Source organism: Pseudomonas sp. Tof1 (genome assembly GCF_055390395.1).
In genome coordinates this window covers 4490509-4716614 of record NZ_AP024344.1, presented here as the reverse complement: position 1 = coordinate 4716614, position 226106 = coordinate 4490509, and the positions used below count along the sequence as shown (strand labels likewise).

The following is a 226106-nucleotide window of genomic DNA, read 5'->3' as shown; positions in this document are numbered from 1 at the left end:
TCTATGAGCCTGATGGCTCGACCATGCAGAACTCGGGCAACATCATCTGGCGACCAGTTCAGCAGCATCGCCCGGTGATCGACGGCTGGGATCTGACCGGCCTAGAAACCGGCATTATCGAGGAAACCTATCCGGCGACCCTCACTGTTCCGAAAAACGATCTGGTTAGCCAGCGTGCTGACGACATGCGCGACATGCGCTTCTGGCAGAAAGCCGGTCAAGAAGCCGGGCGCCAACAGGCAACCAACCTGAACAAGGCAATCGCCAGCGCTGTCGGCACCCAGGGTGCGATGTTCTATCGCTCAAGCCAGACCAGCGGATACGATTTCATCGCCGAAGCCCAAGCGCTGATGAACGAGCGCCAAGGCGCGAAGACCGAGCGCTGCTTTCTGCTCAACGACCGCGACAACCTGAAGTTCGGCAAGGACTTGGCTGCCCGCCAGACCCTGCAGGGTCGACCAGAAAGCACCTGGGCAACTGGCCAGATCGGCCAGAACGTCGCCGAGTTCGATATCTACACCGCTTCGTTCCTGCCGAACATCGCCGGCGGTGCTGATCCGGCCACCACCGTGACTGCAAACCAATCGTTCGCGCCGACTGCCGGCCTGGTCGATCCGGTTCTGAACACCGTGACCAACGTCGACTACCGCACCGCAACCATTCCGGTCACAGCGTCGGCAGGCTACAACATCGGTGACAAGATCACCTTTGCGAACTCCGCGGTGACTGTGAAGGCTGTTGGCCTGGCCGATAAGTCGGATACCGGCGTTGCTATGACCTTCACCATCGTTGGCAAGCCGACCGGCACGTCGATCACTGTGTTCCCGAAGCCGATCGCGCTGGACGACCCTGCGCTGAGCACGCTGGAAAAGGCGTATGCCAACGTCAACACCCGCATCCTCAACGCGGCCACCGTCAACCGGGTCAACATCGACGCTTCCAAGAAGCTCAACCTGTTCTACGACAAAGACGCGGTTGAAGTCCTGGGCGGCAGCATCCCGGCGGATCTGTTCAAATCGTTCGACGGCCTGAAGGTCATCAATCAGACCATGAAGAACGGCCTGAAGATGTACATGATCTACGACGCCAACATGATCAACATGCAGTTCCGCTATCGCCTGTTCACCTGGTGGGGCGTGACCATCAAAGACCCATCGCGCTGCGGCGGTGCTGTGACCTTCTAACCACCTTCAATGGCCGGGGCCATTGGCCCCGAGCCTGGAGAGCCAGCGTATGGCATGCGTTCTGTATCGAGAGGGTGTAGGTCATGTTGAGCATGGCATCGAGTGCGAGATGATCACCTGCGAGGTTGAGCACCTTGAAGGACTTCTTGCCTCTGGCTGGCTCGTAAATCCACCGGGTCATGAAGCTGCATCAGCTTCTTCTGCTGAAAAGTCCCCGCGCGTTGAGCTCACTGATCAAGAAGTCCGTGAAGCTGCAAAAGCAGCCGGCATTGATGGCTGGGAAACCAAGCGCATCCACACTCTGCGCAAGGAATTGGTGTCCTGATGGCTCCTCTCAAGGCCGATCGGATAGCGGCAGCTTACTCGAAGCTGCGCATCTCCGGGCTCACTGTCGACCCGAATCCATCGGATCTTGAGCTGGCCCTGGGCGAGCTTGAAAGCATGATGTCGGAGCTCGCGTCCAGGGGGATCGAGGTTGGCTATAACTTCGAGCAGCAGCCTGACCCGAACAGTGACCTGGGCGTGCCCCAGGAATTCTGGAACATGATCACCTGCAACCTTGCTGTTCGGTTGATTTCCGACTTCAACAAAGAGCCGCCGATGACTCTGTTTAATCAGGCATCGCAGTCACTGTCGCTGGCATCTGGAGTCTGTGCGCGCAACCGCATCCGCAACGTTAAGTACCCGAGCCGTCAGCCTATCGGCAGCGGTAATAGGCGTTTTGAGCGCTGGCAGCGGTTCTATGCGCAGTTCAACGAGCTGCCACCGAACAAGCCTGATACCCTCGAAATCATGCAGGGTGAGACGAACGACTTCATGGAGTCCTTTGAGGCTTATCTGCGCACTGATGAGACTATTAGTGCCTTTGCCGTGACCTGTGACAATGGCCTTGTCGTAGTGTCGAGCGCGCTCAATGTGGCGGATGTTGACTACCGCCTTTCTGCGCCAGCCGACCTCACTACTTCTGTCTGGCAACAGGTGAAGATCAGGATTGAGACGACTGAAGGCCGAGTCGATATCCGTATTCGCAACTTCCAAGTGACTCCCTACGTGCGCGTAGGGGATCAGAACGTCTGACGGATAGGTGATCCGATATGCCAGTCCAGAAGATTCCTATCACCCTGATCAAGGGCGACAAGATAAGTGTCCAGACGGACTACTTGGACGCGATTCCAGAAAACATGTATGCGGTGCCAAAGCCGATTATGGGCGCGGCCGGCTACATGCTGCAGCACTCTGGACTCACTGAATATGGTACCGGCTCAGGGCCTGACCGTGGCGGCGTGTGGAACGAGCGCCTACAGATGCATTTCCGTGTTTCATATACGCAGTTTCTTGTTGTAAATGATGATGGATCAAACCAGCGGTTTGGAAATATTCCGGGCATGGAACAGGTTTCGATGCCTTATTCGTTCAATACTCAGGCCGTGATTGGTGGCGGGGCTTTCTGGCTGTATGATCCAGTAAATGGGTTCCGCCAGGTGCTTGATCCAGAAGTTAAGAAGCCAATCGACGGTACTTGGGTTGACGGTTATTACTTCCTGACTGACGGGGAATACCTCTATCACACGACGATTGCCAATGAAGAGTTGTTTGATCCGCTGGCGTTTGCCACGGCTGAATTCTCGCCAGATCCAACCCTTGGTGTTGGCAAAACCGCCGATGACAAGGTGATCGTATTCGGGCGCTACTCCACGGAGTTCTTTTCCAACGTAGCTTCTACAAATTTCGCATTCAGCAGGATTCAGGCCCGGGCGCTCAAGATAGGCATCGTAGCCACGCATGCCAAGTGCGAACTCAAGCAGTCCTGGTACTTCGTGGGGAGCCGTAAAGAGTCAGACCTGGGCGTTCACATGCTTGGGGTCGGCTCAACGCAGCAAATCTCAACTCGTGCAATTGATCGGATTCTAAGCAAGTACACAGAGCCTCAACTTGCTGATATGTCTATGGAAGCAGTCGAAGTTGATGGGATGTCCTTTGTCTACATTCATCTTCCAAACGAAACGCTTTTGTTCAACGAGACGGTGGCCAATTCATCTGGCATCGACAATGCCTGGTCGATCCTCAAGCGTGGTACTGGGTCATTGCCATGGCGTGGCATCAATGGCGTGTTTGATCCACGGCTAGGGAAGTGGGTTTTCGGCGACAAGATCGATCTGCGCCTGGGCGTCCTCGATCCGCTATCCGTTGATCAGTATGGCGAGATGGGCGAATGGGTCTTATATACGCCATTCATGTACCTGGAAGGGCTCTCAGTAGACAGTCTTAATATCGACATTCTCCCAGGGCATTCACCATCAGACGACGCAACCATGTTCGTGTCTCTGACATATGACGGCGTGACCTATGGGCATGAAGTAACAGCGATCTATGGGCGCCCTGGAGATTACAATCAGCGCTATATCGTGAACCGCATGGGGTATGTGCGCAACTGGGTCGGATTCAAGCTGCGTGGCGCCTCACGCGCCAAGATGGCATTTGGTAGGGGGTATCTCGAAGTTGGCTAATGGGAATGTCTCTCTAGATCTCTCGGCCTCTGACGTGGCTGGTTTTACGGGGTGGCCTGACGCCATGGTGAGCGATTACATCTCCCGTGGTGCCGACTACATGCTGACCGGTGCCGGAGACCCAAATACGTTGAACATTCCAGCGAACCGAACTCGGCAGTACCTGGATACAGATGCGGTGAAGATGTACGTCAACCCGGTGATTGGAGCTCGTACTGGCTGGGTGGCAGTGTGATGTTTAGGCAAGCGTTTTTATGCGAGGAGGTTGGCAATCTCTGGTGGGAGCCTGATCACCAGATCTGGAAATGGCTGGATGGCGAAATCTATGTGTCAATGACTCGCCGAGAAAACGCTATTTTCTGCCACTTTTCGGCAAAGCCTTCAGCGCTTAGGCGTCTGAGGGCGGCGACAAACGAACTTGTAGAGTTGGTATTTGAGTTAATGCCCTGGTGCCAGGTAGTGATGGGCAGTATTGAGCTTAGAAGCGTTGCAAAAGTCATGGAGAAGTGTGGCTTTGAGCACGTAGTAAATCATGAGCATCTGAAGGTTTATGCGAGGTTCCGAAAATGAGTGGCGGCGGAGGTGCTGGAAACGATAGCAAGAAGGCGGCCGAAGTTCAGGCTCGGTCTCAGCGCGAGGCTCTGGACTATCTAAAGCAGACGGAGCGACTTCCACAAGCTTACCGCGAGGGTGCATTGCAAGGGCTCGGGGCTGAGTATGGGTTTACCACCGATGCAAATGGAAACATTATGCAAGATGGCAGTTCGATTGCCGATCGAGCTATGTCTAGTCCTTTCTATACGAACGCCGTGAAAGTCGGTGAAGACGCAGTGCTTCGAAATGCATCTGCCACAGGCGGCTTGCGCTCGGGGAACGCACAAGACGCTTTAGCGCAGAACAGCACGAACGCTTATCTGGCCTCCTACGCCAATCAACTGTCAGGCCTTCAGGGCATGGCTCAGCTACCGTCGAACGCCAACAACATCGCCGCCAGCATGTCGGGCGTAGGGCAAACCCTGGCACAGGGGATCATCGGCGGCGCTCAGTCCAGCGCTGCAGCACAACAAGCCAATATCAACAACGCTATGGGCGCTGGCGCATTGGCGCTTCAGGGGTATGAAACGTTCTCTGATGAGCGTCTGAAAACCGATATCAAGCCAGCAGGCCGGCAAAATGGCCATAGCGTTTACACGTGGACCTGGAACAAAGCCGCGAACGCACTTGGACTTTTCGGCCGGGCAGCAGGAGTTATTGCCCAGGAAGTCGAGAAAACACATCCAGAAGCTATCACTGAGCTCGCAGGCTACAAGCTCGTCAACTATCGCAAAATTGGGGTGGACCGAGATGCTATTTGAATACACCCCTCTCACTGCGCAGAACGCTCAGCGTCAGAGAGATCAATACCAGCCATTTATGACGCGGCAGCCAGTTAATGCCGGCGGATCCGCTTCGAACCCAAATGCCATGCAGCTGGCAAAAGCGATGCGTGGCCTCGGCGCGGTCTACAACAGCCTGAAGGGCGCATCCACAGGGGCAGAGATCGGCGGTACCGGATATGGGCTCGGTCAATCTCTGCAGGCCGGGGAAATCGGCAGCTCAACCTATGCTGGCGGGGCGGCAGGCGCTGGCTCGGGAGCGGCATCTACAACCGGATCAGCCGTATCCGGTGGTACGCAAGCAGGATCAGCAGCTTCAAGCGCTGGCAGTTCTCTTGGATCCGTTCTCGGTGGCCTGAATATGGCGAAGGATGCCTATGGGATTTTTCAGGGCATGCAGACTCCCCAGGGCGTTGAGGGCCGCGACAAGGGATCGTTTGGAGGCGCAGCCGCGGCTGCAGGTACAGGAGCCGCAAGCGGCGCATCTGTTGGCGGCCCAATCGGAGCGATCGTCGGCGCCGGCCTCGGAAACGAAAGCTATCAATGGCAGCACGGAAACCGAAAATCGCTGACATCAATCGGCGGTCTTCTTCAGAGCGAGCTTACTGGCGGCTTGGCTGCTCGCGATATCGGAAGCTGGACAGGTCTTTGGGAATAAATCATGGCTAGCAATCCTTTCTACGTTGATCCGGGCAATGACTACAGCACTGGCCTTTCTGGCCTGAGCTCTACGCTGGCAAATATTCGCCAGGGGCGCATGCAAATGCGCGCCGAAGAAGAGCAAAAGCAGCGCCAGGCAGAAGCCTCTGCCGCAGCCCAGCAGGCCTACGAGAGCGGTGATCCTGACCTGATGGCTAAGGTCTCCCTCCAGTATCCTGAGATCGCTCAAAATCTGCACCAGGTCATCGGCCTGAATGACGAGCGCAAGGTAAAAGAGGCGGCTGGATTTGCCCGCGATGTTCTGTTGGCTCCCCCTGATCAGCGAGAGGCGATTTTCCAAAAGCGCATCCAGATGCTGCAAGACCAGGGCCGCGACCCAACCCATACGGCGCAGGCCTACCAGCAATACCTGCAAGACCCTAACGCGGCCATGCAGGGCATCGAGTTGGATTGGGCTGCTGGCGATCCACAGGGCTACAGCGTCATTGCCGAGAAGGCCAAAGCCAAAGCTCAGGCCGAGCGCGATGCACGAAAAGAAGCTCGTGAAGATCGCAAGCTTGATCAGCAAATGACCATTGCGCAAATGGGATCGGCAGACCGTGCGCTTACTCGCCAAATTGCCATGCTGAATGCGCAGCAAGCGGCGACAATGAACGATCTGAAGAAACAAGAGCTTCAGTTGAAGATTGGTGCCACTACCCAGAAGCAGATAGAAAATCAGAAAAGCCTGCAGGCCGCCGCTGAAGGGTCTGCCGCTACATTTGATCAAGCTATCGATTCTACTAATCGCCTGCTTAGCCACCCAGGCCTTGATAAGGCTGTTGGCCTGGCATCTTCATTCCCTACGGTTCCAGGCTCTGATGCTGCCAACTTCGAGGCAGAGCTTGATACGTTGAAGGCCCAAACCTTCTTGCCGCAAGTCGCCACGCTGAAGGGCATGGGGGCTCTATCCGATGCAGAAGGCAAAAAGCTTTCAGACTCTGTGGGAGCGCTCTCCTTGAAGATGAGTAAGCCGGCGTTTCGGGCTTCCTTGAAGCGAATAGAGGACACTCTCAATCAGGCGAAGAAGCGGGCAGTCAAGAGTGCGCCAGCGCCGATAGGGTCTAGCTCTCAATCTCCTGCAGCATCCACCGGCGGTTGGGAGATCATCCAATAATGGATACTCAAGAGTACCAAGTGAGGGCTCCTGACGGCCAGATCATCAAGCTGCGCGGCCCTGCTGGCGCCGATCATGCGACAGTAATTGCCCAGGCTCAGAAACTGTACGCGCAAAGCCAACAGCCATCTCAAGCTGGAAGCATGATTCCCGGGCGATCTGAAGACCAAAGCGCTACAGGGCAAGATCCGCGTGCCGCGCGAGCAATCGCCGCTATGGACCAATATCCACTTGGGCAGCCTGCGCAAGAAGATCCTGGGCTTCTCGACAAGCTCGGCACCATGATCACTGGCAGCGATAGACAAACGCGCGCCACCGAGGAACTGCCAGAGCTTCAAAACTCAGGCCTTCTTGCTGGTCTTGATATCCCCGTTGCAAAGCGCGCTGGTGTTACGGCTGCGCTCATGACCATGACAGATCCAGCAGAGATAGCTCAGACACTCAAGAATCTCTCGCCGGCGATTGGCATTCAACAAGATGAAAAAGGAAACCTAATCGCCGCTAACAACACAACCGGCGCTCGAGCTGTAATTAACAAGCCAGGCGCAACAGGTCTTGATGCTCTTCAGGCTGCAGCTCTTGGCGCAGCGTTTGTTCCAGCCGGACGAGCCGCAACCGCAGCTGGCGGCGGTATTGCCAGGCAAGCTGCAGTCTTGGGAGCTGGATCTGCTGCAACCCAGGCCGCAATCGAGGGCGGTCAATCTGCTGCTGGCGGCGAATTCAATGCAGGGGATGTGGCGCTTGCCGGCGCTACTGGCGCAGCGATTCCCGCCGTGACAGGTGCTGTTGGCGCTGGCGTTGATTTGGCCCGTCGCGGCATAGCTGCTCTTCGCGGGGAGGCCGGCGGCGCCGCGCCAATTGTCCAGGCGGCGAACGCCAACAATATCCCTTTGATGACGAGCGATATCGCGCCACCGAGGACGCCAATTGGTCAAATGGCGCAGCGCACTGGAGAGCGTATCCCGTATGCAGGAACTGGCGCTCAGCGCGTAACGCAGCAGGAAGCTCGTGTAGCTGCCATTCAACAACTTGGAGAGCGCTATCCCGCTCCACAGCCAAACCAGATCATAGACAGCCTCAGGAGCAGGACCTCAGAAATTCGCCGATCGGCTGGCGAGCGCTTACAGCGATATGAGCAACAGCTCAATAACGTCGGAGAGGTTGGATATCCTCGCACCACTCAGGCTATCGACGATGCCATTCAAGAACTTCAACGGCCTGGCGTGGTTCAGAGTCCGGAAGCCCTTGCCGAGCTTCGGCAGTTCGCGCAGACGCTTGGGGAGGCGCCTCAAACTTACCAGACCCTGAGAGAGAACAGGACAGCTCTGCGAGAGGTTGTGAACAGCTTTGACAGTCCAATGCGCAGCCAGCTGCCAAGCAGGGCCAGAGCACTTCTGACTCGCGTCCAGTCCTCGCTAACCCAGGATATGCAGGATGTCGCACGATCGAACCTTTCTCCGCGTGATTTTGGCCGGCTTCAGCAGGCAAATTCTGTTTATGCAAGGGAGGCTGATCTTCTCCAGAACACTCGCCTCAAGGGCGTCCTGGATAAAGGTGATCTGACCCCCGAGGTTGCCGAGCACCTGCTTTTCAGCAGAAAGCCCAGCGAAGTTCGAACCCTTTATCGCAGCCTGGATAACAACGGCAGGCATGCCGCGCGCGCAACCCTGATTCAAAAGGCGATCCGCGATTCTGGTGGGATCGAGAATATTTCTCCAGATCGTTTTGCAAACACCATGCGCAGGCTTCAGCAACAGTCTGGGATCATATTTAGAGGACAGGAATTGGCTCAGCTTCGCGGCTTGGAGCAAGTCCTAAACGCAACGCGCAGGGCCGGCCAGATTGGCATTACAAGCACAGGTCAAGAGGCTTCAATCCCTCTTGCCGCAGCAGCAGCCGGATCTGCAATGGGTAGCTTCGGCGGAACAGTTGCTCTTGGAGCAGCAATAGGGGGAGCCGCTAGGGCCTACGAAAGCACCGCCGTCCGAAACGCACTGATTCGAATCGGCAACGCGCCCAGGACTACTGCAAGTCGCGATCTTGCTTTGCGTCTCGCTCGCGATTTAGACGCCGGGATTCAATCTGCGCGCGCTCAAGTTCCTGAAGAGCAACAAACACAATGAATACGAGAACGCCAGTCATTATTGACATGAATTCACCTCAAACCAAATCAAAATGGTGAGCCGCAATGGAAGATGAAAACGAAGTACGGTCACCGTACGACTATTATGCCGACCCCACAAGGGGCAGGCCCGTATTCAATGGGCAGATCTTTGTCGGAAAGCCAGACACCGACCCTCAGATCATCTCTAACCGCCTTCAAGTCATGGCGCTCCAGGAGGACGGGTCAAAAGTAGCGATTGCCCAGCCTATACGCACCGGCGCTGGTGGCGTTCCGATGCTGAATGGCTCGCCCGTTCAGCTATCTGTGGATGGTGAGCACTCTTTCAAGATGTTGGACGCAAATGGGGCGCAGGTCTACTACGCGCCATCAATTGTCGGCGGCGTTAGGCCGACAACGATCGTTCGAACTCAAGTCGTTCCGGCCAGCATCAGCCTTACGAACCGATTCATCAATAGCAGCCTTTTCGACACGAATATGACTGCAGCCGCATATTACAACCTGCACCCGGCTTCTGCCGACTTCGGCGGGATAGCTGTTCTCCCGTTTAACATTGAAAACATTCCGGCCGAGCGTTTTGACTTGGCTGAAGGCAGCGGAATCATTGACCTTGGAGGGCTCTCATAATGGCTACTCAATACCAGCTTCGCCGCGGCACTACCGCTGAAAACCTTCTGTTTACAGGTGCTCAGGGAGAATTGACCGTTGACACGGATCGGCATGCGGTAATCGTGCACGATGGCGTCACAGCCGGCGGATATCCTGCAGCCACTGGCCCCCAAGTCACGGATGGGACGTTTTACTACAATGACAATATTCCAGGAGGTTCGGCAGCAAACGCTTACATCCTGGTACCTAAAACGAACACCAACACTCCAAATTCGTACAAGGATGGTGTTCAGTTTGGTTTTGTGACGAACAACCCAAATACAGGCCCTTCAACTGCAAACTTCCAGGGCCTTGGCGTAAAAAGCATCAAATATCCTGGCGGAGTCGATCCGGCGCCAGGCGATGTTTCTGGCCGCGTAACGCTAATCTACGATGCCGGCAATGATTGGCTGGAATTGCAGCGCAAGCCTACTGGCAACCGCCCTCAGATCAGCACCGTTGGTGCGTCTATAAGTGGTAATGCGCTCACGCTCCTTCTCCCGGCTACTACTATCGATTTCCGGTCTCCCGCTCTGAATAATGGTGCGATTGTTACGGGATACGTTACAACTGCTTTGAGCCTTGTTCTCCCATCTGGCGCTAGCCTTGGCACAATTAACGGGCGGCAAAGCAGGATCGTTGTAATCGCAATCTACAATTCTGGAACTGTTGAGCTTGCAGCTATCAACCTGGACGGCGGAACAAGGCTCGATGAAAGCGCGCTCATCAATACGACTGCTATTTCTTCGTCTGCCACATCTTCCACCACGTTTTATTCGAACACTGCACGCTCTGGCGTCCCTTATCGCGTGATGGGTTATGTCCAATCGACACAGGCAACTGCTGGCGTATGGGCGACCACTCCAAGCCAAGTCCAGGGCCAGGGCGGCCAGTCGATCATTTACCCGGACCGCGTTCGCTCATCGACTGCTCAGCCAACCACTACAGGGACGTCCGTCGACTTCATCAACCTTCCTAGCGGCATCAAAAGGATGACCTTGATGCTTAATGGGGTTTCCACTAACGGATCTAGTAACTACATTGTTCAGATAGGGTCGGGGGCGATTGAGACAAGCGGCTACCAGTGCACCGCCTCGTCCGGGTCAACTGTATATACTGCGACAAATGGAATTATTTGTCTTGGAAACGTTGTAGCGGCTAACACGCATTCTGGGATTTTTACTATGGTTCCGCTTGATGCTACAACATGGATTTTTAGTTCTGTTTCCGGAGCTAATGGCGCATCGGCAGTCGGCACAATCAGCTCTGGCAATAAAACAATTTCTGGAGCATTTGATAGGATCAGGCTCACCACTGTAAATGGAACCGATACTTTTGATGCCGGATCTATAAATATTCAGTATGAGGTGTGATATGCCTTTATTTAGGGTTGAATACAATATACTAACAGGAGAGCGCTCCCAGGTAGAGCAAATAGCTTACAGAAAGGGCGATGAAGTAATTGTCCTCGATGCTTTTGCTGAGCCTCCTGAAGGATTCGAGGAGTTTGATCTGGATCTTGATTAAACTGAATATGCCGGATGCAAGAATCACATTACTTTTATTTGAAGGGCAATAAAATGAGAGCTTTAATTTTTTTGGCAATGATTTTGCCTACAGCTTCATTCGGCGCGGCATTTGATATGTTTATCAATCAAAGGAACATTGCCGATACCGCCACGCTAACCAGGACCGTGCCGGGCCCTGGGCTTGGCCTAAATGGTTTTTTTGGCTACAAGGGTGAGAACAACCTTCCCTTCATCTGGAAGATTGGCAACTCATTCATGGTTATCGGCGATACCATCGAATCAGCCTCCGACTGGTCGAATGTCACGAACAGACCTTTGTTTTCGCCTGTTGCAACAAGTGGCGACTACAACGACCTAATAAATAGACCGTCAATGCCTGGCGCTCAAGTCAATTCCGACTGGTCCGCAACCAGTGGAGTTTCTGAGATACTTAACAAGCCAAATCTCTCAGCAGTCGCTACATCTGGGGCATACTCAGATCTGTCTGGAAGGCCGGATATCCCTTCCGCGCAAATCAATAGCGATTGGTCTGCAGCTGCTGGCGTCAGCCAAATCCTCAATAAGCCATCAACCCTTGCCGGGTATGGCATCACTGATGCGTATCCATTGGCTGGAAATCCATCAGGATTCTTGACCGGCATCACAGGCGGCCAGGTCACAACTGCTCTCGGGTTTACCCCCTACAGCGCATCCAACCCATCCAATTTCATCAATCAATCTGGGGCACGTTCTGCTATCAGCCTCACAACGTCAGGCACTTCTGGCGCGGCCACATACAATGCCAGCACCGGGGTTTTGAATATTCCAAACTATGCGCCTGGCACCGGCACGGTCACGAGTGTAACCGCAGGGTCAGGCCTTTCTGGCGGCATCATCACGACCTCAGGCACTATCAGTATGCCATCAGTCGGCACACCGGGAACTTACTCGAGTGTTACGACCGATGCCCAGGGCCGCGTGGCGGCGGGAACGGCGATGGCAATAAACGATTCTCCCGGAAGGTCCCTTGTCGCAGCAACAAACGCAACAGGATTCCAGGTGAGTTCCTCGCGAATCGCGCATGTGTGCTATGAGGGTTCTTTCTCGACCACTTCTACAATCGGAGGCCCATCGTCTGCCAGTGTATTTCTTGAAACCGCAGATACAAACAGCACAACTCCGGCGGACTGGGCCATCAAAGCTCAGCAAACATACAGCAACAACATCACATTGGCTGTGACTCTGAACCAAGTGCAGGGAAATAACTGGTCTTTCTGCCGGTACGTACCAGCAGGGAAGTATGTTCGTATTCGAGCTGGCTCGATCACAGGCACTGCATCTGTATCAATCAACGCAAGTCAACAGGAGGTCCTTTACTAGCAGCGAGCGCCCTTGAAAATCATGTCTGCCCACTCCTGCATCATGTCTCGCCGCTGCTCGAGATAGGTGGCATGGTTATAGATGTCGCGGATCGCGCTGCTGTCGGCATGAGCCAATTGCCGCTCGATCCAGTCCTTGTTGTAGCCGCGACTGTTCATCTCGGTCGAGAACATGTGTCGGAACCCGTGTGGCGACTGTCGCCCCGTATATCCGCAACGGTCTAGCAGGTTGACGGCATAGTTGATGCCGATCGGCCTGGCTGAATCAGAACGGTTGGGGAAAACATACTTCATGCTTCCGGATAGTGGCTGCATCAACCGCAGGATCTCGACCGCCTGGAGCGACAGCGGCACAACATGGTCACGGCGCATTTTCATCTTGCCGGCGGGGATTGACCAGATTGCTGTGTCCAAGTCGATCTCCGGCCACTCGGCTTTACGCACTTCTGCAGGCCGGCAGGCTGTGAGTATGAGCAGCTTTGTTGCGTACTGGAGAGGAAGGCCGGACTCGCTGCTCTCAATGGCCTTGATGATCTCCGGCATTTCCGAGAAAGCGAGGAACGGCCGGTTTTTGTGCGGGGCCATCTTCTCGGTGACAGTGTGCATTTCCGCTGTTGGGTTGTTCTCGATCATGCCGGTGGCGATGGCATACCGGAACACTTGCCCCATCCACTGTCTTGTCTTCACTGACGTCGTAAGCGATCCGCGGTGCTCAATCCGGCGGATGAGGGTGATCACATCGGATCGCTTAATCGAATCGATCTGGCGCGACCCGAAAGCCGGCAGCACATCAAGCTCCATCGCATTCGAAATGACTTTGGCCGATGATTCGGTCAAGCTCCCCTTCCTGAATTCCAGCCATTCTTCATATACTCGGCGGAATGTCTTCTCCTGGGCGCCAAGGCGCTCTGCCTTCTTTACCCTTCTTGATTCGCGCGGATCTATACCCTGCGCGACCTCTTCGCGCGCCTCATCTCTTCGCGCACGCGCTTCCTTCAATCCGATCTCAGGGTAGGTGCCAAGGGAGATCCTGGCCTGCTTGCCAAGCCAGGTGAACCTGAAGTGCCAGCTCTTCACGCCAGTATCTGCGATGTACAGGGACAGCCCAAGGGAGTCCGCAAGGGTGTAGCCCTTTTCTCTGGGCTTGGCCTGCCTGGCCGCAGTGTCCGTGAGTGCCACTAGTACATTGCCTCATTGATCAAGGTTCGATGTACTTGATGATGTACTAAAAAAATCGTGATGGATAGGGTTGTATCGGGACGGTCCAGGGCGAGGAAGGCCCTGGCATACTGGTGCAACATATCTTGCAGGGACTTATCGATTTTTGGCGGGAGCCCACAGTGGAATCTTTGAAGATTTCCACGGTATTGTCAGCTCTGAAGAATGCATGCAGCTGGGCAGTTTAACAGTTCCGTTGCGGGAATAACCGTCTCAAAGCGCCAGCAGGCGCTCCGCCAGTCCACCGTTATCGGCCAGGTCGAGGAACTCGTCGCCCAGTCGCCGGCTTTCCTCCATCGCCTTGCGCCAGTAGCTCTGGCGACTCCGATCGTCGCCCATGAAGCGCTTGAAGTCGTTACGATCCGGCAGCTTGCCGTAGGGCAACCGGGCCAGGTATTCCTGCGAAGGGGCCAGCAGCAGGACATCCTGCAAGCGGTCAGGACTGCCGCGGCGCCATGGGAGGGTCTTGTCGAACCAGCCGGGTATGACCTTGTCGGTGAAATGTGGGTACAGCACCACATCGTCACCGCTGTAGGGCAGGTCCAGGTGATAGTCGAGCAACCCGCCATCGCGATAGGTGCCATTGCCGACGCCGACGATGTCGCGTACGCCCTCCATGACCATCGGGATCGATCCCGAGGCCAGCAGGCCCTGGCGCAGGTTCTCCGTCGCCAGCGGCAGCAGGCGCGAGGGAAAGTCCTTCAGGGGCAGCAGGGGAGGGGAGAGACGTGGGTCATGCAGGATCACCCGCTCGAAATGCCGGGCCAGGCGCGCACGGCCCAGCAGATTGTCGGCGATCACGGAAGACAGGCCCAAGCCGAGACGGCCCCGATGATCGTCCGCCAGCAGGCCATGGCTTTTGACGATGACCACGTTCAACCGGTAGCGTTCGTTGCTCAGGATCGAGGCATCGCGCCCCTCGAGCAGGTCATGCAGCATGCGCTCGCAACTGCGGCTGACCTGCGCCATGGTCACACCCTTGGCAAAACTCTGTTCGTTATAGAGTTGGCCCAGCCGTTCGATCCCCTTGGCAGCATCCGGCAGACAGGCGCTGGCAAACCGCCAGGCGCCAATCGAGGCACCGATCAGCGAACGTTCCCGTGGGCTGCCGGGTAGCCATTGACCGAACAGCGCCAGGTCCAGCCCCTGGATACCCAGGGCTTTCGGTCCACCCGCCGCGCCGGGCAGGGTGCCGACATCGGCGGCTTTCAGCCCGCTTTCACGAATGCGCCGATAGGCGCGCTTGCCGGCCTTGAGCGTCAGCGCGGGATATTTGATATGGATCGCAGTCATACAGCTCTCGTTCTGTGGATAGCCGGATTATAGGGAAGGTTGTCGCGAGTGGCTGCGGGGGCAGGAAAATCGACCGACCGTGCCTGAGGCGTGGACCGGCAATGGTCCAGGAAATTCAGCTTCATTTAAGTTGAAGTGGTTACCTTGTAACCGGTAACTGGCCATTTGCCATGGAGTGTTGTGATGAAAGCCCTGGGCACCGCTTTGGTCTTTTTGGCTCTGTGGGTCGCCACCTCCGAAGTCTCGGGTCGCGATATTGCCGTTGATGAGGCGGCGAAACTGCAGGCGGCAGGTACAATCCTGTCTCTTGATCGATTGGCCGCCATCGCCGGGGCCAGGCACCCCGGTGCACTGCCGAGCGATACCGGGCTGGAGCAGCGATACGGTCACTATATTTATCGGATAGAACTGCGCGACGCTCAGGGAGTTGAGTGGGAAATCGAATTGGACGCCGGTAGCGGTCAGGTTCTCAAGGACCATCAGGACAGGTAATGATCTTCTATTTGCGCGCCTGCAGTCTGTTGATGCTGGCAACCCTCTGTTCCCTGGCAGCGGCCAGGGATCTGGATCAGGACGAGGCCCTGCGCCTGCGCCAGCAGGGAGTGATACTACCCCTGGAAAGCCTGTTGCAACGGGCCATGGGCCATCATCCCGGGTCAAAGCTGCTGGAGGCCGAGCTTGAGACCAAGCACGGTCACTATGTCTATGAAGTCGAGTTGCTCACCCAGGCCGGTGTGGTCCGGGAACTCAAGCTCGATGCCAGCAATGGCGATCTGTTGAAAGACGAGGAGGACGACTGATGCGGTTGTTGCTGGTGGAGGATCACGTGCCCCTGGCCGACGAATTGCTGGCCGGCCTGGCTCGCCAGGGGTATGCCGTCGACTGGTTGGCCGATGGGCGCGATGCGGCCTACCAGGGGGCTGTCGAGCCGTATGATCTGGTCATTCTCGATCTCGGCCTGCCGGGCCTGCCCGGGCTGGAAGTACTGCGGCAGTGGCGGGCCGGTGGCCTGGGCATTCCGGTGCTGATCCTCACTGCACGCGACTCCTGGGCCGAGCGTATCGAGGGGCTCAAGGCCGGTGCGGACGATTACCTGACCAAACCCTTTCATCCCGAAGAGCTGCAACTGCGAGTCCAGTCGCTGTTGCGTCGTGCCCACGGCCAGCCGAACCAGCCGACCCTGAACGCCGCGGGCCTGCACCTGGACGAGGGTCGCCAGTGTGTCAGTCGTGACGGCGCGGAGATCCAGCTGACCGCCGCCGAGTTTCGCCTGCTGCGCTATTTCATGCTGCACCCGGAGCAGATCCTCTCCAAGAGCCATCTGGCCGAACATCTCTATAACGGTGAAACCGAACGGGACTCGAATGTCCTAGAAGTGCACGTCAATCATCTGCGCCGCAAGCTGGGGCGCTCGGTGATCGAGACCCGTCGCGGCCAGGGCTACCTGTTCGGTGGGGCCGGCGGGTGAGGTCGATCCAGCGCCGCCTGAGCCTGGGCCTGGTCAGCGTATTGCTGATCGTCGGCCTGATCGTTGCGCAGACCAGCCTCTGGTTGTTCGAAATGGGGCTGCAACGCTATCTGGAGGATGGCCTGCATGCCGACAGCGAGAATCTGCTGGTCGCCCTGGTACGTGGCCCCGACGGCCTGCAGCTGGATGAGCGCCGGCTGTCCCCGGCCTATCAGCGACCGTTTTCCGGGCACTACTTCCGAATCGATTTCGCCGACCATCACTGGCGCTCCCGTTCGCTCTGGGACCAGGACCTGCCGGTGCCGGAGCAGCCGGGGCTGCACGCCAACCTGCAATTGGGTCCGGAAAGGCAGATGCTGCTGGTATTGCGCTCGGACTACCGGCGCCTGGGGCAGTCGATCAGCATCAGCGTGGCCCAGGACTATACGCCGGTCCGGGAAAGCTTCCAGCTGATGCAGCGCATCGGCCTGGGGATCGGGCTGGCGGCGCTGATCGTGATCCTGCTGCTGCAGCGGGTCACTGTCCGCCGGGCCCTGCGCCCGCTGGAAAACGCCCGGGAGCAGATCGCCCAGTTGCAGCAGGGCAAGCGTTCGCAGCTGGAGACTCAAGTCCCTCAGGAACTTGAGCCGCTGGTGGCACAGATCAACCACCTGCTGGCCCACACCGAAGACAGCCTCAAGCGTTCCCGTAACGCCCTGGGCAATCTGGGACATGCCCTGAAAACCCCGTTGGCAGTGCTGCTGAGCCTGGCCTCGGATACCCGGCTGGATGCTCATCCGGGCCTGCGCCAGGTATTGCGCGAGCAACTGGAACAGATCGAACAACGCCTGAGCCGTGAACTGAATCGCGCGCGCCTGGCCGGTGACGCCTTGCCCGGCGTACTGTTCGATTGCGATACGGAGTTGCCAAGCCTGCTGTCGACCCTGGGGATGATTCATGGCGAGCATCTGTCGCTCAGCCACACCGCCCCGCCAGGCCTGCAACTGCCCTGGGATCGCGAGGACCTGCTCGAGCTGCTGGGCAATCTCCTGGACAACGCCTGCAAGTGGGCGGATGCCGAGGTTCGCCTGGGCATCGTGGAAACCGTGGGGGTTATCGCCTGAGTATCGAGGATGACGGCCCCGGCATTCCCGAGCAGAACCGGGATGCGGTTTTCAGCCGAGGCACGCGTCTGGATGAGCAGACCACCGGGCATGGCCTGGGGCTGGGCATCGTGCGCGATATCGTCGATGCCTGGGGGGCGCAGATGCGCTTGTTGAGCAGCCCGCTGGGCGGGCTGCTGGTGACGATCGACTTGCCGCGCAGGAACTGAAGCCCCGCGCGCCCGGCCTCAGACCCGGAACTGGTCCATCAGGCCCTGCTGCTGGTTGGCCAACTGGTTGAGCGACTGGCTGACCCGTGCCGATTCGTTGGCCTGTCCCGACAGCGACTCGGTGACATCGCGAATGGTCGCCACGTTGTTGTTGATTTCCTCGGCGACCGCGCTCTGTTCTTCCGCCGCGCTGGCGATCTGAAGGTTCATGTCGGTGATGACCGTGACCGCACTGCCGATCTGCTGCAGGGCGGTCACCGCCTGGCTGACCTGCTCGACACTGCCCTGGGCCTGGCGATGACTGTTGCCCATCGAACTGACCACCTCGCGGGTGCCGTTCTGCAGCTCTTCGATGACCTGGCGGGTCTCCTCGACCGACTCCTGGGTGCGCCGGGCCAGGTTGCGCACTTCATCGGCGACCACCGCGAAACCGCGTCCGGCCTCACCGGCCCGCGCGGCCTCAATCGCCGCGTTGAGGGCCAGCAGGTTGGTCTGCTCGGCGATGGCGCGAATCACTTCGAGGACCGAGCCGATCTTCTCGCTGTTGGCCGCCAACCCTTCGACCTGGCCCATGGCATCGCTCATGTCGGCAGCCAGGTGACCGATGCTGCTGGTGGTACGGTCGATCACGGTCAGTCCCTGGCGGGTCGCCTGGTCGGCATCACGGGCGGCTTGTGCGGCCTGGGCGGCGCTGCGGGCGACATCCTGGGCGGTGGCGCTCATCTCGTGGGAGGCGGTGGCGACCTGGTCGACCTGGCGGTACTGCTGTTCCATGCCGGCGCTGGTCTGGGTGGCGATGGCGGCGGACTGGTCGGCGGTGCCGCGGGCGTCCTGGACCGAGCGCTTGACCTCGGCGATCACCGGTTGGAGTTTATCGAGGAAACGGTTGAACCAGCCGGCCAACCGGCCCAGTTCGTCCTTCTTGTCATAGTGCAGGCGGCGGGTCAGGTCGCCTTCGCCACTGGCGATGTCTTGCAGCATGTGGGCGACGGCGAGAATCGGCCGAGTCACGCTGCGTGCGGTGAGCCAGACCAGCAGCAGGCCGATCACCGCCGCCAGCAGGCCGAGGCCGGATTCGATCAGGGTGCCGGCGGCGCCGCGCTCGTCGAGCTGCGCCTTGAGCGCCTCGGCCGGTCCTACCAGCACCTTCTGCGGCACATCGAGCAGCACGCCCCAGGGCTTGCCGCCGGGGATCGGCTGGAAGGGCGCGAGGATCTTCAGTTGCTGGTGGGTACGCAAGACCTGTGTCTCGCTGCTGTTGGCCAGTTGCTGGATCAGCGCGGTGCCGTCGAGGCTATCGACCTGGTCCAGGCGCTGGCTGAGCTTGCTGGCATCCGGGCTGTAGCCGGCGAGCAGGCCGACGGGGCTGAGGATACTGACACTGGTCTGGCCATCGTAGAGCTTGCTGCTCGCCTGCTGGCTGACCGCTTGCAGGCTGTCGAGGTTGATGTCCACCGACAGCGAGGCGATCACCTTGCCCTCGAACTGCAACGGAAAGACGATGCTGGTCATCAGCACGTTGTGGCCGTCGATTTCGTAGAAGTACGGCTCGATCACGCACGGCTTGAGAGTGATGCGCGGGCAGGTGAACCAGGTGTTGTTCGGTTGGCCGCTGGGGCCGGTGCTGGTGTCGCTCATGTCGCTTTCCGGCAGCGACATGGAGGTCAGCCTGCCGGCGGTCGGTTGCGACCAGTAGAGGGCGAAGCGGCCCTTTTCGTTGCTGCCGAGTTTCTTCTGGCCGGCGAACAGTTCGTCCTTGCCGTCCAGCGCATTGGCTTCGAACACCAGGGACAGCCCCAGCAGGTCGGGGTTGGCCTGCAGGGCGGCCTTCACCTGGCGGGTCAGGTCCTCGCGCAGATCGAAGGCGTCGAGAAAGCGCTTCTGGGCCTGTTCGCGCAGAAACAGCACCTGGCGGGCGAAACCGTTGCCGTATTGGTAGGCATCCATGAACTGGCGGCGGATGATCAGCGCCTGGACTTCGCCCTGGGCCTCGATACGCGCCTGGGCGGCCTCGTTGAGCATTTCCATGCTCGAGGCCTTGACCAGTTCCGAACTGTGCTTCATGCGGTAGAGCGAGAGGCTGACCAGCAGCGTGACGATCCCCAACAGGCAGAGCCCGGCGAGCAGGGTGATCTTCCATTGGATGGAAAGCTGTCTGAGCGACATGTAACGACGTCCTTATTCTTTGAAATGCAGAGGTTTGGAAGGTTAACGGCATGCCTGATTTTTTCTTTATTTGAATGTTCAAATAAAAAACAATGACCGGCGTCAACGAAGGGTGGCTTTATCCCATCGAATGAACATCGATGAAAATCGACAATACGTCGTAAAAGGTCGATTTACTGTCGGGAAAACGAGGAACTTCGACTATTTCCTGCATCTGCACGGGCGTGCGGGCTGCTCAACTTTCCGCGATTCAGGCCGTTAAACCGTTACCAGCCCAATAATAAGAGAGCATCCCCATGCGCCTGAGTCTCAAGGCCAAAGTCCTGTCCCTCGCCGTCTTGCCGGTCCTGGTGTTTGCGGTGGTGATCAGCCTGACCACCGCGTTGATTCTGCAGAATCAGGCGCGCCATGAGGTTGAGGAAACCCGCCAGCAACTGATCGCCGAAGCCCGGGCGACCCTCAAGAGCTATGTCGCGGTGGCGATGACGGCGATCAAGCCGCTCTACGATGCGTCCGCGCCCGGTGACCAGGCTTCCCGCGACCAGGCCATCAAGCTGCTTTCGAGCATCAAGTACGGCAAGGACGGCTACTTTTTCGGCTACGACTCGCAGATCGTCCGCTTGTTCAAGAGTGACAGCCCCGACGGGCTGGGCAAAAGTTTCAAGGACACTCGCGATCCCAATGGCGTGTATGTCAACCGCGGCCTGGTCGAGGTGGCCAAGAATGGCACCCACTACCTGGAATACAGCTCGCCGCTGCCGGGCAAGGAATCGGTACTGGTGCCCAAGCTGGGTTACACCGAGTATCTGGACAAGTGGGACATGGCGGTCGGCTCCTCGGTCAACCTCGACGGGATCGAAGCCCAGGTCGCGGTGGTCCAGGCCAAGATCACCGAACGCATGGAGGGCGTGGTGCTGAGCATCGTCGGTATTGCCTTGCTGGTGCTGCTGGTGATTGCCATCGTGGGGATGCTGGTGGCCAATACCATCCTGCGGCCCCTGGTGCTGATGAAAGCCAACCTGGACGATATCGCCGCAGGCGAGGGCGATCTCACCCATCGCCTGGCAATCACCAGCCAGGACGAACTCGGGCAGTTGGCCGGGTCGTTCAACCGCTTCGTCGAGAAGATCCACAGCCTGGTGCGGCAGATCACCGAGATGACCGGGCAGTTGACCGGTTTGGTCGGCCAGGTATCCGAACAGGCCAACCGTTCGGAAGAGGCGATGGAGCGTCAGCGGCACGAGACCGATCAGGTCGCCACGGCGATCAACCAGATGTCCTCGGCGGCCCAGGAAGTGGCCCGCAGTGCCCAGGGCGCCGCGGTCGCGGCCCAGCAGACCGACGCCGAAGGCCAGGCGGCCAAGCGGGTGGTCGATGGCAGCATCGAGCAGATTCATGCGCTGGTGAAGGACATTCGCCACAGTGGCGTGTCGCTGGACAGCCTGCAGCAGGACGTGACGTCGATCGTCAGTGTGCTCGGGGTGATCCGTTCGATCGCCGAACAGACCAACCTGCTGGCCCTCAACGCGGCGATCGAGGCCGCCCGCGCCGGTGAGGCGGGGCGCGGTTTTGCGGTGGTCGCGGACGAGGTGCGGGCATTGGCCAGCCGGACCCAGCAGAGCACCCAGGAAATCCAGGGCATGATCGATCGCCTGCAGTCGGGAACGCAGTCGGCGGTTGAGGCGATGCGCCGTTCCAGCGAGGCTGGGGACGGTACCTCGGTGAAGGCCAACGAGGCGGGGGCTTCGCTGGATACCATTGCGCAACTGATCGGGACCATCAACGCGATGAACGCACAGATCGCCAGTGCTGCCGAGGAGCAGACGGCGGTGGCCGAGGAGATCAACCGCAGCGTGCACCAGATCGCGGTGGCGGTGGATAACGTCGCGGACCAGACCCAGCAGGGCGCGCAGACTTCCCGCAGTCTGGCGGACCTGGGGCAGCGTTTGGGCAAACTGGTGGGGCAGTTCCGGATCTGAGACCGGCGTTATCGTTCTTCGCGGATAAATCCTGCTCAGCGTTGAGTCGTACACCGAGGAAGGCTCGACACTGTGGGGTTTATCCGCGAAGAGGCCACCGCAGCCTCAGTGGATTTTACGGACCGACCTGGATATCGCGCATCAACAACCCGAACTCCAGCTCGACCTGATCCGGAATCGGCAGGTAAACCGTGTGCCCATCCCCCGGCGCCACCTCGATCGCCTCGCCGTTGCCATTGCGCAACTCACCCAGGTCGAAATGAAAGTTTCCCCTGGGCGTCATCAGTTCCAGATGGTCGCCCAACTCGAAACGGTTCTTCACCTTGACCTCCGCCAGCCGCCCGCGGCGCACGCCGGTCAGTTCGCCGACGAACTGCTGGCGCTCGGAAACCGAGCTGCCGTTCTGGTAGTTCTGGTACTCGTCATGCACGTGCCGACGCAGGAAACCCTCGGTATAGCCGCGTTGGGCCAGTGATTCGAGGTCGGTCATCAGGCCGCGGTCGAACTCGCGCCCAGCCACCGCGTCGTCGATCGCCTGGCGGTAGACCTGGGTGGTCCGCGCGCAGTAGAAGTGCGACTTGGTCCGGCCCTCGATCTTCAGCGAATGCACGCCCATCCGTGCCAGGCGCTCGACATGCTGCACCGCGCGCAGGTCCTTGGCGTTCATGATGTAGGTGCCGTGCTCGTCCTCGAAGGCCGGCATCGATGTTTCGGGGCGGTTGGCCTCCTGCAGCAGGAACACCTGGTCGGTCGGCGCTCCGAGGCCAAGGGTCGGCTCGACCACTTCGGGCTCGAAAACCTTGACGATCTCGCCGGTGAGGTTTTCCGTAGCCGGCTGCGCACTGTATTTCCAGCGACAGGCGTTGGTGCAGGTGCCCTGGTTGGCATCGCGCCGGTTCATGTAGCCCGATAGCAGGCAGCGCCCGGAATAGGCCATGCACAGCGCGCCGTGAACGAACACCTCCAGTTCCATGTCCGGCACCTGCTGGCGAATTTCCTCGATCTCCTCCAGGGACAGCTCCCGGGACAGGATGATTCGCGTCAGACCCATCTGCTGCCAGAACTGCACGCTGGCCCAGTTCACGGTGTTGGCCTGCACCGACAGGTGAATGGGCATCTGCGGGAAGTGCTGGCGCACCAGCATGATCAGGCCCGGGTCGGACATGATCAGCGCGTCCGGCGCCATCTCGATCACCGGCGCCAGGTCCTTGAGAAAGGTCTTGAGCTTGGCGTTGTGCGGGGCGATGTTCACCACCACGTAGAAACGCTTGCCCTGGGCCTGGGCTTCGCGGATGCCGAGGGCCAGGTTGGCGTGGTCGAACTCGTTGTTGCGCACCCGCAGGCTGTAGCGCGGCTGGCCGGCGTAGACGGCGTCGGCGCCATAGGCGAAGGCGTAGCGCATGTTCTTGAGGGTGCCGGCCGGAGCCAGCAGTTCGGGGGCAGGGAAGGGCATGTGCGGACCGTCGGCAAAAGGGCGCGAGATTAAACCTTCCGGATTCTGGTTTTATTGATCTGGATCCAGACTTTGTGAACGAATCGCCGCGTTGGCCTGACTAAATCGTTGGGTGCCCTGCGCCCCTGCGTTTTCCCGACATGGACCGGACATGAGCGAAGCTTCTCTGCACAACAAATTCCTGCTGGTGCTGCTGGCGCTGGTGACCGTGGCCTTCCTCTGGATTCTCCAGCCGTTCTATGGCGCGGTGTTCTGGGCGGTCATTCTCGGGATCGTCTTCGCGCCCTTGCAGCGCCGCCTGCTGCTGCGGCTGAAGGCCCGGCGTAACCTCGCATCGTTGTGCACCCTGGGAGCCTGCCTGCTGATCGCCGTGCTGCCGGTGATTGTCATAGGCGTGTTGCTGGTACAGGAAGGGACCGCGTTGTACCAGAGTATCGAAAGCGGTCGCTTGGACATCGCCGGCCACGTGGCGCAGTTCAAGCACCTGCTGCCAGGCTCGTTTCAACGGCTGCTCGATCGCTTCGGCCTGGGGGATCTCGATGGGCTGCAGGCCAAGGTGGTCGAGGGCGTGACCCAGGGCAGTCAGTTCCTGGCCAGCCAGGCTGTCAGCGTCGGGCAGGGCACCTTCGAGTTCGTGGTGAGCTTTTTCATCATGCTCTACCTGTTGTTCTTCTTCCTGCGCGACGGCCCGGAACTGGTGCGGCGGATCCGTACGGCGGTGCCACTGGCCGAACAGCAGAAACGTCGCCTGCAACTGAAGTTCAACCGCGTGGTGCGTGCCACGGTGAAGGGCAACCTGGTGGTGGCGGTGACCCAGGGCGGCCTCGGCGGGTTGATCTTCTGGCTGCTGGATATCCCCAGTGCCCTGCTCTGGGCGGTGGTCATGGGGTGTCTTTCGCTGCTGCCGGCGGTGGGGGCAGGGATCGTCTGGGCGCCGGTGGCCGTGTACTTCCTGCTGAGCGGGGCGATCTGGCAAGGCGTGGTGCTGGCGCTGTTCGGCGTGTTCGTGATCGGGCTGGTGGACAACCTGCTGCGGCCGGTCCTGGTGGGCAAGGACACGCGCATGCCCGATTACCTGATCCTGGTCAGCACCCTGGGCGGGTTGTCGGTATTCGGGCTGAACGGCTTCGTCATCGGGCCGTTGATCGCCGCCCTGTTCCTCTCCAGCTGGGATATCTTCACCGAGAACAAGAAACGCGTGAGATTGCCCTCCTGAGCGCGCGCCTCTGTAGGAGCCGGCGGTGCGGCGATCCGACTTGCCCGCGAAAGGGCCCTGGCTTCGACCCAATCACCTGAAACTGTAGGAAATCCCGGCGTACACCCCCATGCCTTCGCCCGGCACCGAACGCGCCGCGTCGGCCCCCTTGTCGTCATAGCCTGGCACCACCAGCGCGGCATAGTGCTGGTTGGTGAGATTGCGCAGGTCCAGCCAGGTCTGCCAGTCCCGCTTGGGCGAGGCGTAGCCCAGGGTGGCGCCGAACAACGCGTAGGACGAGGCATGGCGGGAGTTGGCGTAGTCCACGGCCATGCGCGAGGCGACCTGGGTATTCAGGCCGAGGTAGACGCCGGTCGGATGGTCGTAGCGGATCTCGGCCTGGTAGTAGTGCTGTGGAATGCCGGGCAGGCGGTTGTCGCCAAAGGCTCGGTCATCGCGGTAATGGAAGTCGCTGAAGGTGTAGGCCTGGCGCAGGCTGACCTTGCCCAGGGCCGGGCGTTCCCACAGCAGGCTGTCCAGGCCGGCTTCGATACCCTGGTGCACGGTGGGGCTGGCGTTCACTTCGCCGGTGATCGTGGCCTGGGTCTGGGTTGCGGCCTGCAGCTCCACGGTCAGCAACTCGTGACGTACGGCCGAGTAGTACCAGGCCAGGTCCCACTTGCCGAGCCAGGACTCGCCGCGGCTGCCCAGTTCCAGGGTGGTGGCGGTCTGGTTCTGCAGTTTGATCGGTGTGCTTTGCAGACCGATGGCCGCGCCATTTCCCGCGCCGAAGCGGGTGCCCGAACTCCAGATCAGTGACCACGGATGCGGTGGTTCGACCGAGCGGCTGAGGTTGCCGTAGACCTGCAATTGCGGATTGAACTGGTAGCGCAGGCCCACGCGCGGCGCGTAGTCCCAGTCATGCTGGCTGACCTTGCCGCCGCTGGCCGGATAACTCACCTCGCTTTCGCGGCGGGTATAGATCATTGCCAGGCCGGTGGTCAGCCAGAGGTCAGGCAGCAGCTCAAGGTCATTGCTGGCGTGCAGCACGTTGTCCGAGCCCTGGTAGCTGAAGTCACGGGTCTTGGTGCCGGCCGGATAGCCTGCGGTGTTGCCGACAGGTATCCGCACATATTCTGAGGCTCCACTGTTGGGCAGGTGCCTGGTGCTGCGCCAACCGACGGTGGTCTTGCTGTCCAGGCCGAACAGGGTGTCGCGACGGATGTAGTTCAGGGTGCCGCTGACGTCGGTATAGGCCACCTTGAGGCGGTTGGGGCCTTCGCGCAGGTCCATCGGGTAGTCGTGATAGACCAGCCCCACCTCCAGCTTCGAATCGTCGTCCAGGTACATCGTGGTCTTGCTGCCCAGCCAGGTACTGCCCGGTTGCGGACGGCTGGCGTCGCGGCTGAGGTAAGACGGGTTGGCCGCGCGCGGATGGTGCTTGATCTGGTCCTGGGTCACTCGCCCGGCCAGCTCGTTGTCGGTTTCGCGATAGCGCAGGTAGAGGCGTGTCTCCAGCTCCGGGCTGAAGCGATAGCCGACGTTCGCCGCAATGCCCTTGCTGCTGCCTTGGGTATGGTCCTGGTAACCGTCGTAGTCCGAGTCGGTCAGCGACACGTAATAGTCCAGATCGCCCAGCACCTGCCCGGAGCTGATCTGGCGTTTGCGGTAGCCATAACTGCCGGTTTCGTAGCGCACCTGCAGGGGCGCGGCATCCCGCCCGGTGTGGGTGATGTAGTCGATGGCGCCACCGAGGGCCAGCGAGCCGCGCTCGAAACCGTTGGCACCGCGCAACACTTCGGCGCGGCTCAGCCACAGCGGCTCGAACAACTCGTAGGGTGTGCCGCCGGGACCGGTCAGCGGCAGGCCGTCGAACATCGTGTAGACACCCGAGCCGTGGGCGCCGGGCGCGCGGTTGATGCCCGAGCCGCGAATCGACACCTTGGTGCCGTCGTTGCCGGCCGACTGGGCATATACCCCGGGCTGATAGGCAAGCACATCCTGGTTGCCGGCGACACGGCCGTTCTCCACCTTGCCCAGGTCGACCAGGTTGCTGGCACCGGGCACCTCCTGCAATTGCTCGCGGGCTTCATCGATCTCGCTGACCTCCTCGCTGCGCACCTGGACTTCACCCAACTCGACGGAGGCGGGGGCGGCTTGCAACGGCGTACTGCACAAAAGGGCGAAAGGGAGCAGGGAAGAGGGGAGGGCGGTGCGCATCGACAGGTGCTCGGCGGAACAGGGCGGGCCAGCCTATAGAAGTCGAGAATGGTTCGCAACGCATTCGGCAGGCCCTGAAAACAAAACACCCCGCCAGAGTTGCCTCGGGCGGGGTGTCGGGTCCGGCTGGCCGTTTGCTTAGCTGGCCAGGACCGCGTGTTGCACCAGTTCCAGCAGCGGTTGCGGGTACACGCCGAGGAAGAAGGCCAGGATCGCGATCGCCAGCAGCATCACGCCACCCGCACGTTGTTCCCAGTGCAGTTGGGCATCGTGACGACGCAGGTTCGGCTCGATCAGGTACAGGGTGACCATCACGCGCAGGTAGTAGAAGACGCCGATGGCGCTACCGACCACCAGGGAGCCGATCAGCCACCAGTGCTGGGACTCGACACCGGTCGCGATGATGTAGAACTTGCCGATGAAGCCGGCGGTCAGCGGGATGCCGGCCAGGGACAGCATCATCACGGTCAGTACGGCGGTCAGGTACGGACGGCGCCAGAACAGGCCGCGGTACTCGTACAGGGCATCCATGTCGCGACCGTTGTACGGCGAGGACATCAGGGTGATCACGCCGAAGGCGCCGAGGCTGGTGATCACGTAGGTGACCAGGTACACGCCCATGGCTTCCAGCGCCAGGCCCTTGCTCGCCACCAGAGCGATCAGCAGGTAACCGAAGTGGGCGATGGACGAGTAACCGAGCAGACGCTTGAGGTTGCTCTGGGTCAGCGCCAGCAGGTTGCCGACCAGGATCGAGGCTACGGCGATGACCGCCAGGACGTTGCTCAGTACGCCGCTGCTGGCCACCGGCGAGATCTGGAACAGGCGAATCATCACGGCGAACACGGCGACCTTGCTGGCGGTGGCCAGGAAGGCCGCTACCGGTGCCGGGGCGCCTTCGTAGACGTCCGGGGTCCAGAGGTGGAACGGTACCAGCGACAGCTTGAACGCCAGGCCGACCAACATCATGCCCAGGCCCAATTGGGCGATCGGGCTGGGCAGGCCGGTGGCCGCCAGGGCCTGGCCGATACCGGTGAAGCTCAGGGTGCCGGCTTCGGCGTAGAGCAGGGCCATACCGAACAGCAGGAACGCGGAACCGGCGGCCGACAGCACCATGTACTTGATACCGGCTTCCAGCGAACGCTTGTTGAAGAACGCGTAGGCCACCAGGCCGTAGACCGGTACCGAGAGCAGTTCCAGGCCGATGAACAGGCTGGCCAGTTGCTGCGCGCTGACCAGCACCAGGCCACCGGCGGCGGCCATCAGGATCAGCAGGTACAGTTCTTCACGGTTGCCCGGGTAGCCCGAACCGCCATCGCCCAGGTAGGCGTGGGCGAGGGTGACGCAAGCCAGGGTGGCGACCAGGATCAGCGCCATGTACAGGCAGGCGAAGTCGTCGATCTGGACCAGCGGGGTCACCGCCAGCGGGGCGACTTTCAGGGCTGGCAGGATCGACAGCAGCGCCAGGTTGAGACCGGCACAGGACAGCAGGAAGGTCTGTGAGTGGTTACGGCGCCAGGCGATCGCCAGCATCACCACGATAATGGTGAGGCTGGTGATCAGCAGCGGCGCCAGCGCGATAAAGTGTTGAATCGTGAATTCCATAGCGCTCTTACCGGGCCGAAGCGAGTTGAGTGAAGGCGGTGCCGAGCCACTGCTGCACGCCATGCATGGTGGCGGCAGAGGTGTCGAGGAACGGTTGCGGGTACACGCCGAGGTAGATCAGCAGTACTGCAAGGCCGAGCACCATGGTCAGTTCACGACCGTCCATACCGTGCAGCACTTCATCGGACTTGGCCGGGCCGAAGTAGGCGCGGTGGATCATGATCAGCGAGTAGACCGAACCGAACACCAGGCCGGACGTGGCGATGGCGGTGATCCATGGCGCGCTGACGAAGGTACCGATCAGGATCAGGAACTCGCCGACGAAGTTGCCGGTACCCGGCAGCCCCAGGGAGGCGGCGGCGAAGAACAGGCTGATGGCCGGCAGGTAGGCGATCTTCGACCACAGGCCGCCCATTTCACGCATGTCGCGGGTGTGGGTACGCTCGTACAACTGACCGCTGAGGATAAACAGGGCCGCTGCCGACAGGCCGTGGGCCAGCATCTGGATCACCGCGCCTTGCAGGGCCTGCTGGCTGCCGGAGTAGATACCGATCAGCACGAAGCCCATGTGCGAGACGCTGGAGAAGGCGATCAGGCGCTTGATGTCGGTCTGGGCGAAGGCCAGGAAGGCACCGTAGAAGATCCCGATCAGACCCAGGGTCATGGCGATCGGCGCGAACTCGGCCGAGGCGTTCGGGAACAGCGGCAGGGCGAAACGCAGCAGGCCGTAGGCCGCGGTCTTCAGCAGGATACCGGCGAGGTCGACGGAACCGGCGGTCGGTGCCTGGGCGTGGGCATCAGGCAGCCAGGAGTGGAACGGTACCACCGGCAGCTTCACCGCGAAGGCGATGAAGAAGCCGAGCATCAGCAGGTACTCGACACCGTGCGACATCTTGGTCTTCAGCAGGTCGGCGTAATTGAAGGTGATCACGCCGGTGTTGTTGAAGTTCACCAGGACCAGGCCGAGGATCGCCACCAGCATGATCAGGCCGGAAGCCTGGGTGAAGATGAAGAACTTGGTCGCCGCGTAGATCCGGGTCTTCTTGCCGTCCGAGGAGCTGTGACCCCAGAGCGCGATGAGGAAGTACATCGGCACCAGCATCATTTCCCAGAAGAAGAAGAACATGAACAGGTCGAGGGCGAGGAATACGCCGACGACACCGCCCAGGATCCACATCAGGTTCAGGTGGAAGAAGCCCACGTGGCGCTGGATCTCTTTCCACGAGCAGAGTACCGAGAGGATACCCAGCAGGCCGGTCAGCAGGATCATCAGCAGCGACAGGCCGTCGAGGGCCAGGTGCACGTTGATGCCGAAGCGCTGGATCCAGACGTGCTTGAACTCGATGGCCCAGGTCGGATCGGCGCCAGGCGCCGGTGCCAGGTGGTAATCCCCGTGCGCCCACAGCCAGAGGCCGAGGGCGAGTTCGAGGGTCATGGTCAGCAGCGCAATCCAGCGGGGGAGGGTGGCGCTGGTGCGCTCACCCAGCCAGCACAGCAGGCCGCCGATGAAGGGGATCAGGATTAGCCAAGGCAGAATCATGACGGGCTCAATTCCTTTCGCAATGTCGCAAGGTTCATAGTCAGACCGCTACCAGTACGATGGCGCCGAGCACCACGACTGCACCAGCGGCGATCGACGCGGCATACCAACGCAGTTGACCGGTCTCGCTGCGGCTCAGGGCGGTGTGACCGCCCTTGGCCAGGCGCGGGATCAGGCCGATGGTCTGGTCGAGCGGGTCTTTGCGCAGCACATGGCTGATCGCCAGGTAAGGCTTGACGAACAGTTTGTCGTAGATCCAGTCGAAGCCCCAGGCGGCGAACCACCAGGCCGAAAGGATGCGTCCGATGCCGCTGTTGGCGATGGCCGTCACGAAGCGACGCTTGCCCAGGAACAGCACCGCAGCCAGCAGGATACCGGCCAGGGCGATGGCGCCCGAGGCGATTTCCAGGCTGTGCTTGGCTTCGCCGCCGGCGTGACCGGCGCTTTCCGGCAGTACGCCGGCCAGTGGTGGGTGAATCCAGGCACCGACGAAGGTCGACAGCACGATCAGCACGCCCAGCGGCAGCCAGTGGGAGATACCGTGGCCGGCATGGGCTTCGGTCTTGGCTTCGCCGTGGAAGGCGATGAAGATCAGGCGGAAGGTGTACAGCGAGGTCATGAACGCACCGACCAGGCCGGCGTACAGCAGGCCATGGTTACCGCTGGCGAAGGCTTCCCAGAGGATTTCGTCCTTGGAGTAGAAGCCGGCGGTCACGATCGGCAGGGCGGCCAGGGCGGCACCACCGACGATGAAGCTGGCGTAGGCCAGTGGCAGTTTTTTCCACAGACCGCCCATCTTGAAGATGTTCTGCTCGTGGTGGCAGGCGACGATCACCGCACCGGAGGCAAGGAACAGCAGGGCCTTGAAGAAGGCGTGGGTCATCAGGTGGAAGATCGCGCCTTCCCAGGCGCCGACGCCCAGGGCCAGGAACATGTAGCCGATCTGGCTCATGGTCGAGTAGGCGAGGATACGCTTGATGTCGGTCTGAACCAGCGCGGCGAAGCCGGCGAGAACCAGGGTCACGCCACCGACGATTCCCACCAGATGCAGGATATCCGGCGCCAGGGCGAACAGGCCGTGGGTACGGGCGATCAGGTAGACACCGGCGGTCACCATGGTCGCGGCGTGGATCAGTGCCGAAACCGGGGTAGGACCGGCCATCGCGTCGGCCAGCCAGGTCTGCAGGGGCAGTTGGGCCGATTTACCGACCGCACCACCGAGCAGCAGCAGGGTCGCCAGCACGATCCAGAAGTCGCCGACCTTGAAGTGCTCAGGCGCCTTGACCAGCAGTTCCTGGATGTTCAGGGTGCCCAGCTGCTGGAACAGGATGAACAGGCCGATGGCCATGAACACGTCGCCGATGCGGGTGACGATGAACGCCTTCAGTGCCGCGTTACCGTTGTTGCGGTTGCTGTAGTAGAAACCGATCAACAGGTAGGAGCACAGGCCCACGCCTTCCCAGCCGAAGTACACGAACAGCAGGTTATCGCCGAGCACCAGGAACAGCATGCTGGCGATGAACAGGTTGGTGTAGGAGAAGAAGCGCGAGTAGCCGTCTTCACCGCGCATGTACCAGGAGGCGAACAGGTGGATCAGGAAACCCACCCCGACCACCACACCGAGCATGGTGATCGACAGGCCGTCGATGTACAGGGCGAAGTTGGGGGCGAAGCCCTCCACCGACATCCACTGCCACAGCACCAGGGTGTAGTGGCCGCCTTCAGGAGGCGCGACGTTGAACTGCCAGATCACGTAGGCGGCGACGATCGCCGACAGGCCGATGGAGCCGACGCCGATCAGGGCCGAGAGGTTTTCCGAGAGACGTCCACGGGAGAACGACAGCAGCAGGAAACCGATCAGGGGGAATACGAAAGTCAGAAAGATCATGTTCATCCGCGCATCTCACTGGCAGCGTCGATATCGAGCGTGTGGAAGCGGCGATACAGTTGCAGCAGGATCGCCAGGCCGATACTGGCCTCGGCGGCTGCCAGGCTGATCACCAGGATGAACATGATCTGTCCATCCGGTTGCGCCCAGCGTGCGCCCGCGACGATGAAGGCCAATGCGGCGGCGTTCATCATCACTTCCAGGCTCATCAGCACGAAGAGAATGTTGCGGCGGACCATCAGGCCGACCAGGCCGAGGCAGAACAGGATGCCGGCGACGGCCAGACCATGTTCCAGAGGGATAGCAGGCATCGTATTACTCCTTCGCCTCGTTGCGGCCCAGGTGGAAAGCCGTGATGGCTGCGGCGAGCAGCAGCATCGAGGCCAGTTCGACGACCAGCAGGTATGGACCGAACAGGCTGATGCCCACGGCCTTGGCGCCTACGGTGGTTTGACCGATGCCGACACCGCTGCTGTGGCTGAACAGCACGTACAGCAGTTCGGCCAGCAGCAGGGCGGCGAGGATCACCGGCCCGATCCAGATCCCGGGCTTGAGCCAGGTGCGTTCCTGCAGCACCGAGGCGGGCCCGAGGTTGAGCATCATCACCACGAAGACGAACAGCACCATGATGGCGCCGGCGTAGGCGATCACTTCCAGGGCGCCGGCGAACGGGGCGCCGAGGCTGAAGAAGGTCATCGCCACGGCGATCAGCGAAATGATCAGGTAGAGCAGGGCGTGCACGGGGTTGGTGTTGGTGATCACGCGAAGCGTGGACACCACTGCGATACCCGATGCGAAATAGAAAGCGAATTCCATCGTTCTTCCTTAAGGCAGCAAGCTCTTCACGTTGATCGGTTCGGCTTCGTTCTGGGCGGCGCCTTTCGGCTTGCCGGCAACGGCCATACCTGCAACACGATAGAAGTTGTAGTCAGGGTTCTTGCCGGGGCCGGAGATCAGCAGATCTTCCTTTTCGTAAACCAGATCCTGACGTTTGAACTCGGCCATTTCGAAATCCGGCGTCAGCTGGATCGCGGTGGTCGGGCAGGCTTCCTCGCAGAGACCACAGAAAATGCAGCGCGAGAAGTTGATGCGGAAGAACTCCGGGTACCAACGACCGTCGTCGGTCTCGGCCTTCTGCAGCGAGATGCAACCGACCGGGCAGGCCACGGCACACAGGTTGCACGCCACGCAGCGCTCTTCGCCATCGGGGTCGCGGGTCAGGACGATGCGGCCGCGGTAGCGCGGTGGCAGGTAGACCGGCTCTTCCGGGTATTGCAGGGTGTCGCGCTTGCGAAAGCCATGGCCGAAAATCATCACCAGGCTTCGCAGCTGGGTACCGGTACCCTTAACGATGTCACCAATATATTTGAACATGGGTCAAATCCTCACTGAACCGCGCCGGCGGGCGTGTTCAACAACACGAGCGCAGCGGTCACCAGCATATTGATCAGGGTCAGTGGCAGGCAGAATTTCCAGCTGAAGTCCATCACCTGGTCATACCGTGGGCGCGGGATCGAGGCGCGCAGCAGGATGAACATCATGATGAAAAACGCGGTCTTCAGGGCGAACCAGACGAACGACAGTTGCGGCAGGATGCCGAACGGACCGTGCCAGCCACCGAAGAACAGGGTGACCAGCAGTGCCGAGATCAGGATGATGCCGATGTACTCGCCAACGAAGAACATGCCCCATTTCATGCCGGCGTATTCAATATGGTAGCCGTCGGCCAGTTCCTGTTCCGCTTCCGGCTGGTCGAAGGGGTGACGGTGAGTCACGGCCACGCCGGCGATGAAGAAGGTCAGGAAACCGAAGATCTGCGGGATGATGAACCACAGGTGCTGGGCCTGGTATTCAACGATGTCGCGCATGTTGAACGAGCCGACCTGGACCACGATGCCCATCAGCGACAGGCCCATGAACACTTCGTACGAAACGGTCTGGGCCGAGGCCCGCAGACTGCCGAGCAGGGCGTACTTGTTGCTGCTCGACCAGCCGGCGAACAGTACGGCGTACACCGACAGGCCGGCCATGGCGAAGAAGAACAGCAGGCCGATGTTCAGGTCCGCCACACCCCAGGTCGGGGTGATCGGGATGATCGCGAAGGCGATCAGCAGGGCGCTCATGGCGACCACCGGTGCCAGGGTGAAGATCACCTTGTCGGCGAACGGTGGGGTCCAGTCTTCCTTGAAGAACATCTTCAGCATGTCGGCGGCGATCTGGAACATGCCGAACGGGCCGACGCGGTTCGGACCGTAGCGGTCCTGCCACCAGCCCAGCAGGCGACGTTCGACGAAGCTCAGCAGTGCGCCGCAGACCACCACGGCCAGCAGGACCACGATGGCCTTGATGACCGTGAGGATCACGTCAATCACTTCAGGGGTGAACCAGGTCATTGAGCCGCCTCCTGCAGACCGTCAACGGATTTGCCGAAAATCGCCGGCGGGATACCAGCCAGGCCAGCCGGCAGGGCTACCAGGCCAGCGCCCAGTTGTTCATTGACGCGCAGCGGCAGACGCAGGGTGGTGCCGGCCACGTTGAGGCTCAGCAGGGCACCGTCGTTGACGCCCAGGCGGTCCGCTTCGGACTTGGCCAGTGCGACGTAGGCGGCCGGGATGCGCTCCTGCACCGGCGCGGCCTTCGAGGAGTTCTCCTCGCTGCCGAACAGATGATAGAACGGTACCGCCTGCCAGGTGCCGCGCGATGGCGAGAAGGCAGCCGGTACGCTGGTGAACCAGCCCAGGTTGTCGCCACGGCTTTCGATCAGGCGGATGCCCGGGTCACCGGCACGAATGTGGCCGCCGACTTCGTCCTGGAACTTGTTCCAGGCCTGTGGCGAGTTCCAGCCCGGCGACCAGGCGAACGGCACCTGCTGGCGCGGTTCGGCGGAGCCCGAGTAGCCTTCCATGGAGAAGGCGAACGCGGTGTCCTGATCCTGCGGGGTGCGTGGCTCGTGCACGCTGATGTTGGCGCGCATGGCGGTACGACCGGAGTAGCGCAGCGGTTCGCGGGCCAGTTTCAGGCCCTTGATGCGGAACGCAGCCGACGGTGCGGCGTCGACGATAGCGGCCAGTTGCGGCGCGCTGGCGGCGCAGGCGGCGGTGACGTGGTCCAGCTGGGTCCAGTCCACCGGCTTGTTCAGCAGGGTCGCACGCAGGGCGTGCAGCCAGCGCCAGCCTTCGTGAACCAGGATGCTGGCGTCCATGTATTGCGGGTCGAAGACCTGGAAGAAGCGCTGGGCGCGGCCTTCCTGGCTGACCAGGGTGCCGTCGCCTTCGGCGAAGGTCGCCGCCGGCAGCACCAGGTGGGCGCGGTCGGTGGTGGCGGTCTTCTGGTGGTCGGCAACGATCACCACCTTGGCGGCCTTGAGGGCGGCGTCGACCTTGGCGGCGTCGGTACGGGTGAACAGGTCGTTCTCCAGCACCACGATGGCATCGGCACGGCCGGAAATCACCGCGTCCAGGGCGGCATCGACGGACTCGCCACCGAACATGGCCAGGCCGAGGCTGTTGGCCTCAGGCACGACCAGGCTGATGGAGCCTGCCTTCTCGCGCAGCTTCAGGGCCTTGGCGATGTTCGCCGCGGCTTCGATCAGTGCCTTGGAACCCAGGGAGGTACCGGCGATGATCAGTGGGCGCTTGGCCGCGAGCAGGGCGTCGGCGATACGCTGGGCCAGTTCGCGGGCTTCGCTGTCCAGGCCTTCGACGGCCGGTGCGCTGGCGTCCAGGGCGTGGGCCACGGCGAAGCCGAGGCGGGCCAGGTCATCCGGTGCGGCGTGCACGCACTCCTCGGCGACGTCGTCGAGCTTGGTTTCCGCGAGGCTGGCGATGAACAGCGGATTCAGCGCGTTCTGGCCGATGTTTTTCACCGCGGCGTTGAGCCACGGCTGTACGCGCATCGCGTCGGCCATGTCCTCGGCCTTGCCCTTGACCGACTGGCGCAGGGCCAGGGCCAGGCGGGCGGCGGTCTGGGTCAGGTCTTCACCGAGGACGAACACGGCGTCGTGGTCTTCGATGTCGCGCAGGTTCGGCACGGGCAGCGGGCTGTCCTTGAGGACTTGCAGCACCAGGCGGATGCGCTCCAGCTCGGACGCTTCGATACCCGAGTAGAAGTGTTCGGCACCGACCAGTTCCTGCAGCGCGTAATTGCTTTCCAGGCTGGCGCGCGGCGAACCGATGCCGACGATGTTGCGACCGCGCAGCAGCTCGGCGGCCTTGTCCAGGGCGTTGTCCAGGCTCAGCCTGGTGCCGTCGGCCAGCAGTGGCTGGCGTGGACGGTCGGCGCGGTTGACGTAGCCGTAACCGAAGCGGCCACGGTCGCACAGGAAGTACTGGTTCACCGAACCGTTGAAACGGTTTTCGATGCGCCGCAGTTCGCCGTAGCGCTCACCGGGGCTGATGTTGCAACCGCTGGAGCAGCCATGGCAGATGCTCGGGGCGAACTGCATGTCCCACTTGCGGTTGTAGCGCTCGGAGTGGGTCTTGTCGGTGAACACACCGGTCGGGCAGACCTCGGTGAGGTTGCCGGAGAACTCGCTTTCCAGGGTGCCGTCTTCGACGCGACCGAAGTACACGTTGTCGTGGGCGCCGAATACGCCCAGGTCGGTGCCGCCGGCGTAGTCCTTGTAGAAGCGCACGCAGCGGTAGCAGGCGATGCAGCGGTTCATCTCGTGGGCGATGAACGGACCGAGTTCCTGGTTCTGGTGGGTGCGCTTGGTGAAGCGATAACGGCGCTCGTTGTGGCCGGTCATCACGGTCATGTCTTGCAGGTGGCAGTGACCGCCTTCCTCGCAGACCGGGCAGTCGTGCGGGTGGTTGGTCATCAGCCATTCGACGACACTGGCGCGGAACGCCTTGGACTCTTCGTCGTCGATGGAAATCCAGGTGTTGTCGGTAGCCGGGGTCATGCAGGACATGACGATACGACCACGGGTGTCGTTCTCGTCGTTGTACTGCTTGACCGCGCACTGGCGACAGGCACCGACGCTGCCAAGAGCGGGGTGCCAGCAGAAATAAGGAATGTCGAGGCCCAGCGACAGACATGCCTGTAACAGGTTGTCTGCCCCGTTGACTTCGAGTGCCTTGCCGTCTACGTGGATAGTGGCCATGGTTCAAAGTTCTTCGTTGGCCCGCGTCTGCGGGCGTGGCTAATGGAATCCTGTACTCGCCTGGCGCGTCTAGGCGCGGCTGCAGACGAGGAAGAGGGCGGCATGCACCGCCCCCTTCGATACGTGTTATGCGCCGACTACGATCGGCCGTGCCAAAGGCGGGACGGCAGCCCCAGCGGGGGCGATGCCGGCCTCGAACTCCGGACGGAAATACTTGATTGCGCTGCCCAATGGCTCCACGGCGCCCGGTGCGTGGGCACAGAAGGTCTTGCCCGGGCCGAGGAAGCCGACCAGACCCAGCAGGGTCTCGATGTCGCCGGCCTGGCCCTGGCCTTTCTCCAGGGCGCGCAGCAGCTTGACGCTCCACGGCAGGCCATCGCGGCAAGGGGTACAGAAACCGCACGACTCACGGGCGAAGAACTCTTCCATGTTGCGCAGCAGCGAAACCATGTTGATGCTGTCGTCGACCGCCATGGCCAGGCCGGTACCCATCCGGGTGCCGACCTTGGCGATGCCGCCGGCGTACATCTGGGCATCCAGATGCTCGGGCAGCAGGAAGCCGGTACCGGCGCCGCCAGGCTGCCAGCACTTGAGCTTGAAGCCGTCGCGCATGCCGCCGGCGTAGTCTTCGAACAGCTCGCGGGCGGTCACGCCGAACGGCAATTCCCACAGGCCCGGGTTCTTCACCTTGCCGGAGAAGCCCATCAGCTTGGTGCCGTGGTCCTCGCTGCCTTCGCGGGCGAGGGACTTGTACCAGTCGACGCCGTTGCCGATGATCGCCGGCACGTTGCACAGCGTCTCGACGTTGTTCACGCAGGTCGGCTTGCCCCAGACGCCAACGGCGGCAGGGAAGGGCGGCTTGGAGCGCGGGTTGGCACGGCGGCCTTCGAGGGAGTTGATCAGTGCGGTTTCTTCACCGCAGATGTAGCGCCCGGCACCGGTGTGGACGAACAGCTCGAAGTCGAAGCCGCTGCCGAGGATGTTCTTGCCCAGCAGGCCCGCAGCCTTGGCTTCTTCCACGGCACGGTTGAGGTGCCGGGCGGCGGTGACGTACTCGCCGCGCAGGAAGATGTAGCCACGGTAGGTCTTCAGCGCGCGGGCGCTGATCAGCATGCCTTCGATCAGTTGATGGGGCAGTTGCTCCATCAGCATGCGGTCCTTCCAGGTGTTGGGCTCCATTTCATCCGCGTTGCACAGCAGGTAGCGGATGTTCATGGATTCGTCTTTGGGCATCAGGCCCCACTTGACCCCGGTGGGGAAGCCCGCACCGCCGCGGCCCTTGAGGCCGGAATCCTTCACGGTCTGGACGATATCGTCGGCGGCCATGTCGGCGAAGGCCTTGCGCGCGGCGGCGTAGCCGTTCTTGGCCTGGTACTCGTCGAGCCATACCGGCTCGGCATCGTCACGCAGGCGCCAGGTCAGCGGGTGGGTTTCTGCCGTGCGCGCGATGCGGTTGGCAGGGCCGAAGGAAGTCAGGGTCATACGTAGCCCTCCAGCAGTTTGTCGACGCCGGCGGCGGTCACGTCGCCGAAGGTGTCGTCGTCGATCATCAGGGCCGGGGCCTTGTCGCAGTTGCCCAGGCAGCACACCGGCAGCAGGGTGAAGCGGCCGTCGGCGGTGGTCTGGCCGAGGCCGATGCCCAGCTTGTTCTGGATTTCGCTGACCACCGACTCGTGGCCGCCGATATAGCAGACCATGCTGTCGCAGACGCGAATGACGTGGCGACCGACCGGCTGGCGGAAGATCTGGCTGTAGAAGGTCGCGACACCTTCGACGTCGCTGGCCGGAATGCCGAGGATCTCGCCGATGGCGTAGACCGCGCCGTCAGGCACCCAGCCACGTTCCTTCTGGACGATCTTCAGGGCTTCGATGGACGCCGCGCGCGGGTCCTCGTAGTGATGCATCTCGTGCTCGATGGCCGAGCGCTCGGTTTCGCTGAGGGCGAAACGGTCTGTCTGGATGAGCGTGCTGTTCATGCTTAGCGGTCCACGTCGGCCATAACGAAGTCGATACTACCCAGGTACGCGATCAGGTCCGCGACCATGCTGCCGCGGATCACCGATGGGATCTGCTGCAGGTGCGGATAGCTTGGCGTACGAATCCGGGTGCGGTAGCTCATGGTGCCGCCATCGCTCGTCAGGTAATAACTGTTGATGCCCTTGGTCGCCTCGATCATCTGGAAGGATTCGTTGGCCGGCATGACCGGGCCCCACGAAACCTGCAGGAAGTGCGTGATCAGGGTTTCGATGTGCTGCAGCGTGCGCTCTTTCGGCGGCGGCGTGGTCAGCGGGTGATCCGCCTTGTACGGGCCTTCCGGCATGTTGCGCAGGCACTGGTCGATGATCCGCACGCTCTGGCGCATCTCCTCGACGCGGACCATGCAGCGGTCGTAGGCATCACCGTTGGCCGCCAGCGGTACTTCGAAGTCGAAGTTCTGGTAGCCGGAGTACGGACGCGCCTTGCGCAGGTCGAAATCGCAACCGGTGGAACGCAGGCCGGCACCGGTGACGCCCCACTCCAGGGCTTCCTTGGTGTTGTACTGGGCCACGCCGATGGTACGACCCTTGAGAATACTGTTCTGCAGGGCGGCCTTGGTGTACTCGTCCAGGCGCTTGGGCAGCCATTCGACGAACTCCTTGACCAGCTTGTCCCAGCCCCGAGGCAGGTCGTGGGCGACGCCACCGATGCGGTACCAGGCCGGGTGCAGACGGAAGCCGGTGATGGCCTCGATCACCTTGTAGGCGCGCTGGCGGTCGGTGAAGGTGAAGAACACCGGAGTCATCGCACCGACGTCCTGGATGTAGGTACCCAGGAACAGCAGGTGGCTGGTGATCCGGAAGAACTCGGCCATCATGATGCGGATGGTGTCGACCCGGTCCGGCACCTTGATGCCGGCCAGTTTTTCCACCGAGAGCACGTACGGCAGGTTGTTCATCACCCCGCCGAGGTAGTCGATACGGTCGGTGTAGGGGATGAAGCTGTGCCAGGACTGACGCTCGGCCATCTTCTCGGCACCACGGTGGTGGTAGCCGATGTCCGGTACGCAGTCGACGATCTCTTCACCGTCCAGTTGCAGGACGATACGGAAGGCACCGTGGGCCGAAGGGTGGTTCGGGCCGAGGTTGAGGAACATGTAGTCCTCGTTCGGGCCGGACCGCTTCATGCCCCAGTCTTCCGGATTGAAGCGCGCGGCTTCCTCTTCCAGTTGTTGCTTGGCCAGGGTCAGGCTGTAGGGATCGAACTCGGTGGCGCGGGCAGGGTAGTCCTTGCGCAGCGGGTGGCCTTCCCAGGTCGGCGGCATCATGATGCGCGACAGGTGCGGGTGGCCTTTGAAGTCGATGCCGAACATGTCCCAGACTTCGCGTTCGTTCCAGTTGGCGTTCGGCCAGATGCTGGTGACGCTGGGCAGGCTGAGGTCGCTTTCGGACAAGGCGACCTTGATCATTACGTCACTATTACGCTCGATCGAGAGCAGATGATAGAAGACGCTGAAATCGGCGGCCGGCAGGCCCTGGCGCTTGGTGCGCAGACGCTCGTCCACGCCGTGCAGGTCATAGAGCATGACGTACGGCTTGGGCAGGTTGCGCAGGAAGGTCAGGACTTCGACGAGTTGGGCGCGGCTCACCCACAGCACCGGCATGCCGGTGCGGGTGGCCTGGGCGGTGAAGGCCTCGGCGCCAAAACGGTTGTTCAGTTCGACGACCACATCCTGGTCGTCAGCCTTGTAAGGCGGGATGTACAGAGCACTGCCTGTAGTCATGGTTTTTTATCGCTATCGGTCAACGTAAAGAATGAAGCCAGGTACACGTTTCTTTGGAAGAAGCAGAACTGGATCAGACTTCGTCGGGGCTGCGCAGGTTGGTCACCTGGATACGCTGTTCGCGGCGCTGTTCCTTTTGCGACGGCATCTCGGCACGGTAAATGCCTTGATCACCGACGACCCAGGAAAGTGGGCGACGCTCCTGGCCAATCGACTCTTGCAAGAGCATCAAGCCTTGCAGGAAAGCCTCGGGGCGGGGCGGGCAGCCTGGCACGTAGACGTCCACGGGCAGGAACTTGTCCACCCCCTGAACGACGGAGTAGATGTCGTACATGCCGCCGGAGTTGGCACACGAACCCATGGAAATCACCCATTTCGGTTCGAGCATCTGTTCGTACAGGCGCTGGATGATCGGCGCCATCTTGACGAAGCAGGTGCCGGCCACAACCATGAAGTCGGCCTGGCGTGGTGATGCCCGGATAACTTCGGCGCCGAAGCGTGCGATGTCGTGGGGTGCCGTGAAGGCGGTGGTCATCTCCACGTAGCAGCAGGACAGACCGAAGTTGTACGGCCACAGGGAGTTCTTGCGCCCCCAGTTGACCGCGCCACTCAGCACGTCTTCCAGCTTGCCCATGAAAATGTTTCTTGTGGACTTGATCCTCTAACGGATCGGCAACGGTTTCCCGTTGGCCGATCGGATATTGCTCGTTAGGAGCGTCCGGGTCGATTCTGGTGAGATTGTATTGCATTGCCAAAGCCTCATTGTTTCAGCTTCGCTTGCCTCTTATGACGAGCTTGTGGAGCCCAATCCAGCGCCCCCACTCGGTAAAGGTAAACAAGACCTGCCAACAGAATTGCTATGAAAACGAGTGCTTCGACGAATCCGGTCCAGCCGCTTTCGCGTACCGACACAGACCATGCAAAGAGAAAGAGGGCTTCGATATCGAAGATCACGAACAGCATCGCGACCAGATAGAATTTGGCGGAGAGCCGCAGGCGGGCGCTGCCGGTGGGCAGCATGCCGGATTCGAACGGTTCGTTCTTGCTGCGTCCCCAGGCTTTTGACCCGAGGAGGCTGGAAAGACCGAGCATGAAGGCACAGAGGCCGACGACGCCGAGCAGGAAAATGGCAAAGCCCCAGTTGTGGGCCATGAGTCCGGTCGCTTCGGTCATGCGGGTAATCCTTAACAGAGAGCAAGGTTCTCTGAGCTTGAAAAAGTAACAAGGCAGTGACGATATGTCGCAGCGCCATCAATCCGGGTGATTTTATGGGTAAACACCTGGCAAGTAAATTTTCTATAGCGAAATTATTTAGTGGAATAAGGACATAGGGACCTCTGGAGGGCCTGCAGGGCCTGTACTGCGGGCATTAGCCGGGTTTTTGTTAATTATGTTTTATCCAGGCTGCAACGAATAAAGCTATTTCTAAATGATAATCAATATTATTTGTCTTTGACTGTAACAGCTCTCGTGAGTGCGGCTGTTTCTAGTTGCCATATAGGGAGACTAGTTGAAAGTTGCGGGAAGGGGGACGTTTTAATCGATTTGTCGTGATCGAAGGCTGCGCCAGGTCAATGTTTGGGCGTTGTGGCGGTCAGGCCGGCCCCTTCGCGGGCAGGCCCTGCTCCTGCAGGCTTGTGTGCGCCGATCCTGCTTCTGTAGGAGCCGGGCTTGCCCGCGAAGGGGGGGGCGCCGGCCCTGCGCAGGATCCAGGCAAAAAAATGCCCCGAACCAGTCGGGGCATCAGTCTGTCAGGCATTCCAGTTAGGTCTTACACGGTCTGGAATGGCCGCTTGCTCGGTCGACTCAGTGGAACTGCTCTTCTTCGGTCGAGCCGGTCAGCGCGGTCACCGAGGAGGTGCCGCCCTGGATCACGGTGGTCATGTCGTCGAAGTAGCCGGTGCCGACTTCCTGCTGGTGCGCCACGAAGGTGTAGCCCTTGGCGGCATCGGCGAATTCCTGCTCCTGCAGCTTCACGTAGGCGGTCATGTCGTTGCGGGCGTAGTCGTGCGCCAGGTTGAACATGCCGTGCCACATGTTGTGGATGCCGGCCAGGGTGATGAACTGGTGCTTGTAGCCCATGGCCGACAGCTCGCGCTGGAACTTGGCGATGGTCGCGTCGTCCAGGTTCTTCTTCCAGTTGAAGGAAGGCGAGCAGTTGTAGGACAGGATCTGGTCCGGGTATTCCTTCTTGATCGCTTCGGCGAAGCGGCGCGCTTCGTCCAGGTCCGGCTTGGCGGTTTCGCACCAGATCAGGTCGGCATACGGTGCGTAGGCCAGGCCGCGGGCGATGGCCTGGTCGAGGCCGGCGCGGACCTTGTAGAAACCTTCCTGGGTGCGGGTACCGGTGACGAACGGCTGGTCGTAAGGGTCGCAGTCGGAGGTCAGCAGGTCAGCGGCGTTCGCGTCGGTACGGGCCAGGATGATGGTCGGTACGCCGGCGACGTCGGCTGCCAGGCGCGCAGCGACCAGCTTCTGTACGGCTTCCTGGGTCGGTACCAGCACCTTGCCACCCATGTGGCCGCATTTTTTCACCGAAGCCAGCTGGTCTTCGAAGTGCACGCCGGCGGCGCCCGCCTCGATCATGCTCTTCATCAGCTCGTAGGCGTTCAGTACGCCGCCGAAACCGGCTTCGGCGTCGGCCACGATCGGGGCGAAGTAGTCGATGTAGCCTTCGTCACCCGGGTTCTTGCCGGATTTCCACTGGATCTGGTCGGCACGGCGGAACGAGTTGTTGATGCGCTTGACCACGGTCGGTACCGAGTCGACCGGGTACAGCGACTGGTCGGGGTACATGGATTCGGCGGAGTTGTTGTCCGCAGCCACTTGCCAGCCCGACAGGTAGATCGCCTGGATACCGGCCTTGACCTGTTGCACGGCCTGGCCGCCGGTCAGGGCACCCATGCAGTTGACGAAATCCTTATCCGGACGGAAGGATGGCTTGGCACCCTGGGTGACCAGCTTCCAGAGCTTCTCGGCACCCAGGCGGGCCAGGGTGTGCTCAGGCTGGATCGAGCCACGCAGACGAACCACGTCAGCGGCGGTGTAGGTGCGAGTCACGCCTTTCCAGCGCGGGTTTTCAGCCCAGTCTTTTTCAAGGGCTGCAATTTGCTGTTCGCGTGTCAGTGCCATGGACATAAACCTCGTCGCGTCTTCTATCAAAAGTCGATCTTTTGTGGAAAGTTCCTTGCTCCACTGCGTGCCCGCACCTGAAAAGGCTTGAGCAGAGGCTGCGCGCCGACCAGAAGCTCAGGCGGTCGAGTCGGGTCTGGCGGGAAATGCGACGGGTGAACGATGGGCTCAAGGGGGAGACGAGCGGGCGAGGGCGATCCTTGGGGCGCAGCGGGGCGTCGTGGGCCTCATGCTGGCTTTGCGGGTATTGCCGTTCTACCTGATTACGCTTCCGTCCCTCGGGACAACTTCGTTCCAGTCGCAATCTCGTCAAACGCGCCTTGTGGGCGGTACAGACACGAATCGGCTCAGGTGGGTGAGTTAGAGCGGCGATCCGAAGGCCCTTGCCAGGGCCCCTGATTAGCGGGAGCGAGGCCATCATGCCTTCGGTTTTTGGGCGCGTCAAACGTTTTGTAGTGCTTTTTTCAAAGCACTACATCTTTGGTCTAATACGACTGGACAGTCAGTTTTCGGTGCTTCAGTCCAGGCTGTCGACTTTCACCCGCAAAGTCATGTCGTTACGGTTCGAGGTAGAGTAGCTGCGGGTTAGAGCCTTGCGGTCGGCCTGGCTCTGGCCGTTGACGCCGGCCAGGGTGATCCATTCGCCGAGCGGTCCGCTGACCGTTGTGTCGGTACTTTGTACGTTCACTACATCCTGACGCTCCTGGCTCATCCGGTCACGATTGGTACTGATGGCCAGGTGAACGATGTTTCCGGTGACGCTGGCGGTGACGTAGAACCCCTGGGTGACGTTGCGATACTGGGTCTGGGTTTGCGGGCGGCCGTAGATGTCGAGTTGGCCGGTGCTGCTGGTCAGCGGCACGCTCTGGCCGATCTGGATCAGTGCCGGGGTGCCTTCGCTGGCCTGGATCTGCTGGATGCCACCGTCGCGGCTGTCGGTGCTGCGGCTGATGATGCGGGTCTGGCCCTGGCCGTTGATCGAGTAGCCCTGGGTACCCTGGTCGTTGTTTTCGCTGGTGTCGACGCTGATCAGCAGGCGCCGGGCCGGTTTGTCCAGTTGCCCGATGAATTCGCGCAGTTCGCCGATCTTGCGCGGTTCGGCGTTGACGATCAGCTGGTTCTGGTAGGCGCTGACCTTGCCGTCCTGGCCGAGGAAGTTCTGTGCGACCGGCAGCAGGTCACTGCTGGTGCGGTAGTTCAGGGGGATCAGCTCGGTGGCCGCCTGGGCGCTGAAGGTGCAGGCCAGCAGCAGGCCGGTGAAGAGGGTGCGTAGGGACATGTCCGTTATCTCCGCGTTTGACTGGGCAATGCACATGAGTGTGATGCATTGAGTTTGACAGTTTCTCGGCGCGGCAGGCGGCAAATTGAATGGCGCACAGCAAAACGCCCCGATGACGGGGCGTTTTTACCGGTTCCGCAACTGCAGGGCGTCAGGCCGCGCCGCGAACCATGTCGACGTGGGGAATCCCGGCTTCGAGAAACTCCTCGCTGACGATGCTGAAGCCATGGCGTTCGTAGAACGCCGTGGCCTGCACCTGGGCGCTGAGCATCTGCTGCTTGAGGCCACGCTTCTCCGCTTCGCCGATCACTGCCTGCAGCAGCGCGTCGCCGACCTTCAGGCCGCGCCAGTCGCGCAGCACCGAGACGCGGCCGATCTGCCCGTCTGGGAGCAGGCGGGCGGTGCCGATCGGGAAGTCGCCTTCGTAGGCGAGGAAATGCACCGCTGCGGCGTCCTCCGCGTCCCACTCCAGCTCCGGGGGTACAGCTTGTTCGGCAATGAACACCGACTCACGAATGCGCCGAATCTCGGCGTTATCCTTTTGCCAGTCCGCGACACGTACGTGAATTCTATTCATCGGCAAATCCCACGCTTCCTTGTTTGACCAGCTCGCACAGCAGGCTGCGTCCATCCTCGTCCGCCAGCCATGGGCCGAGGTTGTCGATGTGCAGGGCTTCGGCTGCACAGATCATCTTCAGCAGCTCGCGCAGCTTGCCTGGCAGGTAACGGCTCTGGCCGCTGGCGAACAGCAGCAGGTCGTCGTCGACTTCCGACCAGGCCAGGCGTGCACTCGGGTTACGAATCAGTATGGCACCGTGCTCCAGGCCGGCGAGCAGGTCTTCTTCTTCCAGTTCCGGGCCGACCACCAGTTCCGGGTAGCGTGGCTCGGTCATGAACTGGCCGAACCAGGTCAGCAGCAGGCGCTCGTCGCTCATGTGCTCGGCCAGCAGGCTCTTGAGGCGGTCGAGGGCGTCGTGCTGAATCTGGTGCGGGTCGACCGCCGGCTGGGCGTCGGCATCGGTGTAGCGCTCTTCGTCCGGCAGGAACTGGCTGAGGAAGTCGGTGAAGTGGGTCAGCACTTCAGCGGCGCTTGGGGCGCGGAAACCCACCGAGTAGGTCATGCAGTCGTCCACGGCGACGCCGCAGTGGGCCAGGCGTGGTGGCAGATAGAGCATGTCGCCCGGTTCCAGCACCCAACCCTCGGTTTCCTCGAAGTCGGCGAGGATGCGCAGGTCGGCGTGCTCCAGCAGGGTGCTTTCGGAATCGCACATCTGGCCGATCTTCCAGTGGCGCTTGCCCTTGCCCTGCAGCAGGAACACGTCGTAGTTGTCGAAGTGCGGGCCGACGCTGCCACCCGGGGCGGCGAAGCTGATCATCACATCGTCGATCCGCCAGCTCGGCAGGAAGCGGAAATGCTCCAGCAGCTCGGCGACTTCCGGGACGAACTGGTCGACCGCCTGCACCAGCAGGGTCCACTCACGTTCCGGCAACTGGCTGAAGGCGTCCTCGGAAAACGGACCGCGGCGCAGTTCCCACGGACGTTCGCCATGCTCGATGATCACGCGCGATTCGACTTCTTCTTCCAGGGCCAGGCCGGCCAGTTCGTCAGCGTCGATCGGGCTTTCGAAGTCGGGAATCGCCTGGCGGATCAGCAGCGGTTTCTTTTGCCAGTAGTCGCGCAGGAATTCCCGGGCGGTGAGCCCGCCCAGAAGTTGCAGAGGAGTATCAGGATTCATGTGTAACCTATTGAAAAATCGTATTTTTCAGACTGGAATAAAAACGCCCGGCTCAGCCGGGCGTTCAGAGCGGGTGCCGTACGATCAGATACGCTGGGCCTGGGCCACGGCGTTGCCGATGTAGTTGGCCGGGGTCAGTTGTTTCAGCTCGGCCTTGGCGTCGGCAGGCATGTCGAGGCCGTCGATGAAAGTCTGCAGGGCTTCAGGGCTGATGCCTTTGCCACGGGTCAGTTCTTTCAGCTTTTCGTACGGGTTTTCGATGTTGTAGCGACGCATCACGGTCTGGATCGGCTCGGCCAGGACTTCCCAGCAGGCGTCCAGGTCGGCGGCGATCTTCTGCTCGTTGATCTCCAGCTTGCCGATGCCCTTGAGGCTGGCTTCGTAGGCGATCACGCTGTGGGCAAAGCCGACACCGAGGTTGCGCAGTACGGTGGAGTCGGTCAGGTCCCGCTGCCAGCGGGAGATCGGCAGCTTGCTGGCCAGGTGCTGGAACAGAGCGTTGGCGATACCCAGGTTGCCTTCGGAGTTTTCGAAGTCGATCGGGTTGACCTTGTGCGGCATGGTCGAGGAGCCGATTTCGCCGGCGATGGTCTTCTGCTTGAAGTAACCCAGGGAGATGTAGCCCCAGATGTCGCGGTCGAAGTCGATCAGGATGGTGTTGAAGCGGGCGATCGCGTCGAACAGCTCGGCGATGTAGTCGTGCGGTTCGATCTGTGTGGTGTAGGGGTTGAACACCAGGCCCAGTTCGTCCTCGATGAAGGCGCGGGCGTTGGCTTCCCAGTCGACTTGTGGGTAGGCCGACAGGTGGGCGTTGTAGTTGCCCACGGCGCCGTTGATCTTGCCCAGCAGTGGCACGGCGGCCACCTGGGCGATCTGGCGCTCCAGGCGGTAGACGACGTTCGCCAGTTCCTTGCCCAGGGTGGTCGGCGAAGCGGGCTGGCCGTGGGTGCGCGACAGCATCGGCACGGCGGCGAAGCGGCGGGCCAGCTCACGGATGGCTTCGGCGATCTGGCGCATCAGCGGCAGCAGCACGTCGTCGCGGCCTTCGCGCAGCATCAGGGCGTGGGACAGGTTGTTGATGTCCTCGCTGGTGCAGGCGAAGTGGATGAATTCGCTGACGGCGGCCAGTTCAGGCAGCTTGGCGGCCTGCTCCTTGAGCAGGTACTCGATGGCCTTGACGTCGTGGTTGGTGGTGCGCTCGATCTCTTTGACGCGCTCGGCGTGCTCCAGGGCGAAGTTTTCGGCCAGGGTGTTGAGCACGGCGTTGGCTTCGGCGGAGAACGCCGGGACTTCGGTGATGGCCGGGTGGGCGGCCAGGCGCTGGAGCCAGCGGACTTCCACCAGGGCGCGGGCACGGATCAGGCCGTACTCACTGAAAATAGGGCGCAGGGCCTGGGTTTTGCCGGCGTAGCGGCCGTCAACAGGGGAAACCGCAGTGAGCGAAGAGAGCTGCATGGGGTGTTCTCGGACAGTCAGGCAACGAAATGGGGCGCGTATCATACATGAAAAAATCCGCCGGTCCGTTGCGAACTGACCGGCGTATCGCGCTTTTAAGCTCCGTCGATGGCCTCAGGCGCTACGCATCAACGGATAGAGTTCCTTGAGCAGCTTGCGGCGGCTGATCACCAGCTGCCAGCGATGGCCGCCCAGTTGGCGCCAGAGGCGGGCCGAACGGATACCGGCCAGCAGCAGGGCACGGATTTTCGAGGCATTGCTCGGCTGTTGCAGGTTGCGCATGTCGCCATGCACCTGGATGCGTTGGCGCAGTGTGCTGAGGGTGTCCTGGTACAGTGCGCCGCAGGCCGCCACCACGTTTTCGTGGGCCGGGCCGAAGTGTTCGACCTGGGACTGGATCTGCGGCAGACGCTTGCCGATGGTTTCCAGCATGTCCTCGCGCTTGGCCAGCTGGCGCTCCAGGCCGAGCATCGACAGGGCGTAGCGCAGCGGCTCGCGTTGCAGGGCGCTCGGGTCGCGTTCGAGGGCGCCGATCAGGGCGCGATAGCCGTCGCGCAGGTTGATGTCGTCGCCGCCGTAGACCTCCAGGGTGTCCTTGGGGTCGCGAATCAGCAGGCTGCCGAGCATGCAACTGACGCCGGCTTCGCTGGACTGGCCGGTCTTGGCGATCCGGTCCACCAGCACCGCCGCGAGAAACACGCCGCCCAGGGCGGTCAACTGCTCCTGGATCGGGCTCATGGGCGTGCTCCGTCAGCCGACGGTTCGGCCACTTCGATGACGCCGCCGCCGAGGCAGACTTCGCCATCGTAGAACACCACGGACTGGCCGGGAGTGACCGCGCGCTGAGGTTCGTCGAACACCGCACGATAGCCGTCGGCAGTCTTTTGCAGGGTGCAATGCTGGTCGCCCTGGCGATAGCGGACTTTCGCCGTCAGCTTGCGCGGGCTGCTCAGGTCGATCGGGTTGACCCAGTAGATTTCCGAGGCGAGCAGGGCGCCGGAGAACAGCCACGGGTGTTCGTTGCCCTGGCCGACGATCAGTTCGTTGTGTTCCAGGTCCTTGCGCAGCACGTACCACGGCTCGTCGCCTGCGTCCTTCAGGCCGCCGATGCCCAGGCCCTGGCGCTGGCCGATGGTGTGGTACATCAGGCCGTGGTGGCGGCCGATCACTTCACCGTCGGTGGTCTTGATCTCGCCGGGCTGGGCCGGCAGGTACTGCTTGAGGAAGTCGCTGAAGCGCCGCTCGCCGATGAAGCAGATACCGGTGGAGTCCTTTTTCTTCGCGGTGGCCAGGCCGTGTTTTTCGGCGATGGCGCGCACCGCCGGTTTTTCCAGCTCGCCGACCGGGAATAGGGTCTTGGCGATCTGTTCGCCGCCGACGGCGTGCAGGAAGTAGCTCTGGTCCTTGTTCGGGTCCAGGCCCTTGAGCAGCTCGGTGCGGCCGTCGATATCGCGGCGGCGCACGTAGTGGCCGGTGGCGATCAGGTCGGCGCCCAGGCTCAGGGCGTAGTCGAGGAACGCCTTGAACTTGATTTCGCGGTTGCAGAGGATGTCCGGGTTCGGCGTACGCCCGGCCTTGTACTCGGCCAGGAAATGTTCGAACACGTTGTCCCAGTATTCGGCGGCAAAGTTGGCGGTGTGCAGCTTGATACCGATCTTGTCGCACACGGCCTGGGCGTCCGCCAGATCGTCCATGGCGGTGCAGTACTCCGTACCGTCGTCCTCCTCCCAGTTCTTCATGAACAGGCCTTCCACCTGGTAACCCTGCTCCATGAGCAGTACGGCGGAAACGGAAGAGTCCACGCCGCCGGACATGCCGACGATGACGCGCAGGTTTTCTGGGGCGGTGGCAGTAGGATCACGCATAGGGATTCAATGAGTGTCTTCGAAAAAGGACGCGATTCTAACAGGCCCTGGCCTTCAAGGCTAAAGGGAAGGGCGGATCAGTTCGAGACTGTGCAATGGGCCGGCGAGATAATCGTCGACACAACGGATGATCAGCTCGCTGCGCCACTGCGGGCGCAGGGCCAGCAACTCGTCGCGAGTCAGCCAGCGCGGACCGATGATGCCGTGGTCCAACTGATAGTCGGGCCGCTGGCGCAGTGGTTTGCCGGCGAAGCATACGCGCTGGTAGGTCACGCCGTTGCTCGGCGCGGTGTACAGATAGAGGCCGATCACGCCGCTGAGCTCGACGTCCCAGCCGGTTTCCTCCAGGGTTTCGCGCAGGGCGGCTTCGATCAGGCTTTCGTTCGGATCGAGGTGGCCGGCCGGCTGATTGAAGACGACATGGCCGTCCTGCCGTTCTTCGACGAACAGGAAACGGCCCTGGTCCTCGATGACGGTGGCGACGGTGATGTGGGGTTGCCATTCCATAAGATCGGTTCCTTCTCGCCTATCTATAAGGGCTGCGCGGCCCCTGTAGGAGCGTGGCTTGCCCGCGAAGCTTTTAGCGGCCTTGAGACCGCCTTCGCGGGCAAGCCACGCTCCTACAGGGCGGTAAACACAAACCCCGGCACGGGGCCGGGGCTTGTGGTCTTGCCGGAGAGCTTACACCAGTGCCGCGATCGCCGCGTTCAGGGTGGCGCTCGGGCGCATGGCCTGGCTGATCAGCTCGGCGCTGGCGTGGTAGTAACCGCCGATGTCGACTGGCTTGCCCTGTACGGCGTTGAGCTCGGCAACGATTTTTGCCTCGTTCTCGCTCAGGGTTTTCGCCAGAGGCGCGAACTGGGCCTGCAGGGCAGCGTCCTCGGTCTGGGCGGCCAGGGCCTGAGCCCAGTACAGCGCCAGGTAGAAGTGGCTGCCGCGGTTGTCGATGTTGCCGACTTTACGCGATGGCGACTTGTTGTTGTCGAGGAACTGGCCGGTGGCCTGGTCCAGGGTCTTGGACAGCACCAGCGCTTTCGGGTTGTTGTAGTTCACGCCCAGGTGCTCCAGGGAAGCGGCCAGGGCCAGGAACTCACCCAAGGAGTCCCAGCGCAGGAAGTTTTCTTCCAGCAGTTGCTGCACGTGCTTCGGCGCCGAACCGCCGGCGCCGGTTTCGAACAGGCCGCCGCCATTCATCAGCGGGACGATCGACAGCATCTTGGCGCTGGTGCCCAGCTCCATGATCGGGAACAGGTCGGTCAGGTAGTCACGCAGCACGTTGCCGGTCACCGAGATGGTGTCCTTGCCGGCGCGGGTGCGGGCCAGGGTGGCCTTCATCGCGTCGACCGGCGACATGATCTGGATGTCCAGGCCAGTGGTGTCGTGGTCTTTCAGGTAGGCCTGGACCTTCTCGATCACCACGCCGTCGTGGGCACGCAGCGGGTCGAGCCAGAAGATCGCCGGGGTGCTGCTGGCGCGGGCACGGTTGACGGCCAGTTTGACCCAGTCCTGGATCGGCGCGTCCTTGGTCTGGCACATGCGGAAGATGTCGCCGGCTTCGACGTTCTGTTCCAGCAGGGTGCGACCGGTGCTGTCGGTCACGCGGACCACGCCGTTGGCCTTGATCTGGAAGGTCTTGTCGTGGGAGCCGTATTCTTCGGCTTTCTTCGCCATCAGGCCGACGTTCGGCACGCTGCCCATGGTGGTCGGGTCGAAGGCGCCGTTGGCCTTGCAGTCCTCGATCACCGCCTGGTAGATGGTGGCGTAGCAGCGATCCGGGATCACGGCCTTGGTGTCGTGCAACTGGCCGTCGGTGCCCCACATCTTGCCGGAGTCACGGATCATGGCTGGCATCGAGGCGTCGACGATGACGTCGCTCGGCACGTGCAGGTTGGTGATGCCCTTGTCGGAGTTGACCATGGCCAGGGCTGGGCGAACGGCGTAGACCGCCTGGATGTCCGCTTCGATCTGGGCCTGCTGCTCGGCTGGCAGGGTCTTGATACGGGCGTACAGGTCGCCGATACCGTTGTTCAGGTTGAAGCCGATCTGCTCCAGGACTTCGGCGTTCTTGGCCAGGGCGTCCTTGTAGTACTCGGCCACGATCTGGCCGAACATGATCGGGTCGGAGACCTTCATCATGGTCGCCTTCAGGTGAACCGACAGCAGCACGCCTTCGTTCTTGGCGGCTTCGATTTCAGCGGCGATGAAGCTGCGCAGGGCGTTCTTGCTCATCACGGCGCAGTCGAGGATCTCGCCGGCCTGGACGCTGGTCTTCTCTTTCAGGACGCTGGTGCTGCCGTCCTGGGCGATCAGCTCGATCTTGACGCTGCCTGCGGCTTCGATCAGTGCAGCCTTCTCGCTGCCGTAGAAGTCACCGCTGTTCATGTGGGCAACGTGGGACTTGGAGTCGGCAGCCCAGGCGCCCATCTTGTGCGGGTGCTTGCGGGCGTAGTTCTTGACCGACAGCGGTGCGCGGCGGTCGGAGTTGCCTTCGCGCAGAACCGGGTTCACGGCGCTGCCCTTGACCTTGTCGTAACGGGCGCGAGCGTCTTTCTCGGCATCGTTGGTCACGGTTTCCGGGTAGTCCGGAACGTTGAAGCCCTGGGCCTGCAATTCCTTGATCGCGGCCTGCAGCTGCGGTACCGAGGCGCTGATGTTCGGCAGCTTGATGATGTTGGCTTCAGGGGTGATGGCCAGTTCGCCGAGTTCGGCGAGGTGGTCCGGCACTGCTTTGGCACCCAGCTGCTCGGGGAAGCTGGCGAGAATGCGTCCGGCCAGGGAGATGTCGCGGGTTTCCACGGCGATATCAGCCGAAGCGGTGAAGGCCTCTACGATAGGCAACAGTGAATAGGTGGCGAGGGCGGGAGCTTCGTCGGTAAAGGTGTAGATGATCTTCGAGCGGGTGGGCATATTCGGATTAACTCTCTTCTTTGCTAAAGCATGCGCAGAAACTAACTCGAGGTGCGCCGGATAAGCGCGTTCGTTCAAAGTCGTCCATGAGTCGAAAATCGAAGTTTCTTCGCGGTGATGTTGGGTGCATCAGTCGAGCGTCAAGCGGTCGGGCTGCGGTAACAGCCCGGCTCTGGGCGGCAGTTCCTGGCTACATTTCCTGTAACAGAGGCGTCGGCCATCGTGACCCTGTGGTCAGCGGCGCGAGTATACATAGGTTGCTGGCAAAACGCCGAGCGTTCATGCCCAACTCTTTTCGTCCATTGGTCTAAAGGTCGCACCCGCAGTTGCCCCGCCGATGAGCGTCTGGTGCTGGAGATTGGCGCTTTTCCCTTTGATTTCAAGCTTGTACGCCGCGAACTTGCCGCTTTTCAGGGGAAATGGGTGGGGGCGAGGTTTCCGTCTACATTTAACTGGGGTACGCTCGAACGCAGCCAGATGTTCAATCCATAGATGGAGTACAACATGGGATACAAGAAGATTCAGGTTCCAGCCGTCGGTGACAAAATCACCGTCAACGCAGACCACTCTCTCAATGTTCCTGATCACCCGATCATCCCTTTCATCGAAGGTGACGGTATTGGCGTCGACATCAGCCCGGTGATGATCAAGGTCGTCGATGCGGCTGTCGAAAAGGCTTACGGCGGCAAGCGCAAGATCTCATGGATGGAAGTCTATGCCGGCGAAAAGGCCACCCAGGTCTATGACCAGGACACCTGGCTGCCCCAGGAAACCCTGGACGCGGTCAAGGACTATGTGGTTTCCATCAAGGGTCCGCTGACCACGCCGGTGGGTGGCGGTATCCGTTCGCTCAACGTGGCCCTGCGCCAGCAACTCGACCTGTATGTCTGCCTGCGCCCGGTGCGCTGGTTCGAGGGCGTGCCGAGCCCGGTGAAAAAGCCCGGCGATGTCGACATGACGATCTTCCGCGAGAACTCCGAGGACATCTATGCCGGGATCGAGTGGAAGGCCGGTTCGCCGGAAGCGAACAAGGTCATCAAGTTCCTCAAGGAAGAAATGGGCGTGACCAAGATCCGTTTCGACCAGGACTGCGGTATCGGCGTCAAGCCGGTGTCGAAGGAAGGCACCAAGCGCCTGGCGCGCAAGGCCCTGCAATATGTGGTCGACAACGATCGCAAGTCGCTGACCATCGTCCACAAGGGCAACATCATGAAGTTCACCGAAGGTGCCTTCAAGGAATGGGCCTATGAGGTGGCGGCCGAGGAGTTCGGCGCGACCCTGCTCGACGGTGGCCCGTGGATGCAGTTCAAGAACCCCAAGACCGGGCGCAACGTGGTGGTCAAGGATGCCATCGCCGATGCCATGCTCCAGCAGATCCTGCTGCGTCCGGCCGAATATGACGTGATCGCGACCCTCAACCTGAACGGTGACTACCTGTCCGACGCCCTGGCGGCCGAGGTGGGCGGTATCGGCATTGCGCCGGGCGCCAACCTGTCCGACACCGTGGCCATGTTCGAGGCCACCCATGGTACCGCGCCGAAGTATGCCGGCAAGGACCAGGTCAACCCCGGCTCGCTGATCCTCTCCGCGGAAATGATGCTGCGTCACCTGGGCTGGACCGAGGCTGCCGACCTGATCATCAAGGGTACCAATGGCGCCATCGGGGCCAAGACCGTGACCTATGACTTCGAGCGTCTGATGGAGGGGGCCAAGCTCGTTTCGTCGTCCGGTTTCGGTGACGCGCTGATCGCGCACATGTAAGACGGATTGGCGATAAAAAAAGCCCGGTTCAAATCCTTGAATCGGGCTTTTTTTATAGCTGGATGTTTCTGTGAGATGACTCAGGCGCTGACGTTGTTCGCCTTGCTCTTGGAAACCAATGCTTTGTCATCGGTTGGGGTCACTACGGCAGCGCTCTGTATGTTGACCGCATGCAGACCTTTGGGGCCCTGGATGATCTCAAAGCTTACGGCCTGGCCAGCCTTGAGGGTTTTGTAGCCGTCCATCTGGATGGCTGAATAGTGGGCAAACAAGTCTTCATCCTTGCCTTCTTCCAGGACGAAACCATAGCCCTTGGCGTTGTTGAACCACTTGACCTTACCGCTCGGCATGCTCATATCCCTCTGCAAACGACCCCATCACTGGAGTATCATCCAGTTCATCCTTCACTGCGTGAACCAGAAAAATGGTTGACGATATGGACCTTTATTACCCAATCTGGTCTCTATTGGTTGTAACACCGATTTGCCGATAGTCAAGGTGACCATTCGGTCAGTCTTGAAATGGGCCGGATTGTCCCCATCACTGTATTTGCTCAACTGACGAACCTTTCTTTCCATGCATGCAATCAGCCAGATTCGACTAACATTCAATCAGGATCGCCCGGATTTCCACGACGACGGCTCGGGCGTTGCCATGCAGGAGGCGAAACCTGCGTTGCAGGCGCCACCGATGTACAAGGTGGTGTTGTTCAATGATGACTACACACCGATGGATTTCGTCGTCGAAGTGCTCGAGGTGTTTTTTAACTTGAATCGCGAGCTGGCCACCAAGGTCATGCTGGCGGTTCACACGGAAGGACGGGCAGTATGTGGAGTGTTTACCCGCGACATCGCCGAGACAAAGGCCATGCAGGTCAACCAGTACGCCAGGGAAAGCCAGCATCCGCTACTCTGTGAAATCGAGAAGGACGGTTAACGCCGACCAGTTGGGTATGAGGTGAACTATGTTAAACCGCGAGCTCGAAGTCACCCTCAATCTTGCCTTCAAGGAGGCTCGTTCGAAGCGTCATGAATTCATGACGGTCGAGCACCTTTTGCTGGCCCTTTTGGATAACGAGGCAGCCGCTACCGTCCTACGGGCCTGCGGTGCGAACCTCGACAAACTCAAGCACGACCTGCAGGAGTTCATCGACTCCACCACGCCGTTGATCCCCGTGCATGACGAAGATCGCGAGACCCAGCCGACCCTGGGTTTCCAGCGTGTCCTGCAGCGGGCCGTGTTCCATGTGCAGAGCTCCGGTAAGCGTGAGGTGACGGGTGCCAACGTGCTCGTCGCTATCTTCAGCGAGCAGGAAAGCCAGGCGGTGTTCCTGCTCAAGCAGCAAAGCGTTGCGCGTATCGATGTCGTCAACTACATCGCCCATGGCATCTCCAAGGTGCCAGGGCATGGCGATCACTCCGAAAGCGAGCAGGATATGCAGGACGAAGAGGGCGGTGAGTCTTCATCTTCAGGCAACCCACTGGATGCGTATGCCAGCAACCTCAACGAGCTGGCGCGCCAGGGGCGTATCGATCCACTGGTCGGGCGCGAGCACGAGGTCGAGCGCGTGGCGCAGATCCTCGCCCGGCGGCGCAAGAACAACCCGTTGCTGGTCGGTGAGGCGGGCGTCGGCAAGACCGCGATCGCCGAAGGCCTGGCCAAGCGCATCGTCGACAACCAGGTGCCCGACCTGCTGGCGAGCAGTGTGGTCTACTCCCTCGACCTGGGCGCCCTGCTGGCCGGTACCAAGTACCGCGGCGACTTCGAGAAGCGCTTCAAGGCGCTGCTCGGCGAGCTGAAAAAGCGTCCGCAGGCGATCCTGTTCATCGACGAAATCCACACCATCATCGGTGCCGGTGCCGCTTCCGGCGGCGTCATGGATGCCTCGAACCTGCTCAAGCCGCTGCTGTCCTCGGGTGATATCCGTTGCATCGGCTCGACCACCTTCCAGGAATTCCGCGGCATCTTCGAGAAGGACCGTGCGCTGGCACGGCGTTTCCAGAAGGTCGATGTGACCGAGCCCTCGGTCGAGGACACCATCGGTATCCTGCGCGGCCTGAAAGGGCGTTTCGAGCAGCACCACAATATCGAATACAGCGAAGAGGCGCTGCGTGCGGCGGCCGAGCTGGCATCGCGCTACATCAATGACCGGCATATGCCGGACAAGGCCATCGACGTCATCGACGAGGCGGGCGCCTTCCAGCGTCTGCAGCCGGCGGACAAGCGCGTCAAGCGCATCGATGTGCCGCAGGTCGAGGATATCGTCGCGAAAATCGCGCGGATTCCGCCGAAGCACGTCACCAGTTCCGACAAGGAACTGCTGCGCAACCTCGAGCGCGACCTCAAGCTCACCGTGTTCGGCCAGGATGCGGCCATCGACTCGCTGTCGACCGCCATCAAGCTGTCCCGTGCCGGGCTGAAGTCGCCGGACAAGCCGGTCGGTTCGTTCCTGTTCGCCGGCCCTACCGGCGTCGGCAAGACCGAGGCGGCACGGCAGCTGGCCAAGGCGATGGGCATCGAGCTGGTGCGTTTCGACATGTCCGAGTACATGGAGCGTCATACCGTGTCGCGCCTGATCGGTGCGCCTCCGGGTTATGTCGGTTTCGACCAGGGTGGCCTGCTGACCGAGGCCATCACCAAGCAGCCGCATTGCGTGCTGCTGCTCGACGAGATCGAGAAGGCTCACCCGGAAGTCTTCAACCTGCTGCTGCAGGTCATGGACCACGGTACCCTGACCGATAACAACGGGCGCAAGGCCGACTTCCGCAACGTGATCCTGATCATGACCACCAACGCCGGTGCCGAAACCGCGGCCCGGGCGTCGATCGGCTTCACTCACCAGGATCATTCGTCCGATGCCATGGAAGTGATCAAGAAGAGCTTCACGCCGGAGTTCCGCAACCGTCTGGACACCATCATCCAGTTTGGTCGCCTCAGCCACGAGGTCATCAAGAGCGTGGTGGACAAGTTCCTTACCGAACTGCAGGCGCAGCTGGAAGACAAGCGCGTACAGCTGGAAGTCACCGATGCGGCCCGCAGCTGGCTGGCCGAGGGCGGTTACGATTCGGCCATGGGGGCACGTCCGATGGCGCGCCTGATCCAGGACAAGATCAAGCGTCCGTTGGCCGAGGAGATCCTGTTTGGCGAGTTGTCCGAGCATGGCGGTGTGGTGCACATCGACATCAAGGATGGCGAGCTGACCTTCGACTTCGAGACCACCGCTGAAATGGCTTGATGCAAGGCTGTCATGCAAAAACGCCCGGCTTAGCCGGGCGTTTTTGTTTGTATCGGGTGTTGCTTGCGCCGGCCTTTTCGCGGGCAAGCCCGGCTCCTACGGTTCATCGTCGTGCCCGCGCTCGCGTACGACACATTCCTGTAGGAGCCGGGCTTGCCCGCGAAGACGTCAGTGGCATCGACATTGCCTTCAAAGGCTGGCCACTATCCCAACCCGCGCAAACAAAAACGCCCGGCAATGCCGGGCGTCTTGTATCGACCTGATTAACGAGCGCGGTAGGTGATGCGCCCTTTGCTCAAGTCGTAGGGCGTCAGCTCGACGCGCACTTTGTCACCGGTAAGAATACGAATGTAGTTCTTGCGCATCTTGCCGGAGATATGCGCGGTTACGACGTGCCCATTTTCCAATTCCACGCGAAACATGGTGTTTGGCAGGGTGTCGACGACAGTGCCTTCCATTTCGAAGCTGTCTTCTTTCGACATGCAGTAAAGCCCTCGGTGTCCAGTGAATGGCCCGGTGCAACTGCGCCAGGCAAAAGCGGCGTGCATTGTGCCCGAAAAAGCACCTGCACGCCAAGAGGTTAGTGCTTTCGAGCGAAAATAACCGGCCGATTCCAGCGGGCTTTACCACTGGAATGGAAGGGGCTTTGGCGGGGATGTACTCAGTTGAGTGTGACCCAGCGCTGATTGATCAGCAGTTCGATTGGCCGGTACTGGGTCTTGTAGTTCATCTTCTTGCAGTTCTTGATCCAGTACCCGAGATAGACCGCATCCAGGCCCAGGCGCAGGGTTTCGCCGATCTGCCAGAGAATGGCGTAGCGCCCCAGGCTGCGACGTTCTTCCTCCGGTTCGTAGAAAGTGTACACCGCCGACAGGCCGTTGGGCAGCAGGTCGGTCACCGCCACGCCGACCAGCCGCCCCTGCAGGCGAAACTCGTAGAACCGGGAGAAGGGCAGGTCGCGCACCAGGAAGGTCGAGAACTGGTCCCGGCTGGGCGGGTACATGTCGCCATCGGCATGGCGTTGCTCGATGTAGCGGCGGTACAGGTCGAAGTACTCTTCGCTGAACTGCGGCTTGGCGGCACGTACTTCCAGGTCCATGTTGCGCTTGAGAATGCGTTTCTGCTGGCGGTTGGGCAGGAACTGCGCCGCAGGAATGCGTGCCGGTACGCAGGCGTTGCAGTTCTGGCAGTGGGGCCGGTAGAGGTGGTCGCCGCTACGACGGAAACCCATTTCCGACAGGTCTGCGTAGACATGCACGTCCATGGGCTGGCTAGGATCGAGGAACAGCGTAGTCGCCTGCTCCTCGGGCAGATAGCTGCAAGAGTGGGGTTGAGTGGCATAAAACTTCAAACGCGCCAGCTCGGTCATGATCAACCCTCGGGATTAAGCTTTGAATTGCATTGAATCAAGTGTAAGCCAGCCTGGGAAAACACGCCTAGGCGCTGTATGAAGGTTACTTGATTGTCGTGTGATTTTCCGGTTTGCCGGCTCTACAGCGGCGCTTGCCAGGACGCGCTGTTGGGTTGGTCGAGGTGTTCCTGCAGATAACGGGCGAATTCGCTACGTGCAATCGCCCGGGCGCCGAAGCTGTGCAGATGGTGGGTCGGCATCTGGCAGTCGATCAGCACGAAACCCGCCTCCTTGAGGTGGCTGACCAGGGTGGCGAAGCCGACTTTGGAGGCATTGTCGGCACGGCTGAACATGGACTCGCCGAAAAACAGCTGGCCCATCGCCAGGCCATAGAGGCCGCCGACCAGCTCACCCTGGTCCCAGACCTCGACCGAATGGGCAAACCCGCGTTCGTGCAGTTGCAGGTAGGCGTTCTGCATCGCTTCGGTGATCCAGGTGCCGTCGGCGTAGGCGCGGGGTGCCGCGCAGGCGCGGATGACTGCGGCGAAGTCGCGATCGAAGGTGACCTGGTAGCGCCGCTGGCGCAACAGCTTGGCCAGGCTGCGGGAAACGTGCAGTTCGTCAGGAAACAGCACGGTGCGCGGGTCCGGCGACCACCAGAGGATCGGCTGGCCTTCGGAAAACCAAGGGAAGCAGCCATGGCGGTAGGCCTGGACCAGCCGTTCGGCGGACAGATCGCCGCCGGCTGCCAGCAGGCCATTGGGTTCGCGCATGGCCTTGGCCAGCGGTGGGAAGTTCAGGTTGTCGCGTTGTAACCAGGTCAGCATGGCGTTCTTGGCTTGAAAAGGAAGAGGGGAGGGCGGGTAAACACACTGTTGCAGGCATCGCAGTCCTTGTGGGAACAGGGCTTGCCCGCGAAAGCGCCCTCAAGATTGCCTAAGGCTTCGCGGGCAAGCCACGCTCCTGCAAGGATCGCGGTGCCTTTCGGTGTCAGTTGTCGTCCAGGTACTTCTCGGCATCCAGCGCCGCCATGCAGCCTGCGCCCGCCGAGGTGATGGCCTGGCGATAGACGTGGTCGGCCACATCGCCGGCAGCGAACACGCCGGGGATCTGCGTTGCCGTGGCATTGCCCTCGCTGCCGCCCTGCACCAGCAGGTAGCCATCGCGCATCGGCAATTGCCCTTGGAACAGATCGGTGTTGGGCTTGTGGCCGATGGCGATGAACACGCCGGCCAGCGGCAACTCCCGGGTTTCGCCGGTGTTGCTGTCGCGCAGGCGGGCGCCGGTGACGCCGCTGGCATCGCCGAGCACTTCGTCCAGATGCTGGTTCCAATGCAGGCGGATATTGCCGTTGGCAGCCTTTTCGAAGAGCTTGTCCTGGAGAATCTTCTCCGCGCGCAGTTTGTCGCGACGGTGCACCAGGTGTACCTCCCTGGCGATATTGGCCAGGTACAGGGCTTCCTCGACCGCCGTATTGCCGCCGCCGACCACCGCAACCACCTGGTTGCGATAGAAAAAGCCATCGCAGGTGGCACAGGCCGAAACACCCTTGCCGGCAAACGCCTCTTCGGAGGGCAGGCCCAGGTACTGGGCGGAGGCGCCGGTGGCGATGATCAGTGCATCGCAACTGTAGGTACCGTTGTCACCCTTGAGAATGAACGGCCGCTGTTGCAACTCCGCGGTATGAATGTGGTCGTAGACAATCTGGGTGTCGAAGCGCTCGGCGTGTTTCTGCATGCGTTCCATCAGGACCGGCCCGGTCAGGCCCTCGACATCGCCTGGCCAGTTGTCGACTTCGGTGGTGGTGGTCAACTGACCGCCGGCTTGCAGGCCGGTGATGACGACAGGCTTGAGGTTGGCACGGGCGGCATACACGGCGGCGCTGTAACCGGCGGGCCCGGAGCCGAGAATGATCAGGCGCGAATGCTTGGCTTCGTTCATAAAAACACCTCATAAGCCTTTGTCACAAAAGAGAATGCATGCTCAAATTGAGCGGCATGAACAGCGCTGTTGGCTATGCTACACCCAGGAGGCAGCGGCGTGGCATCGGGCGCGCAAACCCGTACAATGTTCATCATGTAAGGATGATAGTTTCCGGAGTGGCAAATACCGATAATAAGGGGCTGATATTTAAAATAGCCGCGGTTTTGCCGGATAACTGTTACTGGCCCCGAGTGGGCAGTATTTTGTCGTCAATCAACAGCTGGGCGCGCCTCGGGCGCAGGAAAAGACGCGTTTTGAAGAAATCCACCGCAACACCGCCTAAAGCAGTGGTGCCACTCTGGCGCCAGCAACTGCATTATCGCCTCAAGGAAGGCGCGCTGATTGCCATCGGCGCCTTGTGCCTGTTCCTGATGATGGCCTTGCTGACTTACGGCAAGGACGATCCGGGCTGGAGTCATAACAGCAAGATCGATGACGTGCAGAACTTCGGCGGCCCTGCCGGCTCCTACAGCGCCGATATCCTGTTCATGGTGCTGGGTTACTTCGCCTACGTATTTCCATTGTTGTTGGCGATCAAGACCTACCAGATCTTTCGCCAGCGTCACGAACCCTGGCAGTGGAGTGGCTGGCTGTTCTCCTGGCGCCTGATCGGCCTGGTATTCCTGGTGCTGTCGGGCGCGGCCCTGGCGCATATCCATTTCCATTCGCCGACCGGCCTGCCAGCCGGTGCCGGCGGTGCCCTGGGCGAGAGCCTGGGTGACCTGGCGCGCAATGCCCTGAATATCCAGGGCAGCACCTTGTTGTTCATCGCCCTGTTCCTGTTCGGCCTCACGGTGTTTACCGACCTGTCGTGGTTCAAGGTGATGGATGTCACCGGCAAGATCACCCTCGACCTGTTCGAGCTGTTCCAGGGGGCATTGAACCGCTGGTGGGCGGCCCGTACCGAGCGCAAGCAACTGGTGGCGCAACTGCGTGAGGTGGACGACCGCGTCCACGAAGTGGTGGCTCCGGCCGTTCCCGACAAGCGCGAGCAGGCTAAGGCCAAGGAACGCCTGATCGAGCGCGAACAGGCGCTGAGCAAGCACATGTCCGAACGCGAGAAGCAGATCCCGCCGGTGATCATGCCGGCACCGGCCAAGCCGCCACAGCCGAGCAAGCGGGTGGAAAAGGAGAAGCAGGCGCCGCTGTTCGTCGACAGCGCAGTCGAAGGCACCCTGCCGCCGATCTCGATTCTCGACGAGGCGGCGAAAAAGCAGCTCAACCATTCTCCCGAATCCCTGGCTGCCGTCGGCCACCTGCTGGAAATCAAGCTCAAGGAGTTCGGCGTCGAAGTGTCGGTGGACTCGATCCATCCGGGCCCGGTCATTACCCGTTACGAAATCCAGCCGGCGGCCGGGGTGAAGGTCAGCCGTATCGCCAACCTGGCCAAGGACCTGGCGCGCTCGCTGGCGGTGACCAGCGTGCGGGTGGTGGAAGTCATCCCCGGCAAGACCACGGTGGGTATCGAGATTCCCAACGAGGACCGGCAGATCGTGCGTTTCCGCGAGGTGCTGTCGACCCCGGAATACGACGACGCCAAGTCGCCGGTCACCCTGGCCCTGGGCCACGACATCGGCGGCAAGCCGGTGATCACTGACCTGGCGAAGATGCCGCACCTGCTGGTGGCCGGTACCACCGGTTCCGGTAAGTCGGTAGGGGTCAACGCGATGATCCTGTCGATCCTGTTCAAGTCCGGCCCGGAAGACGCCAAGCTGATCATGATCGACCCGAAGATGCTCGAACTGTCGATCTACGAAGGCATTCCGCACCTGCTGTGCCCGGTGGTCACCGACATGAAGGACGCCGCCAACGCCCTGCGCTGGAGCGTCGCCGAGATGGAACGGCGCTACAAGCTGATGGCGAAGATGGGCGTGCGCAACCTGTCGGGCTTCAACGCCAAGATCAAGGAAGCCCAGGAACGCGGCGAACCGATTCCGGACCCGCTGTACAACCGCGAAAGCATCCACGACGAAGCGCCGCTGCTGACCAAGTTGCCGACCATCGTGGTGGTGGTCGACGAATTCGCCGACATGATGATGATCGTCGGCAAGAAGGTCGAGGAACTGATTGCCCGTATCGCCCAGAAGGCGCGGGCGGCCGGCATCCACCTGATCCTGGCGACCCAGCGGCCGTCGGTGGACGTGATCACCGGCCTGATCAAGGCCAACATCCCGACCCGCATGGCGTTCCAGGTGTCCAGCAAGATCGACTCGCGGACCATCATCGACCAGGGCGGTGCCGAGCAGTTGCTGGGCCATGGTGACATGCTCTACATGCCGCCGGGTACCAGCCTGCCGATCCGTGTTCACGGCGCCTTCGTTTCCGACGATGAAGTGCACCGCGTGGTGGAGGCGTGGAAACTGCGTGGCGCCCCGGAGTACAACGACGACATCCTCAACGGCGTCGAAGAGGCCGGCAGCGGCTTCGAGGGCGGCGGTGGCGGTGGCGGCGAAGAGGATGCCGAAACCGACGCGCTCTATGACGAAGCGGTACAGTTCGTCCTGGAAAGCCGCCGGGCTTCGATTTCCGCAGTGCAGCGCAAGCTGAAGATCGGTTACAACCGGGCCGCCCGGATGATCGAGGCCATGGAGATGGCCGGCGTGGTGACGGCCATGAATACCAACGGTTCGCGCGAAGTGATTGCGCCCGGGCCGATGCGCGACTGATTCCGTGCCGCATGCGATCATGCGGCATATCCTTCAAACGAATTCCATGAGGACTCCCATGCGTGTCATTCGCATGCTGTTGTTGCCGGTTCTGGCGTTGACCACCTTGTCGGCCCATGCCGACCAGAAGGATGTGGCGCGCCTGACGCAGTTGCTCGAAAAATCCCAGACCCTCACCGCGCGTTTCTCGCAACTGACCCTGGATGGCAGCGGAACCCAGTTGCAGGAAACCGCTGGCGAGATGTCCCTCAAGCGCCCGGGGCTGTTCTACTGGCACACCGATGCGCCGCAGGAGCAGACCATGATCTCCGATGGCCAGAAGGTCACCCTGTGGGACCCGGACCTGGAGCAGGTGACCATCAAGAAGCTCGACCTGCGCCTGACCCAGACCCCGGCGCTGCTGCTGTCCGGTGACGTGTCGAAGATCAGCGAGAGCTTCGATATCACTGCCAAGGAAGCCGGTGGCGTGATCGACTTCGTGCTCAAGCCGAAAACCAAGGACACCCTGTTCGACAGCCTGCGCCTGTCGTTCCGCAACGGCCTGGTCAACGACATGCAACTGATCGACAGCGTCGGCCAGCGCACCAATCTGCTGTTCACTGGGGTCAAGGCCAACGAGCCGATCGATGCGGCCCGCTTCAAGTTCGACATCCCCAAGGGTGCTGACGTCATCCAGGAATAAGAGGTTTCAAACGCAGCCCATGGATCTGTTCAGCCGTGCCCCGATCGCCCAGCCACTGGCCGCCCGTCTGCGGGCGACCAACCTGGATGAGTACGTCGGCCAGGAGCACCTGCTGGCCCGGGGCAAGCCGTTGCGCGAAGCCCTGGAGCAGGGCGCACTGCATTCAATGATCTTCTGGGGCCCGCCCGGGGTCGGCAAGACCACCCTGGCGCGGCTGCTGGCGGAAGTCTCGGACGCGCACTTCGAAACCGTGTCGGCGGTGCTCGCCGGGGTCAAGGAGATCCGGCAGGCGGTGGAAGTCGCCAAGCAGCAGGCCGGGCAATACGGTCGGCGCACGATCCTGTTCGTCGACGAAGTCCATCGCTTCAACAAGTCCCAGCAGGATGCGTTCCTGCCCTATGTCGAGGACGGCACGCTGATCTTTATCGGCGCCACTACCGAGAACCCCTCATTCGAATTGAACAACGCCCTGCTGTCTCGGGCGCGGGTCTATGTGCTCAAGAGCCTCGACGAGGCGGCCCTGCGCAAGCTGGTGCGGCGTGCCCTCACTGAAGAGCGCGGCCTGGGCAAGCGCCGGTTGAGCCTGGGCGACGAGGGTTTCCAGATGCTGCTGGCGGCGGCGGATGGGGATGGACGGCGTCTGCTCAACCTGCTGGAGAACGCCTCGGACCTGGCCGAAGACGGTGGCGAGATCGGCGTCGACCTGCTGCAGAGCCTGCTGGGCGATACCCGTCGGCGTTTCGACAAGGGCGGCGAAGCCTTCTACGACCAGATTTCCGCGCTGCACAAGTCGATTCGCGGTTCCAACCCGGATGCCGCGCTGTACTGGTTCGCGCGCATGCTCGACGGCGGCTGCGATCCGCTGTACCTGGCGCGGCGGGTGGTGCGCATGGCCAGCGAGGACATCGGCAACGCCGACCCCCGGGCCCTGAGCCTGTGCCTGGCGGCCTGGGACGTGCAGGAGCGCCTCGGCAGCCCCGAGGGCGAGCTGGCGGTGGCCCAGGCCATCACCTACCTGGCCTGCGCGCCGAAGAGCAACGCGGTGTACATGGGCTTCAAGGCCGCCATGGTCAGTGCGGCCGAACATGGCTCATTGGAAGTTCCGCTGCACCTGCGCAACGCCCCGACCAAGCTGATGAAGCAGTTGGGCTATGGCGAGGAGTATCGCTATGCCCACGACGAGCCCGACGCCTACGCCGCCGGCGAGGACTATTTCCCCGAGGAACTGCAGCCGCAGGCCTTCTACCAGCCGGTTCCGCGCGGGCTGGAGCTTAAGATCGGCGAGAAGCTCAACCACCTCGCCGCGCTGGATCGGCAGAGCCCGAGACAACGGAGAAAACCGTGATCCGCACCGTAATCGCGGTGTCCGTCGCCGGCATCATCGGCACCCTGGTACGTTTTGCCGCAGGCAATCTGATCAATGCCAATTGGCCCAGGCACTTCTATACCGCGACGTTGGCCGTTAATATCGTGGGCTGCCTGGTGATTGGCGTGCTCTACGGCCTGTTTTTGCTGCGCCCCGAGGTCCCGGTGGAAATCCGCGCCGGCCTGATCGTGGGATTCGTTGGCGGCCTGACCACCTTTTCATCCTTTTCACTGGATACGATTCGCCTGCTGGAAAGCGGGCAGGGGCTTGTGGCCCTGGGCTATGCGGCCCTGAGCGTATTCGGCGGGCTGCTCGCAACCTGGGCTGGCCTGTCCTTGACCAAACTCTGAATAACGAGAAACCGACATGCTCGATTCCAAACTGTTACGTAGCAACCTCCAGGACGTAGCGGATCGTCTGGCCTCCCGTGGCTTCAGCCTCGATGTCGCCCGCATCGAAGAGCTGGAAAGCCAGCGCAAGGTGGTGCAGACCCGCACCGAACAATTGCAGGCCGAGCGCAATGCGGTTTCCAAGAGTATCGGCCAGGCCAAGCAGCGCGGCGAAGACATCGCGCCGCTGATGGCCAGCGTCGAAAACATGGGCACCGAGCTGACGGAAGGCAAGGCCGCGCTGGACGCCATCCAGTCCGAGCTGGACCAGATCCTGCTGGGTATCCCCAACCTGCCCCACGAATCGGTACCGGTGGGTGCCGACGAGGACGGCAACGTCGAAGTGCGCCGCTGGGGCACGCCGACCGCCTTCGACTTCCCGATCCAGGACCACGTCGCCCTGGGCGAGAAGTTCGGCTGGCTGGACTTCGAAACCGCCGCCAAGCTGTCCGGCGCCCGTTTCGCCCTGCTGCGCGGCCCGATTGCCCGCCTGCACCGCGCCCTGGCGCAGTTCATGATCAACCTGCACACCAGCGAGCACGGTTACGAAGAAGCCTACACACCTTACCTGGTGCAGGCGCCGGCGCTGATGGGCACCAGCCAGTTGCCGAAGTTCGAGGAAGACCTGTTCAAGATCAAGCGCGACGGCGAAGCCGATCTGTACCTGATCCCGACCGCCGAAGTGTCGCTGACCAACATCGTCGCCGGCGAGATCCTCGATCCCAAGCAACTGCCGTTGAAATTCGTCGCCCACACCCCGTGCTTCCGCAGTGAAGCCGGTGCCTCGGGTCGCGATACCCGCGGCATGATCCGCCAGCACCAGTTCGACAAGGTCGAGATGGTCCAGGTGGTCGAGCCGTCGAAGTCGATGGAAGCGCTGGAAGGCCTGACTGCCAACGCCGAGAAGGTCCTGCAGCTGCTGCAACTGCCGTATCGTGTCCTGGCCCTGTGCACCGGCGATATGGGCTTCAGCGCCGTGAAGACCTACGACCTGGAAGTCTGGGTGCCGAGCCAGGACAAGTACCGCGAGATTTCCTCGTGCTCCAACTGTGGCGACTTCCAGGCCCGCCGCATGCAGGCGCGTTTCCGTAACGCCGAAACCGGCAAGCCGGAACTGGTCCACACCCTGAACGGCTCCGGCCTGGCGGTGGGGCGTACCCTGGTGGCGGTGCTGGAGAACTACCAGCAGGCCGACGGTTCGATCCGTGTACCGGAAGTGCTCAAGCCCTACATGGGCGGCATCGAGGTCATCGGCTAAATGGAATTTCTGCCGCTGTTTCACAACCTGCGCGGCAGCCGTGTCCTGGTGGTCGGTGGCGGCGAGATTGCCTTGCGCAAGTCTCGCCTGCTGGCCGACGCCGGTGCGCTGTTGCGGGTGGTTGCTCCCGAGATTGAAAGCCAACTGCGCGAGCTGATCGACGGCAGCGGCGGCGAAATGCTGTTGCGCGGTTATGTCGAGTCCGACCTGGATGGTTGCGTGCTGATCATCGCCGCCACCGATGACGAAGCGCTCAATGCCCAGGTTTCCGCCGATGCCCGGCGGCGTTGCGTACCGGTCAACGTGGTGGATGCGCCAGCCCTGTGCAGCGTGATCTTCCCGGCCATCGTCGATCGCTCGCCGCTGGTGATCGCGGTGTCCAGCGGCGGTGACGCACCGGTGCTGGCGCGGTTGATCCGGGCCAAGATGGAAACCTGGATTCCGTCGACCTATGGCCAGTTGGCCGGGTTGGCGGCGCGGTTCCGTCATCAGGTCAAGGCACTGTTCCCGGCTGTGCAGCAGCGTCGCGCCTTCTGGGAAGAGGTGTTCCAGGGGCCGATCGCCGATCGGCAACTGGCCGGGCAGGGCGCCGAGGCCGAGCGGCTGCTGGTGGAGAAGATCAACGGTACGCCCCGAATGCGTCGGGTGAGGTGTATCTGGTGGGCGCAGGTCCGGGTGACCCCGACCTGCTGACCTTCCGTGCCCTGCGCCTGATGCAGCAGGCGGACGTGGTGCTCTACGACCGCCTGGTGGCGCCGGCGATCCTCGAACTGTGCCGTCGGGATGCCGACCGTATCTACGTCGGCAAGCGCCGCGCCGATCACGCCGTGCCCCAGGACCAGATCAACCGGCAATTGGTCGAGCTGGCCAAACAGGGCAAGCGGGTGCTGCGCCTGAAGGGCGGCGATCCGTTCATTTTCGGTCGGGGTGGCGAAGAGATCGAGGAACTGGCGGCCCAGGGCATTCCATTCCAGGTGGTGCCGGGTATCACCGCGGCCAGCGGTTGCTCGGCCTACGCCGGGATTCCGCTGACTCATCGTGACCATGCGCAGTCCGTGCGCTTCGTCACCGGTCACCTGAAGGATGGCAGCACCGACCTGCCGTGGGTCGACCTGGTGGCGCCGGCGCAGACCGTGGTGTTCTACATGGGGCTGGTCGGCTTGCCGGTGATCTGCGAACAACTGATCCGGCACGGTCGTTCGGCGGACACCCCGGCGGCACTGATCCAGCAGGGCACCACGGCGAACCAGCGGGTGTTCACCGGCACCCTGGCCAACCTGCCGCAACTGGTGGCGGAGCATGAAGTGCATGCGCCGACCCTGGTGATCGTCGGCGAAGTGGTGCAGCTTCGCGAGAAACTGGCCTGGTTCGAAGGCGCCCAGGGTCAGGTCTGATCCAGCAACACAAACCTGCAGGAGCGGGTCTTCGGCTCCTGCAGTACCTCTCTCAGCTCTTCCAGACCCCACGCCCCACCAACCGCTCGCGGTCATGGCTGCCAGTGAAATCCTGCTCCGGCCCCTTGGGCACGACACCTGTCGGGTTGATGGTCCGGTGGCTGGCGTAGTAATGCCCCTTGATATGGGTGAAATCCACCGTCTCGGCCACACCCGGCCACTGATACATCTCCCGCAGCCAGTTCGACAGGTTCGGATAGTCGGCAATGCGCCGCAGGTTGCACTTGAAGTGACCGTGATACACCGCGTCGAAACGAATCATCGTGGTGAACAGCCGTACATCCGCCTCGGTCAGGTACTCGCCGGCCAGGTAGCGATGTTGCGACAGGTGCCGCTCCAGCTGATCCAGCTCGACGAACAGCGCGTCGAAAGCCGTTTCATAAGCTGATTGCGAGGTGGCGAAGCCGGCCCGGTAGACGCCGTTGTTCACCGCCGGATAGATCCGTTCGTTCCACTCATCGACGACCGGGCGCAAGGCTGGCGGGTAGAAGTCCAGGGTGTTGCCGGTCAGCCCGTTGAACGCGCTGTTGAACATGCGGATGATTTCGGCCGACTCGTTGCTGACGATGCGCTTGAGCTTCTTGTCCCACAGCACCGGCACAGTCACCCGGCCGGTGTAGTCGGCGGTGTCGGCGGTATAACGCTGGTGCATGAATGCCAGGCCATCGAGGTGATCGCCGGTGGAGCCATGGCTCTTGTCGAAGGTCCAGCCGTTTTCCAGCATCAGCCAACTGACCACCGAGACGTCGATCAGGCTTTCCAGGCCCTTGAGCTTGCGCAGGATCAGCGTACGGTGGGCCCAGGGGCAGGCCAGGGAAACATACAGGTGGTAGCGACCGGCCTCGGCGACGAAGCCGCCTTCGCCGCTGGGGCCCGGCTGGCCATCGGCGGTCACCCAGTGACGGCGCTGCGCCTGCTCGCGCTGGAAGGCGCCGTCTTTGCTGCTTTCATACCACTGGTCGTGCCAGCGGCCTTCGATCAAGAGACCCATCTAGAAAAACTCCTTGGCAGTGATGCGTTGGAGCCCAGTCTAAAGAGAATCGTTCGAATAAATAGCGCAAAACCTGGGGTCGAATGATCGATTAAATCGATTTGTCTCGTGCGGCCCAGTAAATCCGGGCCTGTTCGAACGCCTCTTCACGAGGCAGGCCGAGCCCGCGCAAGGCCAGTGCCATGGTAGACAGCAGCGCCAGTTGCGGGTAACTGTCCTCGACCTCGCCGCGCCAGATCGCCTTGAGGTGTTCGGGTTCCAGCGACGCCGGCTTCACATGGCGCTGCTCGGACAACGCCGGCCATTCCTCATCCCAGTTTTCGCCGTTGGCCGTGCCGTACAGGTGGCTGGTGCTGTCGGGATTGACCTCGATCTCGCCGCCATCGCCCTTGATCACGATGGCGGTATCACCCAGCAGGCGGCTGGCTTCGCGATGCACGGCCTGGTAGCCGGGGTGGAAGATGCTCTGCAGGCCACAGCGCGCCCCCAGCGGGTTGAGGACGCGGGCCAGCGAATGGATCGGCGAGCGCAGGCCGAGGGTATTGCGCAGGTCGATCATCCGTTGCAGTTGGGGGGCCCAGTCGACCAGGGGCGCAAAGGCAATGTTGCCGGCGGCCAGGGCCTGCCCGACGGCCTGCCAGTTGCGGCACAGCGGAATCTGCAGGGTTTCCAGCAACTGTTCGGTGTACAGCCGGCCCGCGGTGTGGGCGCCGCCGCCGTGCATCAGAATCTTCACGCCGTTCTGGGCCAGGCATTTGGCGGCCAGCAGGTACCAGGGCAGGTGGCGTTTCTTGCCGGCGTAGGTCGGCCAGTCCAGGTCGACCTGCAGGGATGGGGCATCGAGCCGTTCGCGCAGGGCCTCGGTGAAGCCGGCCAGTTCCTCCGGGCTTTCCTCCTTGTGCCGCAACAGCATCAGGAAGGCGCCGAGCTGGGTCTCTTCGACTTTCCCGTCGAGCAGCATACCCATGGCCTCACGGGCTTCCTCGCGGCTCAGGCCGCGGGCGCCACGCTTGCCCTTGCCGAGGATGCGTACGAATGGGGCGAAAGGATGTTCCTCGGGTGTTTCGGTGATCAGCGGCACGTATTCGGTCATAGACAGTTCGTCGGCTTGGGCAGGCCCGCCAGCTTGGCGGCCAGTTTGGCGGGAGTGCCATTGAACAGGCGGTTGAGGTGCAGGCTGTTGCCCTTTTCCACGCCCAGTTTCGAGGCGGTGTACTTGATCAGCGGGCGAGTGGCCGGTGACAGCTCGAATTCCCGGTAGAACCCGCGCAGCAGTTCGAGGATCTCCCAGTGCTCGGGGCTCAGCTCGATGCCTTCACGGGCGGCGAGGGCGCCGGCGACCTCGGGCGACCAGTCACTCAGTTCAACCAGGTAACCGTCCTTGTCCAGGGCGATGTCCCGCCCGTTCACCGTCAGGGTATTCATAGCCAGGTATTGACCTTGTCGTGCCGGACCGACAATTCGACGAAGCCCGGGTAGTCCACGCGTGTGGCCCAGCTCGGGCACTCCAGGCCGCGGGCCTGCAGGTCCTCGTCGAGGGCGAACAGGCGCAGCGTGGCGGCGCGCTCTTCCAGGGCTTCCAGCGGTAGGCTGCGCGGTTGCAGGGCGTATACCGCGTCGCCGCAAAGCAGCAGGGCGTCCTCGGCACCCAGCAGGCGCAGGCAACTGCCCAGGCGGCTGTCGGTGAAAGGGGAGTGGGACAATACGTGCAAGGTCGACATCAGAGCGTGATCACCTGGTCATAACGATTAACGAGCGCGACGATTTCTTCGGTCGCCAGCAGGTTCAGGTCTGCGCTGGCCACCTGGTCGGCGAGGATGCCACGATCGGCCAGGCTGTCGCGGCAGGCAAACAGGTCCTCGACGCCGAACAGCGACAATGCCTTCAGGTTGGCCGTCAGGTCCTTCTGCTGCACGGCCTTGGCCGTCTGCCCCGGCATGAGCTGGAACACCCCGTCATCCATGAACAACAGGCCCACGGGCAGATCGAAGGCGCCGCCGGCCAGGACGATATCCAGGGCTTCGCGGGCGCTCGGCCCGGACCACGGCGCCTGGCGGCTGATAATCAACAGAGACTTGGACATCTCAAGGCCCTCCGAAGCAGATCAGGCGGTCGGCGGCCTGCACCGCATCATGCAATTGCCCCAGGCCCGAGAGTTCCCAGCCGGCGCCCAGGTTCACCGCCGAGCGCGCGTAGCGCTGGGCTTCCTCGTCATTCAGCACGCCCCGGCGCAGGGCCGCGGCAATGCAGACCACGCCGTCGAGCTGGTTGTCGCTGACGAAACTGGCCCATTCCCGTGGCAGGTCCTGTTCGTCCTGTGGCGTGACCACGTTGCCCGAGGCACTGTGCACGCCATCCTGGTAAAAGAACAGCCGCACGATGTCATGGCCGCCGGCGAGCAGGGCCTGGGCGAACAGCAGGGCCCGTCGGGAAGAGGGCGCGTGGGGCGGGGAAAACAGCGCAATGGCAAACTTCATGGAAGGCTCTGTCAGCGAATCTGTCGCCATGATAAGGCCAGACTCCCCAAGAAGCTAAATCGCGGTCAACAAAAAGCCCGCCGAAGCGGGCTTTTTGCTCATGCAGGTGATCAGTCGTCGCGGCTCATGATGCCGAAGATCTGCAACAGGCTGACGAACAGGTTGTAGATCGATACATACAGGCTGATGGTCGCCATGATGTAGTTACGCTCGCCGCCATGGATGATGGCGCTGGTCTGGAACAGGATGCACACCGACGAGAACAGCACGAAGCCGGCGCTGATCGCCAGTTGCAGGCCGCTGATGTTGAAGAAGAGGCTGGCCAGCGTGGCACCCAGCAGGACGAAGAAGCCGGCGGTGATGAAGCCGCTGAGGAAGCTCATGTCCTTGCGGGTCACCAGCACGTAGGCCGACAGGCCGCCGAACACCAGGGCGGTCATGGCGAAAGCCGAGCTGACGACTTCGGCGCCGCCCTGCATGCCCAGGTAGCGGTTGAGGATCGGGCCGAGCAGGAAGCCCATGAAGCCGGTGAGGGCGAAGGTCGACACCAGGCCCCAGACGGAATCGCGCAGCTTGTTGGTGAGGAAGAACAGCCCGTAGAAGCCGATCAGGACCACGAAGACGTTCGGGTAGCGCACGTTCATCTGCTGGGCGACGAAAGCCATCACACCGCTGAAGGCCAGGGTGAGGGCGAGAAGGCTGTAAGTGTTGCGCAGGACGCGGCTAACCTCTAGCTGCTCAGCCTGCACGCTGTTGTTAACGGCGTAATCCTGTTCGCGCATGGCGAAACTCTCCTTCGGTTTTGAAATGTTCAGTCGCAAAGATCATAACAGAGGCTCTGTAACAAGCTATCACGAGAGTTTGACAGTGTGTTTCATTCCGGTATCATGGCGCCCGCAATGCATGGGAGGTGTGGCCGAGTGGTTTAAGGCAGCAGTCTTGAAAACTGCCGACTGTAACAGGTCCCAGAGTTCGAATCTCTGCGCCTCCGCCATCTTGCACACTGTCAAGGCCCCGAATCTTCGGGGCTTTTTCGTTTCTGGGCGAAGTGCACAGCCTCATCCAAGACTTTTCGTACGATATGTGCTCACATATCCGATATCTCCAACCGACCACCGAGCGTTAAGGTCTAGATGTCGCTGAGCTTCAGCGATACAGGATTGGCGTCCTGGCTGGTTTGGAAGGCACAAAGCCGCGATCGCGGCTTTCGTGTCCTGCGTGTGGCTGTCTGTTATGGGCGGGCCGTATGTGGGCATCTTCGGATGCGCCGGGTCCAACTAGCCGGTACGCCAACCCATACGGCCCCGCCCACCCTGATTGGCGTCAGGAGGCGGTTTCAACGCGACTGGTTGGGGAAATCAATATGAATGAACACTTCGAACCTGCCCGCTTCATTCGTCACAATCGTTTTATCCATGCCCTGATGCTGGAATCACAAGCCTGGTTCAGCGTGACCGACCTTGGGCGTTTGATGGGGCGTTCACTGGACGAACGCCTGACCCGTAAGCTCGACAGCGATCAGCGGCGCATGCTCTGGCTGAACTACCACGGAGTCATCCAGGAAACCCTGATGGTCAGCGAGTCGGGCATGTACGCCTTGATGATTCACCATCACATCCCGGAAAACCAAAATCTGCGGCGATGGCTGACCCATGAAGTCATTCCAACGTTGCGAAGTACTCCGGTAGGCACCGCCAAGCAAGGGCCCAGCCTCAGTTCGCTGCACTGGGCAGGTCATGCGGTCAGTCTGCTGCACTGGCAGAACGAGGCGTGGATCAGATGGCGAGATGTTCCGGGGCTCATGCTGCCGACGGAGTGTGTGCCAGCTCAATGACGCAAGTGACCGTTGTTACTGTTCAATCGCAGTGGGCCCTACCAGTGCCATGAAGGCACTGGTGCGACTTTTGCCCTCTCATTTAGCCCTATGGTCTTAACTCCGTGCCCTAGCTGTGCAGTCCCGGAAAGTCATGGTGCATCTTTAACACTCCAGGAGGATGCATGTTGGAGGGAGGTATCCATGGCTTCGCCTGAACGACGTCGAAAGTTCGCGAATTGCATAGACTGCAAAAATTGAAAGCTTGTCTAAGATCGACGTAGACGAGTGACCTCAGGTTGGTCAAGCGCACAGCCTATGTATTACGTGCCGAATGAGAGCAATGGATATGCGCAAGAAGTCCCAGCCATGGTTTGTCCCACTCCTGATTCTTTTTGCTGTTCTGTGGGCAACGGGGAAAAAAGACACCCCTCCAGCCCAGCGACAGCCAAGTGCTCCGAGCGTGCTGGCGTCAGTTAGTCCAATTTCTCCCTCAGCACCGGTCCCTGCCTTAATAAATGAACAGTTCGTAAGCGCTGACAATCTCAATGTCCGGGATCAACCTAGCGGCAAGGTTATCTCAAAGCTGAAACGCGGTGAAAAGGTTCAGGTCTTCGAGACGCGAAATGAATGGGCGCGCATCAGCATAGATGGTCAACCTTCGAAGTGGCTTTCGTCCAAAAGCCTCTGCAGCGGATCCGACTGCTACGTCGCTTTAAAGCCAAAGCCAGGGGTTCAGCCGATACAGCCTGCTCGCCAACAGACTCCAATTTATGGTTCTTCCTGTCCTTGTTCCTCTGGAAACGTGTGCATCGGGCCTCGTGGTGGCCGGTACTGCATTACTTCAGGAGGCCACAAGCGTTACGGCATCTAATACGAGCCATCACGCCATAAGCTCTGCGAATGTGCCATTCGCTCGTCCAGCTGGCTGGACATATATTCTTAACTCGCTCAGAAGCACCATACAAAATTCATAAAAGCTGGCTTGTAGGCTACGCCTGCGAGCACAGCGTTGCACGCTCGTCACGCGAGTGATCTTGCGGACAGGCTTACAGGCGATGAAATTCAATGGACGTTTCGAAACTCTCGCATGCGTACCGCAACCCCTCAGGCAAACATCGATGCCAACACGCCGGGTGTCTGCGCGCCGTACACGACCGTTCCATTGATGCGCAATGAGGGAATGACACGTCCCGTCCACGCAGCGGCCATCGCTTCGGTTTGATCCAGCTCCTGGCTGAAGGCGTCGCTCTCGATGAACGCCTCGACGTCCCGGAATGCAACCCCCTCGGGAGCGAGAAGTCGCTCCAGCGTCGACAGCGCGCCGATATCCGCAGCCTGGCAAAACAGGGCCTCGTACACGCGCTCCACGAACGCCTGTGCTGGCCTGCCGCTTCTCTGCAGCCACAACACGGCAGCCAGCGCGGGGCGCGTGTCGGGGACCGTGAGGATCTTGCCCAATTGCGGCTCGATACCGAGCTTGCGCAGTTCCGTCGCGACCAGCGACTGATGGACCACGGCCTCCGTTCCGAAGCGGCGCTCCAGGTAGTCGGAGTAGGCCATCCCGGCGGCGGCTCGGCTGAGCGAGGAGCGGCACGGCTGGAAAATGATCTCCAGCGGCCTGCCAGCCTGGTGCATGGCGGCAGCCAGGCGACGCTCCGCCACCCAGCCCCAAGGGTCAAGGAAGTCAAACGCTAGCAGGGGAGGAGTAGCCATGGTGAATGCCCTTGAGGAGTTGATCACCTTAAGGGTACGGAGCTGTTCGAATCAACAGAAGCCATAGATGGCGCAATTGAGTATTGCGCTGGCTGCTAGGCCATATTCAGCAACTCTTTCATGAACTGAATGAACACCTTGATGCGCGTCGATTCACGATTGATTGGCAGGTAGACGATATTGATCGATGTATTGACTGAGGTCGGGTTCACCTCATATTCGGACAGCAGGCGTGTCAGTCGCCCATGTTGTACGTCCTCGGCGACCAACCAGTCGGCCAGCAGCGCGATTCCCTGACCGGCGATGGCCGCCTGCCGAAGGATATCGGCATTATTGCTCTGCATCCGCCCCTGCACGGCGACCGGTACCGTTTCGTCGTCGATTTCGAAGTGCCAGTCCCGCATGGGCCCGCCGTAGTCGAATCGCATGCACGCGTGCTGGGTCAGTTCGCCCGGTTGCGTCGGTGCACCCTGCTGCACGAGGTAGGCAGGGCTTGCCACCAGCCAGCGCTGGAAATGCCCGATGGTGCTGCAGATGACCTCTTCGCTGGAAACCGTCGAGCCCAGGCGCACGGTCAGGTCGATGCGATCCTTGTAGAGGTCGACCATCTCGTCGCTGAGATTCAGGCTGACCTCAAGCCCCGGATGGTTGGCGAGAAAGCGGCCCAGGTGCGGGGAAATCAGGCGGCGCCCGAACTCCACCGGCACGCTGACCCGCAGCTTGCCCTTCGCTTCGCTGCCGCGGTCGGTCACCATGCTGTCGGCAGCGGCCAGCGCATCGAGGATCGCCACGGCGTTATCGAAGTAGGCCTGGCCCAGATCGGTCAGGCTGTTCTGCCGGGTGCTGCGCGTGATCAGCGTGGTGCCCAGGTCCGACTCCAGCGCTGCGACCTGGCGCGCCACGGAGGAGGTCGCCACGCCCAGCTTGCGGGCTGCTGCCGAATAGCCGCCGCAGCGTACCGTTTCGACGAACATGCTCAACGCGAGAAACTTATCCATATTTCCGACTCTGTTGAAGAGATTCCCTGACCCGTAGCGGCTGTCACCCAGCCGTTCTGTGTGCGGCTGCCTGGATCATATTCGGCGAGAGGGTGGGCTGGATAGGACGCATGTGCTGTTGCTGGCGCTTGTGGGGGCGCGCGGGTCTTGAGCGAAGCCTGGCGCAGGCTGGCAACGCGGGGCGTCCTGTTGCCAGCCTCTGCGGGCCTTACGGGTCAGCGCCTGCCCGCATGTCTGGCGAGGAAGATCACCAGGGCGAGGGCCGGGATCGCCGCTGCAGTGAGGATCGCGGTGGTCCAGCCGAAGCCCTCGTACAGGGGGCTCGCCACCATCGAACCCAGTGCCCCGCCTACGAAGATGCTGGTCATGAACACGGCATTGAGGCGTGCGCGGCTGTTGGGGTCCAGGGCGTAGACTTCACGCTGGCCGAGGACCATGTTCAGTTGCACCGCGAAATCCAGGGCGATCGCCGCTGCCACCAGGCCCAGGTAGCCCAGTCCGGGGATGCCGCCGAGCAACAGCGCCACCGGGGCCAGTATCAACGCAACCAGGGTGCTGACCTGGCCGTGGCCGGCGTCGGCGAGTCGCCCGGCAATGGGCGCGGCAATGGCACCCACCGCGCCGACCAGGGCAAACAGGGCCACCCCGTTCTGGCTGAAGCCGTAGTGACGGACCAGCTCGATCGGGACGATGGTCCAGAAGAAGCTGAAGCTTGCAAACAGCAGTCCCTGGTACAGCGAGCGTTCACGCAGAACCGTGTACTGCCTGGCCAGGCCGAAGACGGAGCCGATCAGGCGGCGGTAGGTGGTGTGATGGTTCGGCAGCCGTTCAGGCAGCAGCATCGCCACCAGGGCCGCAATCACCACCATCAGGACCGCGGCGCTGTAAAACACCCCTCGCCAGCCGAAGTACTCGGACAACAGGCTCGAGACCGGACGGGCGAGCAGGATGCCGAGCAGCAGGCCGCTCATGATGTTCCCGACCACTCGACCGCGGCTGCTTTCGGGGGCCATGTGCGCGGCCAGCGGGACCAGGATCTGCACGGCGACCGAGGTCAGGCCGATCATCAGCGAGGCTGTCAGGAACAGTGAGGGCGTTTGGGCGAAGCCGGCGGCCGCCAGGAAGGCGCCGACCACCAGCGTAAAGCCGATCACCAGCCGGCGGTTTTCCATCAGGTCCGCCAGGGGCACGAGGAACAGCAGCCCGGCGGCATAACCGAACTGGGTCAACGAGACGATCAGGCTGGCATGTTCAGGTGAAAGGCCAATGCTCGGGGCAATCAGTTCGACGATGGGCTGGGCGTAGTAGAGGTTTGCAACGACGGCGCCACAGCAGAACGCCAGAAACGCAACCAGTGCCTTGGACAGGTTGGAGGGGGTGTCGGCATGCACCGACGTGAAAGCAGGAATTTCAGGGCTGCTCGCTGACATGGCGACATCTCCGAATGGGTTGAAAGGACAGGCACCAGCCTATGTGGGCGGCCCGGTTGCCGGAATACCCACTTCCGGCAACGAACCTGTGCACGTCGCGCAACGCCGACAGCGTTGCGTGATGAGCAAAGCTTCCTTGCGCGAGGGCCCGATACCCTGGGGCATCAGGCTCATTTAGGCTCATTCCCCTCAACGGATCGGCACCGAACAAGCCGAGGTTGGAGACGAGGAGAGCGAGGTGGGTATCCATGTCCTGTAGGAAACTCTTGGCAACGGCGGCTGTGGCACTCGGAGTCGGGGGCGCGGCTGTAGCGTTCTGGCTCATGTGGCGCCCGGCAATCGATCCGATCGAGCGGCCGCCGGCCTTCGATGCGGCCCAGGTTGCCCGTGGCGCCAGGGTGGTGGTCGCCGGCGACTGCGCGGTCTGTCACACCCGTCCCGGCGGGAAGTACCTGGCGGGCGGGCTCCCGCTGGTGACGCCGTTCGGCACGCTCTACAGCACCAACATCACGCCCGACGCCGAGACGGGCATTGGCAAGTGGTCGCTCCAGGCGTTCCAGCGGGCCATGCGCGAAGGTGTGTCGCGGGATGGGCACTTTCTGTATCCGGCCTTCCCGTACAAGCACTATCGCCTGCTCGACGATCAGGACATCGCGGACGCCTACAGCTACCTCATGAGCGGGCCGGCGGTGCATGAACCGGCGACCCCCAACCGCATGAGCTTCCCGATGAACATCCGGCCGCTGGTGTCGGGCTGGAACCTGCTGTTCCTGCCTACGGCCCCCTTCGAAGCGACAGCGCAACAGTCGGCGCAGTGGAATCGCGGGCGTTATCTGGTCGAGGGCGCGGGCCATTGTGGCGGCTGCCATACCCCCTTGAACTTCCTCGGTGCGCAGAAGGACAGCCAGGCACTCTCCGGTGGCGTGGTCGATGGATGGGCCGCGCCCTCCCTGCTCGGCCTGGCCAGCCGCGAGAATCCCTGGACCCAGGCGCAACTGGTGGGGTATCTGCAGGCTCGCGTGGTGCCGGAACAGGGCACTGCGGCCGGGCCCATGCGCCCGGTCAGCCAGGAACTGGCCCGGCTGCCGCAGAGCGATGTCGAAGCGATTGCCGGATACCTGCTGAGCCTGCCGGCGGAAGAGGCCAGGGCGCCCGTCAAGGCACCGGGTATTGCGGCCCCGGCCGCGACAACCGACCTCGGCCGCGACCTGTTCCAGGGCGCCTGTGCCGGCTGCCACGGTGCGTCGGCACCCATGCGCAAGATCGATGGCAGGCCAGCGCTCGCGGCGACCTCCGCCGTCCAGGCGCGCGATGCGCGCAACTTCATCAAGACCGTCCTGGAAGGCATACCACCGACACCCGGCGAGCCCGGCCCGGCGATGCCGCCTTTCGCTGCCAGCCTGGGCGACCGGCAACTGGCAGCCCTGGCCGCCTTCGTGCGGCATCAGGCGAATCCCGATCAGCCGTGGAGCGATGTGGACTCGACCATTCAGGCCCTGCGCGAGGAAACCCGATGAGCAACGTGAATCTCACTGTCAATGGCAAGGTGCATAGCCTGGATCTGGATCCGGACATGCCATTGCTCTATGCCCTGCGTAACCACCTGGAACTCAACGGCGCCAAGTATGGCTGCGGGCTGGGCCAGTGCGGGGCCTGCACCGTCATCGTCGATGACCAGCCGGTGTTCTCCTGTGTGACCCCGTGCGCGGGAATGGCGGGCCGCCAGATCCGCACCGTGGAGAGCCTGGGTAGTGCCGAACGCCCCGGCCCCTTGCAGCAGGCGTTCATCGACACCCAGGCCGCCCAATGTGGCTATTGCATCGCCGGCATGATCATGCGTGCCCAGGCCCTGCTGGAGAAGAATCCTCGGCCGGACGAGAACACCATCCGCGCGCACATGGCAACCAACCTGTGCCGCTGCGGTACGCACCTTCGCATCCTTGAAGCCATCACCCGCGTCGTTGAAAACGGTGGAATCCATGTCGTCCAAAACTGAGTTCGGTCGTCGCGCGTTTCTCCAGGGCAGCAGCCTGCTGATGGCATTTACCCTGATGCCGGCGGCCCGCAAGGTATTGGCCGATACCGAAGTCGACACGCTCGGCACTGCCGTCCTCGCGCCGGACCTGCCAGGCAGCCTGCGAACCAACCCTTACCTCGATGCCTGGATCCGGATTGGCGCCGAAGGCATCACCGTCTATACCGGCAAGGTGGAACTCGGTACTGGCGTCAGGACCGCGCTGTTGCAGATCGCTGCGGAGCGCCTGGACGTAACGCCGGGGAAGGTGAATTTCCTGACGGCCGACACTGCCCTGACCCCGAACGAGGGCTACACGGCCGGCAGTCATACGATTTTCGACAGCGGTACCGCCCTGTTCAACGCCGCCGCGCAGGTCCGGCAGATGCTGCTGGACTCCGCCGCCAGGCAGTGGGGCATGGACGTCGCGACGCTGAAGACGGGCGATGCCATGATCACCGCTCCCTCCGGTGCCCGGATGAGTTATGCCGATGCGGTGGCTGGCGTGGATCTGCACCAGTATGCCCAGGCCCGGTCACCGGATATCTCACCCGAACAGTTCAAGCTCATCGGTCACGCGATTCCTCGCCTCGATATTCCGGCAAAAGTCACCGGGGGCGCCGCGTTCGTCCAGGACATGCGGCTGCCGGGGATGCTCCATGCCCGCGTGATTCGGCCGCCGCGGCCAGGCAGTCAGCTCACCGCATTCGATGCGCGGGCGATCGAGGATTTGCCAGGTGTCGTCGCGGTGCTGAGGGATGGCAACTACCTGGCGGTGGTCGCCAGGGACGAATGGCAGGCGGTGAAAGCCATGCGGGCGGGTTATGAGTCGGCGACCTGGAGCGGTGGCGAGGTGATTCCGGACCAGGCCGTCATTCATCAGCTATTGCCCCGCCTGCCGTCCCGGCGTTACCCGATCAGGCATGAGGGCAGCGCAGCGCCTTCTGCCGGCAAGACTTACCGGGCACGCGCCACCAAGCACTACCTGATGCATGGCTCGATCGGGCCGTCCTGTGCGCTGGCCTGGTTCAAGGACGGCACGCTGACGGTCTGGACCCATACCCAGGGCGTGTTCCCGCTGCGTGCCGGGATTGCCGAGATGGTCGGCCTGGCGGTGACCGCCGTGCGCTGTATCCACGTTGAAGGGGCGGGTTGCTACGGGCATAACGGTGCCGATGACGCCGCCGCCGATGCCGCGCTCATTGCCATGCGCGTGCCCGGCGTGCCGGTGCGTGTGCAATGGATGCGCGAGCAGGAAAACCTCTGGGAGCCCTACAGCTCGGCGATGATCACCGAGCTTGAGGCCAGCCTGGACCGCAACGGTCGCATCGGCAACTGGAAGTACGAACTCTGGACGACGCCACATAACGAGCGCATCACCAACGCCGGCCGGCTGGTACCGGCCCGGATGCTGGCCCGTCCGTTCACCTCTATGCCGTCGATTCCGATCGCCCAGCCCGAGGGCGATGGTGACCGCAACGCGATCCCGTTGTACGAGACGGGTTCCAGCAGCATCGACATGAATTTCATTACCCAGATGCCGTTCCGTACCTCGGCGATGCGCTCGCTGGGGGCGCATATCAACGTGTTCGCCATCGAGGCCTGCCTGGACGAATTGGCCGGTCAGGCCGGGGTCGATCCTGTCGAATTCAGGCTTGCCCATCTCGGCGACCCTCGGGCAAGGGCCGTCATCGAAAGAGCGCGGGATGAATTCGGCTGGCCACGCCGGGGCTCGATGCCGGGCAGCGGTATCGGCATGGGCTTTGCCCGCTACAAGAACATCATGGGGTATTGCGCCGTTGCCGTGGAAATCCAGGTCCATCCGCAAACCGGCGAAATCGGGATCGAACGGGTGGTCACCGCCGTGGACGTCGGGCAGATCGTCAACCCGGACGGGCTACGCAACCAGGTCGAAGGCGGCATCGTCCAGTCGAGCAGTTGGACCCTCTTCGAAGCGGTGAGCTACGACGCGGGCGGAGTTCGCAGCTACGACTGGAGCGGGTATCCGATCCTGCGTTTTCCTCAACTGCCCCGGCATGTCGAGGTGCACATGATCGACCAGCCGGGTCAACCTTTCCTGGGCGCGGCTGAAATCGTCCAGGGCCCGATGGCGGCCGCCCTGGGCAACGCGATCGCCGATGCCACGGGGCACAGGCGGCTGGCCCTGCCGCTGGCGCGGACGCTCGACAAAGAAGGGTGACCCATTCGATGTTCGATGGCTTGAGCCGGAATTGGCGAGGGTAAAGATAAATGCAGCATCTGGATGTGACGGTTCTTGAACAGGCCCTGGCCTGGGCCGATGAAGGCAAAAGCGTATGGCTGTGCACGGTGCTCTCGACCTTCGGTTCCGCGCCCAGGTCGCCAGGGGCCATGCTGGTTGCCATCCGCTCGGGTGCCCACAGTGGCTCATTGTCCGGTGGCTGTGTGGAAGAGGAATTTATCGAGGCGCTTGGCCGCGGCGAGCATAGGGCGCCAGCCCAGGTCGTCAGCTATGGGAGGACGCCCGAAGAGCGCAGCCGCTTGCAACTGCCCTGCGGCGGCAGCCTGGACGTGCTGGTCGAACACCGGCAGGCGAGCGTTGAGTGGCGAGCGCATTTGAGGCAACTGCTCGACGCTTTGCGTGGGCAGCGCCGACTGACGCGGGTGATCGAGCTGGAGAGCGGGCAGTTCAGCATCAAGCGCCACCTGGACGGTGCGCAGGCCGTGATATGGGCAGGCAACCGCCTGGAACTGAACCTGGGGCCGGCCCTGCGCCTGTTGCTCGCGGGGTTATCGCCGGTCGCCCAGGCCTGTGGCCAGTTTGCCCGTGCGCTCGGGTTCGAGGTGATCGCCTGTGACCCACGGGAAGAAGCGGCGGTGCTGGCGATCGAGGGCATTGCGCTGATTCCGATGTTGCCCTCGGTCTACATTGCCAACGGCGGTTGCCATGAGGCCACCGCTGTTGTTGCCCTGACCCATGATCCCCGGATCGATGACCTCGCGTTGATGGAGGCCGTGCACACGCCGGCTTTCTACATCGGCGCCATGGGCTCGCGGCGAACTTCGGAAAAACGTGCTGAACGGTTGCAGCGGATAGGCCGGCTGTCCGCTTCGGATATCGATCGCCTGCACATGCCCATCGGCCTGGATATCGGCAGTCGCACACCGGCTGAAATTGCCCTGTCCGTGATGGCCGACGTCCTGCGTGTGTATCGGGGCAAGGCGCGCACCGCGCTATGAGCGAGATCGACCGGTAGCCCATTGCGAGTTGCGCAACGCACTTGCCCGGTATCGAGTGATTATCAAGTTCGAAGTTTGATTTTAATCTCGCTACATCGCAACAACAGCAATATCACGGCAACTTTCATCTGTATTGAAACCTACTTGAAAAAGGAACTGACCCATGATCGGTAATCTTTTCGCGCCCATTCGCGTGGGCGCCCTGGAACTTCCCCATCGTATTGCAATGGCGCCTCTGACCCGCTCGCGCGCCGGCCAGCCGGGGGATGTTCCCACTGAAATGACGGTTGAATATTACGGCCAGCGAGCCAGTGCCGCGCTGATCATTACCGAGGCCACGCAAATCTCCCAACAGGGGCAGGGATATGCCTGGACCCCCGGCATTTATACGCCTGCGCACATTCAAGCCTGGAAGCGGGTGAGTGATGAGGTACACGAACGGGACGGCCGCATTTTCATGCAGTTGTGGCATGTGGGGCGCGTATCGCATCCAAGCTTCCAGCCTGGTCATGCGTTGCCCGTGGCCCCAAGCGCCATCGCGGCACCGGGCAAGACCTTCATCGTCGACGAAGACGGCCAGGGGGTATGGGGCGATGTACCGGTTCCTCGTGCCCTGGAAACCGAGGAGGTCGCCGGCATCATCGACGACTACCGCCATGCTGCGCTCAATGCCATCGAGGCTGGCATGGACGGTGTTGAAATCCATGCGGGCAACGGCTACCTGCTTGACCAATTCATCAACAGTAACAGCAACAGGCGCACGGACCCCTACGGCGGTTCCTACCAGAACCGTGCCCGCCTGCTGTTGGCGATCGTGCAGGCGGTCTCGAAAGAGATCGGGGCGGATCGCGTCGGGGTGAGGCTGACCCCAATGGGGCGGTTCATGGGCATGGGCGACGACACGCCAATGGAAACCTTCACCTATATCGTCGAGTCGCTGAACCGCTACGGGCTGGCGTACCTGCACCTGGTCGAGCCCGCCGTCGTCGGCACGGTCAAGGACGAGAGCCTGGACCCGCGCTGGGACGAAATCATCCTGAAGCTGCGTGCGGCCTGGCAAGGTGTGCTGGTGATCGCCGGGGATATGACCCGGCGTCCGCAGAAAAGGCGATCCGGGAGGGGCGTGCGGACATTGTGGCCTTTGGCCGGGCGTTCCTGGCGAACCCTGACTTGCCACGGCGGATCCGTGAGGGGCTTGACCTCAATACCCCCGACCCAACGACCTTTTTCGGCGGTGACGAGCGGGGTTACATCGACTACCCGGTCCACCCGTGACAGGGCCGCCCGGTCCCTGGGCGACAGGTTGCAGCGCCTACCGCTGCCGTTCGGCCCGCGTCACTCTTGCACGTCCATGAACTCTTTCGCCCAGGCCACGTAGCTCTCGGGGAAGGTATAGGTGTGGGTCAGCTCGGTGGCGCTGAGGTTCGAGGTGCTGTGGGTGACTTGGCGCTGGGCCCGGAGGCTGTCGTAGGTGGCCTTGATCGAGGCGAAGTAGGCCCCGTGGCCGGCGACGATCACACGCACGCCCAGGTCCGCCAGGCGCTGGCTATCATTGAGTTTCGGGTTGCCGTAGGTCACCAGCATCAGCGGTACGCTGAGGTTTTCGGCGATCTGCTCGAGGTGTTCGAAGTCACTGATGCCGACCATGCAGATGCCGTCGGCGCCGGCCTTTTCATAGGCCCTGGTGCGTTCGATGATGGCCTGGGTCGGCAGTACTCCGGCGTTGGTCCGGGCGATGATCGTCAGCTCCGGGTCGACACGGGCCTCGAGGGCGGCCTTGACCTTGCCGATGCCTTCCTCGATGGAGATCAGGTCGGTGGACTTGCGGCCGAACTGCGCAGGCAGCAGGGTGTCTTCGATCGTCAGCGCCGCGACACCGGCGCGTTCGAGCTCCTCGACGGTACGCATCACATTGAGGGCGTTACCATAGCCGTGGTCGGCGTCCGCGATGAAGGGCAACTGGGCGACACGGCCGATCCGCGTGGCCTGTTCGACGAATTCACTCAGGGTGATCAGGGCGAAGTCGGGGGCTGCCAGCACCTGCAGCGAGGCGACCGAGCCACCGAGGATGCCGACCTCGAACCCAAGGTCGGCCGCGATCCGCGCGGACATCGGGTCGAACACGGACGCGGTTTCGACACAGGCTGGTTTGGCAAGCAATTCACGGAAGTTGCGACGAAGAGCGGTGTGGGAGATTTTCGGCATGATCTTTCCTGGTTCTGGCCATCGTCAAATACGATCTATGCCTATTCATTGATCCGGCGAGACTACCACGCGGGAACGGGGGCAGTTATGACGTTTGAGAATAGGCCATGCATCAAGCACATAGGCTTGGCCCATGGCGCTGAAGCTTCTCGCCGACTCTACCGGGCAATCGCGCCGACTTTCCGGGCGATCGCCTCCATGACCGCTTCCTGGGTTTTGGCGATGATCAGTCCCGGAGTCTCTTCATAATTCAGCCCGCCCCATTCGACCGTGGTATCGAACTGGACGCCATAAAACTTGTTGGCATAGCTGACGATATTATATCGGTACGCCTTTTCCACCTTCACCAGGACGGCGGGCGGCACGGGTGTCCCCGAGGTGGTTTCAGCGACTTTCTGCTGGATCGCTTCACTGACCGCGTCCTGAGTATCGCCGATGATCAATCCCGGGGTCTTTTCATAATCGGGGCCTCCCCACTCGATCGCGGTGCCGAACTGGATGCCATAGAATTTATTAGCGTAGTTGACAATATTGTATCGATACTCCAGTTCGACTTTCACCAGGGTGGCGGTAGGCCCCTGCACGGGGGCAGGCGTGTTACCGGACTTCCTATGAATGGCCTCGCTGACCTCTTCCTGGGTGGTGGCGACGATCAGGCCCGGAGTCTGTTCATAGTTATGTCCGCCCCACTTGATGTCCGTGCCGAATGGGACACCGTAAAACCTGTCGTCATAGTTGACGATATTGTATTGAAGCGTCGACTCGACCTTCACGAGGATCGCGGGAGGTGCCTGCTTCGGTGTATAGGACGTCAGCCAGGCAATATACAGGCAGGCGGTGACCGTCGCCGCTCCGGTCCAGGCCAATGGTTTGCGCAAGCCTGTGGACCAGGCGGGGGAGGCGGCAGTGACGATCTTGCGCTGCCGCCATTTATTGAAGGGCGTTTCAATGGCGAAACAGGCAAACCAGGCAACCAGGAGCGAAGTTCCGATGATGATCGCCTGGGTTGAGTAGGTTCCCTCGGGTAGGCCGACATCCCCCAGCATCATGCCGATGATCAGTCCATGAACGATGTAGAGCGGGTAGCTGAACTCGCCCAGCCAGCGATCGATACGACTGTCTTTCCAGAGCAGGAAAACAAAGGGCAGGCAGAAGGCAAAGGCGCAATAGAACAGCCAGAGTGGCAGCGTATCGTAGCCTGTGGCTCTGCTGACGACTGGGTAACCACCGGACAACAGTATGTAAAGAGTGCCGCCGAGTACGATGAGGTTAACCGGTATGGTCGCGTTTTCCAGCAGCGGCCACTTGATCAGTTTTCGGTAGAAATAGTAGCCCAGGCTTCCCATGAGGAAAAAACACAGCGTCGAAGGCAGGAAGTAATATCCCCAGCCAAACGGGTTGAACGTTTCCCGCATGTCCCAGAACACCAGGCGCACCAGCAGGCTGGTAATCAGCACGATGATGATTCTGCGGCGACTGTGAACGATGAATGGCGCCAGAATGTAGAATATGAGCTCGATTGAGAGTGTCCAGGCCTGCCCAATGAGCATTATGGTGTTCTTAAAATAGGAACTATCGATGTGCGAGCCGATAAAGCTCGTATAGGCATTGCTGTCGTAACTGGCGAGTGAATAGGCTGTCAGCTGGTGCCAGTCCTGGCCGAGAATGAACAGATTCATGAAGACCAGGCTGGCCTGGCCTGAGAAACCATGTCCCATGTTGGCGGTGAAGACATTTGGCGTGTCGGTATAGAAGTACCAGGCTATCATGAACAGCAGCATGGCCAGGTACACAGGGAATATCCTGAATACTCGGGAGAGATAGAATCTGGCGATCCACGGTGTGTCGGATTTTAGGTATTTCTCGTTGATGACCAGGGTCATGTAGAACCCCGAAATCATGAAAAAGAACATCACCGCGATTGAGGCATGAAGCCAATGGAAAGGCGCTTTCGGGGTATGGTGTACGAGAACCGATAAAGCCAGAAACAAGCGAAGCATTCCCATTTTGCCGAAATCCTTTTGCCACCGGAGTGATTCTTTCAATTCGAAGAGGCGAGAGGTGCATTTTTAGTCGAAAAATGTGTCAGCGGGAACCATGCATGAAAGCGGCATGTGAGGTCCTGGAACACGGTTCCATGCCTGTTGCGTCGGCATTTGACCGGGGCAGAGTAAACCAGTGAGGCAGAGGAGGGTAGGTCCGTCTTGCTCGAATCTGGCCAAGGATGGCCAGAGCGTGGCGTGGAGAGGGCTTTCCGTGAGAGGGCGCCGCATTGTCACGGTTGCAGGGGCGGCGGGCCAGTCGGACCGCCGCTCCCACGCAAAGGCAGGGGATCAGTGCTGGGGTACGCTCAGGCGCGAGTACTGGTCCTGGCTGATCCAGCCGGTGAAGGTGCGGTCCTTGGCATTGGTGAACTCGACCTGCGCGGCGCCATCCTTGTAGGCCAGTACGCCGACGACATCGCCCTTGACGATGTAGGGGCCCTTGGTGGCCTTGGCGTCCGGGGTCTTCTGCAGCAGGGCCTTGTCAGCCGAGACGGTGACCAGTCCGATCCAGTTCTTGCTCGCGGTCCGGGTCAGGTCCAGGCCGGTGGCGATTTCCGGCATCAGTACATTCATGCAGCCGGGGTGCTGTTGGCCCTGTTCCACGGTCAGGGTCACGCCATCGGCCGAGGGTTTCACGCTGCCCGGATAGACTTCGTCGAGCCAGGTCGACAGGGTCGCGGGCTTGCCCTGCAGGTAGAAGGCGCAACTGAAGGTGTTGCCTTCACCACGCTCTTCGGCATAGAACCCTTCGACCTGGTGATCCGGCGTGACCGCCAGCATCAACTGCTCATACTTGCCCGAATGCAGCTCTGCGGCGAAGGCCGAGGTGCCGGCACACAGCGAAATCGCCCCGGCGATCAGCCAGCGGCAAACGGAGAATTTACGCGTCATGTCATTTTTTTCCTTCAAGTTTTTCGTAGGCCTTTTTAATGCGCGAGTCATAGTCGCCATAATCCTTGCCGTTGTAGTTGGACGCCATGCCGACGTAATCCTTGTTCTTCATCGCCTTTATCAAGGCCGGGCTCTTCAGGCAAAAGCCGACGAATGCCTTGAGTTGCGTACCGGCATTGAGTTTCATGTCGGTGACGAATTCAAAGACATTCTTGTAGCCACAGGCGGCATAGTTGAAACCCATGACCTGAAACATGCCCCAGGACGCCGACATCAAGGCGGCTTCCTGATCCAGGCCGAAAGCGGTGGCCATGGTTTCCCAGGCCTTGGCCTGATCCTTGTTATTGACCTGCCACTGGGGGCCGGCCTTTTTCACATAGGGGTAGGACAGCAGCGGATGGGTCTTGTCGTACTTGCTCTTGGTGTACTTGCGGAAGGTATGCCCTTCGAAGGCGATCACCGGCAGTTTGGCCGGGCCGAAACCGGAGCGGCCACCGGATTCGACGGTGGCGAAGGCCTTGATGATGTTCACAGGAATGCCGTTGCCCAGTTGCGTGGCGGCATTCTGGAAGTCGGTGTCGCTCAGGGTCATGTTGCCGTCGCACGTGGCCTGCAGCACCATCTGGCGGTTGCGCCGCTCGGCTTCGATCATCGCGCGCATGCGGTCCAGGTAGTGGTTGACCGTGGCCTGGACATCGCCGCCACTGTTGGCGAATGCGTTGAAGAAAGTCGGCAGGCGCAGGCCGAAGTTCGGCTTGACCGGCACCTTGATCGCTTCTTCGATCAGGCTGTTGAAGGTTCGGCCGGTCGGGTCGACGACGCCATCAGGGTGGGCGTACTTGAGATGGCGGAACTGATACTGGCTGATGCACTGCACCAACTGGGCGTCGCACTTGCCATTTTCCTGCAGCGGGAAACCCATCTTCGGGATGATCAGGTTAAACAAGTACTGGATGCATTGAACATCGGCGGGCAAGTTTCGAGCCTTGCCGGGGGCACCTACTGACGCACTGATAAGGCTAGGCAAACCCTGCAGATTTTTCATCGTCGACATCCTTGTTATGTTGTAGAGAAAGACAGAAAGTGCCATCACTTTAATATCATTTCTGTATCTCTATCATACGTTGAAACATTTGGCTGGCGGAAACTAACAAGCAGTTTTTGGGTTGTCCAGAGGCTGTTTGGAAAGTTGTGAAATGGCCATCATCCAATGGCGGGGAACAGCACAACCGCACCCTGTGATTGCGGGTGCATACTGCCTGCCGCCGATTCGTTGCGTGGGCTGGACGAGACAGCACATGCCTGCAATTCCGCGTGGCGGGTTCCGGGGATAGTAGGCGGGACGGGCAGCCCGATGGCCGCTCGCCGGTGAGCCCGCAGCGCTGCTTGCGGCTTGCCTCCTTGCCGATTCGACCCATGACCCACAGGAGTTTGTATGAGCACATTCGTGACACGTGATGGCACCGAGATCTATTACAAGGACTGGGGCACAGGCAAGCCGGTGCTGTTCAGCCATGGCTGGCCGCTGGATGCGGACATGTGGGAATACCAGATGGAGTACCTGAGCAGCCGTGGCTATCGCACCATCGCTTTCGACCGGCGCGGTTTTGGTCGTTCCAGCCAGCCCTGGAGCGGTTATGACTACGACACCTTCGCCGACGATCTGGCCCAACTGATCGAGCACCTGGACCTCGAAGCCGTCACCCTGGTGGGCTTCTCCATGGGCGGTGGCGATGTCAGCCGCTACATCGCCCGTCACGGCAGCAAGCGGGTGGCCGGGCTGGTCCTGCTGGGCGCGGTGACCCCGCTGTTCATCCAGACCGAAGACCACCCGCAGGGCGTGCCCCAGGCGGTATTCGATGGCATCAAGGCCGGCCTGCTCAAGGACCGTGCGCAGTTCATCGCCGATTTCGCCGCGCCGTTCTACGGCATCAATCACGGCCAGGTGGTTTCCCAGGGCGTGCTGACCCAGACCCTGAACATTGCCCTGCTGGCCTCGCTCAAGGGCACCCTGGATTGCGTGAGCGCATTCTCCGAAACCGACTTCCGTGCGGACATGGCCACCATCGACGTACCGACGCTGGTGATCCACGGCGACGACGACCAGATCGTGCCTCTGGAAGCCACCGGCAAGCTGGCGGCCGCGTTGATCCCCGGGGCCCGCCTGAAGGTCTATGCCGGCGCTCCGCACGGTTTCGCGGTGACTCACGCCGCTCAACTGAACGAAGACCTGCTCGCCTTCCTCCGCGACTGACGACCGGGCGGGAACCGGCTTGTCGGCGAGCCGGTTCCCCTGGGCACCTGCGTGAACCTCAGCATGACCTGACGGGGGTGTGTTTTCCCCACGCATGACTTATTCTCGACGGCGATACCCGGGAAGAGCTTGTGGAGCCCGGTGTCAGACGGCAATGGAGGCCGTATCGCATGTTCAAGGTCAGGCGAAAAATTGGAATTTTGCTGCTTGTCTACGTCGTCGGTGTCAGTGGCTACATCTACTATCTTCACGCCCAGGCTCAACGCATTCTGACCGACAGCATCAACAACAAGCTGTTGCATGCGGCACTGGGTGGGGCAGCGATTCTCGGCGACCGCTACCACAATGATCTGGTCGACAGGCATTCGAAGTCCGAAGCGGAGGACCTGGATGCCATCCGCAAGCTTTCGCGTTTCAACGAGTCCATGGGCACCGCCTTCGTCTACACCGTGATCAAGCGGGGCGGTGAGGCCATTCTGGTCAGCTCCAGTGCTTCGGCCAAGGAAGTCCAGGAAAACAACTTCGTCCGCTTCTTCGATCCTTACCCCGATGCCAGCCAGACCCTGCTCGACAGCTTCGACCAGACGGGGCCGAGCTGGATCGACTACACCGATCACTGGGGCGACTTTCGTGCGGTCTTCGTGCCCATGAAGTCCCAGGACGGCACGCCCTATGTCGCCGGGGCGGAAATCACCCTGGCCGACTACTACCACGAGCTGAACCAGGACTCCCTGCACCACATCGTATTGGCCATCCTGGTTTTCCTGTCCTTCAGCCTGCTGTTTGTCATCGACGCGCTGCGCATGCGCACCCATCTGCGCCAGCTGCAGACCAACGAGCAGGTCCTGAAGCAGGCCAAGATCGCCGCCGAAGAAGCGGACCGGATGAAAAGCCAGTTCCTGGCGACCATGAGCCATGAGATCCGCACGCCCATGTACGGGGTGATCGGCGCGACCGACCTGCTCTGGGCAACGCCCCTGACTGCGCAGCAGAGCGATCTGCTGGGCACCATTCACACCAGCGGCAAGACGCTGCTGGCGCTGATCGACGACATTCTCGACCTGGCCAAGATCGAGTCGGGAAAACTCGATCTCAGGCCTCGCGTGTTCGAACTGCACAGCCTGGTCGCCTCGAGCGTCGAGATGGTCCGGCAGAACCTGCGTGACAAGCCGGTCACGCTTGAGGTCACGGTATTCCCGCAGGTGCCGAACCTGGTCAAGACCGATCCTGATCGCCTGCGCCAGATCCTGATCAATCTGCTGGGCAATGCGATCAAGTTCACCGAGACCGGAGAGGTGTCGCTGACGGTGTCGCTCGGCGACAGCGAGTCACCGCCGCGGCTGAACTTCTCCATTCGTGACACCGGCGTCGGTATTCCCGCAGAGCGGCATGGCAGCCTGTTCAAGCCGTTCACCCAGTTCGAGGGCGCGAACAATCAGCGTTTCACCGGTAGCGGCCTGGGGTTGTCGATCTGCAAGAACCTGATCGAGGCCCAGGGCGGCATCCTGTCGTTCAGCAGCCTGTTCGGCGTCGGTTCGACCTTTGCGTTTTCGTTGCCGATCGAGCCTTTCTCCGAACAGGAAATTCCGGTCGCCGGCGAGCACCCGGCACTGGAATTCGACGCCTCGTTCGCCAGGCACTATCCGCTGGACATCCTGCTGGTGGAGAACCACGAACTGAACCAGAAGGTTGCCACGGCGATGCTGCAGACCCTGGGGTACGAACCGGACCTGGCCTGCGATGGCCTCGAGGCGCTGGACAGGTGCCGGCGGGCCTTGCCGGCAGTGATCCTGATGGATATCAACATGCCGGGCATGGACGGCATGGAAGCCATCCGGCGGATCCGTGAATTGCCGTTGGGCGACAGGTGCTACATCGTCGCCTTCACTGCGAGTGCCTTTTCGAACGAAATCGAGCATTTCCGGGCCGCTGGCGCCAACGACATCTTGACCAAGCCGGCCAGCTTCCAGGGGTTCGCCGATGTCCTGCGCCGCTCGGCGGACCACCGGGCGCAGTTCGAGGTCAGCGCTCCGGTGGTCGAGGGGGCCTGAGCCGAAGGGCTCAGGGGGCGAATGCCATCACCGAGGCGGGGGAGCCGGAGCCATCCTTGAGCCGCAGCAGGCCGATCACCAGCGTGGTGCCCTTGGCCGGCAACTGGTCGAGGTTGGTCAGGCACTCCAGGATGATGCCGTTCTTGGCCAATACCAGGCTGTTGGTGGCGTACACCGTATCCTGGCCCGGGTCGGCGCCGTGGGTGTCGGTGCCGACTCCGGCGATGTGGCGTTCGTTGACCAGGAACGCCGCGGTGTCGCTGCCCAGCCCGGGGAAGTGCAGGCCACCCTTGTCGTCTGCGTTGAAGAAGCGCTTGGGGTCGTTCCAGTAGTTCTGCCAACCGGTATGGAGCAGCACCACGGAGTCCTTGGCGATGCGTCCATGCTTCTGTTCCCAGTTCCTGATGTCCTGGACGCTGATCACATAGTCGGGGTTGGCCTGGGCCTGGGAGCGCACATCGATCACCACCGCCGGGCGTACCAGCGACTCGGGTTTGTAGGCGTCGATCCCGACCCCGTCGGCGTGGAAACTGTTCGGCGCATTGATATGGGTGGCGCTGTGTTCGCCCATGCTGAAGCTGCGCAGGTAGTAGCCATCCTTTTCCTGGGTGGCCACCGTGTTGAACACCACCGGAGGATCGTGGGGCCAGAGCGGGATGGTGGGGGCGATGACGTGGCTGAGGTCGATGACCTTGCGAAACTGGATACTCTGCATTCCCTTTGCTTCCTTCTCCCCTGCGAAACCCTGGGTGATGCCGGTTGCCAGCCATACGCTCAGCAGTCCGACAGACAGCCGCCTGAGTCTCGCCTTGTGTTGTCTTGATAGTTCCATGATGTTGCCTGCTCCTTCGGACATCCAGGGACTCCTGCCCTGGTTCCCGCCGAGTCTATCCATACTTCGCGTCGGGACGCCATGACGATCGGAGCGGGGTGTAAAACTCCTTCCACCAGTCGGGCGTGCCGTCGCCCTAGTGGGCTTGTGACGGTTCGTGTTGTCGACGATACGCTCCCGGCTGCACCCCGACCGCCTTGGTGAACGCCCGGGTGAACGCCGCGATCGACTGATAGCCGACCGCCGCGCAGACCTGCTCCACGGTGTGGTTGGCCTTGAGCAACTGACAGGCATGGCGCATGCGCAGCGCCAGCAGCACCTGGCCCGGCGACTGCCCGGCCAGTTCGTTGAAGCGCTTGAAGAACGCCGACCGCGACAGCCCGGTACAGGCCGCCATGCTTTCCAGGGACCAGTTCTGTGCGGGGCGTTCGATCAACTGTTCCAGCAACGGTGCAAAGCCCGGGTGCCGGGCCAGCGATACCAGGCCACCGAGGTCCTGGTTGTCGGCCACCTGCTGGCGCAGCACGTACAGGAACAGCAGGTGACTCAGGCGTTCCAGCAGGGCCGGGGAGGGCGCCGGCTGGCGTTGGCACTCCTCCAGGATCAGTTCGAACAGGGACCGCGCCGCGCTCGATGAGGGATCGCCGGCGCGCAGCACGATCCAGTCCGGCAGCCCGTCGATGATCAGGGACGACAGCCCCGAGCGGAAGTGAAAGAACCCGCAGACCAGGCCGACGCCATCCTGGGCTTCGCCGTCGAGTGCGGTCATGGCCATGCGCGGCAGCGCCCTGGCTTGCAGGCGGTCCTCGGCGCTGGACAGGCGGTAGTCCAGATCCTGCAGCAGGAATACCGCATCCCCGGCGTTCAGACGGACGGCGGCTTGCGCTCCATCAATATGCAGCCAGCAGTGTCCCTGCACTATCAGGTGGAAACTGGCCCGGGCCAGGCCATGGGTACTGGCGTGCCAGCCGCCGCAGTAGCGGCCTACGTGAAACAGGCTGGTGTCGAGTTCGAGGCTGTCTAATAACCAATCAACCAATGGGCTGGACGAAATCATCTAATGGAAACACTCAGGAGCAAGTAATCGCTACTTTTGAATATGGATCGAAATTCTTATAACCAACAGACTTGTCGGACACCCCACACAGCAGGAGTCCACTCCATGTCGCGCGTCACTCTACACACTCTGCAAAGCGCCCCTGAAGCGGCCAGGCCCTTTCTGGAAAACGCCCAGAAGAACTCCGGGTTCATTCCAAATCTGCTGGGCGTGCTCGCCAATGCCCCGGCGGCCCTGGAAACCTACGTTACGGTATCGGGGCTCAACGGCAAAGCCGAACTGAGCCTGGCCGAGCGCGAAGTGGTGCAATTGATCGCCGCCACCACCCACGGTTGCGACTTCTGTGTCGCCGGGCACACCGCGGTGGCACTGAACAAGGCCAAGCTGCCGGACGAAGTGGTCGGCGCCCTGCGTGGCCAGAGTGAATTGCCCGAGGCAAAACTCGAAGTACTGGCTACCTTTACCCGGGAAGTCATCGCCACCCGCGGCAATGTCAGCGAGCCGACCTTCAATGCCTTCAAGGAGGCCGGATACACAGAAGGTAACGCCCTGGAAGTGATTCTCGGCGTCAGCCTTGCGACACTCTGCAACTTCGCCAACGTGTTCGCCCGTACCCCGCTCAACCCGGAACTGGCCAAGTACCGCTGGCAAGCTGCGGGTCAATGATTCAACGGCGCCGGCGGTGACCCGGCGTCGCGCTCAAGGAGAAAATCACATGCTTGATCCGGCATTGAGCCAATGGCTGGATGAACACGCCCAGGCCCTGGACCTGGGACAGTGCGATCCGCAGGGGGTGTTGTCGCAATTGGCGGCAGCCGGCGTGCTGCGGGTGGGCGTCGATGAAGCGGCGGGCGGCAGCGGTGGCAATGTCACCGATGCCATCGAGACGCTGGCCCGCGTCGCCAGTCATTCCCTGGCGGCGGCCTTCGTGTTCTGGGGGCAGCGTGCCTTCATCGAATACCTGCTGCACAGTCCCAACACAGCCCTGCGCGAGCGCCTGTTGCCTAACCTGCTCAGCGGCGAGCTGGCCGGTGCGACCGGGCTGTCGAACGCCATGAAGTTCCTGTCGGGCATCGAGTCGCTGCAGGTGCGCGCCCAGGCCCAGGCCGATGGCTGGCAGCTCGATGGCCGTCTGCACTGGGTGACCAACCTGCGCAAGAGCGGTTTCGTCGTCGCGGCGGCGATCGAGGATGAGGAGGGCGGTGCACCCTTCGTCCTGGCGATTCCGGACAACCTGGCCGGCCTGCGGCGTTCCGAGGATCTGCAACTGATGGGGCTGCAATCGAGCAATACCGCGGCCATCGATCTGTGCCAGGTGAACGTCGGCAGCGAGTGGTTGCTGCACGCGGATGCCAAGCGTTTCCTGCCCGCCGTCAGGCCTGCGTTTCTCGGCCTGCAATGCGGCATGGCGATTGGCCTGAGCCGCCGGGCACTGAGTGAAGTCGAACAGCACCTGCAGGATGGGCGCTCGATCCTGCGCGAACCGCTGGTCGAGCAACGGCAGGTGCTGGAGCAGGCGGTGGAGGCATTGAAGTGCGGGCTGCTCGAGGGCCGTTTCCTGGCGCGTCCGGCCGACCTGTTCCAGATTCGCATCAGCCTCGCCGAAGTGGCCGCCCAGGCTGTGCAGCTGGAGTTGCAGGCCAGCGGTGGCAAGGCCTACCTGAGCGAGTTCGGCAGCGGTTTCGCCCGGCGCTGGCGGGAATCGGCATTCGTGCCGATCGTCACGCCGAGCCTGGTGCAACTGCGCACCGAACTGCAGCGTCAGGCGCGGGAAGCCGTGGCATGAGTGCGCTGCTGCTCGAAGCCCGGCAGATCAGTCTCGGCTATCCGCGGGAGCAGGGCTGGCAGGCGGTGCTGGAAGCCTTCGACCTGCACTTGAAACCGGGCGAGGTGGTGTCGATCCTGGGACCGAGCGGGGTCGGCAAGTCCAGCCTGCTGCGGGTGCTGGCCGGCTTGCAGGCGCCCCATGGCGGCCAGGTGAGTCTCCACGGCGAGCGCCTTGAGGGGCCGCATCCGCGCGTGGCGGTGGCCTTCCAGGATCCGAGCCTGCTGCCCTGGCTGAGCCTGGAGAAGAACGTCGCCTTCGGCCTGGACTTCGCCCGCCAACCGAAGTTGAGCGCGCAGCAACGCCAGGCCCGGATCGATGCCGCGATCAGTGAAGTCGGTTTGCAGCATGCCCGCGAGCATTACCCGGCGCAGCTCTCTGGCGGCATGGCCCAGCGCACGGCGCTGGCCCGCTGCCTGGCCCGTCAGCCGCAGGTGCTGTTGCTGGACGAGCCGTTCGGCGCCCTCGACGAAGTCACCCGTGCGGACATGCAGCAATTGCTGTTGCGGGTGATTGCCGAACATCACACGGCCGCAGTGCTCATCACCCATGACATCGATGAAGCCCTGCTGCTGTCCGATCGTATCCTGCTACTGGGGAACAGCCCGGCGCGGACGCTCGGTGAATGGCGTATCGACCTGCCGCAACCGCGTGCCGAACTGGTCGACGAACTGGGTGCCCTGCGCATCGAGATTCTCAAAACCCTTCGGCGGGCAAGCCGCAACCCTCTCAATTCAACACAGCCCGAACCGTCGGAGATGGATCATGTGCCTGGACGACTTCACCCACACTCGTCGTGACTTCCTCAAACTCAGCGCCCTGCTGACGGCCGGCGGCGCCCTGCCGCTGCTCAACAGCCGGAAGGCCCGTGCGGCCTTGGAGCCGGATGCGCCGGTACGCATCGGCTACCTGCCGATCACCGACGCCACGCCGCTGCTGGTGGCCCATAACAACGGCCTGTTCGAGGCCGAGGGCATCAAGGCCGAGCGCCCGGTGCTGCTGCGCAGTTGGGCGCAGGTGATCGAGGCGTTCATTTCCGGGCAGGTCAACGTGATCCACCTGCTGTCGCCGATGACCGTCTGGGCCCGCTATGGCAGCAAGGTGCCGGCCAAGGTGGTGGCCTGGAACCATGTCGGCGGCTCGGGCCTGACCGTCGCCCCCGGCATCACCGAGATCCGTCAGTTGGGCGGGCAATCGGTAGCGATTCCGTTCTGGTACTCGATCCACAACGTGGTGGTACAGCAACTGTTCCGTGACAACGGCCTGCAACCGGTGAGCAAGCCGGCCAACAGCGCGCTGGCGGCCAACGAGGTCAACCTGGTGGTGCTGCCGCCGTCGGACATGCCACCGGCCCTGGCCAGCAAGCGCATCGCCGGCTACATCGTCGCCGAGCCGTTCAACGCCCTGGCCGAGGAACTCAAGGTCGGTCGGGTCCAGCGCTTCACCGGCGACGTCTGGCGCAACCACGCCTGCTGCGTGGTGTTCATGCACGAGCAGGACCTGAACGCTCGCCCCGAGTGGTCGCAGAAGGTGGTCAACGCCATCGTCAAGGCGCAGTTGTGGACGCGGGATAACCGCGCCGAGGCGGCCAGGCTGCTGTCCAAGGAGGGCAGCAACCGCTACACGCCCCATACCCCGCAGGTGCTTGGCCGGGTGCTGACGCCCAATGCCGCCGAGCGCGACGCCTACCTCGCCAGCGGCGCGATCCGCCATGGCAACTGGGACGAGCAGCGCATCGACTTCCAGCCCTATCCGTTCCCCAGCTACACCGAGGAACTGGTCCGGCGCCTGAAGGACACCCTGATCGAAGGCGACAAGGGCTTCCTCGCCAACCTCGATCCGGCGCAGACCGCCCGCGACCTGGTGGACGACCGCTTTGTGCGCAACAGCATCGCGGCGGTGGGTGGGCTCAAGGCGTTCGGCCTGCCGGACAACTTCGAGCGTAGCGAGGAGTTCAGCATCTGATGGGCAAGCCGTTGTGGAACTGGCTGCTGGGCATTGCCGGGCTGTTGAGCCTGCTGCTGGCCTGGTGGCTCGGGGTGCATCTGTTCGGCAGCGCCGATGGGTTGTCGGCCCGCTTCTCGCCACAGGCGACCCTGGCCAGCCTGGTCGAACTGCTCGGTCGTGCCGAGCTCTACGAGCACATTCTGGTCAGCCTCAAGCGGATCCTGGTCGGCCTGGCGCTGGCCCTGCTGATCGGCGTGCCCCTGGGCCTGCTGATCGGCAGCTACCGTCATCTGGAGGCGGCGACCACGCCGGCCTTCCAGTTCCTGCGGATGATCTCGCCGCTGTCGTGGATGCCGGTGGTGGTGATGCTGATGGGGGTGGGCGACCAGCCGATCTACTTCCTGCTGGCCTTCGCCGCGGTCTGGCCGATCATGCTCAACACCGCGGCCGGCGTGCGCCAGCTCGACCCGCGCTGGTTGCAGTTGAGCCGCAGCCTCAGCGCCACCCGCTGGGAAACCCTGCGCAAGGTCATCCTGCCGGGGGTGCTCGGCCATGTGCTGACCGGCGTGCGGTTGTCCATCGGCATTCTCTGGATCGTGCTGGTGCCGTGCGAAATGCTCGGTGTCAGCGCCGGCCTGGGTTATTTCATTCTCGACACCCGTGACCGCCTGGCCTACTCGGAACTGATGGCGATGGTGCTGCTGATCGGTCTGCTCGGCTTTGCCCTGGATGCCCTGGCGCGCGGCCTGCATCGGCGCTGGGCACACGCCTGAAGCTTTACAACTTGCTCAAATCATTTCGTTGACGAGGGTGATAGGGTGCCTGTCTGGAAAATGGCAGGGACCCTTTGCCCATGAATGACTCGCTGAACATCAACAAGGCCAACTGGAACGATCGCGCGCCGGTGCATGCGCGCTCTGCGGAGTATGGCCTGCATCGTTTTCTCGCCGATCCGCGGCACCTCTCCGACGTGGTGCGCTTCGACCTGCCACTGCTCGGCGATATCGCCGGCCTGCGGGGCGTTCACCTGCAGTGCCATATCGGTACCGACACCTTGTCGCTGGCGCGGCTCGGCGCGTCGATGACCGGACTGGATTTCTCGCCCGCCGCGCTGCTCGAGGCCCGTGCGTTGGCGCGCGGTTGCGGGGCCGAGCTGGAGTTTGTCGAGGCCGACGTCCATGCCGCGGCCGAGGTGCTGCCGCGCGAGTCCTTCGACCTGGTCTACACCGGCATCGGCGCACTCTGCTGGTTGCCGCGCATCCAGCCATGGGCGCGGACGGTGGCGGCGTTGCTCAAGCCGGGCGGCCGGTTGTTCATCCGCGAGGGGCATCCGATGCTCTGGTCGCTCAACGAGGCGCATCAGGAGGGCTTGCGGGTGGAATACCCGTATTTCGAGCATGAGCAGCCGTTGGTCTTCAGCAGCGACCAGACCTACGTGGCCAGCGATTCGCCGTTGACCGCCACTGTCACTCACACCTGGAACCATGGCCTGGGCGAGATCGTCGGTGCGCTGCTGGAGGAGGGGATGACGATCACCGGCCTGGTGGAGCACCAGAGCGTTCCCTGGGACGCACTGCCGGGGCAGATGGTGCATTCGGCGCAGGACGACGAGTGGCGTCTGAAGCAGGCGCCTGACCGCCTGCCGTTGAGCTACACGCTGCAGGCGGTCAAGCGCGGCTGATGCCTGTGGGAGCCGGCCTGCCGGCGATGGCGGTGTCTCAGGCGACCCGGTGTTTTCTGCCCGGTCGCCATCGCCAGAACCCGGCAGCGGCCGGCCTCAGATATGCAGCCAGGCCATCGAGCCCAGCACCACGCTGGCACCCGCCGCGGTATAGGACAGGCGCTTGAGCCATTCCCGGCGGGTCAGCAGGGTGATCGCCGCCAGCGAAATGGCGATCTGGATGGCGGTCATCGCCTGGGCCCAGCGGTGATGCTGGTGCAGCAGCTCCTCCGAGCGGGCATCCCATTCGCGGCTCTGGGCTTCCAGTCCCTCGGCCTTCTGGCGTACCGCTTCCTTCTCCTTTTTGTAACGTTCGGCCTCGGCGGTGTAGTGCCCGGCATCCAGGCCCGGAATATGGCTGGCCATTTCCGAGAGGTTCTGGCGGCTGGATTTGGCCTGGTAGTAGTTCCACTGGTTGGCGGCCTCGGTCTTGATGATGGCCGCATTGTTCTTGTCCATCGCCGCTTCACTTTCCGTGGAGCCGGCCTGGTAGCTGAGCATGGCACCGAGGGTGGCCATGACCGCGGTCATCACCGCGATCCGGCTGGCGAAGCCGTCGCCTCGGGCGTGCGCATGTTCGGTGGTGTGTTCGACGTGTTTTTCGTGAGGGCTGGGGACTTCGAAGGCTTCGCTCATAAACGCAGGTCTTGGAGTAGAAAGGAAGGCTGCTGTAGATCGGTGTCAGCGGCTTAGTCGCGCAGCATGCTCTCGCCATACTCGCTGAAGCTGCTGCCCAGGTTGCGGTTCATCGAGCCATTGTCCTGGCTCAGGCGGGCACTGCTGTTGTAGTGCTGCTGGCAGCTCAGGGTCGAGCAGGCGCTGTTGTAGTGAGTGCTCAGGTCCGATGAGCAGGCGCCCAGCAGCAGGCTGCCCAGTACCAGCGTGGCCTTGACGAGACTGGATTTCATAAGCGATTCCCCTGGCTGACATATTTTGTAATGGTTGCTCGGGGCATTTTACGCCTTTGCCGCAGCGCGCTACATGAAACTTTCCGGGCTCAGGTAGCGTTCCGCGCTCAGGCTGTAGAGCAGGCTGTGGGGTTGGCCGGGAACGTCGTCGAGTTCGCCATCGACGGTCATTCGGGCCCGCTCCAGGGTGCGGCGCGAGGGCAGGTTGTCCGGGCGCACCAGGCCGATGACTTCGTTGCGTGCCAGGTGCCTGAACGCCAGGTCGAGGGCCGCCTCGACCATCTCGCTGGCGTAGCCCTTGCCCCAGGCCTCCACCGCGAAGCGAAAGTACAGGTTCAAGCCACTGCGCGAGCCGAACAGGGCGTCCTGCAGCCCACCGAATCCCAATACCTTTTCCGGCTGTTGCCGGTCACAGACGGCCCAGTAGCCAAAGCCCTTGTTCTTCCAGTGTTCGATCCAGTTGAACAGGTGGCTGCTGGTCGTTTCCAGGGAGGAGGGGCCCTTGGGGTTATAGCGGTTGGTCTGCGGATCGCCATGGATGGCCTGGGCGACCTTGAGGTCGTCCGCCCGAACCGGACGCAGCAGCAGGCGATGGGTGTGGATCACGGGAGGCGGTGTGGTGATCGACATGTCAGGCCCTGCGAGCCGTCAGCAGCACCGACGCCGCACCCGAGAGCAGTACCGCGCAGCCACGATTGAACAGGCGCTTGCCCCGGGGCTCGGCGAACCAGCGGCGCATGTGGATGCCCATGTAGGCGTAGGCGCTGATGGCGACCCATTCCAGGGCCAGAAACAGTGCACCCAGTACCGCGAACTGTTGGGAGATGCCTTGGGAAGAGTCGACGAATTGTGGCAGGAAGGCGGTGAAGATCAGGATCGCCTTGGGGTTGCCTGCCGCCACCATGAACTCCTGGCGGGCGAGGGCGGGCAGGTTGGCCCGGGTTTGCTCCGTCTGTGCCTCGGCTTGCGGATTGGCGCGCCAGAGCTGGATGGCGAGGTAGAACAGATAGGCGGCACCGAGGATCTTGATCCCATGGAAAAGCAGTTCCGAGGTCTGCAGCACCACCGCCAGGCCCGCCGCCGCCAGGGCGATCATGCCGGCGAAGGCCAGCAGGCGCCCCAGGCCGGCCAGGCAGGAGGTTCGGAAGCCGTAACGGGTCGAATTGCTGACCGACAGCAGATTGTTCGGGCCGGGTGCCATGTTCAGGGCGAAACACGCGGGGATGAAGAGAAGCAGGGTCGACAGGGTCATGGCGCGCTCCGGCAGGAAACAGGAAAGGCTCGACAGTAACCCCGGGCATCCTGCTGGCGCCAGTGTGTCCAAGCCTTTGCAGGGCTGTACCGGAAACTTGTTGCCCAGGTGTACTGCTCATTGGCAGCAAACCTGGGCCGATCCTCAGCTACAGCGGTTTCACCGCGATGCAGATGTCGCAGTCTAGCGTGCCGGCCACCGGGTCGTAATGGGCATCTTTCGGGTAGCGTTCGAAGGGCGGGCCACTGGCGAACTGCATGCCGCTGCGGGGCAGCCAGTCGCGGCACAGCTCGGTCCAGGCATCCGGGAAGTCGCGGACATGACCACTGAAACGGGCCACCGCGTAGCGCCCGCCGGGCAGGGTGGCCACCGTGGCTTCGCCACTGCCGACAAAGTCGTCCGGCACCTGCACGCAGGCGTCATAGCGGCATTTCTCGGGTGGGGTGACATGCGGGTCATCGTGGCCGATGCCCAGGCGCAGCTCGCCCGTCAGGCCGTTACGTTCCATCCAGGGCATGAAGGTCTCGCGCCAGAATATGCCGATACCAGGGCCGTAGGGCCCGGTGTAGCGCATGTAGGCGATGCGGGTCGGGGGGATGTCTTCAAGCGTGACGTCCATCGTCATTTCCTCCAGGGTTTGGGAGCGCCCATGGTCGGACAGGATCAGCGCGCATTCCTGATCAGGATTGCGAAATGACTGCCGGCGCCGTTCGCGGATGTCGTTCAGGCGCTGTTCCCAGCGGACGGGTTCGAGTTGGCGCCAGGTGCTGGGCGTGACCTGGAAGTGCTGCTTGAACGCCCGGCTGAAGGCCTCGCCGGAGCCGAAGCCGACCTGCAGGGCGATGTCCAGCACCGTGGCTTCGGGGCGTTCGGCCAACAGCAGAGCGGCACAGCCGAGCCGACGGCGGCGCAGGTAGTCGCCCAGGGTTTCCCCGACCCAGGCGCTGAACAGGCGATGGAAGTGAAAGGGCGAGAAGTGCGCGATGGCCGCCAGTTCGGCCAACTCCAGCGGCTGGTCCAGGTGTTGGTCGATGTGTTCCAGCACCCGGTTCATCCGGCGCGTGTATTCCAGCAGGCTCTGATAGGCGACGCTCATGGGCCTTTGACTCCCTCCGGTGGATAGGTCGGGCGAATGCCAGGGAAAACGCAGCAGCCATAGTAAACGCTGGCTGTCGGTCCGCCAGGGGAGTTTTCTTCAATACGTGATGCCGGCGGCTGGGTACGGTGCTGCTCATCTTCAATCGAGAGAGACCTATCCGATGAGCGTTCTGCTTTCCATGGCCGCCTTTGCGCTGGCTTCGTCCATTACCCCTGGCCCGGTCAACATCGTCGCCTTGAGTGCCGGGGCGCAGTTCGGCCTGCGTGCCAGCCTGCGCCATGTGACCGGCGCCACCCTGGGTTTCACCTTGTTGCTGGTGCTGATCGGCCTGGGGCTGCATGAACTGTTGCTGCGGGTGCCGGCGCTGACGCGAGGCATCCAGCTCGGCGGTGTGGCGTTTCTCCTGTACATGGCCTGGAAGCTGGCCATGGATGACGGTTCGTTCGACGCTGGCAACGCCGGCAAGCGCCCGACCCTGACCCTCGGCGCGGTAATGCAGTGGCTCAACCCCAAGGCCTGGCTGGCCTGCGTCGCCGGCATGGGCGCGTTTGCCGCCGAGGGTGATACGCGGGTGGTGCTGGAGTTCGCGCTGATCTACTTCGTGATCTGCTACGGCTCGATCGCCTGCTGGGCCTTCGCCGGCACCTTCCTGCGCCGCTACCTGGAAAATCCCCGGGGGATGCGCCTGTTCAATCGGCTGATGGCCTTGCTGCTGGCGCTCAGTGCGGCCTACCTGTTGCTGCCCTGAGTCCGCTCAGCCGCGATACTGGCCGGGCGTTGCGGCCAGGTGCTGCTTGAAGGCCCGCTGGAAGTGCGCCTGGTCGGCGAAGCCGGCCTCCAGTGCGACGTCGGCGATCAGCCGTCCGCGCCGCAGTTGATTGCGCGCATACTGAATGCGCCGGTTGACCAGGAAGGCGTGGGGCGTCATGCCGTAATACTGCTTGAAGGCGCGGGTCAGGTAGGACGCCGAGAGTTGCGCGGCCTGGCAGATGTCCTCCAGCTTCAGTGCTTCGGTGCAGTGCTTGTGGATGTAGGCCGCGGCCCGCTCCAGCTTCTGGTTGACCTCGCGGGCCGGGATCGGCGCCGGGTTCAACCGGTGTTGCAGCAGGGTGAAGAACTCGACGATCGCGCACTGCTTTTCCAGGTGGGCGAGGTCGTCGTCCACCAGTTGTTCGTAAAGTGCGTTCAGGCCCCGGTACAGCTGCGGATCGCGGCTGTGGGTGGCGGAGAACGGGCGAAAGTCCAGGTCCGGGCTGAACCCCAGTTCGTGTTGCAGCGCGGTCAGCCAGGGTGTCTCGACATAGAACATGCGATAGGCCCAGGGCTGGTCGTCGATGGGGTTGCAGGCGTGCACCTCGCCGGGGTTCATCAGCACCACGGTGCCGGCCTCGACCTGCCACTGCTGCTGTTCGTTGATATAGGTGCTGCGGCCGTGGGTGATCGCGCCGATGGAGAAGTGCTCGTGGGAATGCCGGGAATAGCAGACCTCGCGGCCATCCTGGATCGAGCGTGCCTCGATGAAGGGCAGCGCCGCATCACGCCAGAAATACGGGGCCTTGTCGTCCGGGTGGGCGGTGGTCGATCTGCTCATGGTCGGTTCCAGTGTCTCGGGCGTTCGAATCATGGACATGCTCCTACAGTAACGCCGGTCTTTCCAGTGCCTGCCACGCGCTGGCATTGCCGGCGTCGCTGCGGGTCAGCCAGAGTTCGCCATGGCGCTCCAGTGGTTCGGCGGGCCATTGCAGCACGGTCTTCAGGTCGATTTTCACCCGGTGGCCGGGGTCCGAGCCATCGCGCAGGTCCCAGTCGGTTTCATAGTGGCGCAGGTGCAGGGTGTCGCCGCTGAAATCGATGAACTGCGGCCGGTTGCCCAGCCAGTCCGGGGCGATGCGCAGGGTGTGGGCCTCGACATCGAGCAGCAGGAGTTTCCAGGCGCGCCGGCTGAACTCGAAATCCGGATGTTCCAGATAGAGCCGGGTCAGCGCCAGGTAACGGCCCCTGGGGGACCAGATCATCGACGGGGCGAGATCGGACAGGGCGCAGCCGGAGGCGGTCAGCAGGTGGCCGCCCAGGCGTGCGATCTGGCCGCGCAGCCGGTCATCGCCATATTCGGTGGAACTGCCGAACAGCCAGGCGGCGTCCAGGCCGGTCGGCGCAGGCTGGATGAACTCGCCTTCGGCGGTGGCGAGCTGTGGCTGGTTGACCACGCGCCAGGCCGGTAGCAGCTCGAGGCTGTCTTTGCCGAGCCGGAGCTGGCGCATTTCGTAGTACACCCGCGAGTCCTCGCGATAACGGCAGAACCCGCCGGCTTCGGACGCCGCCGGTGCCGGTACGGTGAAGCGCCGCAGGGGTGTGCCGGAGTCATCCCGGGGCAGACGGCCAACGACCACGGCGACGCTGAGCACTGGGCCGCGAAAATCCACCAGCCCGGCGACCAGCAAGGGCGGGCTGTCGATCAGCCGCCGGTTGCCGGGATCGACCACGACGACCCGATCCGGCAACGCCTTGGCCTCGGTGAAGGGGATCAGCGCCAGGTACTGCCCGTCATCGCTGAGCCGATGGGGCAACTGCCAGAGGCCGGGCAGTTCCCAGTCGGCCAGTTGGCAGCGGTAACCGCCGACCCCGTCCTGGTTGTCGCAGGCCCGGATGAAACGGGCGCGGCTGCCGCCCGGCAGCGGGGCGGACTCGATCTGCACCGAGCAGGCCTGCCCATCGCCTTCCAGTGGCAGGGCCAGCAGCACCCGAGCGCGGTTCCAGTCGGCATCCCGCTCACGACCGAGCGGGTCGTGGCCGACGAGGATTTCCGAGTCGCTGTGAATCTCGTGCAACTGGTAGCCGAAGCGGCCGTTGTCGGGCTGCTGCAGCGGCAGGTAGCTGTCCAGGCGGACGAACTGGGCGTCCAGCGCCACCGGCTCGCTCCAGTAGCCGGAAGGGCTGCGGTCGTGGGTACTCCAGGGCGTACGCAAGGCGCGCCAGCCCTGGTCCCGCTGCCACAGCCAGAGGCCACGGGCCGGCGTGTCAGGCTCCCCGGCGACCGTGGCGACGCAGACCAGCCGCTGGCTGTCGTCGCTCCACACCGGCGTCGTGTCGGCCTTGACCAGCAGCGGCGTCGCTTCCCCATCCAGGCTCAGGCGGTAATCCGGGTGCAACAGGGCGCCGAGCGGCTGTTCCAGTTGTCGCAGGCTGTCAGGCAGGCTGAGCTGGCCTTCGAGCAGGTGCCGGCCGTCCGGGGAGCGCTGTTCGATCTGCTGGCGGGCCAGGTTCTGCTGCCAATGGCCGGGTTCGAGCCAGAGGTCGCCGACGGGCAACAGGTCCACCCGCTGTGCCGTCTTGAGCAGGGCCTGCAGGCTGACCTGTTCGGTGCTGTTATCCACCAGCGGGCTGTAGCGCCCGGCGAGCCCCTGTTCGTTGAAGGTGTCCAGTTCCCAGAAGCGTTCGTCGTTGCAGCGATAGAGCTGCCGTTGGCGGCGGTCGAGAATCACCAGGCCCCAGCTCTGGCGCGACGGCACCGGTGCGGCGAAATAGCGGCCGTCGCTGGAAAAGCGCGCCGATGAGCCCAGCCCTTCGAGCAGCACGCCATCGGGAAACAGGTAGTCGCAGGTGACCGGCCCGCCCATGGCGATTTCGCTGTGGTTGAATACCCGGATCGGTTCGCCCTCGGGCGTCTGGTCGGGTTCCTGCCCACCCCAGGCGCTTCGGCCACGGGGGCTGGATGCGCTGGGCGGCACCAGCCCGAGCCGGCGTTCCCAGGTGGCGACACAGGCCAGCCCGGGGAAAATGGCCAGGCAGGCCGCGGCGATGTCCCAGTAGTCGGGCAGGGCGCGCCCCAGGCTGAAACCCAGGCCGAACACTGCCGAGATCATCAACCGGGCGGCACCCCGTCCGCCGGCCAGCCAGCCGAGCCTGGCGCACAGCCACATGCCGGCGGCTGCGGCCAGTACCACGGTGCCGGCCAGTAGCGGTGGCAGGGTGGTCACCAGGAAAATCGGTACCCCCAGCACCAGCAGTTGCCAGATCAGCTCCAGCAGCAGGCGACCGATGCTCTTGGGAGGGTTGCTTTCGTCACGGGCGGCGCTCACGGGGACATCCTGTGCGGTGATGGCGGAGGGCGAGTATGACCTGTCGTGCGGGCGGCGCCCATGCCTGGGCCCGGGGTTGTGCGGCCGGTCACAGGACGCATGGACGGTCGGGGGCGGGCAACGGGTCGACCGAAGAACATTGGCGGATTTACACGGTCCATAGCGTTGTGGCGGTTCATTTATTGTCTACGCTTGCATGATCGCAAGCCTGGGATGTCTGTGATGTTAGCGCCGAAAAAACCTGCCAATGAAACGGCCCGCGTGGAAAAACTGCGCTCGCTGAATATTCTCGATACTCCGCCCGAAGAGCGTTTCGACCGCCTGACCCGCCTGGCCAAGCGTCTGTTCGATGTGCCCATCGCGCTGGTCAGTCTGGTGGACGAGAACCGACAGTGGTTCAAGTCCTGCGTTGGGCTGACGGCCAGTGAGACGCCGCGGGATATCTCCTTTTGTGGTCACGCGATTCTCGGTGATCAGGTGCTGATGATTCCGAACGCGGAGAGCGACGAACGGTTCCATGACAATCCGATGGTGACGGGCGCCCCCGGCATCCGTTTCTATGCCGGTTGCCCGCTGACGGTGGGAGAGGGCAACAAGCTCGGTACCTTGTGCCTGATCGATACCAAGCCTCGGACGCTGAATGACGAGGAACGCTCGCTGCTGTGCGACCTGGCGCAGATGGCCGAGCAGGAACTGGTGGCGGTACAGATGGCGACCATGGACGAGTTGACCCTGTTGTCCAACCGTCGTGGTTTCGAGGCCCTGGCCAGCCAGGGGCTGGGCGTGTGCAAGCGCATGGGCAAGCCGGCTTCGCTGCTGTTCTTCGACCTCAACGACTTCAAGCAGATCAACGATGTGTACGGCCATGCCGAGGGCGACCTGGCGCTGAAGAACTTCGCCGATGTGCTGCGCATCGTGTTTCGCGAGAGCGACGTGGTCGGCCGGCTGGGGGGCGATGAGTTCGTGGTGCTGCTGACCGGCTCCGATCATGTGCAGGTCGAGATGATCATGGCGCGGCTTCGCCACACCCTGGGCGAGCGCAATTCAGGGCAGAAGCGGGGTTATGACATTCGCTTCAGCGTGGGGCAGATCGAATATGACCCGCATCGCCATGACTCGATCGCAGATCTGCTGGAGGACGCCGACAGGGCCATGTACGCGCATAAACAGGCACTCAAACGCCAACGCAGCTGAGCGCGGCCCGGAAAACCGGGCCGGTTCCTGCCCGGTTACTTTGCGGCCTGTTCGCCCGCCTGGCGGCCCTTCAGATTCTTGTCGGCCTTGTAGCGCAGGGCCACGTCCGGCACGCTGCCGCCCTTGCCGGTTTCGACCCAGTTGCGGATCCGGCTGGCGTCGGCGAAGTGGGTGTACTTGCCGAACGCATCGAGGATCACCAGGGCGACCGGGCGATTGCCCATCTCGGTGACCAGCACCAGGCAGTGGCCGGCCTGGTTGGTGAAACCGGTCTTGGTGATCTTGATGTTCCAGCTGTCCTTGTTGACCAGATGGTCGGTGTTGCGAAAGCCCAGGGTGTAGTTGGGCTTGCGGAACGCCACGGTCTTTTCCTTGGTGGTACTCAGCTCGCTCAGCATCGGGTAGTGACGGGCGGCCATCAGCAGCTTGCTGAGGTCGCGGGCGGTGGAGACGTTGTGGATCGACAACCCGGTCGGTTCGACATAGTGGGTGTTGATCATGCCCAGGGACTTGGCCTTGGCGTTCATCGCCGCGATGAACGCCGCGTAGCCGCCCGGATAGTGGTGCGCCAGGCTGGCGGCCGCCCGGTTCTCGGACGACATCAGGGCGATCAGCATCATTTCCTTGCGCGGCAGTTCGCTACCGAGCTTGACCCGGGAGAACACGCCTTTCATTTCCGGGGTATCGCTGATGTTCACCGAGATGTACTGGTCCATCGGCAACTTGGCGTCGAGCACCACCATGGCGGTCATCAGCTTGGTCACCGAGGCGATCGGCACCACCACGTCGGGGTTGCTGGAGTACAGGGTCTTGTTGGTCTGCAGATCGATCAGCAGGGCGCTGCCGGAGGCGACTTGCAGGTGGCTGGTATCGCGAGGGGCCTGGGTGGTTTCACGCGCCTCGACGACAGGAGTGGCAACGGTGCCGGCCAGAACGAAAAAAAGGCCGAGGATGGAATGACGAATGTTCACGCGGATGGACTCGCTAAAAATGGATAAACCGTTGGCAACGGGCTTTTCTTGAAAAAGCGTTACGTTTGATGAATATAGCCCGGAAAGTTGCCACAGCGCTGCAGAGAGTGGGCGTAACTGACACAAAATTTAATCTTGTGTGATCGCACTTCCGCTGCCTGTTCGAACTTTCCGATGGTTGTCCGATCCCTGGCTGGATTCAGTCACTGCAATGGCTGCCCGGAGAACCCGGAAGACGTGCCTTGGCTGTTTGGCGATGGACCCTCGAGTCCGTACTGGCCATAAGACATATGGTAGCGTAGAGAGGGCAGCCGTTGTATCGGTCCAAGGCCTTTATTTCGCAGGTTCCAGCGATTTTTCCAGAATATTTTCCAGCGGCTTCGTCAGTGGCTTTTGTCAAGTTCGCAGTACCCCGGAAAACCCTTTGAAATCAATTGCGATCTAGGGTTTTCCCTGAGTCCCGACGGGGTGTTCGGGTATCGGCATTGATAGATCATGGTGTTCGCTGCGAACTGCGATTAGCATCGGCGCCATTATTGCGCTAGGTGCTTTCTGGACTTCAGGAGTTGGGGGCATGCCAAAGATTTCTTTGAGCAGGGATTACCTGCCCATGGTGGTATGGGCGGGAATCGTCGCGTTATTGCTGCTGGGGTTCGCGTTCTTTCCGAAATCGGCCGACTGGTATGGCTGGATTCAGGCCGTGGGGCTGATTGTCGGGTTGATGGTGGCGATTGCGGTGCCGGCGATCCAGCGCAAGCAGGCGTTCCAGGCCGAGCGTCAGCGCCTGCGCGAGCGCGAAGTGGGGTATGCCCGGCGCCTGCATTATTTCGGCCTGGAACTGCTCGAACTGCTGGGGCGCGTCACCGCCAGCCTGACTCACCTGCGGGCTTGCGACCGGCATCGCCACCAGCGCAGCCTCGAGGATTTTCTGCATCGCCTGTTCGAGTCCCACAAGCAGGACCTGAATGACGATCGGATTCTGATCATTCACGAACTGCGCAAGGTCGCCAACGTGCTGATCGACGAGCTGGAAAGCGGGCGTTCGGACCGGGCGGTGATGATCGAGCTGGACAAGCGCCTGCAGAAGCTGGGGCATCGCACCCAGCTCAACAGCGTCCAGGCCGAACGCAGCTGAGTACCGGCCAAAAAAAGCCCGCAACACAGTGCGGGCAAGGGGTTGTGCGGAGCAACGCACGTTTCGGGAAGTCGGTGGGCGGTCAGGCGCCGAGGGCATGCAGGTCCATGCGTTCGGACAGGGCCTTTGCCGCTGGCAGGGAAGTGAGGGGGCCGCTGATCTGTACGCCATCGCGAACCAGGTACCAGCAGGCGAGCAGTCCCAGTTCCCTGAGCGAGGCGGGAACGGCGCTGCCGATAACGGACATGATCTGAACCTTGGGCATAAGTACCTCCATCAATCTATGGAGCTACCTTACGGTCATGACGGCTTCAGGAAAAATCACCGTGCTCGATAGTGGACATCGACGAAATCGAGCCCTGGTCCATTATCGTTTGGCTGTCGCAGGTCGGCTGATGCCGGATCAGTCGACCACCTGATCCAGCATGTGAATCACTTCCTGTTCATTCAACAGCCCCTTGCGGACCAGGTTCTCGGCCAGCAACGAGAGAAACTTGGCCGTGCGATGGCCTTCGAGCTGCTTGAGCTCAGTCAGGGCGCTGTAGACCTTGCTGGAGGTGCAGAGCCCGGCGATGCGATGCGGATTTTGCGTTGGCATGGTTCGTCCTTGTTCTTATAAGGGAAGGCCCTCGACGATGGATCGATTTTGCAGCCGGGCGGTGGCACCCATATGACAGCCGTGTGAAGGGCTGAGCAATGCGACGACCGGCAGTCCTATCATGCGCCATTGGTGTACGAATGCTGTCTTGCCTGCGACCTTTACCTCTGAAATCCAGACGGGGAGGGTGGCCCCGCGGATTTTCCTGCCCCCGTAACGACCCAGGCCCCGTCTTGCGAGCGGGGCCTGGATTTCTGCCGGATGGTTACCAGCGAGGGCCGTAACCGTAATGGGGGTGGCCGTAGTACACCGGGCGACCGTAGTAGCCGCCGCCACCGTAGACCACCACGGGAGGAGGCGGTGGGGGGGCAACGTAGACAGGTGCAGGTTGCACATAGACCGGGGCCGGCTGGACATACACCGGTGCCGGTTGTGCGTACACAGGCTGCTGCACGTAGACAGGACGGGGGCTCGACACCACCGAGCTGACAATGGCTCCGCCGATCACGCCGCCCAACAAGGCAGGACCCACCCAGCCGCCGCCACCGTGGGCGGAGGCCTGGCCTGCGACAGCGAGTGCACCAACGAGCAAGGCTATCTTGGGAATGGTACGCATCATGATGATTCCTCAGGTTCCAACCCCAGCGCTTGTTGTCTGCAATAGACTCAAGAACTGTCGCGGGGATACTTCTATGACAGCGGGTGCCTGAAAATCTTCGACGCCGCTGGGTAAATTTTGTGTAAGGTTCCGGGCGGTGCTTCTTTACAGTCCCGTGATGCCTGTGCCAGAGCCTATGATCAGCGAAAACCGGTGCGGGTGGCTAATCCCGTTTATCCGAAAGTACCCCTCAGGAGATGAAACATGCAGATGAACCCGAACAAAGACACCCAACTGTGCATGTCGTTATCTGGGCGTCCCGGTAATTTCGGCCTGCGCTTTCATAACCATCTCTACGAACAACTGGGCCTGAACTTCTACTACAAGGCCTTCAGCAGCCAGGACCTGCCGGGTGCCGTCGGCGGCATCCGTGCCCTGGGCATTCGCGGCTGTGGCGTGTCGATGCCGTTCAAGGAAGCCTGCATCGCTCTGGTCGACGAGCTGGACGCCTCGGCGGCGGCGATCCAGTCGATCAACACCATCGTCAACACGGCGGGCCACCTCAAGGCCTACAACACCGATTACATTGCGATTGCCCAGTTGCTCGAAACCCATGCGGTGCCCAGGGACACGACTTTCGCCCTGCGCGGCAGCGGCGGCATGGCCAAGGCCGTGTCTTCGGCACTGCGCGATGGCGGTTATCGCAACGGCGTGATCGTGGCCCGCAACGAAACCGCCGGCAAGGCGCTGGCGGCAATCTGCGGATACGAGTGGCAGGCCGAGCTGGGGGCGCTGCGTCCGCAGATGCTGGTCAACGTCACGCCGGTGGGCATGGACGGAGGCCCGGAGGCCGGGCAACTGGCATTCGAGCCGGAGGCGGTGGATGCCGCCGAGACGGTGTTCGACGTGGTGGCGATTCCTTCGGAGACGCCCTTGATCGTGCGTGGCCGGGAGCAGGGCAAGCGGGTCATCACCGGCCTGGAAGTGATCGCGATCCAGGCGCTGGAGCAGTTCGTGCTGTACACCGGCGTACGGCCGACCGAGGAGCAGTTTCAGAAAGCGGTGGCGTTCGCCCGGGCATAGGCCCCGGTTTATCCGCGAATGGCCCACAAGCCTGGAATCAGCGCAAACCCCGCTGTGATTTATTGCTCCAACCGCGCCAACCGCTCTTCCAGCGCCGCGATTCTTGCTTCCAGCTCTTCGATTCGCTCCGCCGACACCGCGCTGCCGCTGCTGCGTTCAGGGGCCTGCTGGCGAGCGGCGAGGATCGCCTCGATATCCGCCGGGTCGCCCAGGGCATGGGTGTAGCGATCCTCGCGTTGGCCGGCCTGGCGCGGAATCAGCAGCGCCAGGCCGCGGGCGATCAGGCGTTCGAGCTGGTGCAGCACCTGCTCGGTGTCCTCGAAATCATGCATGCGGCCACTGCGGGTCAGCAGTTCGTTGACGGTCTGCGGCCCCCGCAGGAACAGCAGCCCGATCAGCACCACCTGGGCCGGCACCAGTTCCAGTGCCTTGTCGACCCGCTGCTCCCAGCGATCGGCCCGGCTGCCCATCACCAGCCGGGCAAAGCCAAGGCCCTCGAGTGCCCGCAGGCTCTGGCCAACCTGGCCCTGGCTGAGGTTCATCACCGGTTCGCGGCTGGTTTTCTGGTTGCAGGCGAGCACCAGGGCGTTGAGGGTCAGCGGATAGGTTTCCGGGCTGGTGGCCTGCTTTTCGATCAGGGAGCCCAGGATGCGGATTTCCGTGCTGCTCAATCGCGGTTGTTCGACGCAAGTCTCTTGCTCGGTGCTCATGGCGCGGTTCCCTATGCATTGGAAGGCGACTAGCCTAGGTCTTCCACCGACAAAAAGACAAGCGGCAATGCGACCGCCTCTGGCTATAATCGGTCGGCTGTACTCCTGCCATTTTCATTGTGAGAAACCCATGACCATTTCCCTGTACGCCGCTTCCATCCCGGTTTTCAAGCAAATGCTCAACGCCCTGAGCGACGTCCTGAACAAGGCCGAGGCTCACGCAACGGCCAAGGGCATCGACCCGAGCGTATTCGTGCAGGCCCGCCTGGCTCCGGACATGTTCCCACTGGTGCGCCAGGTGCAGATCGCCGTCGATTTCGCCAAGGGCGTGTCCTCGCGCCTGGCGCAGATCGAAGTGCCCTCCTACCCGGACAGCGAAACCACCTTCGCCGAGTTGCAGGCACTGATCAGCAAGACCCTGGCGCACCTGGACAGCATCGACGCGGCCCAGGTCGACGGCAAGGAAGGCATCGAGATCGTGACCCGTCCTGGCACGCCGAAAGAGAAGCGCTTCAGCGGCCAGTCCTACCTGCTGAGCTATGGCCTGCCGCAGTTCTTCTTCCACGTGACCACCGCCTACGCGATCCTGCGTCACAATGGCGTGGAAATCGGCAAGCGCGACTACATGGGCGCGTTCTGATCGGCCACGGCTTGACTCGCCCTACCTGATCTCGCAAGGAGCCGGCTTGCTGGAAAGCAGGCTCCCGTCAGTAGGCCGGTGCCCCTGTTCGCGTCGGACCGCCGCGAACAGGCCCTCGCAGGCACCGCATGACTCATTGTCATAACCGCTCTGGTACAATCGCCCATCATCATTTCCTTTCCTCCCAGTGAGCCCCGGGGCTATCGCTGGCGCTGTCGTTTGTGGAGTCGTTCATGTTCCTCGCCATCCTGCTGCTGTCGGCCGCCGGTTTTACCGTGCTGACCACGGAATTCGTCATTGTCGGGCTGTTGCCGGCCATTGCCCGGGATCTGGAGGTCAGCATCCCCCAGGCCGGTCTGCTGGTGACGCTATTCGCCTTTACCGTAGCGGCCTTCGGACCGTTCCTGACCGCCTGGTTCTCCCGCTTCGAGCGGCGCCGGCTGTTCATCAGCATCCTGCTGGTCTTCGGGCTGGCCAATACCGTGGCGGCGCTGGCGCCGAACATCTGGGTCATGGCGGTTGCGCGCCTGCTGCCGGCCTTGGGCTTGCCGGTATTCTGGGCCCTGGCCAGTGAAACGGCGGTGGATATCGTCGGCCCGGATCACGCGGGCCGGGCGATCGAGAAGATCGGTTTCGGCATCGTCTGCGCCACGGTGTTCGGCATCCCGGTGGGTACGCTGGTCGGTGACGCCTGGGGCTGGCGCATGGCGTTCACGATCCTGGCGGTGATCGCCCTGGTCAAGGCGCTGCTGCTCTGGCGCTACCTGCCCGCGACCCGCCTGCACCTGAAGCAGGTCTCGCTGCGTTCGCAGTTCGGCATTCTGCGCAGCCCGCTGATGCTCGGCCATGTGCTGCTGTCGATCCTGATCTTCAGCGGCATGTTCACCGCCTACACCTACCTGGCCGATATCCTCGAGCGGTTGGCCGGTTTCAACGGCACGGTGGTGGGCTGGTGCCTGATGGCATTCGGTGCGGTCGGTCTGATCGGCAACGCCCTGGGCGGGCGCATGGTCGACCGCCAGCCGCTGATCGCTTCGATGGTGTTCTGCGCCTTCATGATTCCCGCCCTGGTGGCGGTGATGCCGAACATCAACTCGTGGCCCGGGCTGGCGGCGGCACTGGCGGTCTGGGGGATCACCCAGGCGGCACTGTTCCTGGTCAGCCATGTCCGCCTGATGAAGGTGGCGCCCCAGGCACCGGCGTTTGCCGCTTCGCTGAACATTGCCGGGGCCAACCTGGGGATCGGCCTGGGGGCGGTGATCGGTGGCCGGGTCATCGACAGTGTCGGCCTGAGCGGTGTCGGCTTCGCGGCGGCGGCGCTGATCCTGATGTCGATCCTGCTGGCGATGGCCTTGATGACCACCGACGCCAAGACGGTGACGGCTTAAGCGCCAGGCCCCATGAACAGCTCGCGTCGAGCACCCTCGGTAATGGCCAGCGTGCCGGGGTGCTTGGTCCGGCGCTCCACCGAGATGGCATAGAACGACTCGCTGACGGCTTCGGTCTGGCCCATCAGCCTGACGTCGTACTGCCGACAGACCTCATCGGCGATGACGCTCGGGGCGATGAAGATGCCGCTGCCGGATTGGCCAAAGGCCTGCATGAGGGCGCTGTCATCGAATTCGCCGACGATCCTCGGCTGGATCTGCTGCTCGGCGAGCCAACGCAACAACCGGCTGCGGACCACGGTTTCCTGGCCGGGAATCAGCAGCGGCGCGTTCTGCAGGCAGTGGGGGAACGCATCGCCATAACGCTGCGCCAATGCCGGTGTGGCAAAAAAACTGACCCCACATTCCCCCAGCTTCTGGCTGTAGCCCCTGATATCGAGATGGCTCGGCATCGGGCTGTCTGAGATCACCAGGTCCAGGCGCTGGATCGCCAGGTCCGCCAGCAGGCGTTCGAGCTTGTCCTCGCGGCAGGTGATGCGGATCGGCTCCTCCAGTTCCATGGTGGGGGCGATCAGCCGGTAGACGATGGACTTGGGCACCACATCCGCCACCCCGACCCGAAACAGCAACGGCTGCTCCCGGGGCTGCGCCTGCAACATCGCCTGCAACTCATTACCCAGCTGGAACATCTGCTCGGCATAGGGCAGGGCCTGGCGCCCGGCCTCGGTCAGTTCCAACTGGCGCCCGGCCTTGCGGAACAACTCGATACCCAGGCTCTGTTCCAGCAGGCTGATCTGGCCGCTGATGGTCTGCGGGGTGAGGTTCAACTGGTCGCAGGCGCGCACGATGCTGCCGGTCTTGGCCACGACCCAGAAGTAATGCAGTTGGCGATAATTGAGCATGAGGGGCATCACTTCGTTAAAAGCGAAGTATAGCGCTGAAAAATACGAATTTTTCTGAAGTATCGGTATCTTTAGAATGCGGCGCTATTGGCGAGCCACCTGCTAGGCTTGCCTGGGACTCTACTCAGGACTGAACCATGGAATACCTGTTGGAACTCGCTGTCAGCCCCACCGCCTGGATTGCCTTGTTGACGCTGATCGTCATGGAAGTCGTACTGGGTATCGATAACCTGATCTTCATTTCGATCCTGACCAACAAGCTGCCTGCGCAGTTTCGCACCAAGGCGCGGCGGCTCGGCATCGGCATGGCGCTGATCCTGCGCCTGGGCCTGCTTGGCACCATTGCCTATATCGTCAAGCTCACCGCGCCGGTGATCGAGGTATTCGGCCAGGCATTCTCGTGGAAGGACATGATCCTGATCGCCGGTGGCCTGTTCCTGGTATGGAAGGCCACCACGGAAATCCACCACAGCATGGACCCGCAGGAGAAGGCGTCCGAGGACAAGAACTCGCGGGTCTCCCTGGGCTTCGCCGCGGCCATCGGCCAGATCCTGATGCTCGACCTGGTGTTCTCCATCGACAGCATCATCACCGCGGTGGGCATGACCGAACACCTGCCGATCATGGTGATTGCGGTGGTCGTCGCGGTAGCGGTGATGTTGCTGGCCTCCGAGCCGCTGGCGAAGTTCATCCACGACAACCCGACCGTGGTGATGCTGGCCCTGGGCTTTTTGATCATGATCGGCATGACGCTGATCGCCGAAGGCTTCGGCGCTCATGTGCCCAAGGGTTATGTGTATGCCGCCATGACCTTCTCGGCGATCATCGAGGGCCTGAACATGCTGGCCCGTCGCGCCCGGCAGAAACGTGAGGCGGCACAGGGCTGATTCAGGCGCGCTGCGTAACCGGGCCGCCGGGTTCTCCACGAACCAGGCGGCCTTTCATGCACAGGGGTCAATGGGCGTTGGCAGGGCGTCCGGCAGGCTTGCCGGCCTTGTGCGTCTGCGAGGGTAGGCTGGGGTGATGGTGACGACGGGAAATCCTCAGGACTCCCCACAACAGGGCGGCGGCCACCGCCAGCCAACCCAGGATCAACAATGCAACGGTCAGGACAAGGCTCATCAGCGCCTCCTTCGCCCCGATCGGGGCTCTCTCACTTCGTCTTGCTTGTGTAGATCAGTCTAGTCGCTGCGGTGTTTCAGGCTATTGACCAATGGTCGTGTGCGATCAGCCATTTCGCTCTATGGCGCCGTATAAACCGCGATGAAAGGCTATACCCCCGGGCGGCCGCGACCTATGATCAAGTCCCCGAGCCAGAGCGGATGTGCCTGGCAACTGATCAAGAGAGTGAAGATGTCCAACGGATCAAACCATTTTCCCGTGTCGTCCCGTCGGTTGCTGATGATGGGCGCCCTGTTGCTGGCCCTGGGCGGGTGCACCAGCGGCGGTGGGCAGCCGCCGCAATTGCAGCGGCTGCCGGAGCGTGTGGAGTTGAACGGTGTGCCGTTCTTCCGGGGCGAGGCCTACCAGAGTGGCCCGGGTGCATTGGCCAGCATGCTGGCGCAGCAGGGCGTGACCGTCACCCCCGGGCTGCTGGACAAGCCGCTGAAACTGCCGGGCGCGGAAGCGGACCTGCAAAAGAACATGCAGGTACTGGCCCGTGAATACGGGATGGTGGTCTATCCGCTGGATGCCGAGCTGCCGGCATTGCTGACCCAGGTAGCGGCCGGTTATCCGGTGCTGGTGAAGTTCAATGAAGGGCGGGTGTGGTCCGAGCCGCGCTATGCGGTGGTTGCCGGCTACAACCGGTTCAAGCGGACGATCCTGTTGCGGGCCGGGATGAACCGGCGGATGCCGATGGATTTCGACACATTCGTCTCGGCCTGGAAGGGCGCGGGTGGCTGGGCGGTGCTGATCCAGTCGCCAACGCAATTGCCGGCCCAGGTCGACCCGCAGCGCTGGCTGAAGGCCGCCGATGAACTGGCCCGTGCCGGTCAGGAACCGGCGGCCGCGACCGCCAGGAAGGCACTGGCCGGGCACTGACTCAAGCTCATCGGATCATTCCCAAGCCACGCCTGGGAGCGATCGGTCACCCCCATCCCTGTAGGAGCAGGGCTTGCCCGCGAATAGGCCAGCAAGCCCTGGTCACTGCTCCCACAGGCGCTGCATCCCCTCAGATCCCCAGCTTGTCCCGCATCGTGTAATACCAGGCTCCCAACGCACTGAACGGCGTGCGCAGCAATTGCCCGCCCGGGAACGGGTAGTGCGGCAGATCGGCAAACGCATCGAAACGCTCGGCCTGCCCGCGTAGCGCTTCGGCCAGCACCTTGCCAGCCAGGTGGGTGTAGGTCACGCCATGGCCGCTGCAACCCTGGGAGTAATAGATGTTGTCGCCCAGGCGACCCACCTGGGGCAAGCGCGACAGGGTCAGCAGGAAATTGCCGGTCCAGGCGTAGTCGATCTTCACATTCTTGAGCTGTGGGAAGGCCTTGAGCATCTTCGGCCGGATGATCGCCTCGATGTTCGCCGGATCGCGCGCACCATAGACCACGCCACCGCCGAAGATCAGGCGCTTGTCGCCGGAAAGACGGTAGTAGTCGAGCAGGTAGTTGCAGTCCTCGACGCAGTAGTCCTGCGGCAGCAGCGATTTGGCCAGCGCATCGCCCAGTGGCTCGGTGGTGATCACCTGGGTACCGCACGGCATCGACTTGGCGGCCAGCTCCGGTACCAGGTTGCCGAGGTAGGCGTTACCCGCGACGATGATGAATTTGGCCCGGACCTTGCCCTGGGGCGTATGCACCACGGGATTGGCACCCCGCTCGATGCGCACTGCCGGCGATTGTTCATGGATCCTGCCACCGAGGGATTCGATCGCCGCAGCCTCGCCCAGGGCCAGGTTCAGCGGATGAATATGCCCGCCGCTCATGTCGAGCATGCCGCCGACATACTGGTCGCAGTTGACCACTTCACGAATGCGGCGCTGGTCCAGCAGTTCCAGCTGGGTATGCCCAAAGCGTTCCCAGAGCTTCTTCTGGGATTCGAGATGCCCCATCTGTTTCCTGCTCAAGGCGGCAAATACCCCGCCGTCCTTGAGGTCGCACTGGATGTTGTATCTGGCGATCCGCTCGCGAATGATCCGGGCGCCTTCGAAGGCCATCTGCCCGAGCAGTTGCGCCTGCTTCGGCCCGACGCTGCGCTCGATCACATCGATATCGCGGCTGTAGCTGTTGACGATCTGCCCGCCGTTGCGGCCCGAGGCACCGAAGCCGACCCTGGCGGCTTCCAGTACCGTCACCCGCAAGCCGTTCTCCAGGAGGAACAGGGCGCTGGACAGACCGGTGTAGCCGGCACCGATCACGCACACATCGGTTTCGACATCATCCTGCAAGGGCGGACGCTCGGGAACCGGGTTGGCCGATGCGGCGTAGTAGGACTGGGGGTAGGGAGTGTTCGCCATCCTGCAACCTCTGTTTTATATTTTTGACGAATGGCCTGATGCTACCTCAGTTGAAATACCCCCGCCAGCCACCGCAAACCGGGAAGTTGCTGGAGCTTCAATAAAAAATTCGCCTATTCAGAGACTTAGCAGAAAGAAAGGTGTTGACACCCCTCGGCAAATCCGTAGAATGCCGCCTCACAGCAGGCACGTAGCTCAGTTGGTTAGAGCACCACCTTGACATGGTGGGGGTCGTTGGTTCGAGTCCAATCGTGCCTACCAGACAAAATCCGCTCTGCTGGGCGGTGTAAAAAGGCCAATCGAAAGATTGGCCTTTTTTTCGTCCTGAAAAAAGTTCGAGGTGAGGTCTTCGTGCTGAGTGGCATTTGGCCTGGAAACGCTTGCCCTGAAGATTTTTCCAAGCCTATTCATAGGCTTAGCGAAAAAACAGGTTGCCTCTCGGCAGAAAATCCGTAAAATGCAGCCCACAGCAGGCACGTAGCTCAGTTGGTTAGAGCACCACCTTGACATGGTGGGGGTCGTTGGTTCGAGTCCAATCGTGCCTACCAGATAAAATCCGCTCTGCTGGGCGGTCTGAAAGGGTCAATCGAAAGATTGGCCCTTTTTTGCGTTTGGAATGTGCCAACTCCCTTCCCTGTGTCGACTCCGCCATTACGGCGGGCCGACTGCTGCCGCATCCGGCGTTCCTGAAATACCGGCAAACACTCGATGGGGTGACCGCTCCCCTGGCTGTTCCTCAGCATCCGGTTTCAGGGGGGCTGTACCACGTATGTGCAATTCGGGAGGCATGGCAGTGGACGTCCTCCTGATTTCGGACCTCAGTCCGATTTACGCTCCTGCCGCGCGTCGATGAAGGGCAGGGTGCCGCTTGGCAGTACCGTCGTTGGCAGCACGCCATTCCAACGCTCGGCCTTGGTCAGCTCCACCAGGTTCTGGTTGCTCGCCAGCGCCTGGGCTCGGGCCTTGATCGCTTCCGCTTCAGCGCGCCCCCGCAGTTCGGTGGCCTGGGCATCGGCCTTGGCCTGGGCCAGTTGGGCGTCCGCTTCGGCCTGGGCCTGGGTCACGCGGATCTGCGCCTGAACCTGCTCGGTGGCCAGTTGCTGTTCACGGGTCTTGACCTGCACTTCGGCCGCCATGCGCGCCTCGATGGCTTTTTCGTAGGCATCGCTGAAATCGATGTTTTCCACCTGCACGCTGTCGATGATCACCGGGCCGTTGATCGAGCCCTTGATGGCCGTAGAGATGTCGCTGACCAGTTGCACGCGATTCTGCACGGCGGCCACGGCATTGAACTGGCCGAAGACGTTTTCGACCTGGGTGGGCACCTGGCGGCTGATCAGGCGGTCGCGGATACCTTCGATGTCCTTGAACTGGGTGTAGACCTTGGCGACATCGGAAGGGGCGACGTGCCAGGAGACCGAGACCTTGAGCTGCGCCGACTGCTGGTCCTTGCTGTAGGCCTGCAGGTTCTCGTAGGCCGAGACCTGGCTCTGGATGCTGATCAGGCGAACGCTCTCGATGAAGGGCATCTTGAACGACAGGCCCGGGTCGACGACGCCCACCAGTGCGCCGTTTCTCAGGAGCACGCCGCGCTCGGTTTCATCCACGGTGTACCAACTGCCGAAAAACACGATGAGCACCAGCAGGGCTGCTACACCGCCTGCCACTTTGCCAATCAGATTGGGGGTGGGGGTCATATCTCGTTCCTTTGAAGGGCGGGCAACCACTCCCTGAATACGCTGCCCGATTATCCGGAGAGCATGTCCCGCCAACATGGCCAATGGTTTTGCAGGCCGCCGTGCGAACGCCTCGGTGGCAGGGCCGCTTGCGGCGGCGCTCGCCATGATAACTTCCGAACCTGTTTCATGCTGAGAAGGTGTTCCCAGACTTGAGGACAGGGGAATGCGTTGCGAAAAAACACATCACACGATGAGCCATATCGGCACTTCACAAGGACGCCGTCTGACGTCCGGGCTCAATCGGGAGGTCGCGATCAGGGGCGTTAGCCGGATAACCGCCAGTGCAAGGTGGATCACCTGAGCCGCCAGGTGCAATGGCCCTCTACCCGGTTGGTCATTTCTTTGGACGACTGCTCGCCGCCTTTGCCGGGCGGCGGGCTCTTGTGGTCCTGGTTCCGGAGGCCTTGCGTTTCTTCTTCCACGGCGCAGGTGCCGTGGTGCCGGGCGGCATGCTGATCTGCAGTTTGAGCTCGACACAGCGCCCCACCTGCTTGCTCATCCAGGCCGCCTGTTTGGCGACGAATTCTTCCAGGCTCATCTCGCCGCTTTGCACCATGTCCAGTGCCTGCTCCCAGATGGCCGTGGTGCCCGGGTCGGCAATCGCCCGCGGCACTGCGTCGATCAGGCTGAAGGCCGCCGCGGTCGCCGACAGGCTTTTGCCATGCTTGACCAGGTAGTTGCGGTCCAGCAGACCCTGGATGATGCTGGCGCGGGTGGCCTCGGTGCCGATGCCGGTGGTTTCCTTGAGCTTCTGCTTCAGGCGCGGGTCTTCCACGTACCTGGCGACGTTCTTCATCGCCTTGATCAGGTCGCCTTCGGTAAAGGGTTTTGGCGGCTGGGTCCACAGGTCCTTGAGCTCGACCCGGTCCACTGCGCACTCGTCGCCCTCGCGCAGCTTCGGCAAGGCCTGTGGTTCCGGTGCTTCGCGGCCCTTGGGTGGCGTCAGCGCCTCTGGCAGGGCGCGTTTCCAGCCGGGTTCGATCACCTGCTTGCCCACGGCCCGCAATGCCTGTGCCGCACAGTCGAAATCGGCCTGGGTGCGGTCGTACTCGTGGTTGGGCAGGAATTGCGCCAGGTAGCGGGCTCGAATCAGTGTGTAGACCGCACGCGGCTTGCCTTGCAGGCGCTCCAGGCTCGCGCCCGAGCCGGTCGGGATGATGCCGTGGTGGGCGGTGACCTTGGCATCGTTCCAGGCCCGTGAGCGGCGTGTCGGGTCGAGGTGCGGGGCCAGCTTGCCCAGGCTCGGGTCGGCCCGTTCCAGCGCCGCCAGCACCCGCGCGGCGTCGCCGTGCTGGCTGAGGGGAAGAAAGCCGCAGTCGCTGCGTGGGTAGGTGATGACCTTGTGGGTTTCATACAGCGACTGGGCGATGTCCAGGGTCTCCTGGGCGCCGAGCCCCAACCGCTTCGAACACACTTCCTGCAAGGTGCCGAGGTCGAAGGGCAGGGGTGCCGGCTCGCGAATCCGCTCGGTCTTGAGTTTCACCACCCGTGCGCCGGGAGCCGCGCTCATGGCGGCGGCGGCCTGCCGGGCGAGGGCCTGGTTCAGGCAGCGGTCCTGATCGTCACAGGCGTCCGAGGGCGCGCGCCATTGCGCGACGAAGGGCTGGCCGTCATGCAGCAGGCGCACATCGATTGCCCAGTAGGCCACCGGCACGAAGTCGGCGATGCTGCGGTCGCGGTCCACCACCAGGCGCAGGGTCGGCGTCTGCACCCGACCCACCGGCAACACGCCCTGGTAGCCGGACTGGCGGCCGAGCAGGGTGAACAGCCGGCTCATGTTCATGCCGATCAGCCAGTCGGCCCGCGAGCGGCCCAGGGCCGAATGGTAGAGGTTGAAGGTTTCGCCACCCGGCTTGAGGGCCGCCAGGGCCTTGCGGATCGAGGCATCGTCCAGCGCCGACAGCCAGAGCCGCTGGATCGGCCCGCGATAGCGACAATGTTCCACCAGCTCGCGGGCGATCATTTCCCCTTCGCGATCGGCGTCGGTGGCGATCACCAGTTCCCGGGCTTCGCCCAGCAGGCGCTTGACCGCCTTGAACTGGCTGGCGGTCTTGGGCTTGACCTGCATCTTCCATTGTTCCGGGACGATCGGCAGGTCGGCCAGCACCCAGCGCTTGTAGCGGGCGTCATAGGCGTCCGGCGGGGCGGTTTCCAGCAGATGGCCGATGCACCAGGTGACCGTGGCATTGGCACCGACCCAGCAGCCATCGCCACGGCGCGTAGCACCGAGCACGGCGGCGATGTCCTTGGCCTGGGAGGGTTTTTCGCAAAGAAACAGCCGCATGGCCACCTTCATTCGATCATGTGCGCAAGAGAGCGGACAGCATGCTCAGTACCGGGGTTTTGAGCAATGCCTTTTCTGTATGTATATACAGTCTATTTGTTTCAGCTCTCTGCGGCTACCGCCAGTTCCCGCACCAGGAAGTCGATGAATGCCCGGGTCTTCTGCGGTACCCGGCGCGCCGAGGCGTACACCGCGTTGATGCTGATCGGCGGCGCCTGCCATTCGCACATCACCGGCACCAGGCGCCCGGCGGCCAGGGCCTCCTCGACGATGAAGTCCGGCAGCAGGGCGATCCCCATGCCGGCCTCGGCAGCCTGGGCCAGCAGGTCGCCGTTGTTGGCGTGCAAGGGGCCGGTGACGGTGACCCGCTGGGTTTCCCTGCCGTTGCACAGTTGCAGGCTGACGCCACTTTGCAGGTAGCCGTAGTTCAGGCACTGGTGGGCGCACAGTTCCCGTGGCGTCGTAGGCGTCCCGGCGCGCTCCAGGTAGTCGGGGGAGGCGACCATGATGCGCGGCGCCGGGGCCAGCAGTTTGGCGACCATGGACGAGTCCGGCAGGCTGGCGATGCGGATGGTCACGTCGAAGCCGCCCTTGACCGGGTCCACCTGCTGGTCGCTGAGCACCAGTTGCAACTCGACGTTCGGATGTTCCCGGTGAAACAGCGGGATCAACCGCCCCAGCCGCCGCAGGCCGAAAGACATCGGCGCGTTGACGCGCAATACCCCGCGCAGTTCGCCGATGCCGTCGCGGGCGCGTTGCTCGGCCTCGTCCAGCGACGCCAGCAGTTCGCGGGCCGCTTCGTAGTACTCGGCGCCGGCCTCGGTCAGGTGCAGGCTGCGGGTGGTGCGCAGCAACAACTGCACGCCGATGGCCTCTTCCAGCGCCTGGATCTGCTTGCTGACTTTCGAGCGTGGTACGTCCATCGCCCGCGCCGCCGCGGCAAAGCCATTGGCTCCCACGGTGGCGACAAACGCCCGCATGCATTCGACGCGATCCATGACTGTTCCTTAAATAGAATCAATGATTCTCGATTTTATGGAATTGTCCCTTTTTTATCCAGGCCCTAAAGTTCATTCCAAGCAGGCAGCACAGGCCTTCAAGTGGATCCCAGAGGCAACTGCCAGATTACCTGTGACCCCGGTGGTCAACCTCGAAACCCAAAGGAACTCAATCATGTCCAACCGCGAACTGCTGAACCCAACCAACTGCGCCCTGATCCTGATCGACCACCAGCCCCAGATGTCCTTCGGCGTGCAGTCGATCGACCGCCAGACCCTGAAGAACAACACCGTGGGCCTGGCCAAGGCAGCGAAGATCTTCAACGTGCCGACGATCTACACCTCGGTGGAAACCGAAAGCTTCAGTGGCTATATCTGGCCGGAACTGCTGGCCGTGAACCCGGGTGCCGAGCCGATCGAACGGACCTCGATGAACTCCTGGGAAGACAGGAAGCTGGTGGAAGCAGTGAAAGCCACCGGTCGCAAGAAGCTGATCATGGCCGCCCTGTGGACCGAGGTCTGCCTGACCTTCCCGGCCCTGGAAGCCATGGCCGAAGGCTACGAGGTGTACATCGTCACCGACGCTTCCGGCGGCACCACCCAGGAAGCCCACGACATGTCCGTGCAACGGATGATCCAGGCCGGTGCGATTCCGGTGACTTGGCAGCAGGTTCTGCTCGAGTTCCAGCGTGACTGGGCGCACAAGGACACCTACGGCCCGGTGATGGACCTGGTGCGCGAGCACAGCGGCGCCTACGGCATGGGCGTGGACTACGCCTACACCATGGTGCACAAGGCGCCACAGCGTCAGGTCAAGTAACAGGGAGGGGCGGGTGTAGCGCTTACGCCTGCCCCATCGGTCACCTACAGGAAGATGGAATCAGCCATGAATATCGAATTGTCCGACGGCGTGGTCACGCTGCTGGTACGCCACCGGGTCAAACAGGGTGGGGACCAGGCCTATGAAGCCTGGTTGCGCCAGATCGTCGCCAAGGCGCGTACCTATCCCGGGCACCTGGGGATCGACGTGGTGCGTGGGCACAGTGGTGGCCTGGCGCTGTTCACCAGCGTGCTGCGCTTTGCCAGTACCGAACAATTGCAGGTTTGGCTGGATTCCGATGATCGTCGCGAGCTGGTCGATCAGGCCCGTCCGTTGCTGGCCGATGGCGACCAGACCGAAATCAACGCCGACCGCGAGTTCTGGTTCACCCCCGTGCAGGTGGATGCGCCGACGCCGCCACCGCGCTGGAAGCAGGCCTGTGTGACGTTCCTGGTGATCCTGCCGCTGACCTTCCTGGTACCGCTGTTGTGGAAACCGCTATTCGCCCTGTGGCCCTGGTTGGGCGGCTATGTGCCGGCCAACGTGGTGATTACCCTGACCATCGTATTGCTGGTGGTCTATGTGTTCATGCCGCGGGTGACGCGCCTGTTCAGCCGCTGGCTGCAGCCACGGCAGGATATGGCCCCGGTGCCTGCTCATGGCGAGACAAGGCGATAGGTTGCGCCAATAAAAAACCCGACACTCATGTCGGGTTTTTCGTCTCGGGAAAGGTCTTACTTGCGACCGCCCAGTGCGCCGCCGGCCGCGCCACCCAGGCCCGCGCCAATGGCTGCGCCGGTGCTGCCGCCGAGCTGGTTGCCCAGGTACGAGCCGCCGGCTGCGCCCAGGCCGCCACCGATGGCGGCCTTGGTCTTCTTGCCTTTCTTGGCGGCAATGGCGCCACCGGCCGCGCCAGCCAGGCCCGCACCAATGGCTGCGCCGGTGCTGCCACCCATCTGCTGGCCAACCACGTTGCCCAGGACGCCACCCAAGCCACCTCCGACTGCTGCCTGGGTACCGCCGGCCGCCATGGCGCCTTGGGTAAACAGGGCGCTGAGCGCCAGAACGGTAAGTGCTTTACGCATGTTGCGAACCTCGAAATGAATGGAGCGCCAATTGTCGCCGGGCGCGGGCAGGGACGCAAACGCTCTTGAGGGGTTGGGCCGGTTTATATTTTTTTGCGTCCGGGGAACTTTCCTGTTTTGCGAAGTGGGTAGAGAAGCGCTGAAATATCCGGTCAGGGGCTGGATTGGATGAGCCGTTCATCGGATTTTATATTGTCCGAATAATGACCTTCATCTATCTACCGGATAATTCACGGATATGGAGTGTGGTCTTTCCGGGGTTTTCAGTAACTGTCGTGAACCGCTTTGGTGCAAATGCATTAATTACCCCGTCGCTCGACCCAAAACAGGGCTTTGCCGAGCTTTGGTTACGTTGATATCCGGGAAAAATCTGTGGTTATTTAAGGGGTTAGGAATAAAGTCAGATTAAAAATATCTTGTTACGAATTTCCAGGATCAGTTATTATCGCCCTGCGTTCACCTACCACGGTTTATGCATTCTTTAAGGCCCAAGCGTCCATCAGCCGCTTGGGCTTTTTTTTGTCTGGAGTATTTGCAGAGCGTCTGCGATATAAACCTTATTGCAAGTAAGGTTTATATCCCGGATGCAGCCGGTGTCCATTCACTGAAACCGGTCAGGTGCCACTGATCACTTCGCGCACGCGGTTGGCCAGGTCGTCCAGGGCGAAGGGCTTGGTCATCACATGCATGCCGGGTGCCAGGTTGCCGTCGCCAATGACCGAGTGTTCGGCATAACCGGTGACGAACAGCACCTTGAGTCCCGGCCTGGTCTGTCGGGCCAGCTCCGCCAGTTGCCGGCCATTCATGCCGCCGGGCAGGCCGACGTCGCTGACCAGCAGATCGATGCGGATCGGCGACTGCAGAATCTTCAGGCCGGTCGCGCCGTCGCTGGCCTCCAGTACCTTGTAGCCGCGCTCCTCCAGCAGATCGACTTCCAGCATGCGCACCTGGGGTTCGTCATCGACCACCAGCACCGTTTCGCCTGCCAGGGCCTGGGGGGCTGGCGGCGAAGCGAGGGCGGCCTCGCGTTCCTCGGTCTCGGCAAAGTGGCGAGGCAGGTAGAGGCGTACCTGGGTGCCGCTGCCCAACTGCGAACTGATGCGCACCTGGCCACCTGACTGCAGGGCGAAACCGTAGACCATCGACAAGCCGAGGCCGGTTCCGGAGCCCAGTGGCTTGGTGGTGAAGAACGGTTCGAAGACCTTGCTCAGGATATCGGCCGACATCCCGCAGCCGTTGTCCGCGACGCCCAGGTACACATAGCCGCCGGGAGGCAGTTCCAGCGCCAGGGCCGATGCCGAGTTGAGGGTGATGTTCGCGGTCTCGATGCTCAGGTGACCGCCTTCGGGCATCGCATCGCGGGCGTTGATGCACAGGTTGAGCAGCGAGTTTTCCAGCTGGTTCTGATCCACCAGGGTGGTCCACAGGCGCTCGGACAGCTTCGATTCCAGCTGTATCGAGGGGCCGACCGTACGTCGTATCAGGTCTTCCATCTCCCTGATCAGCAGGTTGACGTTGGTCGCCCGCGAGTCGAGGGTCTGCCGACGGGAGAAGGCCAGCAGCCGGTGGGTCAGGGCGGTGGCCCGGCGCGCGGCGATCAGCGCGGCATTGATGTAGCGGTCCAGTTGCTCCACGCGACCCTGGTCGATGCGGCTCTGCAGCATCTCCAGGCTGCCGCTGATGCCGGTCAGCAGGTTGTTGAAATCGTGGGCCAGGCCTCCGGTCAGTTGTCCGACGGCCTCCATCTTCTGGCTCTGGCGCAGTTGGGCCTCGGCCCTGGCCAGGGCCTGGGCCTGTTCCTTGTCGAGGGTGCAGTCACGGCCGACGGCGTTGATGACTTCATCGGAGGGGCTGGAAGACCAGTTGATCCAGCGGTAGCCGCCGTGCTTGCAGCGGTAGCGGTTTTCAAAGCGGCGGATGCTCTGCCCGGTGGCGGAATAGCGGGCACGTTCAAGAGTCTGCTCGAGATCATCCGGGTGGATCAGGTCGTAGAGGCTGGTACCGAGCAGGTCGGCTTCGCTCCAGCCCAGGGTGTCTTCCCAGGCCGGGTTGACGGCGATGATCCGGCCATCGAAGGTGCAGCGCAGCATGATGTCCGAGGACAGGGTCCAGAGCTGGTTGCGATCATCGGTACGGGAGGCGACTTCCTGCTCCAGCGAGACGTTGAGCTGCTTGAGGGCGATTTCCGCCTGGCGTCGCTCGGTGATGTCATTGAAAAACACCGCGACCTTGTAGGCGCCCGGGCTGCCGACACGCACCGCATGCACCGCATACCAGCGCCCAAGTCCCTGCGCCTGGTTTTCAAAGCGTCGCTCCACCCCACTCAGGGCCACCTCGCCGTAGATATCGAACCAGTGCTGTTCGTGGGTCGGAATCATCTCCCGCATCCATCGACCCTTGGCTCCAACCAGACCGGTTTCGCGTTCGAACGCCGGGTTCACGTCGAGAAAGCGGTAGTCCACGGGCTTTGCGCCCGCATCGAATTTCATCTCGATAATGCAGAAGCCGGTATCGACCGCCTCGAACATCGTTCGGTAGTAGGTGTCCTGCTCGACTGCTTGCTCGAGCGTCCCGGTTCCGGATACTTCCATGATTGCCCCATGCAAAAAATAGCTGCCTGAATGGTATCAGGACGCTGCCTGCTGGTAATTATGGTTGTGCGGATGTCGAGAAGTTCTGTTTGCCGGCAGGCTTCTTGGCGGGGCAGGCCTTATCGCTGCAAACTTCAGGTTGCCTGGGAAGCTGCCGATAACGAACAACGCTCTCCTTATCGGCCTCCTGCTCGTCATGTGCCCGATGGTTCGAAGCCCCACTCTCCAACAGGAAGTTGACATGTTTCCACGAAAGTCCCCCGTGAAAATCCTCGCCTCGCTGTGTGGCGCCACGGTGCTGCTGTGTGGCGCACCCGCCCTGGCCGCCACGTCGCTCAATGATTATGTCGCCTGCGACAAGCACTCCCTGGCCGTCATCGAGCAGCCGCTGTTCAATGGACTGATCCCGACCAGAACCGAAAACGGTTTCACCCGGCCCGTGGGTGGCACCCGCAGTGAACTGGGACGGCGCTGGATGTTCGACAAGCCGGTCATCCTCGACGGTGTCAGTCTGACCGGTTTCTACGCCGAAGACATGGACATGATGGGTTCGCGCCTGATCAGTTGGGGGTTCTACACCGAGCAGACGCCCAGGGAACTGTTCGAGTTGCTCGAGCAACACAAGCGCACCGGCGCGGCGGATGCCGGGGGCATGTACGCTCGTGCTGAAATCTGGTCCCACAGCCAGCGGGCCTGGCAACCGGAAGACCCGCAGAGCAATTCGGGCAAGCTGGTGATCGATACGGCCGAGCGGGTGTTCCTGATCGAGCCGGCTGCCGAGGACCTGGCCAAGAGCAGCCCGAACAGCCGGGGCATGCTGACCTGTTCGATCCAGGGCAACGTCATCGAGCCGATGCTGGTGGACAGCCGTCCCGATCTGATCCGCAAGGCCCGCCAGGGTCTGTATGAAAAGCCTTGAGACGAAGGTCAGGCAAGGCGAAAACAGCCGAGGAAGTGGAGCTTACGGTTTGTAAATGAGCATTGCGAGGCTGTTCTCAACGCCGCATCACCGAGTATCACGGTTTTACATACAGAGCCTGGAGCCCGGCGGCCGGCCAGGTGCAAGAGCAGGCTGAAAGTGATTCAGGCATCGGCCAAGGAAGGTCGTACAATGGCGCCTGTTTCTTTCTGGTCGTTTGAAGTGAGGCAAGCCATCCATGGCTGAAATTCGTGACCTGTCGATCGTGCTGGACCGCATCGACCAGGCAATTATCGAGGTGTTGCGCCATGACGGACGCATCACCTACCAGAAACTCTCCGAGCGCGTGCACCTGACGCCCAGGCCGTGCCTGGAGCGGGTGCGCAAGCTGGAGCAGTTGGGGGTGATCCGCGGCTACGGAGCCATTCTCGACGAGAACAAGCTGTCGCCCGGCCTGTCGCTGCTGGTGCTGGTGGCGCTGTCGGGTCAGAGCGGGCGGGCAGCGCAGAAGGCTTTCGAGGCCAAGGTCCGTGCCTGCCCCCAGGTGCTCGAATGCCACCTGCTCAGCGGCGCCTTCGACTACAGCCTGCGCATGCGTTGCCGGGACATGGAGCATTACCGGGTACTGACCGAAACCTGGCTCAACGATGAAGAGCTGCATATCGACAAGCTGGTCAGCCACCCCGAACTGGCGATGGTCAAGACCGCCATGGAGTGAGCCGGTCGCCGCCGCCGCCGCTGGCCTGGCTGATACCCTTGTCCGAATGAGTCTGATTGGCTTGAAAAGTCACCAATATGGCTCGCAAGGCCACAAAACCTGTCATTTCTGACAGTTGTCCGGGAAACCCCCGATGGATTGAATAGCGGGCAGATCGCAACGGCTGCACCGCCGCAGGCGACGTCTCTTTCATGGAGGAATCCCCTGATGATGCTGCAAGCGTTGCGCGGCTGCCGGGTCAACCCGGCGGGTGAGCTGGATCCGGGGTTCGGTTGCCTGGGCAAGGCGCAGGTGGAGTTTGCCGGCAGCCTGTCGAGCCAGGCCAATGACGTGCTGTTCTGTCCCGATGGCAAGATTCTCGTGGTCGCCAGGGTGGAGATGCCCACCGGCTTGCATTTCGGCCTGGCCCGCCTGCATGCCGACGGTTCGCCGGACACCTCGTTCGGCCAGGGTGGCAGCCTGGTTGGCCGGTTTCAGGCCGCGGGCGAGTCGACGGGTATCAGCCTGCGTCGGCTGCACGACGGGCGGATCCTGGTTTTTGGCCTGCATTATCCGGATGACCGGCGCACCTTGCCGGTGGTGGCGCGTTTTCTCGCGGACGGCCGTGCCGATCCGCTCTTCGCTGACCAGGGCGTGCACCTGCTGCGCCTGCCCGGCGATCTGTCCGAGGGGCCCCGTGACAGCTGGCTGCCACCGGGACTGGCAGGCTTCGAGAGCTGTTTCGGCGCCGTGCAGCCGGACGGCAGGATCCTGCTGACCCTCAACCACAGTTATTCCGCCACCGATCATGTCGGCCTGCTGGTTCGCCTGCTGCCCGATGGCGGCCTCGACCACAGCTTCAATGGCCTGGGCTTCGTGATGGTCCGGCGGCGGCTGATGAACAGCTGGCTCAGCTGTGTCCTGCTGCAGCCCGATGGCAAGATTCTGGTGGGTGGCTCAATCGATTTTCCACCCAGTGGCCTGGTGGCCCGCTACTTGCCGGAGGGTCGGCTGGACCCGGCCTTTGGCCATGAAGGCTACCTCTGCGTGCACTTTGCCGACGCCAGCTCGACGGTCACCCGGCTGGCCCGTAGTGCCCAGGGGCAACTGTTTTGCGTGGGTACCCGCTTCGAGCCTTTGGGCGGTGCGTTGCAGGGGTTCACCGCCAACGGCTGCATCGACCGGCGCTTCAACCAGGGGGCCGCGGTGTTGCTGAATATCGACGCGCCCGCCTGCCGCTGGGCGACGGTCGCGGTTCAGCCGGACGGATCGATTCTCGCCGCCGGCTCGACGGTGGCCGGGTTCGGCTCGGACCTGGTGCTGGCGCGTTACCTGCCGAACGGCCAGCTCGACCTCGACTTCGCTTCCGGCAAGGGCTACGTGCGTACCCGCCTGGGCAAGAGCCTGGACACCGTCACCGCGCTGGCGGTGCAGGGCGACGGACGTATTCTGGTGGCCGGGCATTCCATGCTCGGCGGTTTCCAGGCGGTGGTGATGCGCTATCTGGGCTGATGTCCTGTGATATGTGCGGCTCACTCGCGCAGTTCCGGACGATCGCGGAACTGCTCCAGCGCCTCCGGGTTGGCCAGGGCATCGGTGTTCTTCACCGGCAGCCCGTGCACCACGTTGCGCACCGCCAGTTCGACGATCTTGCCGCTCAGGGTCCGGGGAATGTCCGTGACCGCGACGATCTTCGCCGGGACATGGCGTGGCGTGGTGTTGTCGCGGATCACCTGGCGGATTTGCTGCTGCAGGGCATCCTCGAGCGCCACGCCCTCCTGCAGGCGCACGAACAGCACCACCCGCACGTCGTTCTGCCATTGCTGGCCAATGGCGAGGCTTTCCACCACCGCCTCGACCTTTTCCACCTGCCGATAGATCTCCGCCGTACCGATGCGCACGCCGCCGGGGTTGAGCACGGCATCGGAGCGGCCGTGGATCATCAGGCCGCCGCCCTCCAGCTCCTCGGCGTAGTCGCCCTGGGCCCAGACCCCGGGGAACAGGCTGAAATAGGAGGCCATGAGTTTCTCCTGCTGCGGATCGTTCCATAGCCCGACCGGCATCGCCGGAAAGTGCCGGGTGCACACCAGTTCGCCCTTTTCGCCGTGCAGCGGCTGGGCCTGGTCGTTCCAGACCTCGACGGCCATGCCCAGGCTCTTGCACTGCATCTGGCCGCGAGTGACCGGCAGCACCGGGTTGCCGCTGACGAAGCAGGAGACGATATCGGTGCCGCCGGACATCGACGACAGGCACAGCTCGGCCTTGATTTCCCGGTAGACGTAGTCGTAGCTGTGGGGCGACAGCGGCGAGCCGGTGCAGAGAATGGTCTTGAGGCGGGTCAGCCGGTGCGTCTGCCGTGGGCTGAGCCCGGCCTGTTCAAGGGCGGCCAGGTATTTCGGGCTGGTGCCGAAGACACTGATGCCCTCGTCGTCGATCAGGTCGAGCAGGCGCTGCGGGCCGGGATGGAAGGGCGAGCCGTCATACAGTACCACCGTGGCACCGACCGCCAGCGCCGACACCAGCCAGTTCCACATCATCCAGCCACAGGTGGTGTAGTAGAACAGGCAGTCGCCAGGCCCGAGGTCGACATGCAGGCCGTGTTCCTTGAGATGTTGCAGCAACACGCCGCCGGTGCTGTGGACGATGCACTTGGGCACGCCGGTGGTGCCGCTGGAATAGAGGATGTACAGCGGCTGGGCGAAGGGCACCGGGACGAAATACGGCTCGCCGCCGGGTTGGTAGAAGTCCTGCCACAGGTTCACCCTGGCGTGGGTCCGGAAGTCCTCGGCGCGTGCCTGGGAATGCGCGTAGGGCACCACCAGCAGTTGCTGCAGCGAGGGCAGGTGCTCGAGGATTTCGTTGAGCTTGGCGCTCTGCTCCAGCTCCTTGCCGGCATAGCGGTAGCCGGCGCAGGCGATCAGCACCTTGGGCTCGATCTGGCCGAACCGGTCGATCACGCCGTGGGTGCCGAAGTCCGGCGAGCAGCAGGACCAGATCGCGCCCAGGCTGGTGGTGGCAAGCATGCCCACCAGGGTTTGCCAGGTGTTCGGCATGCACGCCGCGACCCGGTCGCCGACGCCGACACCGGCCTCGCGCAGACGTTGTTGCAGGCCAGCGACATGGGCGGCCAGTTCGGCGTGGGTGAGGGTTTCCCGGCGCCCGTCCTCGCTGACCGCGACCACCGCCAGATGGTCGTCGCGGCGGCGCAGCAGGTGTTCGGCGAAGTTCAGCGTCGCCTCGGGGAACCAGCGGGCGCTGGGCATGTGCTGCTCTTCGCTCAGCACGCGGCTGGGCGGGGTGTGGAATTGGACATCGAAGAAGTCGACGATGGCCTGCCAGAAGTCCTCGCGGCGCTCGATGCTGAAGCGGTGCAGGGCCGGGTAGTCGGTGATCTGCAGGTCGTGACGGTGATTGACGAAGCGCCGGAAGGCTTCGATACGGGTCTTTTCGATGCGTTCTGCGCTGGGGCGCCACAAGACTTCTGACATGGGGTTCCCTTTTTATTTTGTGCTGTTAATGCGGGCCTCTTCGCGGGCAAGCCCTGCTCCTACAGGTTGGTGTCGTGTGCAAGTCCTGGGCTCGCCTCACTTCTGTAGGAGCAGGGCTTGCCCGCGAAGGCGCCCTCAAGGCCGCCAACCATCCAGGCTACTGCGCCAACCACCCGCCATCGATATTCCACGCCGCGCCCCGCACCTGGCTACCGGCCTCGCTGCAGAGGAACAATACCAGCTCGCCCAACTGCGGTGGGGTGACGAATTCCAGCGACGGCTGTTTCTCCGCCAGCAGGTCATGCTGCGCCTGCTGCGGGTCGACGCCGGCAGCGGCCCGGTCATCGATCTGTTTCTGCACCAGCGGCGTCAGCACCCAGCCGGGGCAGATGGCATTGCAGGTGACATTGCCGGTGGCGGTCTCCAGGCCGACCACCTTGGTCAGGCCGATCACCCCATGCTTGGCCGCGACATAGGCGGCCTTGCCCACGGAGCCGACCAGCCCATGCACCGAAGCGATGTTGACGATTCGCCCCCAGCCCTTGGCGCGCATGCCCGGCAGGGCCAGGCGGGTGGCATGGAACACCGAGGACAGGTTGATCGCGATGATCGAGTCCCAGCGCTCCACCGGGAACGCCTCCACCGGTGCGACGTGCTGGATGCCGGCGTTGTTGACCAGGATATCGACACCGCCGAACTCCCGTTCGGCATAGGCGAACATGTCGGCGATCTGCGCCGGGTCGCTGACATCGGCCGGGTGGTGGCCAACCTTGCCGCCGAACCGGCGGACCTCGGCGAGCACCGCGCTGGCGTCGCCGAAGCCGTTGAGGATCAGGTCGGCGCCGGCCCTGGCCAGGCCCAGGGCGATGCCCAGGCCGATGCCGCTGGTGGAGCCGGTGACCAGGGCGGTTTTTCCTCTGAGACTCATAGTCGTTTCCTCAGACGATGCCGGTGGCGTAGAACGTGGCGATCACCACGAATACCGCCAGGGTCTTGATCAGCGTGATGCAGAAAATGTCTTTATAGGCTTCGCGGTGGGTCAGCCCGGTCACGGCCAGCAGGGTGATCACCGCGCCGTTGTGCGGCAGGGTGTCCATGCCACCGCTGGCCATGGCGGCGACCCGGTGCAGCACTTCCAGCGGAATGTTCGCGGCGTGGGCGGCACTGACGAAGCTGTCGGCCATGGCCGCCAGGGCGATGCTCATGCCGCCGGAGGCGGAGCCGGTGATCCCGGCCAGCAGGGTCACGGTAATGGCTTCGTTGACCAGCGGATTGGGAATGCTCTTGAGCCCGTCGGCCAATACCAGAAAACCCGGCAACGAGGCGATCACCGCACCGAAACCGTATTCCGAGGCGGTATTCATCGCCGCCAGCAGGGCGCCGCTGACCGCGCTCTTGCTGCCTTCGGCCAGCTTGCTGCGAATCGCCCGGAAGCCGAACGCCAGCACCACCAGGATGCCCACCAGCAGCGCCGCCTGGACCGCCCAGATGGCGGTGAGCTTGGCGACTTCGGTCTGCACCGGCGCGGCCATGCCGGGCAGGCTGAGGGTGTGGGTCTTGCCGTACCAGACGGGAATCCAGCGAGTGAACAGCAGGTTCATGAGGCCCACCAGCAGCAGCGGCGAGAGGGCGATCCAGGGGTTGGGCAGGCGAATGTCCTCGGCGGTTTCCGGCTCGTTGCGCAACTGCGTGCCGTAGCCTTCACCGGCGACCTGGGCCTTGTTGCGCTGGCGTTGCAGGAACAGCATGCCGGCGCAGAACACGAACACCGTACCGATCACGCCCAGCCAGGGTGCGGCCCAGGCGGTGGTGTTGAAGAAGGTGCTGGGAATGATGTTCTGGATCTGCGGCGTGCCGGGCAGGGCGTCCATGGTGAAGGAAAATGCGCCGAGGGCGATGGTCGCCGGGATCAGGCGCTTGGGGATGTTGCTCTGGCGGAACATCTCGGCGGCGAACGGATAGACCGCGAACACCACCACGAACAGCGAGACACCGCCATAGGTCAGCAGGGCGCAGACCAGCACGATCACCAGCATGGCCTGGCGGGTGCCGAGCAGGCCGATGGCGGCGGCGACGATGGAGCGGGAGAACCCCGACAGCTCGATCAGCTTGCCGAACACCGCGCCGAGCAGGAATACCGGGAAGTAGAGCTTGATGAAACCGACCATCTTGTCCATGAACACCCCGGTGAAGGCGGGCGCGACAGCGGCAGGGTCGGTGAACAGCACAGCGCCGAGGGCGGCGATGGGGGCAAACAGGATGACGCTGTAGCCTCGGTAGGCGGCCAGCATCAGCAACGCCAGGGCTGCGAGGGCGATGATCACACTCATGGTGTGTCTCCAATTGTTATTTTTGTAGGTTAGGTCTGAATCTCCAGTGGAAATAGCGAGTTTCGTGCCATTTCATTAACTCATTGAAAAATAATGATATTTTTTATTTTTCGAGTGATTTTCCTTGGGGTTGTCTCTAAAGAGAGACGATTCTGCAGACGACGCTCCCCTTGTAGGAGCTGGGCTTGCCCGCGAAGAACGATAACGCGGTCTGTCTGGAGGCCGCGTTGCCTGTATTCGCGGGCAAACCCGGCTCCTACAGGGAAGTGTTGGCCGTTCGATGAGGCTTGTCTCTGGAATTAGATGGGTGTCTCTTTATTGAGACTCTCTGATGCCCAGCGCCACCATTTTCTTGTACAGCGTCGAGCGCCCCAGCCCCAGTTGCCGTGCGGCTTCCACGACCTTGCCGCCGCATTGCGCCAGGGTTGCCTCGATCAGTTGTCGTTCGAAGCGCTCACGGGCGGCGCTGAAAGTTTCGTTCCCAGGCGCTGCCATGACAGGAACCGGCGCCCGCTCCAGCGGGCTGAAGGTACCAATCGCCCCACGAATGTCGGCAGCCCCCAGCACCTGGGTATCCCCCAGCAGCGCGGCGCGCTCCAGCACGTTGCGCAATTCGCGGATATTGCCCGGCCAGGCATGCTGCCCCAGCAGCTCCAGGGCCTCGGCGGTCAACTCATGGTGGCTATCGAGTTCCTCGAGGATCACCTCGCTCAGCGCCGGTAGATCCTCCAGGCGCTCGCGCAGCGGCGGCACGTTGATCGGCAGGACATTGAGGCGGTAATACAGGTCGGCGCGGAATTCGCCACGCCGGATCGCCGCCTCCAGGTCGGTGGAGGTCGCGGCGATCACCCGCACGTCGCTGCGCAACACTTCGTTGGAACCGACCGGCTCGAATTCCTTCTCCTGCAATACCCGCAGCAGCTTGCTCTGCAGGGGCAGCGGCATGTCGCCGATCTCGTCGAGGAACAGCGTGCCGCCCTGGGCGATCTGCAGCTTGCCGGGGCGGCCCTTGCGGTCGGCGCCGGTGAAGGCGCCCGGGGCTGTCCCGAAGAACTCCGCCTCCAGCAGGGTTTCCGGAATTGCCGCGCTGTTGATGCTGACGAATGCCTTGTGCGCCCGTGGCGAGGCGCTGTGGATGGCGTGGGCCAGCAACTCCTTGCCGGTACCGGTTTCGCCCAGCAGCAGGACCGGTGAGTCGGTGCTGGCGCTGCGGCGGGCGCGGCGCTTGACCTCCAGGCTCGCCGCGCTGGTACCGATGAAGTGGGCGAAGTTGTACTTGGTCTGTCGGGCCCGCAGCAGCGAGCGGGTCGATGCCAGTTCTTCCTGCATGCTCTGGTAGCGTTTGAGCAGCGGCGACAGGCTGTTCAACTCGCCGAACAGGGCAAAGCCGATGGCGCCGATCACCGCGCCAGCGTCGTCGTGAACCGGCAGGCGCATCACCACCAGCGGTTCCTTGGGCATGTCCTGCAGGTCCAGCAGGATCGGCCGGCCGGTGCGCACCACTTCGCGCAGCAGGCTGCCGGGGATCACCCTTTCGCAGGGTTGGCCGATGGCCTGTTCGGCGCTGGAGAGGCCAAAGCGCTTGGCGTACCGTTCGTTCATCCAGACGATCCGCGCATCGCGGTCGACGATCACCGTGCCTTCGCTGGACTGCTCGATGTTCTCGAACAGCGAGCGAATCGCCAGCAAGCGGACCCGCTGGTAGTCCTTGAGGCTTTCACGGTCGTTCATCGGCGTCTGGCTCACGGGCAGTTCAGGGGGGCGGTGTGCGTCAAGGTCGCGGCCAGCAGCTCCCGGGTGTAGGGGTGCCGCGGGTGGTCGAACACCGCGCAGGTGCTGCCCTGTTCGACCACCTGGCCGTCCTTGACCACGATCAGGTCATGAGCCAGGGCGCGGACCACCGACAGGTCATGGCTGATGAACAGGTAGGTCAGGCCATGCTTGGCCTGCAGGTCGCGCAGCAGGGCGACCACCTGCTTCTGCACGGTGCGGTCGAGGGCCGAGGTCGGCTCGTCGAGCAGGATCAGCGCCGGCTTGAGCACCAGGGCGCGGGCAATGGCGATCCGCTGGCGCTGGCCGCCGGAGAACTCATGGGGATAGCGATGACGGCTCTGCGGGTCGAGGCCGACCTCCTCGAGGGCGCGGATCACCTGCGCCTCGTGTTCGGCGGCGGTACCGGGGCAGTGCACCTCGATCCCCTCGCTGATGATCTGCGCCACCGACAGGCGCGGGCTGAGGCTGCCGAACGGGTCCTGGAACACCACCTGCATCTGCTTGCGCCACGGTCGCAGCTGTTTCTGGTTCAGGCCGTCGAGGGCCTGGCCCCGGAAGCGGATGCTGCCCTGGGCGTCGAGCAGCCGCAGGATCGCCTGGCCGAGGGTCGACTTGCCCGAGCCGGACTCGCCGACGATGCCCAGAGTCTTGCCGCGCTGCACGCAGAGGCTGATGCCGTCCACCGCCTGCAGGTATTCCTTGCGCCGCAGCCATCCACCGCCGATCTGGAAGCGCACGCGCAGCTCATCGACCTGCAGCACGCTTTCGCTGTCGCCCAGGGCCAGCGCTTCGCCCGCTGGCTCGGCATCCAGCAGCAGGCGGCTGTAGGGGTGTTGCGGCTGGTTGAACAGGGTTTCGCAGTCGGCCTGCTCGACGCTTTCCCCGGCCTTCATCACGCAGACCCGCTGGGCGATGCTGCGTACCAGGTTGAGGTCGTGGCTGATCAGCAGCAGCGACATGCCCAGGCGTTGTTGCAGTGACTTGAGCAGCAGCAGGATCTTGCGCTGCACGGTGACGTCGAGGGCGGTGGTCGGCTCGTCGGCGATCAGCAGTTCCGGCTCGCAGGCCAGGGCCATGGCGATCATCACCCGCTGGCGCTGGCCGCCGGAGAGTTGATGGGGATAGGCCTTGAGCCGTTCCCGGGGTTTCTGGATACCCACCAGTTCCAACAGTTCGAGGATCCGCGCCTGGGCTGCCTTGCCGCCCAGGCCCTTGTGCAGCATCAGGGTTTCGCCGATCTGCTTTTGCACCGTGTGCAGTGGGTTCAGCGAGGTCATCGGCTCCTGGAAGATCATGGCGATGCGGTCGCCGCGAATCTGGCGCAGGGTAGCGTGGTCGGCGCCGAGCAGTTCCTGGCCGCGATAACGCACGCTGCCGCTGGCCTGGCAGCCGGTCTGTGGCAGCAACTGCAGGATCGAATGGGCGGTGACCGACTTGCCCGAACCGGACTCGCCGACCAGCGCCAGGCACTCGCCGGCGCGGATGTCCAGGCACAGGTCGCGGACCACGGGCTGGCCGCCGAAGGCGACAGTCAGGTGGCGGATTTCAATCAGGTTGTCGGTCATGGCGCGGGCCTGGTTCATGAGCGGGGGTCGAAGGCATCACGCAGCGCCTCGCCGATAAAGACCAGCAGCGAGAGAATCAGCGCCAGGGTGAAAAAGGCGGTGAATCCCAGCCACGGGGCTTGCAGGTTCTGTTTGCCCTGGCCGATCAGTTCGCCCAGCGAGGCGCTGCCGGCGGGCATGCCGAAGCCGAGGAAGTCCAGGGCGGTGAGGGTCGAGATGGCGCCGGTGAGAATGAACGGCAGGTAGCTCAGGGTCGCGTTCATGGCGTTGGGCAGGATGTGCCGCAGGATGATCTTGCGGTCGTTCAGGCCCAGGGCGCGGGCGGCCTTGACGTACTCCAGGTTGCGCCCACGGAGGAACTCGGCGCGCACCACGTCGACCAGCGCCAGCCAGGAGAACAGCGCCATGATCCCTAGCAGCCACCAGAAGTTCGGCTCGACGAAGCCCGAGAGGATGATCAGCAGGTACAGCACCGGCAGCCCGGACCAGACCTCCAGCAGGCGCTGGCCGAGCAGGTCGACCCAGCCGCCGTAGTAGCCCTGCAGGGCGCCGGCGGCGATGCCGATCAGTGCGCTGATGGCGGTCAGGGCCAGGGCGAACAGGATTGACACCCGCGCGCCGAAGATCACCCGCGCCAGCACGTCGCGGGCCTGGTCGTCGGTGCCCAGCCAGTTCACCGTGGTCGGTGGGCTGGGCGCCGGCTTGTTGAGGTCGTAGTTGGGCGTGTCGGCGCTGAAGGGGATCGGCGGGAACAGCATCCAGCCGCCATCGCGGGTGATCAGCTGGCGCACGTAGTCGCTGCGGTAGTCGGCCTGGAACGGCAGTTGGCCGCCGAACTCCTGTTCGGTGTAGCGCTTGAACACCGGGAAATACAGCGAGCCCTGGTAGCTGAGCACCAGCGGCTTGTCGTTGGCGATCAGTTCGCCGCCCAGGCTCAGTGCGAACAGCGCGGCGAACAGCCACAGCGACCACCAGCCGCGGCGGTTGGCCTTGAACCGGTCGAGCCGGCGCCGGCTCACGGGGGAAAGTCGCAGCATCAGGCGTTCCTCGCGGCGAAGTCGATACGCGGGTCGACCAGGGTATAGCAGAGGTCGCCGATCAGTTTTATCAGCAGGCCGAACAGGGTGAAGATGAACAGCGAGCCGAACACCACCGGGTAGTCGCGCGACACCGCCGCTTCGTAGCTCATGCGGCCGAGGCCGTCGAGGGAGAAGATCACCTCGATCAGCAGGGAACCGGCGAAGAACACGCTGATGAAGGCCTGGGGAATGCCCGAGACCACCAGCAGCATGGCGTTGCGAAACACATGGCCGTAGAGCACCCGGCGTTCGCTCAGGCCCTTGGCCCGGGCGGTGACCACGTACTGGCGGGTGATCTCGTTGAGAAACGAGTTCTTGGTCAGGATCGTCAGGGTGGCGAAACCGCCTATGACCAGCGAGGTCACCGGCAGCACCAGGTGCCAGAAGTAGTCGGCGATCTTGCCCAGCGTCGACAACTGGTCGAAGTTGTCCGAGACCAGGCCGCGCACCGGAAACCAGTTCAGCGAGGTGCCGCCGGCGAACAGCACGATCAGCAGCATGGCGAACAGGAACGCCGGCATGGCGTAGCCGAGGATGATCGCGGTGCTGCTCCAGATGTCGAAGCGGCTGCCATGCCGGACCGCCTTGCGGATGCCGAGGGGGATCGACACCAGGTAGGTGATCAGCGTGGCCCAGAGGCCGAGCGAGATGGTTACCGGCATCTTCTCCAGGATCAGGTCGGTGACCTGGGCGCCACGGAAGAAGCTCTTGCCGAAGTCGAGGCGGGCGTAGCTCTTGAGCATCAGCCAGAAGCGCTCCGGTGCCGGCTTGTCGAAACCGTACTGGCGCTCGATATCGGCGATCAGCTTGGGGTCGAGGCCGCGGCTGGCGCGGGACGAGCCGTGCAGCCCGTCACCACCGCCGGTGCCGACCGCACCCGCGCTGCCCAGGCCCTGCAGGCGGGCGATGGCCTGTTCCACCGGGCCACCGGGCGCGGCCTGGACGATCACGAAGTTGACCAGCAGGATGATCAGCAGCGTCGGGATGATCAGCAGCAGGCGCCGCAGGATGTAGGCCGGCATCAGCGGTGCCCTCCGTCATGGCCGCGCCTGATCAGTTCGGCGGTCATCTGTTCGTTGGTCAGCGGGGTCGGGCTGACTTCCCACCAGGTCTCGATGGCCGCGTCGTTGCTGGCCTGTATCGTCGGGATACCAAAGCGGTTCCACCACACCGTGGAGATGCCCGGCGGGTAGTAGTTGGGAATCCAGTAGTAGTTCCACTGCAGCACCCGGTCCAGGGCATGGGCGTAGCTGAGCATCCGCTTCTGGGTGTCGGCTTTCACCAGGCCGTTGATCAGGCTGTCCACGGCGGGGTTCTGCAGGGCCATGAAGTTGTTCGAGCCCGGGTCGGTGGCCGCCTTGGAGCCGAAGAAATTGTACAGCTCGATGCCCGGCGAGGTGGTCACCGGGTAGCCGCTGACGATCATGTCGTAGTCGCGGTCCTTGAGGCGGTTGACGTACTGCGAGGGGTCGATGCGGCGGATGTCCATGCGGATGCCGATCTGCGCCAGGTTGCGCTTGTAGGGCAGCAGCAGGCGTTCCATGCCGTTCTGGGCATTAAGGAAGGTGAAGCTCAGCGGCTCGCCCTGGGCGTTGACCAACTGATCCCCCTGGGCTTCCAGCCGGCCTGCTCCAGCAGGGCCAGGGCCTGCAACTGCTTGTCCCGCAGGTTGCCGCTGGCGTCGGTCCTGGGCGCCTCGAAGACCTGGGTGAAGACCTCGTCGGGAATCTGTCCGCGCAACGGTTCGAGGATCGCCAGTTCGGCCTGGTCCGGCAGCTCACGGGCCGCCAGTGGCGTGTTGGAGAAGAAGCTCTGCTGGCGCACATACATGTTGCGCATCATCTGCCGGTTGCTCCACTCGAAGTCCCAGAGCATGGCCAGGGCCTGACGTACCCGGCGATCCTGGAAGATCGGCTTCTGCAGATTGAACACGTAGCCCTGGGCCGTCTGTGGCGACTCCTGGGCCAGTTGCGCCTTCTGCAGCCGGCCGTCGCTCAGCGCCGGGCTGTCGTAGCCGATGGAGTAGGCGGTGGCGGAGAATTCGCGGTTGTAGTCGTAGGCACCGCCCCGCAGCACCTGGCGGGCCACGTCGGTGTCGCCGAAGTACTCGATGCTGAAGCGGTCGAAGTTGTACAGGCCGCGGCTGACCGGCAGGTCCTTGCCCCACCAGTCGGGGTTGCGGGTGAAGGTGATGCTGCGGCCGGAGTCGACCTTGCTCACCCGGTAGGGGCCGCTGCCCAGCGGGGCCTCGTAACCGCCGCCGTCGGCGAAGTCGCGGGTTTTCCACCAGTGTTCCGGCAGCACCGGCAGGGTGGCGATATCCAGCGGCAGCGAGCGGTTCTCGGTGTTCCTGAAATCGAAGCGGACCTGGGTCGGCGATTCGACCACCACGTCCTTGATGCCTTCGAACTGCATGCGGTAGCTCAGGCTGCCCTGGGTCATCAGCAGGTTGAAGGTGTAGCGCACGTCCTCGGCGGTGATCGGCGTGTTGTCGGCGAAGCGGGCCTTGGAGTTGAGGAAGAAGCGCAGCGACAGGCCGTCATCGGAGCGCTGCATCTTCTGTGCGACCAGGCCGTAGACGGTGTAGGGCTCGTCGAGGGAGCGCACCGCCAGCGGTGAATAGATATAGCCGTCGATCTGCGAGACGCCGATGCCCTTGTCGATATAGGGCAGCACATGGTCGAACTGGCCGATCTCGATGGCCGAGCGCTTGAGGCTGCCGCCCTTGGGGGCGTCGGGGTTGGCGTAGTCGAAGTGGCTGAAGCTGGCCGGGTACTTGGGCGGCTCGCCGTAGACCGTCAGGGCGTGTTGCGCGGGAGCGGCGTGGGCGACGCTGGCGAACAGGGCCAGGGTGCCGAATGTCAGGGAGAGAACCAGTCGCATCGTCAGCCTTGAGGACGGTGTGAAAGTGGGGTTGCAAGCGATCTCGCATTTCCCCCGGTGGCGGGTGGCCCCGCCACGGGAGAGGCGCTGCCATGGGAACCGCCCTGGCGGGCAGCCCCGGGCAGAGCGATCAGTCCTGGCGGCTGGTGACTTCCAGCAGGTGGTAGCCGAACTGGGTTTTCACCGGGCCTTGCACGGTGTTGATCGGCGCGCTGAACACCACGGTGTCGAATTCCTTGACCATCTGGCCCGGGCCGAAGGAACCCAGGTTGCCGCCGTCACGGCTGGAAGGGCAGGTGGAGTTGGCCTTGGCGATCTCGGCGAAGTCGGCGCCGCCTTCGATCTGGGCCTTGAGTTCGTTGCACTTGGCTTCAGTGGCAACCAGGATGTGGCGGGCAGTGGCTCGGGCCATGGTGAGGTACTCCTTTGGGTAAAATGTTGAGCCTACCGGATTCAGGCGGCTTTTTCCCGGCAAAGTTCCTCGACGGCGGCCCGGCTTGCCCGCGAACGGGGCCTGTCAGGCACTCACCGCCTTGCAGGACGCCTGCTCCCGCAACCGCTGCGCCGCGCTACGCAGCAACTGCTCGGTCGCTTCCCAGCCCAGGCAGCCATCGGTGATCGACACGCCGTACTTGAGGGACGGGCTCAACGGCTGGCAGCCCTCGAACAGATGGCTCTCCAGCATCATGCCGATCAGCGAACGGTCACCCTGCAGACGCTGTTCCAGCACCTCGGCGAACACCGCCGGCTGGCGCAGCGGGTCCTTGCCACTGTTGGCATGGCTGCAATCGACCATCATCCGGCTCGCAATGCCCTGCTTCTCCAGGCCCGTCCGGGCCAGGGCGATGCTGCGGGCATCGTAGTTCGGGCCACGATGGCCGCCGCGCAACACCAGGTGGGTGTCGGGGTTGCCCGCGGTCTGGATGATCGCCGGGTGCCCCTGGCTGTCGACCCCGAAATGCCGGTGCGGGTGCGCCGCCGAACGCATGGCATCGCTGGCGATGCCGACACCGCCGTCGGTGCCATTCTTGAACCCCACGGGCATCGGCAGGCCGCTGGCCATTTCCCGATGGATTTGCGACTCGGTGGTCCGTGCGCCGATCGCGACCCAGCTCAGCAGGTCGTCGAAGTAGCTGGCCGCCATGGGCTGCAGCAATTCGGTGGCGATCGGCAGGCCCATGCGCAGCATCTCGCGCATCAGTTCGCGGGACAGCGCCAGGCCGCCGGCCATGTCGTCGCTGCCATCCAGGTGCGGGTCGTAGGCCAGGCCTTTCCAGCCGACCGTGGTGCGCGGCTTTTCGACATAGGCGCGCATGACCAGCAGCATCTGGTCGCTGACGTCGTTCGCCAGGCTCGCCAGGTGGCCGGCGTATTCGAGGGCCGATTGCGGGTCGTGGATCGAGCAGGGGCCGACGATCATCAGCAGGCGCGGGTCCTCACCGTCGAGGATGGCACGTATGGCCTGGCGGTGGCGGGCGACCTGGTCGCTGAGCGTGGTGTTGAGAGGCAGGTGCTGCTTGAGTTGCAGGGCCGTCGGCAGGCGCTGGGTCAGCGGCTCGTTGGCGGACGACAGGGTGGACAGTGGCAAGGCGCAGAGAGACGAATTCATGTTCGGGGGTTCCTTGGGCAGGCGGCGGGTCTTCCCGCGCGCGGCCCTATTGCGGTGTTCGACAATCAGCCGGATGGGCTGCGAGTGTGTGCTTGCCACCTGTGAGTGACCGTTCGGAGGCGGCGTGCTGTCCCGAGCGGAGGTTGGTAAATCGCCAGGCGGTGGTGAGTTCGTAGCGGTAATAGGTGGCGTAGTTCATGTCGGTCTTCCTCGATTCGAAATGTCTGTTGAGACGGTTTGCGTAAAACTGAAGCCCTGGAAAAACAAAACCCCCGGTCGGGAGGCCGACCGGGGGTTGTTGATTCTCTGGTAGGCGACCCCTTGAGTAGTGGGCGCCGGTTGGGTATCAGGCGCGCCAGTGGCTAAACCAGTACCCAAAATAAAAGCCTGCGGATGCGCCGGCGGTTTTCACCCAGGCAGCCACTGGCAAGCGCAGGGCGCTGGCAGTCTGGCAAGGCATGGAATGAAGGGTGGGCATGGCGCGTCTCCGATGGAATGTCCCGAGCTTACTAGAGCCATGGGACGCTGTTCAATCAGAAATTTCTATGGATCGCGCCCCGCAGTCGCTATGGCTTAAACAAATTAAACGTTTTATGACAAACTCACCGGACATTTCCTACTCGACCATCAGGCATGCCCATGACCGTCCTGACCATTGCCGCCGCTCAGTCCTGCTCTCTAGCCGGTGATCTGCAGGGCAACCTCCAGCGGCACCTGCGTTTCATGCAGCAGGCGGCGGAGCGGGGCGTGCAACTGCTGGTATTTCCCGAACTGTCGCTGACCGGCTATGAGCCGAGCCTGGCGGCGGCACTGGCGATCACCCCGGATGCCGAGGTATTGCAACCCTTGTCCGATCTGGCGCGCGAGCGGCGACTGGTGACCGTGGTCGGCCTGCCGATTCGCCGGTCTCCCACCGACCCGCTGCTGATCGGCGCGCTGACTTTCAACGCCGAGGGCTCCCGGCAGCTCTACAGCAAACAGCATCTGCACGAAGGCGAGGAACAGGTGTTTAGCCCGGGGGCGGGAGGCGCTGCCTTGGCCCTCGGCGCTGACATTGTCGCTCTGTCGGTTTGTGCTGACTTTTCCCACGCCAGCCATGCCCTCCAGGCCGCCCGATCTGGCGCTAACCTGTATGCATCAGGTGTGCTGATCAGCGAGAACGGTTACGCCGCCGACAGTGCGTTGCTCCAGGGGTATGCCCGTGAGCACGACATGGCCGTGCTGATGGCCAACCACGGTGGAACCACCGGCGGCTGGGCGGCGGCGGGGCGCAGTGCGATCTGGGCGGCAGGCGGGCGACGGGTAGCGGCTGCTGCGGGGATGGGTGATGTGCTGGTGATCGGTCGACGTGTCGACGGCACGTGGCAGGGCGAGGTGGTTGAAGTGGAGGGGCTGTGACCCGGGATTGGCGTTTTCGCCCGGCTACCGAGGCGGACCTGGCGTTCGCCCGGACGCTGACGCGCAGGAACATGATGGCCTACTACTGCGAGTACGATCTGCTCTGGCAGGAGGAAGCCTTCGATATCGCCTGGGCCGGGCGGCAGAACGCCCTGTTGTGCGAAGGGGAGCAGGTGCTGGGTTTCGTCAGCTTCAGTCGGGACGCCAGGGCGCTGTATATCCGCGAGTTGCAACTGATCGAAGCGGGGCGTGGGCGAGGCTTGGGTGGCTGGCTGATCATCCAGGCGCGTGACATCGCTTTCAGGGAAGGGCGGCCGGAGGTGCGCTTGACCGTGTTCAAGAGCAATCCCGCCAGGCGGCTTTACGAGCGTATGGGGCTGGAGGTCGTAGGGGAGGACGAGTGCTTCTTTCGCATGAGTGTCGGGGCTGTGAAGTCGAGCGGTGGAATCGGCTGATAGTATTTTCGGATTGAGCTTACTCCTCGATATTTCGAGGCGCATACTGGACTCAAACGCGGGGGCCTATTCCTCGCTCCGATCGTTGTCGTCGAGGATGATTCCGTCCTTCATGCCCAGCAGGACCGCCACCTTATGGGCTTCCCCGCGGCGTCCTTTTTTGCGCCCGGCGAGCACTTGATAGGTGGTTGCCGGATCGACGCCATGCTCGCGTGCAAACTCCTGAACCGATTTTCCTTGATGTTCCAGCCAAGCCTTGGCTTGTGCAGCGGTGCGAATACCGGGCATAGTTCAAAACCGTTCAATTTTGTTTAATTTTGTTGAATTCACCCCCTTTAAGGGTGCATGACTTGGGATATTACATCCAAATGAGTGGAATTGGTTCCCGGTTACGACAAGAGAGGGAGCGACTTGGATTGTCGCAGAAGGCTTTTGGCGAAATCGGTGGCGTTGAAGCCAACGCCCAGGGCAAATACGAGAGCGGCGATCGCGCGCCGAAGGCCGACTACCTGTCGCGGGTGGCCGAGCGTGGGGTCGATGTGCTGTATGTCCTGACCGGCAACCGGACGCCGACGCTGATCGACAATCTCAGCTCCAGCGAAGAGAAGGTGCTGGGCAGCTACCGCAGCCTGCGCAAGGCTGACCAGGAGGCGATCAGCCAACTGACCACGACGCTGGCCGAAGCGGTCGGCTCCTACGGTGCCAAGGGTCGCAGGGACCCGCAAGACCGCTGAGAAGCGGTCCTCCCCCCATCGACGTCACAGGCGCCCAGAGCGCAATGACACTCTTATGTGACGCTTGCCGCTAGGTCTGGCCGCCGGTTTTTTGCTAAGGTGGTCAATAATCTGATAAGACCATATTCGCGAGGTGTCTGCTTGATTAGGGTGCTAGTTGTCGATGACCATGATCTTGTGCGTACAGGCATTACCCGGATGCTTGCCGACATCGATGGCCTGCAGGTTGTGGGACAGGCGGAGTCGGGAGAGCAGGCCCTGCTGAAAACGCGGGAGCTCAAGCCGGATGTCGTGCTGATGGACGTCAAGATGCCGGGTATCGGCGGCCTTGAAGCAACGCGCAAATTGCTGCGTAGCCACCCTGATATCAAGGTCGTGGCGGTCACCGTGTGCGAGGAGGATCCGTTCCCGACGCGGTTGATGCAGGCCGGGGCCTCGGGCTACCTGACCAAGGGCGCGGGGCTGGCGGAAATGGTCCAGGCGATTCGCCTGGTGTTCGCCGGGCAGCGTTACATCAGCCCGCAGATCGCCCAGCAGATGGCGCTCAAGTCGTTCCAGCCGGCCAGCGAATCGCCGTTCGATGCCTTGTCCGAACGGGAAATCCAGATCGCCCTGATGATCGTCGGCTGCCAGAAGGTGCAGATCATTTCCGACAAGCTGTGTCTGTCACCGAAAACCGTCAATACCTACCGTTACCGGATCTTCGAGAAGCTGTCGGTCAGCAGTGATGTCGAGTTGACGCTTCTGGCCGTGCGCCATGGCATGGTCGATGCCGGCTGACAATGACTGAACCGTTCGATTCCAGCGCTTTTCTTTCTACCTGCAGTGGCCGTCCCGGTGTGTATCGCATGTTCGACAGCGATGCACGCCTGCTGTACGTGGGCAAGGCCAAGAACCTGAAGAATCGCCTCGCCAGCTATTTCCGCAAGACCGGCCTCGCGCCGAAGACCGCCGCCCTGGTGGCGCGTATCGCCCAGGTCGAGACCACCATCACCGCCAACGAAACCGAGGCGTTGCTGCTGGAGCAGACGCTGATCAAGGAGTGGCGCCCGCCCTACAACATCCTGCTGCGCGACGATAAGTCCTACCCCTATGTCTTCCTCTCGGACGGGGACTATCCGCGCCTGAGCATTCACCGTGGGGCGAAGAAGCTCAAGGGCAAGTATTTCGGGCCGTATCCGAGCGCCGGGGCGATTCGCGAGAGCCTGGCGCTGTTGCAGAAAACCTTCCATGTGCGCCAGTGCGAGGACAGTTACTACAAAAACCGCACCCGGCCATGCCTGCAGTACCAGATCAAGCGCTGCAAGGCGCCCTGTGTCGGCTTGGTCGAGCCCCGGGAATACGCCGAGGATGTCCGCCATTCGGTGATGTTCCTCGAAGGGCGCAGCAATGCCCTGAGCGATGAGCTCAATGCCGGCATGGAACAGGCGGCCAGCACCCTCGACTTCGAGAAGGCGGCTGAGCTGCGCGATCAGATCGCGCTGCTGCGCCGTGTGCAGGACCAGCAGAGCATGGAAGGCGGCAATGGCGACGTCGATGTCATCGCCGCCTTCGTCAACCCGGGTGGTGCCTGCGTGCACCTGATCAGCGTGCGGGGCGGGCGGGTCCTGGGCAGCAAGAACTTCTTTCCGCAGGTGGGCATCGATGAGGACGTTTCCGAAGTCATGGCGGCCTTCCTCGGCCAGTACTTCATCAGCAGCCCCGAGCGCGACCTGCCCAGTGAACTGATCGTCAACGTGGTCCACGATGACTTCCCGACTCTGGTCGCCGCCATCGAGGAACTGCGCGGCCGCGAGTTGAGCATCAGTCACCGGGTACGGGGTACCCGGGCGCGCTGGCAACAACTGGCGGTGACCAACGCCGAACAGGCCCTGACCGCCCGCTTGGCCAACCGCCAGCATGTGGCGGCACGCTTCGACGCGCTGGCCGAGGTGCTGGACCTGGACGAGCCACCGCAGCGCCTGGAGTGCTACGACATCAGCCATTCCAGCGGCGAATCGACGGTGGCGTCCTGCGTGGTGTTCGGCCCGGAGGGGCCGATCAAGTCCGACTACCGCCGCTATAATATCGAGGGTGTCACGGCCGGCGACGACTACGCGGCCATGCACCAGGCGCTGACCCGCCGTTTCAGCCGGCTGAAGGAGGGGGAGGGCAAGTTGCCGGATATCCTCCTGGTGGACGGTGGCAAGGGGCAATTGTCCATGGCTCGCGACGTACTCAACGAACTGGCGGTGCCGGACCTGATCCTGCTCGGCGTCGCCAAGGGCGCGACGCGCAAGGCCGGTTTCGAGACCCTGTATCTCAACGATGCGGCCCACGAATTCACCCTCAAGGGCGATTCGCCGGCGCTGCACCTGATCCAGCAGATCCGCGACGAGGCCCACCGTTTCGCTATCACCGGCCATCGTGCGCGCCGCGGCAAGACCCGGCGGACCTCGACCCTGGAAGGGGTGGCCGGCGTCGGGCCGAAACGCCGGCGTGAGTTGCTCAAGCATTTCGGTGGATTGCAGGAACTGTCCCGGGCCAGCATCGATGAGATCGCCAAGGCGCCGGGGATCAGCAAAAAGCTCGCAGAGTTGATTTATGCCAGTCTGCACAGCGAGTAGAATGCCCTTTCACTTCGTAGCCAGTTGTGCCGATGAATATCCCTAATCTGATCACCGTTCTGCGCGTTGTACTTATCCCGATCTTCATTCTGTTGTTTTACCTGCCGTACCAGTGGAGTTACCTGGCGGCCAGTTCGGTTTTCGCCTTTGCCGCGGCAACGGACTGGCTCGATGGCTACCTGGCACGACGCCTGGAACAGAGCACGCCATTCGGTGCCTTCCTGGACCCGGTGGCCGACAAACTGATGGTGGCGGTGGCCCTGGTCCTGCTGGTGCAGGAGCACGCCAACTTCTGGCTGACCTTTCCGGCGGTGGTGATCATTGGACGTGAGATCGTAGTGTCGGCCCTGCGCGAGTGGATGGCCGAGATCGGTGCGCGTGCACAGGTCGCGGTTTCGAAGATGGGCAAATGGAAAACCGCCGCGCAGATGCTGGCGCTGGTGATCCTGCTGGCCAACCCCTCGGCCCTCAGCTTCTGGGTCGTGGTCGGCTATGCGCTGTTGATGGTCGCTGCGGGCCTGACCCTGTGGTCGATGGTGCAGTATCTGCGGGCCGCCTGGCCGCACCTGCGGATCAATGGTGAAAATAAATAAAACTTTTTTGAATCAAGGGGTTGACGTGGTGCGTAGATTCTATAGAATGCGCATCACCAAGACGACGCGGGAATAGCTCAGTTGGTAGAGCACGACCTTGCCAAGGTCGGGGTCGCGAGTTCGAGTCTCGTTTCCCGCTCCAGTTACTGGATTTACAGAGTTCCATGGGCAGCCACAGAAGTCTGTAAGTCATTGAAAAAAAGGAGCTTCGGCTCCTTTTTTCGTTCCAGTGCCTTCCACTGGAATCCATCGCTAGCCACGCCCAACAAGTACAGAAATAAGTACATCGAATTCGGGCGTCGGCCAAGGCGAATTGTCGCTAGAGCCTACGAGTCCTTCAAGCCGATATCTCCTCCCTTGTATTGGAGGATAGTTCCATGGCTTTGACCGATAAGGCGGTGCGTGTAGTGGTCAACTAATCCCGGACACCTCGATAGGTAATTTCGGCACCATCGTCTGCTCGTAAGCAGTCGGTGGCAAATATCCCAGTTTCGAGTGCAGCCATTCGTTGTTGTAAAACCCAACGATGTATTCGGTGATGTCGCGTATGGCCTCGCCATGGTTGGCGTAATCACGCCGCCACACCCGTTCCATTTTCAAGCTCAGGAAGAAGCGCTCCATCACCGAGTTGTCCCAGCAGTTACCGTAGTGGTTCAATTTCCCCAGACACCCGATAGGTGGAACATGCATCTTTCAGGGGGCCGGGGAAGTTTAACCACTGCAGATGGCTGGAGCCGGAACGGGTGGTGTCTTGTACGCTAGGCAGGGGCATTCGCCAGGGATGTTCCAGATCGTCGCACACATGTACGGTCGCATCGCATATTGAGTAAGTTGCGGGGCGATGAGGTGGGGAAGGGGGCTGAGAGGTCAGAATCCCCACACACCGCTGTTGCGGCGTGTGGGGGTAAGTGTGGCGTGTATCAGTTGGCGTCGATCCAGATGGTCTTCAGCTCGGTGTACTGGTCGTGGGCCCACTGCGACTTGTCGCGACCACCGAAACCGGACTGCTTGTAGCCACCGAACGGCGTCGAGGCATCGCCTTCGCCGAAGCTGTTGACGGTGACGATACCGGCACGGATCTCCCGCGACAGGCGCAGCGCGTTGCGCAGGCTGCCGGTGTAGGCCGAGGCGGCCAGGCCGTAGATGGTGTCGTTGGCCAGCTCGATCGCCTGGTCGAGGGTTTTGAACGAGGTCACGCTCAAGACCGGGCCGAACACCTCTTCACGGAACAGGGCGTTGTCGGACGGCACGTTGTCGACCACGGTCGGCTCGACGAAGCCGTCGGCGGCCTTGCCACCGAAGATGATCGACAGCTTGTCGCCGGCGGCCTGCTCGATGTAGCTGCGCACTTTCTCGAAGTGCGATTTGCTGACCAGCGAACCCAGGCGATTGGCCGGGTCCAGCGGGTCGCCCAGGCTCCAGTCGCGCAGTTGCACGCCAATGCGCTCGAGCAGGGCGTCCTTGATGTCTTCGTGGACGATCAGGCGCGAGGAGGCCGAGCAGTTCTCGCCCATGTTCCAGAAGGCGCCGTTGACCACGTGACGGGCCACGCGGTCCAGGTCCTCGACATCGTCCATGACCACCGCCGGGTTCTTGCCACCCAGCTCCAGCACGATGCGCTTGAGGTTGGACTCGGCTGCGTACTGCAGGAACAGGCGACCGGTGTCGGTCGAGCCGGTGAAGCTGACCATGGTCACGTCGTCATGACGGCCCAGGGGCTCGCCGACTTCCTTGCCACCGCCAGGCACGACGTTGAACACGCCGGCCGGGATACCGGCCTGGTGCGCCAGTTCGGCCACGCGCAGGGCGGTGAGGGTGGTTTCCTTGGCCGGCTTGACCACGATCGAGCAACCGGCGGCCAGGGACGGGCCGATTTTCCAGGCCAGCATCAGCAGCGGGAAGTTCCACGGCAGCACCAGGCCGACCACGCCGATCGGCTCACGCACGACCAGGGTCAGGGCACCCGAACCGGTCGGTGCGGTGGCGTCGTAGATCTTGTCGATCAACTCGGCGTGCCAGCGCAGGGTGTGGATGGTCTCCGGCACGTCGGTGGCCTGGCATTCGCCGACCGGCTTGCCGCTGTCCAGGCTTTCCAGCACGGCCAGCTCGTGGGCGTTGTCTTCCAGCAGTTGGGCGAAGCGCAGCAGCACGTGCTTGCGCTCACCCGGCGAGAGCAGGTGCCAGCGACCGTCGTCGAAGGCTTCCTTGGCCGCAGCCACGGCCAGGTCGACGTCGCGGCTGTCGCAGGCGGTGATCTTCGCCAGCAACTGGCCGGTGGCCGGGTTGAAGGTGTCGAACGTCCGGCCGCCCAGGGCGTCGCGCCATTCCCCGCCGATGTAGGCCTGGGTCGGGAACTTCAGGTTGGCGGCAATCGCCGCGTATTCGTCTTTGCTCAGTACGTCGGTCATTTGCTCAGGCTCCCTTGATTGCGGCGATTTTGGCCTTGAGGGTTTTGATGATTTCCTGCAGGGCTGCTTGCTCCTGTTCGTCCAGGCCGCTCAGCGGTGCGCGCACGCCACCGGTGACCAGGCCGTTGAGAGCCACGCCGTGCTTGATCGACTGGACGAACTTGCCACCTTCGAGGAAGTCCATCAGCGGCATCATCGCGGCCATGATCTGGCGACCCTTGGCGAAGTTGCCTTCCAGCACACAGGCTTCGTACAGGGCGATGTGTTCGGCCGGGATGAAGTTGGAACCGGCACAGACCCAGCTGCGCGCGCCCCAGGCGAAGAATTCCAGGGCCTGATCGTCCCAGCCGCAGGACAGGGCGATCTGTGGGTAGCGCTCGCCGAAGTGGTGGATGCGGGCGATGTCACCGGAGCTTTCCTTGATCGCGACGATGTTGCGGCTGCTGCTCACGGCTTCGAAGAACTCGGGGCCCATGTCGACGCTCATGCGGCCCGGGTAGTTGTAGAGCATGATCGGCAGGCCGGCGGCGCGGTCGACCGCCAGCACGTGGTTGGCGATTTCCTGCTGGGTCGGCAGCGCGTAGGGTGGCGAACCGACCAGGATGGCGTCGGCCTTGGCCGCCTTGGCGGCTTCGGCGTAGGCGACCGACTCCTCGGTGCGGATGGCGCCGGTACCGATCACCAGCGGGGTGCGGCCATTGATCACTTCGGCGGCCAGGCGGGTCAGGTCCAGGCGTTCCTGGATGCTGTGGGCGTAGTACTCGCCGGTTGAGCCGCCGATGATGATGCCGTGCACCTTCTGCTCGATCAGGTATTCCAGGACCTGGGCGAAGGCGCCGCTGTCGATGGAGCCGTCAGCGGCCAGGGGGGTGATCGCGGGGGTAAAGATACCGTCGAAGTTCATCATTGTTCTCCAGAGAATCAAGGGTGGGGGGACGCCGCCAGCGAACGTGGTGCTGGCGGCGTCGGTACTACTCAGTTCATCAATGCAGTCAGTTCATCAAAGCGGTCAGTTCAGCGAAGCGGCCTGCTGCAGGTTCAGCGAGCGGGTTTCCGGGGCCAGGGCCCAGGAGAAGGCCAGGCCGACGAAAGTGACAATGGCGGCGGCGTACATGGTCTGTTCGATACCGATGCTGTCCAGGGCCGCCGGTACCAGCCAGGTGCCCACCGCGGCGCCGATGCGTGACAGCGAGGTGCCGACGCCCACGGCCTGGGCGCGGATCTCGGTCGGGAAGATTTCGTTCGGGTACACCAGTTGCAGCACCTGGGCACCGCCGATGAACAGCGCGTAGGCGCCGAACAGGGTGAGGATCACCAGGCCCGAAGCGTTGTGCGAGGCGCCCAGGGCGAGCAGGGCCAGGCCGGACCAGAAGAAGCTGTGGATCAGCATCCGCCGACGACCCAGGCTATTGATCAGGCGGGTGGCGACGATGCAGCCGACCACGAATAGCAGGGTGATCGCCACCGAGCCGACCGAGGCCAGGGTGCCGTCCAGGTTGAGTGCTCGCAGCACTTGCGGGGCGAAGGCATACACGGCGAACACCGGGATGACCGAGCAGGTCCAGAACATGGTCACGAACAGCATGCGCTTGCCGTAGCCCGAGTGCAGCAGGCTGAGGATCGAGACTTTGCGCTCGGCCGGCTCCTCCGGCAGGTTGTCCAGCGAGTACGACGGACCGAACACCTGCTGGATGATCGCCTCGGCTTCCTGGGCGCGACCTTTCTTGAGCAGCCAGCGTGGCGACTCGGGCGTGCCCAGGCGTACCAGGAACAGCAGCGCGCCAATCACCGCGGCACTGGCCAGGACCAGGCGCCAGGCATCGGGGCCGGCGAAGTGGAGCAGCAGCTCGCCCACCAGGTAGGCGAAGGCGGCACCGGCGAACCAGAGGATGGTCAGCGTCGCCAGGCGTGGGCCGCGATACTTGCGCGGCAGGAATTCCACCAGCAGGGCGGTGGCGACCGGGTATTCGATGCCGATGGCGACCCCCAGCAGCAGGCGGGCGATGAAGATCTCCTCGCCGGACTGGGCCCAGAGCTGGGCCAGCGAGCAGAGGATGAACAGGGTCGGGCCGACGAAGAAGATCCGCTGGCGGCCGAAGCGGTCGGTCAGCCAGCCGCCGACGAAACCGCCGAAGAAGATGCCGATCAGCGCCGAGGCGGCGATCAGGCCTTGCCAGAAGGCGTTCAGGCTCAGGGCGGCGGCCATGTGCACGATGGCCACGCCGACGATGCTCAGTACATAACCGTCGACGAAGGAGCCGCCGCCGGAGCGGACGGTCAGGCGCTGGTGAAAGCGGTTGAGGGGGGCGTCTTCGATCGAGTGATGGTTGTTTTTCATATTGTCTCCACGTGTTGATCGTTCGCAGCTTCCGGCCTGATGCGGACGGGGCCGGGCCGCACCGCGACATCCGGGGACCTCGCGGCAAATCGTTCAGGGGCCCGGCTGGAGCGGGCCCGGCTTTCAGCTCTCCGCGCCGGCGCGGTACTGACCCCAGCGCAGGTTCATGTTCACGCCCATCGACAGAAACGGTTGTGGCGGGTTGGCGCAAGGGCCCGGGGCCTTGAGCAGGAACCGGGTGAGTTCGTCTTCCTGGCCACTGAGCCAGTCGCCCAGCAGCTTGCCGGTGGCGGTGCCGCGGGTGACGCCCAGGCCGTTGCAACCCAGGGCGCCATAGACGTTGGGTGCCAGTTGGCCGAAGAAGCCGTTGTGGTTGCGGGTCATCGCCAGGGCGCCGCCCCAGGTGTATTCGAAATCCACGTTCGGCAGCATCGGGAAGCGCCGGGTGTAGGAGGCGCGGTGACGCTCGATGAAGCGCTCCAGGTAGCGCTCCCGGGCGCGGCCGTCGGGGTTGAAGCTGAAACTGTTGCGGATCAGCAGGCGCTGGTCCGGGGTGCGGCGCACGGTGGTGCCGAACGGGTCGGCGGGGATGATGCCCCAGTACGGATCGCCGCCCAGGCGCGCCTGTTCTTCGTCGGTGAGCGGGCGGGTGATGCTGGCGTAGGTGAAGATCGGCAGCATGCGGCCCTTGAGGAAACCGAAGTGCATGCCGAACGCGTTGTTGGCCAGGACCAGGCGGTCGGCCTCGATGCTGCCGTTGGCATGCTTGAGGACGATGCGCGGGCTGTACTCGACCTCGAGGATCGGCGTGTGTTCATACAGGCTGACGTTGCCGGGCAGGGTGTCGGCCAGGCCCTTGACCAGGGCCGACGGCTGGATCAGCGCGGTGCCGGGGGTGAACAGCGCCTGGCGGTAGAAGCCGGTGCCGACCCGCTGGCGCAGGGCCTCGGCGCCGACCATCTCGCACGGTTCGCCGAGTTTCTCCAGGCCACGCCGGTAGGCGTCGAGCACGGCCATGCCGCGATCCTCGACGGCGGCCTGGTACTTGCCGCAGAAGGTCATCTGGCAGTCGATGCCGTAGGTGTCGACCAGTTGCTTGAGGTAGCGCTGGCCGGACAGGTTCAGCTTGAGCACGGTCCTGGCGGTGTCGATGTCGCCGATGTAGTCCTCGGCGCCGATATCGTGGGGCAGGTCGATGGCGAAACCGGCGTTACGCCCGGAGGGCCGAAGCCGACCTCCTGGGCTTCCACCAGGATTACTTCATCATTCGGATGGCCCAGCGCCAACTGGCGGGCGGCGGCCAGGCCGGTGAACCCGGCACCGACCACCACCCAGCGCGCCTTGGAGTGGCCAGTATGCGCGGGATGGGCCTGGCGCTTCTGGCTGAGGTGATACCAACCGCAGGTCTTGTCGTCGGCTGGAAGGGAACTGATCTGTACCATGGGCACCGCTCTTTTGTTATTTGACATCACCCGTGGGCGACACGGATCGCCACGGAAAACTTGATGTATACATGTTGTATCCACAAATATGCGGCAGGTTGTCGCGGCTGTCGAGTGCCGTTGGGCATGCTCGTGAGCAAAGCGCTGCAAATGTCGTTGGCAGACGATGGGATGTCGCAGGCAAACTGGTCGACCTGGACGGCGTGCCGGGAAACCGGCTGAAGAGGGCAAGCACGTCTCGGAAATCGGTGTTTGTCGATTTCCGACAGATTCATACTTAAAACCGACTATTTTTCGTAGGACGAATGTTGGCTAAGTGATTGATTTAAAATGGAAAACTCTGAATCCATCTTGTGTTCGTTGTGTATACACAGTGAATTCAATGGATTGACCGCGCCCGAGTTGCGTGGGAGTCTGTTCTCAACCACGGTGCCATCACTGGCATCCAGAACACCGGAGGTCCCTGGTGAAAAGTGGCAAAACTGGGCTTTACGAAGACCTGAAGCGGCAGATCCTGACGATGGAGCTCGATCCTGATCAGGTTCTGGATGAGGTCACCTTGAGTGAGCGCTACGGTCTTTCTCGCACCCCGGTTCGAGAAGTGTTTCGGCGCCTGGAAGGTGAGGGCTACCTGGATATTCGCGAGAACCGTGGAACCCGGGTGATCCCGATGAACCATTCGACGCTGCGTAATTTTTTTCTGGTAGCACCGATGATCTACGCTGCCATTGGGCGCCTGGCGGTGCAGAACTTCACACCGGCGCAGTTGGAGGAGCTCAAACAGACCCAGCAGCGTTTTCGGCAGGCCTCGGTGGAAAGAAATCCCCTGGCTCTGGCGCTGGAGAACAACCGCTTTCACGAAATCATGGGTGAAATGGCCGGCAACCCGTACCTGAAGCCGAGCCTGTCACGGTTGTTGATCGATCACGCACGGATCGGTCACACGTTCTACCGGCCGCGTGATCAGGACATGGAGCAACGCCTGGATCTATCGGTGGAACACCACGACGAGTTCATCGATGCGATCGCCAGGCACGATGAAAACCGGGTGGTGGACCTGGTGTTCGAACACTGGGAGCTGTCGCGAGCGAACATGCAGATGTTCATTGCCCCGCAGGCACTGAAGGCCGACTCGCTGGTGGAGGGCCCCTTGAGTTAAACGTTGGCGTGTGGTGTGTCGAGGTTCGAAGGTATGACGGCACCGGTCGCTGTGGCGTGGTACCTACCAACCCTCGAGGGCGACACCTGCCATTCCCCGGCTGCTGGTACAGGGCCGGTCTGTCCGCGAGGGCACAGGCTCACCGAATACGGTCAGGGTCTTTTCAATATTCCTGAATAACAGCGTCATCGCTGACGTTGTACAGAACTTCCGGCAGAAGCTTTTGCCGGGAATGGGTTGCTACGCGCCGTAAAAGAGGATTCAGACACTCGCATCGACAATAAAAAACAAACATCAAAACTCCAACAACAATAGCAAGTGCTTGTTCTGCCGTTACAAAAAATAACCAATTCGGGGAACCACCATGAAGATGTTTAAGAAAGCGTTCTGTGCCTTGGCTCTGGCGGCGGCAGTTGTTCTGCCGACCCACGCCGAAGAAAAAACCATCACCATGGGCACCTTGTCCTGGGAAGATTTGACACCCATCACCGGTATTACCAAAAAAGTGCTGGAAGATCAGGGCTATACCGTCAAGGTCACCCAATTCTCCGAGTGGGGTATCGCCTACGCGGCATTGGGCAAGGGCGATGTGCAGATCCTCGCCTCGCAGATCGACTATGCCGCCAATGACTACTGGAACAAGAACAAGAACCGGCTCGAGAAGATCTCGCCGGTTTCCTACGGCCTCTACCAGGCCATCGCCGTCCCCAACTACGTGACCATCAATTCCCTGGAAGAGCTCAACGCCAATGCCGACAAGTTCGGTGGCAAAATCATCGGTATCGAACCCGGTTCGGGCCTGATGAGCGACGCGGCCAACGCCGTCAAGGCCTATGGCCTCAAGCTCAACCTGCTCGAAGGCAGTACCGCGGCGATGACCGCCGCCCTCAAGGCCGCCGTGGACCGCAAGGAATGGATCGCCGTGGCGATCTGGGATCCGTCCTGGATGACCCAGAAGTTCGACGTCAAGTTCCTCGCCGACCCGAAAGGCATCTTCCCGCCACCGCAAGGCTACTACTGGATTGGCCAGAAGGGCTTCAGCGCCGCCAATTCCCGTGCGCGCGAAGTGATCGCCAGTGTCTATGTGCCGCTGGCCGACATCAAGGCGATCAATGGTGCCGTCAAGGATGGCAAGAGCATGGACGCGGCAATCAAGGACTGGACCGACAGTCACGCCGAACTGCTCAAACGCTGGGAAAACATCAAGAAAGACTGATTGTTTTGAAACTTGCCAGCTGCCGAACTTGAATGCATTACAGGCCTGAACTTAAAAAGGCCGGACGGGATTGATATGAGTACGCAAACAGTAGACGCCCAAGAAGTACTGGTGAGTTGCCAGTCTGTCTGGAAAGTATTTGGCGAGCGCTCCGAAGAGGCGATGCGCGCGGTCATTGAAAAGGGGCTCTCGAAGAAACAGATACTGCATGACTACAGTTGTGTCGTGGGGGTATCGGACGTCAATCTGGAAGTGCGCCGTGGTGAGATCTTCTGCATCATGGGCCTGTCCGGCAGCGGCAAGTCAACCTTGATCCGGCTGTTGAACAAACTCATCACGCCCAGTGCCGGCAAGGTGCTGGTCAAGGGGCGTGAACTCAATTCGCTCAACCCCCAGCAACTGCGTGACATGCGTGCCAAGCACATTGGCATGGTGTTCCAGAGTGTGGCCCTGCTGCCACACCGCACGGTGCTGGAAAACACCGCCTTCGGCCTGGAGGTACAGGGTGTACCCAAGGCCGAACGGCTGAAAGTGGCCGAACGGGCCTTGGCCAAGGTCAGTCTCAGCGATTGGGCCAACCGCTACCCCAACGAACTCTCCGGCGGCATGCAGCAGCGTGTCGGCCTGGCCCGCGCCATCACCGCGGACCCTGAAGTGATCCTGATGGACGAACCGTTCAGCGCGCTCGACCCGCTGATCCGTCGCCAATTGCAGGATGAATTCCGCCAGTTGACCAAGGAACTGGGCAAGTCGGCGGTGTTCATCACCCACGACCTGGAAGAGGCGATCCGCATCGGCGATCGCATCGCCATCATGAAGGACGGCATGATCATTCAGGTCGGTACGGCCGAGGACATCGTGCTCAACCCGGCCGACGACTATGTGGCTGAATTCGTCGCCGGCATCTCGCGCCTGCACCTGGTCAAGGCGCATTCGATCATGGCTCCGGTGGCCGTGTTCCAGCAGGTCCATCCGGGCGTCGACGTGTCGCGCCTGGCCCAGGTGGCCTCGGATGCCGACCTGGACCACATCATCGGCCTGGCGACCCAGTCCGAGCGTGATGCGCTGGCGGTGGTCCAGGCCGGCGTGGTGGTCGGGGTGATCACCATTCGCGACCTGCTGCGCGGCGTGCAAGGCATCGCCAACGAGCACGCCGAAGTGGCCGGCGAACTGCGGGAGAGGGCGTGATCATGGCCTTCGAAAGCTTCCCCGAACAATTCGACAGCACGGTCGATGCGATGCTCGAATGGCTTCAGGATAACGCCTCCTCGCTGTTCGACGGCATCAACGCCGGGCTGCAGGGCCTGTACCAGGGCCTGTACTGGCTGCTGCAACTGCCACCGTTCTACGTGACGGCGCTGTTGCTGGCGTTGCTCGGCTGGCGCCTGGCCGGCTTGCGTTTCGCCCTCGGCACGCTGGCGGCCATGCTGTTCTGCGCGCTCATCGGTATGTGGGGGGAAACCATGAGCACCCTGGCACTGGTGGTGGCCGCCACCGTGCTGGCGCTGCTGGTCGCCATTCCGCTCGGCGTGGTGGCGGGCCTGCTGCCGGCCCTGGACCGGATCGTGGAGCCGGCACTGGACCTGATCCAGACCCTGCCGCCCTACATCTACCTGCTGCCGGCCATCGCCTTGCTCGGCTATGGCCCGGGTACCGCGCTGATCGCCACCTTCATCGTCGCCTTCGCCCCGGCGTTTCGCCTCACCGCGCTGGGGATCCGCATGACGCCCACCGCGTTCGTCGAACTGGGTCACGCCAGCGGTGTGACCGGCTGGCAGATGTTCAGCAAGATCCGCCTGCCGTTCGCCCTGCCGAGCATCATGGCCGGGGTCAACCAGAGCCTGATGATGGCCTTCGGCATGGTGGTGATTGCCGGCATCGTCGGTTCCGGCGGGCTGGGACAAGTGATCTACAACGCCATCCGTACCCTCGACATCGCCACTTCGATCGACGCCGCCATCGCCATCGTGATCCTGACCATGGTGATCGACCGCATGGCCCAGAGCGCCACCCCCAAAGCCCGGGAGAATCGCGAATGAACCTCGCCGACCTGCAGTTTTCTCCAGGGCGCTACATCGCGCCGGTGGTCGATTGGCTCAATACCAACCTGCACGGCTTCTTCGCGGCCGTGAGCAGCCTGATCTCACTGGTGCTCGGCGCCGTGGAGTCGGCTTTCCTGGCCCTGCCACCGCTGGCGGTGATCGCGATCGTGTTCATCGGCACGCTGCTGGCGGCGCGCCTGCGCGTGGCGATACTGGCGGTGGTCATGCTCGGCTTCTGCCTGCTCGCCGGATTGTGGACCGCCTCGATGCAGACCATCGCGCTGGTGTCGGTGTCGGTGCTGATCTCGGTGAGCATCGCCTTCCCGCTGGGTATCCTGGCTTCGCGCATCAAGCGGGTCGACGCCATGCTCAGCCCGCTGCTGAACGTGATGCAGACCGTGCCGCCGTGGGTCTACCTGATCCCGGCGGTGATGATCTTCAGCCTTGGCCGCGTGCCGGCGATCATCGCCACGGTGATCTACGGCATTCCACCGATGCTGCGCCTGACCACCCTGGCGTTCAACCAGATCCCCAAGCACATGCTGGAGCTGGGCAACGCCATGGGCGCTTCGCCGCGCACCATCCTCTTCAAGATCGAAATCCCGCTGGCCATGCCGACCCTCCTGGTCGGCCTGAACCAGTGCATCCTGCTGTCGCTGGCGATGGTGGTCCTGGCCGGGCTGGTCGGTGCCGGTGGCCTGGGCGCCGAGGTGACCCGTGGGCTGACGCGCATGGAAATGGGCCTGGGCCTGCGGGCGGGGCTGGCGATCGTCGCCGTCGCCTTGCTGCTCGACCGCGCCTCGCGCGGCGTACTGGAACGCAATCGGCAGCCACGCCACGGGAAATGATCACCATGAAGAACAGCTTTTTCTGCATCGACGCACACACCTGCGGCAACCCGGTACGACTGGTGGCGGGTGGCGCACCGATGCTGCCGCACCTGCCCATCGCCGAGCGCCGCGAGTTGTTCGTCGAGCGCCATGACTGGGTCCGCCAGGCGCTGATGTTCGAGCCGCGCGGCCATGACGTGATGTCCGGCGCGATCCTCTACCCGCCGTATCGCGACGACTGCGATGTGGCCGTGTTGTTCATCGAGGTCAGTGGTTGTCTGCCGATGTGCGGTGCCGGGACGATCGGTCTGGTCACCAGTGCCCTGCAGGAAGGGCTGGTGACGCCACGGGTGCCCGGCAAGCTGGCGCTGGAAACGCCGGCTGGTCGGGTCGATGTCGAGTACCGCATGCAGGACGGCCGGGTCAGCAGTGTGAAGATGCTCAACGTCACCAGCTACCTGCATGCCACCGATGTGACGGTGGAGATTGAGGGAGTAGGGCGGCTAAGCGTGGACATCGCCTACGGCGGCAACTACTACGCGGTGGTCGAACCCCAGTCGAACTGGCCGGGGCTGGAGGGCGCCAAGGCCTCCACGCTGATTGCCCTGAGCCAGAAGCTGCGCAGCGCATTGGCCTCGGTGATCGACCCGGTCCATCCGCTCGATGAGCGCATCCGTGGCGTGCATCACGTGATCTGGTGCGACCAGCCGGACAACCCGCAGGTCGATGGGCGCTGCGCGGTGTTCTATGGCGAGCAGGCCATCGACCGCTCCCCGGGCGGCACCGGCACCAGCGCGCGCATGGCACAACTTCACGGCCGTGGCCGGCTCGCGGTGGGCCAGGATTTCCGCCACCAGAGCCTGATCGGCACCACCTTCACCGGACGGGTCGAGGCACAGACCACGCTCGGTGCCCATACCGCTATCCAGCCCAGCGTAACGGGTTGGGCCAGGGTCACCGGATACAACACGATCCTCGTCGACGACGAGGATCCGTTGGCCCATGGCTTTCAGATCACTTGATATGAGCAATACATGGTAGACAGAAGAGTTTTCAGCGGTGGCCTGCAGGTCAAGAACTATCGCTACGTACAAAAAAATGAAGTATCGCCGCCAGCGCAGGCGGCGGTCGGGTTCATCCTGCTGGAGCACTTCTCGATGCCGGCCTTCACGCAGGCCCTCGATACCCTGGTTACGGCCAACCTGCTGCAGCCGTCCTGGTTCGCCACCCGGACGATCACAGTCGGTGGGCAGGATGTCATCAGTGACCTGGGCATTGTCATTCGCCCGGACACCGGGCTCGCCGATTGCAGTCCGGACGACTTCGACCTGCTGGTGGTGTGTGGTGGCCTGCGTTCGCCGTTGCACGAGCAGCCTGAGTTGCGCGCCTTCCTGAAAAAGGCCGCCGAAAAGGATATCGCACTGGGCGGTCTGTGGAGTGGTGCCTGGTTTCTGGCGCAGGCCAATCTGCTCGAAGGCTATCGCTGCGCGATTCACCCCGAGCATCGCCTGGCCCTGGCCGAGGCGGCCAGGGAAACCCAGGTCACCAGCGAAAGCTACATGGTCGACCGTGACCGCTATACCGCCGCCAGCCCGACCGGCGCGTTTTACATGGTGCTGGAGTGGATCGGCAAGATGCGCAACGGCGCGCTGGTCGACGGCATCATCGACATCCTCGCCTTCGAGGCGTCGCGCTATCGCCGGGTCAATCCCAAGCTGCACATCAAGATGGCCGAGCCGCTGCGCGAGGTGGTCAAACTCATGGAGTCCAACCTGGAAGAGCCACTGGACCTGATGCAGTTGTCGAGCTACGTCAACCGCTCGCGGCGACAGATCGAGCGGCTGTTCAAGGAACAGCTGGACACCACGCCACGCCGTTACTACCTCGAACTGCGGGTGACCGAGGGCCGCCGGCTGCTGCAGCACTCGGGGCTGACCATCGTGCAGGTCGCCGTGGCCTGCGGCTTCGTCTCGCCCAGCCACTTCAGCAAGTGCTACACCGCCTATTTCGGCTATCCGCCTTCGCGGGAAAAACGCTTCGAGTAAACCGCCGTCGACTGCCCGGGCCCTGGCCCTCCCTACGTTCTGGATCGAGCACAATGAAAATAAGAGACAAATTGACGTGTGTGTTTGCGGGGATCGCCGGTGTCCCGCTGCTGCTGGTCGCAGCGGTGGTGGTGGTCAATCTGCGTGATGAGGCCAGGGACAACTTCGTCGACAGCAGCACCCGCGAGATTCTGCAGATCGACAACGGCATGCAGCAGTTCTTCGACGGCATCGCCCAGAACGTCCAGTACCTGTCCCAGGACCCTCGCCTGGCGTCGCTCTCCGGGCTCAAGCGGTACATGGCTGCCGACGCTGCGACCGTCGCGCCGCCGGCGATCGCCAAGACGACGCTGGATATCTTCGACAGCTTTGCCAAGGCGCACCCGAACACCGCCTATGTGTCGCTGGCCACCGACGACGGGGGCTACGTCGCCTGGCCGGACGTGCCGGACCTGGCCGGTTATGACCCGCGCACGCGGCCCTGGTACCGCCTGGCGATGGCGGCACCGGGCAGCATCGTGCGCACGCCGGCGTACTACTGGGCGGCCAGCGATTCGGTGCTGATCTGCACCATGCGCACCCTCAATGACGCGCAGGGCAACCCGCGTGGCGTGGTCGGCCTGGATGTGTCGCTCAAGCAACTGACGGAACTGCTGCGCAAGATCAGGCTGGGGCGCAGCGGCTACCTGATGCTCACCGAAGCCGATGGCAACGTCTTGGTCGATGCCGCCGATCCGGCGCATTCGTTCAAGCACCTGGCTGACCTGGGCGGTGACTACGCGCCCTTGGCGGCACTGCGCGAAGGCTCGACAGAGGTCACGCTCAAGGGCGTGACCTACATGGCCAATGTCTACACCTCCAAGGCCCTGGGCTGGCACCTGATCGGGCTGATCGAGAAGCAGGAGGTCATGGCCAAGGCCGATCGCCTGAGCTGGATCATCCTCTGGGCCGCGCTGGTCATGGCGGTGCTGTTCGCCCTGGTGGGTGCGCGGTTTGCCGGGATCATCGTGCGGCCGATCCGCGGCGTTGCCAGTGGCCTGCAGGACATCGCCCAGGGCGAGGGCGACCTGACCCGCAACCTGGCCGTGCGCGGCAATGACGAAACGGCGGTGCTGGCCGGCTGGTTCAACGAGTTTCTTGGCGCCATCGCGCAACTGGTGCGCAACATCGGCCAGACCTCGGGCAGGCTGCAGCGCACCAGTGGTGGCACCCGCCAGGTCGCCCACGCGGTGAACGATGCCGCGTTGCGCCAGCGCGAGGCGCTCGAACTGGTCAGCACCGCATTCAACGAAATGGTGGCCACCGCCAACGAGGTGGCGCGTTCGTGCACCGAGGCGGCGGCGTCGGCCGATGCCGGCCAGCGTGACGTGCAGAGCGGGCAACGGCAGATCGACGAGGCGACCGACAATGTCGGGCAGTTGTCGAGCAACCTTGAGCAGGCCACCGAGGCCATGCAGGCACTGGAAGCGGACAGCCGCAACATCAACGGCATCCTCGACACCATCCGCTCGATTGCCGAGCAGACCAACCTGCTGGCGCTCAACGCGGCCATCGAGGCGGCGCGTGCCGGCGACCAGGGACGAGGGTTCGCCGTGGTGGCCGACGAGGTGCGGGCGCTGGCACGGCGCACCGCCGACAGCACCGGCGAGATCGACGGCCTGCTGGGCAACCTGGTGCGCGGCACCGAGAACGTCACCCGGCAGATGCAGGCCAGCGTCGACATGTCGCGCCAGAGTGTCGACCGTATCCAGCAGGCCCGGGAAAGCTTCAACAAGATACGTGATCAGGTGGATAACATCCGAGATCAGAATAGCCAGATCGCCACCGCCGCCGAAGAGCAGCACCAGGTGGCCGAGGATATCAACCGACACATCACGCAGATTCATACCGATGCGCGCGAGGTCGAGGACCTGGCCCGCGCCGCCCGCAACGATGCCGAGCAACTGGCGGATATTTCCAGCGAACTCAATACGCTGGTGGGGAGGTTCAAGTACTGAGGTCGAACCAACCGTTGCCGGTCATGTTCAGGTTCATCCGGTACGACAGCCTGGTATCAGAGGTTCCAGGCAACCTTCAGCCCCTCATGGATCGCTTCCTCGACCGTCCGCGGCGCCAGGCAGTCGCCGATGCGCTGGAAGTCCACTAGCCCCTGCAGTTCCTCGCCCAGGCTGTCGACCGGCTGATGCCTCTGGCACAACACCAGGGTATCGACCTCCTTCGAACAGCATCGGCTCGCCGCATCTCAAGGGCGCCTTGTCCATGAACGTCGCTTTCTGGGTCGATCACGGCGAAGAGCTCGAAGAGTGTTTCAATGCCTGGGCAAGCAAGTAAAGTAGCCAGGGTCGGGCACTAGCGTGGTGCCCGGCCCGTTCCAATTCCCAGCCTGTAGGAGTGATCCGCTTGAATGACCTTCTGCACACCGCTGCCGCGCCGGCGGCCATCGAGCGTCAACTGCGTGAGCAACTGGCGGCCTGTTACCGGTTGATTGCGCATTTTCGCATGACCGACCTGATCTTCACCCACATCTCCCTGCGCCTGCCCGGGCCGGAGCACCACTTCCTGATCAACCCTTATGGGCTGCTGTTCGACGAAATCACCGCCTCGAGCCTGGTAAAGATCGGCCTCGACGGGCGGGCGGTGGAGGACTCGCCGTACGCGGTGAACCCGGCCGGTTTCGTGATCCACAGTGCAATCCATGGCGCCCGCGAGGATGCGCAATGCGTGCTGCACACCCATACCAAGGCCGGTTGCGCGGTGGCGGCGCTCAAGTGCGGGCTGTTGCCGGTGAACCAGATTTCCATGGAGTTCTATGGCCGCACCGCGTACCACGATTATGAGGGGGTGGCGCTGGACCTGGATGAGCAGGCGCGGCTGGTGCAGGACCTGGGCGACAAGTCGGTGATGATCCTGCGCAACCATGGCCTGCTGAGCGTGGGCAGGACGGTGGGCGAGGCGTTTCTGCGCATGTATTACCTGGAGAAGGCGTGCGAGATCCAGGTGACGGCGCAGGCCTGCGGCGAGCTGGTGTTGCCGTCCCATGAGGTGTGCGCGCACACCGAGCGGCAGTTCAACGACCCGGGGCGGCCGGTGGAGGAGGGGCAGTTGACCGACCCGAATGCCATGGAACTGGCCTGGTCGGCGATGTTGCGATTGCTGGAGCGGGTGGCGCCGGATTATCGCGATTGAGCTGATGGTTTTGTGGTGATTGGGCGGACGTCTTCGCGGGCAAGCCACGCTCCTACAGAGTTGTGTCGTTCACTCACCTTGTGTACGACACGATCCTGTAGGAGCGGGCTTGCCCGCGAAGGGGCCCTCGAGTCCTGCCACTATCTGTCAGATATGCAGGGCGTGCCCCAGCGCCTTCAGCGCCGCTTCCTGCACCGCTTCGCCCAGGGTCGGATGGGCATGGATGGTCCCGGCAATATCCTCCAGCCGCGCACCCATCTCCAGCGACTGCCCAAAGGCCGCCGCCAGTTCCGAAACGCCCACGCCCACCGCCTGCCAACCGACGATCAGGTGATTGTCGCGCCGCGCCACCACCCGCACGAAGCCATTCCTGGACTCCAGGGTCATGGCCCGGCCGTTGGCGGCGAACGGGAAGCTGGCGACGAGGCAATCCAGCCCGGCCGCCTTGGCGTCGTCCGGCGTCTTGCCGACCACCACCAGTTCCGGATCGGTAAAGCACACCGCCGCAATCGCCGTCGGGTTGAACTCGCGGTGCTGGCCGGCGATCAGCTCGGCGACCATTTCCCCCTGGGCCATGGCGCGGTGAGCCAGCATCGGCTCGCCGGTCAGGTCACCGATCGCCCAGACGTTGCGCATGCTGGTCTGGCAATGGCTGTCGACGCGGATCGCCGAACCGTTCATGGCCAGCGCCAGGGTTTCGAGATTCCAGCCCTGGGTCCGTGGCTTGCGACCCACCGCCACCAGCACCTGGTCGGTCGCCAACGGCAGGGTTTCGCCCTGGGGATCACGCACCTGGAGGCTGTTGCTCGCCGCGTCGAAACCTTCGACGCTGTGCCCCAGCAGCACGTGGATACCCAGCGCCTTGACCGACTCGGCCACCGGCTGGGTCAGTTCGCGGTCATAGGTCGGCAGGATACGGTCGCGGGCTTCGACCACCGTGACCTCGGCACCGAGCTTGCGGTAGGCGATGCCCAGTTCCAGGCCGATGTAGCCCGCCCCGACCACCACCAGGCGCCTGGGCACCGAGGTCGGCGCCAGGGCTTCGGTGGAGGAGATCACCGGGCCACCGAAGGGCAGCATCGGCAATTCCACGGTCTGCGAACCGTTGGCCAGCAGCAGGTGTTCGCACTGCACGCGCAGGCCATCGATGTCGACGTTCTTGCCGTCGATGATCTTGGCCCAGCCGTTGATGACCTGGACGCCGTTCTTCTTCAGCAGCCCGGCGACGCCACTGGTCAGTCGGTCGACGATGCCGTCCTTCCACTCCACGCTCTTGGTGATGTCCAGGGTCGCCTGCGCCACCTGGATGCCCAGCGGCGAGCTGCCGCCGCTGTAGCCCTGGGTGGCGTGGAACTGCTCGGCCACATGGATCAGCGCCTTGGACGGAATGCAGCCGACGTTCAGGCAGGTGCCGCCCAGGGACTGCCCTTCCACCAGGATGGTCGGGATGCCCAGTTGCCCGGCCCGAATGGCCGCGACATAGCCGCCGGGGCCGCCGCCGATGATCAGCAGGGTGGTGCTTTGAGTCTGTTGCATGCTCACTCCACAAACAGGCAGGCGGGTTGTTCGAGCAGGCCGCGAATGGCCTGGATGAATTGCGCCGCGTCCATGCCGTCGACCACGCGGTGATCGAACGAGCTGGAAAGGTTCATCATCTTGCGCACGACGATCTGGCCCTTGATCACCACGGGCCGCTCGACGATGCGGTTGACGCCGACGATCGCCACTTCCGGCAGGTTCAGCACCGGGGTGCTGACGATGCCGCCAAGGGCGCCGAGGCTGGTCAGGGTGATGGTCGAACCGGACATCTCCTCGCGGGTCGCCTTGCCGCTACGGGCGGCCTTGGCCAGGCGGTTGATCTCGTCGGAGGTTCCCCACAGGTCGAGGCTCTCGGCATGGCGCACCACCGGCACCATCAGGCCGCCGTCGGTCTGCGCGGCGACGCCGACATGCACCGCGCCGTGACGGGTGATGACCTGGGCCTCGTCGTCGTAGCGCACGTTCATCTGCGGGAAGTCGCGCAGGGCCACGACCATCGCCCGTACCAGGAACGGCAGCAGGGTCAGCTTGCCGCGGCTGTCGCCGTGTTTGTGGTTCAGGTGCACGCGCAACTCTTCGAGGGCGGTGACATCGACCTCCTCGACGTAGCTGAAGTGCGCGGCGCGGCGCTTGGCGTCCTGCATGCGCTGGGCGATCTTGCGGCGCAGGCCGATCACCGGGATCTGTTCCTCGTCGGTGCGTCGGGCATAGCGGCCATCGCTGCCGCGCGCCGGCTGTTCGGCCTGGGCCAGGTAGGCGTCGAGGTCCTCATGCAGGATGCGCCCGGCCGGGCCGCTGCCGTGGACGAAGCGCAATTCGATGCCGGCATCCCAGGCGCGTTTGCGCACCGCTGGCGAGGCCAGTGGGCGTTCGTCGGGCTGGCGGGCCACCACCGGTGCCGTGCGGGTCGGTGCAGGGGCCGCTGCCGGCTTGGCGACGGGGTCGGCGACCGCCACTTCGACCGGTTTCTCCTGTACCGGTGCGGGTGCCGCCTTGGCCGCAGGCGCTTCGCCGCCTTCGCGCACGTTGCCGGCGCCTTCGACCTCGATGCTGATCAGGATGCTGCCCACCGCCATGACTTCACCCGGCTGGCCGCCGAGGGCGATCACCTTGCCGTGCACCGGCGAGGGGATGTCGACCATGGCCTTGTCGGTCATGACATCGGCCAGCACCTGGTCCTCGACCACCAGGTCGCCGACCTGCACGTGCCATTGGGACAGTTCCACTTCCGCGATGCCTTCGCCGATGTCCGGCATCTTGATGACGTGAGTACCCATTCAGACCTCCATGACCCGTTTCAAAGCCGCCCCGACCCGAACCGGGCCAGGGAAGTACGCCCACTCCTGCGCATGGGGGTAGGGCGTGTCCCAACCGGTGACGCGTTCGATCGGCGCCTCCAGGTAGTGGAAGCAGTGCTCCTGCACCAGCGAGATCAGCTCGGCCCCGAAACCGCAGGTGCGGGTGGCTTCGTGGACGACCACGCAGCGACGGGTTTTCTTCACGGAATTGACGATGGTGTCCAGGTCCAGCGGCCAGAGGCTGCGCAGGTCGATGACTTCGGCATCGACGCCGGTTTCCTCGGCGGCGGCCTGGGCCACGTGGACGGTGGTGCCGTAGGTGAGAATGGTCACTTCGCTGCCCGGGCGGGTGATCGCCGCGCTGTCCAGCGGCACGGTGTAGTAGCCATCGGGTACGGCGCTGGCCGGGTGTTTCGACCAGGGGATGACCGGTTTCTCGTGGTGGCCGTCGAACGGGCCGTTATACAGGCGCTTGGGTTCGAGGAAGATCACCGGGTCATCGTTCTCGATGGCGGCGATCAGCAGGCCCTTGGCGTCGTAGGGGTTGGAGGGCATCACGGTGCGCAGGCCGCAGACCTGGGTGAACATCGCCTCCGGGCTCTGGCTGTGGGTCTGGCCGCCGTAGATGCCGCCGCCGCAGGGCATGCGCAGGGTCATCGGCGCGACGAACTCGCCGGCCGAGCGATAGCGCAGGCGCGCCGCTTCCGAGACGATCTGGTCGGAGGCCGGGTAGAAGTAGTCGGCGAACTGGATTTCCGCCACCGGGCGCAGCCCGTAGGCGCCCATGCCCACCGCCACGCCGACGATGCCGCTTTCCGAGATCGGGGCATCGAACACCCGCGAGGTGCCGTACTTGGCCTGCAGGCCCTCGGTGCAGCGGAACACGCCACCGAAGTAGCCGACGTCCTGGCCGAACACCACCACGTTGCTGTCGCGCTCGAGCATCACATCCATGGCCGAGCGCAGGGCCTGGATCATGGTCATGGTGCTGGTGGCCACGGCGTTCTCCGTTTGCAATTTGCTGTGATCGTTCATGGCTTATAACCCCAGTTCCTGGCGCTGCCGACGCAGGTGGTCGGGCATTTCCTTGTAGACGTCCTCGAAGATGGTCGCGGCGCTCGGCATCTGTCCGCCGGCCAGGGTGCCGTACTGTTCGGCTTCCTTCTGCGCGGCGATGACTTCGGCTTCCAGCTCGGCGCTGACGGCGGCGTGTTCCTCTTCGGACCACTGGCCGATGGCGATCAGGTGCTGCTTGAGGCGGGCGATCGGGTCGCCCAGGGGGAAGTGGCTCCAGTCGTCGGCGGGACGGTACTTGGACGGATCGTCGGAGGTGGAGTGCGGGCCGGCCCGGTAGGTGACCCACTCGATCAGGGTCGGGCCGAGGTTGCGCCGGGCGCGTTCGGCGGCCCAGCGGGAGGCGGCATACACCGCGAGGAAATCGTTGCCGTCGACCCGCAGCGAGGCGATGCCGCAGCCGACGCCGCGGCCGGCGAAGGTGGTGGCTTCACCGCCGGCGATGGCCTGGAAGGTGGAGATCGCCCACTGGTTGTTGACCACGTTGAGAATCACCGGGGCGCGGTACACGTGGGCGAAGGTCAGGGCGGTGTGGAAGTCCGACTCGGCGGTGGCGCCGTCGCCGATCCAGCCCGAGGCGATCTTGGTATCGCCCTTGATCGCCGAGGCCATGCCCCAGCCGACCGATTGCACGAACTGGGTGGCGAGGTTGCCGGAAATGGTGAAGAAGCCATGGTCGCGCACCGAGTACATGATCGGCAGTTGCCGGCCCTTGAGCGGATCGCGCTCGTTGGACAGCAGCTGGCAGATCATGTCCACCAGCGGCACTTCGCGGGCCATCAGGATGCTCTGCTGGCGGTAGGTGGGGAAGCACATGTCGTCGATGTTCAGCGCCAGGGCCTGGGCGCTGCCGATGGCTTCCTCGCCGAGGCTCTGCATGTAGAACGACATTTTCTTCTGGCGCTGGGCGACCACCATGCGGCTGTCGAAGATGCGGGTCTTGAGCATGGCGCGCATGCCCTTGCGCAGGATCTCCAGCGGCATGTCCTCGGCCCAGGGGCCAAGGGCCTGGCCCTGGTCGTCGAGCACGCGGATCAGGCCACGGGCCAGGTCGGCGGTGTCGGCGGGTTCGACGTCGATGGGGGGCTTGCGGACCTGGCCGGCATCGGTCAGGCGCAGGTAGCTGAAGTCGGTCTTGCAGCCCGGGCGTCCCGAGGGTTCGGGTACGTGCAGGCGCAGCGGTGGGTACGCTGTGGTCATGGCTTTCTACGCTCTATCTTGTGAATTTCTTGTAGTGGGCGCGCGAGCTGGCAATCATTCCCTGGGTAAGGGAAATCTTGTCCTACAACAATCATAGGCCGGTCGTAGGAGAATATTTCTCTCTGTTTGGTTGCGCCTGAGATTATTTGCAGATAAAAAATCTGCATAAGCATAAAAAACAGGTGATTTTCTCTCATGCGCAAACTGGATCGCACCGACATCGGCATTCTCAACAGCCTTCAGGAGAATGCCCGTATCACCAACGCGGACCTGGCCCGTTCGGTCAATCTGTCGCCGACCCCGTGTTTCAACCGGGTGCGGGCGATGGAGGAGTTGGGACTGATCCGCGAGCAGGTGACCCTGCTCGATGCCGACCTGCTCGGCCTGCACGTCAACGTGTTCATCCACGTCAGCCTGGAGAAACAGGTGGAGGAGGCCCTGCAGCACTTCGAGGCGGCGATCGCCGATCGGCCGGAGGTGATGGAGTGTTATCTGATGGCGGGGGACCCGGACTATCTGATCCGCGTGCTGGTGCCGACCATCCAGGCGCTGGAGCGCTTCATGATGGACTTTCTGACCAAGGTGCCGGGGGTGGCGAACATCCGTTCCAGCTTTGCGCTCAAGCAGGTGCGCTACAAGACGGCGCTGCCGTTGCCGGCTGGCGGTCTGACGCTGGCGATGTAGGGAAAAGGCGAAGGAAGGGTGGGACTTTCGTCAGCCGCGACCCCGGATGCCAGGGCTGACGAGTTCGAGGACTTACAGGTTGTCCTTCTTTTCTCCGGCAGACAGGCCGGCCTGGATCCGCTGATAGATCTCTTCACGGTGCACTGCCACGTCTTTTGGAGCGTTGATGCCGACGCGTACCTGCTGGCCGCTGACGCCCAGGATCGTGATGGTGATGTTGTCGCCGATGTTGATGCTTTCACCGATTTTGCGGGTGAGTATCAGCATGTCTTTACTCCTTGATTGTTACTACTGAAGTGCCTTTCTCAGGCATTCCTGGCTTAGGTCTTACATACAGAATACCGCCAAGTCGATCCGAGCGGGTGGTTCATTACAGACGTCATTTCATTCTATTTAATTCCCCTGCACCGGAAAATCGTCGGTAATTCAGCCTGATAAGGGAGCGGCAGGGCGGATCTACGTCGGATGAGACTGGCCGTAAGGTGATAAAATCACATTAACTGACGATTACGGGAGACGCTCTGTGCGCAGAATAGCAGTGATGATGGCATTCGTGGTGCTGGCCGGTTGCGGCGAGGGTTCGGGCAACAAGGCCGAGCCGGCCAAGGCGGCCGTTGCACCGGTGGCCGCGGCCGTGCAGGCCACAGGCTGGGACCTGCTGATCAAGGACGACAAGTCCAAGGCGCTGACCGACTGGACCGCGTGGCTGATCGAGCACGGTTTCCCGTTCAAGATCCTCGATGATGGCCAGGTCATCGCCGGCCCGTTCGCCACCCGGGAAATTGCCGAGCAGAAGAAGGCGCAACTGGCCGACAAGCAGAACATGCAATCGGAGGTGGTGGAGCACAAGGCGCAGCCTTGAGGCTTGATCCTGAGGGCCCACCAGAAAGCCAGGTGTCACCGATTGGCGAGGCAGGTCAATGCGGGTGCGGTGTGTTCGTCGGATCCACTATCTGAAACACCTTGCCATTGCGCCAGGCATCCGCCCCTGGCGCAATGGCAGGCGCCGGTATATCGGCCCGCGCCTTCTTTTTCTGCGCGCTGTCTATCCCGAATCGACGATCCCGTTCGGCCACCATTTCCGGATCGCTCTGACCCTCTGCGGTGAAGCCCATCATGAGCTGTGGAACGCCAAGGGGCAGATCCTTATTCAGGTCGGTATGCCAGGTATGCCAGGTCTTGCCGTAGGTATGGACGAGCTTTTCCATCAAGGCATGTTCGGCCAGTTCGGGAATCCCGGGAGCCACGAGCTGGCCTGATTTGACTTCGTGAACATGACTGTGCCAGAGCGCTTGCTCGGCTTTGGGCAGACCGGCGAACAATGACTCGCTGATGATGTACTCGACCCCCATCAACTTGGCGTCCTGGCGATTACCGTCGTAGATCACGCACTGGATCACCTCCTCGTTCAGGATGGCGCAGTAATGATGTGCTTCCATCTGCGCTTCCATGTGTCCGTTATAAAAATGGAAACCATCCAGGTAGGCATTCAACGCGTCTATCGGCGGGCGCGCTTGAAGCAGTGCGGCGCCTGTATCCAGGGAACTGGTGGTGAGTGACGGGGCGTCGCCCGGGGCGACCACCCCAGACGGCGAATTGTTGCCAGCGCATGCGCTCAGGAGCGCGGCGAGCGCTGTCGCGTAGAGCGCTTTGACCGGGTGGCCTGTTCGTACTTCATTCATTCCAGCGTCCTTTCCGCCATGGGGGGTCGGTGTCCGTCTTTGTGCCTGCAAACGCTTTTTCAGCTGATGGACCAGTAATCGGTCAGTGTCCCCGCCTTGCCTTGTACGGGGTCCTGGTCGGGAAAGGGCAGGGTGGCGATACGTTCAAGCTGTGTCTGGCTCGGTGCCTGCCGGCAGATATCGGCATGCTGGCCTGGTGGATACGCCCCAACCACCAGAAAGTCGGCACTCGAGCCGAGATTGCAGTGCCCCGTTCCCGCAGGAAGCAGCAACACGTCGCCCGGCCCCACTTCGACCACATGCCCATCCGGGCCGCCCAGCATCAGGCGTGCCTGGCCGCTTGCGACACCCAATACCTCGTGTCCTTCGGTGTGGTAGTGATGATAGTCATACACCCCGTCTCGCCATTGAGGCGGCCAGCCGTGAGCCGAGAAGGTCTTCTCAAGCAGCGTCGCCTGATCATCACCTGATGCAGCGATCGCGTTTCGATAAATGATCACCGGCAGGCGGGGATGATTCGGTACCCAGTCGTTGCGTTCCAGCATGAGTGTTTTCGGTGTGTTCACCGTGTCTCGAAGATCTTTCATGTCAGCCATCTCCTGGATGGAAAACTACCCGGCATGAGATTTATGAGCGGGATCTGCCAGGTTCGTTCCTCCAGGAAGGGGAGAGCCAGGCTGTGGCGCCGGCCGCTTTCGGCGGTGCGAGGTCCTGAAGTCGAGTTACCGCTCGTCAGACATGCAGCGGATTTCTTGAACAGGCGATTCGTTCTCTCGGACAGATTGAACATGTGCTGACGAAAATTCCCTTTCGTCTCGCCTCTGGGAGAACGCAATGAAAGCCATCGTGTACAACGGTCCTCGTGACGTCAGCGTGCAAAATGTGCCGGACGCCAGGATCGAAAAGCCCACCGACGTGCTGGTGCGAGTGACGACCACCAACATCTGCGGATCTGACCTGCATATGTATGAAGGCCGCACTTCTTTTGAAACAGGCAGGGTATTCGGCCATGAGAACCTGGGCGAGGTCATCGAAGTGGGCGCCGCTGTCGATCGGATCAAGGCAGGCGACCGGGTATGCCTGCCCTTCAACATCGGCTGCGGCTTTTGCGAGAACTGTGAGAAGGGCCTGACCGGATTCTGCCTGACGGCTAACCCGGGCAGCGCGGGTGCGGCCTACGGATTCGCTGAAATGGGGCCTTATCAGGGTGGGCAGGCTGAACTGCTGAGGGTGCCATATGCCGACTTCAACTGCCTGGTGTTGCCCGATGACGCGCAAGAACGTGAAGACGATTATGTCATGCTGTCCGATATCTTCCCGACGGGATGGCATGCAACCGAGCTGGCTGGCCTCCTGCCGGGGGAGAGCATTGCCATCTACGGTGCCGGCCCGGTTGGCCTGATGGCCGCCCATTCGGCCATGATCAAGGGCGCCTCCGAGGTGTTCGTGGTCGACAGTCATCCCGACCGTTTAAGGCTCGCGGCCCAGATGGGGGCCACGCCCATCAGCGCGCTTGAGAAGGAGGCGGTGGATCAGATATTGAACCTGACCCATGGCAGAGGGACCGATCGCGGCTGTGAGTGTGTGGGCTATCAATGCTGTGACCGCCACGGGCATGAAGCCAATCACCTGACCATGAACAATCTGGTCGCCTCGACAAAGGCGACTGGCGGCATCGGTGTCGTGGGCGTGTTCGTGCCTCAGGATCCGGGTGCTGAAAATGAATTGGCCCAGGAAGGCAAGATGGCTTTCGATTTCGGCGCCTTCTGGTTCAAGGGGCAGCAGATTCGAACCGGGCAGGCCAATGTCAAAGCCTACAACCGTCGTCTGGCCGAACTGATCCATCATGGCCGCGCCAAACCTTCCGGGATCATCTCTCATCGTCTCAAGCTTGCCGAAGGCCCGGACGCCTACAGGCACTTCGACGCGCGTGACGATGGCTGGACGAAGGTGGTGCTCAAGCCCGCAGCTTGAAACGACCCGCCCATTTCGGTTTGTGCAGGTTCGCGATGACCGCTACGAGGCCTCGCGCTCTGCATGACCCTCTCGCTCAAAGGTGAACGATCATGAAAAGGTTATCCATGTGCCTTGGCCTGTGCACGGTATTCATGCTTCATGGATGCTTCGACAAGTCCGATAACGAAACGAAGAACAATTCCAGTGGTACCCAGTCTTCTGTACAGATGCAAAAGGGAAAGGCAGAGGAGAGTCAGTAACGGGATGATGGCGCAGGAAGCGGTCGGGAAATCCTGCCGGTTCAGCCGCAGGCCTTGAGATCCACCGCGCCGACGAACTCGTTGCCGCGGCCCATCACGCAGGCCACGCTCTGGTTGCGCTGGCGTTCCCATGGCTGTACCGGGTAGGTCTTGTCCCAGGCTTCATACAGCTGGCGATCCTGTTTCGACAGGCGCAACCCGTACTGCTTGCTCATGTAGAAGTAGGTGCGGGCGATCATTCCGCGGATCGAGGGCCGCGGCATGACCTTCTTGGCCTTGAAGTCGACCTGGGTCAGGCATGAGCCATACTGGCCCTTCTGTTCCGGCAGCCAGCCGAAACTGAAATTGCTGCGGTCGCCATTCACCTCGCCGATGCTCGGCACCAGGTTGTGCAGGTCGGCTTCGGCGCGCTGGTAGGTCGGATCGCTCTGCGTGCAGTTCTTGCGCCCGCCCTGTTGCCAGCACTGGCGCTGATGGCCGATCTGCCAGGCCGGCACGATATGTTCCCACTCGATGCGCGCCGCGCGGGCGGCGTTCTTGCGCGGTACATAGCCGCAGGCCTGGAGGTCGACCCGGTTGCCGTTGTACTTGCAGCCGCAATAGAACTCCGTGGATTGTCGTTCATACAGTTTCCAGGCGACTTTCTTGGCTTCGCTGAAGGTTCGTGGAGCGTCGGCCTGGGCGGGCAGCACCCAGCACAGGCCGAGCAGGGCGATGACGGGCAGACGCATCACTCAGTCTTCCTTGGGCACGGTCCAGAAAATCTGCACGCCACCGTCATCGCGGTAGGCGAGGGTGACGTTGTCGTTTTCGTCGATCTCCTCGAGCAACTGTTCCCAGTCCTCGGAGGGCTCGTCCGGCATGCGGAAGATCAGCGCGGCCTTGGCCTGCTGGGCCGCTTGGGAGTTGATGATTTTCTGTACGCGCAGGCCCATGCGCTCGTAGGAACTGAGGGCGGCGGAGGCTGAAGTTGGGTTTGCCACGAAACAATCCTTAATTAAGCTGTACGTGCATACAGTATTTAACTGTAGGCAGTTTCGCAACTATCAGAGAGATCTGGAGCGTTTCTGACAGCGCTTTTTATGATTTGGCGTCAGCTGTAGGAAAAATTATAAGGATTTGCCTGAGCCTGAATGTCAGCAAATGGCTGCCCGCCAAGTGAGGTTTTTCGCGGCCTCTGGTGGGCCGAAGGCGTATAGGTTGCAGGAGCTTTGTATCGGTACCCGATGCACTCTCGTACGTCGTGGCTAAAGTTCAGCAGGCCACCGCCGATACGCCGGTACAGAAATTTTCCGAGGTTCTTACCATGTCAGTAGGTTTTCCTTCTCCCGGCGGCCTGATGATCAACGGCCACACCGCCGGCTCGACGGAGTCCAAGACCATCGCCATGACGAGCGAGATCGACAAGGCGGTCAAGGACAGCGATGAGGCCGACAGCAAGGACGGCAAGGTCCGTACTGGCGGCGGCAGCGCCGAAGCGGCCGGCGGCGCCCAGGAAAGCTCGGGTGATGGTCACAGCGTAGCGGTCAAGACGCTGCAGAAGCGCATGAAGGAGCTGCAGCAGCAACTGCGCGAGCTTCAGCAGCAGTTGGAGGCCGCGCAGAAGGCTTCCTACCCTTCGGAGGATGCCCGCACCAGCGTGCTGATGGGGATCCAGGGGCAGATCAGTACCGTCAACGGTGCGCTGATGACGACGGCCGCGGCACTGCTCCAGGCCCTGATCAAAGAGGCCAAGTCCGGCAGCAGCGGCTCGCTGGTCAGCACCACCGCGTAACCTGTTCCCACAGGGTTTCTTCGCACTTTCCCCTCGCCACCGGGCATCGCGCCCGGTGGCCGACTCACGACTATTCTTTGGATCGAACCCATGGCAGCCCGTTGACAAATGTCGATGAGGTTCGCATAGTTCATTCACGCAAACGTTTGCGCGGGTTGTTTCCCAGGCGTTCCACCGTCGTGGAAGCGTCCTGTCGCGTGGCTGACGTTGCTCACAATAATCATAAGATCCGGAGTGAACCCCATGAAGTTGCCATTCGCTGGTCGTCTGCTCGCTGTCGCCGTACTCGCTGCCACCTTGCCGATGTCGTCGGCCTTCGCTGACGCGGCCAAGCCCAAGGTCGGCCTGGTCATGAAATCCCTCGCCAACGAATTCTTCGTCACCATGCAGGATGGGGCCAAGGATTACCAGAAAGCCCACTCCGCCGATTTCGACATGATCACCAACGGGATCAAGAACGAAACCGACACCGCCGCCCAGATCGACATCGTCAACCAGATGATCCTGTCCAAGGTCGATGCCCTGGTGATCGCCCCGGCCGACTCCAAGGCCCTGGTGACGGTACTCAAGAAAGCCTCCGATGCCGGCATCAAGGTGGTCAACATCGACAACCGCCTCGACCCGCAGGTGCTCAAGAGCAAGAACCTGGACATTCCCTTCGTCGGCCCGGACAACCGCAAGGGCGCGCGCCTGGTCGGCGACTACCTGGCCAAGACCCTGGCCTCCGGCGACAAGGTCGGCATCATCGAAGGCGTACCGACCACCACCAACGCCCAGCAGCGGACCGCCGGTTTCAAGGACGCGATGGATGCCGCCGGCATGAAGATCGTCTCCACCCAATCCGGCAACTGGGAAATCGACCAGGGCAACAAGGTTGCCTCGGCCATGCTGAGCGAATACCCGGACCTCAAGGCGCTGCTGGCCGGTAACGACAACATGGCCCTGGGCGCCGTGTCCGCGGTGCGTGCCGCCGGCAAGGCGGGCAAGGTGCAGGTGGTCGGTTACGACAACATCGAGGCGATCAAGCCGATGCTGCAGGACGGCCGGGTGCTGGCCACCGCCGACCAGGCCGCGGCCCAGCAGGCGGTGTTCGGTATCCAGAACGCGCTCAAGCTGGTCAAGGGCGAGAAGGTCGATGCCGTCGATGGCGTGATCGAGACCCCGGTCGAACTGGTTCTCAAGAAATAACCCCGAGAAGCAACCCCTGGCTGCAACCGCGCCCGCTCGTCCTGAGCGGGCGCCCGGAGATTTTCCTATGTCATCTTCCGCACCGAACGCTGTCCTGTCGGTCAGCGGTATCGGCAAGACCTATGCGCAACCTGTCCTGAGCAACATCGACCTGACGCTGTTGCGTGGCGAGGTGTTGGCGCTGACCGGTGAAAATGGCGCGGGCAAAAGCACGCTGTCGAAGATCATCGGCGGGCTGGTCACGCCGACCACCGGCCAGATGCACTTCAAGGGTCAGCCCTATGCCCCCGGCAGCCGGACCCAGGCTGAAGAGCAGGGCATCCGCATGGTCATGCAGGAACTCAATCTGTTGCCGACCCTGTCGGTGGCGGAAAACCTGTTTCTCGACAACCTGCCCAGCCACGGTGGCTGGATCAGCCGCAAGCAACTGCGCCAGGCCGCCATCGAGGCCATGGCCCAGGTCGGCCTGGAGGCGATCGACCCCGACACCCTGGTCGGTGAGCTGGGGATCGGCCACCAGCAGATGGTGGAAATCGCCCGCAACCTGATCGGCGATTGCCATGTGCTGATTCTCGACGAGCCGACCGCGATGCTCACCGCCCGCGAGGTCGAAATGCTCTTCGAGCAGATCACCCGCCTGCAGGCCCGAGGCGTGGCGATCATCTACATTTCCCACCGGCTGGAAGAGCTGGCGCGGGTGGCTCAGCGCATTGCGGTACTGCGCGATGGCAACCTGGTCTGTGTCGAGCCGATGGCCAACTACAACAGCGAACAACTGGTCAACCTGATGGTCGGCCGCGAGCTGGGTGAACACATCGACCTGGGCGAGCGCAAGATCGGCGCACCGGCCCTGACGGTCAAGGGCCTGAGCCGGGCGGACAAGGTGTTCGACGTGTCCTTCGAGGTGCGCGCCGGCGAGATTTTCGGCATCTCCGGCCTGATCGGTGCCGGGCGCACCGAGCTGCTGCGGCTGATCTACGGTGCCGATGTCGCCGACAGCGGCACCGTGGCCCTCGGCACGCCGGCCCAGGTCGTCGATATCCGTTCGCCGGTCGATGCGGTGCGCCATGGCATCGCCCTGATCACCGAGGACCGCAAGGGCGAAGGCCTGCTGCTGACCCAGTCGATCAGCGCCAACATCGCCCTGGGCAACATGCCGGCAATTTCCAGTGGCGGGGTGGTCAACGGTCGCGACGAAACCGCGTTGGCGCAGCGGCAGATCGGGGCCATGCGCATCCGCAGTTCCAGCCCGGACCAACTGGTCTCCGAGCTGTCCGGCGGCAACCAGCAGAAGGTGGTGATCGGCCGCTGGCTGGAGCGCGACTGCTCGGTGCTGCTGTTCGACGAGCCGACCCGAGGGATCGACGTCGGTGCCAAATTCGATATCTACGCGCTGCTCGGCGAACTGACCCGCCAGGGCAAGGCGCTGGTGGTGGTCTCCAGCGACCTGCGCGAGCTGATGCTGATCTGTGACCGCATCGGCGTGCTCTCGGCCGGGCGCCTGATCCAGACCTTCGAGCGCGACAGCTGGACCCAGGACGACTTGCTTGCCGCCGCGTTTGCCGGCTACCAGAAACGTGATGCGCTGCTCAACGACGCGGCGCCTAGGGATACCCTATGAAAACTGCTCCTTCGACCGCCAAGGCCGGTCGCAACTTTTATGGCCTCGGCACCTACCTGGGCCTGGCCGGCGCCTTGCTGGGGATGATCATCCTGTTCTCCAGCCTGAGCAGCCACTTCCTGTCCTACGACACCTTCAGCACCCTGGCCAACCAGATTCCCGACCTGATGGTGCTGGCGGTCGGCATGACCTTCGTGCTGATCATCGGCGGTATCGACCTGTCGGTCGGCTCGGTGCTGGCGCTGGCGGCCTCCGCGGTCAGCGTCGCGGTGCTCGGCTGGGGCTGGAGCGTGCTGCCGGCGGCGGTGCTGGGCATGGGCTGCGCCGCGCTGGCGGGGACCATCACCGGTTCGATCACCGTGGCCTGGCGGATTCCGTCGTTCATCGTCTCCCTCGGCGTGCTGGAAATGGCCCGTGGCCTGGCCTACCAGATGACCGGCTCGCGCACCGCCTACATCGGTGATGCCTTCGCCTGGCTGTCGAACCCGATCGCCTTCGGTATTTCGCCGTCGTTCATCATCGCGCTGCTGGTGATCATTGCCGCGCAACTGGTGCTGACCCGCACCGTGTTCGGCCGCTACCTGATCGGCATCGGCACCAACGAGGAAGCCGTGCGCCTGGCGGGGATCAACCCCAAGCCGTACAAGATCCTGGTGTTCAGCCTGATGGGCCTGCTGGCCGGTATCGCGGCGTTGTTCCAGATCTCGCGCCTGGAAGCGGCCGACCCGAACGCCGGTTCCGGCCTGGAGCTGCAGGTGATCGCCGCGGTGGTGATCGGTGGCACCAGCCTGATGGGCGGGCGTGGTTCGGTGATCAGCACCTTTTTCGGCGTGCTGATCATTTCCGTACTGGCCGCGGGCCTTGCGCAGATCGGTGCGACCGAGCCGACCAAGCGGATCATCACCGGTGCGGTGATCGTCATTGCCGTGGTGCTCGATACCTATCGCAGCCAACGCGCCCGTCGGCGGGCCTGAGTCATGGCGACCATCAAGGACGTGGCCGCGCTGGCCGGGATTTCCTACACCACGGTGTCCCATGTGGTGAACAAGACCCGACCGGTCAGCGAACGGGTGCGGCTCAAGGTCGAGGCGGCCATCGCCGAGCTCGACTACGTGCCCAGTGCCGTGGCGCGCTCGCTCAAGGCCAAGTCCACCGCGACTATCGGCCTGCTGGTGCCCAACAGCCTGAACCCGTATTTCGCCGAACTGGCGCGGGGGATCGAGGATTACTGCGAACGCAATAACTATTGTGTGATCCTCTGCAATTCCGACGATGATCCGGACAAGCAGCGCAACTACCTGCGGGTGTTGCTGGAGAAGCGCGTCGACGGGCTGATCGTCGCCTCCACCGGCGGTGATGGCAGCTTTGCCGCCGGCCTGTCGGCGGTGCGTACGCCGATGGTGATGGTCGACCGCGATATCGACGGAGTCGACACAGACCTGGTGCGCATCGACCACGAGGAGGGCGCCTACCTGGCAACCCGCCACCTACTGGAGCTGGGGCATCGGGCCATCGCGTTCATCGGCGGACCGAAGGACACCAGCGTCGCGCAACTGCGCCTGGCCGGTTATCGCCGGGCGTTGCAGCAGGCCAAGGTCAAGGTGCCGGCCAAGTGGGTGCTGGCCAGCGACTTCACCAGCACCGGGGGTTACCTGGCGGCGGCAAGACTGCTGGACGGCGAGCGGCCCAGCGCCATTTTCGCCGGCAACGACATGCTCGGCATCGGCGCGCTGCGGGCCGCGGCGGAGCGCGGTATCCGCGTGCCGGGCGAGTTGTCGGTCATCGGCTTCGACGATATCCGCATGAGTCGTTATGTCTACCCGGCGCTGACAACGGTCGGCCAGTCGATCCTGGAGCTGGGTGAGACAGCCGCCGAGTTGCTGCTGCGGCGCATCGCGACGCCGGGCCTGGCGCTCGACCAGCGTATCGTGATCCCCAGCATCGTCATGCGCGAATCGACGGCGCAGGTTTCGGATGGTTTCGCCTGAAACGTCGGCCCAGCAGTGCTGGCGCCGGCCGAACTGAATTCAAGAGTACAGATGCATGCAAGCAAAAGTAGTGGTCATCGGCAGTCTCAACATGGACCTGGTTACCCGCGCCGAACGCCTGCCCCGCGCGGGTGAGACCCTGATCGGCCAGTCGTTCGGCACCGTGCCCGGCGGCAAGGGTGCCAACCAGGCGGTGGCGGCGGCACGGCTGGGCGCCCAGGTGTCGATGGTCGGCTGTGTCGGCGACGACGCCTATGGGCAGCAATTGCGTGATGCGTTGCTGGCCGAGGGCATCGATTGCCAGGCGGTCACCGCGGTGGAGGGTGTTTCCAGCGGCGTGGCGCTGATCGTGGTCGACGACAGCAGCCAGAACGCGATCGTCATCGTCGCCGGCGGCAACGGCCGGGTGAGCCGCGAAGGGGTCAAGGCTTTCGACGCGGTACTGCAGGCGGCCGATGTGATCATCTGCCAGCTCGAAATACCGCTGGACACCGTCGGCTATGCGCTCAAGCGCGGCCGCGAACTGGGCAAGACCGTCATCCTCAACCCGGCACCGGCCAGCGCGCCGTTGCCGGCCGACTGGTACGCGTCGATCGACTACCTGATCCCCAACGAAAGCGAAGCCTCGGCCCTGAGCGGCCTGCCGGTGGATTCGCAAGCCTCGGCCGAGGCGGCTGCCGCCAGGCTGATGGCGGCCGGGGCAGGGAAGGTGATCATCACCCTCGGCGCCCAGGGTTCGCTGTTCGCTGATGGCCAGGGTTTCACCCATTTCCCGGCGCCCAAGGTCCAGGCGCTGGACACCACGGCCGCCGGCGACACCTTCGTCGGTGGCTTTGCCGCGGCGCTGGCCTGCGGCAAGAGTGAAGCCGAGGCGATCCGCTTTGGTCAGGTCGCGGCGGCGTTGTCGGTCACCCGCGCCGGTGCGCAGCCATCCATTCCGCAATTGTCTGAAGTGCAGGGGTTCGAACTGTCATGAAAAAAGCACCGTTGCTCAACATTGCCCTGTCACGCTTGATCGCCTCGCTGGGCCATGGCGAGATGCTGGTGATCGGCGATGCCGGTCTGCCGGTACCGCCGGGCGTCGAGCTGATCGACCTGGCCCTGACCCCGGGCATCCCCGATTTCGTCAGCACCCTGCGCGTGGTGCTCAGCGAAATGCAGGTGGAAAGCCATGCATTGGCCGAAGAGATCCTGCTCAAGCGCCCACCGGCGCTGGAGACCTTGGAGGCGCTGACGGTCCAGGGTGACCTGGGGCTGCGGCGCCTGCTCAGCCACGAGCAATTCAAGGCACTCAGTCGCCAGGCCAAGGCCGTGGTGCGTACCGGTGAGTGCCAGCCCTACAGCAACGTCATCCTGGTTGCCGGTGTGACGTTCTGATTTTCCAATCGCGCACAAGGAGTGCACCATGCAACGCTATGCTCAGAATTTGTCACGCTGGTTCAGGAGTCTGCTGATCGTGTCCCTGCTCACTGCCACCGGCGCCCAGGCGGCGGAAAAGATCGACCTGATCATCGACACCGACCCGGGGGCCGACGATGTGGTGGCCCTGTTGTTCGCCCTGGCCTCGCCGGAGGAGTTGAACATCCGCGCGCTGACCACCGTCGCCGGCAACGTGCGCCTGGACAAGACCTCGCGCAACGCCCGCCTGGCCCGCGAGTGGGCCGCACGCGAAGAGGTGCCGGTGTACGCCGGCGCGCCGCGGCCGCTGCTGCGCACGCCGATCTACGCCGAGAACATCCACGGCAAGGAGGGCATCTCCGGGGTGACCGTGCATGAACCCAAGGCGCCGCTGGCCCAGGGCAATGCGGTCAATTACCTGATCGACACCCTGCGCGCGGCCAAGCCCCACAGCATCACCATCGCCATGCTCGGGCCGCAGACCAACCTGGCCCTGGCGCTGATCCAGGATCCGGAAATCACCCAGGGCATCAAGGAAGTGGTGGTCATGGGCGGTGCGCACTTCAACGGCGGCAATATCACGCCGGTGGCCGAGTTCAACCTGTTCGCCGACCCGCAGGCGGCCGAGGTGGTGCTCAAGAGCGGCGTCAAGCTGACCTACCTGCCGCTGGACGTGACCCACAAGATCCTCACCAGCGACGAGCGCCTGAAGAAGATCGCCGCGCTGAACAACAACGCGAGCAAGGTGGTCGGCGATATCCTCAACGACTACGTCAAGGGCGACATGGAGCACTACGGCATTCCCGGTGGCCCGGTGCACGACGCCACGGTCATCGCCTACCTGCTCAAGCCTTCGCTGTTCAGCGGGCGTGAGGTCAACATGGTGGTCGACAGCCGCGAAGGCCCGACCTTCGGCCAGACCATCGTCGACTGGTACGACGGCCTGAAGCAGACCAAGAACGTGTTCTGGGTCGAGAACGGCGACGCGCAGGGCTTCTTCGACCTACTGACGGCGCGCCTGGGGCGTCTGAAGTAAACCGTGTGGCCCGCAGGCGCTCGCCTGCGGGTTGGCTGGGCACAAGGCCCGGCAACGTGCCAAACTGCGGTTTTGCCTTTTCGGGAAAACCGCCGTGCAGATCGACCTGAACAACCCCGACAACCTCACTCTCGAAGCCGTGCGCCAGTTGCTCGCATCGGCCAGTGATGACGTGCACACCCAGTTGCGGGTGACCCGTTCGGGCATCGCCTACCTGTCCAGCGGCGTGGTCGGCGGGCGCGATATCGAGGGGCTGCTGTTTCGCCTGGAGACCTGGGCGGCCGGTTCCGGCTATGTCGGCAACGTGGCGGCGGCCGATGAGGTGTGGGTGCAGCAGGTGTTCAACGCGTTGAAGGACAACTGGCCCAATCCGCCCTTCGACTACATCGACATCTACTGAAATATACAAGCCGTTCATATTCAGTCACGATTGATTGCGCCAGCGGGCTGTTGGCTCAGGCAGACTTGTCCGGTATTGCTGTCAGAATCGGTTCGTCCGCCTGGCAATATGCAACCAATTGCCTGAACGGCGGTCGCACGCACTCTACCTATTTTTCACAAGGAGGCTTCATGCCTTGGAAGCTTGCATCTTTGGGGGCGATTTTCGCCATGTCGGTCTTGGCCGGTTGCTCGACGAACACCGGCTCCGCGCCGGCCAGTAGCAGCGAGCCCGTGACTCGGAACGACAGCGGTCGCTGCGAGGCCAAAGGCGCCGAGTTCGCGATCGGCAAGCAGGCCTCTGCCCAATTGCTGGAGCAGGCACGCAGCCGCAGTGGCGCGCAGACCGCGCGGGTGGTGGGGCCGGATGACATGATTACCCTGGAGTACCGCTCCGATCGCCTGAACCTCAATGCCGACCGTACCGGCAAGATCGAGCGGGTCAACTGCGGCTGATCGCGGCGTTGTCTGTCGCACGCCTTTTCGGGCACCCATAAAAAACCCCGTCACATGGACGGGGTTTTTTTCAGGCCGGGGAGATTACTCCGCGCGAACCTGGGCAGCTTGCATGCCCTTTTGGCCTTTCTCAGCCACGAAGGAAACGGTCTGGCCTTCTTTCAGGCTTTTGAAACCGTCAGCTTCGATAGCTTTGAAGTGTACGAACAGGTCGTCACCGCCACCTTGAGGAGTGATGAAGCCGAAGCCTTTTTCATCGTTGAACCATTTTACGGTGCCGGTTTGGCGATTAGACATGGTGTATCTCCAAGAAACATATATTTTCAGTAGTGCTGTGCTGCTCAGGCCAACTGGGCACACGGAGCTATCATAGTCGAAATGTTCGGCTTGGGAGCCCCCGCGGCTGCGGATTGCCAATCAGTCGCGCTTTCTTTACCGCCTCAATCGGCTGAAAGCCCCGGTTTCAAAGGCTTTCAGCGAAAAACGAGGCTGACAAAAAAAGCCGTAAAAACTGCATAAAATGTGTGAAAAAACTGCTTTTTCGCTCTGAAGCAGGCCAAGGGTTGCCGATTCAGCGGCTTATTTGCTCACGCGGCAGGCGGCAACGACATTCAGCGCCTTGGTTTGCAGTTCCTTGCTGGGGCCCTTGTTGGGGTCTTTCGGGTGCATCAGTTCGGACAGCTCGGCCGTGGTGAACTTGTCGTTGAGCTGGTCGGCGCTGCAGGCGCAGTGCTGCTGGGCGGTCTTGAGGTCGACGCTGCGGTTGGCGGCGGCGGTGCAGTCCTTCATGTAGGCATCGCGTTGGCCGGCCGGCCAGGCAGCCTGTGCGCTCAGCGGCAGCAGCAGGGCGATGGGCGCGGCGAGGGCGAAAAGGTGAGTCAGGCGCATGTTGGAATACTCCTTTGGATAGAGCGCGAACTGAGCGTCGCTTGCAGGGTGTTTGAGGGCCGCAGGGCCGCTCAAGTTCACCGGTGGCAGATGAAACCTGCTGAACTGTAGCAGTTTGTGCTTGTGGCGAGGCGATGACCGTTCATCTGTGCTAGCATCCCCGCCCTGGCTGTATTCGGCGCCGTAGCGGGGTTCCTCCTGCGACGCCACGCCATCAACCCTTTTTTGAACTCCAGTCACTCTGGTTCGTTTCCGGTTGGCCTTGCGGCTCCTGCCACTGTGCGGCAGGCGTTCTTCACTGAACGGCTGGACGGATCGCGTACTGGCTGCTCATCCCAACCCACGTGACCTTTGGTAGGGGTCACCACTAGGAGAGGAGGCGCCATGCCCACTATTACTCTTCCCGACGGCAGTCAACGTTCGTTCGATCGCCCGGTTTCCGTAGCCGAAGTCGCCGCATCCATCGGTGCCGGCCTGGCCAAGGCCACCGTGGCCGGCAAGGTCAACGGCAAGCTGGTCGATGCCTGTGACCTGATCGACGCCGATTCCACACTGCAAATCATCACGCCCAAGGATGAAGAGGGGCTGGAGATCATTCGTCACTCTTGCGCCCACCTGGTTGGCCACGCGGTCAAGCAGCTGTATCCGACCGCCAGGATGGTGATCGGCCCGGTCATCGACGAAGGTTTCTACTACGACATCGCCTACGAGCGGCCTTTCACCCCGGACGACCTGGCGGCGATCGAAGAGCGTATGCACCAGTTGATCGACAAGGACTACGACGTGATCAAGAAGGTCACGCCGCGCGCCGAGGTCATCGAAGTGTTCACCCGGCGCGGTGAGGACTACAAGCTGCGCCTGGTCGAGGACATGCCGAACGAAACGGCGATGGGCCTGTACTACCACGAAGAATACGTCGACATGTGCCGTGGCCCGCACGTGCCGAACACCCGTTTCCTCAAGTCGTTCAAGCTGACCAAGCTGTCCGGCGCCTACTGGCGCGGCGATGCCAAGAACGAGCAGCTGCAGCGCGTCTACGGCACCGCCTGGGCGGACAAGAAGCAGCTGGCCGCCTATATCCAGCGCATCGAGGAAGCGGAAAAACGCGACCACCGCAAGATCGGCAAGCGCCTGGGCCTGTTCCACACCCAGGAAGAAGCCCCGGGCATGGTGTTCTGGCACCCCAACGGCTGGACCCTGTACCAGGTGCTCGAGCAGTACATGCGCAAGGTGCAGCGTGACAACGGTTACCTGGAGATCAAGACCCCGCAAGTGGTCGACCGCTCCCTGTGGGAGAAATCCGGGCACTGGGCCAACTATGCCGAGAACATGTTCACCACCGAGTCGGAAAGCCGCGACTACGCCATCAAGCCGATGAACTGCCCCTGCCACGTGCAGGTGTTCAACCAGGGCCTGAAGAGCTACCGCGAGCTGCCGATGCGTCTGGCCGAGTTCGGTGCCTGCCACCGCAACGAGCCGTCGGGTGCGCTGCACGGCATCATGCGCGTGCGTGGTTTCACCCAGGACGACGCGCACATCTTCTGCACCGAAGACCAGATGCAGACCGAATCCGCCGCCTTCATCAAGCTGACCATGGACGTCTACGCCGACTTCGGCTTCAAGGACATCCAGATGAAGCTGTCCACCCGCCCTGAAAAGCGCGTGGGCTCCGACGAGCTGTGGGACCGTGCCGAAAGCGCACTGGCCGCGGCCCTCGACAGCGCCGGCCTGCCGTATGACCTGCAGCCGGGCGAGGGCGCCTTCTACGGGCCGAAGATCGAATTCTCGCTCAAGGACTGCCTGGGCCGTGTCTGGCAGTGCGGTACCCTGCAGCTGGACTTCAACCTGCCCATCCGCCTCGGTGCCGAATACGTTTCCGAAGACAACAGCCGCAAGCATCCGGTGATGCTGCACCGGGCCATCCTCGGTTCGTTCGAGCGTTTCGTCGGAATCCTGATCGAGCACTACGAGGGCGCGTTCCCGGCCTGGCTGGCGCCAACCCAGGCGGTGGTCATGAATATCACCGACAAGCAGGCCGATTTTGCCCTCGAAGTGGAAAAATCTCTGGCCGAAAGCGGATTCCGTGCCAAGTCCGACTTGAGAAATGAGAAAATCGGCTTTAAAATCCGCGAGCATACCTTGCTCAAGGTTCCCTATCTTTTGGTTATCGGAGACAGGGAAGTCGAAACGCAAACTGTCGCTGTGCGTACCCGTGAAGGCGCTGACCTGGGCTCCATGCCCGTCGCCCAGTTCACGGCGCTCCTCGCGCAAGCGGTTTCCCGGCGTGGTCGCCAAGATTCGGAGTAATTATTATTAAGCGTGATATGAGACAAGATAAACGAGCTGCACCGAAAGCGCCGATCAACGAGAATATCTCGGCACGCGAGGTTCGGTTAATTGGCGCTGATGGCGAGCAGATTGGCATCGTCTCGATTGATGAAGCGCTTCGAATTGCCGAAGAAGCCAAACTGGACCTGGTGGAAATTTCCGCTGACGCCCAGCCACCCGTCTGCCGGGTGATGGACTACGGCAAGTCGATCTTCGAAAAGAAGAAGCAAATTGCTGCTGCGAAGAAAAACCAGAAGCAAGTGCAGGTTAAAGAAATCAAGTTTCGTCCAGGGACGGAGGAAGGGGATTACCAGGTAAAACTACGCAACCTGGTACGTTTCCTGAGTGACGGGGACAGGGCCAAGGTTTCCTTGCGATTCCGCGGCCGTGAGATGGCCCACCAGGAGCTGGGGATGGATCTGCTCAAGCGGGTTGAAGCTGACCTGCAAGAGTACGGATCGGTCGAACAGCATCCTAAGATGGAAGGACGCCAGCTGATCATGGTCATCGCCCCGAAAAAGAAGAAGTAACCACCAGGGCACGGCAGGCCTTGCGGTTATGTTTATCCATTGAATGCGGAGTATCCGAACATGCCAAAGATGAAAACCAAAAGCGGTGCTGCCAAGCGGTTTCTGAAAACTGCTAACGGCATCAAGCACAAGCACGCTTTCAAGAGCCACATCCTGACCAAAATGTCGACCAAGCGTAAGCGTCAACTGCGTGGTAGCAGCCTGCTGCACCCGTCTGACGTTGCAAAAGTCGAGCGCATGCTGCGCCTTCGTTAATTTTTGGCTCAAGAACAGAGGAAGTAACTCATGGCTCGTGTAAAGCGTGGCGTCATTGCCCGTAAGCGTCACAAGAAAATTCTGAAACTTGCCAAAGGCTACTACGGTGCACGCTCGCGCGTATTCCGTGTTGCCAAGCAAGCGGTAATCAAGGCAGGCCAATACGCCTACCGTGACCGTCGTCAGAAAAAACGTCAGTTCCGCGCTCTGTGGATCGCTCGTATCAACGCTGGTGCGCGTATCAACGGTCTGTCCTACAGCCGTTTCATCGCGGGCCTGAAAAAAGCGTCGATCGAAATCGACCGTAAGGTTCTGGCTGATCTGGCAGTGAACGAAAAAGCGGCGTTTGCTGCGATTGTCGAGAAAGCTAAAGCCGTTCTGGCTTAAGTACCCCCGACAATCACCGAGGTCGGCCTTCGCAGGCTTCGGTGTTAAACGTCAGTAAATAGGGGAAGAGCCTTCAAGCTCTTCCCCTATTTCGTATCTGGAGTCTGTACATGGAAAACCTGGACGCACTGGTCTCTCAAGCACTTGAGGCTGTGCAAAGCGCTGAAGACATCAATGCCCTGGAGCAAATCCGGGTTCACTACCTTGGCAAGAAGGGTGAGCTGACTCAGGTGATGAAGACCCTGGGGAGCCTGCCGGCAGAAGAGCGTCCGCAAGTTGGCGCCCTGATCAACGTCGCCAAGGAGCGTGTCACCGAGGTGCTCAATGCGCGCAAGGCGTCGTTCGAGGAAGCGGAACTGGCCGCCAAACTCGCCGCCGAGTCCATTGACGTGACCCTGCCTGGCCGTGGCCAGACCTCCGGTGGTCTGCATCCGGTCACCCGGACTCTGGAACGCATCGAACAATTCTTTACCCACATCGGCTACGGCATCGCCGAAGGTCCCGAGGTGGAAGACGATTACCACAACTTCGAGGCGCTCAACATCCCAGGCCACCACCCGGCCCGGTCGATGCACGACACCTTCTATTTCAATGCGAACATGCTGCTGCGCACCCACACCTCGCCGGTCCAGGTGCGCACCATGGAATCGCAGAAGCCGCCGATCCGCATCGTCTGCCCAGGCCGTGTGTATCGCAGCGACTCCGATATCACCCACTCGCCGATGTTCCATCAGGTCGAAGGGCTGCTGGTCGATCGCGACATCAACTTCGCCGACCTCAAAGGCACCATCGAGGAATTCCTGCGGGTGTTCTTCGAGAAGGAACTGGCGGTGCGTTTCCGTCCGTCCTACTTCCCCTTCACCGAGCCATCGGCCGAAGTCGACATGGAATGCGTGATGTGCAGCGGCAAGGGCTGCCGCGTGTGCAAGCAGACCGGTTGGCTGGAAGTCATGGGCTGCGGCATGGTGCACCCGAACGTGCTGCGCATGTCCGGCATCGACCCGGAAGAATTCCAGGGCTTTGCCTTCGGCATGGGCGTTGAGCGTCTGGCCATGCTGCGTTATGGCGTGAACGACTTGCGTCTGTTCTTCGACAACGACTTGCGGTTCCTCGCGCAATTTCGCTAGTCGTCACGAATCTATTGGGAGAACAGGATGAAATTCAGTGAACAATGGCTGCGTGGCTGGGTAAGCCCGCAGGTTAGCCGCGACGAGCTGGTGGCTCGTCTGTCGATGGCGGGTCTGGAGGTCGACAGCGTGACCCCGGCCGCTGGCGAATTCAGCGGCGTGGTGGTCGGTGAAGTACTGAGCACCGAACAACACCCGGATGCCGACAAGCTGCGCGTGTGCCAGGTCAGCAACGGTGCGGAAACCTTCCAGGTGGTCTGTGGCGCGCCCAACGTGCGCCCGGGCCTGAAGGTGCCATTCGCCATGATCGGCGCCCAACTGCCGGGCGACTTCAAGATCAAGAAGGCCAAGCTGCGCGGTATCGAATCCAACGGCATGCTCTGCTCGCAGGCCGAACTGCAGATCGGTGAAGGCAACGACGGCCTGTTCGAACTGGCCGCCGATGCGCCGGTGGGCGACGACATTCGTGCTTACCTGAGCCTGGACGACGCCAGCATCGAGGTCGACCTGACCCCGAACCGCGGCGACTGCCTGTCCCTGGCGGGTCTGGCCCGTGAAGTCGGCGCGCTGTACGCCGCTGACGTCACACGTCCAGCCGTGCCTGCCGTTGCCGCCGTGCACGACGAAGTGCGCCCGATCGAAGTCCTGGCGCCGGCGGCCTGCCCGCGTTACCTGGGCCGCGTGATCCGCAACGTCGACCTGTCCAGGCCGACGCCGCTGTGGATGGTCGAGCGCCTGCGTCGATCCGACGTGCGCAGCATCGACGCCGCCGTCGATATCACCAACTACGTGATGATTGAGCTGGGCCAGCCACTGCACGCCTTCGACCTCGCCGAAATCAACGGCGGCATTCGCGTGCGCATGGCTGAAGAAGGCGAGAAGCTGGTGCTGCTCGACGGTCAGGAAGTCACCCTGCGTAGCGACACCCTGGTGATTGCCGACCACAACCGCGCCCTGGCCATCGCCGGCGTGATGGGTGGCGAGCACAGCGGCGTGAACACCGCGACCACGCGTGACATCTTCCTGGAAAGCGCGTTCTTCGATCAGATCGCCGTGGCTGGCAAGGCCCGTTCCTACGGGCTGCACACCGACGCTTCGCACCGCTACGAGCGGGGCGTGGACTGGAAGCTGGCCCGTGAAGCCATGGAGCGCGCCACTGGCCTGCTGCTGGAAATCACCGGCGGCGAAGCCGGCCCGATCATCGAAACCGTCAGCGAAGCGCACCTGCCATCCGTGGCAGCGGTGACCCTGCGTGCCGAGCGCATCACCCAGATGCTGGGCATGGAAATGGACGCGGCCGAAGTCGAGCGCCTGCTGACCGGCCTGGGCCTGGGCGTGACCGCCAGCGGGGCAGGGCAGTGGACCGTCGAAGTGCCAAGCCATCGCTTCGACATCAGCCTGGAAGTCGACCTGATCGAAGAACTGGCGCGCCTGTACGGCTACAACCGCCTGCCGGTTCGTTACCCGCAAGCGCGCCTGGCGCCAAAGGCCAAGGCTGAAGCCCGTAGCGGCCTGCCGGAACTGCGTCGCCTGCTGGTGGCCCGTGGTTACCAGGAAGCGATCACCTACAGCTTCATCGATCCGAAGCAGTTCGAGCTGTTCAGCCCGGGCGTCGAGCCGCTGCTGCTAGCCAACCCGATCTCCAACGACATGGCGGCCATGCGCTCGTCCCTGTGGCCGGGCCTGGTTAAGGTGCTGCAGCACAACCTCAACCGTCAGCAGGATCGCGTCCGCCTGTTCGAAAGCGGCCTGCGTTTCGTCGGCCAACTGGAAGGCCTGAAGCAGGAGCCGATGCTGGCCGGTGTGGTCTGCGGCAGCCGCCTGCCGGAAGGCTGGGCGCACGGTCGCGATGCGGTCGACTTCTTCGACGTCAAGGCCGACGTGGAAGCGATCCTCGGTGCTGCCGGTGCCCTGGGCGATTTCAACTTCGTGCCGGGCAAGCACCCAGCGCTGCATCCGGGTCAGACCGCTCAGATCGAGCGTGACGGGAAACGGGTCGGCTTTATTGGCGCGATTCACCCGGAGCTGTCCAAGACTCTGGGCCTGGATCGTCCGGTGTTCGTCTTCGAGCTGGTCCTGGCTGAAGTGGCGGCGGGCAAGATGCCGAAATTCAGCGAGCTGTCGCGCTTCCCTGAAGTGCGTCGTGACCTGGCCCTGCTGGCGGACAAGGGCGTGGCAGCCACGGCCGTGCTGGAAGTCATTCGTGAGAATGCAGGCGAATGGCTGACGGACCTCAGGCTTTTTGACGTCTATGAGGGTAAAGGCATTGATCCTCATAGAAAAAGCCTCGCCGTTGGCTTGACCTGGCAGCATCCATCGCGCACTCTTAATGACGATGAGGTGAACTCCGCAACGCAAGACATCCTCACCTCGCTTGAAACCAGGTTGAACGCCACGTTAAGGAAGTGACGTATGGGGGCTCTGACGAAAGCTGAAATGGCGGAACGTCTCTACGAGGAGTTGGGTCTTAACAAACGCGAGGCCAAGGAATTGGTCGAGCTGTTCTTTGAAGAGATCCGCCACGCACTCGAGGACAACGAGCAGGTCAAGCTGTCGGGTTTCGGCAACTTTGATTTGCGCGACAAACGCCAGCGGCCTGGCCGCAATCCAAAAACGGGAGAGGAAATCCCGATCACGGCGCGCCGTGTGGTCACCTTTCGTCCAGGGCAGAAACTGAAAGCCCGAGTTGAGGCCTATGCTGGAACCAAGTCATAACGACGAGCTCCCGCCGATCCCAGGCAAACGCTACTTCACCATTGGTGAAGTCAGCGAGCTGTGCGCGGTAAAACCGCACGTGCTGCGCTACTGGGAGCAGGAATTTCCTCAACTCAACCCCTCCAAGCGGGGCGGCAACCGCCGGTATTACCAGCGCCACGACGTGCTGATGATCCGCCAGATCCGCGCCTTGCTGTACGACCAGGGCTTCACCATTGGCGGGGCGCGTCAGCGCCTCTCCAGTGACGACGCCAAGGAAGAGAACATCCAGTACAAGCAACTGATCCACCAGATGATCGCTGAGCTGGAGGATGTGCTGGCGGGGCTGAAGAAGTAAATTTTTTGGAAATAATACTTCCAAAATTCAAAAGGTTAGGTTACATTCCTAACCGCTTTCAGAGGTTTGAAAGCACAGCTACTCAGTGTCGGGGCGTAGCGCAGCCCGGTAGCGCACTTGCATGGGGTGCAAGGGGTCGAGTGTTCGAATCACTCCGTCCCGACCAAAAATCTAGAAAATCCAGCCACTTAACGGTGGCTGGATTTTTTTATGGGCAATGATTTTTTCTGAGTCGATTTTTTGTGCCGCCGCTGAAGAAAGGTACGGCGGGAAGGTGTAAAGGGCCTTAGCTCTCCTACTGCAGGAGATGAGCTTGGACATGAAGACTCCTTAGGCTCGATGTCAGCTTGCTCGAAAGTGTCCCGTGTTAGTGGGGTAGGACCCCTTCTGTTTCCGGGAATTATTGACCACTACACTTTACCCATGCACCGTCAATGGATAAGGTGACGGCGTCGCATAATGGCAGGTTGCCGTGTCCCAAGGATGGCTATCCATAAGCGCTGTTGCCACAGCCTTATCGCACAAGTCACCTTCTGATGCCCTGCAGCCCGTTACAGCCATCATTTGATTTGGGACAGCCCGCATTGTGGCGAGTGGCAGAAGGAGTTCTGTGCATGAATGAGTTGGTTGAGGCCATGCTGGCTGCAGTTCCCGCTGATGGTTCTAGCATCGGCAACCAGTCGCTGCTGGAGCACCTCAAAATTCAGTTTCCACATTTAGGAGACGAGTTCTATTGGCAGGCGCGTGAAGCTCTGATTGACCAGGGGCTTCTGCGGGCAGGTAAAGGTCGTGGCGGTTCTGTGCGGCGGTCTGATGTTGAGCTTCCACCGGCAAGTGCTTGGGTTCAATTCCTGCGTAGTTATGGGCCGTCATCGCGCAATCTGGCGATGTTTGATGAGTATGTTTCGAGGGCGCTAACGCAGGCAGGAGTGGAGCCGATTAGCCTCTCAACACCTCTATTAGAGGATATGGTGCGGCATATTGAATCCAAGGCACCAGGATCTATCTTGATCGCGGGAACAGCTGGTGATGGTAAGACCTATCACTGCCGCTCTCTGTGGGAGCGCATTGGTGGGGATCCTAAGGCTTGGGGCGCCAAGGGTAACGTGAAACAGCTATCTCTGGCGGACGGGCGTCTGGCTGTTTTTATCAAGGATCTTTCCGAGCTCAATGGAGAGGAAAGTGATCTGCCATTGCTGCGACTGGAAAAGTCGGTGCTAGAAGGAAATGACTCAGAGATAGTGATCCTTGCCGCAAACCATGGCCAAATTCTTGATCGTCTCCGTGATTTAGGGCGGCGCCAAGAGCGTGATCACCCACTTCGCAAACCGCTGCAAGAGCGCTTCTTACAGGCGGGACCAGCTCCTGATCGCCTGGCAGTGTTTGATCTCAGTCGCTCGACTAGCCGCAAAACATTAGACGAAGTTGCTATGGCTGTGGCAGGGCATCCCGAGTGGGACAATTGCAAGCACTGCACACTTCGGAGCGACGGTAAAGTTTGTCCTATTGACGAGAATCGCCGCCGACTTTTGGGTGAGTTGGATAGTGGTCAGTTGTGTCGCCGCTTGGGCGATCTGGTTGAAATTGCCAGGCACAATGGTCTGCATCTCCCTATACGCGACTTGCTTGCGCTTTGTTCGAACATGATTCTCGGGTGCTCCGATGCCAATCGTGCGAAGGACAATCTCATGACCTGCGCTGATGTCGCGAAGATCCAGGAGGGGGGCGACCTTGGCAAAGCTAGTATCTATGCCAACGTTTTCGGCGCCAATCTCCTCAAGAGGAGGACTTCTGATCGTCCTATCTTCAAGGCGATGTCCAGTTTTGGGGTGGGCGATGAGTCCACGAATGCCACTGATGGATTGCTTGTCTACGGCAAGGATGATTCGCGACTGCAAGCAGACTTTAGCCGCTTGGTCGCGAGCGATCCGATCTACGGAGCGACGGTTGCCTTTCGCGCAGCCCAGGACGCCTATTTGGAAGGGTACGAGGGGGCTCGCTTGGAAGAAGGGGTCACCGAGTTTCTAGCGATGCTCGAAGACCAGCGACGCAGGCTTTTCTTCACACTTCCTGATGGGGAAAGGGGCTATCCGCATTGGTCGATGACAGCCTTCTGCTTTGCTGGGGACTACTTGGAGATCATCGAGGCGCTCAAAGCGCAGAAGCCTGTGAGCGAGGCGGTTCGTGGACGCATCGCTAAGGGCCTCAACCGAGTATTAACAGGCCTTCTTCTCGAAAACGAAGATCGCATCTTCATCGCCAGTTCGGGCGGTTTCACTCAAAGCCGGGTGAGTGTGCTTTGTGACTACGAGACGCTTTCCCGTAGGCAGAGCGGCGTTGGTATGGCGATCAGGCTTGCCGAGGAGACAGGCCGTCCTCGACTCGACATTTCGCTTGCTGTGGGAGCGGGCAATTCGGTCGCTTTCGACTTAACCCCTATCCGCCATGAGTTTCTCTCGCGTGTGGCTGAGGGTGCTTTGCCCGCTAGCTTCTCCAACGAGTGTCTCGAAGATCTGTTGGCTTTCAAGGCAAAGCTCTTGCGTAAGGCTGAGATCGTCAAGAAGGCCAGCATGACTGGAGATGATGACGAAATCGGTGGCGAGAACTCCGTGCTGACACTCAACTTCATCGATATTGAGCCCGGTGGTCGCGGTTTTTCGCGCCCTGTGACTGTGAGGGTCTCTGAATGAGTGCAATTATCAAGAGGCCTGAGATTAAAAGCGTCGATTTTTGCGTCGACGAGAACATTTGGGGACATCGTCTTTACGATGAGCAGCTTCCTCACCTGACTGTTCTGGAGTTTTTGGGCGTACTTGGCTCGAACTTGGATCAGCCGCTTAGGCCTCACCAAGAGCGGGGCGGCTCGGTCATGTTCAAGCCACAGCGGCAAGTCCGCTTACGTGGGTTGCTGTTCAACAATCCCTACGTCGAATCGATCGCGGAGAGCACCGCGTCTGATGAGGAGAAATGGAAGCAGTGGTTTGAGCGCTTTAGGCAAGGAGCAACTGGTAATGGTGATGAAGATATGGCCTATCTGCGTCGCTCGTTCACCAGTTTTGACGACTTCGCAAAGGCTATTGAGCTGCTGCGCTCGTCGTCATTCGAGTCTCGCAGTAACAAGCGTTGGAGTTCCAAGTTCGTCTTTCCTTTCGGTCCCGACGCTCTTTATGAGGACTTGGCGATCAATGCAAAAGGAAGCATGAGCAACGATCGTCGCTTCTTTGCTCGTACAGGTGAGTTGCTCTATCTCATGCTCACACGTGCCAAGCGTGGAGCGGAGCTCGGTGACAGTCTTGCCAAGCGCCTATTTGATCACGAAGCGCCGATGAATCGGTTGGTCAGGGCTCTGCAAGGAGCGCCACAGAGTGCCGAAGAACCAAGGCTTTCGGGCTATCTTCCCGAGGTTTCCAATAGTCGCTTCGATCAAATCTGCGACGACTGGTTGTCGATCTTGAACAAGGATATGCCGATCTACGATGCCTTGGAGCATTTGATAGCGATCACCGGCCTGAACATGCTGCTCTACTTCTTGGAGCGAGCTAAGCGGGTAGCAGGTGATGACGATCCGGTCGAGATTGTCTGCGAAATTGTCTCCAAGGATCGCACGAAGATGAGAGCGCTTTCTGGCGATAGCTATCAATTCAATCAAGGGTTGCCAGCAAAGGCGGTGCGGGCTCATGTCGAGTCGATCCGGCAGGATGTTGGGTGGGCCGGGGCTGAATCTACGGAGTTCCCGGATGCCGAGCGAGTGAAACTCATGCGCGATCGCTTTCAGTGGCCGCCGACAGATGGTGGAGACGATGAGGACTTCACCGATAAGAGTCCAGAAGAGTTGGTTGCCAAACTGGCTGAGAATGCCTTAGCGCGTCATGAGCAGCATGTCGGCAAGATTCATGCGTCATGGTCGCGTGCAATCGGGCTCAGCTCACGCAGGCTCTCGAGACGCACCCGCTATGCGCCGAACGATAGGTTGCTCAAGTCGATCGTGGTCTCCATCGTGGAAGACCGGATGCAGTTCGATGAGTTTCTCGCTGAAGCCAAGTGCCGATATGGTCTCGTAATTGGTGATGCGGAGGGCGCGCGCCTAGTCGGCGCCAAGCTTGTTGACCAAGAAGAGCTCAGCGAGAACCGAAACAATCTTGAAGCTCGTCTTGTCAGCTTGGGCTTGGTTCGCAGGCTTTCCGACTCCTGCTCGTTTGTAGAAAACCCGTTCGCGTTTCAGGGAGAAGCCGCATGCTGACCGATCGCATTATTGGGCGCGTCGGCGCGGAAATTCTCGCCCAGCGCATATCTAAGCCTGGTCAGGCTGGTGATTTGGCCGCGCTCTTCAGACTAGACAAACTTTCAGCCAGTCAGATTGCGGCAGTCGCGCGAGCTATTCTCGCCAATCCGGATCTGCTTGCCCAAGTAGACCTCATGATTCCGGAGGCCTTGGTAGGGGGCCAAGGTCTACCGCCGGACATTCTGATTCCACATAACGCTGGCTACGTGCGCAACAACGCTGTGACCGCCAAGGCTGCGATCCTTACGGCTAATGGCAACGAGCACAATCTCGCGGACACGTTGGGTCACGTCATGGCTGTAGGTGCCAAAGAGATGCGGGCCGATCCTGAGCCGTGGGTCGAGGCCACGCTCCACTCGGGCGGCATTTCGCCAGTGCCCGAGGACCGAGCAGTGTTCCATGCTGCTCTTGGCGGGCTATTAGCATCCTCGGAACTTTCGTTAGTGCAGCTTGGCGAGTTTTGCTCTGCAATCGTCGAGGCTGTCGCCACGCATGGGATGCCCATCCGTGACGCGGTTGGCTTCGCCTTGCCATGCGCAGGACTTCCAAGAGACAGCACCTTCTTCTCGAATGCCAAAGCTTTCGGGGCATTGCGCAAACCTTGGCACAAGGCTTTCATCAAGCTCTTTGCTCAGCGTGCGCCGCTGCTCAAAAAGCTCCGCCAGAACGGCCAGCCTCTTGACTCGGAAGAGATTACCGAGCGTATCGAGGCCAATGCTGCAGACATTTCGGATGGGGCTCGCCAAGCTCTCGAAGCCTTCGCCGCTGCCCCTGCTGGAGATCAAGAGGCATCCGAGGTGCTTGCCCAATTCGAGTGGGAAAGCGATGGCGTATACCTTGCCTTCGACAAGCCCAAAGAAAAGCAACTTGGTTTAGCAGAGTCGACAATTCGCTTCTTCGATCATGAGTGCGACCAGGAGGACTCACTTGATGTCGAGAGCCGCAAGCTATTGGAGGACTTGAAGGGACGTGAGCGGCGATCAGATTTCACTGAGGAGGACGAAGAGTTTTTCGTTAAGCAGCGAAGACTGTTGGAGCAAGACGCCAAACTTTGCTCGCGCTGGGAAAAGGCTCTCTATGGCAAGCCCATCGACTGCAATGACTTCTTCGAGGGCTTCGCTCGAGTGGTCAATAGCTTGCATGCCGGCCTACGCGATCCGGAAGGCGAGCGGATTCTACGTTTCACTGTGACCAAGGGCCGCAAGGAGTGGCGCGAGCGATTCAACTACGACGCCGGCAGTTACTTCTCTGCTATGTACCGCGGATTAAAGGAGCTCATGGGCTCCAAGGTTGAGTGGAAGGTCGAACGGCTGGGAAATGCAAACTTACCCGACCCTCTCTTCGACTATGAAGCCTTCTTCGCCAAGGAGAAGGAGCTTCGTAACGATAAGAAGAGCAAGGTTCGTCCGAATCCGTCTCTATCGCGCTTAGCCCTGCAAATCAAGTTTGACGTGGCCTTAATTCAGGTTTGTAAGGACAAAGAGACGGTGCTGGCTAAGACACAGCTCCTTTGGAGCTACAAGCCCACAGCGATTGGCCTGTCGCTGACTGCTGACATGCGTCGCCTCTTGGAGAAAGGGGCCGTAGGTTGTACTGAGGTCCCCCGCAAATTAGTGAGTAAGAAGGGGGGCGTACAAAACGTCTCGTTGCTCGATACCGGGACGTTGGAGGCGACTTATTCGACTGATGCAGGGTCACTGGTTCCTGCGGCCAGTAAGCTCCAAAGCCTGCGCCATGTGATTAAGACTCGGATCAAAGAGCTCGCCGAAGAGGGGAGGCTGACGGCGCATCAGCAAAACGAGGTAAAGGCTTCTTGGGATAAGTTCGAGGAGGATTACATCAAGGCGATGGAGGACTTCGTCGCGATTGGGCTGCATGGCGATGCCGTTCTGCGTCAAGCGGAGTCTTACGCCGAACTGTTGAACACCCTGATGGCACATGCTCGTGGTGACGTTTGTCGTTCGCGACTGGTTTCCGAAGTACTATCGGTGGGCACGGTTCGTGTTGCTGGCGATAACCCCGCAATGATCATCCCACCGTGGCATCCAGAACGAATGAAGGCCCTTGCGGTAAAGACACGGCGTGTTGCCGGTTTCGCCACCCACTTGCTCTCCAGCGATAGCATTCTCTATGGCGATCGCGAGATTTTCATGCGGGAGCTCTCTGACGAGATCGCTCATCCATTCTATCCAGAGATCGCGGTTCTCAAACGGGGCGGCGCTTTGGCACTAGTTTCGGAAAGCAGCACAGTCAACGGCTATAGCCTTTTGGAGTCGCCCACGCGTGGTGCTGCGGAAGCTATGACCGATGTTGATCCGACGGCTGCAGCCAAACAGGTTCGTGAGCTTTTGGGGCGCTATGTGGGGCTGCAGCCCACGAGGCAAACAACCTGAGCGTCGTGCTTTATAACGCTGATGCAGCCGAGCTGCCGCTGGCCACCGTGCGCGAGCTCTCCTCACTCCAAGAGGATGACAAGCTCCAATGTAGTGTTTCTGTACGCCACTCAGATCCAGGAAAGCTGCGACGAGTCTATGGCGAGCTGGTTAATAAGGCCGGGGACGATCCGGATCTGCCAGTGGTCAGCGAGACCAGCGATAACTTCATCTCGAAGTTACGTATTTCTGTGACGCCCCTCTCGTCGACTCCCAGCGTGAGTGCGCAAGGTTTCAAGGCTTTTGATGTGGCTTTCCTGCATGACGTGGTCGCGCGGGAGGCTCAAACAGAGTGGCTGCCTGTGCAGTGGACCAATGACCGACCAAACTTGGATCATGCGCCGTCGCGCTGGTCTTACCGGAGCGTTTCGGGCGAGAACGAGCTGAAGTCGACCACATTCCTTGCCTGTCCATGGCAAACGGCTTCAGGCTGGTCATATGTGTCGGCTGTCGCCGCGGTTTGCCGTCAGACGGACGCTATGCCAGAGGAGCGATTCCTACCTGCGCGTCGTATTTCCCTACAAAGTCCAGCGTTGGCCGCAATGATTAAGGACGCGCACGAGCTGGCCGAATGGGTGGCCACTTACGACGAACTACTCGACAAGCGCCAGCTCCAGCACAACAACATCACAGTGGTGCGCTACCGTCGAGGCTCGACGAACGGCCGCAATATGATTGTGAGCTCGACCTCGGAACTCCGGTTGTTGGGCGTGTTGGTTCGCAGGCGATTGGAAGAATTGAATCTTCAGCTCGGATCCGATGAGCTCCAAGCCGCTGCCGACAAGGCGAAGCGCGACGCGCTTTCAATCTCCGGAGATATCGTACTGCGTGCGGCCAAGCGAGGCGTCTCTGCCGGAGAGATGCTTGGTCTTGTGCTAAGTCGTTACGTGCTCGCAGAGGAGTTCCTGGCCTCAGCGCAGGGTGGGCAGGTCTTGACCGCCTATTTCCTGCTCGACGATTACGCGAGTTGGTTATCCCAACCGGAAAGTCGAATCGCGGATATTTTGGCGCTTAACGTTGAGGAGCAAGAGGAAAGCGTCCGCGTCGTCATTTCAATTGTTGAGTCGAAATATGTCGGTGCCGATGGGTTGGCTCAGGCTCGACGAGGCTCCAAGGATCAATTGCTGGCAACATTGGGCATGTTCCGTGAGGCTCTTTTTGGTGATCCAGGGCGTCTTGATCGGGACGTTTGGTTGGCCCGTTTGGCCGATATGCTTTTAGATGCTGATGTTCCGCCGGGTATGACGGGCTTGATGGAGCGCGCTCGTGCCAAGCTGCGAGAGGGCGATGTAGAGATCTCGCTGCGTGGCTACTCACACGTCTACGTCCACACCTCGGACGCGGGCTCTGCCTCAGCGTCTGAGCAAGAGCTTCTGGATGAGTCCGAAGGCGTGATGGCTTGGCAAGAAGTATTCGATCGACCGGATCTGCGAAAGCTCGCCGAAGCGTATGCCAAAGGCTCTGGTGGTCACGAGGCTCGAATAGGGCTTGGGCCCCAGCAGCCTTGGAGCGGACACTGCTTCAAAATGCCGGCCCCACGAGTACCGTGGTTGTCCGCAATGGGACAACTATCGAGTGGACAGATCGATACCTTTGTTGAGGACGCTCCACCGTTAGACAAAGACGGCGCGGTGGCGACGTTGGGTGGCCCTGTGGCCGCACCCTCTATGCCGACAGAGGAGCCGACTCTTGCCCCGGCAGCTAGTACTGATTCAGTCTCTAGCCAGTTTTCCGCCACGCCCCCCAGCTTTGGGGCAGGGCTCTCTTCTCTGGTCGCATCGAAGTTTTCTGGCGGTGCGCAAGCCGATGCCGAACGGGAGGAGTGGGCTCAAGACGTCACTAAGAAGCTCAAGTCTGCGCTCAATAGCTACGGTCTTCAGGCGGCTATCCTCGGCACTCGATTGACTCCAAACGGCTGCCTCGTTCGTTTGGCGGGCTCTGATCGGTTACGTGTTGAAGATATCGAAAACAAGCGAACGCAGCTCCTCACTACCCACGCTATCAACCTCGTAACTGTCCAACCTAAGCCAGGCGAGATTGTAGTGACCGTCGCTGGCGCGAAGAGGCAGGCTGTGTCGCTTTGGGAGCTTTGGTCGCGTCGAGAGCTTAATAGAAACGTCGCAGGCATCAACACCTCATTCCTTCTGGGCCTTCAGGAGATTAATGGCGCGCTGCTGTATCTGAACTTGGGGGCTGAGTTCGGTGGGCTTTCATCTCATGAACCGCACTCATTGGTGGCTGGGGCTACGGGGAGTGGCAAGTCGGTACTCATCCAGGCTCTTCTCTTGGATATCGCGGCAACTAATCCCACGGAGCTGGCCCAAATCATCTTGATCGATCCAAAGATGGGGGTGGACTACGCGCCATTGGCCGATTTGCCACATATGCGTGATGAAATCATTATCACCAAGGAAAAGGCCGCCGAGGTTCTCGACGCTTTGGTTCAAGAGATGGAGGATCGCTACCGCTCCTTTGCCAAAGCCAGGGCTCGCGATTTACCAACCTATAACTCGAAAGTCTCGACCGAAGAACGTCTGCCAATGGTCTTCTTGGTTCACGATGAGTTTGCCGATTGGATGCTTGACGATGCCTATAAGGCTGCGGTGGGAGCTGCAGTTCAGCGGCTTGGAGTGAAGGCGCGTGCGGCGGGGATTCATTTGATATTCGCAGCACAACGGCCTGACAAAGATGTCATGCCGATGCAACTTCGAGAGAACTTGGGCAATCGCTTGATCTTGAAGGTGTCCAGCGAGGCGACCTCAAAGATCGCGCTCGATCGGCCGGGTGCTGAGTTGTTGTTGGGGAGAGGCCATCTTGCAGCCAAGCTTAATGGCGAACAGGGATTGGTCTTCGCACAAGCCCCGTTTCTTTCAGATCAGGATATTGAAATGGCTGTCGCGGCTATCCGTTCTGATAATTCTGAGCTGGGAGCGAACAGTGAAAGTTGATGACGCGGTTGAGACCATTGCGAAGTTCTTTAATGACCTAATCGGAGCATGGGTGCCAGGATTAGTGTTGGCAACTGGGTTGGTAATAATGCACTCAGGGCCTGGCTATGTTAAGTCACTAGTCAAGTTAAGTGACGGTGCTGGTGTGGCCTTGACAATGGCTGGATTGTTATTTGCTTTAGGTCACCTGTTGCTGGCAGTGAATGAGGTGGCGATGAAGCCATTTCTGAAACTCTTAAGAATAACAAGTAATTTTGATGAGGTAAAAGCTGGGGCGCGGCAGTCTTACAAGCTATTTAGTGAATTAGTAGACAATCGTCAGAGCGGAGTTCAGGGCGTTTGGCAGTTCCATGATCTTAGAAGTGTTGCCTTGTCTGTTTCAAATGAGGCGGCGTCACTCGGGCGAAGATTTATGTTTATCTCGCTGTTATGCAGTGGTGTTGGGACGGCTTTGCTTGTCATTGGCGTGGATTATCTCGCCTGCTATTTTTTGATCCCTGATCTTTTATACGGATATGAGCGGGCTGCACCTTGGGGAGTACAAGCGTTTCTGCTCTTTAGTTCAGCTGTCTTTCTTTTTAAACAGGCCGAGGTCTTTTATGCTCGAGCTATGAGTGTTCCATTCTCGGTGGCTTATGCGGAACTTAAATTTAAGAGAGGCTCCAATGCCGGTAACCCGTAGCAAAATCTATCTTGCCGGCGGATTTCATTCCGGTTGGCAAGAAAATGTAAAGTCAAGGCTCAAAGATTTTGATCTGTTGGATCCTGGGGCTCATGGTATTGATGATCCAGTCGAGTACACTCGTTGGGATTTGGCTGCTGTTCGCGAGTCTGAAATCGTATTGGCTAATATGGAGGCTTCTAATCCTGGAGGGTATGCATTAGCTCTCGAGATTGGGTTCGCAAAGGCTTTGGGGAAAGAGATATATTTGGTCGACCAAATCCAAGATCCTTCAGTTAAGCGCTATTTTGAAATGGTTAGACAGTGCTCGACTAAAGTTTTTAGCAGTTTAGATGATGCTGTTGATTATATTCTTAATGTCCAGCGCAGCTAAAAGTTAACTGTTCGGTCGATGGTACGTATGTCGTGGGATATCCCTCTAAGGGTGGAGGTTCGGACATGGGGCACTGCTAAAGCATTTTATGTGCTCATGTTTTTGTTTAGATTCGTAGCTCATTTTTAGGTTGCGATGATACGGATTATCCAAGTTCTGCAAATATTACAAGTGGCTGTTAGGCATCGTGTGAAGAGGAGCCGTTGTGGCAGGAAAACTCGTTGAGCATTTGGCACGATGCGAAACCGGTTCGCTCGTCGCTTTATTGGGAGACGCTACAGCAGCTCTCCTGAAAAAAGTTGGCAATGATGCATATAACAAAGATGGTCTCGCTTATTTGATTGTCAGTATGTATGGCGCGGAAAATGCGTTACGCAATAAAGCTATTCGCTCATTGCTGTTTTCGAATTTGAAGGGCGATGAGGGGCGGGCACTTTGTGAGATTCTTGGATTTCCGACGTCAGCAGTATTGATGACGCTGAATGGGGTTGACTTCGAGAGTAATACGCTCAACCTGTCATCTTTAATGAGTTGGTATGACGTGGCGTTCGATGCTAATGAACTTACCGCCCGAGATGTGGAAGTGTCAAGAAAGGCTGTAGCTAAACACAGGCTAAGATCTCATCAGCTCACTGCATTTCGGAAGATAAGAAGATTTATTGCTAGCCCAGATACATCTGTTCTAGTGCACATGCCGTTTGGTTCGGGTAAGTTGCGATTAGTTGCTACTGCTGTACTTGACCTTTATCGTTCTGAGCCCGATGGACGATCTATTATTTGGCTGGGAGTCGGCGAGGCCCTTTGTGAAGAGGCATTTATTGAGCTTCGTGAGGTTTGGGAGCAAATAGGGTCGCGAGATGTGACGATTTATCGTGTTTATGGCTGCCGACCTGTGCCAGATCTGGGCAATCTTGAGAACTGTATTATTGTTGCTGATATTAAAAAACTCGCTGATGAGCGTGTTGAGTTAGAGAGGTTAGGGAAAAATACTCGCGTAGTGATTCTCGGTGATGCTGAGCATGTGGCTCATCCAGCGGGCATTAAGATCATCGAGGAACTGTCGAAAGAGGGAGCCTTTAGCCTGGTTGGAATGTCTGCGGCCCCTGCCAGCGCCTTAATTCCAATACCTCACCAAACAGCGTTTCGAGCAAGATTTACGGGGTCGTGTATTTCTGTTGATGACGAAGATCCCGTGAAGCTTCTGCGAGAGGCAGGTTATGTAGGCCAAATTCTTAGCGAGATTAGGCATGTCAAGTGTGGTGTGGAAAAATTTGAAGATCACAATGCGCTGGAGTTCAGTGCTGAGTATTTGAATTTACTTAGCAAGGACGTTGAGCGCAACCAGTGTTTGCTGGATTTAATCCTGGCAGAGTCACAGACTTCAGGCAGAGTGATCTTTTTTGCTACTACTGCTGAGCATGCTCGTTTATTTGCTGGTTTGCTGTTCTTACGCGGTGTGAAAGCAATGTCAGTGACTAGTGAAGGATCGCCGGAAGATCGCTCTCGCACTATAAGTCAGTTTAATATTCGCGATGCAAAGGTTCTTTGTGTTCATGGGGTCTTTATTTCAGGAGATTCCATTCCTGGTGTTAGTGTTGCAGTTATAGCTATGCCAACGTTGTCGTCGGCAGTATTTCTTGGGCTAGTTGGGCGGTTAGCGAGTGCCCGAAATCTAGATAGTAATCACCTACGGGTTGTCGTGGTTTCTGACTCGGCGCCAGAGCAAATGCTTTTGGTGGAAACCCTTGGGGCCTGGAATAAATTGGATATTTAGGAAGCTAGCGATGTCATTCCCCATTATTCCTCAGAATTTATCTATTTCTGCTATGCGTAGCTCGGGGTATCGAGATACTGCGCATGCGCTAGCTGAGTTGATTGATAACTCTGTTCAATCTGGTCAGGAGTCCGGTGGGCGGACGGAAGTTGAAGTTATTTGCATTGATGCTGTTCCTAGTAGTGGGCGTCGACGAATTTCTAGTATAGCGGTATTTGATAACGCTGGTGGGATGGAGCCTGCCTTGTTGCGCAAGGCTCTTCAATTCGGTAATGGATCTCGCCTTGAGTCTAAGAATCAAAAAGGGATCGGTAAGTTTGGAATGGGACTTCCGAACTCCTCAATCTCTCAATGTAAGCGTGTTGATGTATGGAGTTGGCAAAAAGGTATAGTGCATCATGCGTATTTAGATGTTGAGAAAATCAAGGAAGGAGTAATGGCGGATGTGCCAGCTCCAAGTGTTTCAACTATTCCCTCCGTTTGGTTGTCACTAATTGCCGGGGAGATTGGAGAGAGCGGGACTTTGGTTGTCTGGAGTGATCTGGATAGAGTCTCATGGAAGCAAAGCGCAACACTTTTAAGGCATACTGAGTTTATTGCGGGTCGTGTATATCGTCATTTTATTAATAAAAAGGTTGTTCGAATTAGGCTATCTGCTTATCAGAATAGCGGTTCGGGGTATTCTTCTGTATATGAAAGTTTTGTTCGGCCAAATGACCCTTTGTATTTAATGAGTGGGACTAATGCTCCTGCTCCATTTGATCAGGCGCCAGCATTTGAGAAGTTTGGTGAGCAAACTATTCTGGTTGGGCATAATGGAGAGGAGCACAGTGTAGTAATTCGTGCTTCAATCTGTAAGCCGGAGGCTAGGCGGGAAGGGGGCACTAAACCTATCGGGCAGCACACTCTGAAAAATCAGGGAATTTCTGTTGTTCGATCTGGTAGGGAACTAGAAATGAATCATAGTTTCCTTAACTCCTATGACTCTCGCGAGCGTTGGTGGGGGATTGAGGTTGAGTTCGATCCTGGGCTTGATGATGTTTTTGGTGTGACAAACAACAAGCAAGCTGCAACGGGATTCATGCGTTTAAGCCTAGAGGAAGATGCGGAGGCTGAGGGGCTATCTGATCGTGGCTATCGCGAAATGCTAGAGCTAGATCGCGATCCTAGGCTACCTATGTATCGCATTAGCAGGGAGATTGAGAAGCTGCTTCGTACTATACGCGCTCAAGTAGCAAAAATGCGCGAAGGAGACCGTATTCAGGCGAAAAGTCACCGCCCCGAGGACAAAGCAGAGCTGGCTGCTACGGACTCAGTAAATCGTCGCCGGGATCGTGTTGGAGATACCGGCCGCAGCGATAAGCAAGAGGCACAGCCGAATAATGCGCGTGCAGATGCGATATCTAGCGAGATAATTCAGGATGGGGTTGAGGGTGATAGGGCTCATGAGATAGCTGTAGATTACGTCAGTAAAAAGATCAAATTCCGCTTTAAACACGCTGATATACCTGGGCAGATGATATTTGATGTGGCGGCAACTGGAGGCATCATCCTCGTAACGTTGAATGCTAGGCATCCCGTTCATCACCGGCTTTTCGAGGCTCTTCGGGATGAGGACGGTCCAGATAATCCATACGCAAAGGAAGTCCTTTCCTTGGTTGCGGCATGGGCTCGAATGGAGGATGAGGCTCCAAGCGAGAAAGCACGCCTAGTCATGGAGGATGTACGATTGAGTTGGGGGCGAATGGCTATGGACTTCTTTGAAGTTGGAGACTAAGAAGTGGGGGGGCGTGAAGCTATTCGAGGTTTCTCCATACAGACTTTGATTTGTCTGTTGGATTCACTGGACTCGAAAAACGAAGCCTGGGAGGCTGTTACTATCGAGCCTGACTCATTCAAAGACAAGGTGGATATACTTTGGGAGTTTCCAGGAGGCCGACGCCGCCTTCAGCAAATCAAGTCCTCTAAGAATCAGATTGGATTGGCTGATGTCGTTCCTTGGTGCGACGAACTTAAGGGCTCGGGAAAGGCAGATAGTTATCAACTAATGCTGGCTGGACCAATTGCGGCGTCAGTTCTGAGTGGGGCGCCTTTCAACGGCGTGGAAGTGCCTTTGCCTGTGTCGCTCGATACGCTGGCTTTAATTGAGCAGGCAGTTACTAAACTAGATCGTTATTTGGCTTCTAGGAAAATTTCTCTATTGTCAGTGGAGATTCGTGAGTCATTGATATATTTGATTTCTGCGCGCCTTTTGGACGGGGCGATTCAGGGGGTGCGATTGGTTCGTGATCAATTCGATGGGTGGATTTTACAGTGGATTACTTCTGCTTATCCTGAGGCAATTGAACAGCGCTTGTCAGTAGAGTGTAGTGTGCTTTGGAGTAGTCTGGAAGTTTCCAGTCCCATGGAGGTTTCTAAAAGGGCATTTGAGATACTACTTCCACTTACTATTGTTAATGGAGGTGCTTCAATTGCTGTTGTCGAGTGGTTTCTGATTAAAGTGTTAGCACAAGGCAGAGTGATGCTTTATCGACCAGTTTCAGTTGCGCCTGAGGCCGGCAGTGGAACACTAACTCGAAGAATGGTGGGTACGCCATTCGGAGAATTTGCTATATGTCCGAACTCTGCGGTTCGCCGTGAGTTAATGTTCGTCCCCATTGAGCGCGAAGGCTATGCGGTCGATGAATGGCCGCATGGCAGGCATGAGCTGGAGTTGTTTGTTAAGTATTCTGGCCAGTCTATGCCGAGGTCAGTCAAGAAAGTCTCAATTGAAGTCGCAATAGACGAAAGCTCCGTCCTCGGCACAGATGGTGTAAGACATATTTCTATATCTGGTCTTGAAAGTTTTTTGGAAGCTTTCTGATCTCTACTTGTGGCAGATTAAACATGAGCTATTTCCTTCGTCATCTCCGTAAATGTCGTCGATGTCTTCCAGGCATTCTTTCACTGGGCGAAGTGGATTTGTTGGAGTATTTTTTCTAAGGCGCTTACGGCGAGCCTCATACTCTGCTTTGATCTCGGCAATGCGTTCAGGTTTTTCTAAGTCCCAAAGGGATTCACCTTTGGACCAAGTAAAGGGTGAGCCGTGCGCTAGTGCATCTTTCTCTAGCTCCTTAGCTTTTTCGTAGTCCTCGGGTGACGCTCTTTGAGACGAACCCATTCAATCTTCTGTTGGAAGAAGCAGAATGTGCAGCCACTGCGCGAGCGCCATTCGTAGTACTTCGGATAGCCCAATCCAGAGGATTCAAGTATATCGACGACCCCGGCTTTATCGATGCCAGCTTGGCGGAAGGGGAATTTCACAATCATGTTCTCGGCTTTAGCCGAATACCCTTCGCGATACTCCTCATCAGCTCGGATTGCCACATAGGAGAAAACTTTATCCCCTGCAACCAGCCATGGCTTGACCCATTGCTCGAACGGCGCCAATTTAAGTTGACGAGTACACCAGCGAGTTTGCGGGCTAGGGAGAAAATGGTTGAATTCACGCAGCCAAAAGCGAAAGTCGCGGCGGGGATTGAGCCGTTCGATGGGTTTGCCCAAATAGCCTTCGAGTCGCCCTAGAAACTCATAGACTTCGGGAAGTTCTTCACCGGTGTCAGTGAAGAAGTAGTCGATGTCTAGCTCAGGGTGGTGGTCTCGCATCCAAACGGCCAAGGCCGCGCTATCCTTCCCGCCGGACAAACCTAGTACGTGGCGCTCAGTCATCCATCTGCTCCTTTTCACTGGCTAGGCTCATTCCTGCTTTAGCAAGAATGGCCAGCAAGATGTCGGTTTCGAGACCTTGCTCTTGCAACATCAAGGCGAGTTCCGCGGCCTTGACTTCGACCGTTTTGCGGTGGCGCTCCGAAATCGAGAATGATCTAGAGATCGTTGTGGTTTCCGCTCCTGCGCCAATGACAACTGCGATTGCTTCGCTCCGTGCTGGTCGATCTTTGACTGCGACGAACGCCTCTGCCTCGCGGAAGCGCCGTGCGAACTGAACAAGTTCAAGCACGGCTGCGTCGATGTGGCGGTCAACCCAGTCGCGGGGTGGTTTTTCGGCGGCCAGGCTCAGAATGCCCTCCAGTGCTGGGCGGCTGCCATCATAAGAGGCCAGTCGTGTCGAGAATGCATCGAGCCTGAAGTTGCCCGAAACGCCAGCTACAGCTTTTGCTCTTTCGCGAAGCGACTCTAAGTTGTCGAGAGATGCATCGAGCGCTTGAAACATCTTGGTTTCGACCTCGGAGAGCATCTTTGAATAGGCCGTTGCGATTTCCTGTAGTGGAGCGCGCAGGGCTTCTACATAGCTCTCGCCATCATCAGCACCAAGCAGTGAGGCTAAATCTACGAACAGAACTTTGTGTGGATCGCTAGCTTTTAGCAGCATGTCGCGTATTGCTTTGGCTGTTTCACCTAGGCGTTGTGTGCGTCGTGCCCATTCTGGCAGGCTGAAAATCAATGCAACGAGTCCACGCGCGGCCTCGAGAGCGTCTGCAGAGTCGATTTTCTCCCCGACCTCCTCTAAGAGAGTGGAAATTCCCTCTAGAATTTGGACTTTGTCTTCGTCAATCGCGATCCAGCGGAGTGTGAATCGCGTCGTGGCTTGAAGGCACTCGTCAATATCTGCATCGCTTAGTCGGGGGATAAACATACCGTCTTTGTAAACGGCGATATTGGCTTTGTGCGCAAGCAAGAAGGCAGTAAGAAATACAGGCAATATGCCCTGTTTCATCCCAAACGGAGGTAGGCGCCAGCGCTCATAGATAGAGTCAACACTTACTCGTGTATTCGCGTCGAGGAAGAGTTTTTGTGTGACTTGCCAAAGCTTGTAAAATCCTTTGTGCGAAGCTTCAGGTGGGTGGCAGAACTGCCAGATGTCACCTTCTTTGCGATATACGCCAGATGCTACGAGTAATGTTTCGAACAGGCCGCGTTCTGCAGGAAAGCCTTCGATCCCCAACCGCTCGACGCCTTCGGCGTTGATCATTGCGTGCAGCAAATCGCGGCGTGCTTTGACGCTGTTGCTAGAGAGGCTGTCGCGATTAACTAACTCGCTCCATACCGGGGGGCAAGCACAATAGAGTTCGTCAGCAAGCTCTGAGGCTTTCGGAGAGAGTTTTGTGCCTGGCTCAATTATTGTGTCGCCTCCATCGTGCCATTTGCAGAGTGGAACAGCTGCTTGCAGCTGGTCTTCGAGATCGGATTTGGTTGCGGCCAAACGCGCAAATACTTCGCGGCGAGCTACGGGGTCACCTCCGAGCTCGTGACGCTCTTTTACTTGTTCTAGGGCGACTAATTCGGCCGACAGTTCTGCGATGCGGGCATGATTAGAAGGGATGCCTACTAGTACTGGCCAAGGCTCTTCGTACGCGCATGCTTGGGCTCGCTTGCGAGCCTCGCGTGCTGACATATCGCGTCCTGGAAGCGCTAGTATAAACTGACCGAACTCGCCCCGTTGCGGTGTGTAGGTCTTAGCGATTTTTTCGGCCTGCTCGATGCTCTGCAGTGATAGTTCCATCCAGCGCATTGCACCCGTTTCATGGTAGTGCCGCTTGGCTACTACGGGATGCATTCCCATCAGTTGGGAGAGTTTGGCGTAATCGACTCCAGCGGATGCAGCTAGCGCTTGAGCAATAGCCGCGTCTATATCAAAGTCACTGCCCTCGAATACTGACCAGGAGCCAGTGTAGGTTTTGTACAAGGCTACTTTGAGTGCTGAGAGTTTCTTCAGGGCATCTTCAATCTGCTGACCAGGCACATTCTGGAACAGGGCCGCGATAACTGGTAGATCTGCAGAAAGTCCTGAACCGTTGCGGAATAGGTCAATCACGGCGATATTTTTGATTATCGCCACAAGAAGTGGATCACCTGACTTTGCCTCGGCACGCTCTACAGCCTCAACCGCTTGGGACCAGCGATGCCCATCAGGCGAGGCCAGAATTGCAGGCTCTAGATTTGCGCGTAGGTAGTCCCAATAGTCACTGGGGCGATACCAGGATGACTGGTCCAAGGAGGTGGACTGGAGATAAGCGCGGAAGCCATAGGGTTCAACTGACGACAGGAATCCAAAGGTGCTGCGCTCGTTCTGCCCGAATTGACGCTTAGAAATAGGCCCCAGTAATGCGGCCATAGCTGGGTGCAGTGGCCAACAACGTTCTAGAGCAGAAGAGAAGTCTTTCCCGACAGCTGGGCGGCGAGATCGGATGGCGTCGGCTATTGCATTAGAAGCACTTTGCGCCCACTCAGGGCGGTGTTTAGCTTCGATCGCGCTGCCGATAAGTTCAACGACCTCGTCACTTGCGGCGACGAAGGGGAGGTCTAAGTAACGTCCCTGAACCTTGCCCCAATCGTCCCGAGTGTCGATACCCAGTCGATTGGAGTATTGCGCGAATGACTGGTGCAGAACGCCAATTATAACCAGTCTGCCATCGGCGCGAGCAGATGCTTCGGCGAGCTCTTGGAAAAAGTAAACGTCGTCGCCGGAGCCTAAGGCCGATGCTTCGAGAAACTTGCCCATTTCATCGATAAAAACCAAGACACCGTCGTTTGGGCGGCTTTTGGCTTCGCTAATTAGATCAGCTATGACGTTTTGGGGGAGGCCTTGCTTCGGCCGTCAACGCTCGTGCCCCGGCTTTTTCGGATAGCTGCGTCCAGCTCTTTTACAACACTACCCCGTCGGCCAACCACGGGAATGACTAACCACCCCTCTTTGACAGGAAAGGCTTGGTCGAAATCTGGTTTCGAATCTAGTTTAAGGGCGGAGCGAGCTTTCGTTCTTAGGCTTTCGTCGTGATGGAGCGCGCTCGCCAGGGCGACAGCTAGAGAGGATTTTCCGCCACCAAATGGCCCTGTCCATGTAAAGCTACGCTGATTTGTGCTCGCAAGTTGTCTGCACATTCCAGCTATGACGGATGATGCAGTTGCATGGACGATATACCCGTTCAATGCGTCGGAACGGCCAATATCAGCATCAATGCGGATTGATCGTTGGTATTGGCGTGAAATCTGAACAATATCCGAGAGCATCGACTCTTTTCTCTCAGTCATATGCGCGTCTGACCATTTCTTTTTGATCTTCCTTGGATAGAGCTTTTCTGTGCACTTGACGGAGCCCTGCGGAGTCGGTCCAAGCAAGCTTACCTCCGCTAAGGTCGGCCAATGAGATTAGCCTTTGGGCGATTGACTCTTCGTCGAGCTTGAAGACGCGGCCGGGAGAACCTTCTGCATAGACGATAGTTTCGAAGGCCAGCGAGCTTTGACTGCCTGCGGTTCTATTCCAGAAGTCGATGAGTGCGTAGGCAAAAATACCGTCATGGAGAGACGCCTTAGGGCCTCGGCGAAAGGCATATTGGCCTTTGTGGACCTCTTGGAGTAGGCCTAATTCACCGAGTAAGGGTTCGGCAAAGTCTTCGGGCGAACCGCCTGCAGCTTTGGGAGCGTAGCTGCGCAGGCAGGTCTCCAAATCTCGCGAGATAGTAGCATTCGAAAGCCGATGCTTAGGGTCTAGGCTACGAGCGTATTCGGACAAAGGCCCTTCGAGCTCTTGGCGTGTGAAGGTTGGCGCGGTGACATGGTTGAATAGCCAATACCATGTGGTTGAACGGTGGCGCCGCCCGGCTAACTGCCAATGGACAAGCCATGCCGTAGCAGGATCTTCTGCGTATGGATCAAAGCCTCCATCTTGCAGGATTTCCATTGCGAGGCTTGTTATACGGAAAGCATCGCCTTCGTCATCCATAACCCCGGATGCCAAGGCCCAATGTCGAATGGACGAAACCATATTCTTACCTACTCCGAAAGCAGCGATAGAGCTTTCGGCAGTAAAGGTTGTCTTTGGGATCAGTCCGTCGCCGGTCGCTTGGTCGAAGGCTTTTTTGAGCCACATTTGACGCAGTGGAAACGTCTCATGGCCAGAGAGGTGAACGGATGCGACCCGACTGATTTTTGAGGAGATATTTTTCATGGCTAGCAGCTTAACCTGAACTGGTGGATTGCTCCAGTTCGTGTACCTTACATTTTTACTGTATAAAAATATAGTACTTGGCTGCGTGATGGTACCTACCGCGCCGGGAGTGAGTATCGATCATTCCTTTAGGGCCGGTTGGCTGTTGGTGGGCTGAGCATTATGAGCTCGTGTTTGAGGCTGGAAAGCGATCTGCGCAGATCTCTCTGCTGCTGTCGGTTAGCTTGGTGGTGGGGGTGTCGTGACTACCTTGAAGCCGTTCTCCCAAAAATCCGCCAAGCTTCAGTTTTCTCTTTTGCATAGTCGTGAGGGAGTGGCGGCGTACTTTTGAGCCTCCTAGCAAGTAGTTCTGGCATCGATCTTGACTCCAAGTTCCTGCATCATGGCGGCGCCGGTGCGTCTTAGGTCATGGGGCGTCCATTCGCCCTTGTCGCCGTTACTCAGCCCCAGCGAATCATCGTGGTGACGGCCTGCTAGGGGCTTGCTGCGGTTTTTGAAGCGGCACTGTCGGTCTCCGATGAACTCTGACCGTCTTCGTGCCTACGTGGTTTTCGCCCTCCTTGCTGGGGAAGCAGAACGCTGTCATTCGCACCACCCACGTTGATGCCAATGCCAATCCAAAGCCTCTGGGCTAACTTGGTCAGTTTTTTGTTTCGGATGGCGAATTGGGGCTCCATCCAGCCTTCCGTAATCGGTATCTTTCAGCTTGGGTGCGACCCGTACGATCATCGTTTCGGATTCAATTGCAATCAGCCCGAGGTCGAACAAGGTGTGGATGTCGGCACGCAGTAGCAGTCCGTTGGGTATGATGTTTGTGTGCTCGCCCTTGTAGGGGTGGATGTGTGCGGCCTCAAGCACGTCGACTAGGTTACAACCGGTAATGGCACAGCTGCCGCCATAGGCTTCCAAGAGCGCTTTTCGGAAGGCGGGTTGTCCTCGACGACGGACGATACTGGCAGTGATGCGCTTTCGGGCGTCAGCTACGTCTGCAGGATCGAACCCCGTGGTTCGCTCAACATCTTCTTCGGCTCGCGCCAGTGCTTTTTCGACTGGGCTCGTCACCCGGCGAACAGATACTCGATATCGACTGCCCGATGAAGCATCGGGGTAAATTTCCCATACGCCATGTTGATCTGGATCGTAAATGCCAAAGGTGCCTTTGCCGATCTGGAACAGTCTGTCGTAGCGATTGCCTTGGTCAGTCCTTCGAGGCTTTTTGTTTTGCGGGTAACCCGTTCGTGCGCGAGCGTTGACAGACATCATGTAGAGGTCTGAGAGGTTTTTGGCGTTGTATCCAGGCTCACGAGCGCGAATCCACTCTTCGACCTGATTTCGGCTAGCAACACCGCCCAGTTGGATGACAGCAGCAAGGGCTTTCTCCCAATTGGTACTGTTTTGAACGTTGCCTACTTGCGCGCCTTCTTCAGGTGTCTTTCCTTGAATGAGTTGGACCAGCCGAATCTTCATGTCCGATCCCACATTCACCGCAGGCTTCAGGCCAGGTATCCACGGTAATCCCAGCTCATCGAATACGGCTGAAATGTTCTGCATGCGGTATTCGAATGCTTTTGCGGTGCGATCAAAGCGAGCGGCAAGCTCTTCATACACCTGCTTCTTGGAGTAGCCAACTCCGGATTCTTGCTTCTGTGCCATCAGGCGGTAGGCCTCTACCGATGCAAGAAGCTCTTCGTTGCTCCAGCCCTTTGCCATGAGTTGTCGTTCCTTGAGTACTAGGTCTGGTCTTCGGTGGAATTCTGCTGGGCGCGTTGCCTCAGATCGTGCGTGTCATCGTCCATGAGGGAGATCCCTGACAAGGCCGAGTCACGGCCGGCAGCAGTATCAGGCAAATCAAGCTTATATGTAATGGCTATTTGCTTCTAGTGGCCTTGTGGTGGGCTAGTCTTTGGCCTGCGTAGAGATGGTGGTTTATTAACGATTGAGTCTTGATCCCGCATATGCCTGGAGAGTTCTTCCACCGCCGACTTCCTCACATCCAGTCGCCGGCGCCTTGGCAGTGCAAACCTCTGTGATGCCGTGCTGGCCCTACTAATGACCTCCTGTACCTTCTGTTAGGTGAATCACCCCTGTGTGCTGCAGGAGACTATGGTGAGTCGCTGTCAAACCACTGCGGTTGCTGACAATTAGCTGTTTTCAAACTGGCTGGCGGCCATTGCCACTGTTGGCCAACACTTTTCTGTGTTTTTTTTGCGTCGCTTATCAGCTATCAGGCCCAGTTGATGGTTGGCCCGTCGTAGAGGGCTCATCCGCATCGCGGCTACCGCTACCCGCCCACCATTCACCGCCGCCATCGACGTAGCGCTTGCGCATGTTGGCGGCCAGGGTCTGCAGGTCTTTGGGCATGCATTCGTCTGGATCGTGGGCGGGGAGGGGCATTCGGATCTTCCAGAGGTTAGCGCCTTCGATCAGGGCGAAGGCCTGGCCCTTGGGCAGGCTCACGACATGGGCAGGTTCAATCAGCGGCACGCTGGTGGAACTGACCCGGTCCTGGGTGTTGCTGGTGAAGTCGGTGTTGCCCGAGATGTCGGAGCTGTCGGTGGCGCCGCTGACCAGTGTGGTGGAATAGACGTCGACCTTGGGTAGTTGTTTGGTCAGCAGTTCGGCCGTGGCGGTTTCGCGTACACGCAGCATGAAGAGGTTGTTGAAGTTGCCGACCACCTGGCCGGCTTTGGCGCGGTTGCCGATCTTGGCCTCGATGTCGCTGATGGTCTGGGTGTAGGCGGTGACCTGAATGCCGGCGCCGCCGCCCTTGTTGATCATTGGAATGAACTCGTTGCCCATCAGCTCGTTGAACTCGTCCGCATGCAGGTTGATGGGGATCTTCTGCTCCTGGGCGGCGTTGTGCAGTCCGCCGTCCAGGCCAAATTTGTAGATATGGCCGGCCACCGACACTAGGTCGGCGAACATGGAGTTGCCCACCGCCGCGGCGACCTCCGGGTCGGAGAGAGCGTCCAGCCCCACGTACACCACACCTCGTTTACGAATGATCTGCATCCAGTCGAAGATCGGGCGGGCGTCGTCCAGGGCGCTGTAATTGGGCGAGATCAGCTCGGCCATGCGCCCGGTGGTGAGTTTTTCCAGCAGGGGCAGGAGTGAGGCGACGATCTTGTCGAAGTAGGTCTTGTCGTAGCGCACCGCGGAGCGCAGGCCGTCCATCACCGGGTCAGCGATGCGGGTGCGTGAGAGGTGCTGGTCGATCGCCGTGACGCGGGGGAGGCGGCCGCGCATGTTGAGGGGGATGTTCTTTTCCGTGAGGTTGCCTTCGATGGTGGCGATGGCGTCCCAGGCGCCGGGATCGTGGCGGGCGAAGTAGTCGCTGCTGTAGTCGATGAACAGGGCGTCGATGTTGATCACGTGCGTTTGGATCTGGATGTAGTCGGGGCGGTTGCCCAGTGCCACTAAGGCCCGGGCGATGATGTTGACGAAGCGCCAGGCGAATTCACGAAAGGCGGCGCTGTTGCCTTCGCCGGAAAGTTGTCCGGAGATGCGACTGGCCACTTCGGAGATGCGCCCAAATCGGCCCACGGCGTTGTAGCGGGCGGAGAAGTCGGGCCAGCCCAGGTGGAAGACATAGAACTCTTTTTCCCGACCTGCGCGGCGGGCCTCGACGTACATGCGCTTGAGTAAATCGGCGTCACCCTTGGGGTCGAAGACTATGACCGGCTCGAACTCGGAGATGCCGTTGACGCGTTTCTCCCGGCGAATGTCCTGGGTGATGAACAGTTCGGCCAGGCGGGTTTTACCGACTCGCGTGGTGCCCAGTACTAGGCTGTGGCCCACGCGTTCCCCAAGAGGAAGCGAGACCGGAATTTCGTTGGGTTCCACACCATGTAAGCGAGGAGAGCCGCCGACTGCCGGAAGTGGGCGCACGGGGTTGAGGGGGTAGTCCCAACTGGTGAATCGGGGAATCAGGCTCAGTGGAAAAGTGGCCTTTTCCAGGCGCTGTTCCAGTTGTCGCGCGTGTTGGAATAGCGTTGTGGGTTCGACGTAACGGCGGAACTCCGGGCGGTAAGTTTGCATCAGGCGTTGGGTGTGTCGTTGTTCCCATTTAAAGCCGATGCCGACAAACAGCCGCTGATTGCTGACGGGAATGCGTTGGCTGGTGATCACGTAGCGCGGGAGGCGGCGGATATTGCGTCGGTAGCGCAGTACTGTCAGCCCCTGGCGAAGACGAATACAGGCAAGTACCAGATAAATGACTGCCGTCACGACACCGAATAAAGGCGTCAAACCGAGCATCCAGGGTGCGAATAAACACACCCCAATACAGGGGATACACACCGCAACGGTGTACAGCTCAACGGCGGGCCGCAGCAGTACTTCGACCGTATGTTGTTGGGTCATGGTCTGGGCCTCCCTTCGTAACGGTGGGAGGGGGCAAGGGAGCGATAAGGGAAGTTGGGCATGCCGGCGTCCTCTGGTGTTCAGAGCGCACGGTTGCAAAGCCTGAAGGACAACTGCCGCAAGGAAACTGGAATGCAGTGGGCAGGTTTCGAGGTGTGGTTCGGGTGGTATAGCGGTGGGCACTGTTCCCCCTGTTCGAGATCGGCTCAGTTGTTTTTTCGAGATAAAACCATTGGGTCTCGATTCTGTTTTTTGGCTGATGGTGGTGGGGTTCCTGATGACACTGAGGCCTCGATACCTCAGCCAGGAGCAATCAATGTCTGACGCCACTCAAGGTCCAATTGGACCGCTGCGCAGTACGATGCAATTGACGCTGCATACCCATCTCGCTCTCCGTATCTGGCAAGGAAGACCCGCCAGTGAAGGCAAGGCTCCGATCATGGGACTTGTGGGGCTTGTCGGTTTGATGGGCCGGATCAAGAACGAAGCCGAAAGGGATGATCCTTATGCTGACTTCTGGCTGATCCGTATCGAGGAAAAGTTGCAGCGCTGCAAAGCCGAGTTGATGCACATCCGCCTGGAAGTGGACCTGCTGATGAGTGAAGTTCCCAGGGCCATTTCCGTACAGGAAAACTTCAGTATCCGGCCAGTCAATCTGCCGATGTTCATCGGTTCTCAATTCGGCTTTCTGGCGTTGTATCTGCTGATCACCTATGACGACATCGTTCGGCGTCTCAAACACGCTCACCATGTCGCCTTGATTGCTCGCAAGGGTATGGAAAGTCGAATTGATGCGGCGAGTCATATCTTTCGCAGTTTGTTTGGCCTAGTTCAGCAGTACAGGTTTTTGGGCGTGACCCGGGCGGATGTGGTGGCCGATAACGCTCGGGCCCGTCAGGCAAGAGAGGCCCTTGGGGAATTGCCGTTGGATGTACTTGAAGGGCGTCGCCGGGCTGAGTTTGCACCACCGATTGTTCACCGTCGGGTGGGAGATATCCGTGGTGTTTTAGACGGCGAGGATGGGGCGGTTGGATGGCGTGAGGCGGCTCCAGGGCACGCTGCGGTGCAGACCATATCCGAGGCCATGGAGGGCTGAACGATGGTGAATGTACGAGGGCGTGACAACGGTTTCGACCCGGCTGCGTGGGGAGAGGGTGCTGAACACACTGCCTTCCGGCCTCTGGAACAGAGTGCCTTCCGCGCGTTGGAACATACGGCCTTCCCTAAAGGGCTTTTAAAGCCTTTTAAGGGTAAGGGGGAGCTGCTTGAATTGGGTGAGCAGTGCAGAGCGTTGAGCGAGGGACTGATTGCTCTGGCTGTCCGGGAGATACTGGCTCAGGCCGAGCGATACCCTTTCACGTTGTTGCCCATTCGCTTGATCAAGCAGTCGACCGGGGCCGGGACTATTTTTCTGCGTTGGAGCCGATCAGACCGTACCAAGATGGGGGCCGACTTGTGGGCGGAGCTGGTACGTGATGAGCATACGCCGATCAACTTGATCTCCGATCTGTATGCGTTGGAGCTGCAACGGATCGTGATCAACATGCAGATCAGCCTGACTCACAGTATGGGGCGTCAGGCGTTCTTGTGTGCCAACAAGGTGGAGGCGGCTGACCAGGCGTACGAGCAGCGGATACTTCAGCATGCTCGTCTTCACTCGGGAGGAAACTGAACATGGCTACCAACTTCTGGGGGAGGGCAACATCGGTACCAAGCCCGAGTTTCGAGAGATCTCCAACGGCAACAACGAACCGCGCCGGTTGTTGAGGCTCAATGTGTATTTCGATAATCCGATCTCGAAAGGGGGAGGTGAGTACGAAGATCGGGGAGGATTCTGGGCCGGTGTTGATCTGTGGCACAAGGAGGCCGAACGGTATTCGAATCTCTACTGTAAGGGGATGCGAGTGCTGGTTATTGGGCGCATGATTTTGGAAAAATGGGAAGACGACAGTGGGAACGAATGTCGGGCGATGAAGGTGCAGGCCAGTCGCGTGGGGATATTGCCTCACCGTATTGATCGGGTCGTGATGATGGTTCAGGAACGGCCTGTGCCTGAAGTGGATGAGCAGATGGTTATTCGGCTGTCTGCCAATGATGGAGCGCAATAGCTGCTCAGTTGCTCGGCCCGTGTGAATCCGTTTTCTACTCCTCGTTATCGCAAGTAGTCGTCGCGCTACCAGATTACCGCGGGCTTTGTTTCGGGAGATTTTAGGAGGGGTATTTCCTGCGTGCAGATTGGCTCGACTCCTGTGTACTGGACAGATTCTGTCATGCAGCGAGAGTCAGCGGTGGTTGCTCAGTGAGGTTACCCGTCTACCGATTTTGGTCATAAGCCGCTCGAGCTGTTCGCCGTCAACTTCCATAACATGACCCTGCGTGAGGTCCGTCACTCCCGTTGCAACAGCGCAGCGCAAAGTCTCGACCCTGAGATGTTCTTGCGCTTCATGTTGCTCCACCGAGTGAGGTGTTTCGTCTACGACTTCACTGATGTTTTGCTGATTATCTGAGAAATCTCGATCTTTGATGAGCCGGTCTGGGGTATCGCTCAGGACGATTCTTTTCGCAGACATCTTGTTCTCCTGCTGTAGTGGTTGAGTGATCTCGACAGGTGTGAACCTGGTCTCTCCGATTCCCTTTGGAAAGGCTCTTGAAGCTTGCTGTGTATGGACTTCCGACAGGACCGCTCGGTGTATGGCTCGGGCGTAATGGAGGCGTTCTCGTCGCTATGGCACGCTTTGACGTCTGAGACTGTACTGGGGGCTGGACACACCCAGGAGGAGGCCATTGATGTTCCAATCTGATTGACCTTCCTTTAGGACCGCGAGCGGCTCTTGGCTCATAAAACAAAACGCAGATAACCCTCTCCCTGTAGGGAAGGATTATCTGCGTGGAGAGTGACAACGGATGCGTTTATTTGAGGTACTGCAACACCCCAACCACCAAGGTGCCCACAAGCACCGCAATGCCGAGGAAGCTCAAGGTAATTCTACTGCCGAGCGAATCCACCCTGACGCTCAGTGTCGAGACATCTGCCTTCATTTCGGATCGGATGATCTGAACGTCCGCAGCGAGTTTGTTTTGGATGACGTCCATGTCAGCTTTCAGCTTGGTGCCGAGCAGTGTGAGATCGGCTTTGGTCGCAAGGACATTGGTCATTTCTTTCTCCAGCGCATTAATGACAGCCGTGGTGTTTCGCTCCGAAACGCCGCTGTCGCGCATCGCACCGTATAACACCGTTTCCATTTTCATCAGACCTCCAGATTTCAGTGGGAGAGCCTGCCCATACGGGCAAGGCCCGTATGGGGGAAACATCACGTTCAGTAGCGCTTCCATCGGCCGCAGTGGCAGCCGATTGGTCGCATTCTGGAAGCTTGGCGACCTGAGAATGGATCATGCGCAATGGCGCATCGTAGCTCTCAGATCCCGGCTACCTTGGCATGTTGCTGACAAGGCCAGCAGTACGCCCCCGCACGATGATTACCTCATCGGTGGGCTGTCAAAGCAGCATCTGCAACAGGCTTTTTCCGGTGCGATGGTTTTGTATGAGTCCTGGAAAATGACCATCTGATCTTTCCTGTTAGGTGTGTAGGGTGCGTACATGTGTGGCTATCGGAGGTTGCTGTAATTTGCAGCTGTAGAAGCGCCTCTTCCTTGTAGTCCGCAACGAAATGTCTCTGCACAGACCATGACAACTGGGCTTGGCGGGCTCATCTTCAGATTTCGCACAGCGTCATCAGGCTATGAACGGGAAAGGCCCGCGCCGTGTTCTGTTTCTCTTCGATTCATGCCTAGGGTGCAGGCGAGCAAAAGCGCAGAAGGCACTGGTTTACTTCTGCAAAGGCAGCTCGGCGCCCTGGTTTTTGACGTTCCCAACGGCGGTGCCGACGGGGTACCACTCGAAGTCGTCGACAGGCAGACACAGGTTCTTGGCGATGTCTTCGGCGCGTGTGGGGGAGAGGTCGGGGTCGATCCATTCGCGGGCGTGCTCGGGGGCCAGCACCGACGGGCGCCGGTCGTGAATGTCGACCATGCCCTGGTCGCTGGCGGCGGTGATGATCACGAAGCCGTCGCCCTCATGGGG

At 61.4% G+C, this 226106-nt stretch carries 198 protein-coding genes, 5 tRNA genes and 14 pseudogenes (2 of these 217 only partly in view); 109 read left to right on the top strand and 108 right to left on the bottom strand.

The features are described from left to right. From ACZ5KU_RS21105 to ACZ5KU_RS21055, 11 genes are all read left to right on the top strand, one after another. On the top strand, positions 1 to 1184 hold the 3' portion of the coding sequence (locus tag ACZ5KU_RS21105) for a P22 phage major capsid protein family protein (RefSeq protein WP_464736187.1). It extends 97 nt beyond the left edge of the window; 1184 of the gene's 1281 nt are visible here — the last part of the coding sequence; its start codon lies off the left edge, out of view; its stop codon occupies positions 1182 to 1184. A 49-nt stretch (positions 1185 to 1233) separates the two neighbouring features. Beyond that, a complete protein-coding gene (locus ACZ5KU_RS21100) occupies positions 1234 to 1509 on the top strand; it encodes a hypothetical protein (RefSeq protein ID WP_464736186.1) in 276 nt (91 codons plus the stop codon). Next, positions 1509 to 2261, top strand: a complete 753-nt coding sequence (locus tag ACZ5KU_RS21095) for a packaged DNA stabilization gp4 family protein (protein WP_464736185.1) — start codon at positions 1509 to 1511, stop codon at positions 2259 to 2261. Before ACZ5KU_RS21100 ends, ACZ5KU_RS21095 begins: the two co-directional genes overlap by 1 nt. Before the next feature lie 17 nt (positions 2262 to 2278). After that, a complete protein-coding gene (locus tag ACZ5KU_RS21090; RefSeq protein ID WP_464736184.1) occupies positions 2279 to 3691 on the top strand; it encodes a packaged DNA stabilization protein in 1413 nt (470 codons plus the stop codon). Positions 3692 to 4257: 566 nt separating this feature from the next. After that, positions 4258 to 5046 (top strand): tail fiber domain-containing protein, encoded by a 789-nt coding sequence (locus ACZ5KU_RS21085; protein ID WP_464736183.1) that lies wholly within the window; start codon positions 4258 to 4260, stop codon positions 5044 to 5046. Next, positions 5036 to 5725, top strand: a complete 690-nt coding sequence (locus tag ACZ5KU_RS21080) for a hypothetical protein (protein ID WP_464736182.1) — start codon at positions 5036 to 5038, stop codon at positions 5723 to 5725. Before ACZ5KU_RS21085 ends, ACZ5KU_RS21080 begins: the two co-directional genes overlap by 11 nt. A gap of 3 nt (positions 5726 to 5728) precedes the next feature. Continuing rightward, positions 5729 to 6883, top strand: coding sequence for a hypothetical protein (locus ACZ5KU_RS21075; protein WP_464736181.1), 1155 nt, complete (start codon positions 5729 to 5731; stop codon positions 6881 to 6883). Positions 6884 to 7098: 215 nt separating this feature from the next. Next, positions 7099 to 9006 (top strand): hypothetical protein, encoded by a 1908-nt coding sequence (locus ACZ5KU_RS21070; protein WP_464736180.1) that lies wholly within the window; start codon positions 7099 to 7101, stop codon positions 9004 to 9006. Positions 9007 to 9071: 65 nt separating this feature from the next. Continuing rightward, positions 9072 to 9632: a phage tailspike protein gene (locus tag ACZ5KU_RS21065; protein ID WP_464736179.1), complete on the top strand. Its 561-nt coding sequence runs from the start codon at positions 9072 to 9074 to the stop codon at positions 9630 to 9632. Continuing rightward, a complete protein-coding gene (locus tag ACZ5KU_RS21060) occupies positions 9632 to 11026 on the top strand; it encodes a hyaluronate lyase N-terminal domain-containing protein (RefSeq protein ID WP_464736178.1) in 1395 nt (464 codons plus the stop codon). Before ACZ5KU_RS21065 ends, ACZ5KU_RS21060 begins: the two co-directional genes overlap by 1 nt. Positions 11027 to 11194: 168 nt before the next feature. Continuing rightward, a complete protein-coding gene (locus ACZ5KU_RS21055; protein WP_464736177.1) occupies positions 11195 to 12541 on the top strand; it encodes a DUF5585 domain-containing protein in 1347 nt (448 codons plus the stop codon). Here the strand turns inward: ACZ5KU_RS21055 and ACZ5KU_RS21050 are convergent. Beyond that, a complete protein-coding gene (locus ACZ5KU_RS21050) occupies positions 12538 to 13719 on the bottom strand; it encodes a tyrosine-type recombinase/integrase (protein WP_464736176.1) in 1182 nt (393 codons plus the stop codon). The genes ACZ5KU_RS21055 and ACZ5KU_RS21050 overlap by 4 nt on opposite strands. Before the next feature lie 252 nt (positions 13720 to 13971). Further along, positions 13972 to 15051, bottom strand: coding sequence for a hypothetical protein (locus tag ACZ5KU_RS21045; RefSeq protein WP_054060214.1), 1080 nt, complete (start codon positions 15049 to 15051; stop codon positions 13972 to 13974). Between the two features lie 183 nt (positions 15052 to 15234). Between ACZ5KU_RS21045 and ACZ5KU_RS21040 the strand changes: the two genes are divergently transcribed. The 4 genes and pseudogenes from ACZ5KU_RS21040 to ACZ5KU_RS21025 all read left to right on the top strand — a co-directional run bounded on the left by ACZ5KU_RS21040 (position 15235) and on the right by ACZ5KU_RS21025 (position 17831). Then, positions 15235 to 15543: a PepSY domain-containing protein gene (locus ACZ5KU_RS21040; RefSeq protein ID WP_054060213.1), complete on the top strand. Its 309-nt coding sequence runs from the start codon at positions 15235 to 15237 to the stop codon at positions 15541 to 15543. Beyond that, on the top strand, positions 15543 to 15851 hold the full coding sequence (locus ACZ5KU_RS21035; protein ID WP_054060212.1) for a PepSY domain-containing protein: 309 nt from the start codon (positions 15543 to 15545) through the stop codon (positions 15849 to 15851). Before ACZ5KU_RS21040 ends, ACZ5KU_RS21035 begins: the two co-directional genes overlap by 1 nt. Continuing rightward, positions 15851 to 16519, top strand: a complete 669-nt coding sequence (locus tag ACZ5KU_RS21030) for a response regulator transcription factor (protein ID WP_054060211.1) — start codon at positions 15851 to 15853, stop codon at positions 16517 to 16519. Before ACZ5KU_RS21035 ends, ACZ5KU_RS21030 begins: the two co-directional genes overlap by 1 nt. Further along, positions 16516 to 17831: pseudogene (locus ACZ5KU_RS21025) on the top strand (ATP-binding protein). The gene ACZ5KU_RS21030 and the pseudogene ACZ5KU_RS21025 overlap by 4 nt, the downstream one beginning before the upstream one ends. 18 nt (positions 17832 to 17849) lie before the next feature. Here ACZ5KU_RS21025 and ACZ5KU_RS21020 read toward each other — a convergent pair. Both ACZ5KU_RS21020 and ACZ5KU_RS21015 read right to left on the bottom strand, forming a co-directional pair. Then, positions 17850 to 18362, bottom strand: a pseudogene (locus tag ACZ5KU_RS21020) (methyl-accepting chemotaxis protein); the annotation flags it as partial. A gap of 345 nt (positions 18363 to 18707) precedes the next feature. Continuing rightward, positions 18708 to 19778 (bottom strand): annotated as a pseudogene (locus ACZ5KU_RS21015) (PDC sensor domain-containing protein); the annotation flags it as partial. A 515-nt stretch (positions 19779 to 20293) separates the two neighbouring features. Between ACZ5KU_RS21015 and ACZ5KU_RS21010 the strand changes: the two are divergent. Both ACZ5KU_RS21010 and ACZ5KU_RS21005 read left to right on the top strand, forming a co-directional pair. Further along, positions 20294 to 21118, top strand: a pseudogene (locus ACZ5KU_RS21010) (cache domain-containing protein); the annotation flags it as partial. 36 nt (positions 21119 to 21154) lie between these two features. Then, positions 21155 to 21976, top strand: coding sequence for a methyl-accepting chemotaxis protein (locus ACZ5KU_RS21005; RefSeq protein ID WP_416773533.1), 822 nt, complete (start codon positions 21155 to 21157; stop codon positions 21974 to 21976). Between the two features lie 115 nt (positions 21977 to 22091). Here ACZ5KU_RS21005 and trhP read toward each other — a convergent pair whose 3' ends face one another. Then, the gene (gene trhP, locus ACZ5KU_RS21000; protein ID WP_054057220.1) at positions 22092 to 23429 is read right to left on the bottom strand and encodes a prephenate-dependent tRNA uridine(34) hydroxylase TrhP; all 1338 of its coding nucleotides are present in this window, start codon (positions 23427 to 23429) and stop codon (positions 22092 to 22094) included. Positions 23430 to 23580: 151 nt separating this feature from the next. Between trhP and ACZ5KU_RS20995 the strand changes: the two genes are divergently transcribed. Further along, positions 23581 to 24645, top strand: coding sequence for an AI-2E family transporter (locus ACZ5KU_RS20995; protein ID WP_054057221.1), 1065 nt, complete (start codon positions 23581 to 23583; stop codon positions 24643 to 24645). Positions 24646 to 24717: 72 nt separating this feature from the next. On the opposite strand, the gene ACZ5KU_RS20990 is transcribed toward ACZ5KU_RS20995, so the two are convergent. The 23 genes and pseudogenes from ACZ5KU_RS20990 to ACZ5KU_RS20880 form a co-directional block, all read right to left on the bottom strand. Next, a complete protein-coding gene (locus ACZ5KU_RS20990) occupies positions 24718 to 26844 on the bottom strand; it encodes a TonB-dependent receptor family protein (protein ID WP_464736175.1) in 2127 nt (708 codons plus the stop codon). Between the two features lie 138 nt (positions 26845 to 26982). Then, the gene (gene nuoN / locus ACZ5KU_RS20985; RefSeq protein WP_054057223.1) at positions 26983 to 28446 is read right to left on the bottom strand and encodes an NADH-quinone oxidoreductase subunit NuoN; all 1464 of its coding nucleotides are present in this window, start codon (positions 28444 to 28446) and stop codon (positions 26983 to 26985) included. A 7-nt stretch (positions 28447 to 28453) separates the two neighbouring features. Continuing rightward, positions 28454 to 29986: an NADH-quinone oxidoreductase subunit M gene (nuoM, locus tag ACZ5KU_RS20980; RefSeq protein ID WP_054057224.1), complete on the bottom strand. Its 1533-nt coding sequence runs from the start codon at positions 29984 to 29986 to the stop codon at positions 28454 to 28456. A 40-nt stretch (positions 29987 to 30026) separates the two neighbouring features. Next, positions 30027 to 31880, bottom strand: coding sequence for an NADH-quinone oxidoreductase subunit L (nuoL, locus tag ACZ5KU_RS20975; protein WP_054057225.1), 1854 nt, complete (start codon positions 31878 to 31880; stop codon positions 30027 to 30029). After that, positions 31877 to 32185, bottom strand: coding sequence for an NADH-quinone oxidoreductase subunit NuoK (gene nuoK / locus ACZ5KU_RS20970; RefSeq protein ID WP_017131317.1), 309 nt, complete (start codon positions 32183 to 32185; stop codon positions 31877 to 31879). The genes nuoL and nuoK overlap by 4 nt, the downstream gene beginning before the upstream one ends. Before the next feature lie 4 nt (positions 32186 to 32189). Further along, on the bottom strand, positions 32190 to 32690 hold the full coding sequence (gene nuoJ, locus ACZ5KU_RS20965) for an NADH-quinone oxidoreductase subunit J (protein WP_054057226.1): 501 nt from the start codon (positions 32688 to 32690) through the stop codon (positions 32190 to 32192). A 9-nt stretch (positions 32691 to 32699) separates the two neighbouring features. Beyond that, positions 32700 to 33248 (bottom strand): NADH-quinone oxidoreductase subunit NuoI, encoded by a 549-nt coding sequence (gene nuoI / locus ACZ5KU_RS20960; protein WP_017903633.1) that lies wholly within the window; start codon positions 33246 to 33248, stop codon positions 32700 to 32702. Positions 33249 to 33259: 11 nt separating this feature from the next. After that, entirely contained in the window at positions 33260 to 34267 is a 1008-nt protein-coding gene (nuoH, locus tag ACZ5KU_RS20955; RefSeq protein WP_054057227.1) for an NADH-quinone oxidoreductase subunit NuoH, read from the bottom strand. Then, complete coding sequence (gene nuoG, locus ACZ5KU_RS20950) at positions 34264 to 36978, bottom strand: NADH-quinone oxidoreductase subunit NuoG (RefSeq protein WP_416769744.1); 2715 nt, start codon at positions 36976 to 36978, stop codon at positions 34264 to 34266. The genes nuoH and nuoG overlap by 4 nt, the downstream gene beginning before the upstream one ends. Positions 36979 to 37104: 126 nt before the next feature. Then, the gene (gene nuoF / locus ACZ5KU_RS20945) at positions 37105 to 38460 is read right to left on the bottom strand and encodes an NADH-quinone oxidoreductase subunit NuoF (protein ID WP_010444603.1); all 1356 of its coding nucleotides are present in this window, start codon (positions 38458 to 38460) and stop codon (positions 37105 to 37107) included. Beyond that, the gene (gene nuoE / locus ACZ5KU_RS20940; RefSeq protein WP_054057229.1) at positions 38457 to 38954 is read right to left on the bottom strand and encodes an NADH-quinone oxidoreductase subunit NuoE; all 498 of its coding nucleotides are present in this window, start codon (positions 38952 to 38954) and stop codon (positions 38457 to 38459) included. The genes nuoF and nuoE overlap by 4 nt, the downstream gene beginning before the upstream one ends. 2 nt (positions 38955 to 38956) lie before the next feature. Next, positions 38957 to 40738 (bottom strand): NADH-quinone oxidoreductase subunit C/D, encoded by a 1782-nt coding sequence (nuoC, locus tag ACZ5KU_RS20935; RefSeq protein ID WP_054057230.1) that lies wholly within the window; start codon positions 40736 to 40738, stop codon positions 38957 to 38959. 73 nt (positions 40739 to 40811) lie between these two features. Continuing rightward, a pseudogene (locus ACZ5KU_RS20930) lies at positions 40812 to 41487 on the bottom strand (NuoB/complex I 20 kDa subunit family protein). 10 nt (positions 41488 to 41497) lie between these two features. Beyond that, positions 41498 to 41911: an NADH-quinone oxidoreductase subunit A gene (locus ACZ5KU_RS20925; RefSeq protein ID WP_017903639.1), complete on the bottom strand. Its 414-nt coding sequence runs from the start codon at positions 41909 to 41911 to the stop codon at positions 41498 to 41500. Between the two features lie 633 nt (positions 41912 to 42544). After that, positions 42545 to 43870, bottom strand: coding sequence for an isocitrate lyase (gene aceA, locus ACZ5KU_RS20920; RefSeq protein ID WP_054057256.1), 1326 nt, complete (start codon positions 43868 to 43870; stop codon positions 42545 to 42547). Between the two features lie 517 nt (positions 43871 to 44387). Continuing rightward, on the bottom strand, positions 44388 to 45149 hold the full coding sequence (locus ACZ5KU_RS20915; protein WP_416769740.1) for a secretin N-terminal domain-containing protein: 762 nt from the start codon (positions 45147 to 45149) through the stop codon (positions 44388 to 44390). A gap of 151 nt (positions 45150 to 45300) precedes the next feature. Next, positions 45301 to 45726, bottom strand: a complete 426-nt coding sequence (locus tag ACZ5KU_RS20910) for a GNAT family N-acetyltransferase (RefSeq protein ID WP_054057232.1) — start codon at positions 45724 to 45726, stop codon at positions 45301 to 45303. Continuing rightward, positions 45719 to 46885: a ribosomal protein uL16 3-hydroxylase gene (locus ACZ5KU_RS20905; RefSeq protein WP_273823234.1), complete on the bottom strand. Its 1167-nt coding sequence runs from the start codon at positions 46883 to 46885 to the stop codon at positions 45719 to 45721. The genes ACZ5KU_RS20910 and ACZ5KU_RS20905 overlap by 8 nt, the downstream gene beginning before the upstream one ends. An 84-nt stretch (positions 46886 to 46969) precedes the next feature. Further along, positions 46970 to 48340 carry an adenylosuccinate lyase gene (purB, locus tag ACZ5KU_RS20900; protein ID WP_054057234.1) on the bottom strand — a complete coding sequence of 457 codons (1371 nt, stop codon included), beginning with the start codon at positions 48338 to 48340 and terminating at the stop codon, positions 46970 to 46972. A gap of 114 nt (positions 48341 to 48454) precedes the next feature. Beyond that, positions 48455 to 49078, bottom strand: a complete 624-nt coding sequence (hflD, locus tag ACZ5KU_RS20895) for a high frequency lysogenization protein HflD (RefSeq protein WP_017903645.1) — start codon at positions 49076 to 49078, stop codon at positions 48455 to 48457. Beyond that, entirely contained in the window at positions 49075 to 50205 is a 1131-nt protein-coding gene (gene mnmA, locus ACZ5KU_RS20890) for a tRNA 2-thiouridine(34) synthase MnmA (protein ID WP_464736174.1), read from the bottom strand. The genes hflD and mnmA overlap by 4 nt, the downstream gene beginning before the upstream one ends. A gap of 60 nt (positions 50206 to 50265) precedes the next feature. Then, a complete protein-coding gene (locus ACZ5KU_RS20885; protein ID WP_464736173.1) occupies positions 50266 to 50712 on the bottom strand; it encodes an NUDIX hydrolase in 447 nt (148 codons plus the stop codon). A 174-nt stretch (positions 50713 to 50886) separates the two neighbouring features. Next, entirely contained in the window at positions 50887 to 53112 is a 2226-nt protein-coding gene (locus ACZ5KU_RS20880) for an NADP-dependent isocitrate dehydrogenase (RefSeq protein WP_054057237.1), read from the bottom strand. 504 nt (positions 53113 to 53616) lie between these two features. Between ACZ5KU_RS20880 and icd the strand changes: the two genes are divergently transcribed. Next, positions 53617 to 54873 carry an NADP-dependent isocitrate dehydrogenase gene (gene icd, locus ACZ5KU_RS20875; RefSeq protein ID WP_054062806.1) on the top strand — a complete coding sequence of 419 codons (1257 nt, stop codon included), beginning with the start codon at positions 53617 to 53619 and terminating at the stop codon, positions 54871 to 54873. Between the two features lie 80 nt (positions 54874 to 54953). On the opposite strand, the gene cspD is transcribed toward icd, so the two are convergent. Continuing rightward, positions 54954 to 55223 carry a cold shock domain-containing protein CspD gene (cspD, locus tag ACZ5KU_RS20870; protein WP_054057257.1) on the bottom strand — a complete coding sequence of 90 codons (270 nt, stop codon included), beginning with the start codon at positions 55221 to 55223 and terminating at the stop codon, positions 54954 to 54956. Between the two features lie 226 nt (positions 55224 to 55449). On the opposite strand from cspD, the gene clpS reads away from it, so the two are divergent. Beyond that, the gene (gene clpS, locus ACZ5KU_RS20865) at positions 55450 to 55809 is read left to right on the top strand and encodes an ATP-dependent Clp protease adapter ClpS (protein WP_017903651.1); all 360 of its coding nucleotides are present in this window, start codon (positions 55450 to 55452) and stop codon (positions 55807 to 55809) included. Positions 55810 to 55837: 28 nt separating this feature from the next. Further along, positions 55838 to 58108: an ATP-dependent Clp protease ATP-binding subunit ClpA gene (gene clpA, locus ACZ5KU_RS20860; protein WP_017903652.1), complete on the top strand. Its 2271-nt coding sequence runs from the start codon at positions 55838 to 55840 to the stop codon at positions 58106 to 58108. A gap of 263 nt (positions 58109 to 58371) precedes the next feature. Here clpA and infA read toward each other — a convergent pair whose 3' ends face one another. From infA to trxB, 4 genes are all read right to left on the bottom strand, one after another. After that, positions 58372 to 58590: a translation initiation factor IF-1 gene (infA, locus tag ACZ5KU_RS20855; RefSeq protein WP_002553999.1), complete on the bottom strand. Its 219-nt coding sequence runs from the start codon at positions 58588 to 58590 to the stop codon at positions 58372 to 58374. Between the two features lie 179 nt (positions 58591 to 58769). Further along, positions 58770 to 59477: an arginyltransferase gene (locus tag ACZ5KU_RS20850; RefSeq protein ID WP_054057258.1), complete on the bottom strand. Its 708-nt coding sequence runs from the start codon at positions 59475 to 59477 to the stop codon at positions 58770 to 58772. Between the two features lie 122 nt (positions 59478 to 59599). After that, entirely contained in the window at positions 59600 to 60286 is a 687-nt protein-coding gene (gene aat / locus ACZ5KU_RS20845; protein WP_054057239.1) for a leucyl/phenylalanyl-tRNA--protein transferase, read from the bottom strand. 163 nt (positions 60287 to 60449) lie between these two features. Continuing rightward, positions 60450 to 61400, bottom strand: a complete 951-nt coding sequence (gene trxB, locus ACZ5KU_RS20840) for a thioredoxin-disulfide reductase (RefSeq protein ID WP_464736172.1) — start codon at positions 61398 to 61400, stop codon at positions 60450 to 60452. Positions 61401 to 61696: 296 nt separating this feature from the next. Between trxB and ACZ5KU_RS20835 the strand changes: the two genes are divergently transcribed. The 6 genes and pseudogenes from ACZ5KU_RS20835 (at position 61697) to cysG (ending at position 69197) form a co-directional block, all read left to right on the top strand. After that, entirely contained in the window at positions 61697 to 64108 is a 2412-nt protein-coding gene (locus ACZ5KU_RS20835) for a DNA translocase FtsK (RefSeq protein WP_054057241.1), read from the top strand. 58 nt (positions 64109 to 64166) lie between these two features. After that, positions 64167 to 64790 (top strand): outer membrane lipoprotein periplasmic chaperone LolA, encoded by a 624-nt coding sequence (gene lolA, locus ACZ5KU_RS20830; RefSeq protein WP_017903657.1) that lies wholly within the window; start codon positions 64167 to 64169, stop codon positions 64788 to 64790. A gap of 19 nt (positions 64791 to 64809) precedes the next feature. After that, positions 64810 to 66135 carry a replication-associated recombination protein A gene (locus tag ACZ5KU_RS20825; protein WP_054057242.1) on the top strand — a complete coding sequence of 442 codons (1326 nt, stop codon included), beginning with the start codon at positions 64810 to 64812 and terminating at the stop codon, positions 66133 to 66135. Beyond that, the gene (gene crcB, locus ACZ5KU_RS20820; RefSeq protein ID WP_054057243.1) at positions 66132 to 66506 is read left to right on the top strand and encodes a fluoride efflux transporter CrcB; all 375 of its coding nucleotides are present in this window, start codon (positions 66132 to 66134) and stop codon (positions 66504 to 66506) included. Before ACZ5KU_RS20825 ends, crcB begins: the two co-directional genes overlap by 4 nt. Before the next feature lie 16 nt (positions 66507 to 66522). Continuing rightward, positions 66523 to 67803, top strand: a complete 1281-nt coding sequence (gene serS / locus ACZ5KU_RS20815; RefSeq protein WP_054062804.1) for a serine--tRNA ligase — start codon at positions 66523 to 66525, stop codon at positions 67801 to 67803. Further along, positions 67804 to 69197 (top strand): annotated as a pseudogene (gene cysG / locus ACZ5KU_RS20810) (siroheme synthase CysG). It abuts the gene before it with no gap. A gap of 52 nt (positions 69198 to 69249) precedes the next feature. Here cysG and ACZ5KU_RS20805 read toward each other — a convergent pair. From ACZ5KU_RS20805 to ACZ5KU_RS20775, 7 genes are all read right to left on the bottom strand, one after another. Next, on the bottom strand, positions 69250 to 70248 hold the full coding sequence (locus tag ACZ5KU_RS20805; protein WP_054057246.1) for a glutathione S-transferase family protein: 999 nt from the start codon (positions 70246 to 70248) through the stop codon (positions 69250 to 69252). Positions 70249 to 70339: 91 nt separating this feature from the next. After that, complete coding sequence (locus ACZ5KU_RS20800) at positions 70340 to 71341, bottom strand: glycosyl transferase family protein (protein ID WP_054057247.1); 1002 nt, start codon at positions 71339 to 71341, stop codon at positions 70340 to 70342. After that, positions 71338 to 71673, bottom strand: coding sequence for a TusE/DsrC/DsvC family sulfur relay protein (locus ACZ5KU_RS20795; RefSeq protein WP_273823243.1), 336 nt, complete (start codon positions 71671 to 71673; stop codon positions 71338 to 71340). The genes ACZ5KU_RS20800 and ACZ5KU_RS20795 overlap by 4 nt, the downstream gene beginning before the upstream one ends. Beyond that, positions 71670 to 71969 (bottom strand): sulfurtransferase complex subunit TusB, encoded by a 300-nt coding sequence (gene tusB / locus ACZ5KU_RS20790; RefSeq protein WP_054057249.1) that lies wholly within the window; start codon positions 71967 to 71969, stop codon positions 71670 to 71672. The genes ACZ5KU_RS20795 and tusB overlap by 4 nt, the downstream gene beginning before the upstream one ends. Next, entirely contained in the window at positions 71969 to 72331 is a 363-nt protein-coding gene (gene tusC, locus ACZ5KU_RS20785) for a sulfurtransferase complex subunit TusC (RefSeq protein ID WP_054057250.1), read from the bottom strand. The genes tusB and tusC overlap by 1 nt, the downstream gene beginning before the upstream one ends. Position 72332: 1 nt before the next feature. After that, on the bottom strand, positions 72333 to 72725 hold the full coding sequence (gene tusD / locus ACZ5KU_RS20780) for a sulfurtransferase complex subunit TusD (protein WP_054057251.1): 393 nt from the start codon (positions 72723 to 72725) through the stop codon (positions 72333 to 72335). Positions 72726 to 72835: 110 nt separating this feature from the next. After that, positions 72836 to 73507 carry a Bax inhibitor-1/YccA family protein gene (locus ACZ5KU_RS20775; RefSeq protein WP_054057252.1) on the bottom strand — a complete coding sequence of 224 codons (672 nt, stop codon included), beginning with the start codon at positions 73505 to 73507 and terminating at the stop codon, positions 72836 to 72838. Positions 73508 to 73631: 124 nt separating this feature from the next. Between ACZ5KU_RS20775 and ACZ5KU_RS20770 the strand changes: the two genes are divergently transcribed. The 3 genes from ACZ5KU_RS20770 to ACZ5KU_RS20760 all read left to right on the top strand — a co-directional run bounded on the left by ACZ5KU_RS20770 (position 73632) and on the right by ACZ5KU_RS20760 (position 75412). Further along, positions 73632 to 73719 (top strand) — tRNA-Ser (locus ACZ5KU_RS20770). Between the two features lie 369 nt (positions 73720 to 74088). After that, positions 74089 to 74559 (top strand): BRO-N domain-containing protein, encoded by a 471-nt coding sequence (locus ACZ5KU_RS20765; RefSeq protein ID WP_416769726.1) that lies wholly within the window; start codon positions 74089 to 74091, stop codon positions 74557 to 74559. A gap of 313 nt (positions 74560 to 74872) precedes the next feature. Next, positions 74873 to 75412 carry an SH3 domain-containing protein gene (locus ACZ5KU_RS20760; RefSeq protein WP_416769724.1) on the top strand — a complete coding sequence of 180 codons (540 nt, stop codon included), beginning with the start codon at positions 74873 to 74875 and terminating at the stop codon, positions 75410 to 75412. A gap of 233 nt (positions 75413 to 75645) precedes the next feature. Here ACZ5KU_RS20760 and ACZ5KU_RS20755 read toward each other — a convergent pair whose 3' ends face one another. The 3 genes from ACZ5KU_RS20755 to ACZ5KU_RS20745 all read right to left on the bottom strand — a co-directional run bounded on the left by ACZ5KU_RS20755 (position 75646) and on the right by ACZ5KU_RS20745 (position 78682). Then, a complete protein-coding gene (locus ACZ5KU_RS20755) occupies positions 75646 to 76254 on the bottom strand; it encodes a DsbA family oxidoreductase (RefSeq protein ID WP_464736171.1) in 609 nt (202 codons plus the stop codon). Positions 76255 to 76349: 95 nt separating this feature from the next. Beyond that, entirely contained in the window at positions 76350 to 77252 is a 903-nt protein-coding gene (locus tag ACZ5KU_RS20750; RefSeq protein WP_464736170.1) for a LysR family transcriptional regulator, read from the bottom strand. A 215-nt stretch (positions 77253 to 77467) separates the two neighbouring features. Continuing rightward, positions 77468 to 78682 carry an MFS transporter gene (locus tag ACZ5KU_RS20745; protein ID WP_464736169.1) on the bottom strand — a complete coding sequence of 405 codons (1215 nt, stop codon included), beginning with the start codon at positions 78680 to 78682 and terminating at the stop codon, positions 77468 to 77470. 323 nt (positions 78683 to 79005) lie between these two features. On the opposite strand from ACZ5KU_RS20745, the gene ACZ5KU_RS20740 reads away from it, so the two are divergent. The 5 genes and pseudogenes from ACZ5KU_RS20740 (at position 79006) to ACZ5KU_RS20720 (ending at position 85190) form a co-directional block, all read left to right on the top strand. Continuing rightward, entirely contained in the window at positions 79006 to 80199 is a 1194-nt protein-coding gene (locus ACZ5KU_RS20740) for a c-type cytochrome (protein WP_416769716.1), read from the top strand. After that, positions 80196 to 80678, top strand: a complete 483-nt coding sequence (locus ACZ5KU_RS20735) for a (2Fe-2S)-binding protein (protein ID WP_464736168.1) — start codon at positions 80196 to 80198, stop codon at positions 80676 to 80678. The genes ACZ5KU_RS20740 and ACZ5KU_RS20735 overlap by 4 nt, the downstream gene beginning before the upstream one ends. Next, the gene (locus ACZ5KU_RS20730; protein WP_464736167.1) at positions 80662 to 82896 is read left to right on the top strand and encodes a xanthine dehydrogenase family protein molybdopterin-binding subunit; all 2235 of its coding nucleotides are present in this window, start codon (positions 80662 to 80664) and stop codon (positions 82894 to 82896) included. The genes ACZ5KU_RS20735 and ACZ5KU_RS20730 overlap by 17 nt, the downstream gene beginning before the upstream one ends. Before the next feature lie 50 nt (positions 82897 to 82946). Then, complete coding sequence (locus tag ACZ5KU_RS20725; RefSeq protein WP_464736166.1) at positions 82947 to 83915, top strand: XdhC family protein; 969 nt, start codon at positions 82947 to 82949, stop codon at positions 83913 to 83915. Between the two features lie 163 nt (positions 83916 to 84078). Further along, positions 84079 to 85190, top strand: a pseudogene (locus tag ACZ5KU_RS20720) (alkene reductase). A 60-nt stretch (positions 85191 to 85250) separates the two neighbouring features. On the opposite strand, the gene ACZ5KU_RS20715 reads toward ACZ5KU_RS20720, so the two are convergent. The 4 genes from ACZ5KU_RS20715 to ACZ5KU_RS20700 form a co-directional block, all read right to left on the bottom strand. Further along, on the bottom strand, positions 85251 to 86120 hold the full coding sequence (locus tag ACZ5KU_RS20715) for an isocitrate lyase/PEP mutase family protein (protein WP_054058097.1): 870 nt from the start codon (positions 86118 to 86120) through the stop codon (positions 85251 to 85253). A 158-nt stretch (positions 86121 to 86278) separates the two neighbouring features. Next, complete coding sequence (locus ACZ5KU_RS20710; RefSeq protein ID WP_464736165.1) at positions 86279 to 88126, bottom strand: acyltransferase family protein; 1848 nt, start codon at positions 88124 to 88126, stop codon at positions 86279 to 86281. 327 nt (positions 88127 to 88453) lie between these two features. Further along, complete coding sequence (locus ACZ5KU_RS20705; protein ID WP_054064449.1) at positions 88454 to 89056, bottom strand: hypothetical protein; 603 nt, start codon at positions 89054 to 89056, stop codon at positions 88454 to 88456. A gap of 1 nt (position 89057) precedes the next feature. Further along, on the bottom strand, positions 89058 to 90101 hold the full coding sequence (locus tag ACZ5KU_RS20700) for an N-acetylmuramidase family protein (protein WP_054058094.1): 1044 nt from the start codon (positions 90099 to 90101) through the stop codon (positions 89058 to 89060). A 390-nt stretch (positions 90102 to 90491) separates the two neighbouring features. Here ACZ5KU_RS20700 and ACZ5KU_RS20695 point away from each other — a divergent pair, with 390 nt between their 5' ends. Together ACZ5KU_RS20695 and ACZ5KU_RS20690 are read left to right on the top strand one after the other, a co-directional pair. Beyond that, positions 90492 to 91310 carry an alpha/beta fold hydrolase gene (locus tag ACZ5KU_RS20695; protein ID WP_054058093.1) on the top strand — a complete coding sequence of 273 codons (819 nt, stop codon included), beginning with the start codon at positions 90492 to 90494 and terminating at the stop codon, positions 91308 to 91310. Positions 91311 to 91480: 170 nt separating this feature from the next. Further along, positions 91481 to 93361, top strand: a complete 1881-nt coding sequence (locus ACZ5KU_RS20690; RefSeq protein ID WP_054058092.1) for an ATP-binding protein — start codon at positions 91481 to 91483, stop codon at positions 93359 to 93361. 10 nt (positions 93362 to 93371) lie between these two features. Here the strand turns inward: ACZ5KU_RS20690 and ACZ5KU_RS20685 are convergent, their stop codons facing one another. Together ACZ5KU_RS20685 and ACZ5KU_RS20680 are read right to left on the bottom strand one after the other, a co-directional pair. Then, positions 93372 to 94076 carry a cyclase family protein gene (locus ACZ5KU_RS20685; RefSeq protein WP_054058091.1) on the bottom strand — a complete coding sequence of 235 codons (705 nt, stop codon included), beginning with the start codon at positions 94074 to 94076 and terminating at the stop codon, positions 93372 to 93374. A gap of 253 nt (positions 94077 to 94329) precedes the next feature. After that, entirely contained in the window at positions 94330 to 95250 is a 921-nt protein-coding gene (locus ACZ5KU_RS20680; protein WP_464736164.1) for a cupin domain-containing protein, read from the bottom strand. Between the two features lie 105 nt (positions 95251 to 95355). Here ACZ5KU_RS20680 and ACZ5KU_RS20675 point away from each other — a divergent pair, with 105 nt between their 5' ends. The 6 genes from ACZ5KU_RS20675 to ACZ5KU_RS20650 all read left to right on the top strand — a co-directional run bounded on the left by ACZ5KU_RS20675 (position 95356) and on the right by ACZ5KU_RS20650 (position 100703). Next, positions 95356 to 95916: a carboxymuconolactone decarboxylase family protein gene (locus ACZ5KU_RS20675; protein ID WP_054059896.1), complete on the top strand. Its 561-nt coding sequence runs from the start codon at positions 95356 to 95358 to the stop codon at positions 95914 to 95916. Positions 95917 to 95965: 49 nt separating this feature from the next. After that, entirely contained in the window at positions 95966 to 97036 is a 1071-nt protein-coding gene (locus ACZ5KU_RS20670; RefSeq protein WP_054064453.1) for an acyl-CoA dehydrogenase family protein, read from the top strand. Next, a complete protein-coding gene (locus ACZ5KU_RS20665) occupies positions 97033 to 97875 on the top strand; it encodes an ABC transporter ATP-binding protein (RefSeq protein WP_054059898.1) in 843 nt (280 codons plus the stop codon). The genes ACZ5KU_RS20670 and ACZ5KU_RS20665 overlap by 4 nt, the downstream gene beginning before the upstream one ends. Next, positions 97841 to 99040, top strand: a complete 1200-nt coding sequence (locus ACZ5KU_RS20660; protein WP_054059899.1) for an ABC transporter substrate-binding protein — start codon at positions 97841 to 97843, stop codon at positions 99038 to 99040. The genes ACZ5KU_RS20665 and ACZ5KU_RS20660 overlap by 35 nt, the downstream gene beginning before the upstream one ends. Then, positions 99040 to 99795 carry an ABC transporter permease gene (locus tag ACZ5KU_RS20655; RefSeq protein WP_054059900.1) on the top strand — a complete coding sequence of 252 codons (756 nt, stop codon included), beginning with the start codon at positions 99040 to 99042 and terminating at the stop codon, positions 99793 to 99795. Before ACZ5KU_RS20660 ends, ACZ5KU_RS20655 begins: the two co-directional genes overlap by 1 nt. An 80-nt stretch (positions 99796 to 99875) precedes the next feature. After that, positions 99876 to 100703 (top strand): class I SAM-dependent methyltransferase, encoded by an 828-nt coding sequence (locus tag ACZ5KU_RS20650; RefSeq protein WP_054064455.1) that lies wholly within the window; start codon positions 99876 to 99878, stop codon positions 100701 to 100703. A 96-nt stretch (positions 100704 to 100799) separates the two neighbouring features. On the opposite strand, the gene ACZ5KU_RS20645 is transcribed toward ACZ5KU_RS20650, so the two are convergent. The 5 genes from ACZ5KU_RS20645 to ACZ5KU_RS20625 all read right to left on the bottom strand — a co-directional run bounded on the left by ACZ5KU_RS20645 (position 100800) and on the right by ACZ5KU_RS20625 (position 103998). After that, on the bottom strand, positions 100800 to 101378 hold the full coding sequence (locus ACZ5KU_RS20645; protein ID WP_054059902.1) for a DUF4337 domain-containing protein: 579 nt from the start codon (positions 101376 to 101378) through the stop codon (positions 100800 to 100802). A 53-nt stretch (positions 101379 to 101431) separates the two neighbouring features. Then, positions 101432 to 101650, bottom strand: coding sequence for a hypothetical protein (locus ACZ5KU_RS20640; protein ID WP_054059903.1), 219 nt, complete (start codon positions 101648 to 101650; stop codon positions 101432 to 101434). A 69-nt stretch (positions 101651 to 101719) separates the two neighbouring features. Further along, positions 101720 to 102280, bottom strand: coding sequence for a GNAT family N-acetyltransferase (locus ACZ5KU_RS20635; protein WP_054064456.1), 561 nt, complete (start codon positions 102278 to 102280; stop codon positions 101720 to 101722). Between the two features lies 1 nt (position 102281). Beyond that, positions 102282 to 102902 carry a LysE family translocator gene (locus ACZ5KU_RS20630; RefSeq protein ID WP_464736163.1) on the bottom strand — a complete coding sequence of 207 codons (621 nt, stop codon included), beginning with the start codon at positions 102900 to 102902 and terminating at the stop codon, positions 102282 to 102284. Positions 102903 to 103050: 148 nt separating this feature from the next. Next, positions 103051 to 103998, bottom strand: coding sequence for an AraC family transcriptional regulator (locus tag ACZ5KU_RS20625; RefSeq protein WP_054059906.1), 948 nt, complete (start codon positions 103996 to 103998; stop codon positions 103051 to 103053). A 163-nt stretch (positions 103999 to 104161) separates the two neighbouring features. On the opposite strand from ACZ5KU_RS20625, the gene ACZ5KU_RS20620 reads away from it, so the two are divergent. Further along, complete coding sequence (locus ACZ5KU_RS20620; protein WP_464736162.1) at positions 104162 to 104749, top strand: LysE family translocator; 588 nt, start codon at positions 104162 to 104164, stop codon at positions 104747 to 104749. Positions 104750 to 104755: 6 nt separating this feature from the next. Here ACZ5KU_RS20620 and ACZ5KU_RS20615 read toward each other — a convergent pair whose 3' ends face one another. Both ACZ5KU_RS20615 and ACZ5KU_RS20610 read right to left on the bottom strand, forming a co-directional pair. Beyond that, the gene (locus ACZ5KU_RS20615; protein WP_054064458.1) at positions 104756 to 105592 is read right to left on the bottom strand and encodes a helix-turn-helix transcriptional regulator; all 837 of its coding nucleotides are present in this window, start codon (positions 105590 to 105592) and stop codon (positions 104756 to 104758) included. A 43-nt stretch (positions 105593 to 105635) separates the two neighbouring features. Then, positions 105636 to 108080 carry a hypothetical protein gene (locus ACZ5KU_RS20610; RefSeq protein WP_464736161.1) on the bottom strand — a complete coding sequence of 815 codons (2445 nt, stop codon included), beginning with the start codon at positions 108078 to 108080 and terminating at the stop codon, positions 105636 to 105638. Positions 108081 to 108302: 222 nt separating this feature from the next. Between ACZ5KU_RS20610 and ACZ5KU_RS20605 the strand changes: the two genes are divergently transcribed. Next, positions 108303 to 109274, top strand: coding sequence for a sensor domain-containing diguanylate cyclase (locus tag ACZ5KU_RS20605; protein WP_464736160.1), 972 nt, complete (start codon positions 108303 to 108305; stop codon positions 109272 to 109274). A 35-nt stretch (positions 109275 to 109309) separates the two neighbouring features. Here ACZ5KU_RS20605 and pbpG read toward each other — a convergent pair whose 3' ends face one another. Then, complete coding sequence (gene pbpG, locus ACZ5KU_RS20600; RefSeq protein ID WP_054058769.1) at positions 109310 to 110245, bottom strand: D-alanyl-D-alanine endopeptidase; 936 nt, start codon at positions 110243 to 110245, stop codon at positions 109310 to 109312. A gap of 574 nt (positions 110246 to 110819) precedes the next feature. Between pbpG and ACZ5KU_RS20595 the strand changes: the two genes are divergently transcribed. Continuing rightward, positions 110820 to 111380, top strand: coding sequence for a hypothetical protein (locus ACZ5KU_RS20595; protein WP_464736159.1), 561 nt, complete (start codon positions 110820 to 110822; stop codon positions 111378 to 111380). A gap of 82 nt (positions 111381 to 111462) precedes the next feature. Here the strand turns inward: ACZ5KU_RS20595 and ACZ5KU_RS20590 are convergent, their stop codons facing one another. The 3 genes from ACZ5KU_RS20590 to ACZ5KU_RS20580 form a co-directional block, all read right to left on the bottom strand. Continuing rightward, entirely contained in the window at positions 111463 to 111645 is a 183-nt protein-coding gene (locus ACZ5KU_RS20590) for a hypothetical protein (protein ID WP_054058771.1), read from the bottom strand. A gap of 138 nt (positions 111646 to 111783) precedes the next feature. After that, positions 111784 to 111978, bottom strand: a complete 195-nt coding sequence (locus ACZ5KU_RS20585; RefSeq protein ID WP_054058772.1) for a hypothetical protein — start codon at positions 111976 to 111978, stop codon at positions 111784 to 111786. 265 nt (positions 111979 to 112243) lie between these two features. Further along, positions 112244 to 112597, bottom strand: coding sequence for a hypothetical protein (locus ACZ5KU_RS20580; protein ID WP_017904470.1), 354 nt, complete (start codon positions 112595 to 112597; stop codon positions 112244 to 112246). Between the two features lie 243 nt (positions 112598 to 112840). Between ACZ5KU_RS20580 and ACZ5KU_RS20575 the strand changes: the two genes are divergently transcribed. Next, positions 112841 to 113659 (top strand): shikimate 5-dehydrogenase, encoded by an 819-nt coding sequence (locus ACZ5KU_RS20575; protein WP_464736158.1) that lies wholly within the window; start codon positions 112841 to 112843, stop codon positions 113657 to 113659. A gap of 59 nt (positions 113660 to 113718) precedes the next feature. On the opposite strand, the gene ACZ5KU_RS20570 is transcribed toward ACZ5KU_RS20575, so the two are convergent. Further along, on the bottom strand, positions 113719 to 114369 hold the full coding sequence (locus ACZ5KU_RS20570) for a YceH family protein (protein WP_464736157.1): 651 nt from the start codon (positions 114367 to 114369) through the stop codon (positions 113719 to 113721). A gap of 130 nt (positions 114370 to 114499) precedes the next feature. Here ACZ5KU_RS20570 and ACZ5KU_RS20565 point away from each other — a divergent pair, with 130 nt between their 5' ends. Beyond that, positions 114500 to 115009 carry a DUF1993 domain-containing protein gene (locus tag ACZ5KU_RS20565; protein WP_054058775.1) on the top strand — a complete coding sequence of 170 codons (510 nt, stop codon included), beginning with the start codon at positions 114500 to 114502 and terminating at the stop codon, positions 115007 to 115009. Positions 115010 to 115242: 233 nt separating this feature from the next. Beyond that, a complete protein-coding gene (locus ACZ5KU_RS20560) occupies positions 115243 to 116397 on the top strand; it encodes an MFS transporter (protein ID WP_464736156.1) in 1155 nt (384 codons plus the stop codon). Here ACZ5KU_RS20560 and nhaR read toward each other — a convergent pair. Further along, on the bottom strand, positions 116394 to 117299 hold the full coding sequence (gene nhaR / locus ACZ5KU_RS20555; RefSeq protein WP_464736155.1) for a transcriptional activator NhaR: 906 nt from the start codon (positions 117297 to 117299) through the stop codon (positions 116394 to 116396). The genes ACZ5KU_RS20560 and nhaR overlap by 4 nt on opposite strands. A 137-nt stretch (positions 117300 to 117436) precedes the next feature. Between nhaR and ACZ5KU_RS20550 the strand changes: the two genes are divergently transcribed. Next, on the top strand, positions 117437 to 118186 hold the full coding sequence (locus tag ACZ5KU_RS20550; protein WP_054064463.1) for a TerC family protein: 750 nt from the start codon (positions 117437 to 117439) through the stop codon (positions 118184 to 118186). Between the two features lie 67 nt (positions 118187 to 118253). On the opposite strand, the gene ACZ5KU_RS20545 is transcribed toward ACZ5KU_RS20550, so the two are convergent. After that, positions 118254 to 118421 (bottom strand): hypothetical protein, encoded by a 168-nt coding sequence (locus ACZ5KU_RS20545; RefSeq protein WP_464736154.1) that lies wholly within the window; start codon positions 118419 to 118421, stop codon positions 118254 to 118256. Between the two features lie 231 nt (positions 118422 to 118652). Here ACZ5KU_RS20545 and ACZ5KU_RS20540 point away from each other — a divergent pair, with 231 nt between their 5' ends. Continuing rightward, on the top strand, positions 118653 to 119342 hold the full coding sequence (locus ACZ5KU_RS20540) for a peptidase C39 family protein (protein WP_054064523.1): 690 nt from the start codon (positions 118653 to 118655) through the stop codon (positions 119340 to 119342). Between the two features lie 130 nt (positions 119343 to 119472). Here the strand turns inward: ACZ5KU_RS20540 and ACZ5KU_RS20535 are convergent, their stop codons facing one another. Then, complete coding sequence (locus tag ACZ5KU_RS20535; RefSeq protein WP_054064464.1) at positions 119473 to 120756, bottom strand: NAD(P)/FAD-dependent oxidoreductase; 1284 nt, start codon at positions 120754 to 120756, stop codon at positions 119473 to 119475. A 184-nt stretch (positions 120757 to 120940) separates the two neighbouring features. Here ACZ5KU_RS20535 and ACZ5KU_RS20530 point away from each other — a divergent pair. Together ACZ5KU_RS20530 and ACZ5KU_RS20525 are read left to right on the top strand one after the other, a co-directional pair. Further along, a tRNA-Val gene (locus ACZ5KU_RS20530) sits at positions 120941 to 121017 on the top strand. A gap of 210 nt (positions 121018 to 121227) precedes the next feature. Then, positions 121228 to 121304: transfer RNA gene (locus tag ACZ5KU_RS20525), tRNA-Val, on the top strand. Positions 121305 to 121574: 270 nt separating this feature from the next. On the opposite strand, the gene ACZ5KU_RS20520 is transcribed toward ACZ5KU_RS20525, so the two are convergent. The 3 genes from ACZ5KU_RS20520 to ACZ5KU_RS20510 form a co-directional block, all read right to left on the bottom strand. Next, positions 121575 to 122453 carry an SPFH domain-containing protein gene (locus ACZ5KU_RS20520; RefSeq protein WP_054058780.1) on the bottom strand — a complete coding sequence of 293 codons (879 nt, stop codon included), beginning with the start codon at positions 122451 to 122453 and terminating at the stop codon, positions 121575 to 121577. A 376-nt stretch (positions 122454 to 122829) separates the two neighbouring features. Further along, positions 122830 to 124779: a DNA topoisomerase III gene (locus ACZ5KU_RS20515; protein ID WP_464736153.1), complete on the bottom strand. Its 1950-nt coding sequence runs from the start codon at positions 124777 to 124779 to the stop codon at positions 122830 to 122832. A gap of 101 nt (positions 124780 to 124880) precedes the next feature. Beyond that, on the bottom strand, positions 124881 to 125777 hold the full coding sequence (locus ACZ5KU_RS20510) for a LysR family transcriptional regulator (protein ID WP_054061519.1): 897 nt from the start codon (positions 125775 to 125777) through the stop codon (positions 124881 to 124883). Between the two features lie 175 nt (positions 125778 to 125952). Here ACZ5KU_RS20510 and ACZ5KU_RS20505 point away from each other — a divergent pair, with 175 nt between their 5' ends. Together ACZ5KU_RS20505 and ACZ5KU_RS20500 are read left to right on the top strand one after the other, a co-directional pair. Then, entirely contained in the window at positions 125953 to 126597 is a 645-nt protein-coding gene (locus ACZ5KU_RS20505) for a hydrolase (RefSeq protein ID WP_054061520.1), read from the top strand. Between the two features lie 66 nt (positions 126598 to 126663). Beyond that, the gene (locus ACZ5KU_RS20500; protein WP_464736152.1) at positions 126664 to 127275 is read left to right on the top strand and encodes an antibiotic biosynthesis monooxygenase; all 612 of its coding nucleotides are present in this window, start codon (positions 126664 to 126666) and stop codon (positions 127273 to 127275) included. 56 nt (positions 127276 to 127331) lie between these two features. Here ACZ5KU_RS20500 and ACZ5KU_RS20495 read toward each other — a convergent pair whose 3' ends face one another. Both ACZ5KU_RS20495 and ACZ5KU_RS20490 read right to left on the bottom strand, forming a co-directional pair. Continuing rightward, entirely contained in the window at positions 127332 to 127682 is a 351-nt protein-coding gene (locus ACZ5KU_RS20495; protein ID WP_054064467.1) for a hypothetical protein, read from the bottom strand. Between the two features lie 614 nt (positions 127683 to 128296). Next, positions 128297 to 130273 carry a hybrid sensor histidine kinase/response regulator gene (locus ACZ5KU_RS20490; RefSeq protein WP_464736151.1) on the bottom strand — a complete coding sequence of 659 codons (1977 nt, stop codon included), beginning with the start codon at positions 130271 to 130273 and terminating at the stop codon, positions 128297 to 128299. Between the two features lie 241 nt (positions 130274 to 130514). Here ACZ5KU_RS20490 and ACZ5KU_RS20485 point away from each other — a divergent pair, with 241 nt between their 5' ends. From ACZ5KU_RS20485 to ACZ5KU_RS20475, 3 genes are all read left to right on the top strand, one after another. Beyond that, on the top strand, positions 130515 to 131192 hold the full coding sequence (locus ACZ5KU_RS20485) for a hypothetical protein (RefSeq protein ID WP_464736150.1): 678 nt from the start codon (positions 130515 to 130517) through the stop codon (positions 131190 to 131192). Between the two features lie 238 nt (positions 131193 to 131430). After that, positions 131431 to 131910 (top strand): Lrp/AsnC family transcriptional regulator, encoded by a 480-nt coding sequence (locus ACZ5KU_RS20480; RefSeq protein ID WP_054058935.1) that lies wholly within the window; start codon positions 131431 to 131433, stop codon positions 131908 to 131910. A 207-nt stretch (positions 131911 to 132117) separates the two neighbouring features. Further along, positions 132118 to 133401 carry a hypothetical protein gene (locus ACZ5KU_RS20475; RefSeq protein WP_416769684.1) on the top strand — a complete coding sequence of 428 codons (1284 nt, stop codon included), beginning with the start codon at positions 132118 to 132120 and terminating at the stop codon, positions 133399 to 133401. 20 nt (positions 133402 to 133421) lie between these two features. Here the strand turns inward: ACZ5KU_RS20475 and ACZ5KU_RS20470 are convergent, their stop codons facing one another. From ACZ5KU_RS20470 to ACZ5KU_RS20420, 11 genes and pseudogenes are all read right to left on the bottom strand, one after another. Then, positions 133422 to 135377 carry an acetoacetate--CoA ligase gene (locus ACZ5KU_RS20470; RefSeq protein WP_464736149.1) on the bottom strand — a complete coding sequence of 652 codons (1956 nt, stop codon included), beginning with the start codon at positions 135375 to 135377 and terminating at the stop codon, positions 133422 to 133424. 157 nt (positions 135378 to 135534) lie between these two features. Continuing rightward, a complete protein-coding gene (gene hbdH, locus ACZ5KU_RS20465) occupies positions 135535 to 136305 on the bottom strand; it encodes a 3-hydroxybutyrate dehydrogenase (protein ID WP_464736148.1) in 771 nt (256 codons plus the stop codon). A gap of 10 nt (positions 136306 to 136315) precedes the next feature. Further along, the gene (locus tag ACZ5KU_RS20460; RefSeq protein WP_054058939.1) at positions 136316 to 137707 is read right to left on the bottom strand and encodes a GntP family permease; all 1392 of its coding nucleotides are present in this window, start codon (positions 137705 to 137707) and stop codon (positions 136316 to 136318) included. A 315-nt stretch (positions 137708 to 138022) separates the two neighbouring features. Beyond that, complete coding sequence (locus tag ACZ5KU_RS20455; RefSeq protein ID WP_464736147.1) at positions 138023 to 139438, bottom strand: sigma-54 interaction domain-containing protein; 1416 nt, start codon at positions 139436 to 139438, stop codon at positions 138023 to 138025. Between the two features lie 11 nt (positions 139439 to 139449). Continuing rightward, on the bottom strand, positions 139450 to 141045 hold the full coding sequence (locus ACZ5KU_RS20450; protein ID WP_464737429.1) for an ABC transporter ATP-binding protein: 1596 nt from the start codon (positions 141043 to 141045) through the stop codon (positions 139450 to 139452). A 14-nt stretch (positions 141046 to 141059) separates the two neighbouring features. Then, positions 141060 to 142082: an ABC transporter permease gene (locus tag ACZ5KU_RS20445; RefSeq protein ID WP_273826301.1), complete on the bottom strand. Its 1023-nt coding sequence runs from the start codon at positions 142080 to 142082 to the stop codon at positions 141060 to 141062. Further along, complete coding sequence (locus ACZ5KU_RS20440) at positions 142082 to 143146, bottom strand: microcin C ABC transporter permease YejB (protein ID WP_054060039.1); 1065 nt, start codon at positions 143144 to 143146, stop codon at positions 142082 to 142084. The genes ACZ5KU_RS20445 and ACZ5KU_RS20440 overlap by 1 nt, the downstream gene beginning before the upstream one ends. Next, positions 143146 to 145007: pseudogene (locus ACZ5KU_RS20435) on the bottom strand (extracellular solute-binding protein). The gene ACZ5KU_RS20440 and the pseudogene ACZ5KU_RS20435 overlap by 1 nt, the downstream one beginning before the upstream one ends. Before the next feature lie 130 nt (positions 145008 to 145137). Beyond that, entirely contained in the window at positions 145138 to 145464 is a 327-nt protein-coding gene (locus tag ACZ5KU_RS20430) for a peptidylprolyl isomerase (RefSeq protein ID WP_273826303.1), read from the bottom strand. Between the two features lie 60 nt (positions 145465 to 145524). After that, positions 145525 to 146616, bottom strand: coding sequence for a 3-deoxy-7-phosphoheptulonate synthase (locus tag ACZ5KU_RS20425; RefSeq protein ID WP_054060037.1), 1092 nt, complete (start codon positions 146614 to 146616; stop codon positions 145525 to 145527). Positions 146617 to 146662: 46 nt separating this feature from the next. Next, entirely contained in the window at positions 146663 to 146815 is a 153-nt protein-coding gene (locus ACZ5KU_RS20420; RefSeq protein ID WP_192842763.1) for a hypothetical protein, read from the bottom strand. Between the two features lie 440 nt (positions 146816 to 147255). Between ACZ5KU_RS20420 and ACZ5KU_RS20415 the strand changes: the two genes are divergently transcribed. Together ACZ5KU_RS20415 and ACZ5KU_RS20410 are read left to right on the top strand one after the other, a co-directional pair. Beyond that, positions 147256 to 148014 carry a carbon-nitrogen hydrolase family protein gene (locus tag ACZ5KU_RS20415; protein WP_464736146.1) on the top strand — a complete coding sequence of 253 codons (759 nt, stop codon included), beginning with the start codon at positions 147256 to 147258 and terminating at the stop codon, positions 148012 to 148014. Beyond that, complete coding sequence (locus ACZ5KU_RS20410; protein WP_054060035.1) at positions 148011 to 148469, top strand: GNAT family N-acetyltransferase; 459 nt, start codon at positions 148011 to 148013, stop codon at positions 148467 to 148469. The genes ACZ5KU_RS20415 and ACZ5KU_RS20410 overlap by 4 nt, the downstream gene beginning before the upstream one ends. 66 nt (positions 148470 to 148535) lie before the next feature. On the opposite strand, the gene ACZ5KU_RS20405 is transcribed toward ACZ5KU_RS20410, so the two are convergent. After that, positions 148536 to 148757, bottom strand: a complete 222-nt coding sequence (locus ACZ5KU_RS20405) for a DNA-binding protein (protein WP_054060034.1) — start codon at positions 148755 to 148757, stop codon at positions 148536 to 148538. Positions 148758 to 148837: 80 nt separating this feature from the next. Here ACZ5KU_RS20405 and ACZ5KU_RS20400 point away from each other — a divergent pair, with 80 nt between their 5' ends. From ACZ5KU_RS20400 to ACZ5KU_RS20380, 5 genes are all read left to right on the top strand, one after another. Further along, positions 148838 to 149203: a helix-turn-helix domain-containing protein gene (locus ACZ5KU_RS20400; RefSeq protein WP_054060033.1), complete on the top strand. Its 366-nt coding sequence runs from the start codon at positions 148838 to 148840 to the stop codon at positions 149201 to 149203. A 141-nt stretch (positions 149204 to 149344) separates the two neighbouring features. After that, entirely contained in the window at positions 149345 to 149983 is a 639-nt protein-coding gene (gacA, locus tag ACZ5KU_RS20395) for a response regulator transcription factor GacA (protein ID WP_010446530.1), read from the top strand. A 2-nt stretch (positions 149984 to 149985) separates the two neighbouring features. After that, positions 149986 to 151809: an excinuclease ABC subunit UvrC gene (gene uvrC / locus ACZ5KU_RS20390; RefSeq protein ID WP_054060032.1), complete on the top strand. Its 1824-nt coding sequence runs from the start codon at positions 149986 to 149988 to the stop codon at positions 151807 to 151809. A 32-nt stretch (positions 151810 to 151841) separates the two neighbouring features. Next, a complete protein-coding gene (gene pgsA, locus ACZ5KU_RS20385; protein WP_054060031.1) occupies positions 151842 to 152402 on the top strand; it encodes a CDP-diacylglycerol--glycerol-3-phosphate 3-phosphatidyltransferase in 561 nt (186 codons plus the stop codon). A gap of 66 nt (positions 152403 to 152468) precedes the next feature. After that, a tRNA-Gly gene (locus ACZ5KU_RS20380) sits at positions 152469 to 152544 on the top strand. 269 nt (positions 152545 to 152813) lie between these two features. On the opposite strand, the pseudogene ACZ5KU_RS20375 reads toward ACZ5KU_RS20380, so the two are convergent. The 5 genes and pseudogenes from ACZ5KU_RS20375 to ACZ5KU_RS20355 all read right to left on the bottom strand — a co-directional run. Then, positions 152814 to 153050, bottom strand: a pseudogene (locus tag ACZ5KU_RS20375) (integrase core domain-containing protein); the annotation flags it as partial. A gap of 272 nt (positions 153051 to 153322) precedes the next feature. Next, the gene (locus tag ACZ5KU_RS20370; protein ID WP_464736145.1) at positions 153323 to 154810 is read right to left on the bottom strand and encodes an aldehyde dehydrogenase; all 1488 of its coding nucleotides are present in this window, start codon (positions 154808 to 154810) and stop codon (positions 153323 to 153325) included. 4 nt (positions 154811 to 154814) lie between these two features. Further along, positions 154815 to 155714 (bottom strand): dihydrodipicolinate synthase family protein, encoded by a 900-nt coding sequence (locus ACZ5KU_RS20365; protein WP_054060028.1) that lies wholly within the window; start codon positions 155712 to 155714, stop codon positions 154815 to 154817. 105 nt (positions 155715 to 155819) lie between these two features. After that, positions 155820 to 157148 carry an MFS transporter gene (locus tag ACZ5KU_RS20360; protein ID WP_464736144.1) on the bottom strand — a complete coding sequence of 443 codons (1329 nt, stop codon included), beginning with the start codon at positions 157146 to 157148 and terminating at the stop codon, positions 155820 to 155822. A 123-nt stretch (positions 157149 to 157271) separates the two neighbouring features. Next, positions 157272 to 158590, bottom strand: a pseudogene (locus ACZ5KU_RS20355) (NAD(P)/FAD-dependent oxidoreductase). 466 nt (positions 158591 to 159056) lie between these two features. Here ACZ5KU_RS20355 and ACZ5KU_RS20350 point away from each other — a divergent pair. From ACZ5KU_RS20350 to ACZ5KU_RS20310, 9 genes and pseudogenes are all read left to right on the top strand, one after another. Further along, the gene (locus tag ACZ5KU_RS20350) at positions 159057 to 159749 is read left to right on the top strand and encodes a GntR family transcriptional regulator (protein ID WP_054060025.1); all 693 of its coding nucleotides are present in this window, start codon (positions 159057 to 159059) and stop codon (positions 159747 to 159749) included. Positions 159750 to 160113: 364 nt separating this feature from the next. Beyond that, positions 160114 to 160965 carry a glycine betaine ABC transporter substrate-binding protein gene (locus ACZ5KU_RS20345; protein WP_054060024.1) on the top strand — a complete coding sequence of 284 codons (852 nt, stop codon included), beginning with the start codon at positions 160114 to 160116 and terminating at the stop codon, positions 160963 to 160965. Positions 160966 to 161040: 75 nt separating this feature from the next. Continuing rightward, entirely contained in the window at positions 161041 to 162153 is a 1113-nt protein-coding gene (locus tag ACZ5KU_RS20340; protein WP_054064476.1) for a quaternary amine ABC transporter ATP-binding protein, read from the top strand. 2 nt (positions 162154 to 162155) lie between these two features. Continuing rightward, entirely contained in the window at positions 162156 to 163004 is an 849-nt protein-coding gene (locus tag ACZ5KU_RS20335; protein ID WP_054064477.1) for an ABC transporter permease, read from the top strand. Next, positions 163001 to 163855: an ABC transporter permease gene (locus ACZ5KU_RS20330; protein WP_464736143.1), complete on the top strand. Its 855-nt coding sequence runs from the start codon at positions 163001 to 163003 to the stop codon at positions 163853 to 163855. Before ACZ5KU_RS20335 ends, ACZ5KU_RS20330 begins: the two co-directional genes overlap by 4 nt. A 5-nt stretch (positions 163856 to 163860) precedes the next feature. After that, complete coding sequence (locus tag ACZ5KU_RS20325; protein ID WP_054060042.1) at positions 163861 to 164859, top strand: 4-hydroxyproline epimerase; 999 nt, start codon at positions 163861 to 163863, stop codon at positions 164857 to 164859. Between the two features lie 12 nt (positions 164860 to 164871). Continuing rightward, positions 164872 to 165882, top strand: a complete 1011-nt coding sequence (locus tag ACZ5KU_RS20320) for a GlxA family transcriptional regulator (RefSeq protein WP_054060021.1) — start codon at positions 164872 to 164874, stop codon at positions 165880 to 165882. Positions 165883 to 165935: 53 nt separating this feature from the next. After that, positions 165936 to 167018 (top strand): annotated as a pseudogene (locus tag ACZ5KU_RS20315) (cache domain-containing protein); the annotation flags it as partial. A gap of 324 nt (positions 167019 to 167342) precedes the next feature. Continuing rightward, a pseudogene (locus tag ACZ5KU_RS20310) lies at positions 167343 to 167879 on the top strand (methyl-accepting chemotaxis protein); the annotation flags it as partial. Between the two features lie 56 nt (positions 167880 to 167935). On the opposite strand, the pseudogene ACZ5KU_RS20305 reads toward ACZ5KU_RS20310, so the two are convergent. Beyond that, positions 167936 to 168119, bottom strand: a pseudogene (locus ACZ5KU_RS20305) (hypothetical protein); the annotation flags it as partial. Between the two features lie 163 nt (positions 168120 to 168282). Here ACZ5KU_RS20305 and ACZ5KU_RS20300 point away from each other — a divergent pair. Then, positions 168283 to 169068, top strand: a complete 786-nt coding sequence (locus tag ACZ5KU_RS20300; protein ID WP_054060020.1) for a class II aldolase/adducin family protein — start codon at positions 168283 to 168285, stop codon at positions 169066 to 169068. Between the two features lie 147 nt (positions 169069 to 169215). Here ACZ5KU_RS20300 and lpdA read toward each other — a convergent pair whose 3' ends face one another. The 4 genes from lpdA to ACZ5KU_RS20280 are packed head-to-tail and all read right to left on the bottom strand — an operon-like array spanning position 169216 to position 174179. After that, entirely contained in the window at positions 169216 to 170604 is a 1389-nt protein-coding gene (gene lpdA, locus ACZ5KU_RS20295; RefSeq protein ID WP_416769658.1) for a dihydrolipoyl dehydrogenase, read from the bottom strand. 2 nt (positions 170605 to 170606) lie between these two features. Further along, positions 170607 to 171884, bottom strand: coding sequence for a dihydrolipoamide acetyltransferase family protein (locus tag ACZ5KU_RS20290; protein WP_054064481.1), 1278 nt, complete (start codon positions 171882 to 171884; stop codon positions 170607 to 170609). Continuing rightward, positions 171885 to 172940, bottom strand: a complete 1056-nt coding sequence (locus ACZ5KU_RS20285) for an alpha-ketoacid dehydrogenase subunit beta (protein ID WP_054057758.1) — start codon at positions 172938 to 172940, stop codon at positions 171885 to 171887. Between the two features lie 3 nt (positions 172941 to 172943). After that, entirely contained in the window at positions 172944 to 174179 is a 1236-nt protein-coding gene (locus ACZ5KU_RS20280) for a 3-methyl-2-oxobutanoate dehydrogenase (2-methylpropanoyl-transferring) subunit alpha (RefSeq protein WP_054057757.1), read from the bottom strand. 195 nt (positions 174180 to 174374) lie between these two features. Between ACZ5KU_RS20280 and bkdR the strand changes: the two genes are divergently transcribed. After that, positions 174375 to 174863 carry a Bkd operon transcriptional regulator BkdR gene (bkdR, locus tag ACZ5KU_RS20275; protein ID WP_010443703.1) on the top strand — a complete coding sequence of 163 codons (489 nt, stop codon included), beginning with the start codon at positions 174375 to 174377 and terminating at the stop codon, positions 174861 to 174863. 72 nt (positions 174864 to 174935) lie between these two features. Here bkdR and csrA read toward each other — a convergent pair whose 3' ends face one another. Next, the gene (csrA, locus tag ACZ5KU_RS20270) at positions 174936 to 175130 is read right to left on the bottom strand and encodes a carbon storage regulator CsrA (protein ID WP_054057756.1); all 195 of its coding nucleotides are present in this window, start codon (positions 175128 to 175130) and stop codon (positions 174936 to 174938) included. A gap of 256 nt (positions 175131 to 175386) precedes the next feature. Here csrA and ACZ5KU_RS20265 point away from each other — a divergent pair, with 256 nt between their 5' ends. After that, positions 175387 to 175725 (top strand): SPOR domain-containing protein, encoded by a 339-nt coding sequence (locus ACZ5KU_RS20265; protein WP_301601423.1) that lies wholly within the window; start codon positions 175387 to 175389, stop codon positions 175723 to 175725. Positions 175726 to 175780: 55 nt separating this feature from the next. Here ACZ5KU_RS20265 and ACZ5KU_RS20260 read toward each other — a convergent pair whose 3' ends face one another. Further along, positions 175781 to 176545 (bottom strand): OBAP family protein, encoded by a 765-nt coding sequence (locus ACZ5KU_RS20260; RefSeq protein ID WP_054057754.1) that lies wholly within the window; start codon positions 176543 to 176545, stop codon positions 175781 to 175783. 59 nt (positions 176546 to 176604) lie between these two features. Then, positions 176605 to 177132 carry a cupin domain-containing protein gene (locus ACZ5KU_RS20255; RefSeq protein WP_054057753.1) on the bottom strand — a complete coding sequence of 176 codons (528 nt, stop codon included), beginning with the start codon at positions 177130 to 177132 and terminating at the stop codon, positions 176605 to 176607. Positions 177133 to 177379: 247 nt separating this feature from the next. Between ACZ5KU_RS20255 and ACZ5KU_RS20250 the strand changes: the two genes are divergently transcribed. Beyond that, positions 177380 to 178519: a glutathione-independent formaldehyde dehydrogenase gene (locus tag ACZ5KU_RS20250; protein WP_054064484.1), complete on the top strand. Its 1140-nt coding sequence runs from the start codon at positions 177380 to 177382 to the stop codon at positions 178517 to 178519. Positions 178520 to 178802: 283 nt separating this feature from the next. On the opposite strand, the gene ACZ5KU_RS20245 is transcribed toward ACZ5KU_RS20250, so the two are convergent. Continuing rightward, positions 178803 to 179492 carry an endonuclease gene (locus tag ACZ5KU_RS20245; RefSeq protein ID WP_054057768.1) on the bottom strand — a complete coding sequence of 230 codons (690 nt, stop codon included), beginning with the start codon at positions 179490 to 179492 and terminating at the stop codon, positions 178803 to 178805. 3 nt (positions 179493 to 179495) lie between these two features. Further along, positions 179496 to 179696 carry a DUF1654 domain-containing protein gene (locus tag ACZ5KU_RS20240; protein ID WP_054057767.1) on the bottom strand — a complete coding sequence of 67 codons (201 nt, stop codon included), beginning with the start codon at positions 179694 to 179696 and terminating at the stop codon, positions 179496 to 179498. 371 nt (positions 179697 to 180067) lie between these two features. On the opposite strand from ACZ5KU_RS20240, the gene ACZ5KU_RS20235 reads away from it, so the two are divergent. The 10 genes from ACZ5KU_RS20235 to ACZ5KU_RS20190 all read left to right on the top strand — a co-directional run bounded on the left by ACZ5KU_RS20235 (position 180068) and on the right by ACZ5KU_RS20190 (position 188660). Continuing rightward, complete coding sequence (locus ACZ5KU_RS20235) at positions 180068 to 180535, top strand: hypothetical protein (RefSeq protein ID WP_464736142.1); 468 nt, start codon at positions 180068 to 180070, stop codon at positions 180533 to 180535. 243 nt (positions 180536 to 180778) lie between these two features. Beyond that, the gene (locus ACZ5KU_RS20230; protein WP_273822445.1) at positions 180779 to 181723 is read left to right on the top strand and encodes a sugar ABC transporter substrate-binding protein; all 945 of its coding nucleotides are present in this window, start codon (positions 180779 to 180781) and stop codon (positions 181721 to 181723) included. 67 nt (positions 181724 to 181790) lie between these two features. Next, complete coding sequence (locus tag ACZ5KU_RS20225) at positions 181791 to 183344, top strand: sugar ABC transporter ATP-binding protein (protein ID WP_054064487.1); 1554 nt, start codon at positions 181791 to 181793, stop codon at positions 183342 to 183344. Then, on the top strand, positions 183341 to 184318 hold the full coding sequence (locus ACZ5KU_RS20220) for an ABC transporter permease (protein WP_054057748.1): 978 nt from the start codon (positions 183341 to 183343) through the stop codon (positions 184316 to 184318). Before ACZ5KU_RS20225 ends, ACZ5KU_RS20220 begins: the two co-directional genes overlap by 4 nt. Before the next feature lie 3 nt (positions 184319 to 184321). Beyond that, a complete protein-coding gene (locus ACZ5KU_RS20215) occupies positions 184322 to 185332 on the top strand; it encodes a LacI family DNA-binding transcriptional regulator (protein WP_464736141.1) in 1011 nt (336 codons plus the stop codon). Between the two features lie 55 nt (positions 185333 to 185387). Then, the gene (gene rbsK / locus ACZ5KU_RS20210; RefSeq protein ID WP_054064490.1) at positions 185388 to 186308 is read left to right on the top strand and encodes a ribokinase; all 921 of its coding nucleotides are present in this window, start codon (positions 185388 to 185390) and stop codon (positions 186306 to 186308) included. Further along, on the top strand, positions 186305 to 186709 hold the full coding sequence (gene rbsD, locus ACZ5KU_RS20205; RefSeq protein WP_054057746.1) for a D-ribose pyranase: 405 nt from the start codon (positions 186305 to 186307) through the stop codon (positions 186707 to 186709). Before rbsK ends, rbsD begins: the two co-directional genes overlap by 4 nt. 28 nt (positions 186710 to 186737) lie before the next feature. Then, complete coding sequence (locus tag ACZ5KU_RS20200) at positions 186738 to 187766, top strand: nucleoside hydrolase (protein ID WP_416769648.1); 1029 nt, start codon at positions 186738 to 186740, stop codon at positions 187764 to 187766. 94 nt (positions 187767 to 187860) lie between these two features. Continuing rightward, positions 187861 to 188166, top strand: a complete 306-nt coding sequence (locus ACZ5KU_RS20195) for a hypothetical protein (RefSeq protein WP_054057744.1) — start codon at positions 187861 to 187863, stop codon at positions 188164 to 188166. Positions 188167 to 188336: 170 nt separating this feature from the next. Continuing rightward, positions 188337 to 188660: an I78 family peptidase inhibitor gene (locus ACZ5KU_RS20190; RefSeq protein WP_054057743.1), complete on the top strand. Its 324-nt coding sequence runs from the start codon at positions 188337 to 188339 to the stop codon at positions 188658 to 188660. 84 nt (positions 188661 to 188744) lie between these two features. On the opposite strand, the gene ACZ5KU_RS20185 is transcribed toward ACZ5KU_RS20190, so the two are convergent. Further along, entirely contained in the window at positions 188745 to 188957 is a 213-nt protein-coding gene (locus tag ACZ5KU_RS20185; RefSeq protein ID WP_054057742.1) for a cold-shock protein, read from the bottom strand. 282 nt (positions 188958 to 189239) lie between these two features. Next, positions 189240 to 189548, bottom strand: a complete 309-nt coding sequence (locus ACZ5KU_RS20180; RefSeq protein WP_054057741.1) for a hypothetical protein — start codon at positions 189546 to 189548, stop codon at positions 189240 to 189242. A gap of 384 nt (positions 189549 to 189932) precedes the next feature. Here ACZ5KU_RS20180 and thrS point away from each other — a divergent pair, with 384 nt between their 5' ends. The 9 genes from thrS to ACZ5KU_RS20135 all read left to right on the top strand — a co-directional run bounded on the left by thrS (position 189933) and on the right by ACZ5KU_RS20135 (position 197393). Further along, entirely contained in the window at positions 189933 to 191855 is a 1923-nt protein-coding gene (gene thrS, locus ACZ5KU_RS20175) for a threonine--tRNA ligase (protein WP_054064495.1), read from the top strand. Next, complete coding sequence (infC, locus tag ACZ5KU_RS20170) at positions 191855 to 192406, top strand: translation initiation factor IF-3 (RefSeq protein WP_186676118.1); 552 nt, start codon at positions 191855 to 191857, stop codon at positions 192404 to 192406. The genes thrS and infC overlap by 1 nt, the downstream gene beginning before the upstream one ends. Before the next feature lie 60 nt (positions 192407 to 192466). After that, positions 192467 to 192661: a 50S ribosomal protein L35 gene (gene rpmI, locus ACZ5KU_RS20165; RefSeq protein WP_002553160.1), complete on the top strand. Its 195-nt coding sequence runs from the start codon at positions 192467 to 192469 to the stop codon at positions 192659 to 192661. A gap of 30 nt (positions 192662 to 192691) precedes the next feature. Continuing rightward, positions 192692 to 193048: a 50S ribosomal protein L20 gene (rplT, locus tag ACZ5KU_RS20160; protein WP_010443727.1), complete on the top strand. Its 357-nt coding sequence runs from the start codon at positions 192692 to 192694 to the stop codon at positions 193046 to 193048. Between the two features lie 110 nt (positions 193049 to 193158). Beyond that, complete coding sequence (gene pheS / locus ACZ5KU_RS20155) at positions 193159 to 194175, top strand: phenylalanine--tRNA ligase subunit alpha (RefSeq protein WP_054057739.1); 1017 nt, start codon at positions 193159 to 193161, stop codon at positions 194173 to 194175. Positions 194176 to 194202: 27 nt separating this feature from the next. Beyond that, the gene (gene pheT / locus ACZ5KU_RS20150) at positions 194203 to 196584 is read left to right on the top strand and encodes a phenylalanine--tRNA ligase subunit beta (protein ID WP_464736140.1); all 2382 of its coding nucleotides are present in this window, start codon (positions 194203 to 194205) and stop codon (positions 196582 to 196584) included. A gap of 3 nt (positions 196585 to 196587) precedes the next feature. After that, positions 196588 to 196890: an integration host factor subunit alpha gene (gene ihfA, locus ACZ5KU_RS20145; protein WP_002553164.1), complete on the top strand. Its 303-nt coding sequence runs from the start codon at positions 196588 to 196590 to the stop codon at positions 196888 to 196890. Further along, on the top strand, positions 196871 to 197227 hold the full coding sequence (locus tag ACZ5KU_RS20140) for a MerR family transcriptional regulator (RefSeq protein ID WP_054057737.1): 357 nt from the start codon (positions 196871 to 196873) through the stop codon (positions 197225 to 197227). The genes ihfA and ACZ5KU_RS20140 overlap by 20 nt, the downstream gene beginning before the upstream one ends. An 89-nt stretch (positions 197228 to 197316) precedes the next feature. Continuing rightward, positions 197317 to 197393 (top strand) — tRNA-Pro (locus tag ACZ5KU_RS20135). A gap of 5 nt (positions 197394 to 197398) precedes the next feature. Here the strand turns inward: ACZ5KU_RS20135 and ACZ5KU_RS20130 are convergent. Then, positions 197399 to 197548 (bottom strand): hypothetical protein, encoded by a 150-nt coding sequence (locus tag ACZ5KU_RS20130; protein ID WP_464736139.1) that lies wholly within the window; start codon positions 197546 to 197548, stop codon positions 197399 to 197401. 293 nt (positions 197549 to 197841) lie between these two features. On the opposite strand from ACZ5KU_RS20130, the gene ACZ5KU_RS20125 reads away from it, so the two are divergent. From ACZ5KU_RS20125 to ACZ5KU_RS20085, 9 genes are all read left to right on the top strand, one after another. Continuing rightward, entirely contained in the window at positions 197842 to 199917 is a 2076-nt protein-coding gene (locus tag ACZ5KU_RS20125; protein WP_464736138.1) for a hypothetical protein, read from the top strand. Next, positions 199914 to 201467: a hypothetical protein gene (locus ACZ5KU_RS20120; protein WP_464736137.1), complete on the top strand. Its 1554-nt coding sequence runs from the start codon at positions 199914 to 199916 to the stop codon at positions 201465 to 201467. Before ACZ5KU_RS20125 ends, ACZ5KU_RS20120 begins: the two co-directional genes overlap by 4 nt. Beyond that, a complete protein-coding gene (locus tag ACZ5KU_RS20115) occupies positions 201461 to 203902 on the top strand; it encodes a hypothetical protein (RefSeq protein WP_464736136.1) in 2442 nt (813 codons plus the stop codon). Before ACZ5KU_RS20120 ends, ACZ5KU_RS20115 begins: the two co-directional genes overlap by 7 nt. A gap of 5 nt (positions 203903 to 203907) precedes the next feature. Further along, positions 203908 to 206889, top strand: coding sequence for an FtsK/SpoIIIE domain-containing protein (locus ACZ5KU_RS20110; protein ID WP_464736135.1), 2982 nt, complete (start codon positions 203908 to 203910; stop codon positions 206887 to 206889). Then, on the top strand, positions 206879 to 207571 hold the full coding sequence (locus ACZ5KU_RS20105; protein ID WP_464736134.1) for a hypothetical protein: 693 nt from the start codon (positions 206879 to 206881) through the stop codon (positions 207569 to 207571). The genes ACZ5KU_RS20110 and ACZ5KU_RS20105 overlap by 11 nt, the downstream gene beginning before the upstream one ends. Further along, the gene (locus tag ACZ5KU_RS20100) at positions 207555 to 207944 is read left to right on the top strand and encodes a hypothetical protein (protein WP_464736133.1); all 390 of its coding nucleotides are present in this window, start codon (positions 207555 to 207557) and stop codon (positions 207942 to 207944) included. The genes ACZ5KU_RS20105 and ACZ5KU_RS20100 overlap by 17 nt, the downstream gene beginning before the upstream one ends. Before the next feature lie 205 nt (positions 207945 to 208149). Continuing rightward, positions 208150 to 209718: a DEAD/DEAH box helicase gene (locus ACZ5KU_RS20095; RefSeq protein ID WP_464736132.1), complete on the top strand. Its 1569-nt coding sequence runs from the start codon at positions 208150 to 208152 to the stop codon at positions 209716 to 209718. 10 nt (positions 209719 to 209728) lie between these two features. Further along, positions 209729 to 211495 carry an ATP-binding protein gene (locus ACZ5KU_RS20090; RefSeq protein ID WP_464736131.1) on the top strand — a complete coding sequence of 589 codons (1767 nt, stop codon included), beginning with the start codon at positions 209729 to 209731 and terminating at the stop codon, positions 211493 to 211495. Positions 211496 to 211552: 57 nt separating this feature from the next. After that, a complete protein-coding gene (locus ACZ5KU_RS20085) occupies positions 211553 to 212581 on the top strand; it encodes a hypothetical protein (protein WP_464736130.1) in 1029 nt (342 codons plus the stop codon). Positions 212582 to 212823: 242 nt separating this feature from the next. On the opposite strand, the gene ACZ5KU_RS20080 is transcribed toward ACZ5KU_RS20085, so the two are convergent. From ACZ5KU_RS20080 to traD, 6 genes and pseudogenes are all read right to left on the bottom strand, one after another. Then, the gene (locus tag ACZ5KU_RS20080) at positions 212824 to 213426 is read right to left on the bottom strand and encodes a phosphoadenosine phosphosulfate reductase domain-containing protein (RefSeq protein ID WP_464736129.1); all 603 of its coding nucleotides are present in this window, start codon (positions 213424 to 213426) and stop codon (positions 212824 to 212826) included. Then, a complete protein-coding gene (locus ACZ5KU_RS20075) occupies positions 213419 to 216235 on the bottom strand; it encodes an ATP-binding protein (RefSeq protein WP_464736128.1) in 2817 nt (938 codons plus the stop codon). The genes ACZ5KU_RS20080 and ACZ5KU_RS20075 overlap by 8 nt, the downstream gene beginning before the upstream one ends. Before the next feature lie 504 nt (positions 216236 to 216739). Further along, positions 216740 to 217663 carry a DUF4007 family protein gene (locus tag ACZ5KU_RS20070; RefSeq protein ID WP_464736127.1) on the bottom strand — a complete coding sequence of 308 codons (924 nt, stop codon included), beginning with the start codon at positions 217661 to 217663 and terminating at the stop codon, positions 216740 to 216742. 245 nt (positions 217664 to 217908) lie between these two features. Continuing rightward, positions 217909 to 218246 (bottom strand): annotated as a pseudogene (locus tag ACZ5KU_RS20065) (tyrosine-type recombinase/integrase); the annotation flags it as partial. After that, entirely contained in the window at positions 218246 to 219373 is a 1128-nt protein-coding gene (locus ACZ5KU_RS20060) for an HNH endonuclease (RefSeq protein WP_464736126.1), read from the bottom strand. The gene ACZ5KU_RS20060 and the pseudogene ACZ5KU_RS20065, both read right to left, overlap by 1 nt. Before the next feature lie 507 nt (positions 219374 to 219880). Continuing rightward, positions 219881 to 222025 (bottom strand): type IV conjugative transfer system coupling protein TraD, encoded by a 2145-nt coding sequence (traD, locus tag ACZ5KU_RS20055; RefSeq protein WP_464736125.1) that lies wholly within the window; start codon positions 222023 to 222025, stop codon positions 219881 to 219883. Positions 222026 to 222341: 316 nt separating this feature from the next. Here traD and ACZ5KU_RS20050 point away from each other — a divergent pair, with 316 nt between their 5' ends. Genes ACZ5KU_RS20050 through ACZ5KU_RS20040 form a run of 3 tightly spaced genes read left to right on the top strand, consistent with a single transcriptional unit; the run spans position 222342 to position 224133 of the window. Beyond that, positions 222342 to 223121: a PFL_4669 family integrating conjugative element protein gene (locus tag ACZ5KU_RS20050; protein WP_464736124.1), complete on the top strand. Its 780-nt coding sequence runs from the start codon at positions 222342 to 222344 to the stop codon at positions 223119 to 223121. A gap of 3 nt (positions 223122 to 223124) precedes the next feature. Then, positions 223125 to 223697 (top strand): DUF3158 family protein, encoded by a 573-nt coding sequence (locus ACZ5KU_RS20045; RefSeq protein WP_464736123.1) that lies wholly within the window; start codon positions 223125 to 223127, stop codon positions 223695 to 223697. Then, positions 223669 to 224133 carry a single-stranded DNA-binding protein gene (locus ACZ5KU_RS20040; protein ID WP_464736122.1) on the top strand — a complete coding sequence of 155 codons (465 nt, stop codon included), beginning with the start codon at positions 223669 to 223671 and terminating at the stop codon, positions 224131 to 224133. The genes ACZ5KU_RS20045 and ACZ5KU_RS20040 overlap by 29 nt, the downstream gene beginning before the upstream one ends. A 174-nt stretch (positions 224134 to 224307) precedes the next feature. Here ACZ5KU_RS20040 and ACZ5KU_RS20035 read toward each other — a convergent pair whose 3' ends face one another. The 3 genes from ACZ5KU_RS20035 to ACZ5KU_RS20025 all read right to left on the bottom strand — a co-directional run. After that, entirely contained in the window at positions 224308 to 224595 is a 288-nt protein-coding gene (locus tag ACZ5KU_RS20035) for a hypothetical protein (protein WP_464736121.1), read from the bottom strand. Positions 224596 to 224935: 340 nt separating this feature from the next. Continuing rightward, positions 224936 to 225274, bottom strand: a complete 339-nt coding sequence (locus tag ACZ5KU_RS20030; protein ID WP_464736120.1) for a hypothetical protein — start codon at positions 225272 to 225274, stop codon at positions 224936 to 224938. 577 nt (positions 225275 to 225851) lie between these two features. Further along, on the bottom strand, positions 225852 to 226106 hold the final stretch of the coding sequence (locus tag ACZ5KU_RS20025) for an SOS response-associated peptidase family protein (protein ID WP_464736119.1). The gene runs 432 nt beyond the window's last position; only the last 255 of its 687 coding nucleotides appear in the window; its start codon lies beyond the right edge, outside the window; it ends in the stop codon at positions 225852 to 225854.

Excerpts from the sequence above, each read along its gene's own strand:
- ACZ5KU_RS21100 (WP_464736186.1), top strand. The coding sequence starts at position 1,234 with ATGGCATGCGTTCTGTATCGAGAGGGTGTAGGTCATGTTGAGCATGGC.
- ACZ5KU_RS21095 (WP_464736185.1), top strand. The coding sequence starts at position 1,509 with ATGGCTCCTCTCAAGGCCGATCGGATAGCGGCAGCTTACTCGAAGCTG.
- ACZ5KU_RS21090 (WP_464736184.1), top strand. The coding sequence starts at position 2,279 with ATGCCAGTCCAGAAGATTCCTATCACCCTGATCAAGGGCGACAAGATA.
- ACZ5KU_RS21085 (WP_464736183.1), top strand. The coding sequence starts at position 4,258 with ATGAGTGGCGGCGGAGGTGCTGGAAACGATAGCAAGAAGGCGGCCGAA.
- ACZ5KU_RS21080 (WP_464736182.1), top strand. The coding sequence starts at position 5,036 with ATGCTATTTGAATACACCCCTCTCACTGCGCAGAACGCTCAGCGTCAG.
- ACZ5KU_RS21075 (WP_464736181.1), top strand. The coding sequence starts at position 5,729 with ATGGCTAGCAATCCTTTCTACGTTGATCCGGGCAATGACTACAGCACT.
- ACZ5KU_RS21070 (WP_464736180.1), top strand. The coding sequence starts at position 7,099 with ATGGACCAATATCCACTTGGGCAGCCTGCGCAAGAAGATCCTGGGCTT.
- ACZ5KU_RS21065 (WP_464736179.1), top strand. The coding sequence starts at position 9,072 with ATGGAAGATGAAAACGAAGTACGGTCACCGTACGACTATTATGCCGAC.
- ACZ5KU_RS21060 (WP_464736178.1), top strand. The coding sequence starts at position 9,632 with ATGGCTACTCAATACCAGCTTCGCCGCGGCACTACCGCTGAAAACCTT.
- ACZ5KU_RS21055 (WP_464736177.1), top strand. The coding sequence starts at position 11,195 with ATGCAAGAATCACATTACTTTTATTTGAAGGGCAATAAAATGAGAGCT.
- ACZ5KU_RS21045 (WP_054060214.1), bottom strand. The coding sequence starts at position 15,051 with ATGACTGCGATCCATATCAAATATCCCGCGCTGACGCTCAAGGCCGGC.
- ACZ5KU_RS21040 (WP_054060213.1), top strand. The coding sequence starts at position 15,235 with ATGAAAGCCCTGGGCACCGCTTTGGTCTTTTTGGCTCTGTGGGTCGCC.
- ACZ5KU_RS21035 (WP_054060212.1), top strand. The coding sequence starts at position 15,543 with ATGATCTTCTATTTGCGCGCCTGCAGTCTGTTGATGCTGGCAACCCTC.
- ACZ5KU_RS21030 (WP_054060211.1), top strand. The coding sequence starts at position 15,851 with ATGCGGTTGTTGCTGGTGGAGGATCACGTGCCCCTGGCCGACGAATTG.
- ACZ5KU_RS21005 (WP_416773533.1), top strand. The coding sequence starts at position 21,155 with ATGACCGGGCAGTTGACCGGTTTGGTCGGCCAGGTATCCGAACAGGCC.
- trhP (WP_054057220.1), bottom strand. The coding sequence starts at position 23,429 with ATGCCCTTCCCTGCCCCCGAACTGCTGGCTCCGGCCGGCACCCTCAAG.
- ACZ5KU_RS20995 (WP_054057221.1), top strand. The coding sequence starts at position 23,581 with ATGAGCGAAGCTTCTCTGCACAACAAATTCCTGCTGGTGCTGCTGGCG.
- ACZ5KU_RS20990 (WP_464736175.1), bottom strand. The coding sequence starts at position 26,844 with ATGCGCACCGCCCTCCCCTCTTCCCTGCTCCCTTTCGCCCTTTTGTGC.
- nuoN (WP_054057223.1), bottom strand. The coding sequence starts at position 28,446 with ATGGAATTCACGATTCAACACTTTATCGCGCTGGCGCCGCTGCTGATC.
- nuoM (WP_054057224.1), bottom strand. The coding sequence starts at position 29,986 with ATGATTCTGCCTTGGCTAATCCTGATCCCCTTCATCGGCGGCCTGCTG.
- nuoL (WP_054057225.1), bottom strand. The coding sequence starts at position 31,880 with ATGAACATGATCTTTCTGACTTTCGTATTCCCCCTGATCGGTTTCCTG.
- nuoK (WP_017131317.1), bottom strand. The coding sequence starts at position 32,185 with ATGCCTGCTATCCCTCTGGAACATGGTCTGGCCGTCGCCGGCATCCTG.
- nuoJ (WP_054057226.1), bottom strand. The coding sequence starts at position 32,690 with ATGGAATTCGCTTTCTATTTCGCATCGGGTATCGCAGTGGTGTCCACG.
- nuoI (WP_017903633.1), bottom strand. The coding sequence starts at position 33,248 with ATGTTCAAATATATTGGTGACATCGTTAAGGGTACCGGTACCCAGCTG.
- nuoH (WP_054057227.1), bottom strand. The coding sequence starts at position 34,267 with ATGACCTGGTTCACCCCTGAAGTGATTGACGTGATCCTCACGGTCATC.
- nuoG (WP_416769744.1), bottom strand. The coding sequence starts at position 36,978 with ATGGCCACTATCCACGTAGACGGCAAGGCACTCGAAGTCAACGGGGCA.
- nuoF (WP_010444603.1), bottom strand. The coding sequence starts at position 38,460 with ATGACCCTGACTTCCTTCGGCCCTGCCAACCGCATCGCGCGCACGGCA.
- nuoE (WP_054057229.1), bottom strand. The coding sequence starts at position 38,954 with ATGAACAGCACGCTCATCCAGACAGACCGTTTCGCCCTCAGCGAAACC.
- nuoC (WP_054057230.1), bottom strand. The coding sequence starts at position 40,738 with ATGACTACAGGCAGTGCTCTGTACATCCCGCCTTACAAGGCTGACGAC.
- ACZ5KU_RS20925 (WP_017903639.1), bottom strand. The coding sequence starts at position 41,911 with ATGACCGAAGCGACCGGACTCATGGCCCACAACTGGGGCTTTGCCATT.
- aceA (WP_054057256.1), bottom strand. The coding sequence starts at position 43,870 with ATGGCACTGACACGCGAACAGCAAATTGCAGCCCTTGAAAAAGACTGG.
- ACZ5KU_RS20915 (WP_416769740.1), bottom strand. The coding sequence starts at position 45,149 with ATGTCCCTACGCACCCTCTTCACCGGCCTGCTGCTGGCCTGCACCTTC.
- ACZ5KU_RS20910 (WP_054057232.1), bottom strand. The coding sequence starts at position 45,726 with ATGAATAGAATTCACGTACGTGTCGCGGACTGGCAAAAGGATAACGCC.
- ACZ5KU_RS20905 (WP_273823234.1), bottom strand. The coding sequence starts at position 46,885 with ATGAATCCTGATACTCCTCTGCAACTTCTGGGCGGGCTCACCGCCCGG.
- purB (WP_054057234.1), bottom strand. The coding sequence starts at position 48,340 with ATGCAGCTCTCTTCGCTCACTGCGGTTTCCCCTGTTGACGGCCGCTAC.
- hflD (WP_017903645.1), bottom strand. The coding sequence starts at position 49,078 with ATGAGCCCGATCCAGGAGCAGTTGACCGCCCTGGGCGGCGTGTTTCTC.
- mnmA (WP_464736174.1), bottom strand. The coding sequence starts at position 50,205 with ATGCGTGATCCTACTGCCACCGCCCCAGAAAACCTGCGCGTCATCGTC.
- ACZ5KU_RS20885 (WP_464736173.1), bottom strand. The coding sequence starts at position 50,712 with ATGGAATGGCAACCCCACATCACCGTCGCCACCGTCATCGAGGACCAG.
- ACZ5KU_RS20880 (WP_054057237.1), bottom strand. The coding sequence starts at position 53,112 with ATGCCCACCCGCTCGAAGATCATCTACACCTTTACCGACGAAGCTCCC.
- icd (WP_054062806.1), top strand. The coding sequence starts at position 53,617 with ATGGGATACAAGAAGATTCAGGTTCCAGCCGTCGGTGACAAAATCACC.
- cspD (WP_054057257.1), bottom strand. The coding sequence starts at position 55,223 with ATGCCGAGCGGTAAGGTCAAGTGGTTCAACAACGCCAAGGGCTATGGT.
- clpS (WP_017903651.1), top strand. The coding sequence starts at position 55,450 with ATGCATGCAATCAGCCAGATTCGACTAACATTCAATCAGGATCGCCCG.
- clpA (WP_017903652.1), top strand. The coding sequence starts at position 55,838 with ATGTTAAACCGCGAGCTCGAAGTCACCCTCAATCTTGCCTTCAAGGAG.
- infA (WP_002553999.1), bottom strand. The coding sequence starts at position 58,590 with ATGTCGAAAGAAGACAGCTTCGAAATGGAAGGCACTGTCGTCGACACC.
- ACZ5KU_RS20850 (WP_054057258.1), bottom strand. The coding sequence starts at position 59,477 with ATGACCGAGCTGGCGCGTTTGAAGTTTTATGCCACTCAACCCCACTCT.
- aat (WP_054057239.1), bottom strand. The coding sequence starts at position 60,286 with ATGCTGACCTGGTTACAACGCGACAACCTGAACTTCCCACCGCTGGCC.
- trxB (WP_464736172.1), bottom strand. The coding sequence starts at position 61,400 with ATGAACGAAGCCAAGCATTCGCGCCTGATCATTCTCGGCTCCGGGCCC.
- lolA (WP_017903657.1), top strand. The coding sequence starts at position 64,167 with ATGCGTGTCATTCGCATGCTGTTGTTGCCGGTTCTGGCGTTGACCACC.
- ACZ5KU_RS20825 (WP_054057242.1), top strand. The coding sequence starts at position 64,810 with ATGGATCTGTTCAGCCGTGCCCCGATCGCCCAGCCACTGGCCGCCCGT.
- serS (WP_054062804.1), top strand. The coding sequence starts at position 66,523 with ATGCTCGATTCCAAACTGTTACGTAGCAACCTCCAGGACGTAGCGGAT.
- ACZ5KU_RS20805 (WP_054057246.1), bottom strand. The coding sequence starts at position 70,248 with ATGGGTCTCTTGATCGAAGGCCGCTGGCACGACCAGTGGTATGAAAGC.
- ACZ5KU_RS20800 (WP_054057247.1), bottom strand. The coding sequence starts at position 71,341 with ATGACCGAATACGTGCCGCTGATCACCGAAACACCCGAGGAACATCCT.
- ACZ5KU_RS20795 (WP_273823243.1), bottom strand. The coding sequence starts at position 71,673 with ATGAATACCCTGACGGTGAACGGGCGGGACATCGCCCTGGACAAGGAC.
- tusB (WP_054057249.1), bottom strand. The coding sequence starts at position 71,969 with ATGTCGACCTTGCACGTATTGTCCCACTCCCCTTTCACCGACAGCCGC.
- tusC (WP_054057250.1), bottom strand. The coding sequence starts at position 72,331 with ATGTCCAAGTCTCTGTTGATTATCAGCCGCCAGGCGCCGTGGTCCGGG.
- tusD (WP_054057251.1), bottom strand. The coding sequence starts at position 72,725 with ATGAAGTTTGCCATTGCGCTGTTTTCCCCGCCCCACGCGCCCTCTTCC.
- ACZ5KU_RS20775 (WP_054057252.1), bottom strand. The coding sequence starts at position 73,507 with ATGCGCGAACAGGATTACGCCGTTAACAACAGCGTGCAGGCTGAGCAG.
- ACZ5KU_RS20765 (WP_416769726.1), top strand. The coding sequence starts at position 74,089 with ATGAATGAACACTTCGAACCTGCCCGCTTCATTCGTCACAATCGTTTT.
- ACZ5KU_RS20760 (WP_416769724.1), top strand. The coding sequence starts at position 74,873 with ATGAGAGCAATGGATATGCGCAAGAAGTCCCAGCCATGGTTTGTCCCA.
- ACZ5KU_RS20755 (WP_464736171.1), bottom strand. The coding sequence starts at position 76,254 with ATGGCTACTCCTCCCCTGCTAGCGTTTGACTTCCTTGACCCTTGGGGC.
- ACZ5KU_RS20750 (WP_464736170.1), bottom strand. The coding sequence starts at position 77,252 with ATGGATAAGTTTCTCGCGTTGAGCATGTTCGTCGAAACGGTACGCTGC.
- ACZ5KU_RS20745 (WP_464736169.1), bottom strand. The coding sequence starts at position 78,682 with ATGTCAGCGAGCAGCCCTGAAATTCCTGCTTTCACGTCGGTGCATGCC.
- ACZ5KU_RS20740 (WP_416769716.1), top strand. The coding sequence starts at position 79,006 with ATGTGGCGCCCGGCAATCGATCCGATCGAGCGGCCGCCGGCCTTCGAT.
- ACZ5KU_RS20735 (WP_464736168.1), top strand. The coding sequence starts at position 80,196 with ATGAGCAACGTGAATCTCACTGTCAATGGCAAGGTGCATAGCCTGGAT.
- ACZ5KU_RS20730 (WP_464736167.1), top strand. The coding sequence starts at position 80,662 with ATGTCGTCCAAAACTGAGTTCGGTCGTCGCGCGTTTCTCCAGGGCAGC.
- ACZ5KU_RS20725 (WP_464736166.1), top strand. The coding sequence starts at position 82,947 with ATGCAGCATCTGGATGTGACGGTTCTTGAACAGGCCCTGGCCTGGGCC.
- ACZ5KU_RS20715 (WP_054058097.1), bottom strand. The coding sequence starts at position 86,120 with ATGCCGAAAATCTCCCACACCGCTCTTCGTCGCAACTTCCGTGAATTG.
- ACZ5KU_RS20710 (WP_464736165.1), bottom strand. The coding sequence starts at position 88,126 with ATGGGAATGCTTCGCTTGTTTCTGGCTTTATCGGTTCTCGTACACCAT.
- ACZ5KU_RS20705 (WP_054064449.1), bottom strand. The coding sequence starts at position 89,056 with ATGACGCGTAAATTCTCCGTTTGCCGCTGGCTGATCGCCGGGGCGATT.
- ACZ5KU_RS20700 (WP_054058094.1), bottom strand. The coding sequence starts at position 90,101 with ATGAAAAATCTGCAGGGTTTGCCTAGCCTTATCAGTGCGTCAGTAGGT.
- ACZ5KU_RS20695 (WP_054058093.1), top strand. The coding sequence starts at position 90,492 with ATGAGCACATTCGTGACACGTGATGGCACCGAGATCTATTACAAGGAC.
- ACZ5KU_RS20690 (WP_054058092.1), top strand. The coding sequence starts at position 91,481 with ATGTTCAAGGTCAGGCGAAAAATTGGAATTTTGCTGCTTGTCTACGTC.
- ACZ5KU_RS20685 (WP_054058091.1), bottom strand. The coding sequence starts at position 94,076 with ATGCAGAGTATCCAGTTTCGCAAGGTCATCGACCTCAGCCACGTCATC.
- ACZ5KU_RS20680 (WP_464736164.1), bottom strand. The coding sequence starts at position 95,250 with ATGATTTCGTCCAGCCCATTGGTTGATTGGTTATTAGACAGCCTCGAA.
- ACZ5KU_RS20675 (WP_054059896.1), top strand. The coding sequence starts at position 95,356 with ATGTCGCGCGTCACTCTACACACTCTGCAAAGCGCCCCTGAAGCGGCC.
- ACZ5KU_RS20670 (WP_054064453.1), top strand. The coding sequence starts at position 95,966 with ATGCTTGATCCGGCATTGAGCCAATGGCTGGATGAACACGCCCAGGCC.
- ACZ5KU_RS20665 (WP_054059898.1), top strand. The coding sequence starts at position 97,033 with ATGAGTGCGCTGCTGCTCGAAGCCCGGCAGATCAGTCTCGGCTATCCG.
- ACZ5KU_RS20660 (WP_054059899.1), top strand. The coding sequence starts at position 97,841 with ATGTGCCTGGACGACTTCACCCACACTCGTCGTGACTTCCTCAAACTC.
- ACZ5KU_RS20655 (WP_054059900.1), top strand. The coding sequence starts at position 99,040 with ATGGGCAAGCCGTTGTGGAACTGGCTGCTGGGCATTGCCGGGCTGTTG.
- ACZ5KU_RS20650 (WP_054064455.1), top strand. The coding sequence starts at position 99,876 with ATGAATGACTCGCTGAACATCAACAAGGCCAACTGGAACGATCGCGCG.
- ACZ5KU_RS20645 (WP_054059902.1), bottom strand. The coding sequence starts at position 101,378 with ATGAGCGAAGCCTTCGAAGTCCCCAGCCCTCACGAAAAACACGTCGAA.
- ACZ5KU_RS20640 (WP_054059903.1), bottom strand. The coding sequence starts at position 101,650 with ATGAAATCCAGTCTCGTCAAGGCCACGCTGGTACTGGGCAGCCTGCTG.
- ACZ5KU_RS20635 (WP_054064456.1), bottom strand. The coding sequence starts at position 102,280 with ATGTCGATCACCACACCGCCTCCCGTGATCCACACCCATCGCCTGCTG.
- ACZ5KU_RS20630 (WP_464736163.1), bottom strand. The coding sequence starts at position 102,902 with ATGACCCTGTCGACCCTGCTTCTCTTCATCCCCGCGTGTTTCGCCCTG.
- ACZ5KU_RS20625 (WP_054059906.1), bottom strand. The coding sequence starts at position 103,998 with ATGAGCGTCGCCTATCAGAGCCTGCTGGAATACACGCGCCGGATGAAC.
- ACZ5KU_RS20620 (WP_464736162.1), top strand. The coding sequence starts at position 104,162 with ATGAGCGTTCTGCTTTCCATGGCCGCCTTTGCGCTGGCTTCGTCCATT.
- ACZ5KU_RS20615 (WP_054064458.1), bottom strand. The coding sequence starts at position 105,592 with ATGAGCAGATCGACCACCGCCCACCCGGACGACAAGGCCCCGTATTTC.
- ACZ5KU_RS20605 (WP_464736160.1), top strand. The coding sequence starts at position 108,303 with ATGTTAGCGCCGAAAAAACCTGCCAATGAAACGGCCCGCGTGGAAAAA.
- ACZ5KU_RS20595 (WP_464736159.1), top strand. The coding sequence starts at position 110,820 with ATGCCAAAGATTTCTTTGAGCAGGGATTACCTGCCCATGGTGGTATGG.
- ACZ5KU_RS20590 (WP_054058771.1), bottom strand. The coding sequence starts at position 111,645 with ATGCCCAAGGTTCAGATCATGTCCGTTATCGGCAGCGCCGTTCCCGCC.
- ACZ5KU_RS20585 (WP_054058772.1), bottom strand. The coding sequence starts at position 111,978 with ATGCCAACGCAAAATCCGCATCGCATCGCCGGGCTCTGCACCTCCAGC.
- ACZ5KU_RS20580 (WP_017904470.1), bottom strand. The coding sequence starts at position 112,597 with ATGATGCGTACCATTCCCAAGATAGCCTTGCTCGTTGGTGCACTCGCT.
- ACZ5KU_RS20575 (WP_464736158.1), top strand. The coding sequence starts at position 112,841 with ATGCAGATGAACCCGAACAAAGACACCCAACTGTGCATGTCGTTATCT.
- ACZ5KU_RS20570 (WP_464736157.1), bottom strand. The coding sequence starts at position 114,369 with ATGAGCACCGAGCAAGAGACTTGCGTCGAACAACCGCGATTGAGCAGC.
- ACZ5KU_RS20565 (WP_054058775.1), top strand. The coding sequence starts at position 114,500 with ATGACCATTTCCCTGTACGCCGCTTCCATCCCGGTTTTCAAGCAAATG.
- ACZ5KU_RS20560 (WP_464736156.1), top strand. The coding sequence starts at position 115,243 with ATGTTCCTCGCCATCCTGCTGCTGTCGGCCGCCGGTTTTACCGTGCTG.
- nhaR (WP_464736155.1), bottom strand. The coding sequence starts at position 117,299 with ATGCTCAATTATCGCCAACTGCATTACTTCTGGGTCGTGGCCAAGACC.
- ACZ5KU_RS20550 (WP_054064463.1), top strand. The coding sequence starts at position 117,437 with ATGGAATACCTGTTGGAACTCGCTGTCAGCCCCACCGCCTGGATTGCC.
- ACZ5KU_RS20545 (WP_464736154.1), bottom strand. The coding sequence starts at position 118,421 with ATGAGCCTTGTCCTGACCGTTGCATTGTTGATCCTGGGTTGGCTGGCG.
- ACZ5KU_RS20540 (WP_054064523.1), top strand. The coding sequence starts at position 118,653 with ATGTCCAACGGATCAAACCATTTTCCCGTGTCGTCCCGTCGGTTGCTG.
- ACZ5KU_RS20535 (WP_054064464.1), bottom strand. The coding sequence starts at position 120,756 with ATGGCGAACACTCCCTACCCCCAGTCCTACTACGCCGCATCGGCCAAC.
- ACZ5KU_RS20520 (WP_054058780.1), bottom strand. The coding sequence starts at position 122,453 with ATGACCCCCACCCCCAATCTGATTGGCAAAGTGGCAGGCGGTGTAGCA.
- ACZ5KU_RS20515 (WP_464736153.1), bottom strand. The coding sequence starts at position 124,779 with ATGCGGCTGTTTCTTTGCGAAAAACCCTCCCAGGCCAAGGACATCGCC.
- ACZ5KU_RS20510 (WP_054061519.1), bottom strand. The coding sequence starts at position 125,777 with ATGGATCGCGTCGAATGCATGCGGGCGTTTGTCGCCACCGTGGGAGCC.
- ACZ5KU_RS20505 (WP_054061520.1), top strand. The coding sequence starts at position 125,953 with ATGTCCAACCGCGAACTGCTGAACCCAACCAACTGCGCCCTGATCCTG.
- ACZ5KU_RS20500 (WP_464736152.1), top strand. The coding sequence starts at position 126,664 with ATGAATATCGAATTGTCCGACGGCGTGGTCACGCTGCTGGTACGCCAC.
- ACZ5KU_RS20495 (WP_054064467.1), bottom strand. The coding sequence starts at position 127,682 with ATGCGTAAAGCACTTACCGTTCTGGCGCTCAGCGCCCTGTTTACCCAA.
- ACZ5KU_RS20490 (WP_464736151.1), bottom strand. The coding sequence starts at position 130,273 with ATGGAAGTATCCGGAACCGGGACGCTCGAGCAAGCAGTCGAGCAGGAC.
- ACZ5KU_RS20485 (WP_464736150.1), top strand. The coding sequence starts at position 130,515 with ATGTTTCCACGAAAGTCCCCCGTGAAAATCCTCGCCTCGCTGTGTGGC.
- ACZ5KU_RS20480 (WP_054058935.1), top strand. The coding sequence starts at position 131,431 with ATGGCTGAAATTCGTGACCTGTCGATCGTGCTGGACCGCATCGACCAG.
- ACZ5KU_RS20475 (WP_416769684.1), top strand. The coding sequence starts at position 132,118 with ATGATGCTGCAAGCGTTGCGCGGCTGCCGGGTCAACCCGGCGGGTGAG.
- ACZ5KU_RS20470 (WP_464736149.1), bottom strand. The coding sequence starts at position 135,377 with ATGTCAGAAGTCTTGTGGCGCCCCAGCGCAGAACGCATCGAAAAGACC.
- hbdH (WP_464736148.1), bottom strand. The coding sequence starts at position 136,305 with ATGAGTCTCAGAGGAAAAACCGCCCTGGTCACCGGCTCCACCAGCGGC.
- ACZ5KU_RS20460 (WP_054058939.1), bottom strand. The coding sequence starts at position 137,707 with ATGAGTGTGATCATCGCCCTCGCAGCCCTGGCGTTGCTGATGCTGGCC.
- ACZ5KU_RS20455 (WP_464736147.1), bottom strand. The coding sequence starts at position 139,438 with ATGAACGACCGTGAAAGCCTCAAGGACTACCAGCGGGTCCGCTTGCTG.
- ACZ5KU_RS20450 (WP_464737429.1), bottom strand. The coding sequence starts at position 141,045 with ATGACCGACAACCTGATTGAAATCCGCCACCTGACTGTCGCCTTCGGC.
- ACZ5KU_RS20445 (WP_273826301.1), bottom strand. The coding sequence starts at position 142,082 with ATGCTGCGACTTTCCCCCGTGAGCCGGCGCCGGCTCGACCGGTTCAAG.
- ACZ5KU_RS20440 (WP_054060039.1), bottom strand. The coding sequence starts at position 143,146 with ATGCCGGCCTACATCCTGCGGCGCCTGCTGCTGATCATCCCGACGCTG.
- ACZ5KU_RS20425 (WP_054060037.1), bottom strand. The coding sequence starts at position 146,616 with ATGAATTCGTCTCTCTGCGCCTTGCCACTGTCCACCCTGTCGTCCGCC.
- ACZ5KU_RS20420 (WP_192842763.1), bottom strand. The coding sequence starts at position 146,815 with ATGAACTACGCCACCTATTACCGCTACGAACTCACCACCGCCTGGCGA.
- ACZ5KU_RS20415 (WP_464736146.1), top strand. The coding sequence starts at position 147,256 with ATGACCGTCCTGACCATTGCCGCCGCTCAGTCCTGCTCTCTAGCCGGT.
- ACZ5KU_RS20405 (WP_054060034.1), bottom strand. The coding sequence starts at position 148,757 with ATGCCCGGTATTCGCACCGCTGCACAAGCCAAGGCTTGGCTGGAACAT.
- ACZ5KU_RS20400 (WP_054060033.1), top strand. The coding sequence starts at position 148,838 with ATGAGTGGAATTGGTTCCCGGTTACGACAAGAGAGGGAGCGACTTGGA.
- uvrC (WP_054060032.1), top strand. The coding sequence starts at position 149,986 with ATGACTGAACCGTTCGATTCCAGCGCTTTTCTTTCTACCTGCAGTGGC.
- pgsA (WP_054060031.1), top strand. The coding sequence starts at position 151,842 with ATGAATATCCCTAATCTGATCACCGTTCTGCGCGTTGTACTTATCCCG.
- ACZ5KU_RS20370 (WP_464736145.1), bottom strand. The coding sequence starts at position 154,810 with ATGACCGACGTACTGAGCAAAGACGAATACGCGGCGATTGCCGCCAAC.
- ACZ5KU_RS20365 (WP_054060028.1), bottom strand. The coding sequence starts at position 155,714 with ATGAACTTCGACGGTATCTTTACCCCCGCGATCACCCCCCTGGCCGCT.
- ACZ5KU_RS20360 (WP_464736144.1), bottom strand. The coding sequence starts at position 157,148 with ATGAAAAACAACCATCACTCGATCGAAGACGCCCCCCTCAACCGCTTT.
- ACZ5KU_RS20345 (WP_054060024.1), top strand. The coding sequence starts at position 160,114 with ATGAAGATGTTTAAGAAAGCGTTCTGTGCCTTGGCTCTGGCGGCGGCA.
- ACZ5KU_RS20340 (WP_054064476.1), top strand. The coding sequence starts at position 161,041 with ATGAGTACGCAAACAGTAGACGCCCAAGAAGTACTGGTGAGTTGCCAG.
- ACZ5KU_RS20335 (WP_054064477.1), top strand. The coding sequence starts at position 162,156 with ATGGCCTTCGAAAGCTTCCCCGAACAATTCGACAGCACGGTCGATGCG.
- ACZ5KU_RS20330 (WP_464736143.1), top strand. The coding sequence starts at position 163,001 with ATGAACCTCGCCGACCTGCAGTTTTCTCCAGGGCGCTACATCGCGCCG.
- ACZ5KU_RS20325 (WP_054060042.1), top strand. The coding sequence starts at position 163,861 with ATGAAGAACAGCTTTTTCTGCATCGACGCACACACCTGCGGCAACCCG.
- ACZ5KU_RS20320 (WP_054060021.1), top strand. The coding sequence starts at position 164,872 with ATGGTAGACAGAAGAGTTTTCAGCGGTGGCCTGCAGGTCAAGAACTAT.
- lpdA (WP_416769658.1), bottom strand. The coding sequence starts at position 170,604 with ATGCAACAGACTCAAAGCACCACCCTGCTGATCATCGGCGGCGGCCCC.
- ACZ5KU_RS20290 (WP_054064481.1), bottom strand. The coding sequence starts at position 171,884 with ATGGGTACTCACGTCATCAAGATGCCGGACATCGGCGAAGGCATCGCG.
- ACZ5KU_RS20285 (WP_054057758.1), bottom strand. The coding sequence starts at position 172,940 with ATGAACGATCACAGCAAATTGCAAACGGAGAACGCCGTGGCCACCAGC.
- ACZ5KU_RS20280 (WP_054057757.1), bottom strand. The coding sequence starts at position 174,179 with ATGACCACAGCGTACCCACCGCTGCGCCTGCACGTACCCGAACCCTCG.
- bkdR (WP_010443703.1), top strand. The coding sequence starts at position 174,375 with ATGCGCAAACTGGATCGCACCGACATCGGCATTCTCAACAGCCTTCAG.
- csrA (WP_054057756.1), bottom strand. The coding sequence starts at position 175,130 with ATGCTGATACTCACCCGCAAAATCGGTGAAAGCATCAACATCGGCGAC.
- ACZ5KU_RS20260 (WP_054057754.1), bottom strand. The coding sequence starts at position 176,545 with ATGAATGAAGTACGAACAGGCCACCCGGTCAAAGCGCTCTACGCGACA.
- ACZ5KU_RS20255 (WP_054057753.1), bottom strand. The coding sequence starts at position 177,132 with ATGAAAGATCTTCGAGACACGGTGAACACACCGAAAACACTCATGCTG.
- ACZ5KU_RS20250 (WP_054064484.1), top strand. The coding sequence starts at position 177,380 with ATGAAAGCCATCGTGTACAACGGTCCTCGTGACGTCAGCGTGCAAAAT.
- ACZ5KU_RS20245 (WP_054057768.1), bottom strand. The coding sequence starts at position 179,492 with ATGCGTCTGCCCGTCATCGCCCTGCTCGGCCTGTGCTGGGTGCTGCCC.
- ACZ5KU_RS20240 (WP_054057767.1), bottom strand. The coding sequence starts at position 179,696 with ATGGGCCTGCGCGTACAGAAAATCATCAACTCCCAAGCGGCCCAGCAG.
- ACZ5KU_RS20235 (WP_464736142.1), top strand. The coding sequence starts at position 180,068 with ATGTCAGTAGGTTTTCCTTCTCCCGGCGGCCTGATGATCAACGGCCAC.
- ACZ5KU_RS20230 (WP_273822445.1), top strand. The coding sequence starts at position 180,779 with ATGAAGTTGCCATTCGCTGGTCGTCTGCTCGCTGTCGCCGTACTCGCT.
- ACZ5KU_RS20225 (WP_054064487.1), top strand. The coding sequence starts at position 181,791 with ATGTCATCTTCCGCACCGAACGCTGTCCTGTCGGTCAGCGGTATCGGC.
- ACZ5KU_RS20220 (WP_054057748.1), top strand. The coding sequence starts at position 183,341 with ATGAAAACTGCTCCTTCGACCGCCAAGGCCGGTCGCAACTTTTATGGC.
- ACZ5KU_RS20215 (WP_464736141.1), top strand. The coding sequence starts at position 184,322 with ATGGCGACCATCAAGGACGTGGCCGCGCTGGCCGGGATTTCCTACACC.
- rbsK (WP_054064490.1), top strand. The coding sequence starts at position 185,388 with ATGCAAGCAAAAGTAGTGGTCATCGGCAGTCTCAACATGGACCTGGTT.
- rbsD (WP_054057746.1), top strand. The coding sequence starts at position 186,305 with ATGAAAAAAGCACCGTTGCTCAACATTGCCCTGTCACGCTTGATCGCC.
- ACZ5KU_RS20200 (WP_416769648.1), top strand. The coding sequence starts at position 186,738 with ATGCAACGCTATGCTCAGAATTTGTCACGCTGGTTCAGGAGTCTGCTG.
- ACZ5KU_RS20190 (WP_054057743.1), top strand. The coding sequence starts at position 188,337 with ATGCCTTGGAAGCTTGCATCTTTGGGGGCGATTTTCGCCATGTCGGTC.
- ACZ5KU_RS20185 (WP_054057742.1), bottom strand. The coding sequence starts at position 188,957 with ATGTCTAATCGCCAAACCGGCACCGTAAAATGGTTCAACGATGAAAAA.
- ACZ5KU_RS20180 (WP_054057741.1), bottom strand. The coding sequence starts at position 189,548 with ATGCGCCTGACTCACCTTTTCGCCCTCGCCGCGCCCATCGCCCTGCTG.
- thrS (WP_054064495.1), top strand. The coding sequence starts at position 189,933 with ATGCCCACTATTACTCTTCCCGACGGCAGTCAACGTTCGTTCGATCGC.
- rpmI (WP_002553160.1), top strand. The coding sequence starts at position 192,467 with ATGCCAAAGATGAAAACCAAAAGCGGTGCTGCCAAGCGGTTTCTGAAA.
- rplT (WP_010443727.1), top strand. The coding sequence starts at position 192,692 with ATGGCTCGTGTAAAGCGTGGCGTCATTGCCCGTAAGCGTCACAAGAAA.
- pheS (WP_054057739.1), top strand. The coding sequence starts at position 193,159 with ATGGAAAACCTGGACGCACTGGTCTCTCAAGCACTTGAGGCTGTGCAA.
- pheT (WP_464736140.1), top strand. The coding sequence starts at position 194,203 with ATGAAATTCAGTGAACAATGGCTGCGTGGCTGGGTAAGCCCGCAGGTT.
- ihfA (WP_002553164.1), top strand. The coding sequence starts at position 196,588 with ATGGGGGCTCTGACGAAAGCTGAAATGGCGGAACGTCTCTACGAGGAG.
- ACZ5KU_RS20140 (WP_054057737.1), top strand. The coding sequence starts at position 196,871 with ATGCTGGAACCAAGTCATAACGACGAGCTCCCGCCGATCCCAGGCAAA.
- ACZ5KU_RS20130 (WP_464736139.1), bottom strand. The coding sequence starts at position 197,548 with ATGTCCAAGCTCATCTCCTGCAGTAGGAGAGCTAAGGCCCTTTACACC.
- ACZ5KU_RS20125 (WP_464736138.1), top strand. The coding sequence starts at position 197,842 with ATGAATGAGTTGGTTGAGGCCATGCTGGCTGCAGTTCCCGCTGATGGT.
- ACZ5KU_RS20120 (WP_464736137.1), top strand. The coding sequence starts at position 199,914 with ATGAGTGCAATTATCAAGAGGCCTGAGATTAAAAGCGTCGATTTTTGC.
- ACZ5KU_RS20115 (WP_464736136.1), top strand. The coding sequence starts at position 201,461 with ATGCTGACCGATCGCATTATTGGGCGCGTCGGCGCGGAAATTCTCGCC.
- ACZ5KU_RS20100 (WP_464736133.1), top strand. The coding sequence starts at position 207,555 with ATGCCGGTAACCCGTAGCAAAATCTATCTTGCCGGCGGATTTCATTCC.
- ACZ5KU_RS20090 (WP_464736131.1), top strand. The coding sequence starts at position 209,729 with ATGTCATTCCCCATTATTCCTCAGAATTTATCTATTTCTGCTATGCGT.
- ACZ5KU_RS20080 (WP_464736129.1), bottom strand. The coding sequence starts at position 213,426 with ATGACTGAGCGCCACGTACTAGGTTTGTCCGGCGGGAAGGATAGCGCG.
- ACZ5KU_RS20070 (WP_464736127.1), bottom strand. The coding sequence starts at position 217,663 with ATGAAAAATATCTCCTCAAAAATCAGTCGGGTCGCATCCGTTCACCTC.
- ACZ5KU_RS20060 (WP_464736126.1), bottom strand. The coding sequence starts at position 219,373 with ATGGCAAAGGGCTGGAGCAACGAAGAGCTTCTTGCATCGGTAGAGGCC.
- traD (WP_464736125.1), bottom strand. The coding sequence starts at position 222,025 with ATGACCCAACAACATACGGTCGAAGTACTGCTGCGGCCCGCCGTTGAG.
- ACZ5KU_RS20050 (WP_464736124.1), top strand. The coding sequence starts at position 222,342 with ATGTCTGACGCCACTCAAGGTCCAATTGGACCGCTGCGCAGTACGATG.
- ACZ5KU_RS20045 (WP_464736123.1), top strand. The coding sequence starts at position 223,125 with ATGGTGAATGTACGAGGGCGTGACAACGGTTTCGACCCGGCTGCGTGG.
- ACZ5KU_RS20040 (WP_464736122.1), top strand. The coding sequence starts at position 223,669 with ATGCTCGTCTTCACTCGGGAGGAAACTGAACATGGCTACCAACTTCTG.
- ACZ5KU_RS20035 (WP_464736121.1), bottom strand. The coding sequence starts at position 224,595 with ATGTCTGCGAAAAGAATCGTCCTGAGCGATACCCCAGACCGGCTCATC.
- ACZ5KU_RS20030 (WP_464736120.1), bottom strand. The coding sequence starts at position 225,274 with ATGAAAATGGAAACGGTGTTATACGGTGCGATGCGCGACAGCGGCGTT.